162 protein-coding genes, 3 tRNA genes and 1 pseudogene (1 of these 166 cut by a window edge) are annotated in these 230,686 nt (G+C 31.6%); 70 read left to right on the top strand and 96 right to left on the bottom strand.

The genetic code is table 11. The features are described from left to right. A protein-coding gene (locus tag CHB67_RS00805; protein WP_089379836.1) for a lipoprotein N-acyltransferase Lnb domain-containing protein crosses the window boundary here: on the top strand, positions 1 to 1,088 show its 3' portion. The gene continues 103 nt to the left of window position 1, outside the view; 1,088 of the gene's 1,191 nt are visible here — the last part of the coding sequence; the start codon falls outside the window, past its left edge; the stop codon is at positions 1,086 to 1,088. 97 nt (positions 1,089 to 1,185) lie between these two features. Here the strand turns inward: CHB67_RS00805 and CHB67_RS17510 are convergent. The 3 genes and pseudogenes from CHB67_RS17510 to CHB67_RS00800 all read right to left on the bottom strand — a co-directional run. Then, positions 1,186 to 1,503: pseudogene (locus CHB67_RS17510) on the bottom strand (IS3-like element ISLbl1 family transposase); the annotation flags it as partial. 505 nt (positions 1,504 to 2,008) lie between these two features. Further along, positions 2,009 to 2,146: a hypothetical protein gene (locus tag CHB67_RS17085; protein WP_176461179.1), complete on the bottom strand. Its 138-nt coding sequence runs from the start codon at positions 2,144 to 2,146 to the stop codon at positions 2,009 to 2,011. Continuing rightward, positions 2,133 to 2,417 carry a hypothetical protein gene (locus CHB67_RS00800; protein WP_089379835.1) on the bottom strand — a complete coding sequence of 95 codons (285 nt, stop codon included), beginning with the start codon at positions 2,415 to 2,417 and terminating at the stop codon, positions 2,133 to 2,135. The genes CHB67_RS17085 and CHB67_RS00800 overlap by 14 nt, the downstream gene beginning before the upstream one ends. A gap of 788 nt (positions 2,418 to 3,205) precedes the next feature. Between CHB67_RS00800 and CHB67_RS00795 the strand changes: the two genes are divergently transcribed. The 20 genes from CHB67_RS00795 to CHB67_RS00700 all read left to right on the top strand — a co-directional run bounded on the left by CHB67_RS00795 (position 3,206) and on the right by CHB67_RS00700 (position 35,472). Then, complete coding sequence (locus tag CHB67_RS00795; protein ID WP_089379834.1) at positions 3,206 to 6,298, top strand: SusC/RagA family TonB-linked outer membrane protein; 3,093 nt, start codon at positions 3,206 to 3,208, stop codon at positions 6,296 to 6,298. A 17-nt stretch (positions 6,299 to 6,315) separates the two neighbouring features. After that, on the top strand, positions 6,316 to 8,100 hold the full coding sequence (locus tag CHB67_RS00790; RefSeq protein WP_089379833.1) for a RagB/SusD family nutrient uptake outer membrane protein: 1,785 nt from the start codon (positions 6,316 to 6,318) through the stop codon (positions 8,098 to 8,100). A 66-nt stretch (positions 8,101 to 8,166) separates the two neighbouring features. Further along, entirely contained in the window at positions 8,167 to 9,735 is a 1,569-nt protein-coding gene (locus tag CHB67_RS00785; protein WP_089379832.1) for a hypothetical protein, read from the top strand. 174 nt (positions 9,736 to 9,909) lie between these two features. Beyond that, positions 9,910 to 10,689, top strand: coding sequence for a T9SS type A sorting domain-containing protein (locus CHB67_RS00780; RefSeq protein ID WP_089379831.1), 780 nt, complete (start codon positions 9,910 to 9,912; stop codon positions 10,687 to 10,689). 3 nt (positions 10,690 to 10,692) lie between these two features. Continuing rightward, complete coding sequence (locus tag CHB67_RS00775; protein ID WP_089379830.1) at positions 10,693 to 11,097, top strand: hypothetical protein; 405 nt, start codon at positions 10,693 to 10,695, stop codon at positions 11,095 to 11,097. A gap of 150 nt (positions 11,098 to 11,247) precedes the next feature. Continuing rightward, on the top strand, positions 11,248 to 12,924 hold the full coding sequence (locus tag CHB67_RS00770; protein WP_089379829.1) for a sulfatase family protein: 1,677 nt from the start codon (positions 11,248 to 11,250) through the stop codon (positions 12,922 to 12,924). Positions 12,925 to 13,023: 99 nt separating this feature from the next. After that, on the top strand, positions 13,024 to 14,649 hold the full coding sequence (locus CHB67_RS00765; RefSeq protein ID WP_089379828.1) for a DUF5060 domain-containing protein: 1,626 nt from the start codon (positions 13,024 to 13,026) through the stop codon (positions 14,647 to 14,649). 118 nt (positions 14,650 to 14,767) lie between these two features. Further along, entirely contained in the window at positions 14,768 to 16,315 is a 1,548-nt protein-coding gene (locus CHB67_RS00760) for an alpha-L-fucosidase (RefSeq protein ID WP_089379827.1), read from the top strand. Between the two features lie 85 nt (positions 16,316 to 16,400). Beyond that, positions 16,401 to 18,629 (top strand): glycoside hydrolase family 3 C-terminal domain-containing protein, encoded by a 2,229-nt coding sequence (locus CHB67_RS00755; RefSeq protein WP_245813384.1) that lies wholly within the window; start codon positions 16,401 to 16,403, stop codon positions 18,627 to 18,629. 238 nt (positions 18,630 to 18,867) lie between these two features. Further along, the gene (locus tag CHB67_RS00750; RefSeq protein ID WP_089379826.1) at positions 18,868 to 21,594 is read left to right on the top strand and encodes a T9SS type A sorting domain-containing protein; all 2,727 of its coding nucleotides are present in this window, start codon (positions 18,868 to 18,870) and stop codon (positions 21,592 to 21,594) included. Then, complete coding sequence (locus CHB67_RS00745; RefSeq protein WP_089379825.1) at positions 21,594 to 22,292, top strand: hypothetical protein; 699 nt, start codon at positions 21,594 to 21,596, stop codon at positions 22,290 to 22,292. Before CHB67_RS00750 ends, CHB67_RS00745 begins: the two co-directional genes overlap by 1 nt. A gap of 137 nt (positions 22,293 to 22,429) precedes the next feature. Further along, entirely contained in the window at positions 22,430 to 24,904 is a 2,475-nt protein-coding gene (locus CHB67_RS00740; RefSeq protein ID WP_089379824.1) for a sugar-binding domain-containing protein, read from the top strand. 17 nt (positions 24,905 to 24,921) lie between these two features. After that, complete coding sequence (locus tag CHB67_RS00735; RefSeq protein ID WP_089379823.1) at positions 24,922 to 26,478, top strand: alpha-L-fucosidase; 1,557 nt, start codon at positions 24,922 to 24,924, stop codon at positions 26,476 to 26,478. A gap of 46 nt (positions 26,479 to 26,524) precedes the next feature. Then, positions 26,525 to 27,370: a LamG domain-containing protein gene (locus CHB67_RS00730; RefSeq protein ID WP_176461178.1), complete on the top strand. Its 846-nt coding sequence runs from the start codon at positions 26,525 to 26,527 to the stop codon at positions 27,368 to 27,370. A 20-nt stretch (positions 27,371 to 27,390) separates the two neighbouring features. Next, positions 27,391 to 29,769 (top strand): glycoside hydrolase family 3 N-terminal domain-containing protein, encoded by a 2,379-nt coding sequence (locus CHB67_RS00725; RefSeq protein WP_089379822.1) that lies wholly within the window; start codon positions 27,391 to 27,393, stop codon positions 29,767 to 29,769. A gap of 13 nt (positions 29,770 to 29,782) precedes the next feature. Beyond that, positions 29,783 to 31,117, top strand: coding sequence for a family 43 glycosylhydrolase (locus CHB67_RS00720; protein WP_217900237.1), 1,335 nt, complete (start codon positions 29,783 to 29,785; stop codon positions 31,115 to 31,117). Between the two features lie 2 nt (positions 31,118 to 31,119). Then, the gene (locus CHB67_RS00715; protein WP_089379820.1) at positions 31,120 to 32,637 is read left to right on the top strand and encodes a sulfatase family protein; all 1,518 of its coding nucleotides are present in this window, start codon (positions 31,120 to 31,122) and stop codon (positions 32,635 to 32,637) included. Between the two features lie 126 nt (positions 32,638 to 32,763). Beyond that, positions 32,764 to 33,336, top strand: a complete 573-nt coding sequence (locus tag CHB67_RS00710; RefSeq protein WP_089379819.1) for a Crp/Fnr family transcriptional regulator — start codon at positions 32,764 to 32,766, stop codon at positions 33,334 to 33,336. Positions 33,337 to 33,429: 93 nt separating this feature from the next. Further along, the gene (locus CHB67_RS00705) at positions 33,430 to 33,918 is read left to right on the top strand and encodes a GlcG/HbpS family heme-binding protein (RefSeq protein WP_089379818.1); all 489 of its coding nucleotides are present in this window, start codon (positions 33,430 to 33,432) and stop codon (positions 33,916 to 33,918) included. 27 nt (positions 33,919 to 33,945) lie between these two features. Then, complete coding sequence (locus CHB67_RS00700) at positions 33,946 to 35,472, top strand: Dabb family protein (protein ID WP_089379817.1); 1,527 nt, start codon at positions 33,946 to 33,948, stop codon at positions 35,470 to 35,472. A gap of 53 nt (positions 35,473 to 35,525) precedes the next feature. Here CHB67_RS00700 and CHB67_RS00695 read toward each other — a convergent pair whose 3' ends face one another. From CHB67_RS00695 to CHB67_RS00570, 26 genes are all read right to left on the bottom strand, one after another. Next, on the bottom strand, positions 35,526 to 38,114 hold the full coding sequence (locus CHB67_RS00695) for a T9SS type A sorting domain-containing protein (RefSeq protein WP_089379816.1): 2,589 nt from the start codon (positions 38,112 to 38,114) through the stop codon (positions 35,526 to 35,528). 284 nt (positions 38,115 to 38,398) lie between these two features. Then, entirely contained in the window at positions 38,399 to 39,265 is an 867-nt protein-coding gene (locus tag CHB67_RS00690; RefSeq protein ID WP_089379815.1) for a hypothetical protein, read from the bottom strand. A gap of 115 nt (positions 39,266 to 39,380) precedes the next feature. Continuing rightward, positions 39,381 to 40,271 carry a family 16 glycosylhydrolase gene (locus CHB67_RS00685; RefSeq protein WP_089379814.1) on the bottom strand — a complete coding sequence of 297 codons (891 nt, stop codon included), beginning with the start codon at positions 40,269 to 40,271 and terminating at the stop codon, positions 39,381 to 39,383. 42 nt (positions 40,272 to 40,313) lie between these two features. Next, positions 40,314 to 41,870, bottom strand: coding sequence for a sulfatase-like hydrolase/transferase (locus CHB67_RS00680; RefSeq protein ID WP_089379813.1), 1,557 nt, complete (start codon positions 41,868 to 41,870; stop codon positions 40,314 to 40,316). Between the two features lie 6 nt (positions 41,871 to 41,876). Next, positions 41,877 to 43,100: a glycoside hydrolase family 117 protein gene (locus CHB67_RS00675; protein WP_089379812.1), complete on the bottom strand. Its 1,224-nt coding sequence runs from the start codon at positions 43,098 to 43,100 to the stop codon at positions 41,877 to 41,879. A 94-nt stretch (positions 43,101 to 43,194) separates the two neighbouring features. After that, a complete protein-coding gene (locus tag CHB67_RS00670; protein WP_089379811.1) occupies positions 43,195 to 44,550 on the bottom strand; it encodes a glycoside hydrolase family 28 protein in 1,356 nt (451 codons plus the stop codon). Positions 44,551 to 44,831: 281 nt separating this feature from the next. Then, complete coding sequence (locus CHB67_RS00665) at positions 44,832 to 45,563, bottom strand: FadR/GntR family transcriptional regulator (protein WP_089379810.1); 732 nt, start codon at positions 45,561 to 45,563, stop codon at positions 44,832 to 44,834. Positions 45,564 to 45,640: 77 nt separating this feature from the next. Further along, entirely contained in the window at positions 45,641 to 46,921 is a 1,281-nt protein-coding gene (locus CHB67_RS00660) for an MFS transporter (protein WP_089379809.1), read from the bottom strand. A 110-nt stretch (positions 46,922 to 47,031) separates the two neighbouring features. Continuing rightward, on the bottom strand, positions 47,032 to 50,325 hold the full coding sequence (locus CHB67_RS00655; protein WP_217900235.1) for an FG-GAP-like repeat-containing protein: 3,294 nt from the start codon (positions 50,323 to 50,325) through the stop codon (positions 47,032 to 47,034). Between the two features lie 81 nt (positions 50,326 to 50,406). Next, a complete protein-coding gene (locus tag CHB67_RS00650) occupies positions 50,407 to 51,963 on the bottom strand; it encodes a RagB/SusD family nutrient uptake outer membrane protein (protein WP_089379808.1) in 1,557 nt (518 codons plus the stop codon). Between the two features lie 22 nt (positions 51,964 to 51,985). Beyond that, complete coding sequence (locus tag CHB67_RS00645) at positions 51,986 to 55,036, bottom strand: SusC/RagA family TonB-linked outer membrane protein (protein WP_245813382.1); 3,051 nt, start codon at positions 55,034 to 55,036, stop codon at positions 51,986 to 51,988. A gap of 303 nt (positions 55,037 to 55,339) precedes the next feature. Continuing rightward, positions 55,340 to 57,184: a sulfatase family protein gene (locus tag CHB67_RS00640; RefSeq protein ID WP_089379807.1), complete on the bottom strand. Its 1,845-nt coding sequence runs from the start codon at positions 57,182 to 57,184 to the stop codon at positions 55,340 to 55,342. A 10-nt stretch (positions 57,185 to 57,194) separates the two neighbouring features. Next, on the bottom strand, positions 57,195 to 58,583 hold the full coding sequence (locus CHB67_RS00635; protein WP_089379806.1) for a glycoside hydrolase family 28 protein: 1,389 nt from the start codon (positions 58,581 to 58,583) through the stop codon (positions 57,195 to 57,197). A 13-nt stretch (positions 58,584 to 58,596) separates the two neighbouring features. Then, complete coding sequence (locus CHB67_RS00630; protein ID WP_089379805.1) at positions 58,597 to 59,901, bottom strand: sulfatase-like hydrolase/transferase; 1,305 nt, start codon at positions 59,899 to 59,901, stop codon at positions 58,597 to 58,599. A 13-nt stretch (positions 59,902 to 59,914) separates the two neighbouring features. Then, positions 59,915 to 61,558 (bottom strand): sulfatase-like hydrolase/transferase, encoded by a 1,644-nt coding sequence (locus tag CHB67_RS00625; RefSeq protein ID WP_089379804.1) that lies wholly within the window; start codon positions 61,556 to 61,558, stop codon positions 59,915 to 59,917. Between the two features lie 156 nt (positions 61,559 to 61,714). Beyond that, on the bottom strand, positions 61,715 to 63,097 hold the full coding sequence (locus tag CHB67_RS00620) for a sulfatase-like hydrolase/transferase (protein ID WP_089379803.1): 1,383 nt from the start codon (positions 63,095 to 63,097) through the stop codon (positions 61,715 to 61,717). Positions 63,098 to 63,281: 184 nt separating this feature from the next. Then, a complete protein-coding gene (gene bglX, locus CHB67_RS00615) occupies positions 63,282 to 65,504 on the bottom strand; it encodes a beta-glucosidase BglX (protein ID WP_089379802.1) in 2,223 nt (740 codons plus the stop codon). 153 nt (positions 65,505 to 65,657) lie between these two features. Further along, on the bottom strand, positions 65,658 to 68,114 hold the full coding sequence (galB, locus tag CHB67_RS00610) for a beta-galactosidase GalB (RefSeq protein ID WP_089380199.1): 2,457 nt from the start codon (positions 68,112 to 68,114) through the stop codon (positions 65,658 to 65,660). Positions 68,115 to 68,420: 306 nt separating this feature from the next. Beyond that, a complete protein-coding gene (locus tag CHB67_RS00605) occupies positions 68,421 to 69,986 on the bottom strand; it encodes an alpha-L-fucosidase (protein WP_245813380.1) in 1,566 nt (521 codons plus the stop codon). Between the two features lie 8 nt (positions 69,987 to 69,994). Next, a complete protein-coding gene (locus CHB67_RS00600; protein ID WP_089379801.1) occupies positions 69,995 to 70,444 on the bottom strand; it encodes a MaoC family dehydratase in 450 nt (149 codons plus the stop codon). A 191-nt stretch (positions 70,445 to 70,635) separates the two neighbouring features. Continuing rightward, positions 70,636 to 71,709 carry a Gfo/Idh/MocA family protein gene (locus CHB67_RS00595; RefSeq protein WP_245813378.1) on the bottom strand — a complete coding sequence of 358 codons (1,074 nt, stop codon included), beginning with the start codon at positions 71,707 to 71,709 and terminating at the stop codon, positions 70,636 to 70,638. Then, positions 71,709 to 72,944, bottom strand: a complete 1,236-nt coding sequence (locus CHB67_RS00590) for an ABC transporter substrate-binding protein (protein ID WP_089379800.1) — start codon at positions 72,942 to 72,944, stop codon at positions 71,709 to 71,711. The genes CHB67_RS00595 and CHB67_RS00590 overlap by 1 nt, the downstream gene beginning before the upstream one ends. Then, complete coding sequence (locus tag CHB67_RS00585; protein WP_089379799.1) at positions 72,944 to 74,089, bottom strand: CaiB/BaiF CoA transferase family protein; 1,146 nt, start codon at positions 74,087 to 74,089, stop codon at positions 72,944 to 72,946. The genes CHB67_RS00590 and CHB67_RS00585 overlap by 1 nt, the downstream gene beginning before the upstream one ends. Positions 74,090 to 74,093: 4 nt before the next feature. Beyond that, positions 74,094 to 75,236, bottom strand: coding sequence for a CaiB/BaiF CoA transferase family protein (locus tag CHB67_RS00580; protein ID WP_089379798.1), 1,143 nt, complete (start codon positions 75,234 to 75,236; stop codon positions 74,094 to 74,096). Positions 75,237 to 75,406: 170 nt separating this feature from the next. Then, the gene (locus CHB67_RS00575) at positions 75,407 to 76,561 is read right to left on the bottom strand and encodes an ABC transporter substrate-binding protein (RefSeq protein WP_089379797.1); all 1,155 of its coding nucleotides are present in this window, start codon (positions 76,559 to 76,561) and stop codon (positions 75,407 to 75,409) included. A 14-nt stretch (positions 76,562 to 76,575) separates the two neighbouring features. Further along, a complete protein-coding gene (locus CHB67_RS00570) occupies positions 76,576 to 77,646 on the bottom strand; it encodes an L-rhamnose/proton symporter RhaT (protein WP_089379796.1) in 1,071 nt (356 codons plus the stop codon). A gap of 52 nt (positions 77,647 to 77,698) precedes the next feature. Between CHB67_RS00570 and CHB67_RS00565 the strand changes: the two genes are divergently transcribed. The 6 genes from CHB67_RS00565 (at position 77,699) to CHB67_RS00540 (ending at position 84,934) form a co-directional block, all read left to right on the top strand. Next, on the top strand, positions 77,699 to 78,526 hold the full coding sequence (locus CHB67_RS00565) for an IclR family transcriptional regulator (protein ID WP_176461177.1): 828 nt from the start codon (positions 77,699 to 77,701) through the stop codon (positions 78,524 to 78,526). Positions 78,527 to 78,816: 290 nt separating this feature from the next. After that, a complete protein-coding gene (locus CHB67_RS00560; RefSeq protein WP_141119663.1) occupies positions 78,817 to 79,077 on the top strand; it encodes an MFS transporter in 261 nt (86 codons plus the stop codon). Between the two features lie 56 nt (positions 79,078 to 79,133). Beyond that, positions 79,134 to 79,898 carry an enoyl-CoA hydratase/isomerase family protein gene (locus CHB67_RS00555; protein ID WP_089379793.1) on the top strand — a complete coding sequence of 255 codons (765 nt, stop codon included), beginning with the start codon at positions 79,134 to 79,136 and terminating at the stop codon, positions 79,896 to 79,898. A gap of 15 nt (positions 79,899 to 79,913) precedes the next feature. Next, positions 79,914 to 81,371 (top strand): aldehyde dehydrogenase family protein, encoded by a 1,458-nt coding sequence (locus CHB67_RS00550; RefSeq protein ID WP_089379792.1) that lies wholly within the window; start codon positions 79,914 to 79,916, stop codon positions 81,369 to 81,371. An 8-nt stretch (positions 81,372 to 81,379) separates the two neighbouring features. Continuing rightward, positions 81,380 to 82,408, top strand: coding sequence for an L-rhamnose/proton symporter RhaT (locus CHB67_RS00545; RefSeq protein ID WP_089379791.1), 1,029 nt, complete (start codon positions 81,380 to 81,382; stop codon positions 82,406 to 82,408). Positions 82,409 to 82,420: 12 nt separating this feature from the next. Further along, complete coding sequence (locus CHB67_RS00540) at positions 82,421 to 84,934, top strand: glycoside hydrolase family 2 protein (RefSeq protein WP_089379790.1); 2,514 nt, start codon at positions 82,421 to 82,423, stop codon at positions 84,932 to 84,934. Positions 84,935 to 85,010: 76 nt separating this feature from the next. Here the strand turns inward: CHB67_RS00540 and CHB67_RS00535 are convergent, their stop codons facing one another. The 11 genes from CHB67_RS00535 to CHB67_RS00485 all read right to left on the bottom strand — a co-directional run bounded on the left by CHB67_RS00535 (position 85,011) and on the right by CHB67_RS00485 (position 97,326). Then, on the bottom strand, positions 85,011 to 85,811 hold the full coding sequence (locus CHB67_RS00535; RefSeq protein WP_089379789.1) for an alpha/beta hydrolase: 801 nt from the start codon (positions 85,809 to 85,811) through the stop codon (positions 85,011 to 85,013). A gap of 8 nt (positions 85,812 to 85,819) precedes the next feature. Then, the gene (locus tag CHB67_RS00530; protein WP_089379788.1) at positions 85,820 to 88,312 is read right to left on the bottom strand and encodes a glycoside hydrolase family 2 TIM barrel-domain containing protein; all 2,493 of its coding nucleotides are present in this window, start codon (positions 88,310 to 88,312) and stop codon (positions 85,820 to 85,822) included. 42 nt (positions 88,313 to 88,354) lie between these two features. Further along, positions 88,355 to 89,473 carry a Zn-dependent alcohol dehydrogenase gene (locus tag CHB67_RS00525; RefSeq protein ID WP_089379787.1) on the bottom strand — a complete coding sequence of 373 codons (1,119 nt, stop codon included), beginning with the start codon at positions 89,471 to 89,473 and terminating at the stop codon, positions 88,355 to 88,357. Positions 89,474 to 89,484: 11 nt separating this feature from the next. Continuing rightward, positions 89,485 to 90,741, bottom strand: a complete 1,257-nt coding sequence (locus CHB67_RS00520; protein WP_089379786.1) for an NAD(P)/FAD-dependent oxidoreductase — start codon at positions 90,739 to 90,741, stop codon at positions 89,485 to 89,487. 5 nt (positions 90,742 to 90,746) lie between these two features. After that, entirely contained in the window at positions 90,747 to 91,055 is a 309-nt protein-coding gene (locus tag CHB67_RS00515) for a 2Fe-2S iron-sulfur cluster-binding protein (RefSeq protein ID WP_089379785.1), read from the bottom strand. Between the two features lie 152 nt (positions 91,056 to 91,207). Then, positions 91,208 to 92,362 (bottom strand): cytochrome P450, encoded by a 1,155-nt coding sequence (locus CHB67_RS00510; RefSeq protein ID WP_317045679.1) that lies wholly within the window; start codon positions 92,360 to 92,362, stop codon positions 91,208 to 91,210. A 160-nt stretch (positions 92,363 to 92,522) separates the two neighbouring features. Continuing rightward, complete coding sequence (locus CHB67_RS00505; RefSeq protein ID WP_089379784.1) at positions 92,523 to 93,239, bottom strand: vitamin B12 dependent-methionine synthase activation domain-containing protein; 717 nt, start codon at positions 93,237 to 93,239, stop codon at positions 92,523 to 92,525. After that, positions 93,229 to 94,125 (bottom strand): GTP-binding protein, encoded by an 897-nt coding sequence (locus CHB67_RS00500; RefSeq protein ID WP_089379783.1) that lies wholly within the window; start codon positions 94,123 to 94,125, stop codon positions 93,229 to 93,231. Before CHB67_RS00500 ends, CHB67_RS00505 begins: the two co-directional genes overlap by 11 nt. Before the next feature lie 134 nt (positions 94,126 to 94,259). Beyond that, positions 94,260 to 95,633: a uroporphyrinogen decarboxylase family protein gene (locus tag CHB67_RS00495; protein WP_089379782.1), complete on the bottom strand. Its 1,374-nt coding sequence runs from the start codon at positions 95,631 to 95,633 to the stop codon at positions 94,260 to 94,262. After that, positions 95,633 to 96,307, bottom strand: coding sequence for a cobalamin B12-binding domain-containing protein (locus CHB67_RS00490; protein ID WP_089379781.1), 675 nt, complete (start codon positions 96,305 to 96,307; stop codon positions 95,633 to 95,635). The genes CHB67_RS00495 and CHB67_RS00490 overlap by 1 nt, the downstream gene beginning before the upstream one ends. After that, positions 96,307 to 97,326, bottom strand: coding sequence for a uroporphyrinogen decarboxylase family protein (locus tag CHB67_RS00485; protein ID WP_089379780.1), 1,020 nt, complete (start codon positions 97,324 to 97,326; stop codon positions 96,307 to 96,309). Before CHB67_RS00485 ends, CHB67_RS00490 begins: the two co-directional genes overlap by 1 nt. A 157-nt stretch (positions 97,327 to 97,483) precedes the next feature. Here CHB67_RS00485 and CHB67_RS00480 point away from each other — a divergent pair, with 157 nt between their 5' ends. Continuing rightward, the gene (locus CHB67_RS00480; protein ID WP_089379779.1) at positions 97,484 to 98,338 is read left to right on the top strand and encodes an AraC family transcriptional regulator; all 855 of its coding nucleotides are present in this window, start codon (positions 97,484 to 97,486) and stop codon (positions 98,336 to 98,338) included. A 492-nt stretch (positions 98,339 to 98,830) separates the two neighbouring features. Here the strand turns inward: CHB67_RS00480 and CHB67_RS00475 are convergent, their stop codons facing one another. Both CHB67_RS00475 and CHB67_RS17080 read right to left on the bottom strand, forming a co-directional pair. Beyond that, positions 98,831 to 101,482: a BNR-4 repeat-containing protein gene (locus tag CHB67_RS00475; RefSeq protein WP_089379778.1), complete on the bottom strand. Its 2,652-nt coding sequence runs from the start codon at positions 101,480 to 101,482 to the stop codon at positions 98,831 to 98,833. A gap of 18 nt (positions 101,483 to 101,500) precedes the next feature. Further along, positions 101,501 to 104,551 (bottom strand): DUF2264 domain-containing protein, encoded by a 3,051-nt coding sequence (locus tag CHB67_RS17080; RefSeq protein ID WP_176461176.1) that lies wholly within the window; start codon positions 104,549 to 104,551, stop codon positions 101,501 to 101,503. A 239-nt stretch (positions 104,552 to 104,790) separates the two neighbouring features. Between CHB67_RS17080 and CHB67_RS17435 the strand changes: the two genes are divergently transcribed. After that, on the top strand, positions 104,791 to 104,979 hold the full coding sequence (locus CHB67_RS17435; RefSeq protein WP_089379777.1) for a helix-turn-helix domain-containing protein: 189 nt from the start codon (positions 104,791 to 104,793) through the stop codon (positions 104,977 to 104,979). A gap of 173 nt (positions 104,980 to 105,152) precedes the next feature. On the opposite strand, the gene CHB67_RS00460 is transcribed toward CHB67_RS17435, so the two are convergent. From CHB67_RS00460 to CHB67_RS00415, 10 genes are all read right to left on the bottom strand, one after another. Continuing rightward, positions 105,153 to 106,373: a glycoside hydrolase family 117 protein gene (locus tag CHB67_RS00460; protein WP_089379776.1), complete on the bottom strand. Its 1,221-nt coding sequence runs from the start codon at positions 106,371 to 106,373 to the stop codon at positions 105,153 to 105,155. A 37-nt stretch (positions 106,374 to 106,410) separates the two neighbouring features. Next, complete coding sequence (locus tag CHB67_RS00455; RefSeq protein ID WP_089379775.1) at positions 106,411 to 107,424, bottom strand: L-rhamnose/proton symporter RhaT; 1,014 nt, start codon at positions 107,422 to 107,424, stop codon at positions 106,411 to 106,413. Positions 107,425 to 107,461: 37 nt separating this feature from the next. Next, on the bottom strand, positions 107,462 to 108,496 hold the full coding sequence (locus tag CHB67_RS00450; protein WP_089379774.1) for an aldose epimerase family protein: 1,035 nt from the start codon (positions 108,494 to 108,496) through the stop codon (positions 107,462 to 107,464). Positions 108,497 to 108,520: 24 nt separating this feature from the next. Continuing rightward, positions 108,521 to 109,615 (bottom strand): mandelate racemase/muconate lactonizing enzyme family protein, encoded by a 1,095-nt coding sequence (locus CHB67_RS00445; RefSeq protein WP_089379773.1) that lies wholly within the window; start codon positions 109,613 to 109,615, stop codon positions 108,521 to 108,523. Between the two features lie 14 nt (positions 109,616 to 109,629). Next, complete coding sequence (locus tag CHB67_RS00440) at positions 109,630 to 111,819, bottom strand: glycoside hydrolase family 3 C-terminal domain-containing protein (protein ID WP_089379772.1); 2,190 nt, start codon at positions 111,817 to 111,819, stop codon at positions 109,630 to 109,632. A gap of 92 nt (positions 111,820 to 111,911) precedes the next feature. Beyond that, positions 111,912 to 113,366 (bottom strand): aldehyde dehydrogenase, encoded by a 1,455-nt coding sequence (aldA, locus tag CHB67_RS00435; RefSeq protein WP_089379771.1) that lies wholly within the window; start codon positions 113,364 to 113,366, stop codon positions 111,912 to 111,914. A gap of 23 nt (positions 113,367 to 113,389) precedes the next feature. Beyond that, complete coding sequence (locus CHB67_RS00430) at positions 113,390 to 114,154, bottom strand: SDR family NAD(P)-dependent oxidoreductase (RefSeq protein WP_176461196.1); 765 nt, start codon at positions 114,152 to 114,154, stop codon at positions 113,390 to 113,392. A 163-nt stretch (positions 114,155 to 114,317) separates the two neighbouring features. After that, entirely contained in the window at positions 114,318 to 115,334 is a 1,017-nt protein-coding gene (locus tag CHB67_RS00425; protein WP_089379769.1) for a zinc-dependent alcohol dehydrogenase, read from the bottom strand. Between the two features lie 151 nt (positions 115,335 to 115,485). Further along, positions 115,486 to 118,044: a glycoside hydrolase family 2 TIM barrel-domain containing protein gene (locus CHB67_RS00420; RefSeq protein WP_089379768.1), complete on the bottom strand. Its 2,559-nt coding sequence runs from the start codon at positions 118,042 to 118,044 to the stop codon at positions 115,486 to 115,488. Between the two features lie 2 nt (positions 118,045 to 118,046). Beyond that, positions 118,047 to 120,686, bottom strand: a complete 2,640-nt coding sequence (locus CHB67_RS00415; protein ID WP_089379767.1) for a T9SS type A sorting domain-containing protein — start codon at positions 120,684 to 120,686, stop codon at positions 118,047 to 118,049. Between the two features lie 314 nt (positions 120,687 to 121,000). Here CHB67_RS00415 and CHB67_RS00410 point away from each other — a divergent pair, with 314 nt between their 5' ends. The 4 genes from CHB67_RS00410 (at position 121,001) to CHB67_RS00395 (ending at position 129,301) form a co-directional block, all read left to right on the top strand. Next, a complete protein-coding gene (locus tag CHB67_RS00410) occupies positions 121,001 to 122,614 on the top strand; it encodes a tetratricopeptide repeat protein (protein ID WP_089379766.1) in 1,614 nt (537 codons plus the stop codon). A 250-nt stretch (positions 122,615 to 122,864) separates the two neighbouring features. Then, the gene (locus CHB67_RS00405; protein WP_089379765.1) at positions 122,865 to 125,954 is read left to right on the top strand and encodes a SusC/RagA family TonB-linked outer membrane protein; all 3,090 of its coding nucleotides are present in this window, start codon (positions 122,865 to 122,867) and stop codon (positions 125,952 to 125,954) included. A gap of 23 nt (positions 125,955 to 125,977) precedes the next feature. Then, positions 125,978 to 127,705, top strand: coding sequence for a RagB/SusD family nutrient uptake outer membrane protein (locus CHB67_RS00400; RefSeq protein ID WP_089379764.1), 1,728 nt, complete (start codon positions 125,978 to 125,980; stop codon positions 127,703 to 127,705). 15 nt (positions 127,706 to 127,720) lie between these two features. Then, entirely contained in the window at positions 127,721 to 129,301 is a 1,581-nt protein-coding gene (locus CHB67_RS00395; RefSeq protein ID WP_089379763.1) for a hypothetical protein, read from the top strand. 542 nt (positions 129,302 to 129,843) lie between these two features. Here the strand turns inward: CHB67_RS00395 and CHB67_RS00390 are convergent. From CHB67_RS00390 to CHB67_RS00325, 14 genes are all read right to left on the bottom strand, one after another. Further along, a complete protein-coding gene (locus CHB67_RS00390) occupies positions 129,844 to 130,974 on the bottom strand; it encodes an InlB B-repeat-containing protein (RefSeq protein ID WP_245813375.1) in 1,131 nt (376 codons plus the stop codon). Positions 130,975 to 131,182: 208 nt separating this feature from the next. Continuing rightward, positions 131,183 to 133,012 carry an arylsulfatase gene (locus CHB67_RS00385; RefSeq protein ID WP_089379762.1) on the bottom strand — a complete coding sequence of 610 codons (1,830 nt, stop codon included), beginning with the start codon at positions 133,010 to 133,012 and terminating at the stop codon, positions 131,183 to 131,185. A 30-nt stretch (positions 133,013 to 133,042) separates the two neighbouring features. Then, positions 133,043 to 134,857: a beta-agarase gene (locus CHB67_RS00380; protein ID WP_089379761.1), complete on the bottom strand. Its 1,815-nt coding sequence runs from the start codon at positions 134,855 to 134,857 to the stop codon at positions 133,043 to 133,045. Positions 134,858 to 134,859: 2 nt separating this feature from the next. Further along, complete coding sequence (locus CHB67_RS00375) at positions 134,860 to 135,822, bottom strand: hypothetical protein (protein WP_089379760.1); 963 nt, start codon at positions 135,820 to 135,822, stop codon at positions 134,860 to 134,862. A gap of 11 nt (positions 135,823 to 135,833) precedes the next feature. Further along, the gene (locus CHB67_RS00370) at positions 135,834 to 136,934 is read right to left on the bottom strand and encodes an SGNH/GDSL hydrolase family protein (protein ID WP_089379759.1); all 1,101 of its coding nucleotides are present in this window, start codon (positions 136,932 to 136,934) and stop codon (positions 135,834 to 135,836) included. A gap of 5 nt (positions 136,935 to 136,939) precedes the next feature. Continuing rightward, entirely contained in the window at positions 136,940 to 138,793 is a 1,854-nt protein-coding gene (locus CHB67_RS00365) for a sulfatase-like hydrolase/transferase (RefSeq protein WP_089379758.1), read from the bottom strand. After that, the gene (locus tag CHB67_RS00360) at positions 138,794 to 140,188 is read right to left on the bottom strand and encodes a glycoside hydrolase family 30 protein (RefSeq protein WP_089379757.1); all 1,395 of its coding nucleotides are present in this window, start codon (positions 140,186 to 140,188) and stop codon (positions 138,794 to 138,796) included. A gap of 6 nt (positions 140,189 to 140,194) precedes the next feature. Beyond that, positions 140,195 to 143,068, bottom strand: coding sequence for a sugar-binding domain-containing protein (locus CHB67_RS00355; protein WP_089379756.1), 2,874 nt, complete (start codon positions 143,066 to 143,068; stop codon positions 140,195 to 140,197). Positions 143,069 to 143,227: 159 nt separating this feature from the next. Beyond that, on the bottom strand, positions 143,228 to 144,799 hold the full coding sequence (locus tag CHB67_RS00350; protein ID WP_089379755.1) for a sulfatase family protein: 1,572 nt from the start codon (positions 144,797 to 144,799) through the stop codon (positions 143,228 to 143,230). A 24-nt stretch (positions 144,800 to 144,823) separates the two neighbouring features. Beyond that, positions 144,824 to 146,236, bottom strand: coding sequence for a sulfatase-like hydrolase/transferase (locus CHB67_RS00345; RefSeq protein WP_089379754.1), 1,413 nt, complete (start codon positions 146,234 to 146,236; stop codon positions 144,824 to 144,826). Between the two features lie 2 nt (positions 146,237 to 146,238). After that, positions 146,239 to 149,505: a glycoside hydrolase family 2 TIM barrel-domain containing protein gene (locus CHB67_RS00340; protein WP_089379753.1), complete on the bottom strand. Its 3,267-nt coding sequence runs from the start codon at positions 149,503 to 149,505 to the stop codon at positions 146,239 to 146,241. A 24-nt stretch (positions 149,506 to 149,529) separates the two neighbouring features. Continuing rightward, entirely contained in the window at positions 149,530 to 151,050 is a 1,521-nt protein-coding gene (locus tag CHB67_RS00335; RefSeq protein ID WP_089380194.1) for a sulfatase-like hydrolase/transferase, read from the bottom strand. Positions 151,051 to 151,222: 172 nt separating this feature from the next. Next, positions 151,223 to 155,500, bottom strand: coding sequence for a hybrid sensor histidine kinase/response regulator transcription factor (locus CHB67_RS00330; RefSeq protein WP_089379752.1), 4,278 nt, complete (start codon positions 155,498 to 155,500; stop codon positions 151,223 to 151,225). 10 nt (positions 155,501 to 155,510) lie between these two features. Next, the gene (locus CHB67_RS00325; RefSeq protein ID WP_089379751.1) at positions 155,511 to 156,542 is read right to left on the bottom strand and encodes a LacI family DNA-binding transcriptional regulator; all 1,032 of its coding nucleotides are present in this window, start codon (positions 156,540 to 156,542) and stop codon (positions 155,511 to 155,513) included. 189 nt (positions 156,543 to 156,731) lie between these two features. On the opposite strand from CHB67_RS00325, the gene CHB67_RS00320 reads away from it, so the two are divergent. The 7 genes from CHB67_RS00320 (at position 156,732) to CHB67_RS00290 (ending at position 164,395) form a co-directional block, all read left to right on the top strand. After that, the gene (locus CHB67_RS00320; RefSeq protein WP_089379750.1) at positions 156,732 to 157,739 is read left to right on the top strand and encodes a zinc-binding alcohol dehydrogenase family protein; all 1,008 of its coding nucleotides are present in this window, start codon (positions 156,732 to 156,734) and stop codon (positions 157,737 to 157,739) included. Positions 157,740 to 157,749: 10 nt separating this feature from the next. After that, complete coding sequence (locus tag CHB67_RS00315; protein ID WP_089379749.1) at positions 157,750 to 159,396, top strand: UxaA family hydrolase; 1,647 nt, start codon at positions 157,750 to 157,752, stop codon at positions 159,394 to 159,396. 12 nt (positions 159,397 to 159,408) lie between these two features. Beyond that, on the top strand, positions 159,409 to 160,845 hold the full coding sequence (locus tag CHB67_RS00310) for a tagaturonate reductase (RefSeq protein ID WP_089379748.1): 1,437 nt from the start codon (positions 159,409 to 159,411) through the stop codon (positions 160,843 to 160,845). An 8-nt stretch (positions 160,846 to 160,853) separates the two neighbouring features. Continuing rightward, a complete protein-coding gene (locus tag CHB67_RS00305) occupies positions 160,854 to 161,687 on the top strand; it encodes an amidohydrolase family protein (RefSeq protein WP_089379747.1) in 834 nt (277 codons plus the stop codon). Between the two features lie 3 nt (positions 161,688 to 161,690). Beyond that, a complete protein-coding gene (locus CHB67_RS00300; protein ID WP_089379746.1) occupies positions 161,691 to 162,638 on the top strand; it encodes an aldo/keto reductase in 948 nt (315 codons plus the stop codon). A gap of 86 nt (positions 162,639 to 162,724) precedes the next feature. Next, positions 162,725 to 164,047 carry an L-fucose:H+ symporter permease gene (gene fucP / locus CHB67_RS00295; RefSeq protein ID WP_089379745.1) on the top strand — a complete coding sequence of 441 codons (1,323 nt, stop codon included), beginning with the start codon at positions 162,725 to 162,727 and terminating at the stop codon, positions 164,045 to 164,047. Between the two features lie 3 nt (positions 164,048 to 164,050). Beyond that, on the top strand, positions 164,051 to 164,395 hold the full coding sequence (locus CHB67_RS00290; protein ID WP_089379744.1) for an L-rhamnose mutarotase: 345 nt from the start codon (positions 164,051 to 164,053) through the stop codon (positions 164,393 to 164,395). A 69-nt stretch (positions 164,396 to 164,464) separates the two neighbouring features. On the opposite strand, the gene CHB67_RS00285 is transcribed toward CHB67_RS00290, so the two are convergent. After that, the gene (locus tag CHB67_RS00285) at positions 164,465 to 164,584 is read right to left on the bottom strand and encodes a hypothetical protein (RefSeq protein WP_089379743.1); all 120 of its coding nucleotides are present in this window, start codon (positions 164,582 to 164,584) and stop codon (positions 164,465 to 164,467) included. Positions 164,585 to 165,202: 618 nt separating this feature from the next. Between CHB67_RS00285 and CHB67_RS00280 the strand changes: the two genes are divergently transcribed. Further along, the gene (locus CHB67_RS00280) at positions 165,203 to 166,099 is read left to right on the top strand and encodes an EamA family transporter (RefSeq protein ID WP_089379742.1); all 897 of its coding nucleotides are present in this window, start codon (positions 165,203 to 165,205) and stop codon (positions 166,097 to 166,099) included. Positions 166,100 to 166,164: 65 nt separating this feature from the next. On the opposite strand, the gene CHB67_RS00275 is transcribed toward CHB67_RS00280, so the two are convergent. The 4 genes from CHB67_RS00275 to CHB67_RS00260 form a co-directional block, all read right to left on the bottom strand. Next, positions 166,165 to 166,704 carry a peptide-methionine (S)-S-oxide reductase gene (locus CHB67_RS00275; RefSeq protein WP_089379741.1) on the bottom strand — a complete coding sequence of 180 codons (540 nt, stop codon included), beginning with the start codon at positions 166,702 to 166,704 and terminating at the stop codon, positions 166,165 to 166,167. A 155-nt stretch (positions 166,705 to 166,859) separates the two neighbouring features. After that, complete coding sequence (locus CHB67_RS00270; protein ID WP_245813370.1) at positions 166,860 to 167,417, bottom strand: hypothetical protein; 558 nt, start codon at positions 167,415 to 167,417, stop codon at positions 166,860 to 166,862. 421 nt (positions 167,418 to 167,838) lie between these two features. After that, complete coding sequence (locus CHB67_RS00265) at positions 167,839 to 168,321, bottom strand: T9SS type A sorting domain-containing protein (RefSeq protein ID WP_176461175.1); 483 nt, start codon at positions 168,319 to 168,321, stop codon at positions 167,839 to 167,841. An 87-nt stretch (positions 168,322 to 168,408) separates the two neighbouring features. Further along, positions 168,409 to 169,119, bottom strand: coding sequence for a hypothetical protein (locus CHB67_RS00260; protein WP_089379738.1), 711 nt, complete (start codon positions 169,117 to 169,119; stop codon positions 168,409 to 168,411). A gap of 422 nt (positions 169,120 to 169,541) precedes the next feature. Here CHB67_RS00260 and CHB67_RS00255 point away from each other — a divergent pair, with 422 nt between their 5' ends. Then, a complete protein-coding gene (locus tag CHB67_RS00255) occupies positions 169,542 to 171,131 on the top strand; it encodes a helix-turn-helix and ligand-binding sensor domain-containing protein (protein WP_089379737.1) in 1,590 nt (529 codons plus the stop codon). Positions 171,132 to 171,617: 486 nt separating this feature from the next. On the opposite strand, the gene CHB67_RS00250 is transcribed toward CHB67_RS00255, so the two are convergent. The 8 genes from CHB67_RS00250 to CHB67_RS00215 all read right to left on the bottom strand — a co-directional run bounded on the left by CHB67_RS00250 (position 171,618) and on the right by CHB67_RS00215 (position 178,920). Next, positions 171,618 to 172,445, bottom strand: a complete 828-nt coding sequence (locus CHB67_RS00250) for a 3'(2'),5'-bisphosphate nucleotidase CysQ family protein (RefSeq protein WP_089379736.1) — start codon at positions 172,443 to 172,445, stop codon at positions 171,618 to 171,620. 2 nt (positions 172,446 to 172,447) lie between these two features. Beyond that, positions 172,448 to 173,395 carry an oxidoreductase family protein gene (locus tag CHB67_RS00245; protein WP_089379735.1) on the bottom strand — a complete coding sequence of 316 codons (948 nt, stop codon included), beginning with the start codon at positions 173,393 to 173,395 and terminating at the stop codon, positions 172,448 to 172,450. A 324-nt stretch (positions 173,396 to 173,719) separates the two neighbouring features. Further along, positions 173,720 to 174,469 carry a S1 family peptidase gene (locus CHB67_RS00240; protein ID WP_089379734.1) on the bottom strand — a complete coding sequence of 250 codons (750 nt, stop codon included), beginning with the start codon at positions 174,467 to 174,469 and terminating at the stop codon, positions 173,720 to 173,722. 570 nt (positions 174,470 to 175,039) lie between these two features. Next, positions 175,040 to 175,113 (bottom strand) — tRNA-Arg (locus CHB67_RS00235). A gap of 33 nt (positions 175,114 to 175,146) precedes the next feature. Next, positions 175,147 to 175,221 (bottom strand) — tRNA-Pro (locus tag CHB67_RS00230). 20 nt (positions 175,222 to 175,241) lie between these two features. Beyond that, positions 175,242 to 175,325: transfer RNA gene (locus tag CHB67_RS00225), tRNA-Ser, on the bottom strand. A 103-nt stretch (positions 175,326 to 175,428) separates the two neighbouring features. Next, a complete protein-coding gene (locus CHB67_RS00220) occupies positions 175,429 to 177,480 on the bottom strand; it encodes an HD family phosphohydrolase (RefSeq protein WP_089379733.1) in 2,052 nt (683 codons plus the stop codon). Positions 177,481 to 177,552: 72 nt separating this feature from the next. Then, positions 177,553 to 178,920, bottom strand: coding sequence for an FAD-dependent oxidoreductase (locus CHB67_RS00215; protein ID WP_089379732.1), 1,368 nt, complete (start codon positions 178,918 to 178,920; stop codon positions 177,553 to 177,555). Between the two features lie 148 nt (positions 178,921 to 179,068). On the opposite strand from CHB67_RS00215, the gene CHB67_RS00210 reads away from it, so the two are divergent. Together CHB67_RS00210 and CHB67_RS00205 are read left to right on the top strand one after the other, a co-directional pair. Then, positions 179,069 to 180,244, top strand: coding sequence for an acetyl-CoA C-acyltransferase (locus tag CHB67_RS00210; RefSeq protein WP_089379731.1), 1,176 nt, complete (start codon positions 179,069 to 179,071; stop codon positions 180,242 to 180,244). A 9-nt stretch (positions 180,245 to 180,253) separates the two neighbouring features. Further along, on the top strand, positions 180,254 to 181,024 hold the full coding sequence (locus CHB67_RS00205) for a C40 family peptidase (RefSeq protein WP_089379730.1): 771 nt from the start codon (positions 180,254 to 180,256) through the stop codon (positions 181,022 to 181,024). A 270-nt stretch (positions 181,025 to 181,294) separates the two neighbouring features. On the opposite strand, the gene CHB67_RS00200 is transcribed toward CHB67_RS00205, so the two are convergent. From CHB67_RS00200 to cysS, 4 genes are all read right to left on the bottom strand, one after another. Further along, on the bottom strand, positions 181,295 to 182,368 hold the full coding sequence (locus CHB67_RS00200) for a Fic family protein (protein ID WP_089379729.1): 1,074 nt from the start codon (positions 182,366 to 182,368) through the stop codon (positions 181,295 to 181,297). Positions 182,369 to 182,742: 374 nt separating this feature from the next. Then, positions 182,743 to 183,555, bottom strand: coding sequence for a prolipoprotein diacylglyceryl transferase (lgt, locus tag CHB67_RS00195; RefSeq protein ID WP_089379728.1), 813 nt, complete (start codon positions 183,553 to 183,555; stop codon positions 182,743 to 182,745). 56 nt (positions 183,556 to 183,611) lie between these two features. Next, the gene (gene yidD / locus CHB67_RS00190) at positions 183,612 to 183,854 is read right to left on the bottom strand and encodes a membrane protein insertion efficiency factor YidD (RefSeq protein WP_089380193.1); all 243 of its coding nucleotides are present in this window, start codon (positions 183,852 to 183,854) and stop codon (positions 183,612 to 183,614) included. 10 nt (positions 183,855 to 183,864) lie between these two features. Next, positions 183,865 to 185,343, bottom strand: a complete 1,479-nt coding sequence (cysS, locus tag CHB67_RS00185; RefSeq protein WP_089379727.1) for a cysteine--tRNA ligase — start codon at positions 185,341 to 185,343, stop codon at positions 183,865 to 183,867. Between the two features lie 321 nt (positions 185,344 to 185,664). Here cysS and CHB67_RS00180 point away from each other — a divergent pair, with 321 nt between their 5' ends. From CHB67_RS00180 to CHB67_RS00160, 5 genes are read left to right on the top strand one after another with little or no spacing between them, the layout of a single operon-like run. Next, the gene (locus CHB67_RS00180; RefSeq protein WP_089379726.1) at positions 185,665 to 186,378 is read left to right on the top strand and encodes a glycosyltransferase family 2 protein; all 714 of its coding nucleotides are present in this window, start codon (positions 185,665 to 185,667) and stop codon (positions 186,376 to 186,378) included. After that, a complete protein-coding gene (locus tag CHB67_RS00175; RefSeq protein WP_089379725.1) occupies positions 186,378 to 186,998 on the top strand; it encodes a lipid-A-disaccharide synthase N-terminal domain-containing protein in 621 nt (206 codons plus the stop codon). The genes CHB67_RS00180 and CHB67_RS00175 overlap by 1 nt, the downstream gene beginning before the upstream one ends. 12 nt (positions 186,999 to 187,010) lie before the next feature. Further along, positions 187,011 to 188,639 carry an ArnT family glycosyltransferase gene (locus CHB67_RS00170; protein ID WP_089379724.1) on the top strand — a complete coding sequence of 543 codons (1,629 nt, stop codon included), beginning with the start codon at positions 187,011 to 187,013 and terminating at the stop codon, positions 188,637 to 188,639. A gap of 6 nt (positions 188,640 to 188,645) precedes the next feature. Beyond that, a complete protein-coding gene (locus tag CHB67_RS00165; protein ID WP_089379723.1) occupies positions 188,646 to 190,271 on the top strand; it encodes an ArnT family glycosyltransferase in 1,626 nt (541 codons plus the stop codon). Between the two features lie 12 nt (positions 190,272 to 190,283). Then, positions 190,284 to 190,955 (top strand): hypothetical protein, encoded by a 672-nt coding sequence (locus tag CHB67_RS00160; protein WP_089379722.1) that lies wholly within the window; start codon positions 190,284 to 190,286, stop codon positions 190,953 to 190,955. Here the strand turns inward: CHB67_RS00160 and CHB67_RS00155 are convergent. Genes CHB67_RS00155 through CHB67_RS00135 form a run of 5 tightly spaced genes read right to left on the bottom strand, consistent with a single transcriptional unit; the run spans position 190,945 to position 194,925 of the window. Then, the gene (locus tag CHB67_RS00155) at positions 190,945 to 191,517 is read right to left on the bottom strand and encodes a phosphatase PAP2 family protein (RefSeq protein ID WP_089379721.1); all 573 of its coding nucleotides are present in this window, start codon (positions 191,515 to 191,517) and stop codon (positions 190,945 to 190,947) included. The two genes, CHB67_RS00160 and CHB67_RS00155, sit on opposite strands and share 11 nt — an antisense overlap. A 19-nt stretch (positions 191,518 to 191,536) precedes the next feature. Next, the gene (locus tag CHB67_RS00150; RefSeq protein WP_089379720.1) at positions 191,537 to 192,634 is read right to left on the bottom strand and encodes a peptidylprolyl isomerase; all 1,098 of its coding nucleotides are present in this window, start codon (positions 192,632 to 192,634) and stop codon (positions 191,537 to 191,539) included. Positions 192,635 to 192,640: 6 nt separating this feature from the next. Beyond that, the gene (locus tag CHB67_RS00145) at positions 192,641 to 193,372 is read right to left on the bottom strand and encodes an FKBP-type peptidyl-prolyl cis-trans isomerase (protein ID WP_089379719.1); all 732 of its coding nucleotides are present in this window, start codon (positions 193,370 to 193,372) and stop codon (positions 192,641 to 192,643) included. Then, positions 193,359 to 193,904: a gliding motility-associated peptidyl-prolyl isomerase GldI gene (gldI, locus tag CHB67_RS00140; protein WP_089379718.1), complete on the bottom strand. Its 546-nt coding sequence runs from the start codon at positions 193,902 to 193,904 to the stop codon at positions 193,359 to 193,361. Before gldI ends, CHB67_RS00145 begins: the two co-directional genes overlap by 14 nt. Beyond that, positions 193,894 to 194,925 carry a DHH family phosphoesterase gene (locus CHB67_RS00135; RefSeq protein WP_089379717.1) on the bottom strand — a complete coding sequence of 344 codons (1,032 nt, stop codon included), beginning with the start codon at positions 194,923 to 194,925 and terminating at the stop codon, positions 193,894 to 193,896. The genes gldI and CHB67_RS00135 overlap by 11 nt, the downstream gene beginning before the upstream one ends. A gap of 84 nt (positions 194,926 to 195,009) precedes the next feature. Here CHB67_RS00135 and CHB67_RS00130 point away from each other — a divergent pair, with 84 nt between their 5' ends. Then, the gene (locus CHB67_RS00130) at positions 195,010 to 196,026 is read left to right on the top strand and encodes an alkaline phosphatase D family protein (RefSeq protein ID WP_089379716.1); all 1,017 of its coding nucleotides are present in this window, start codon (positions 195,010 to 195,012) and stop codon (positions 196,024 to 196,026) included. Between the two features lie 59 nt (positions 196,027 to 196,085). Next, the gene (locus CHB67_RS00125; protein WP_089379715.1) at positions 196,086 to 196,520 is read left to right on the top strand and encodes a nucleoside-diphosphate kinase; all 435 of its coding nucleotides are present in this window, start codon (positions 196,086 to 196,088) and stop codon (positions 196,518 to 196,520) included. A 168-nt stretch (positions 196,521 to 196,688) separates the two neighbouring features. On the opposite strand, the gene CHB67_RS00120 is transcribed toward CHB67_RS00125, so the two are convergent. Together CHB67_RS00120 and recF are read right to left on the bottom strand one after the other, a co-directional pair. Continuing rightward, positions 196,689 to 196,985: a DUF721 domain-containing protein gene (locus CHB67_RS00120; protein WP_089379714.1), complete on the bottom strand. Its 297-nt coding sequence runs from the start codon at positions 196,983 to 196,985 to the stop codon at positions 196,689 to 196,691. Next, positions 196,985 to 198,064, bottom strand: coding sequence for a DNA replication/repair protein RecF (gene recF / locus CHB67_RS00115; protein ID WP_089379713.1), 1,080 nt, complete (start codon positions 198,062 to 198,064; stop codon positions 196,985 to 196,987). Before recF ends, CHB67_RS00120 begins: the two co-directional genes overlap by 1 nt. Before the next feature lie 112 nt (positions 198,065 to 198,176). On the opposite strand from recF, the gene CHB67_RS00110 reads away from it, so the two are divergent. The 9 genes from CHB67_RS00110 to CHB67_RS00070 all read left to right on the top strand — a co-directional run bounded on the left by CHB67_RS00110 (position 198,177) and on the right by CHB67_RS00070 (position 207,256). Further along, positions 198,177 to 198,941: a tetratricopeptide repeat protein gene (locus CHB67_RS00110; protein ID WP_089379712.1), complete on the top strand. Its 765-nt coding sequence runs from the start codon at positions 198,177 to 198,179 to the stop codon at positions 198,939 to 198,941. A 9-nt stretch (positions 198,942 to 198,950) separates the two neighbouring features. After that, the gene (ribH, locus tag CHB67_RS00105; protein WP_089379711.1) at positions 198,951 to 199,430 is read left to right on the top strand and encodes a 6,7-dimethyl-8-ribityllumazine synthase; all 480 of its coding nucleotides are present in this window, start codon (positions 198,951 to 198,953) and stop codon (positions 199,428 to 199,430) included. Positions 199,431 to 199,506: 76 nt separating this feature from the next. Further along, positions 199,507 to 199,794: a hypothetical protein gene (locus CHB67_RS00100; protein WP_089379710.1), complete on the top strand. Its 288-nt coding sequence runs from the start codon at positions 199,507 to 199,509 to the stop codon at positions 199,792 to 199,794. After that, complete coding sequence (gene mutL, locus CHB67_RS00095; protein ID WP_089379709.1) at positions 199,794 to 201,608, top strand: DNA mismatch repair endonuclease MutL; 1,815 nt, start codon at positions 199,794 to 199,796, stop codon at positions 201,606 to 201,608. The genes CHB67_RS00100 and mutL overlap by 1 nt, the downstream gene beginning before the upstream one ends. A 21-nt stretch (positions 201,609 to 201,629) precedes the next feature. Beyond that, positions 201,630 to 202,364: a rhomboid family intramembrane serine protease gene (locus tag CHB67_RS00090; protein ID WP_089379708.1), complete on the top strand. Its 735-nt coding sequence runs from the start codon at positions 201,630 to 201,632 to the stop codon at positions 202,362 to 202,364. After that, a complete protein-coding gene (locus tag CHB67_RS00085; protein WP_089379707.1) occupies positions 202,365 to 203,198 on the top strand; it encodes a rhomboid family intramembrane serine protease in 834 nt (277 codons plus the stop codon). Between the two features lie 3 nt (positions 203,199 to 203,201). After that, the gene (locus tag CHB67_RS00080) at positions 203,202 to 204,212 is read left to right on the top strand and encodes an endonuclease/exonuclease/phosphatase family protein (RefSeq protein ID WP_089379706.1); all 1,011 of its coding nucleotides are present in this window, start codon (positions 203,202 to 203,204) and stop codon (positions 204,210 to 204,212) included. A gap of 54 nt (positions 204,213 to 204,266) precedes the next feature. Further along, entirely contained in the window at positions 204,267 to 206,393 is a 2,127-nt protein-coding gene (locus CHB67_RS00075; protein WP_089379705.1) for a S9 family peptidase, read from the top strand. A 74-nt stretch (positions 206,394 to 206,467) separates the two neighbouring features. Further along, entirely contained in the window at positions 206,468 to 207,256 is a 789-nt protein-coding gene (locus tag CHB67_RS00070) for an aldose epimerase family protein (RefSeq protein ID WP_089379704.1), read from the top strand. An 827-nt stretch (positions 207,257 to 208,083) separates the two neighbouring features. On the opposite strand, the gene CHB67_RS00065 is transcribed toward CHB67_RS00070, so the two are convergent. The 3 genes from CHB67_RS00065 to CHB67_RS00055 form a co-directional block, all read right to left on the bottom strand. Next, the gene (locus CHB67_RS00065; protein WP_176461174.1) at positions 208,084 to 209,700 is read right to left on the bottom strand and encodes a LamG-like jellyroll fold domain-containing protein; all 1,617 of its coding nucleotides are present in this window, start codon (positions 209,698 to 209,700) and stop codon (positions 208,084 to 208,086) included. 714 nt (positions 209,701 to 210,414) lie between these two features. Next, a complete protein-coding gene (locus CHB67_RS00060; RefSeq protein ID WP_089379702.1) occupies positions 210,415 to 211,083 on the bottom strand; it encodes a response regulator transcription factor in 669 nt (222 codons plus the stop codon). Between the two features lie 6 nt (positions 211,084 to 211,089). Beyond that, a complete protein-coding gene (locus CHB67_RS00055) occupies positions 211,090 to 212,772 on the bottom strand; it encodes a tetratricopeptide repeat-containing sensor histidine kinase (protein ID WP_141119662.1) in 1,683 nt (560 codons plus the stop codon). Between the two features lie 351 nt (positions 212,773 to 213,123). Between CHB67_RS00055 and CHB67_RS00050 the strand changes: the two genes are divergently transcribed. The 10 genes from CHB67_RS00050 (at position 213,124) to CHB67_RS00020 (ending at position 224,732) form a co-directional block, all read left to right on the top strand. Then, positions 213,124 to 216,036, top strand: coding sequence for a T9SS type A sorting domain-containing protein (locus tag CHB67_RS00050; RefSeq protein ID WP_089379700.1), 2,913 nt, complete (start codon positions 213,124 to 213,126; stop codon positions 216,034 to 216,036). A 27-nt stretch (positions 216,037 to 216,063) separates the two neighbouring features. Then, positions 216,064 to 216,228, top strand: a complete 165-nt coding sequence (locus CHB67_RS17075; RefSeq protein ID WP_176461173.1) for a hypothetical protein — start codon at positions 216,064 to 216,066, stop codon at positions 216,226 to 216,228. A gap of 114 nt (positions 216,229 to 216,342) precedes the next feature. Beyond that, positions 216,343 to 217,485, top strand: coding sequence for a phosphoenolpyruvate carboxykinase (ATP) (locus tag CHB67_RS00045; RefSeq protein WP_089379699.1), 1,143 nt, complete (start codon positions 216,343 to 216,345; stop codon positions 217,483 to 217,485). 275 nt (positions 217,486 to 217,760) lie between these two features. Further along, entirely contained in the window at positions 217,761 to 219,734 is a 1,974-nt protein-coding gene (locus CHB67_RS00040; RefSeq protein WP_089379698.1) for a T9SS type A sorting domain-containing protein, read from the top strand. 43 nt (positions 219,735 to 219,777) lie between these two features. Further along, positions 219,778 to 219,936: a hypothetical protein gene (locus tag CHB67_RS17070; protein ID WP_176461172.1), complete on the top strand. Its 159-nt coding sequence runs from the start codon at positions 219,778 to 219,780 to the stop codon at positions 219,934 to 219,936. 158 nt (positions 219,937 to 220,094) lie between these two features. Continuing rightward, entirely contained in the window at positions 220,095 to 220,355 is a 261-nt protein-coding gene (locus CHB67_RS00035) for a hypothetical protein (protein ID WP_089379697.1), read from the top strand. 118 nt (positions 220,356 to 220,473) lie between these two features. Continuing rightward, positions 220,474 to 220,674 carry a hypothetical protein gene (locus tag CHB67_RS17000; RefSeq protein WP_141119661.1) on the top strand — a complete coding sequence of 67 codons (201 nt, stop codon included), beginning with the start codon at positions 220,474 to 220,476 and terminating at the stop codon, positions 220,672 to 220,674. A gap of 101 nt (positions 220,675 to 220,775) precedes the next feature. Then, complete coding sequence (locus tag CHB67_RS00030; RefSeq protein WP_089379696.1) at positions 220,776 to 221,849, top strand: nucleotidyltransferase family protein; 1,074 nt, start codon at positions 220,776 to 220,778, stop codon at positions 221,847 to 221,849. A 636-nt stretch (positions 221,850 to 222,485) separates the two neighbouring features. After that, complete coding sequence (locus CHB67_RS00025) at positions 222,486 to 223,949, top strand: capsule assembly Wzi family protein (protein ID WP_089379695.1); 1,464 nt, start codon at positions 222,486 to 222,488, stop codon at positions 223,947 to 223,949. A gap of 39 nt (positions 223,950 to 223,988) precedes the next feature. After that, positions 223,989 to 224,732 (top strand): tyrosine-protein phosphatase, encoded by a 744-nt coding sequence (locus CHB67_RS00020; RefSeq protein WP_089379694.1) that lies wholly within the window; start codon positions 223,989 to 223,991, stop codon positions 224,730 to 224,732. A 242-nt stretch (positions 224,733 to 224,974) separates the two neighbouring features. Here the strand turns inward: CHB67_RS00020 and CHB67_RS00015 are convergent, their stop codons facing one another. The 3 genes from CHB67_RS00015 to CHB67_RS00005 all read right to left on the bottom strand — a co-directional run bounded on the left by CHB67_RS00015 (position 224,975) and on the right by CHB67_RS00005 (position 230,098). Then, entirely contained in the window at positions 224,975 to 227,332 is a 2,358-nt protein-coding gene (locus CHB67_RS00015) for a GumC family protein (protein ID WP_089379693.1), read from the bottom strand. Positions 227,333 to 227,342: 10 nt separating this feature from the next. Further along, complete coding sequence (locus CHB67_RS00010; RefSeq protein ID WP_089379692.1) at positions 227,343 to 228,104, bottom strand: polysaccharide biosynthesis/export family protein; 762 nt, start codon at positions 228,102 to 228,104, stop codon at positions 227,343 to 227,345. A 92-nt stretch (positions 228,105 to 228,196) separates the two neighbouring features. Next, positions 228,197 to 230,098 carry a polysaccharide biosynthesis protein gene (locus tag CHB67_RS00005; RefSeq protein WP_089379691.1) on the bottom strand — a complete coding sequence of 634 codons (1,902 nt, stop codon included), beginning with the start codon at positions 230,096 to 230,098 and terminating at the stop codon, positions 228,197 to 228,199. Between the last annotated feature and the right edge of the window lie 588 nt (positions 230,099 to 230,686).

Below are 230,686 nucleotides of genomic sequence, written 5' to 3'. Positions count from 1 at the left end.
GTATTAGTGTAGTAACTTGTGGACCGGGAGCTGAATTATACACTGCTTTTGGTCATAGTGCATTTCGTGTTTTTGATCCTACATTAGGAATCGATAAAATATACAATTACGGTACTTTTGACTTTAATGCACCTAATTTCTACGGAAATTTTGCCAAAGGAAATCTTACTTATTTTTTATCTACAGCCGATTTTGTTCGTTTTTTACGTATGTATCAATATGAAAATCGTTGGGTAAAATTGCAATTATTGAATTTATCTTCGGAAGAAGTGCAGGCCATATATGAATTTTTGGAAGAAAATGCGAAAGTTGAAAACAGAAACTATCAGTACGATTTCTTCTACGACAATTGTTCAACAAAAATTGAAGCTGTAATTCAAACGGTTTTAAACGATAAAGTCCATTTTTCGAACAATCACATCACCACCCATAAATCGCATCGAGATTTAATCAACGATTATACAAAACAGTTCAAATGGGGGAAATTCGGTATCGATTTGGCTTTAGGTGCTGTAATTGATGATGAAGCAGCAAAAAACGATTATAAATTTTTACCTGATTATATTTTTAAAGCCTTTGAAAAAGCAACCATTCAAAAAGGAGCAACTATGGAGCCTTTGGTTGCTAAAGAAATTTCAATTTTAGAAGAAAAACCTATTGAAAAAAAGACAGAAATTCTTACACCTCTAAATTTAATTCTACTCATAAGTTTAGGTATTATTTTTATCACCTATAAAAATCAGCAACAACAAAAACGTTCTAAGTTGCTGGATGTTGGGCTGTTTTTATTTACAGGGATCATAGGTGTAACTGTTTTATTATTATGGTTTGCAACTACACATACTGCTACTTATCAAAACCTTAATTTTTTATGGGCTTTTGCCCCTAACTTAATAGTCGCTTTTTACTTACTTAAAACAAAGCCTCCAACATGGATATGTTATTATTTCATTTTATTATTGCTCTTATTACTAATAATGGTTGTTTGCTGGCTATTAAAGATTCAGGTGTTTAACTACGCTTTATCTCCTTTAATTGTTGCGTTAGCTATTCGATATGTTTATTTGATTAAAAGTTTGAAATACTAAGTCTTTAACAAATTTAACGTCAACCTGAGGTTTTCTCAACCAACTTTCATTCTAGTGAAAACAGGAATCTAATATTGTGGACAATTAATTGTGAGCTTTAAGCAGCTACATTTTGATTATATATTACTATTTTAAATTCATTAATTGTTTTATACCCTATTGAGTGTATCCATTTTTAATTATACCAAGTTTCAATTCAAGAAAAGATAGCTAATTTAGCTTGTGATTTATAATTATACTTGTGTTTATAAACCCATTCCTTTTTTAATCTTTTAAGGAAGAATTCTACAACAGCTATATCTCTACAATTCCACTTTCTACTCATAGATTGTATCACTAAACCTTTGTTTTTTATGAGATCTGTAAAGAGACAACTAGCATATTGAACGCCTCTATCTGAATAAAAAATGAGTTCTTCGCTAATTGCATTGGATTTAACAGCTATATTCCGGAATTAAAATTAATAGCCTTGCACCAGCTAGCTCTATCGCTAAAAGAGTTCACTGAACTCTTTCTTCACGCTCAGTCCTGCTTCGCGCACGTAATTTTTTCGGAAGAGAAAGAAAAAAGATAGCAGCAGGCTAGGTTGTGTGGCAAATTTTGTCAATTTTCCGGGAAAAATACTACCTGTGTTTTTATTAAAAATTGGAAACGAATAGTTGCGAGGTGGAGATCTTTTTCAAAACCCGTAGGGCTTGACCTTGATTACATAAGTTTGGCTGGCGCGGGGAATAACCCAAATTTGCAAACTTTTTTATTATTAACTATAAACAACTAATGATGGAAAACCCTTTTGAAATTATCATTGAAAAAATTACTACTATTGAAACGAGATTAGAAACAATAGAAAGACATCTAAATTATTCAGAGGAAAAATAACATTATTCTGAAATTATGAGTTTAAAATAACTTTGTGATTATCATGATTTTACTAAAATTTCTGTACCACCTGCTCCTGCTCCTGCTCCGCGTAACACAAAATTACTTCGCTCTGTAAAAAGAATATTGCTCAGAATTAATTTTCCTGCTGGCAATTGAAGTATTCTATTTCCTGGCATTTTTTTTAGTAGCTTCTAACGCTTTTAACAATGCTTTTGAATCATCTAAACCATCATTTGCAACCACTCCAAAATCTGTTGCTAAAACAATTTTATCAAAACTATTTGGAAGTTCAACTTCTCCATTATGATAACCTGCATAGCTAAAGTCAGGTAAATAATTATTTTCTGTAATTTTTTTATCAGTTAATATTTTAGGTACTTCTTGTGCTGCAACTACAAATATTTGACAAATAAATAAGACATTAAAAAATAACGATCGTTTAGACATTTTTACAGAGCTTAATATTCATGAGTTTTTGTTACTGATAAAATTACTAATTAACTACCTCTTAAGTTCCCTAAGTTAGGGTGCCTAATTATACAATTTAATCAAAAAAATCAATAGGACTGACAAAATAACTTGTTTAAATAACCAAAATGCTCAACGGGTTATATATATTATTTTTCTCTTTTATCACTAAAGAAAATAAAAGTTAATTTACTGTATTCTTTTATTTATTCACAAAAAGTACTTATTAACCAATCTTAGAAAATACTATTTAATAACTTTAAATTCCTCTTCACCTCTTCCAGCCATTTTTTATAATTAATTTTCTTTGGAATTTATCTTTTTTTTTCAAATAATAAAATCTTCCAAATTAGTATTCTAATTAGCGTGGTATACATCAATCTAAATAGTAATTATTATTCATCCAAATTAAGATTGTTTTTCAGCATTAAATTTAATCAAATAACAAGTTTAAAGTACAACCATAAATATTGATTAATTTTATATATTAGCACCATAAGTATTCAGTAATAAAAAAATGAATATTTACCTATTTATTTTAAAGTATCATTAAATTACGCTCTTAAAAAACTTACTTCACCAAGTATTATTACTTATAAGTAATTGAAAACTAACAACTACATCATATTTTAAAAAAATATTATTCATCATGATTTATTAACAAAAATTTAAGGTTTAATCCATATGTTTTATTTTAAAAATCATTTGTCACGCCATAAACTATAAAAAATATGAACATTTGTATCATAAACTTAAAACATAATAATATGAAATTCAATTTACTTGTTAATTGGAAAATCAAAGCTTATTTATTAACCTGTGTGTTATTAATAAGTTTTAGTTCAATTCAAGCACAAACAAGTACTGTAAAAGGTACTGTTACTGGTGAAGGAGAAGCTTTACCAGGTGTAACTGTTCTTGTTAAAGGATCATCGAATGGAACGGTTACTGATTTTGATGGAAACTTTGAAATTACTGCGAAACCTAAAGATGTACTTATATTCAGCTACATAGGGTTTGAAGCTAAAGAAGTTTCTTTGAACGGAAAAACAACCATTAATGTAGCTTTAACATCTGATGTTGCTGCTTTAGATGAAGTTGTAGTAATTGGGTATGGTACCCAAAAGAAAAAGGAAGTAACAGGTGCAGTTGTTCAAATTTCATCTGAAACAATTAGCCAAGTTGCAACACAAGATTTAGGAACGGCTTTACAAGGTCAAATTGCTGGGGTAAATGTTGTTGCTAGTTCTGGTGCTCCTGGTTCTGAATCTAATATTACAATTCGTGGTTTAAGCTCAATTTCAGGTTCTAGTCAACCATTATATGTAGTGGATGGAATTCCTTTTGATAGCGACCCTAAATTAAGTATGAATGAAATTGAAACTATTGATGTATTAAAAGATGCCGCATCTGCTGCTATTTATGGTACACGTGGTTCTGGTGGGGTAATTTTAATTACAACCAAACAAGGTAAAATGGGACAAATGAAGATTTCTGTTGATGGATATTATGGAATCCAAAGCATTACTTCTGGTACCGATTTAGTAAATGTTGAAGAAGATTTATATGTACAATTTTTAAGTAAAGCAACGCTTAATGGTACTACTTATGGAAATTCTTGGACTCCTATTGAGTATAACACATTGCAATTAACTAACAATTCAGATTTAAGACCTATTGTAGAAAATGACAATGCTCCTATTCAAAATTACAGTTTAAGTGTTTCGGGTGGTAAAGATGGTCTTTCTTACAATGTAGTTGGAAACTTTTTCAGTCAAGATGGTATGATTACTAATTCTGGTTATGACCGTTTTAACGTACGGGCTAATACTCAGTTCACAAAAGGTAAATGGAAAATTAATACTGGAATGGGCTTTAGAATTGAACAGCAAGAATATGCTGCTTGGAACCTTATATTAGATGCGTATAAATTTCACCCTTACCAAAATGAAATTGATCCAGATCAAGAAACAATTCAAACTTCAGGGCCTGGTGGAAGTAATAGCGCTCAAAATAGAAGTAATTTAGCACAAAAATTTCAACAAACCGATGTTAGAGATGGTGACCAATTTAATGCAAACATAAATGCATCTTATAAAATTACTAAAAACTTAACATTTACTACAAGAGCAGCCTTACAATATGGAAATAACACACGTGTAAGAATAAATCCATTATTTAAGGCGTATGATGATGAAGGTGATCTTATACCTTCTAATGTAAGGTCAGGAGTATATAACTACAGTGATAGATCTACAAAAACTACTTGGGATAACTCACTTGATTATAAGCAACAGTTTGGTGATCATCAACTAAAAGTTTTATTATTGTATTCTTCTGAAAAATATACATTCACTTCATTTTTTGCTCAAAAATTTGACTTAGTAAGTAATGATGTTACTGTATTAAACGGAGCCACTTTAGACCCAAATGCCGGTTCAGGAAAAGGATGGGGACAAGACAAAACAACTTCATTAATTGGTATGTTAGGTCGTGTACAATATGATTATAAAGGTAAATACTTATTAAGTGCTAGTATTCGTAGAGATGGTTCTTCAAGATTTTCTAAAGCTAACAGGTGGGGTATATTTCCTTCTGCTTCTGCTGGGTGGAATGTATCAGATGAAAACTTTTGGGAACCAATTAAAAATACCGTTAGTTCATTAAAATTAAGAGCTTCTTACGGTACAACTGGTAACCAAGGATTCCTTGATTATAGTAACGCACCTACAATTACAATAGCTCAAAATTATATTTTTGGACCTGAAGGGAGTGATAATTTAGCCCTTGGAGCTACACAAACTGGTTATGCGAACCCAGATGTAAAATGGGAAACTTCAAAATCAACAAACTTTGGTTTCGACTTTGGTTTCTTAAAAAATAGTTTAACATTATCTGGAGATTTTTATAATACAAAGAAAGAAGATATGTTATTCCCATTGTTGTTACCTCCTACTACAGGTGCTGGTCAAAACGCTACTGTTGTATTAAATGTTGGTGATATGGAAAACGTAGGTTATGAATTTGCTGTAAATTACCGTCATAAAGGTAATTTCTCATGGAATGTTGGAGCTACCTTTACACACAACGAAAATACAATTACTAAAATGAGTGGTTCTAATAAAATAGCTTATTTAGATAATAGTACTGTAGTTGCAGGTGTACCTAATGAAGATTTAGTGTCTGCAATTGCCGAAGGATATACTGCTGGAACATTTTTCTTAGTACCTACAGATGGTATTATAAAAACCCAAGAACAATTAGATGAGTACAAAAACATAGTACCTACAGCTAATTTAGGTGATTTAAGATATGTTGATGGGAATAATGACGGAACAATTGATAATGACGATAGAATTGCAATGGGTAACGGTACTCCTGATTTTGAAGCTGGATTTAATTTCTCTGCTGATTATAAAAATTTCGATTTTTATATGCAATGGTATACTTCACAGGGTGCTGAAATTTTGAATGGTAACAAAGCTTTCACTTATAAATATGGAACTAATAAAGATTTAGTTTACCAATGGTCTCCTCAAAACCCAGATTCAAACATCCCTACTAATAGAGGTCGTGACCACGAAAACTATAGAGGATACACAGATCATTGGGTTGAAGATGGTTCTTTTGTAAGATTACGTAATGTAAATTTAGGATATACAATACCTAACGACAAGTTAGAAAAAGCCAAGATTTCTAAATTACGTGTATATATTGGAGCTCAAAACCCTTTAACTTTCACAAAATACACAGGGTTTGATCCTGAGGTTGGTAATAATGGTTTAAGCACTAAAGGTATAGATAAAGGAACTTATCCTGTAAGCTCTCAATATAGAATTGGTGTTCAATTAGACTTTTAATCAAAAACATTAAAACAATGAAAAAAATAATGAATAGCAAATTTGCAATTATATTGATAATAGCTTTATCATTTATTGCTTGTAGCAAGGAGTTCCTCGAAGAGGTGAATCCGAACCAAATTTCAACTGACAGTTTTTGGAAAACAGTTGATGATTTAAACGCTGGTCAAAATGCCGTATATAATGCTTTTAAAGACGGTAATATAATGCGTGTAAGTGATGAGTATAATAGAACTGATTTAACATACCCAGGATGGGGACGACCTAACACAAGTAATGTATATTGGTTACAAACATTTAATGATGCATCTGATGCTCCAAATGCCAAGTGGCAAGCTCTATATAAAGGAATATTTAGAGCTAACCAAGTAATTGAAGCCTGTGATAAATTAATGGGTACTTTCGCAACTGAGCAAGAAGAAGATAGTGCACTAATAATATTAGCACAAGCTAAATTTTTTAGAGGTTTATTTTACTTCTATTTATACAATGGTTTTAATCAAGGTTCAGTACCTATTTTAGATTTTGTACCAACTTCTGAAGCTAATTTTTACCAACCAGTTAGTGCTCCTGAAGATGTTAAAAACTTTTATTTAACTGATTTAGAATTTGCAAAAGAAAACCTTCCTACAGAGTGGACAAATCCTTCTGATTTAGGTAGAGTTACTGTAGGTGCTGCAACAGCTGTAATTGGTAAAAGTTATTTGTATGAAGGAGATTACGCAACTGCAAAAACATATTTCAAAAGTGTAATTGATGATTTTGGATATGTGTTAGCACCAAATATTGGTAGTAACTTTACAACAATGGATGAATTAAATTCAGAATCTATTCTTGAAATTAACTATTCACTAACTTATAATGCAGAACTTAATCCTTATGCAGGTGAACAAACTTCAAGTACTAATAACTTTGCTTTTAGCCCAGTAGGTGGATGGAGATCTTGTTACCCTTCATGTTGGTTAATTATGGAGTATAAAAATGAAACGCTTGATTATTCTGACCCAATAAATACTGTTACTGAAGAGGATGGTACTGAAAGGTTTAGAGATTATTCATTAAGAGCTTCATACTCTATTGCATTAGTTGATGATAGAGATTTACCTTATTACGGGTTAACAACAGCCCAAGCAACTGCTTTTAATAATAAGGAAACAGCATATTACAGAAAATATACTAACTGGGATATTGCAGAGAATGAAAAAGATATTTCTCAAGCAGTTCCAAGATCAGGTGTAAACGTAAGAGTTATTCGTTTAGCAGATGTACTTTTAATGTATGCTGAATGTTTAATTGAAGGTGGAGCAAATGATAGTGGTGTTGATGAAGCTCTTGATGCAATCAATCAAGTTAGAAGACGTTCTGCTGTTAGATTATTAGGCTTAACCGGAACAGGGCAATACCCTGCTAACGATCACGATGATATTGTTTATACTGCACAAAGCTTAATGGAACATTTAATGTATGTTGAAAGACCTTTAGAATTAGCTGCTGAAGGAAATTCAATTCGTGGTATTGATATGAGAAGATGGGGAATTACAAAACAACGTTTTGAAGAATTATCAACAAGAGAATATTTTGCAAATGATTATCCTTTTATTACAGTTGATGGAAAAGAATCTACAAGATGGGGATCTTCATTAGAAAATTATTTTGACGGAGCACTTGATTATAAAGGTAATCCTGCTGTAGTTCAACCTGATTTTAAGGAATTTTTACAATCATCTCAAAATTATATTGAATCTGAACACGCATATTGGCCAATACCAAATAGCGAAGTTGTAGCAAATCCAAATTTGTAAAACAAGTTAAATTGTATTGACAATTTATTAGAAAAGTAATTTTGTAAAAAATATAAAAATATAAAAATGAAAAAAATAATAATTTTAATGGCTTTCGTACTAACCGCAGTCTTTGTTGGGTGTGAGGATGATTACGAAACCCCTAATTCGTTTTCAGATGTAGGATGGTATACCAGTGCTCTACGTGATACTGATTTTAAATTAAATATTAATAATTTTATGTCGTTCTCGGATCTTTCCCAAGGAGCAATTGACCATACTTGGACAATTGGAGATGGAAGTTTCTTTTTAGAGGGACCTATTGAAAGAACAGATTCAATATTTGAGAATTTTATTATTGAGCCTGCATTATTTGAATCTTCAGATCCAACAGTGCATATATTATTTAAACAATCTGGTTTGAACACCGTTAATCTTTACAATACATTTAAAGATTCTGTAACTTTTAAAGGGGTTAGTGGACAAGAAGAAGTGGTTTTTCCTTCTAAAAAAGTGGGTGATAAATGGGTGATAGATACTACTTTTGTAGTAGATGTGTATGATACCATTGTACCAACTATTATTGTGAAACAAAATGGAGCAGTAATATCTCACGAAAATGAATCTGATGTGATTTTTGTTGAAGCTGGTGATAATTTAGAGTTTATTGATGCTACTGCTATTGGAAGACCTAACACTCGTTTATGGAATGTTGGTGGTTCTACAGCAACTGACTCAGTTTCTACAATTGTGTTTAAAAAATTAGGTACATGGAAAGGATCATTTACAGCAAGTAGAACTGGTGAAGATGTTCCAGGAGACTATGAAAAATACAATATTCCTGCAACTTTTGAAGTAATTCCTTCAAGCAAACCTTTTGAACTGTATGGTAATGTTATGGAATTGGAAAATCAAACAATTCACATTCCTTTTAACGGTGAGTTTGTAGATTTCACAGCTCAAGAAAGCTTTTTTACTGTCATGGTTAATGGAGCTGAATTTGCAATTGCTACTGTTACTTTAAATGAAGATGATGCTACTATCCTTGATTTAAAATTACAAGATCCTATTTACAGAGAAGATGTTATAACTATTTCATTAGCTGATGGTTCTGATTTAGAGTCAACTGATACTAGGAAACCTGTTGCATTTACAGATGCCCCTGTATCAATGTTCCAACATGAATTAATTACTTTTGATTTTGAAACGGGTGGTTCAAACTGGACTGCACATGTTGCCAACAAACCAAGTACTAGTATTTACATTTCAGAAGAACAAGCTGTTAGTGGTACCAAAAGCTTAAAAGTTGAATCAACAGAAGCAGGAAACTGGTCGGCTTTTGAAAACCCAATAGACCAATATTCTTTAAGAACTGGGCAAGTAATTCAATACGAAATGAAAGTTTATAAAGCTTCAGGTGCAGCTCTAAACTTTTTAGCCCCTTGGGTTTCTCAATTACCAGGAACAACTATTACACAATTTTGGGATAACCAAATTAAAGCTGTCCCATTTGATACTTGGACTACCATAAGATTCAATAAAAAATGGACTTCAAATAAAACTGGAGATGACTTTTTTGTGTACATAAGACACAATGGTGTAGGAACACTTTACTTTGATGATCTTCGTATTATTGAAGTGGATGACCGTCCATAACTATATTCTTAAAAAATAGTATTAAAAGCCCATTTGAAATTCAAATGGGCTTTTTTTTAACACATATTATTTTTTGAAATAAAACCATACAGTCTATTCTAAAAACCATTTATTACCTTTTAAAGATACATTTCTCTTTAATTTAGCAATAAATTAACTTTAAAACTTTTTACTATGATTAAAAAATTACTTTTTACAGTTGCATTGTTTGTAACTACAATGTCATTTGGGCAATTAACAATTGATTTTGAGGAAACTGCTCCAGTTTACACTATTGGTCATCAAGGTGCAGCAAACACCTCAGCCACTATAGAATCTAACCCTTCTGGAACTACAGGAAATGATACTGGTGCTAATGTGTTAAAATATACAATTAATAGTAATATTGGTTTTTGGGCATATCCTTTTATTGATTTAAAAACAGGAGGAACTCAAGTGAATACTACATTAGGGAAATTTTTTAATTTAAAATTTATTTCTCCTATTGAAAATGGATCAATTTACTTTTACCCTTGGATTAGTGGAAAAAAACAACCTGCCATAATTGCTAATTTCACTGGAGCTTCAGCAACAACATGGCAAACCATTGAATTTGATTGCACATCTTCAATAGAGGGCTATCTTTCTAGAATGGACTTTGAATTTCATACTGGAACAGAATTAATAGCTGGTGATGTTTATTACATTGATGATATTGCACAAACAACAGCATCAACATTAGGAGTTAAAAACTATGAGCTTCTTAAAATAGGAATCTATCCAAATCCTACTACAAATACCTTAACTATTCAAGACAAAGATCAAGAAATTAAATCTGTTCGTATTTTTGATGTTACTGGAAAACAAGTATTAAAAGTCGAAAACAAAACAACTGTTGATGTCTCTACGTTAACTAAAGGTGTATATTTAATAAAAACAGATAATGGCAAACTAGCCAAATTTATAAAAGAGTAAATTATGAAAAAACTAATTTTAATAGCAACAGTATTAATTACAGCTGTAACATTTGCACAAAAAGCAACAATAACTAAATACCCAACAGAGCCTATAAAAATAGGAACCGTAGTTGAACTTGAAGGAGATTATGATGCTGGAGAGAACCAAACTGTTGGGGAAAAAGGTATTGCATTCGTTTTAAGAGTTTTCAATACTAAAACAAAAAAGTTTGTTTGGAAGGCTAGTGAAAGTGACGAAACCACAAAAGGAATTAACAAAGGTAGTTCTTCAGCTAGTTTTAAAATTACAAAAAAGATAGCTCCTTCTTCTGAACTTAAAAAAGATGAAGAATATCGAATTGTTATGACCTTTAAAAATTCTGACAATAAATGGATTTCAAACTGGAAAACAGTTACTATAATTTAATAGTTTTATAAATTCTTAAGAAAAGAGTCTGTAAGTATTACAGGCTCTTTTTGTTTTTTTAAACGAATCCTTCCATTAAAAAAAACATATGTTATAGTATATTCGGTTAGCTATCTATACTTTTATACATCACAATTCAACACTTTAAAAATGACACGTAATTTTCTACTTGTACTTATTGTTATCATATCAATATCCTGTACAAAAAACAAAAAAAAACCAGAAGTTAAAAAGCCCAATATTATTTACATAATGTCTGATGACCATACCACACAAGGTTTTGGTATTTACGGAAGCAGATTGGCAAGTCTTAACCCAACTCCTACTTTAGACAAAATAGCAAATGAAGGAATTATTTTTGATAACTGTTTTGTAAACAATGCTATTTGTACACCTAGTAGAGCAGCCATCTTAACTGGTCAGCACAGTCAGGCAAATGGGGTTTTAGATTTAGAAGGCGTGTTAAAACCTAAAAACCAATATTTACCTATTGAAATGAAAAAAATGGGTTATCAAACAGCTATTGTTGGAAAATGGCATTTACATGACCAACCTAATTTTGATTATTACAATGTTTTTACACATCACGGAGGTCAAGGTTCTTATTTTGATCCTTGGCTTACAGAAACTGGTATGCATTACGCACAAGCTAACGAAAAAGAATACGAAGGAAAACAATACAAAGGCTATAGTTCAGATATTGTTACAGATATCACATTAGATTGGTTAGACAAAAAACGTGATCCAAATAAACCATTCATATTATTTCACCAATTTAAAGCGCCACATGATAATTTTGAATTTGCACCTCGTTATAAAGATTACTTAGAAGATGTTTACATTCCTGAACCTGCTAGTTTATATTACAACGGAAACAATGGTTCTATTGCAACTCGTGGAGAAAACGACTCTTTAATTAGAGAAATTGGCTCTTCAGTTTCAAGAAGAAATAGCATAAGACATATGGGGGAAGTAATGTGGAGTGACACCTATATGAAAAATTCGAATCCAGATTTTGACCCTAAAACAAAATCAATGGCATTGTTAGACGATCGTCAATACACGCATGAAACTTATCAAGAATATCTAAAACGTTATTTACGTTGCGTAAAAGGTGTTGATGATAATGTAGCTCGCTTAGTTCAATATCTAAAAGAAAATGACTTGTATGACAATACGATTATTGTTTACACAGGTGATCAAGGCTTTATGCTTGGAGAACACGATTATATTGATAAAAGATGGATGTATGAAGAAGCGCTAAGAATGCCTTTCTTTGTGCGTTACCCAGAAAAAATTAAACCTGGAACACGAACCAATGCAATTATAAACAATACAGACTTTGCCCCTACGTTAATTGAAATGGCAGGTGGTACTCCTCCAGAACAAATGCAAGGTCACAGTTTTAAACATATTTTAGAAACTGGACAAGAGCCAGAAGGTTGGCAACAATCAACTTATTACCGTTATTGGATGCATATGGCTCATAAACATGCAAATCCTGCTCATTTTGGAATAAGAACAAAAGAATACAAACTTATATTTTTCTACGGTAAATATTGGGTTGACACAAAAGATCCTAACGCAACATGGAACAAAAATAGCTGGGGTAACAAATTTGAAATGGATACACCTGTGGCTTGGGAGTTTTACGACTTAACAAAAGATCCTAAAGAAATGAATAATGCATATAATGACCCACAGTATAAAGATATTATTGCAAACTTAAAAGAGCAATTAATTGCAAAACGTAAAGAACTAAATGAAGAAGATGGCGATAAATTTCCACATATTCAAAAAGTGATAAATGAACACTGGAACGATTAATATTTGGTTTTATAAAAACACCTAGTAAAATAACACTGCTAGGTGTTTTTCATTATAATCATTAACTTTTTATTCTATTTAAAACCAATTCAATAAGTCATGAAAATTATAAAATCTATTTTAATTGTAACTTTAAGTCTACTGGTAACTTCAATTTCTCAAGCTCAAATAATAAAAAATTCATACAAAAACAATAAAACATATGAAGCTGAAAAATGGGAAGTATTAGATATTTCAATTTCAACAAATGCAGGTATTAAATCTCCTTACACCACAAATTTTGGAGCACACTTTATTCATGAAAATGGTACTAAACAAGAAGTTCCTGGATTTTACAATGGAAAAAATGAATGGATTATTCGTTTTTCAAGTTCATTAGAAGGAAAATGGACTTTTGATACTTTTTCCGAATCAAAAAAATTAATAGGTAAAAAGGGAACAGTTATCATTTCAAAAAACAAAGAAAATAACCACGGAAGCATTGTAATTAATAAAGACAATCCTCAACACTTTTATTATGAAGATGGAACTCCATATTTTTTATTAGCGTTTGAATGTGATTGGTTATATGCTTTAGATTATCACAATGAAAAATCACTTCCTAAAACCGAACATTTTTTAGATTTATTAGATAAAAATGGATTCAATCAAATTGTAATGAATGTTTTTTCATATGATGTAAGTTGGGATAAAGATGAAAAGTTAAAAGAACACCCAGAACATGAATATGGGAGTCCTGAAGCTATTTTTCCTTTTTTAGGAAATAATGAAAACCCTGATTATTCAGCTTTAAATCCAGAATTTTTCAAAAGATTTGATAGAACTATTAGCTTAATGCACGACAAACGAATTGTTTCGCATTTAATGATTTACGTTTGGAACAAATTAGTTGCTTGGCCTGATATGAATTCTGAAGCTGATAATATGTATTTTGACTATGTTGTAAAGCGCTATCAAGCCTTTCCAAACATTGTGTGGGACATTTCAAAAGAAGCCTTATTTTATGGCAGAGCCGATGAAGCTTATATAAATAATAGAATTGAAAGAGTTAGAAAAGAAGATCATTTTAAACGACTACTTTCTGTTCACGATTTTGGCTATTGCAAAAGAAATCCTGAAAAAGTTGATTTTATTTCAACACAAAATTGGGTACATAACATTTACAATAAAATGTTAGATGACCATGAAAATTTTAAAGACAAACCTGTTTTTAATATAGAACATGGTGGCTATGAAGAATCGCCATATGTAGTATTTCCTGGTTCATATACCAATGCTGAAGTTTGTTTACGTAGAAATTATATGTGCCTATTTGCAGGTGTCTACACCACTTATTATTGGCAAGGTTCATCTTGGAATGTTGTAATTTACAATCCGTTTGAACAACCTGAAGACTTTATAAAACCAAAATTTGAATACTTTAAACATATGAAAAGTTTGTTTGACAAATTTGATTTTTCAAAAATGAAACCAACTCATTGGAAAAATTCTGCAGGCTATAATTTAACAGATGACGAAAACACTATATTACTCTATTTTCCTAAAGAAGTAGTAGCCATGAATTGTTGGTTTTTAAATCCAAAACATGGAGAAAGAACCATACAATGGTTCAACACTTTAACAGGTGAATACTCAGAAGAAAAAGATATAAAAAAAGGACAAAAATACATATCTCCCTGGAATACAAAGGCTGACGCCATATTAATTTCCAAATTAAAAAAATAAAAAACAGTTACTTTTAATCATTTAATGCATTTTTAAAAACATATGTTTAACGCTAAATAGTATTTTATATCGAATTTAGCACCTAGATAATTAAGAGCATCACTCAAAAAAATTTAAAATGAGATTAAGCAAATCAAATTTATTAGTCGCTATTATACTTTCTATATTTGTATATTCTTGCGCTGATAAATCAAGCGAAAAAAAAATAGCCCAGGCTCAAAAACCTACATACGAGGCTAATTGGGAATCTATTAAAGCTAATTATAAAGATCCAGAATGGTTTAACAAAACCAAATTTGGAATTTTTATTCACTGGGGAGCATACACTGTTCCAGCCTTTGGTTCTGAATGGTATCCAAGACAAATGTATATGGATACTGCAAACTTTAATGCTCAATTAGGTGGTACTAAACCTGGCCCTAGTAAGGAATACTTGCATCATAAAAAAGTTTGGGGAGACCAAAAAGACTTTGGATACAAAGATTTTATTCCAATGTTTAAGGCTGAAAAATTTAATGCTGACGAATGGATTGATTTATTCAAAAAATCTGGTGCAAAATATGTAATTCCTGTAGCTGATCATCATGATGGTTTTGCTATGTATAAATCTAACACTACTCGATGGAATGCTTATGATATGGGTCCTAAAAGAGATGTTTTAGGCGAATTATTTAAAGCTGGTAGAGAAAAAGGAATGATTATGGGAACATCATCTCATTTCGCTTTTAACTGGTCATTCTACAACAAAAAAGATCATTTTGATACTACAGACCCTGAATATGCAGATCTTTATTCTTCAAAAGGGAAAGATTTAACAGAACCTGTATCTGAAGAATTTAAACAACGCTGGTGGGAAAGAACTAAAGATGTTATTGACAACTATCAACCAGATATTTTATGGTTCGATTTCTATCTAGATATTCCTGATTATGCTGATATGAGACCAAAATTAGCTGCTTATTACTACAATAAAGGAATTGAGTGGAATAAAGAAGTTGTATTACAAGATAAAAACTTTTCTCACGAAGCCTTTCCTGAAGGAACCGTTATATACGATTTAGAAAGGGGAAAATTACCCGGAATTAGAAAGTTACCTTGGCAAACAGATACCTCTATTGGTAAAAACTCTTGGAGTCATGTTACCAACTGGAAATCAAAAACAGCAAATCAAATTGTTGACGATTTAGTTGATATTGTAAGTAAAAACGGATGTTTATTATTAAATGTTGGTCCTAAAGCTGACGGTACAATTCCAGAAGATCAAGCTAAAATATTATTACAAATTGGTGATTGGTTAACTACCAATGGTGAAGCAATTTACGATACCAAATACTGGAAAACTTTTGGTGAAGGTCCAACTGAAGTTAAAAAAGGACACCACTCTGAAGGTAATAACAAAGATTTATCTTCAAAAGATATTCGTTTCACCACAAAAGATAACAACCTTTACGCCATTGTATTAGATTGGCCTGAAAACGGTAAGGTAAACATTACCACATTAGCTAAAAATACTGAATTCGCAAAAGATATACACATAACTGATATAAATGTTTTAGGAAGTTCTGAAAACATAAAATGGAGCCAAACTGAAGAAGGACTTGAGGTAGCAATGCCAAAAGAAAAACCTTGTGATTTTGCATACACCATAGCCATATCATTAAAATAGTTATTGTTAAGTTGATTGATTGATTAATAAAAAAGGTACATTTATATTTAAAATGTACCTTTTTTTAATTTTTAAAAAAACCGTAATGAAATTCTTATCCCACTCAAAAATCAAATATTCTTTTTTAATTGTAATGGCAATCTCATTTGGAGTTCTAAGTTGTGAGACAAAAGAAAAAGAAAAAGAAAAAGAAACAGCACAAAACAATGTAGAACCGAAATTTAAATGGGAAAACATCAATCTTTCGAATAATGAACGCGTAGATATTTTAATTGCTGAAATGACTTTAGAAGAAAAAACGTCTCAATTATTAGACATCTGTCCTCCTATTGAAAGATTAGGTATTCCAGAATATAATTGGTGGAACGAAGCTTTACACGGCGTAGCTAGAAATGGTAAAGCAACTGTTTTTCCACAGGCAATAGCATTTGGGGCTACCTTTGACGAGGAATTAATTTTAGAAGTTGGTACTGCAATTTCAGATGAAGCTAGAGCTAAATACAATGAAGCTATTAAAATTGATAATAGAAGTCGTTACGCGGGACTCACATTTTGGTCTCCAAATGTAAATATTTTTAGAGACCCTCGCTGGGGTCGAGGACAAGAAACTTATGGTGAAGATCCCTATTTAACAAGTAGAATTGGTGTTTCTTTTGTAAAAGGTTTGCAAGGAACAGATGCTAAATATATGAAAGCTGCTGCCTGTGCAAAACATTATGCAGTACATTCAGGTCCTGAGGAATTTAGACATGAATTTAATGCTGTTGTAAATAAAAAAGATTTATTTGAAACCTATTTACCTGCTTTTAAAGCCTTGGTTACTGAAGCCAATGTTGAAGGTGTTATGGGAGCTTACAACAGAACTTTAGGAGAACCTTGTTGTGGAAGTCCTTATTTATTGCAAGATATTTTAAGAGACCAATGGGGGTTTAAAGGATATATTGTTTCAGACTGTGGAGCTATTAGTGATTTTCATAGATTTCATAAAGTAACCAAAACTGCTGAAGAATCGGCAGCCTTAGCCTTAAAAAGCGGAACAACCATAAACTGTGGAAATGTGTATCAAGTATTAAAATCTGCTCTTGAACAAAAATTAATTACAGAAGAATTAATTGATACTCGCCTAAAAGAAAGTTTATTAACTCGTTTCAAACTTGGAATGTTTGATCCTATTGGTACAAACCCATATGATGCCATTACTTCTGAAGTTGTAGATTCTGAAAAACATAGAATGCTTGCCAGAAAAGTCGCTCAAAAATCAATTGTACTTTTAAAAAACAAAAACAATATTCTTCCTATAAAAAAAGATATAAGAACTGCCTATGTTGTTGGTCCAAATGCTGCAAACGAAGAGGTTTTACTTGGAAATTATTACGGTTTAACAAGTAGCACACAAACAATTTTAGATGGTATTGTAAATAAAGTAAGCGCCGGAACTACCATCAATTACAAATCTGGGGTATTGCCTTTTAGAGCTAATGTAAATCCAATAGATTGGACTACAGGAGAAGCCGGACAAGCGGATGTTTGTATTGCTGTAATGGGAATTTCAGCACTTTTAGAAGGTGAAGAAGGTGAAGCCATAGCATCAAGCGATAAAGGAGATAGAACAAGTATTAAATTACCTCAAAACCAAATAGACTTTATTAAAAAAATAAAAAGTAAATCCAACAAGCCACTGGTATTGGTTTTAACTGGCGGAAGCCCAATAGCCATTCCTGAATTACACGATTTAGTTGATGCTATTCTTTTTGTATGGTATCCAGGTGAAGAAGGTGGAAATGCCGTTGCTGACGTTATTTTTGGTGATATCAATCCTTCTGGTAAGCTACCTATAACTTTCCCAAAATCAGAAGATCAACTACCTCCTTACATAGATTACAATATGGTCGGAAGAACTTATAAATATATGACAAAGGAGCCATTATATCCTTTTGGGTTTGGATTATCATACACAAATTTTGAATATAGTAATTTAACCATTAGCGATACTTATGAAGTAACTGTAGATATTACGAACACAGGAAAAACTGAAGGTGAAGAAGTTGTTCAGTTATATATAAGCTCTCCTTTAGCAGGAAAAGAAGATCCTATATACGACTTAAAATCATTTAAACGTGAAAAATTAGCTGTAGGTGAAACAAAAACAATCACGTTTAAGCTAAGTAAAGAAACCTTCAATCAATTTAATCAAGAAGGAAAAGAAGTGTTAAGAAAAGGTAATTACACCTTATATATTGGCGGATCTTTACCTTCTCAAAGAAGTATTGATTTAGGCGCTTCAAAAACTATTTCAAAAAATATAAATTTCTAAAAAAAAACATAAAACCTCTTTACTTTGCGTAAAGAGGTTTCTTAAAATAAGTATATTTTTATTACTTCCTTTCACTCAAGTAAAAATCAACAAAAAGCAATAAACAACACACTTCCCCTTCTAAGTTCTTCAATAATTATGAAGTAAAATCATTTGTTCTATTCTCTTAAACATTTGTTCAAAATATATCTTCGCTTCAAATGTAATTTTGTAAATCAAAATACCAATTGGATTTTATATGAGTAATCTTAAAAGAATAGTATTAGTTCCTCTCTTATTCATTGTTCTAAATAGTTTCTCCAGAAATATTTATGTTGCAAAAGATGGAGATGATTCAAACCCCGGAACGGAAGAAAGTCCTTATTTAACAATAAGTAAAGCTGCAAGCATAGCACAGCCTGGAGATATTGTATTTATTAAAGAAGGCACATATGAAGAAACCTTAAAACCTGCAAATTCAGGAACTGCGGGAAGTCCTATTATTTTTCAATCTTATCCAGGAGATAAAGTTATTATAAGTGCTATGGAAGCACTTTCTGGATGGACACAAGATACTGGTAGTATTTATAAAACCACAATTCCTTTCAATAGTTTAGAACAGCATAATTTTGTTATGAACGGAGAAACTGCCCTTGATTTGGCACGTTGGCCAAATAAAACAGTTGGAGTTAGTCCTTTCGATTTAAATACCTTAAGAAATACTGGCGGAAGCGATGGAAGTGTTATTTCTAATGCTTACTTAACCGAATCTAGTATTCCTAGTCACGATTGGACTGGTGGAGCTGTTTGGTTCTATGGAGATAAACCTGGCTCTGGTTGGATTTCTTGGAAAGCAACAATAACAAGCAGTGCTGGTGGAAGAGTTAATTTTAATTTAAATAAAAACCCTGACTGGATTAGAACATTTCATGCACCGGCAGATTTTGGAGATTTCTTTTTGGAAGGTGTAAAATCGGCATTAGATTATCAAAATGAATGGTGGTTCAATTCAAGTACAAAAGAATTATTTGTTCAATTACCAAATGGCACAGCTCCTATTGATGGTGTAGTACAAATGCGTAGAAGAATTGAAACGATCAACTTAAAAGATAAAAAGTACATCGAAGTTAGAAATTTAGCTGTTTTTGGTGGAAGCATTAATTTAGAAGATTCCTCCACTTGGCAAACCAATAATAGAACTACAAATAACGTTTTATACGGTATTTCTTCATTCTACGGAAATCATACACAAGGAATTGTTAGTGGATTTAATGCGAACTCTCCAAGTGTAAGTGTACAAGGACAAAACAATACTATTGAAAAGTGTGAAATTGCTTATAACGCTGCGTCTGGTATACAAGTTAGAGGTAATAATCATATTATTAAAGATAACAGAATTCACGATTTTAACTTTTTAGGATCTTATGATGCTCCAGTTGTTATGAGAGGAATCACCAATACAAAATTTTCACAAAATGAAGTTTTCAATGGTGGTAGAGACGGAGTAAACTACAGTGGAGAAAATAATGAATTGGCTTTTAATGACATTTCAAAAAGTAATTTAATTGCCGATGACTGCGCCCTGTTTTATACTGTTGGTAAACAATTAGGTACTAAAATTCATCATAATTGGTTTCATGATGCTGCTTCAAGTGGAGATAAGAAAAAGGCTGCTGGTATTTATTTAGATAATAATGCCGAAGGTTTTTCTGTCCACCACAACGTAGTTTGGAATACTGAATGGTCTAGTATTCAAATCAACTGGAATGGGAAAGATATTGATATTTTTAATAATACCCTATGGAATGGAGCTCAAGTTATGGGAGCATGGCATAAAGACGGAACAGAATTTACAAATGTAAAAGTTTGGAATAATTTAGGGAGTGATGAAAATTGGGAACCCCAATCAGACAAACAAAACAACCTAACTGTTGCTTCAAGTGTTTTTGTTGATAGTAATAATGGAGATTTTTATCTATCAGATAGTTCTATACCTATAAATGCTGGAAAAATTATTCCTGGTATTACTGATGGTTATTCAGGAAGTATGCCCGATGTTGGGGCATACGAATATGGAAATGAAAAATGGGTCGCAGGAATTACTTGGGATTATAAATATGGACCTACTGGCTTAGGTTGCTATGGGTTACCTGGTGAAGATTGTATTACGTTACCTAAAAACGATCAAGATAAAGATGGTGTTGCCGATGAAATTGATGAATGTCCTGATACTCCTCTTGGAAGAACCGTTAATGCTGTAGGTTGTGAATTTTTCTCATTGCCTGCTGATAATTTTAAATTGTTAAGTACAAGTGAATCATGTCCAAATAGCAATAATGGTTCTATATCAATTGAGTCTTCAAAAGAATTAGCTTTTACTGCTAAAATTACAGAAACAAATGAATCAAAAGAATTTACAAAAAATATAACATTTGAAAATTTAGATGCTGGTACATATACTGTTTGTATAACAACTACAGAAGACACAAATTATAAACAATGCTTTACTATTAAAATTAAACAACCTCAAGCATTAAAAGTATCAACAAAGGTTCATAAATCAACAAGCCAAATAACACTTAAACTTTCTGGTTCAAAACAATATAGAATTGAACTAAATGAAAAGATTTTAATAACAAACGAAAATGAAATTACACTTGATCTAATTTCAGGTAAAAACAATTTAAAGGTAAAAACTGAATTAGATTGTCAAGGTGTTTATATCGATGAATTTTCATTATTAAATAATATAACTATCTACCCTACTGTAGTTAACAACAAATTTTCAATTGGAATTCCTTCACCAGAAGGCAAAACAATTAACTATCAAGTAATTTCTATCTCTGGAAACATCGTAATAAATAAAACTGTAAAAATAACCAATCAACCAATTATAGTTAATACAAGTAACCTATCAAAAGGCTTATATTTTGTTAATATCATTGGTTTAAACTATAATGTTCAATCTAAAATAATAAAACAATAATGAAAAATTTATTCAAAATAACAGTACTCTTTTTTTCTTTAACAATAGTAAGTTGTGGTGGTAGCAACGATGACACACCACCTCCTCCTGTTGTTGAAAATCCTACAGCAGCTGATTTAGTATTACCATTAAAAAATGAAGAATGTAACCAAGGAAATATCATTTCTGAAACATTAAGCAGGGTTAAATTTGAGTGGAATAAATCTGAAAACACTGATAAATATACGCTTGTTTTAAAAAATTTAAGTACTAATGAAACTACAGAAACTAACACTTCAAGTACAACAATTAGTCAAAACATAGCCCGAGGAACTTCTTTTTCTTGGAAAATAATTTCAATATCCAATTCAAATTCAACAACAGCAACTAGTGAAACTTGGAACTTTTTTAATGCTGGAAAACCCGTTGAGAATTATATTCCTTTCCCTGCGGAAGTTGTAAGTCCACCAATGGGAGGTTTAACTGATTATGTAGTTACTTTAAAATGGAATGGTAGCGATATAGATAATGATATTGATAAATATGAAGTTTATTTAGATGTAAATAGCACACCTACAACCTTATTTGAAACTACCACAAACACCACTATTCAAAATGTTTCTTTAAATACAAATACGGTATACTATTGGTATGTTAAAACTATTGACAAACACGGTAATAGTTCAATATCTCCAACATTTGAATTTACAACTAAATAGTTTTCAGTTAAATAAAAACTATTGAATTTCTGAATCAAAACACATTCGTTTTAGAATATTAGCCATTTGTAAGTATTCATATATAGTGTTAACTGTAAATTTGTTGATATCAAAGTAATTTTACTATTATCCTATTTATGAATACTCCTTTTTTAAGTTTTAACCACAAACAAATAAAACAACTAACTTTAATTGGTTTCATTGTTGCTTTTTTAGTTTCCTGTACCAAAGAAGCTCAGGTTACTACGCATAATTTTAATAAAGGTTGGCAATTCTCAAAAGGAGAAATTACAGCAGCTATTCAGCCAGCATTTAATGATAGCGCATGGGAAACCATAAACATTCCTCACGATTGGAGTATTAAAGGACCTTTCTCTAAAGACAACCCATCTTTTTCACGTGGTGGTTGGTTACCAACCGGAAAGTGTACTTACAGAAAAACGTTTACTGTAGATGCTAATGCAAATGAACATAAAGTGTTTGTTTACTTTGATGGTGCTTACCGTAATTCAACAGTATATATCAACGGAAATAAAGTTGGTTTTAGACCTTTAGGTTATATAGGTTTTGAATACGACTTAACTAAGTTCATAAAATTTAAAGGAGAAAATGTACTAACCGTAACTTTAGATAATTCTTCACAACCAGGTTCTCGATGGTATTCTGGAACTGGTATTTATAGAGATGTAACTTTAAAAATACGTAATAAAACATACATTCCAACTTGGAGTTTATATGTTACAACTCCACAAATTTCTAAAAACAAAGCTACAATTAACACAAAATTCAAAGTAACATCTGAATTCAATAAAGCAAAACATGTACTAACTAAAACAAGTATTTTAAAAAATGATAAAGTAATTACTTCCAAAGAAGATAAATTAACTATTTCAAAAGGTATCAATGAAGAATTCTCTATTGATTTAGACATTATAAATCCTGAATTCTGGTCACCTGAAAGTCCGAACCTTTACACGGTTAAAGTTGAATTATTTGAAAACGGAGAATTAATTGGTACAGAATCAACAAGAACAGGTATTAGAACTTTAGATTACAATAAAGACTCTGGTTTTTCAATTAACGGAGTTCAAACAAAATTAAAAGGTGTTTGCTTACATCACGGTGGTGGACCTTTAGGTGCAGCTGTTTACAGAAGAACTATTGAACGTCAGCTTGAAATATTAAGAGAAATGGGATGTAATGCAGTTAGAACTGCCCACAACCCATTTTCAACTGAATTTTTAGATGTTTGTGACGAAATGGGTTTTTTAGTAATGAATGAAATGTTTGATGAATGGGAAGTTGTAAAAGAACCTGCTACTACTCAAAATGGTAAAAAAGTTCGTATTCCTGTAGATTTTTATGCAAATCAATTTAAAGAATGGGCCGATAAAGATTTAACCGATTTTGTATTACGAGATAGAAATCACCCTTCAGTAATTATGTGGAGTATTGGAAATGAAATTGATCAAATGAAAACTGATGAAGGAATTCCAATTGCTGAACGGTTGATTGATATTATTCATAATTTAGATTACAGACCTGTTACCAATGGTTTAATCGGTTATGGTTGGGATGCGTGGCCAAGCGATGAAGCTGCTGCCACAAGCGATATTAAAGGTTTTAATTACATTAAAGAAAATGGATTTGTTCGTGAAGAAGCACTTTTTCCAGAAGCTATGGGTATAGTTACTGAATGTGCATCTGCGCAATCTTTTTATCCGAGAGGAACTTATTTATACGGAGCACAAAAAAAAGCTTGGTGGGACAACCTAAATTACGAAAGTAAAGATGCGTACAATTGGGTAGAAACGAGAGGTTTAATTGGAGAAAGAGGTTATGCTTCTTGGAGAGCCGTAAAAAAGCGTAAGGGAGTAATGGGGCAATTTATTTGGACAGGGTTTGACTATTTAGGTGAAGTAATTCCGTTTGGATGGCCAGCTCGTTCGTCATCCTTTGCTCCTATTGATTTATGTGGTTTTCCCAAAGATGGCTATTATTTTTATCAATCTCAATGGACTTCAAAACCAATGGTTCATATTTTTCCTCATTGGAATTTAGAAGGTATGGAAGGTAAAGAAGTTGCGGTATACGCTTATACAAATGGTGATGAAGTTGAATTATTTCAAGATGGAAAATCATTAGGAAAACAAAGCAATGATATAAATGATGTTGAATACCAACAATGGAAAGTAATTTACACCCCTGGAACTTTAAAAGCAATAGCTTCTAAAAACGGAAAAATTGTTGCAGAAAAAGAAGTAAAAACAGCAGGAAAACCTGCTAAAATTGAATTATTTGCAAGAAGATCAAATTTAAAAGCTAATGGTACTGATTTAGCTTATATAGAATGTACAATTCTTGATGCAGATGGAAATGTAGTGCCTAATGCTGATAATTTAATAGAATTTAAGGTTGATGGTGTAGGAACATTAATTGGTGTAGGAAATGGTGACAATATGAATCACGATTCATTTCAAGCTTCAAGCAGAAAAGCATTCAATAGCAAATGCTTAGCAATAATTAAAACATCAGAAAAAACAGGAGATATTAAATTCACAGCTTCTTCAAAAGGATTAGAAACTGCTACCATAAAATTTATTACTGAATAATTTATAAAAAACAGCATATGAAACTATTTAAAATAAGTCTTGCTTTACTCTTAACAATAACTGTTGCATATAGTCAACAACAAAACAAAGAACATACACATTATCAAGAAAATTGGGAATCGTTAAAGAAGGTTAATGAAGCTCCAGATTGGTTTCAGGATGCTAAATTTGGAATTTACACCCATTACGGACCAGTTTCTTCTGCATTTGTTGGTGCAGATCCGGATCAATGGTATGCTGGTTGGCACGGTATGAAAATGTATGAAGATGGTAAAAAGGTACCTACAAAAAATGGAAAACCTACAACTAATTTTACACATCACAAAAACAAATACGGTGACCCAGCTAAGTATGGTTACAAATACATTATTGAGCAATTCAATCCATCTGCTTTTGATGCCAAAGAATGGGCTGATTTATTTGCTAAATCAGGAGCAAAATTTGCAGGACCCGTAGCTATGCACCACGATAATTTTGCAATGTGGGATAGTAAAGCTACGCGTTGGAACTCTATGAATTACGGAGGTATTGATCCTTCAGCTGCGTTAAAAAAAGAAATTGAAAGCCACGGAATGAAGTTTTTAGGCTCGTTTCACCACGCTTTTACTTGGAAATATTTTGCACCTGCGCACGCTTATGGTGGTGTTAATCCAGAAGATTACGATTTATATACCAATCCGCATTCATTAGAATCAGATACACCTGATGAAGATTTTTACAATGCTTGGTGGGCAAAAATAAAAGAGTTTATGGATGTTTATCAACCTGATGTTATTTGGTTTGATTGGTGGTTAGAAAATATGACAGAAGAAATTCGCACAAAATTTTTAGCGTATTATTACAACAAAGGAATTGAGTGGAATAAAGAAGTTGCTGTTTGTTATAAAGAAACTACTTTCCCTGAAGATGCAGCTGTAAAAGATTTTGAACGTGGACGACCAAATCAACCAAAAGAACATTTTTGGTTAACAGATACATCTCCAGGAGCTTGGTTTTACCGTCCAAATGCAAAGTTTACAACTTCAAATGAATTGGTAGATATCTTGGTTGATATTGTATCAAAAAACGGATTGATGTTGTTAAATGTACCACCAAATCCAGACGGTTCTATTCCGCAGGAAATGAAAGATTTATTAATTGATATGGGAGAATGGTTAGCTGTAAATGGTGAAGCTATTTACGGTACACGTCCTTGGACAATTTTTGGAGAAGGTCCTACTCGCCTTCCTGAAGGTGGTCATAAAGTTGAAAAACACAAAATTGCGTATACCAATACAGATATTCGTTTTACAAAAAAAACTGACAAAGAGTTTTTTGCTATAGTAATGGACACTCCTAAAAACGAAATTCTTATCAAATCGTTAAGTACACAAATTGGAGTGCTTAATTCAACCATTGAAAAAGTGGAATTATTAGGTAGTAACGAAGAAATTGAATGGGTAAGAAATGAAAAAGGCTTAATTATTAAAGCTCCTAAACAATTCTCGTCAGAATATGCTCATGCTTTCAAAATTACAATGGAAGGTTATAAAGAAAACAATATTGGCGGTGCTATTGATACGCATGTAGATTAATAGATACAACATTTTAAAAATCGTTAAAGAATCACTTTTATTCATTATGAAACAATTAATCCTAATTTTTAGCTATTTAACATTTAGTGTTTTTTACGCACAAACACCACAAGCACCAATTGGTAAAAAATGGGTTAAAGTTGAAGAATTGTCTGATGAATTTGACGGTACAACTTTAGATGAATCCAAATGGCAAAAAGAACCAATTGGAAACGATTGGATGTGGGACGGACGACCTCCAGCACTGTTTAAAGCTAACAATGTTGTTGTTGAAAACGGAAAATTAAATGTAACCGTTGGTAAACTAGATACCCCTGTAATTTCAAACGGAAAAACTTTCACGTATCAAGGTGGTATTGTACGCTCAATAAAACCTGGGCATATTGGTTGGTATTTTGAGGCTAAAATGAAAGCCAATGAAACAGTAATGTCATCTACATTTTGGTTAATGACGAAGTATAATTGTGAAAAAAAATTAGAATTAGACATACAGGAATGTGTTGGGAAAACTACAGATTCAACCGAAGTTTGGGGTAAAGAATGGGATCAAATTTTTCATGCAAATGCCATTCATAGAAAAACTAGTTGTCACCCAGAAAGTGAAAGAGTTCAGGCTTTTTCGGTACCTGAAACTAAAAACCACGAACGTTTTTATGTATATGGTGCTTGGTGGAAATCAGAAACTGAAATACTATTTTATTTAGATGGTGTTTATGCGTACACGTTGAATCCTACTGTAACTTGGGATGTGCCTGCTTTTATACAAATGGCTATTGAAACCTATGATTGGAATCCAGTTCCTGAAGATGGTGGATTGGTTTCCCACGGTACTAAAGCACAAAGAACCACTCAATACGAATGGGTTAGAACTTGGAAATTAAGCCCAATTTAAAATAAAAATCAAATTTTATAATGAACTTATTAAAATCTATTTCACTAAAACATTTAGCTTTAACTGCTTCCCTATTTTTCTCTATTGGAATTGGGCAACTATTTGCTCAAAACCAAACACCCTTTTACACTTCAGAAACAAATGAAGTGGTAGATGCTATTATGGCAAAAATGACCATGGAAGAAAAATTAGCTCAAATTGTAGGAACCAGATTAAAATTTGTGATGGAAAATGGTAAATTCTCTTCTGAAAAAGCAAAAGAGCACATGCCATTTGGTATTGGACATTTTTGTCAGTTTTCATCGGGTCTTACATTAAGTCCTGAAGAATTAAGAGATTTAGTTAGAGATGTTCAACATTTTTTAATGACCGAAACAGATTTAAAAATTCCAGCTATTTTTCATGAAGAAGCAATTACAGGTTTTGCTACCCAAGGAGCTACAACATTTCCGCAACAAATTGGCATGGGTTGTACTTGGAACCCTGAACTAATTTCTAAAAACACCGCTTCAACAACTAAAAATATGCGAGCAGCGGGTGCCACGTTTGCTTTGTCTCCAATGCTCGATTTAAGTCGTACAGCACATTGGAACAGGCTAGAAGAAAGCTACGGTGAAGATGCATATTTAACTTCTCGTTTAGGAGTAGCTTTTGTTAAAGGTTTACAAGGAGATGATTTTAGAACAGGCGTTGCTGCTACCGTAAAACATTTTGCAGGTTATGGAACATCAAATAACGACACAAAAGAATTATACGAAGAATACTTAATGCCTCATGAAGCCTGCATTAAAATTGGAGGTGCTAAAAGTGTAATGCCATCATATGGTGTTTATAGGTCTTTGCCTGTTGTGGCAAATCCAACAATGCTTGATCAAATGCTTCGCAAAGAAATTGGTTTTGACGGATTGGTTGTTAGTGATTATTTTGCAGTTAATAAAATTTACAAAGGTTACAAGCAAGCTCCTTCATCTATGGTCGCTGGCGCAATGGCTTTAAATGCAGGTGTAGATATTGAACTTTCTTCTCCTGAAGCTTATCCTTTATTGCCTGAAGCTATTGAGAAAGGGTTGGTTACTGAAAAAGAAATCAATCAGGCAGTGAAGCGCTCTTTAACTATGAAAGCTAAATTGGGCTTATTAGATAAAAATCCACAAATAGGGCAAGATGGCTCTCTAAATTTCGACCCACCTGAAAACAGAAAATTGGCTTATGAATCTGCAAGTCAGTCTATTGTTTTATTAAAAAACAATGGCATACTTCCGTTGAAAAAGAACATAAAAAAAATTGCACTTGTTGGTCCAAACGCTGCAACTGTACATTGTTTATTAGGAGATTACACCTATCAATCTATGATTTCATTTTGGCACAGCACAGAGTTTGATCCTGAAAATCCAAAATTAATCACTTTAAAAGAAGGACTAGAAACAAAGTTAGGAAGTGCTGTTGAAATACTACACGAACGAGGTTGCGATTGGAGTGCTCCGTTAGAATCAACCATTGATAATAGTGGTTTGGGTGATGACAGACTTAGTAAATTAAAACTATTAACAATTAAAGGACTACCTCAGCCTGATTTGGAAAATGCTATAAAAATTTCAAAAGAAAGTGATGTAATTATAGCTGCAGTTGGAGAAAATTTATATTTATGCGGAGAAGGTAGAGAAAGAAAAGGTATAAGATTGCCTGGAGCGCAAGAAGCTTTTGTAGAAAAATTACTTGCAACTGGTAAACCTGTTATTTTAGTAATGTTTGGTGGTCGTCAACAATTGGTTAGCAAGTTTGAAGACAAATGTGCTGCTATTGTTCAAGCTTGGTTTCCTGGTGAAGAAGGTGGAAATGCAATTGCTGATATTTTAGTAGGAAACGTAAACCCTTCTGGTAAATTATGTGTTACGTATCCAAAAGATGAAAGCAAAAACGAAATAAATTATAAACGAGGTTATTCCGAAGACAATCAACCTCAATATCCTTTTGGTTATGGACTTTCTTATACAAATTACAAATACAGTAATTTAAAAGTTCAATCATCAGCAAACATAACTGATGAACGTTTTACTGTTGAATTCAATATAAAAAATACAGGAGATAGAACAGGTACTGAAATTGTACAATTGTATGTTTCACCTAAAGAAAGTAACTCTACCCTACTCCCTATTCAACTAAAAGGTTTTCAACGAGTTGAATTAAAACCGGGAGAACAAAAGAAGGTTATTTTTAAAATTTCACCAGAACAATTTGCCCAATATATTAATAATAAATGGATTATTAATCCTGAAAAAATTGAAGTATTAATTGGAGCTTCTTCAACAGATCTTCGTTTAAAAGGTGAAATTGATTTAAATGGAACAAAAAAAGTCTTAGAAAACGGACGATCAGTCTTTTTCTCAGTAAATAAATAATAAACTTTATTTTATGAAAAAAATAGTACTTTTTATAAGTAGTTGCCTGTTATTTCAACAAATGATAGCACAAAACCCTTTGGTTACAAATATTTTTACTGCAGACCCAACTGCACGAGTATTTGATGGCAAATTATATGTGTATCCATCACACGATATTGTTCCTCCTGAAGGAATTGAAGCACCACGGTTTTGTATGCCCGATTATCATTTATTTTCATTAGAAAATGGGAATACTTGGAAAGATTACGGTGTGGTTTTAGACCAAAATGAAGTGCCTTGGGGCAAAAAAGATTCATACGGTATGTGGGCGCCTGATTGTATAAAAAAAGGCGATACCTACTATTACTACTACCCTGCTCAACCTAAAGATGAATCTTCATTTAGACGTATTGGTGTAGGAACATCTAAAAGTCCGACAGGCCCTTTTAAATGGGAAAAAGATTACATTAAAGGTGTAAGTGGTATTGACCCTGGATTGCTTTTAGATGATGACGGAAAAGCTTATTTGTATTTTGGTGGTGGACAAGAATTGTTTGTTGCTCCTTTAAAAGACAATATGAAAGAAATTGCTGCAGAACCTATAAAAGTTGAAGGATTACCTGCTGGTTATAAAGAAGGTTCTTTTCCTTTTAAATACAATAATTTATACTATTTTACATTTGCTCATGTGTTTCCTGATGAAGGTTATACCATTGGTTACGCAACTAGTGAAAATCCGCTAGGGCCTTTTACCTATCGCGGAAAAATTATGGACAATATCAACAACGGTACTAATCATCATTCGGTTGTTAATTATAACGGACAATGGATTTTATTTTACCATTACTGGCAAGTGAGTGGTTACAACAAACTACGTTCTATGAGCGCCGATTATATGGAATTTAAAAAAGATGGTGCTATTAAAAAAGTAAAACCAACCATGAGAGGAATTGGGTCACCAACTATTGGTGAAGAAATTCAGGTAGATAGATATAATGAAATTAGTGGTGCTAAAACTGCCTTTGTTGGTGGAAATGAACCTTTAGGATGGATGGTTTGTGATACAAAAATGATGAGTACCGTACAATTTAACAATGTTGATTTTGCTGATGGTTCAGCTACTAAAATGGAAGCTAGAATTGCCTGCGGACAACGCATTGGTAGTTTTGAAGTTAGAATTGGAAATGCCAAAGGAAAACTTATTGCTAATTTCCCTGTAAAATATACTGGTGGTTGGAATACATGGAAAACCATTGAAACTCCAATACTCGAAAAAATTACTGGAAAACAAAATATTGTAGTGCTATTTAAGTCTGATTGGGGATCGGACAAAACTGTAAATTTAAACTGGTTAAAACTGAAATAAAAATGAAAATTAAACACTTACTTATTATAGGTTTTACTGTTATTACAACAGTAATTTTTGCACAACAAAAACCAAACGTAGTTGTAATTTTAGCCGATGATATTGGTGTTGGAGATATTTCGTATTACCGAGAAATGCATTCAAAAAATATTGTGGTTGAAACACCAACCCTTGATAAATTAGCAAAAGAAGGTATTGTATTTACGGATGCACACTCTCCTGCTGCTTTGTGCGCACCAACACGCTATGCAATTATGACAGGAAATCATTGTTACCGTAGTTATGCACCTTGGGGTGTTTGGGGCTCTTACCAACCTTCACCTATTGAAGAAAATCAATTGACATTAGGCAAATTAATGAAAAATGCTGGATACACCACTTCATTTTTTGGAAAATGGGGGTTTGGAATGGATTTCGGAAGAAAAGATGACCCAAATACGGTTTACAGATCTCCTAGAAAAGAACACGAATTAGATGTTGATATTTCAAAAGTTTTAGATAAAGGTCCGGTACAAAATGGTTTTGATTACAGTTTTATGTATCCTGCGGGAATACAAGCAGAACCATATGCTGTTTACGAAAACGGTGTGATGATGCCTTTAAATGAAAACTCTAAAATTGTGTTGATTACTCAAGAAAACATGAGTAAACTAAACGTTAAACTAGATAAAAAAGAAGGTTTAGGAGATAGCTATTGGAATCCGTATAATTCTGGAGAATTATTAGTTAACAAAGCTGTAGACTTTATTGAAAATACTTCAAACAAAAAACCTTTCTTTATGTACTACTGCTCTCAAGCTGTTCATTTACCACACACACCTTCCACAGAATTAAATGGTAAAAAAATTGCAGGTACAACACCTTCTAGTCATTTAGATATGGTAAAAGAATTGGATGTACAAATGGAAATGCTTATCAAAGCCTTAAAAGAAAAAGGTGTTTACAATAATACTTTATTTATTTTCACATCAGACAATGGAGGCTTATTGGAAAAGGAAACTCTTAAAGCTGGTCATAAATCTAATGATATTTATAGAGGAGGTAAAAACCAATGTTATGAAGGCGGAACCAGAGTACCTTTTATAGCTTGGTGGCCAGGGAAAATAAAAGCTAAAACAGTATCAGACACTCCTATTTTAGGTATCGACATTATGGCAACGCTTGCTGGTGTAACCAATCAAAAAATTGAAGACAATCAAGCTATGGATTCTTCAAATTTATTACCTATTTTGTTAGAACAAAAAAAAGAAAAAGCACACCCATTTTTAATTACACAAGCTGGAACAGGAAAACAAACAATGATTACTGAAGATGGTTGGAAATTAATTATTCAGGTAGATAAAAAAGATAAAACAAATGCTACTAGAACTCCTTTTGCATTGTTTAATTTAAATAAGAATGTTTCAGAAAACGAAAGCAAAAATTTAATTAACAACCCAACATATCAAGACAAGGTTAAAGAACTTTTTGAAAAGTATAACCGCACAAGAGATCGTAAAGTTAAAACTGGTAAAATTTAAATTCATTAAATTATATTCTAAAAATATAAGAAATAAAGCTGCAAAAACTGTTCATTCTTATCAAATGAACAGTTTTTAATTTTAAAAAAAATAGCACTTCTCAGGTTTCAAAAACAAAAACATCTTATGATAAACAATTTATTAAAAGAAAATATAACCAAAAATGCTCCATTTTCTAAAACAGAACTTGAAGAGTTTTGTAAATACTTTTATTTTAAGAATATTAAAAAAACAGAATTTCTTTTAGAGCAAGGTGAAATCTGCAAATTTGAAGGCTTTGTATTAGAAGGCTGTTTCAGAATTTTTACAATCGACAAAAAAGGGAATGAAAACACATTGTATTTTGCTGCAAAAGATTGGTGGTTAATGGATATTGATAGTTTTATGAACCAATCAACCTCCAATTTAAATATACAAGCATTAACAGATAGCAAAATACTTTTAATAAACAGAGCAGATAAACTTTCTCTTTACGAGTCAATTCCTGCTGTTGAAAAACTATTTAGAGTAATGTCACAAAAAGCTTTGGTAGCATGGCAAAGAAGATTAATTAGAAACAATAGCCAAACAGCAAAAGAACGCTACGTTTATTTTATAAATAATTACCCAAACATAGCTTCTAAAATAAACGATAAGCAAATAGCTAGTTACCTTGGTATCTCTCATGAATTTTTAAGTAAAATTAAAAGACGAAACTAGCTTAATAGTTTTTTTATTAAATTGAACTAGTTCAACTTTTTTCTCAGAAGGTTTTACAATTTTTGCATTCTAAAATTATAACCTACACAAAAAATGAATTTATTGAATCAATTTAAATTTTATAGCATTGTATTTTTACTAACAATAGTATCAAATTCAACACAAGCACAAATAACTAACAATATTACTCATGAACAAGCTCTAAAAGTAGTTTTTGAGGCAAAGAAAAAAGCGGAAGCATCTAACGTACTTGTAAATATAGCAGTTGTAGATGCTGGAGCTAACTTAAAAGCTTTTATAAGAATGGACGAATCTTTTTTAGGTAGCATTGATGTAGCTATAAAAAAAGCAAAAACAGCTAGATATTTTAATATTGCAACTGGAGATTTGGGTAAACTAACACAACCGGGAGGTATCATATATAATATAGAAGTATCTAATAACGGATTAATTACATTTCCTGGAGGTGTTCCTATTAAAAACAACGAAGGAAAAATTATTGGAGCCATTGGTATAAGTGGTGGCACCATAGAACAGGATCACGAAATTGCAATAATTGGAGCTGAAGCTATATTAGAATAATTCTTTAAATTTTAATACATTTAAAACATGAATACCATAAAAAACCTCATTTTAATAAGCTTATTATTTATTGTAAAAATTAGTATTGCACAAACTGTTAACACATTAACACTAACAAGGCAAGATTTTAAAAATACTTCAAACAATACAGTAACTGTAACGAGTTATAAAAAAAGTGACACTCACTATATTTATTCTGGAGGAGATGGTGGTTTTATAGATGTATTTTCTTTAGACAAAAAAGGAAAATTAACCCCAGTAAGCAGCCATGAACTTTTTAATAGTAAAGGTCCTGCGAGAGGTCTTGTAGCAGACAATATCAATGGAACGGATTATCTTTTTGTTGGAAATAAAGGAGCGAATGCTGTTGAAGTTTTCCAAATTCAAAATAACGGTTCACTTAAAAGGGTTTATACTCTTAACGATACAGATGAAACCCATTTAGGCGTTGTAATTACATTGCAAGTAATACATATGAAAAAAGCATCTTATCTTTTTGTTGGAGGTTTAGAAGATACGCCTGGATTAAGCAGCTTCAAAATACATAGTAATGGCTCTTTAACGCATGTGCAATCGCTAAAAGATGATCATAACATTTATACCGATGGTATTATTGGCATGTTTTCTCATAAAATTAATGGAAAAACATTTTTATATACTGGAGGTTTTCAAGACAATGGCGTTAGCAGTTTTAGAGTATATGAAAATGGCCATTTCAAAAACATTAACAATATAGGTGATAATACAACAGACCGGTTTCTTACAGGAACCTACCCTGTAACAGGTGTTACTTTAGAAGGCAACCATTATGTAATAGTTGGACACAGACACCATAAATATTACAAAAGAGGAAATTTTATTAAAAAGAAAGACTTTGTTTATCACGGCGACGGTGTAAGTGTTTTTAAAATAAATAATAAAGGAGCTCTGGTACCACATTCAACATTAATTGATAATGAAAATACAATGCTTACTGGTCAAACTAGAATTGAAATTCTTTCTGTTAGTAATAAAGAAGCAATTGTTGCTATAGGCACTAAAGATGATGAAAGCATTCAATTATGTAAATTAGATACAAACGGAACGCTTACCCCTATATCTTATTTAAAAACGGGTTACCCTATATACTATGGTTTAGGTTCGGTAAAAATTGATGAGGCACTTTTTTTTATAGCCGGTTCAGTAAGGTTTGATGTAAAAAAATTAGTTTCATATAAGGTTTCTGCCGAAAAAAACAATTCAAATAAAAAAGTCTTAAGACACATTATAAATCTGAAATTCAAAGAAAATATTAGTCAAGAAGAAATTGACAAAGTCCTTTTTGCTTTTGAAAACCTAAAAAATGAAATTCCAGAAATCACAAATTTGGAATGGGGAATTAATACGAGTACCGAAGGCCAAAGCAAAGGTTTTAACTATTGCTTTACCCTAACATTTAACAATGCAAATGCGCTAGAAATTTATCTTTTTCATAAAGCACATTTAAAACTCGTAAATATAATAGGCCCATTACTTGATGATGCTATGGTGATGGATTATTGGGTTGAAAAATGAGAATAATAAAAGAAATTGTAAACTTTTCGGGATAGTGTCAACTTTTTCTTAATTTATTGCTTCACCACCTTTATACTTACTGGTTTTTTACCCATAACTCTAACAAAATATACACCTGAAGGTTTGTTATTTAAACTTAGGTTTATTCTTCCAGATTCAATTTCATATAATCTGGAAGATATTATTCGTGAATAAACATCATATATTTCAATAAAAATAGTTCCTTCATTTATAGGTAATAACAATTGAAAATCTCCAGTAGTGGCATTTGGGTATGCAACTATGTTGCCATAAAAATCAATAATTTCATTCATTTCTCCTTCACAATCTTTGCTAGATTGTATTTTAACCTCATCTCCTTGAATTACATCAACTTCAAATGACAAAGCAGATGTTTCATATACCTTATTATTGTTTATAAATACAGAAAAAGGAGCAGTTCCCTTTTGGATATCTACAGAAAGTTTATTCTTCCCTAAAGAAGATTTTCCAGAAATTTGAGATGCTGCCTTAATATCAACATTAAAACACTGGCTTTCTGTATTACCAATTAATGAAATACACAACTCATAAACACCTGGTTCTATATCTTCTATATCAATTTCCTTAGTGAAATTTGTATCCACACCATTGAAACTCACCTTATAATTTTGTTCTAAATCAGCTTCAATATTAATTTTACCATTGTTTTGATTAGGGCAAGTTTCTGTAGCTGCTAGTATCGTAAATTGAGTGTCATAGATAGTTAAATTATCTCCTTCTCCTGTATCTTCAATAGCATTAACACCTGCTGTCCATTTGGTCCCAAATCTTTCATAAGCCCCAATATCTGGTGCATTTCCTTTAAAAGGTTTTGTAAAACCCGCAATAACTCTTCCAGTATCAAACACTTCACTTCCGGCTTTTGGCATAAAATTTTGATTATTGTCATCTTCAAAAGGTGAAGTACTTGTGATTAAATTGTCTTTTATATCAAAATCAGTTGAGGTTTCACTAAACCATTCACCAGTATTTGCAAAATTATTATATATTTTATTGTTTTCTTGTGTATAACCATTAACCCAAGAATCCATAGCGCGCTCAGCATTCCAAATAGTATTATGAAAAAAGTCTAAATTGGTATTATTCCAATTTACTTGATAACCACTCCAAGACACATTCCAAATAACATTGTGATGTACTGTATAGCCCTTACTGTTATTATCTAAATAGATTCCTGCAGCTTTACCAGGTTCTCCCGGTTTATGAGAATAAGCTGGTGCAGTAGCATCATGAAACCAGTTATGATGAAGTTCATTATTCTTTAAATTGGCATTTCCAACAGTATAAAACACTCCCGAATCACTATTAATTTTTTGAGATCCAGAAACATCATTGTAAGCAATCTCACAATTAGAGCCTGACACGTACATACCATCTCTACCAGCATTAACAATGGTGTTTTTTAACACCTTCATATTGTTAGCGCTAGTTCTAATTGGTGATGCATGAATTCCTAAATAATCAATATTACTAATATAGTTTTCTTCAACAGTACAATTTGAAGCAGCCCAACCAGCTATTAGTATACCGCTTACTGAACTGTGATTTATAGTACAACCTTTAATTAAAGTGTTGTCTCCAAGAATTTCAAGAGATGCCTCACCAACTTGAGCTGATGTATTAGTTAAAGAGTCATATCCCTCACTACCGTGAGTTATTTTACAATTAATAATTTGGTTATTATCAGCATTATTGTCGATTTTAACACTTCCTCCAAAAAAGTTTAAACCTTCTAGTTTAATATAATCACCTTTTAATTCTGAAATAAATTTTGATGTTGCATATTCCACAGCTCCATCAGCAGGCATATCTCCATCAGCAGTTTGAAGATAAAGCGTATTTGTAGCGCTATCATAAAACCATTCATTTGCATAATCTAACGCTTCTAATTTATTAAACAAGTACAATTGCCCTCTATTATTCCCTGGGTTTTCTCTCCATTGTGTTGGGTTATGTGGGGTAAATGGCCATTTAGTAATATCAACCCCTGTATAGTCTATTCTTGTGTTAGAACTACTGGTAATAGTTCTGGTCCAACTAGTTCCAGAATGTGCGCCAAGGTAATATACCAAACCACCAGTCCAATCTATATTAGGAATGTTATCTGCTGTAAAATGAGCACCATCACCACCTGTTACAGGTGTGCAATCTATAGTCCAGCGGCTATTATCTGTGTTATTTGGCCATCGCGCTAAATCCATAAATTTACCGTTGTGATATACAGCACGAAATCTGCTTTCCATAGACATATTTACGGTTGCTTTATAAATATTACCACTATGAACTTGCCAGCCATTTATTTTAGATGTGGCTCTAATTTCAACATTTTCGCCATCAGCGGCTTTAAATGTTAAAAAATTACCTGCAGTTCCACTTTTATTAACTGATAATTCTTCTTCATAAATACCTCCTCTTATGATACAAACATCGCCAGCCGACATTAATGAAATTGCTTTATTAAATGTTCTATATGGGTTATCAATAGTACCGTTACCTGTTGTATCATTCCCATTGGTAGCAACATAAATGTTTTCAGCAAAAATCACAGAACTTATTAATATAAAAGAAAGGTGTATAAAAAATCGAGTAGTTTTTAGCATCGTTTTAAATGTTTATTTTTATGAGTCAAAAATAATACGATACATATAAAGGGAACATAACATTTAACTATTTTTGAATAACAAATGGTTATTAATAAAGTATTACTGTTCTTTTTGAAGTTATTTATATTGAAAAGTGTTTAAAAAGACAAAGGTAATGTTTTGTCAAGTGTGTAATTAGAAAAGCTGCATTGAAGGTTCTAACGCAACAAACGTTGCTTGTTTGTTTTAGATAAAAACAAGTATAAATTTTATGAGATGCTGTGGGTATGCAGCTTTTTATTTTAATTATTATATATCCCTTCTCCAATAAAATTTTTAAATTTTTGTGGGTTTCCATTATCGTCACCTACAAGTAAATAATAAAATAAACCACAATCTGAAATATCAGCATGCCCCACACTATGAGCCTGCATTCTTTCATACATCCATCTTATGTTAGGATCTTTATGGTCTCTCATCCAATACCAAACTGAAAAGTCATCCATTGAATGCCATAAATTTTCAGGATTGTTTTTATCATTCTGATCTTGTATTTTTTTGTACTTAATACGATTGCCACATAATTTTTGCACATCATCCCAAGTATGGTGATAATCTCTTCTTATTTCGTTTTCATTGAATTTACTATGAGATAAAAGATAAACATGGTTAAGTGCTTCAATGTTTCCTTGAGCAATTACCTCTTCTATTACCTGATATAAAAATTCCGATAATCCGGCATGTAAAAAATACAATGGATTTTCAGCCGTTGATTTTCCCATCTCTGTTGCTAAATTTGATTTAGCCTCTTTTAATTGTGTAGTAACATCAAAAAACACGTTTTTTTGAAAATTCCATCTTTCAATACATCCATCAGCACTCATTTTTAATTGATTTTCATTGTCAGGTCCGGCAGGAGCATCAATAAAATTATTGTAAGAACAATGTACTAGTTTATCCTGTAATTCTAATTTAGCTATTATGGCGCAAGAAGCTACTAAAGCTCCCCAATCATCTGGATCTCCTGTTGGCCATTTATAGGCATTATCGGCAGCACTATTCCCGTCAAAACTAACAGCTATTCGGTTATTATTATAATTCCAAGCTTGAGAAAATAAACTTCCAGAAATTAGTATAATTGCTAAAAAAGCGTAAAATTTTTTAATCATAAATAATTAGTTAAGTACATTTATTTTTAGTTGTATATTATTAATTAATAGTAATTCCCAACTTCATTAAAACTAACATTATCAATACTATATTTACTTTACATTTAGTAATACTCTATTTACTATCAACCAATTCCCAAGATCTAACCCAGTTGTAATAAGTTGTTCTATCTTCTTTAGAACCATTCATTCCTCCATCAGCAGGAGCTTTATTCCAATCGTAGGTTTCAACAACCATTCTTAAATACATTTCAATATTAAAATCTGATGGTGGTTTTACTTTCGATTGAAATTTACCATCTAAAAAGAATAAAATTTCATCTTTAGATTTCCACCAAACACCATAAATATGAAAATCATCGTATACTTTTCCTGCTATATCTGCTCTTCCTTTTGATGTTCCCTTAATATAATCACAACCTTCTGGAATATTTCTACTATGTGTATTAGAATTCATTGCTTGGTCAAAATCTTTCATCCATTTAGCAGGATTTGTTATTTCTCCAACACATTCTTGAATATCTAATTCTGTAGTTCTTTTATCACACCCTTCTAATCCTTTACCTCCATTAATTAACCAAAAGGTTGAGGACATAAAAGTTTTATTGGCTTTCATTTCACACTCGTAATAACCATAAGTCATTGCGTTTCTTGACCCAACATAACCACCTCCATAAGTAAATTCTTTATTATGTTTAATAACCGTTTTAGGCAATGCTGTGGTTGTTACTTGTAAACTACCATCTGCTACTTTCACATTTTCGGCTAAAAACAATCCTGGTGCACGGCCAATCCATCCTTGCCCTGATGTTTGCCATTTTTTATTATTTATTTTTTTTCCATTAAATTCATCAGACATATTTTTAACCAGCTTCCATTTTTTACCAGTTGACTTAGGGTCTTCTCCATCTTTAAATTGTGGTGCTTTTTGTGCAAGCATAGTAGTTGCTATTAAAAGCAATACTAACGTTACAACTTGTTTTGATATTTTAATTATTGACTTCATTTTATTTATATTTATGTTATTTTTAAATCCTTTTGTTTCATTTTAATAGTAATCCCAAAAATCAAATTGCTCATTAATACTTTCTTTTTTATCGCCAAGTTTAATGGCTTTAGCCATCATTTCTCTACGCATTTCAGCTAAAATTTCGAAATATTCTGGAAAAAATGATAAATCTGTAGTTTCCCAAGGATCTTTTTCAATATTAAAAAGTTGGGTCACCCTTGAACCCGCTTCAAATTCACCTGTTTTTTTATTGAAACCTTTAGCTCGTACATATTCAATTAATTTATATGCACCTTTTCTATACGCACGCTGAAATTGACGATACGCATGATATGTTGAATTTCTAACTTCGGCTACTTCATTATTAATTACAGGTACTAAACTTTTACCGTTTACTGAGGCTGGAATTTCAATAGCTGCCAATTCACAAATAGTTGGAAAAATGTCATGAATATAACTAAAAGCGTTGATCTCTATTCCTTTATCTTGAACCAAACCTCCTGAAATAATAAAGGGAACATGAATTCCGTCTTCATCGTATATATTTTGTTTGCCCATTAAACCGTGATTTCCAACAGCTAAACCACTGTCACCCGCTAATACAATAATGGTGTTTTCATAAGCACCACTTTCTTTTAATGCTTTAATAACTTTTCCTATTTGCGCATCTAAATGTGTAATAATTGCATAATAATCTGATAATTGCTGCTTAGCAATTGCTTCAGTTCTTGGCCAAACAGCTAATTTTTCATCACGCAACACCATATGTCCATTATCAAAAGGGTGTTGAGGCAAATAAGATGGCGGCAATTCAATTTCATTTGGCGGATACATATCTTTATACGCTTTTGGAGCCTGACGAGGATCGTGAGGCGCATGAAAAGCTACATACATAAAAAATGGATCCTTCTTTTTGTAATTTTTTATATAGTCTGAAGCGTGTTTTGCAAATACTTCTGAAGTATGAGGTCCATTTTCTTCTGTGCCTATTGGTCCTCTTTTATCTTCTTTTGTAATGGCTCTTTTTACCGTATTTCCATTTTCATCATATACCAATAAATAAGCATCCTCTTTCTTAAATTTACCGTCTTTATCCCAATCGTGAAATGGCATTCTAAAATGATCTACCAAATAAACACCTCGTCCCATCACTTTTTCACCATCATCAAAAGAACGAATTAAAGAAGCGTTGTCGTTATGCCATTTACCCACCATAAAGGTATTATATCCTGCATTTTTAAAGGTTTCGCCCATTGTGGTATGTTTAGCAGGAATGCTTCTCCCCTGACCTTCTAAAGTAAATAACTGTCTACCTGAATGTAGCATTGCTCTACTCGCAATACAAGTTGCACCGGTAAAAGCTCCCATTAAATATGTTTTTTTGAATGCTATACCCTCGGTTACCAAATTATCTAAATTTGGAGTTTCAACATCCATTCCTCCCAACTTATGAATTCCAGATGCCCTGTGATCATCCGTATAAATAACCAATACATTTGGTTTTATCGTCTTTTTATTTTGTGAAAAAACACCAATAAAAGAGAGCATAAAAACAATAACTACCAATTGTTTTAATTTAATAATTATGTTATTCATTTGTTATTAATTGTTTTGAAGTTTTTGATTTTCGGCTGCTATTCTTTCTCTTTGTTGTTTACTTAAGCCTTGTCTGTAATAATCCTCTGGCCTATAATAAATATGACTTTTTTTCATTTGTGGATCGTTTACATCCTGACTTAAATCACAGTCAAAACGTGTTAAAATTGCGTGATTTTCACTCCAAGTCGTAACGTTGGTAAAATGTGAAATTCCCCAAGTAATTCCTCTTCCATCTTTTGTATTTGTAAATGCATCTGGTATAAAAGGCCCTCCTGCATTTGGCATTAAATCACTCACAATAGCTGCTATTTCAAAATTCACTCCGTCTTCAGCATATTGAATGGTATAATGCTCATTACCGTCTCTGATTGTTAATGCTGCAATTCCTGTTTTAAAAGGAAATAATGTAGTCTCATGTCCAGAATTTAACACTGGATTTAAAGGACTTTTAGTAAAAGGACCCAACGGATTATCTGCTGTAGCCACCCCTTGCATTCTGACTAAATTTGGTTTCCCATCGAAATCTGACTTATAATACAAGTAAATTTTATCATTATATACCAACGGATATGGATCGTGAATTGAATATTGATCCCAAGCTCCTTTAGGACCATTTGGAATTACAATTTGGTTTGCTGCAGTCCAAGGGCCGTCAGGAGAATCGGCATATGAAACTGCCACTGGGCAATCATCTCCACGCAATCCACTTGCTTCCATAAAACCTTGATAATACAAATAATATTTCCCTTTCCATTTTAAAATATCGGTTGTAGCAACAGATCTCCATCCTACATTTGGTTTTGGAGGTCTTGGTACTGCAACACCTTCCTCTTCCCAAGTAAAACCATCTATGCTAGTTGCATAATAAATATCACATAAATCCCAGTCTGATGACGGAATAGTATCATTACATTTTTTTGCTCCCTGTGGTGGTGTTGGTGTTTCCCTATGGGTGTACCACACATAATATTTTCCGTTTTCAAAAATTACTTTTGAAGGATCTCTTCTTGAAATAGTACCATCGTGATTATTATAATCAAAACCTTTTAACTCTGTATATTTAAACTGTGTATATAACTCGTTATCTTCAGGTCTTGGTGCTAAATAATTATCATAATTACGTTCCATAGCCCTACTCAAAGGCATATTTGGTTTTTCCTTTGGTAATTGAAATGGAAAACTTTTTTGTTCAGCGACTTCATCTTGCTTTGGTTCACAAGAGATCATAAATAAAGTTGAACTTACAACAAGTATTAATAGATTCAATAATTTGATTTTCATGATTTTGTATATTAGATAATTTTGTTACTTTTTTTAATAATTAATTACGATTAAAAACATCCTCTAAAATAATTTCTTCACGCTCATCTTTTCCTAAAACTTTAAAATTAACGTTGGTTGTTTCTAACGTTTCAATATGCCTAGCATACATTCCGTAAGCTGGTAAAACACCAAAGAAACTAAACTCAGGATAACGAGTTTCATCTTCAGGCACTTCAACAACATCTGTAAACAAACCACCTCCAGGTAATTGAATGTCTATATTTTTTAATTGTAGACTTCCAATTTTATGGTTAGGTGTACCTGTAATTAAGATCCCCGCTGGTGGCGAAACTCTAGAGTTTTCTAACCCCATAGTTGTTGCTTTAATATTGCTAATTACCACATTATTGATAGAACCTACTGGTCGTTTTTCTACATCTCTATACGTTCTTAAACGCTCACCTAAGCGAACAAAAATTGGCATATCAACGTTATCCATTATAATATTATCAATTACAATATTGTAAATATTTGTGCCGTCCATACTCAATAATTTGATTCCTCCACCTTTATTGTCGTGAATTTTACAATCTCTAATATCAATATTGTAAAAATCTCCCATAGATTCAGTACCAAATTTAATAGCACCCCAATCGCTTTTTATATCGCAATTACTCACTTTTACATTGTATGTTGGCAACGGACTGGTAGCTTTGATACAAATAGCATCATCTTCAGAATTTACTTTTGTATTGGTAATGGTAATATCATAACTAGAATCTATATCAATACCATCGTTATTTTTGTTTGCGTGGTTATAAATATCAACATTGTCTATTGTAATATCATGTGATTGAAACAAATGCACTGCCCAAGCTGCTGCTTGCCTAATGTTAATATCTTGCATTTTTAATTTTGAAGAATTTACAATGCGAATTAAAAACGGACGATCAAAACTTGGCAGATTAGGGTTTTTCTCTTTTTGGATTTTATAGTTGGTAGCTATAAAATTCTCTCCATTACCGTCAATAGTACCTTTACCTGTAATGGCAATATTTGTTGCATCTTTAGCTCCAATTAAACAGTTTCCTCTTGCCTGACCTGTGGCATCAATAAACGGATCAATATTTATATAATCGGCAAAATTAGCACTTCCAAATAGGGTTGCATTTTCATTAACCTGCAACGTAACATTGTCTTTTAACAAAATAGTTCCAGTGATATAAACTCCATCAGAAACCACCACTGTACCTCCTCCATTTTCAAAACATTCATCTATGGCTTTTTGAATAAATTTTGTATTGATAGTTAAGCTATCTCCTTTTGCACCAAAGTCACTAATATTTATATTTTGCTTATTTGATTTACAGGATAATATTAAAAAAATAATAAGTACAAAATAGTAAGATTTCATAAAAAATAAGTGTTAAAAATGTGTGAAAAATAACCATAAACCCTTTCTATTAAAGAGATAGTCAAATTTAACAGTTTCAATACTCCTACTCAAATTTAGCCAATTACATTAGTACTACATTCAAGTAAATTACTATGACATATGATTTTTTAACTATTCTGTTCTACTAAAAGAATATTTCAATTTAACAACTAAGACATAATCGATTTTTATTGAAAAACCTTTATTTATCATTTAAATAGTGAAGATATGTGCTAATTTTATTTATTCTATTGAAGTTCTTAATCCTTATTAATTTTAAATTTCAAATAATTAGCCTTGGTTTCAGTAATATGGCTTTTCATAGCATCGAAAGCTTCTTGAGAATCTTCATTTTTTATAGCTTCGAGGATCCTATTATGATAAGACAGCATAATGTTTTTTTCCTCTAACAAATCACCTCCATTAGGCTTTGCAAAAACCCCAACTATATATTTTGGCATTAAGTTATAAATAGGTCCCAATAATAAATCTAACACTTTATTATTTACCATAGATAGAAGCGTTTTGTGGAAATCATTATCCAAATCTGCCTCACGCTTTTTATCATCTAACTTACACTTTTTCAATTCTGAAAAGTTTAACTCTAACAATTCAATATGCTTTTCGGTTCTTAATTTAGCAACTTGAGCAGCAATTGTTGGTTCAACTATTAATCGAGCTTCAATAGTTTGTAAAATAACATCATTATCTGTAGTGAATTCAAAATGCATATTTAAAACTTCAGTAGTTGTTTCATAATTCATATGAGACACAAAAACTCCGCTTCCTCTTTTAACTTCTACAATTCCTCTCGCACTCATGCGTTTTACAGCTTCACGTATTGTTGTTCTGCTAACATTAAAAATACGACATAATTCATTCTCTGTTGGAATTTTATCTCCAGGCAAGTATTCTCTATTTCGAATCGCTTCAATTAACTCATCTTCAACCTGCTCTGAAATTGGCTTATTTTTTCCAACCGAATGAAACATACTCTTTATTTAAAATGATTTAGTAAAATACCTTATTTACATGAATTTTATAAATTTAATGTTTTTTAATTTAGAATTTATTTAATTAATATTTGTTTAACACTTCCAACTAAAATGACATATGAGAACACCCCTATCAAAGCGACAATACCTATAAAAAACAATGCAGGTTTAAAATCACCATCTTTAACTAAATAACCAATTACAATAGGAATAATAACACCTGCTAAGCCTCCAAAAAAATTAAAAACTCCTCCTGTTAACCCAATTATTTTTTTTGGAGCCATAATAGAGACAAATACCCAAGTAATACTTGCAAAACCGTTTCCGAAAAATGCTAATGCCAAAAAAAATATTATAAAAAAAGTACTATCTGTATAATTTGCGCCAATAATACATGTTGACAATAACATACCTCCAATTATGGGTGCTTTCCTTGAAATTTCTTTCGAATAACCTTTTCTAATCAAATAATCAGAAGTGAGTCCTGAAAGTAAAACACCTAAAAATGCAGCAAAAAAAGGAATAGAGGCTAAGAAACCCGATTGAAGAAAACTTAGACCTCTATACTGCACTAAATAGGTTGGAAACCAAGTAAGAAAAAAAATAGATAATGCTACTAAACAAAACTGACCGATATATAGACCCCATAATTTACGATTTGAAAAAGCATGTTTTAAATCTATCCAATTAAATTTTTTTCTTATAAGAGTTTCTAGATCTATTTCAATCTTTTTATCTTGTTTTATATATTTTAATTCGGATTCATTTATTCCTTTATAATTTTCAGGATCTCTGTAAAAAACATACCAAACACCACCCCAAACAAGTCCTATTACACCCGAGACTATAAACAATCCACGCCATCCCATATAATTTTGAATTGAAACTAATACAGGTGTTAAAAAAGCCAATCCTATATATTGTCCAGAAGTGTATATTCCAATGGCAGTTGCTCTATCTTTTTCTGGAAACCACTTCGTAACAACTGCATTATTTGTAGGATAAGAAGGAGCTTCAAATACACCAATACTTGCTCGTAAACCAATTAACGCCCCAAAAGAACTTACCAATCCTTGCACCAATGTTGATATTGACCAAAACACCAACATAAAAGTATATATAACACGCGCTTTAACCTTATCTACAATCATACCTCCTGGTATCTGCAACCCTGCATATGTCCAGGAAAAAGCTGAAAAAATAAATCCCATTTGAATTGAATTCAATTTCAAATCATCAGAAATTGCAAAAGCTGCTACAGAAATATTACTTCGATCTAAATAATTAATAACAACAGTTATAAATAACATTGAAAGAATTTTAAACCGCTTCTTGGTTGCTACTTTTTTTCTCATAAACTAATTTTACTAATTCTAAAAAAATAGATTCATCTCAAAATCATTCTTCATAAAAATAGAGGAAATAAAAATTATCTCCCCTATTTAACTTAAAACAAAAAAACAATTTATTGAATAAATTGTATCAATTTAAGCTTATCATTATTTACCGAAAATAAAAAAGTTTTATTTGACGTTCCTTCTATTTCAATTGCTTCCAAACCGCTAACTGCTCCCTTTATAAATAAATTACTTTCTTGAGGCGGTACTACAGAGAATGTTTTATTTGCATTTCCTGTTAACACCAAACCTATACTCCCATCATTTCTTGGCGTTTCAACTTCAGAACCGTATAGATTCCCTGCTAATAAAATATCAGGATAGTCATCTCCATTATAATCAAATACTTCAAATTTATTAATAGATGAGAATTGTGCTCTATTAGGTAATTGATGCATTTCAAAAGAGCCACCCTTATTCTCTATCCAATAACTTGCAAAAGTAGTTGCAGAGTAATGCAATGCTTTTTTTAACATTCCCTTTCCGTAAATATCTTCTAAACTAGCATTTGCATAAGATTCAAATGTTTCAAATCTACTTTTTATGGCAGGTATTTGTTGAGAAGAACATTCTCTTCCTCTTAACGGTAATCTAGTGTTTTTGCTTATTTTACTTAAAACAACATCCATACTACCACTTTCATCAAAATCATGAGCATATACATCAAATGGTTTGTCAAAACTTGCTTTGTATTTATAATTTAACCCTAAATTTCCAGCTAAATAATCCATATCACCGTCACCATCTAAATCTGCTTTTTGTAAACCATACCACCATCCTGTTTTATCATCTAAACCTAATTCTTTAGTTACTTCAGTAAACTTATTATTGGTATTCTTAAAAAAACGAATAGGCATCCATTCACCTGCAATAATTAAATCCAAATTACCATCATTATTAAAATCGTCCCATATTGCTGAAGTAACCAGACCGGCTGTTTGAATTTCAGGAATTATTTTATGAGTTACATCTTCAAATCTTAATGCTAAATCTTTTCCACCAACATTTTTAAGTAAATAACTTTTAGCAGGAAATGGGTACTTACCCGGTACAATTCTTCCACCAACAAATAAATCTAATTTTCCATCTTTATTAAAATCTCCTGAGCAAACAGTTTGTCCGCTACTTGTAATTTTTGGAAGCACATTTATACCTTTAACAAAGGTATTTTTAGTATTTAAATAAACTCTGTCTTGAAAAAAACTTTCGTCTTTATTTTTATCATTTCCTCCATTTACTACATAAAGGTCTAAATCATTATCGTTATCTAAATCTACCAGAAGCACCTCCATATCCTCAAATTGAGCATCATTTTCCCAAGGCCCTTTTATAAGATCGAATTTTCCGCTAGAATTTTGAATATACATTGCTGCAACACTTCCTGCTGCATTTCCAACAAAAAAATCTTCTAAACCATCACCATTTACGTCTCCAACAGCAACACCAGATCCAAATTGAGAATTTTTATGAGGAATAAGCGGTTCAAATTTAAAATCGTTATATTCATCTTCTAGATGTTTAAAATCAATTCCTGAAAAATATGTAATATCTGTAAACTTATTTATAACATTCAATGGTTGTTCAACAACACTCTCGGCATATTTAAAATCAATTTTTAATTGTTGATTTGAATTTATATTTTTAAGAATTTGTGTTTCACCAGTTGGCCAAACAACTTTTATTTCATCAACTATTTTAGCTGTATTTAAACCAAAATGTAATTTTGGCTCAACACTTGACTGAAACCCTCTTGTTAGAGTTAATTCTTGTTTTTGAATGCCATTTTCATATTTCAAAATGACTTTACTCCCTAAACCAAATGGATTTTTATTGGATCCAATCAATACTATATCTATATAATTGTTATTTGTATTATTGGTTTTATTTTCAAAAACAGAGGCAAAATCTCCTAAATTATTGATTATAATATCCAAATCTCCGTCATTGTCTAAATCTGCATAAGAAGCTCCATTTGAAAATCCTTTATAACTAATATTCCACGCTTCATTCATTTCTGAAAAAGTAAAATTACCGTTGTTTTTATAAACATAGTTATCTATTGGGTTGCTAGGATATTTTAAATAGTCTAGGTGATTTGTTTTTCCGAAAAAAGATTGAGAATTAAATTCATTATTTATATCATTATTATTTACATCACGCATCATCCCATTGGTAATAATAATATCTTTTAAGCCATCATTATCAAAATCGGCAAATAAGGCACCCCAACTCCAATCTGTAGTAGCAATACCTGCTTTTCTGGAAATATTGCTATAAATAGGTATTTTGTCATATACTCCATTGTTTAACTGTAGGCTATTTTGCATATATTGATAATGAAAACCTATTTCAACACCTTCATAAAAAGAGGTTGGATTCATACTCGCCATATTGGTTTTTGAACGCTTATGACTACTCGGAGTCATTTCCATTTGAACGATATCAATTAGACCATCATTGTTAAAATCGGCAGCATCTGAACCCATTCCAAACATGGAGAACTGATTGGTTGCTAGTTTTACAGACTCTCTAAAAGTTCCATCACCGTTATTTAAATACAAATAATCTGGCACATTAAAATCATTTGAAACAAATAAGTCTACAAAGCCATCATTATTTAAATCTGATGCCACTACTCCTAAAGTTAGTCCGAAATTTTGAACTCCGGCTTCCTTTGTTACATCTGAAAAAGTATCATTTCCATTATTTCTATACAAATGGCCTGATTCATGAGCTGCATTATCATCCATCTTAATTCTATAATACCAATTACCTTGACTTACTGGAACATGTGGATAATTACCTACATACAAATCAATAAAACCGTCATTATTATAATCAAAAAAAGTAGCTTGTATAGAACCTCCTTCATCTGCTATACCATATTCTTCTGCTTTTTCAGTATAGGTATTATCGCCATTATTTATAAATAATTGATTTTTAGAAGAACCAAACTTACCTCCACTACAAATATAAATATCTAACCAACCATCATTATTAACATCGGCCATAGTTGTACCTGTGTACCATCTTTTATCGCCTTGTGTTTTAGAAATATCAGTTATATCTTCAAATTGCATATTTCCTTTATTTAAATACAATTTGTTTGAAGTCATATTTCCAGTAAAATAAATATCTGGAAGGTTATCGTTATTAATATCACCAATAGATACACCTCCACCCATATATAAATACGGAAATTTGAAATAATTTAACGTGTCATTTTCTAAAATATTATTAGAAAACTTAATGTTTGTTTGCTCAGCATTTAAGTTTAAAAAAGTAGTTGAGTTAACTTTAGCTTCCTTTTTATCACAAGAAACCAAAGCTAAAATAATTAATAGAAATGAAATTCTATACATTGGGAATATGGTTTAGATTTAAATATAAAAGGAACCATGATTTTCATGGTTCCTTAAAATTAATTGTATTTTAATTAATTATTAGTAACCTGGATTTGGTTTGAATTTAGGATTTGTATCTCTTTCATTTTGAGGAATATCAATATACTCTCTTCCTGGTTTGTATGAACTAGTTCCTGCACTTTCAGATTTTAATTCAGGCTTATTTACAATATATTCAACAACTTTACCCCAACGCAATATATCAAAATATCTTGTACGTTCTAAACTAAGTTCTTTTACACGTTCATCTTCTATATCTTGCATTGTAATAGTTGTAAAATCAGGCATATCAGATCGTCTTCTAACCTCATTAATAGCATCTAAAGCTTTTGTTGTTGAACCATTTAACATAAATTCAGCCTCAGCATACATTAAAAGTACATCTGCGTATCTTAAGATTCTTAAATTATTACCTGAACCATGCCATCCTCCTTCATCAGAACGAGAGCGTCCATTATATGCTTGGTCTAAGTGTTTGTTTGCCCAAACATGTGTTCCACCCGGAAAAGCTTCCTGATAGGTTAAATTACTATATGTTTTTGAAGACAATACTTCTCCTTGATAATCAGTTGTTTCTTCAGTATCAAAAAACAATGTTGTAAATGCTCTAGGGTCAATTTGATTATTAACTGTTTTTTCATCTAAAAATAGATCTAAAACCCAATCATTTATACGCATTCCATCTTGACCTGTAAAACCCCTAGGAGCTAAATCAGGGTGAAACGCAGCACCTTTACCTGAACCAGGTGCATCACTTCCCCAGCCACCATTACCATCATTTATCATTTGAATTTCAAACAATGATTCTGAGTTGTTCTCTGCAGCTTCTGTAAAATTATCACCATAATTTGCTGTTAATTTAAATCTACCATCCATAATAATTTCAAAAGCATCTTTTGCTCCTTGATAATCTTTATTATATAATAAAGCCTTACCTAACATTCCTATTGCTGCTCCATCTGTAATTCTACCTTTCTGGTTGGCAGGCCAAGATGATGGTAATAAATCAGCTGCCATTTCTAAATCAGAAATAATTTGAGCCCAAACATCAGTCGGATCAGCTTGTTCAATAGCTATAGGATCTGGTATTTCACTCATTGGCAAGGTAATTAACGGTACATTTAACCAACTATTTACTAAAGCCATATAATTATATGCTCTAATAAAATAAGCTTCACCCATAATATTGTCTTTCGCGATTTGTTCCATTTCAATATTTGGAACATTATACAAAACTTCGTTAGCTCTGCTTATTCCTTTGAACATAGCTGCCCAAACCCATTTAGTTCCGTTTGCTGTTGAAACTCCATTGAAAGAGCCTAGCGCAGTTCTCTCTGATGTTGCAAAACCATTAACTACATCATCTCTATAATCTGACGCAAAAATTTCAAAACGCGTATAATACCAAATATGAGTAAATGTACTATATGTTCCTATGATACCTTTTTCAGCATCAGCTTGTGTTTTCCAAAACAAGTTTGGTGTGAAGGCATTTGGATTAGGTTGTTCCAAAATGTCTTTAGTACAATTCACCGATATTAATAAAATACCAGCCATTGCAACAATCGTTTTTAAATAATTATATTTTTTTCTCATTATTTCTAACTGTTTTATATTATTAAAATGAAACTTGAACACCCAATTGAATTGTTCTTGGCACTGGATAAGATCCCTCATCTACTCCTGAACTAAATATTTGAGTTGAGTTCCCTCTTGAGTTTCTTCCTACTTCAGGATAATAACCTGTATAATTTGTAATTGTAAATACGTTTGATGCACTTGCGTATATTCTGATTTTTGAAATTTTAATTTTTTCCATGATATCAGAAGGTAGTGAGTAACCTAATTGCGCATTTCTCAATCTAAAATAAGCTCCATTTTCTAAATAGAAATTAGACATTCTTCTATTGTACCCTGTATCACTCAACGTGTTTTTTGGAATATTAGAAGAAGTATTTTCAGGCGTCCAAGCATTTAAAGCATCAGCTAAATAATTTCCTTCCGTATCAAAATAACCTCTATATCTTACTCCATTTAAAATTTTATTTCCAGAAACTCCATTAAAAAACAAGCTTAAATCAAAACCTTTGTATTCAGCCGACACATTAAAACCATACATAAAATTAGGAGTTGGATTTCCTAAGTAAGTTTGATCATCTGTATCTACATCTCCGTCATTGTCTAAATCCTTAAATCTGATATCTCCTGCGTGAGGATTAAAAGAATCATTCGCCGCAATTGCCTCTTCATCTGTTTGGTAAATACCATCCGTTACATAGCCAAAGAATGATGAAATTGGTTGACCTACATCCGTTTTTGTACCTAATAATCCGTTAGATGTAAAACCTCCAGCAATAATTGGGGTAGCATTTCCCAAGGCTGTAACTTCATTATTTAAAATTGTAAAGTTAGCTGAAGCATTAAAAGATACCTCTCCGAACTGATCATTATAACCTGCTAAAAATTCAAACCCTTTGTTTGAAACACTTGCTGAATTAAAAGGAACATCATTATCAAAACCTGTATATAATGGAGGCCTTAAACTTACCAATACATCTTCTGAATCTTTAATAAAATAATCTAACGTTACATTTAACCTATTATTTAAAGCGGTAAAATCAATTCCAATATCTGTAGTTTTTGTTGTTTCCCATGTAATATTACTATTTACTCCTTTTGTAATTGAGTAACCAGGTACTCTAATTTGTGGATTACCAATAACTGCTTCACTATTTAAATTTAATTCTGGGTAAATTGCATAAATCCCAACATTATCAGACCCTACTTCTCCATAACTAGCTCTAAATTTAATATCTGATAAAGCTTTAAAATTTAACATGAATTTTTCATTACTAAGATTCCATCCAATAGCTACAGAAGGGAAAGTTCCCCATCTTAAATCTTCTTTAAATAATGAAGATCCATCTCTACGTACTGTAGCAGTAAATAAGTATCTTTCATCATAAGAATAACTTACTCTTCCAAAATAAGACTGAATTCCTTTTGTTAAATCTTGTGAAGGCATTTCAACTCTATCCTGTGCAGCAGATGCTACCTTAATATCATTACTTGGAAAAGTTCTTGCTTTTGCTCCTAAATATCTAGTATTAGATAATTGTTCTGTATATCCTACAATAGCATCAAGACTATGTTTATCCCAATCTCCTTTGTAACTCAGGGTATTTTCTACTAAAGTTGATAAATAGTTTGTATTTCGTTCATTCAATTCAGCAAATATAGTATTCCCGAGAGATGCCTCATTAAAAAAGTACTCTGGCGTAAATTTAAAATTATTATCGGCATAAGATTCTATACCTAAATTCAACTTATAAGTCAATCCTTTTACAATTTTAAGAGAAGCTCCAATATTCCCAATAACTGTGTTTCTTTTTACTGTTCTATCTTCAATTGATGCCAAGCCTAAAGAATTAATAGCACTCCCTACTCCATAAAATGCACCAAAAGCCCCATCATGGTCATTAGCACTCCAATTATCATCGTCATCTTTCGTTCTAATTGTTGGAATCAAATCACGCTCTTGGTTAAAATAATTATTATAATTATCAACAGTTCTTGTTAAACCGACGGACGATTCTAATTTAAAAATTCCTTTTTCTAAACCTACATTAAATCTGGCAGTAGTTCTTTGATAATCTGACTCTTTTACAATCCCATCTTGATCATAATGATTCAAAGAAACACTATAAGTTCCATTTTCTCCTCCACCATAAAATCTTATATTGTAATTTTGAACTGGAGCTGTTCTTAATGATTCATTTTGAATATCACTCGTATAATTTGGATTAAATTCAGAATCATTTGCAGGAACTCTAGCTACACCATCATTATCTCTGGCTCTATTTGAAATTGCAGCATATTCCTCTGCTGTTGCATAATCAATAACATTAACAGCTTTCTGCCAACCGTAGCTCGAATCAAAATCAATTTTAACTTCTCCTTTTTTTCCTTTCTTTGTGGTTATAATAATAACTCCATTTGCAGCTCTAGATCCATAAATAGCACTTGCTGAAGCATCCTTTAATACAGATACTGAAGCAATATCACCTGGGTTAATCGAACTCATACTTCCTGTTAACATTCCATCAATTACATATAATGGTCCGGCATCAGACAGTGTTCCTGACCCCCTTATAGTTACAATCGATTTTGCTCCTGGAGCACCTCCACCTGTAGTTACATTTACACCCGCTATTCTTCCTTGTAGCGCTTGGGCTGGATCACTATAAGTTAATTTGTCAATTTCTTTTGAATTTACAACACCAACTGAACCAGTCAAATCTGATTTCGCTTGCGAACCATACCCAACAATAACAACTTCATCTAATGCGTTTGCATCTTCGGTTAAAATTACATCAATAACAGTTTTCCCATTAATGGCAACTTCTTGGGATTTATACCCAATAAAACTAATTAATAAAGTTGCATTACTATCTGTTACAATAGTAAAATCTCCATCAAAACCAGTTAACTCACCTGTATTTGTTCCTTTTACAAGAACATTCGCCCCAGGTAGCGGTAAATTTTGTTCATCTTTAACTGTACCTTTTACAGTAATGTTTTGGCCATAAATTTGCGGAATCGCAAAAATCACAAAAAGCAGTAATAGCATACTTCTTCTTCCAAGTAATGTTAGTTGTTCTTTTTTCATAAATTAGTATTAAGTTTAGTTAAATGTGAATTACTTACTAGTAAGACATCATACAAATATTAAAACTTAACAATAGTTGAAACAAAACATATGTGTTTTTTTATGACTTATATGTTTTTAATGTGATAAATGTTACAAATAGTACATGTAAAATTTAAGTGTTCTCAATTATAAAAATCTCTTTTATTAAATTCTTATAAGGAAAAATGATATAAGGTGGAAAACTTATATTAGGACCTTCTTCAAAAAAAAAGTCATTAACCAAAGACTAATGACTCTTCAAAATAAATTTTATCGTTCTTTTTAGTTAACTACTAAATAAGCTAACCTTCTTTTTATTTGATTACTGTTTTTTACAACATCATTTAACTTTTCTTCTTGAATATTAAATGAATAATTACTGTAATAATCGTGCATTAATACCACTGAGTTTAAAATTAATAAAGCCTCTACTTTATCTTTTGATTCATACAATGCTTTTATCATTACTTTTGAAGGATTTTCAACCTTTGTAATCCCTAAAAATTCTGCAGCTTTCACCTTGTTAATTAACTCAGTATCTGAATTAGAAATTTCAATTATTTTTGCTGTAAATTCTTTTGCTTCTTCTCCAAAAGAACTGCAAACATTTAACGCCCAATAACGTTCCCAAGCATCCGTTGAAGTTAAATATTTTTGAAGTTTTGAAGTTGCTTTCTTGTAACTTACCATCTCTAAATTAGCTATGCTTAAATACTTTTTTAAACTCTTTTTATGAGTTTCTCCAAAAGACTTTGGATTCTCAAATGCATTTTGAAGCAAATAAAATTCTGGATAAAAAGAAAGATCATTCATCTTTAAAATTTCAGCATTTAAAGTTGTTCTCAATTCTTTTAATGTTGACTTAAAATTAGGATTAGCTGCTAAATTATTTGTTTCAAATGGATCAGCTTCAACATCGTATAATTCTTCAGGTATTTTTGGTTCAAAAAATTTAGACTGAACTTTATTCAACTTTCCATCTCTATACAATTGCTCCCATTCTTTATAAGCCAACTGCTTATATCTGTAATCATTCATCAATGCATCTGGATTAAAAGGCTGAAAATTTCTAATATATTTAAACTTTCCTTTTCTTATGCTTCTTACCATGTCATATTTTTCATCAAATCTGTCGGCATATCCTATGGTATAATCTCTTTTATTAATGACTTTTTTAGTTACATTTTTACCAATAAATGGTTTTCCATCCATATTCTTTGGAATTTCAACTCCAGCAATGTTTAAAACAGTTGCACCAAAATCAACAAAACTGACAAAGGCATCAGTTTTAGTTCCAGGTTCAAAAATGGTTAAATCTTTATATTTTTCAGGAACGTAAACAACCAAAGGTACGTGTAAACCCGTTTCAGTTAAATAACCTTTACTATAAGGTAAAACACCTCCGTGATCACCGTAATAAAAAATGATTGTACTTTCTAATAAACCATCATCTTTTAACTGATTAATTACCTCACCTACTTCACTGTCCATTTCAACAATTTTATCTCGATAAAAGGCATTTGTATACCTAAATAAAGCTGTTTGAGGGTGGTTAGGTTGTACAAAAACGGTTGCTGGGTCTGTTTTTGTTTTGTTGTTTTTCTTATCTTCTTCAGAAAAATGCAATTGTCCTTCGTGGGTAGTTCCTATATTAAATACATGAAAAAATGGTTGTCCTTTTTTTCTATTTCTCCAAGTGGCATTGTAAGATGAATCATCCCAAACGTTTTCTGCCTTAAAAATATTGTAGTCTTCTTTAGCATTATTGGTAGTATAATAACCTGCTTTTCGTAAATATGAAGGAAACATTTCTTGTCCTGGAGCTAAGTTAATTTTAGCTTCAGCTCTATGGTAATGTGTAGCTAATTTAGGTCCGTAAGTAGAAGTTATTAATGTAGATCGTGCAGCACTACACACAGCAGCATTTGAAAATGCTCGGGTAAACACAATACCTTCTTTAGCTAACTTTTCAATGTTTGGTGTTTTTACACCATTTTTATCAAATAGTTCCATATAATGTTTTGAATTATCTTCGGAAACAATCCAAACAATATTTGGTTTTTGGGCTTTAACTATTATAGTAACCAATAAACAAACAGTTAAAATAATTTGACTTTTTATTTTCATACGTTTTTAATTAATTTCTTCTTATTTGATTTTTTGACAATGGTTTTCTATTTATAAAAATGTTAGACACGTTACTATCTAAAACATCATCAAAAATAATTGGTAAACGTACATCTGCATTCACTGTATTAATTTGCACATTATTAATGAATAAACCTTTTATGTGACGTGCGTAAATTCCTGAAGCCGGTAATGTTCCTACTTTACCAAATTCTGGCCACCAATCTCCCAAAGTTTCTAAAGTATATTCTTTTATTTTATTTGAAGCGTCTTCTTTTGTTCCTCCTCCTGAAACTGTAAACTGTACATTTGTTAACTGAATATCTGTAATATAATTATTAGGCATTCCTGTTATAAAAAATGCTGAATTCTTATCTAACTCACTGTTGTCAGCAATAATTCCATCAAAGACAAAACTGTGCATAGCCTTCATTGGTAACATATCCATAGGCGCATCAACTCCTGCTCTTTGCTGGCAGAAAGTCATAAAAATGGGTCTTGGCACATTTTTCATTACTAAGTTTGAAAACGACATATTTTTCATTTCCCCACCTTCATTCATTTGAATTTTTAATCCAGCATCTTGAATGTCATGAAAGGTACAATTGCTAACGGTAACCGATTCAAAATTGCCTCGAGAAGCCAATCCAATACGCATTGCAGCCCATTTACTTGTAAACACACAATTGGTAATTACAATATCTTTACACGGCTTATCGGCTCTTGAAGTTTGTAAACAAATAGAGTCATCACTCGTATCAAACGAACTATTTGAAACACGAACATTGGTACAACCATCAAAATCCAATCCATCTCCATTATTATTTACTCTACTGTGTATTTTAATTCCGTCAACAACAATTTCATCACAATACAACCAAGCTGAAGTCCAAGCTGCAGGATTTATCAACGTAATATCACGCATATGAATTTTACTGCAATTCATAAAACGCAATAGCATTGGCCTACCTCCTTTTTTCTTTGAAAAGTTTTTCATGTAACCATTACCATCAATAGTTCCGTAGCCTTCAATAGCAAATGATTTGGCATCACGCGCAAAAATCAAACACCTATCCATATGCGGTTCATTTTTGTAGGTGTTTTTATGCGTGTCGGTTGCATAATCTTCATAATTAGGACTTCCTAAAAGCACCGCTCCATTTTCAACGTGAAGTGTTACAAAATCCTTCATATAAATAGTGCCAATCAGTACTGTTTTTCCTGAAGGAATTAAAACAGTTCCACCACCTTCTTTTGAACATAAATCAATAGCTGTTTGAACCGCCTTGGTGTCTAACGTAACTCCATCGGCTTTTGCTCCATAATCTAGCACATTATATTCTTTTGCTATAATTTGTAGTGAAAAACAAAGTATTATTATTAAAAATATTTTTTTCATTTGAAGTGATGTTTTAGTTTAAATAATTAGAGTAAATACTGGAAAGACTTGTTTTGTCACTGGTTTTATTTTGCCAATCTTTTAATTCATTCAAAAGATATTTTACTGTAGAAATAGACTTTTTATCTTTTATTAAATTTTTAGTTTCCCAAGGATCTTTCTCTAAATTATAATATTCAACATCTCCCGTTTTAGGATATACAATTAACTTTTGATTATTAGATATAATTCCTCTTTGATCGTCAAACATGGCTAAATAAATAGAGTTTCTAGCCTTTTCAGTTTCGTTCATTATAGGCACTAAACTTTGAAAATCTATATTTAATGGCACTTCAATATTTAACAATTCTAATAAGGTTGGATTTACATCTTGTAAATAAACGCGTTCTGCAATTTTATGATTGGATTTTACTTTTGGCGCTTTGATTATAAGTGGAGCTGTAACACTTGGTTCATACAAACAAACTTTACCTGCTACCCCATTTTCACCAAAACTTATTCCGTGATCGCTCATAAAAACAATAATTGTATTATCGTAAACACCTTTTTCTTTTAAGGCATTTATAATATCTCCAACTCTATCATCCATATGCGAAACCATGGCGTTATTTTGTTGCACACGTGAACGCATTGTTTTTGATTTTAATGGATCTGGAGCATATTGATATTTCACATTTTTATTTAAAGGTGAATTATCAACAACACTTGGTGGTAAAACAACCTCATCGGCTGGATATAAATCATAATAATTTTGAGTAGTTTGCCTTGGCACGTGTGGTGCATTAAAAGCTAAATATACAAAAAATGGTTTATCCTGATTGTAATTTTTGATGTACTCTACGGCTTCATTACCAGTAATATCGGTAATATGACCACCTGCTGAATTGTACGTTTTTAACTGACCTGGTTGAATACTTCCTGTTTCATCAAAAATGGCTTTTGGGCTTTTACCCCAAGCGTGCCATTTCCCTGTCATATAAGTAGCATATCCGTTCTCTCTTAAAATTTCAGGAAACGCTTTTGGTGCATTTTCTTTATTTATTTTTTGAGATTTCCATAAAGTTTGACCGTAAAACAACATGGTTCTACTTGGAATACAAACTGCTGGAGACCAACACCCCATATTATAAGCAGCCATAAAAGAAGTTCCTTCTGTAGCTAATTTATCCATATTTGGGGTTAACATAGCGGCATTTCCATAAGCACCAATTGCTTGATTACTTTGATCGTCTGATTCTATAAAAACTACATTTACTTGAGATGTAACACTTAAAACAGTTCCTATTTGAAACAGTAAAAGAAAGAAATATTTTTTCATTTTAAATTACCTTTTAATGTCCTCCATTTGGGTGACTATCATTTGTATATCTATATACTTTTGGATTTTCAGTACCTCTGGCATATTCAATATGCAATTTCCATGCTGTTTTTAATTCATTCAAAATTGAAGTATTTTCAGACACACCAATTAAATTATGAAGTTCCTTCGGGTCATTTTTCAAATCATATAATTCTTCATAAACTGGTTGTTCTCCTTGCAATGGTGATTCAACAAAATCTCTATACAAAGCAATATCCGGATCGTGCACAGCATATAATATTTTGTTCTGTGGGATTCCTAATAATTTAGCTGTCGCAATTATTTTGGAAGCAGAAAACGTATTGTTTTTATAATAACGGATGTATTTCCATTCTTTATTTTGAATGGCTTCACAACGTGGATTTCCAAATTGAGTTGACCATAAATTTTCTGTATACACATACGTTCTAACTTCATTACCTGTCCCTGCTATTAAAGTAGAAATATCTTTCCCTTGAATTCCTTCAGGAACAGCTACACCTGCCAAACTTAACATAGTAGGAGCAATATCAATACTTTGAACAAGCGCATCACTTTTTAGGCCTCGTTGTTTTTTCTTTAATAAAGGGTTATACACTATAAATGGCACATGTGTTGTTTTTTCATAACACAACGATTTTCCACCTAAACCTTGTTCTCCCATAAATAACCCGTGATCTGAAGTAAAAATAATAATGGTATTTTTATCTAGTTTCAATTCTTTTAGCTTTTGCCTTAAATTTCCAACCAAACGATCAATACCTATCATAGCTTGTAATTGACGCGTATATCTTTCTATGGTTCCTTCAGGAGTATCAACATAACTATATCCCGCTTGTCTGTCTTCAGCTCTTAATAAATCAGCAGGTAATTTTGGTTCTTTTATGTCTTTTTTAGCAATATAATTGTCGGGTAAAGGGATTTCTAAATCACGATACAAGGTTTTATAAATAGCATCGTCTTCAGGATTCATTTTCATAGTACTTGTACTAGCGCCGTGAGGCAAATTAAAATTCACCGAAAGCATAAACGGTTTATCAGCAGGTCTTTCATCTAAAAATTTGATAGCTCCATTTAAATTTCGTTCATTAGGATCTATAAAATCATTTACAGCTTCATTAATAATTTCAGGTTGTGTGAAAGCAATAGCATCGTTAAAAATTTTATGGCGCTCTTTTGGATAAAAACTCAAATGTCCGTGCCCTGCATACCAATAATCAAAACTTTTTTCCATTAAACCACTTGTATAACCTCCGTTACCAATAGGTGCATGGTTTTTACCTATCCAACCTGTATAATAACCGTTACTTCTCAAAACAACGGGATAAGATTCTTCCCAAGCTTTATCTGAAACACTTGTTCCTGAATTAAAATTAACACCGTGCTTGCGCTCATATTGCCCCAACAAAATTGAAATTCTACTTGGTGTACAAATTGCACTTGAAATATGGGCATTTGTAAATTGAATTCCTTCTGAAGCTAATTTATCAATATTAGGAGTTTTTACTATTTCATTACCTTCACAACCCATAATTCCATATTGCTGATCATCTGTTAAAATAAAGATGATGTTTGGTTTTTGTTGTGCTTTTATAACCGTAACACCAAATAGGATAACTAAAAATATTTTTTTCATTTGTTTGAATTCTAATTTATTCAGAAGCAATTACACGAGCTAAACTTAACATGTTAGGTGCAATATCAATTCTTTGCACCAAAACTTCACTTTTTACATCTTACTGCTTTTTCTTTAATAAAGGATTGTATACCTATTGTTGTAAATAGCGCATCACTATTTATTCCAATATTTATCCATTCTTTCCATGGCATTTCCTTCGTATTTTCTTTGTAGTTGCCATAAAGGTCTAACAAGTGTTAATTCCCATTTAAAAAGCTTTTTATACAAATCAGCTACTTTCTCGGGATTCTTAAATGCCAGATTGTTTTTTTCTGAAATATCAGTTGATAAATCAAATAATTCTGCAGGTCGATCAGGGAAACGTATCAATTTCCAATCTCCTTCTCTAATAACACCTCTGTTTTCCTTTTTCCAATAAAGATATTCGTGCGGTCTATTGTTATTTTTTCCTGTTAAATAGGGAATTAAATTAACTCCATCGATATTTTTTAAAGAATCAGAAACGCCACCTGATACCATAAATGATGTAGGTAAAATATCAAGCGTACTAATCGGAAAATCGTATTCTGAATTCTTAGGTATTACATTGGGCCATTTTATAATAAAAGGCACGCGAATTCCACCTTCAAGATGATTGGCTTTTGTGCCACTTAAAGGCAAATTAACAGATGCATTGGAATCTGTAGGCCCACCATTATCATTTGTAAAAATAATTAATGTATTCTCATCTAATCCAAGCTCTTCCAATTTTTTAAACAACAAGCCACATTCTCTATCCATAGATAAAGTCATTGCTGCCAAATACTTTCTTTTACCTTCAAGGTTCGGAAACGCGTCTAAATCTGCTTTTTCAGCTTCCATTGGGGCGTGCACAGCATTGAAAGCCAACATTAAAAAAAAGTTATTGTCTTTGTTTTCCTGTACAAATGATATGGCTTCGTGTGTTAAAACTTTTGTAAGATACTGTTTCGGTTCTTTAAAGTTACCCATTCCATACTCTAGCCTGTTCTCTAGGTTGTAGATTGGGTTTTCATTGTTATATTCCCAATAACTTCTGGCGCCTCCACGAAACCCAACAAATTTATCAAAGCCACGATTCAAAGGATGAAACCTATCTGTACTACCTTGATGCCATTTTCCAAAATATCCAGTGCTGTAACCTAGCGATTTCATATAATCTCCAATGGTTTTTTGGTCTAGCGGTAAGCCCATTTCATCATCAGCCAAACAAGATTCGCTCATGTATCCTGAAACATTATTTTCTTCGAAACCAAATCGTTGTTGGTATCGACCTGTTAACAAACCTGCTCTGGAAGGACCACAAACCGCTGCCGTTACGTAAGCTTGTTTAAATTTCATTCCTTCACTAGCTAATTTATCCAAGTGAGGTGTTTTCATAATTTCACTGCCTTGAAATCCAAAATCGGCGTAACCTGCATCATCAGATAATATGACAATGATATTTGGCTTTTCTTGCGCAATAATAATATTGCTTAATGTTAATATGCCTATTAAACATGTGATAAAATTTTTCATTCGTGTTTTTTTATTTCACTATCAATTAATTACTAACTATTTCTCTCGGTATTATACTCTGCAACTCTCACAATTAAATTAGGGATTTAGCGTAATTGATTAGATATAAACCTATTAACTCGCTAAATCCCTAATGTTTTATATGCGTTATTGTTTTTAGTACTTTCTAATTTGCACCTAATATTTATTTTAAAATAAAGGTTGTTTGTTTCAATTCGTTAGCGTTTTTACCTATAAAAAGGTTAAACTCACCCTTTTCAATGGTTTTTTTATACGCTTTACCTTTACCTATAAACATAAGCTTATCAGGGGTTATTTCAAATGAAACCGCTTTAGTTTCTCCTGGTTCAATTTCAACTAGTGCAAAGTCTTTTAACTCTTTTTCAGGACGCGTAACAGAACAAACCTTATCTCCAATATACAGTTGTACAACTTCAGTTCCCTTTACTTTTCCTGTATTTGAAATTTTAACAGTAGCAGTAATTGAACCATTCTCGGTCATTTCCTTTGAATTTAATTCAATGTCAGAATAATCATAACTGGTATAACTTAATCCGTATCCAAATGGGTATAATGGCTCATTTTGAACATCACGATATGTAGTAGAATAACGATTATCTGTTAAGCCCGGAACAAACCTGTGACTTGTTCTGCGATAATTATAAAATATTGGTATTTGACCTTCGTGGTAAGGAAATGTCATAGGTGTTTTTCCTTGCGGATTGAATTCACCAGAAAGAATTTCTGCTAAAGCAGTTCCTCCAGTTGTTCCAGGCATCCAAGCATAAAGAACGGCGTCGGATTTCGCATCTATATTAGTCAAAATATAAGGTCTACCAGCATTTATTACTGTAATTATTGGCTTCCCGGTTTTTGCTATAGCTTCAAATAATTCTTCCTGCGCACCTGGCAAATGTAATGATGCTGTTCCTCCACCTTCTCCACTCATCCAATATTCTTCGCCAAGAACAAGAATAACAACATCAGCTACTTGAGCAGTTTTAACAGCTTTAGGAATTAAGTCTTTACCTGCAATTTTAAAACTGTCTATATCGCATCCCTTTGCATATGTAATTTTAGCATTTTCAAACTTTTTTGAAATGCCATCAAAATAGGTAACAACATCATTTTCATTACCCTTACAATGCCACCAACCCAATAAATCTTTGGTTGCTTTTGCCATAGGGCCTATTACCGCAATGTTTTTAACATTGGATGAAATTGGAAGAACATGCTTGTTATTTTTTAAAAGAACCATACTTTTTAAAGCTATATCCTTTGTTTCAGCAATGTTTCTTTCCGAAAGCAGTTCTTTCTTTTCTTCCTCAATATTTAAATTCGCAAATGGATCATTGAGTAATCCTGCCTTCTTTTTAAGGATAAGTACGCGTCTTACTGCATTATCAACTTGTTCTATTGATATTTTACCAGTTTCAACCAAAATAGGTAACAGACTTACAAATTTTTCTGAATTCATATCCATATCAATACCAGCGTTCATTGCATTTATTGTGGCAATCGTATCATTTTCTGCTACTCCTGTTTTAACAAGATTTTTAATGGTTTCCCAATCTGTCATTGCTAAACCTTTAAAGCCCATTTCATCTCTCAGCACATCTTGCATTAAAAACTGATTAGCAGTTAATGGCTCACCATCGTAAGCTGAATAAGCACACATTAAACTAGCAACACCAGCGTCTATGGCTGCTTGAAATGGAGGCAAGTATGTTTCGCGTAATTCACGTTCTGAAAAATCCTGAATATTGTAATCTCTACCTGCTAAGGATGCACCGTAGCCTGCAAAATGCTTTACACAACTTAAAATGTTTTTACCGTTTTCATTGGATTCTTGTAGGCCTTTTACTCTGGCTGCTGCAACAAGACTCCCCAAGTATGGGTCTTCACCAGCAGCTTCCAATAGTCGTCCCCAACGAGGGTCTCGACTTATATCAACCATTGGTGCATATGTAAGGCTAATACCCGATACCGCTGCTTCTCGTGCTGCAACAGCTGCCGATTTGCGTATAGCCTCTAAATCCCAACTTGCCGCCTCTGCTATTGGAATGGGTGCTATAGTTTTATAACCATGTATCACATCTTCTTGAAAAAGAATTGGTATTCCTGATTTGGATTCATTAACTGCAATTTTTTGAAGTTTGGTGATATTTTCTACACCATTTACTTTTAATATACTTCCTACTTTGCCTTCTCGTATCATTTTAAGATGTGCTTCCGTAGGTTCACCGTCTATGGGAATTAAATTAAGCTGCCCTGCTTTTTCTTGAAGGGTTAATTTACTCAGTATTGTCTCTATTTGTTCATCGGTTTCAACAATACTTTTTTTAGGTATTCCAGTGCAAGCAGCTAAAATAACAGCCGACACTACAATCATAATTTTACATTTCATTATATTACTTATTTAATTATTTTTATTATTTGTTTTCCTTCACAATCCATAATTTTATATTGTTGATTCTCTGTAAAAATGAAAATGATGTTTGGTTTTGTTTGAGCTTTTAAAACCGTAACTCAAAACAGTATGAATCATAATATTTTTCATTTATTTTGTTTGAATTCTAATTTCATCAGAAGCAAGTCCTTTTGAAGTTGCTGTTAATTTAATTTCACCTGGTTTATCAGTAGATTTTATTATTGCTAAACATAATCCGCTAAAAGCTTTCATAGTATCTCCTTTAAAAGAAACCAACGATGTTTGGTCTCCATTTCCAATCGCTTCTAAAACTCCTGTTCCTTCAACTTTAAAAGTGATATTATTTTCAGCCATCGGGCAAATATTTCCATCTTTATCTTCAATTTGAACAGAGATAAAAGATAAGTCAATTCCATCAGCATTAATTTCAACTCTGTCTGCAATTAATTTAATTTTTGAAGGTACTCCGGCTGTTTTAATTTCTTTTGTCGCTACTTCATTACCATCACGATAACCCATTACTTTTAAGCTTCCAGCTTGGTAAGGCACATTCCACGATAAACGATATTTAGATTTGTACATACCTTTTTCAAATCCGTGATATTCTGAAGGAATTTCAGTAAAATCGACTCCTTTTATTTTTCTTCCGAAGGATTTTCCATTGACAAACAATTCAACTTCATCACAATTTGTATATGAATAAACAGGAATTACATCACCTTCTTTACCTTCCCAGTTCCAATGTGGTAATACGTGTACCATTGGCTCTGTAGTCCACTGACTTTGATATAAATAAAATCTATCTTTTGGAAAACCACATAAATCAACAGGTGCAAAATAGGAAGAACGTGAAGGCCAATCTGCATTCCAATATCCATTGGTTGAATTGTCTCTACCACCATACGGAGTAGGTTCTCCTAAATAATCAAAACCGGTCCAAATAAACTCTCCTAAAGAAAACGGATTTTGCTCTTGTGCATCAAACTCAACATCGGGTGCATAAGCCCACGGTGGCCCAACAATAGCATCATAACTTGATACGTGATTGGTTTCGTGTTTTTCATTAAATTCAATTGGAAAATGGTACACACCTCTACTACTTGTTTGTGAAGAAGTTTCTGAACCATACAATATAATTTCAGGGTAATTTTCTTTAATTTCTTTGTAGTGCGCTGGCCAATAATTCATTCCAACTACATCAATTTGCTCAGCTAATTTATTGGTAAAGGGTGCTGGATAATAATTAAAACCAGCTGTTGTTGGTCGTGTTGGATCTTCACTATGGCAAATATCGTTCAGCTCTTTGGTAATTTTCCAACCGTCTTTTTTGCTTTGCTCTAAAATTTCATTTCCTATACTCCACATAATTACCGATGGATGATTGCGGTCGCGCTTAATCATATCACGTAAATCTTTTTCATGCCATTTATCAAAATGTTTGTGATACCCATTTGGAACTTTCGCTAATTGCCATTCATCAAAAGCTTCAACAATCACCACAATTCCTAATTTATCACAAACTTCAAGCATTTCTGGTGAAGGCGGATTGTGACTGGTTCTTAAAGCATTGACTCCCATACTTTGCATAATTTGCATTTGACGCTCTGTGGCTCTGTAATTTACACTTGCTCCTAAAGGGCCTAAATCGTGGTGCATACAAACACCGTTTAACTGAACTCTTTTGCCGTTTAATAAAAATCCGTTATTGGTATCAAACTCAATAGTTCTAATTCCAAAATGTGAAACAAATTCATCTACTAATTTTCCATCAACCTTTACCTGACTAATTGCAGTATATAATACGGGTTTTGAAATGTCCCATATTTCAGGATTTTTAACTTCAATTTCTTGTAAAATTTTATCTGAAGACTTTTTAACTATTGAAATAGGGCTAGAAATTGAAGCTACAACTTCACCTTTTTGATTTTTAATTTGGGTCTCTAAAACTGCATTTGAAACTATTTCAGAAGTATTTTTAATAGTTGTTTGCACATTAACTTGAGCACTTTCTCTGCTTACAACAGGTGTTGTAATATAAGTTCCCCATTGCGGAATGTGAAGTGCATTGTTAATTTTAAATCTCACATTTCTGTAAATACCTGCTCCAGGATACCAACGCATAGATAAATCTTCAGGAGCCAATTTAACTGCTATTACATTTTCTTCTCCAAATTTAATAAATGGGGTTAAATTCAATTCAAAACCAATATATCCGTAATGTCTTTCACCTACATACTCGCCGTTTAAATAAACTTTAGCATTGCTCATTGCACCATCAAACTCAATTGCAATTTGTTTGTTTTTTAAATTTTTAGCTACCGAAAAATGTTTACGATACCAAGCTTCCCCATGCACCGGTAATCCACCTGTTCTTGCATTGTTTGAATTACTAAACGGACCTTCAATAGCCCAATCGTGAGGTAAGTCTACATTTCTCCAATTTGAATCATCAAAAGCAACTGTTTCTGCTCCAATAATTGTATCTTTTTTAAACAACCAATCTTTGTTAAAATTAACATCTTGTGCATTTAGCTTACACATAACAAACAACAGCATTAAATACCTTAAAAAAAGTGTTTTTTTCATTTTTCTATTCATTTTAATTTAGTTGGATTCTATTTTTTTATGTTAATTTTCTAAATCCATTTTTGCACTTATAATTTTTCATAAAATTATACTTTTCGGTGCCTCTCAATGTTTCCTAGAATATTAATTAGTATAACAAATGTTCTTTTTTTAAATAATTTTGTCTTTTTATCAAACTGAATAAGTAATTTCAATCAAAAATCATCACTTTTGTTTTAACTACTAATAATTGAAATATCTGGAGTTTTTAAATAAAAAAGCCTCAAACATTTAAATATTTGAGGCTTTTTTGTTATTAAAAATAATTTATTTCTTAGGTGTAATTTTAAAAGCAAAAGCGTGCTCCCCTACTTTTGTAGGAAGCTTAATTTTTAAACCTTCTTCATCCGTTTTAAAATCTAAATTTCCTTCACTTCCTAATAATTGAATTGATTCAATTTCATTGGTGAATAATTCATTTCCTTCTTTTAATGAATGAACTACTAACTCTTCTCCTTCAGGCCAATCTAACACAATAGCATATAAGATTTCTCCTTTGGTAGTAAATCTAATATCCTTTGCTGTATTATCAGCATTTTTTTGTTCGCTTAAATGCCCTTCAACAACCTCAGCATCACCTTCACCATAAATTTCAAAAGTTCTGGTTCCGTAAATTGCTTCACCATTAACTTTTAACCATTGCCCCATTTCTAATAAACGCTCTTTAACGGGCTCTGGAATTGTACCATCTGCTCTTGGCGTAATATTTAATAATACCGCACCATTTTTACTTACAACATCTACTAGGAAATCTACTAAACGGTTAGTTGACTTATAATTAGGATCATCAATATGACACCAAGCTTTCCAGTCTATAGAATCATCTGTTAACCACGGGAAATCTTTCTTTTCACTCATTCTGGCACGTTCTAAATCGTACACTGCAGATCCTTCAGCAAAATCATAAAACTTATAGGTAGCTACTACTTCCTGATTATTTTTCTCAGCATGATTGTAGTAATACTCTAAGAATTCCTTTCTATGTTCTTCACTAACAACATCCATTTTATTATCAAACCAAACTAAATCAGGATTATATTTATTGATAATTTCTTTCAATCTGTTTAACCATTCATCATTAAACTCTTTATCACCAACTGGGTAATAACTCGTATCACCATTGTCAAGTTGATGCTTACTTTTTGGCATTTTATTGTCTCCTTTTTTCAACTCAGGACCATATAATCCCGCGTATTTAGGATCTGAAGCATCAGTAGTTTCATCCCAAGTTGGATACCAACCAAACAACCATTGACGGTGATAAGTGGCTATAAATTTCATATTACGCTTGCGAATTTCTTTAGAAAGTTCACCCATAATATCACGTTTAGGTCCCATATCTTTTGAATCCCACTTGGTTAATTCACTATCCCACATCGCAAAACCATCAGCATGTTCTGATACTGGCCCAGCAAATTTAGCTCCAGCTTTTTCAAATAAATCGGCCCATTCAGCAGCATCAAATTTTTCAGCTTTAAACATTGGAATAAAGTCTTTATATCCAAATTTGTCTAATTCCCCGTAGGTTTTTACGTGGTAATCGTAGATTTTATGTGCTTTTCCATTTTTTGCTTCAGGATTGTCTTTATTTACATACATCCAGTGCGCATACCATTCTGTCTCATATGCCGGTACCGAATATGGCCCCCAATGGCAATAAATACCGAATTTTGCATCTAAAAACCAATCTGGTGTTTTGTGTTGTTTTAACGATTCCCAGTCGGCTTTATATGTAATTTCCTGAGTTACTTCTTTTTCTGTTTTTTTATCTTTTGAATTACATGAAACTAATAATAAAACAGTAAGAATTCCTAATAAATATGATTTCATCATTGATATAATTATTTAATTGTTTTTTTCTTTGCTAATAATATATGATCGCAAACTAGCACCAATTCATTTCTTTGATTAAAAATTTCAACGTGCTCATTTACATGTCCTAATTCAGGGCGTTTTGATTCCTTTTTTTCACTAATTGTTACCACTACACGAATCGTATCATTAATATAAACTGGTTTTACAAAACGCAATCTATCGTACCCTTTTGAAAATGCTTCCGGGTTTATTTCGGTGGCTGTCATTCCAATACCAACAGAAAATGTTAATGTTCCGTGTGCAATGCGCTGTTTAAAAGGTTGTGTTGCACACCATTCAGCGTCCATATGATGCGGAAAATAATCGCCCGTATGCCCTGCGTGAACTACAAAATCTGTTTCTGTAATTGTTCTACCTAATGTTTCTCTTTTACTACCTAATTCGTAGTCTTCGTAAAATCTTGATATGATATGCATTGTTAGATGTTGTAATTTTATTAGATGTTCTTATTTTGTTTATATATTGTAAAAAATGTAGTCAAATATAACCTTATATCACTTTAAACTAAAGTGTTAAACGCGTTTGTTATAGATAAAAAGACATTCGTTTTATGAAAAAAATCAAAACTAATAGCTATAAATTTGTCTTTTATTTTGATGAAGAACTCTTATAGATTATAATTTGGATACACTCCTCCATCGTTATTAGATTTGTAAGCAGCTTCAACAATTGCCATTGAATGTACTACATCTTCAACACTTGTTGGTAATTCGGTTGTTGCACCTTCAACAAAACGCATTAACGAAGCCATAGTACCTACAAACGCATCTGGAAACCAAGACCCTTCCAATTCAACCTCAACCCACTTTGGTTCTTCACCTTCTTTTACAATACAATATTGAAACAAATCTGGTTTTCCGTTTGGATAATCTAACAACAATCCAATTCTTGCTTTAATGGCTCCTTTTGTGCCTTCCCATTTCACAAAACTCTCTTGATTTTTCTCACCAAAATTATGATCGTGGTTGGTATTAATAATCGCTCTCATACGATCACTATAATCCATAATTGTAGTTGTACGAGTTGACGACATTGGTTTTGCTGGGTTTTTTAGTGTTTTAGAATACACCTTCCCTGGATTCCCTAAAAATGAACGAATTAAATCGATATAATGAATACTATGTTGTTGAATTTCTAAACGTGGATGATTTACCACGTTTGGAAAATATTCCCATGGTGTATAAGTTGTTAAACGCACTTCAAAATCGTACAATTCACCAATCAAACCTTGTTTTATTAAATATTTTGCAGCCATTACATAAGGAGCAAAACGCATTTGACAATTAATAGCAGCTTTTAGTTTTTTTCTTCGGCATACTTCTAAAATCTCTAAGGTTTGCTCATAATTATCTCCCATTGGTTTTTGAATTAAAACCGCTGCTTCATTTGGTAATAATTCCAAAGTAGCTACAAACTGATTTGGCATTAATGTTAAATCGAAAACAGCATTTTTTGGAGCTGCTTCAACCATATCTTCTACAGAATCATAAACATTTGGTATATTAAATGACTTTGCTAAATCTATTGCGCGTTGTTTTGTTCGGTTGGTAATTCCTTCCACCACAAAACCTGCATTTTTATAAGCTGGTAAATGCGCATCACGAACAATTCCTCCTGCGCCAATAATATAAATTGGACGTTTTTCTTTTGGTAATTCTGGTTTATATTGTAATTCCATCATTATATATTTTCTACACGATCTATTTCTAATTGAGCTTTATCTAAAATAGTTTTAATGTCTTTGGAAGTATTTATAACTTCTAAAACCAGCTGATCTATAACATCGGCAATTTCAGACCAATTACTTTTTCTAGGAAGTGACCGTGTGTTTTTATGCAACTCTTCTAATTTGTAATAATAAGGAACTTCATTATTAACATCTGTATCGTGCCAAGTAGATTTTCTACAACCAATAGCACCTTCTAAAGTTAATAGCTTATCGTTTGCTTGGTTTACTGCAAATTTAATAAACTCATAGGCTACATCTTTTTGTTTACTTCCCGCTCCAATCACATACATCCAATAGGCATTTAACGAAGTACCTTCACCCGTTGGACCCGCTGGGACATTTGCAATATCAACATTGCCTTTTACTTTTGAATCTTCTAAAAACTCACACATTGAAGCAAATCCAAACCAATTAACCATCATTGCTAAATTTCCATTTGCAAATGCCATTCCTGATTTCACAGAATCAAATTCGCAAGAATCTGGATGAATTGCCTTGGTGTTTTTTAAAGCTTTTCTGTAAAATTCCATTCCTTCAATAGCTGCAACAGAATTTAGTTTTATCTTTTTATCCTCATCAAATAATTCTCCATTTCTTGTCCATAATTGTAAACAGAAATCAAAAACTGTGTTATGCCCATCAGGATATGCCGCAAATGTAGTACCGTATAAATTTTCTTCAGGTCTATTAAAAAATTCAGCAACCTCCATTAAATCGTCCCAAGTTTTTGGAATTTCTAAAGGTTTACCGTATTCTCTATAATACGCAACACCTTCTTCAATAGATTCAAATAAATCTTTTCTATAAATTAAACATTCTGGACCATCGTGAAAAGGCAATCCAACAATTTTATCATCAAATTCTTGTTTGTATAGTAACGATCGAGACCAACCATTTGGAAAATCTTCTGGTGGATTTTTTTCAATGTAAGAAGTTAAATCTTCAACTGAGTTAGAAGTAAAAGCCTCTGTAATACAATCTGTATTTATCAACGAAACATCCCAAACTCCATTTTTTAATCCATCTTCTTTTAAAATGGTATCATACAACGGATGTAAATCTAGCGGAACTGCTTCCAACTCTAATTTACACCCTGTTTTTTTGCAAAATAATTTCCAAATCTTTTCTATTGAAGATTCAAAAGCATCAAATTTACGTACAGCTATTCTGAATTTATTTGATTTCATTAACCTTCAATTAATTCTTTTAAAATTAAATCTGTGTGTTCTCCTAACATTGGAGAACCTAATGATGAAGTTAAATATTCTCCATCAATTTTAATTGGGCAACGTGTAGTTTCGTATTCAAAGCCATCTCTCATTGTTACCTTCTGAATCATATTCAACACCTTAAACCCATCTTGAGTAAATAAAGTATCCCAATCCATAATATTTGCACACCAAATATCTGCAGGTTCTAAAATTGACAACCATTTTTCGGTAGTATCTGTAGCTAAATGATCTGCCAATGCTTTTTTAATAGCATCTCTTTCTATAAACCAACTTGCAGGTTCTGGGTAGTTTGTTAATTCTTTACAACCTAACAATTCACCTAAAAATGGAATTGCACCCATTGCCAAGGCTAAATAACCATTTTGAGTTTTGTACACACCATAAGGCGCTCCTAAATATGCGTGTGCACTATTTGATTTTGGACGAACTGTTGGAGCTCCACCATCGTGATAAAAAGTTGTAATAGATTCAAATTGAAAATCTAAAATTGACTCTAACATACTTACTGAAACTTTACTTCCTTCTCCAGTTCTAGCCTTTTTTAATAACGCAGCTAAAATACCTTGTACCAAATGAGCTCCAGATAAAATATCAACAACTGCCAATCCAACAGGCGTTGGCCCGCTACCATCAACACCATTTAACCACGTTAAACCTGATAATGATTGTACTAATAAATCTTGTCCTGGTTTTGCTTTCCAAGGACCTTCAGAACCGTATCCTGAAATATCTCCGTAAACAATACTAGGATTTATTTTTTTGATAGTATCATAATCAAACCCTAAACGTTCAATTACACCTGGTCTAAAATTATGAATTAACACATCTGCTTTTTGAACTAATTTTAAAACTCGTTGTTTGTCAATTTCGTTTTTTAAATCGGCTTGAAAACTTTCTTTGTTTCTATTTATCGCTCTAAAAACAGAAGATTCTCCGTTTAAAATAACATTTGAAACGTATAATTGGCGACAAATATCACCAGTTTCTGGTCGTTCAACTTTTATTACTCTCGCTCCTAAATCTGCCAATCGTAATGTTGCAGAAGGTGCTGATAAAAACTGACTTAAATCTATAATTAATATATCTTCTAATGGTTTCATGCTACTATAGATTAAATTCTTTAATAATACCCTCCGTATGCTGACCAACTCTTGGTGCTGGTTTACTTGCAAATAAGCGTTCATCATTCACTCTAATTGGACAACGAGTTGTGTGTACTTCTTCACCAGAAAGTAATTGTAAACGTTGATCCATTTGAAGCACTTTATATGCTTCGTGATTTAACAACTTCTTATAGTCGTACACATCAGAACACCAAATTCCTGCTGGTTCTAATATAGCCAACCACTCAACTGTTGTTTTATCAATAAGAAAAGAGCGTAAAATGTCCATTATTTCATCTCGGTCTGTAAACCAAGAATCTGAATCAGTATACACAGCTAAAGCATCACATTTTAAAACTTCTCCTAAAGTTAACAATGAACCCATTGCTAAAGAAATATAGCTATCTTTCGTTTTATAAACACCATAAGGCGCACCCAAATAAGCGTGTGCATTACCTTGTTTTGCTCTTACTGGTTTTTGATTTCCATCATTCAAATACGTTGTAATTACTTCAAACTGAAAATCTAAAGTAGATTCTAATAAGCTTACTTCAACCAAAGCACCTTTATTTGTTTTTTCACGACGCAATAAACTAGCCAAAATACCGTGTGCTAAATGCGTTCCTGTAATAATATCAGAAAGTGCAGCGCCAACTGGTACTGGATCATCATCTTTATCTCCAGATAAATTTGCAAAACCAGACATAGATTGTACCAATAAATCTTGACCTGGTTTTTTTGCCCAAGGTCCCTCAGTTCCATAACCTGTAACTGTAGCATATATCATTTTCGGGTTTATTGCTTCAACGGTTTTATAGTCTAATCCTATTTTCTCCATAACTCCCGGACGGAAATTATGAGTCATAACATCAGCTTGTGCTATTAATTTTTTAACACGTTCTAAATCTTCTGGATCTTTTAAGTTGGCTGCGTAAGAATCTTTATTTCTATTTGCTGTATGAAAAACCAAACTGCTACCATCTAAAAATAAATTTTTTAATGCAATTCCTCTACCAGCTTCACCGCTTCCTGGTCTTTCAATTTTTATAACTCTAGCTCCTAAATCTGCTAATTTTAATCCTGCGGAAGGTCCCGCCATAAATTGAGCAAACTCTAAAACTAAAACACCTTCTAATGGTCTCATTTTATTATTATTTTTTGATAATTAAAAAACATGTCACTTCGAGTGATTTTTAAGGTACGAGAAAAATTGTATCGAGAAGTCGATCTCATAGTTGAAAAGTTCTCTATACATTTTTTTCTTCACTTCGTTACGAATAAACCACTCGAACTGACGTAACTAGTTGTTCAGTTTTATTCAATCTCTAAAGACTTTTTATAAATTATATTCAACTCTGTTAACAAACTTTTTTCATCACCACCATTCATCAAATAATTTCTAATTGGTGTTCCTGCTCTATCTTGAAAATACATATGGCCGTTGTAACGTGGACGTAAAAATGCTCTATCCAATCCTGGCAATGTATTTTTAAAGAAGTTTGCCGTTAAGCTATTTGTATGCTCATCTGTCCAAGCTTTTCTGTGACCTGGCTGCCCTCCATTATCAAAGAATACTGTTTTCTGACATTCCTCAGAACCTACATATTCCACATATTTCATAATAGTTTCTAATTCTGTAGCTTTTGCTGAAACTGCCAAACCTGTTCCTCCTAAAGTTGAAATAGCGCCAACACCATTAATTTCTACCATATCGTGGAAATGTAATAATTTACGTGCATATCCATTTCTACTATAATTTGTATATCCATAAGCCCAAGGACAGTATGCATATTTATCGGTTTGCGTCATAGCTTCATAGACTTTAATTGGATTCCAATCAAAAATTTGAGGATCCATTTCTACCGCTAATTCACGTAACATTTTTAATGCTTTTATTCCTACCTCTTCACTAACAACGTGCTCTTTTGAAGTACAAACTTCTTCACCTAAATTACAACACATCATATAAAAATTCATCAATGTATCTTGAGGGATTCCAGGCATAATCACCAACCCTTTTTTAGCAAGAGCTAATAAATCATCATAATTTTTAGGTAATTCTAATCCTTTTTTTTCTAAAATATCAGGACGACTTGAAGCTACCGGAGTTGCCGCATCTACAGCCAATGCCCATTGATGTCCGTTTGAAGAATAACTTTCGTGTGAACGACCAACAGAATTTTGTGCTAAATCTTCTAAAAATTCTTTTGGCAAGTATTCATCCAAAGGTAAAATAACATTATTCTTCCCTGCAAAACCAGCCCAGGGATGATCAATAATTAACAAATCGTACCGTTTAGCTAGTTCGTTAATTGGCTCATCTGCAAATGCTTGCAAAGATCTTTTTTCCCAAGTAATTTCTACATTAGGGTTTAATTCTGAAAAACGTTGTGCCGTAGCAACCATTGAAGTAAATCCACGACTATGATTCCAAGTAATCCCTTTTAATTGCACTTTTTTTGTACTCATTTCTATTTTATTTATTAATGTGTCATTCCTGTTTCTGAACCTTGCATACTTCCATATGTCATAACAACAAATGAAATAATTAATATAGCTAAGGCAATTAATAATGTTCCATAAGTACGCTTGCTAACTTGCGTCCATTCTTTCATAATAATTCCAACTATATAGCTAAAGAAAATTAGCATTGACATATGAATTACCCAACTAGCAAACTTGTAAGCTCCCATTTGAACATGTCCTATTCCGTAAAAGAAAAACTGCCCGTACCACAAAGCACCACTTAAAATTGACATACCAAGATTTAAAAAGAAATGCTTTTTACCAATCCCTTTTAAATCAACCAATTCCTTTAATGTTCCATTCTTAAAACCTGCAATTCCAAACCAAATAAAGTTTGTTATAAATGCACCTCCTGTTGAAAGAATTAAATTTGCATTGCCTTCAAAATTACCAGCACCGTAGTTTCCTGCAATTTCAGCAACTGGAGCACCAACTTCTAAAGAAATTCCAAAAACAGCTGACAAAACCCCAGCGATAATAGTTAGCGTTAGCCCTTTTTTCATATTAAATGTTAAAGGTTCACTTGCATTTGCATTATTAATTTTTAAATCTTTCTCTTTTCTATAACCCGCAACTCCGCATACAATAATACCTAACAGCGCTAAAAACATTCCAAAGAAAATAGTAACACCTCCAGGCCCATTAAATTTCTGCATCAATTCTCCGTGCATAATTAACGGTACAATTGTCCCTAAAATAGCCGAAATACCAATAGATATGGTATAAGTTAAAGAATACCCAATATGTCTAATTGCAAATCCAAAGCACATACCTCCAAAACCATAAACAGCACCTAATAATGTTGCATTTATTAATACTTGAGAAGATGCCTCAGTAAAAACTGACAATAAATTTGGGACCGTTAAAAAACCAATAAGAAAAGGAAAAATAAACCAAGCAAAAGATGCCTGAACAATCCAATAAGAGTCCCAAGACCATTTTTTTACTTTTTGATATGGAACATAACAAGTGGATGCTGCAACACCTCCTACTGCATGAATTAAGGTACCTAATAATGGGTTTGACATAGTTGTTTATTTAATTACTTTAAAATTTCATATGCAAAACTACTTTTTATATATGAAATACACAAGAACAAAAATAGATTTATTAAATTTACAGTCTATTAAAAGTAATATGACAGAAAATACACAACCTAAATATAACACTCCAGCACTTGACAAAGGCTTAGATATTATAGAATTTTTATCAAAAGAAGGTATTCCTTTATCTCAAGTAGAAATTGCTCAAGGTATAAACAGAACTCCTAGTGAAATATACAGAATGCTGGTTTGCTTAGAAGAAAGAGGCTATTTAACAAGAGGTTCCAATGCTGGAAAATATAGACTTTCGTTAAAAATGTATAGTCTATCTCACAGACATACACCTTTTGATGAATTAAAGCGTGTTGCACGTTATCCAATGCAATCATTATCTGAAACTACACGACAATCGTGTCACTTAAGCATTATGAATAATGATCAATTATTGATTATTTCTCAAATGAGAAGTCCAAGCGCCGTATCACTGTCTATTGAAGAAGGAACTCATTTTCCACTTTCTAAAACTACATCGGGGAGTGTTTTATTATCGATGCTTTCAGAAAAAGAGCGAATGGAAATTTTATCTAGAGATGCACATTACCCCAAATGGAGTAAAAAGGAACAACAAAATTTATTAGATTTTATAGACAAAGTTAAAAAAGACGGTTACAGCTACTCTGATAGTAAATTAACGAGTGGTGTAACTGATATAGCAATTTCTATTGGAGATAATGAATCTGAATTAATTGCAGTTTTAGCTATTTCGATATTTACTTCGAGCTTAGAAACAGAACAAAACATGAAAGATATTTTAATTGCACTTCAAAAAACACAACAAGAAATAAATAAATATATAGGAAGTTAAATTGCAATAATTTTACTTTTATAAACCACTCTCAATAAACTGATTTAAATTTAATTATTTAAATCAGTTTTTTTGTTTTTTATATTTTCATCAGGAAAAAATCTAAATTTTCAATAAAAACAGGCTTTTTACAAACTTGTCTAGTATAAGTCTAGTTTCATAAATATAATATTTTATATGTAAATTATATTTTTACATATAAATTATATAGTTTTGTTTCAAATGTGAAATACACTTCATTAAAATTGCAAGTTAAATTTAAAAACCCTTCTAAATATCAACTTAAAAGTATGTCTAAAAAAAGTAATTATATAGTTCGCATTGCACTTATTGTAGCTCTTAGCTCAGCATTAATTATTGTACCAATGCATATTGCTGAAGTTGTTCCTTCGGAAAAAAGAGGACAATTAGTTTCTTTTAACAAGCTGAATATAGTAATTGGAATTTCTTTAGCTTTTTTCACAAACTACTTAATTCTTAAATGGAAAAATTCAGATGTGGTTTGGGCAGCATCACTTGGTTTAGGAAAATGGAATTGGAGATGGACCTAGGTTTAGAAGCTTACAAAAACACCAATAACTAGAAAATTCAATAAAAAACAATAGATATGTTTCAATATAAAAAAATAGAAAGATTGGGAATTATCACTTTAGAAAAATCCCCAGCAAACAGTTACGATATCCACTTTTTCAATGAATTTGAAACCATTTTAAATACTATTGAAAATGATCAGAATATTGCCGTTTTGCTTTTAAAAAGTGGTATTCCTAAATTTTTCTGTGCTGGTGCCGATATCAAAGTTTTTGCAAGTAACACAGTAGTACAAAACAACGAAATGGTAGCTAAGGCTAATAAAATAGCCAAAATAATAAGTACAAGCACTAAAATATTTATTGCTTTTTTAAATGGTCACACATTGGGTGGCGGATTAGAATTGGCAGTTGCTTGCGATATTCGCTTGGCTTCAAACAAAAAATTCTTAATAGGCTTACCTGAAGTTAAACTAGGACTAATGCCTGGTAATGGCGGAATTCCAAGATTGGTAAATGCTGTAGGGTATTCTTATGCATTTGAAATGGTTGTTTCTGGTAATCCAATTAATTCAGAAGAAGCATTTAGAATTGGTTTAGTACACAAATTATACGATGAAAAAACTGCCGAGGAAGAAGCTTTGACATATGTAAAGAATCTTTCCAAAGGTCCAAAAACAGCAATGGCAACCATAAAACAAACTTTTGCTGAAGGAGTTGGAAAAAACATACAAGATTTCCTTCAATTAGAAACCAATATGGTTAAAACTTTGTACGATACATTTGATGCTAAAGAAGGATTTCAATCATTTATAGAAAAAAGAGAACCAAAATTTGAATAATAAAATAAACCAAACATGAATCAAACAGACATTCAACATTATCGTTGTTATATCAACGGAGAATGGTTAGACGATAATACAAGAGAAGTTATTGAAGTAGAAAACCCTTCAAACAATGAAGTGTATGCAACCGTTACTGCTTGTACTAAAAACGATGTTCAATATGCATTGGAAACTTCTGAAAAAGCTCAAATTAGCTGGGCGTTAACACCTGCAAACACAAGAGCACAACATATTATTGAAATTGCAAACAAACTAAAAGCTGAACGCGAACATTTTGCCAAGCTTTTGGTGCTAGAACAAGGAAAAACCTATCCTGAAGCATTGGGTGAAGTTGATGATACAATTACATACATGACCTATTCTGCGGAAGCAGCTCGTAGAATTCAAGGCGCTATTTTTCCTGCGGAACAACCTAATAAAAGACTTTCTATATACAAAGTACCTTATGGAGTAACTGTAGGCTTATGTGCTTTTAATTATCCATTAGCTTTAATTGGAAGAAAAATTGGCCCGGCTTTAGCTACTGGAAACACCATGATTATTAAACCACACGAATTAACTCCAACAACTGCTTCAGAATTTTGTCGTTTAGTTGATGAATCTAGTTTACCTAAAGGTGTGATAAATATGGTTTCAACAAAAAGTGCTGAAGCTGCTTCATTATTAGTTGAAAGTCCTATTACTAAATTAATTTCGTTAACAGGAAGCACAAGAGCTGGTAGAGCAATGTACCGTGCTGCTGCCGATAATATTACTGGTTTAATTTTAGAATTAGGAGGAAAAGCGCCATTTATTGTTTGTGCTGATGCTGATATTGATAAGGCTGTTGAAGCTGCAGTAATTTCACGCTATGCAAACTGCGGACAAGTTTGTATTTGTAATGAAATGGTTTTTGTTGATGAAAAAATTGCTGATGAATTTACCGATAAAGTTGTAAAAAGAACTCAACAAATTAAAGTTGGAGATCCTTTTGCTGAAGGTGTGCATATGGGACCAAACGTTAGTAAATTTGGTTTAGATCGTGTAAATAATTTAGTGCAAGAAAATGTAAATAAAGGTGCTAAACTTCTTTTAGGAGGAAACAAACCTGAAGGTGCATACTTTGAAAAAGGGAACTGGTACGCTCCTACTATTTTAGGAAATGTTAAAGGTAATGATCCAACAATAAGCGAAGAACTTTTTGCACCTGTAATGCCAATTGTAAAGGTAAATGGTTTTGATGAGGCTGTTGCTTTGGCAAATAACAGAGAAGAAGGTCTTTCTGCATATTTATATACAAACGATTATAGATTGCATCAAAAAGCAATTGACTCTTTAGAAGTTGGAACAATTTTTATCAATCAACAAATTATTGGTAATATTCAAGGTTACCATTCCGGACATAAAACTTCAGGAAATGCTGGTGAAGATGGTGTTTTCGGAATAGACCATTATCTTCAAAAGAGAACTATTTATTTAAACTACGAATAAACAATAGTATGGAAATAGGAATATTTTGGGTATTACTAGCTGCAATAATGTTAGGATTTTATGCCTTTCCAAGTAAGTTTGTAAAAAATTACGAACTCGAGAATTTATGGGGCGTTTTTTGGTTACTTGCAATGTTTATTGTGCCAATTAGCTCAACAATTCTATTGGTTGATGATTTAGGTGCAACCTATAAGCAAGTTCCAAATTCAATTTTTACATCAATTTTTCTCTTAAGTATTTTATGGGGAATTGGTAACTTATTGTGGGGTATTAGCATTTCAAAAATTGGAATGGCTTTGGGCTTTTCATTGCTGATTGGGGTTTCAACTTTAGCAGGTTCTATTCTACCTTTTTTTATGGGAGGAGCTGATAAATTAGCAACTACTGAAGGAATGGTTATACTTGGTGGAATCTTTATTATTATGCTTGGAATTATAGCAAATGGTAAAGCTGGTTTACTTAGAGAAAAGAATGAAAACATAGCCACTAAAAAGGTTGAATCGAACAAAAATACTATGCGAAATGGTATTATTTTATGCGTAATTGGAGGTATTTGTGCGGCTGGTTTCAACCTTTCATACCACGTTGCAGATAATATTGGGCATATTGGTCAAATCTCACAAGCGCAATTTGGAAATTCACCTTGGATTGCACGCTTAGCGGTAATGCTTCCATCATTTATTGGAAGCGGAATTGCAATTATGATTTACTTCAGCATTCAACTCACAAAAAATAAAAGTTGGAAAAACTTCAACCATAAAAGCAGTTCTAAAAACATCTTATATCTTTTAATTATGGCGGTAGTTTATTGTGCTTCTCTAATCATTTACGGTTTAGGAGCTTATGAACTAGGACCTTTAGGAACTTCAGTTGGATTTGCAATATTTCAAACCGGGTGTATTATGGTGGCTAATTTATTAGGATTGTTTTCTGGAGAATGGAAAAATGCTGGTTCAAAAAGTAAAAAATGGCTATACAGTGGCCTCACAATTATGTCAATAGGAATTATAACAATTGCCGTAGGAAACGGTATTTAAAATCAATAAAGAATGAAATATAAAATTTTAATTTGTGCACTCATATTGTTTTCAAGTATGAAATTATTTGCACAACCAAGCACAATTAGTAATCATAATAACAACAGCCAATCCATCACTAATTTAGATGGTTATAAATGGAAAATGAAAATGATGCTTCCGGGGCAAGGTATAAAGGAAGGACTTCATAAATTACCTCCTGGAGATATTGAAACACTGGTTTGGAACCCTGCAAAAGTACCCGGAGATGTTTATACTGATTTATGGAAAGTAGGAGCTATTGAAGACCCTTATTTTGGAAGAAACAGTGTAAAAGCACAATGGGTTATGCAGTATGAATGGTGGTATTCTGTTCAGTTTAAAGTGAACCAAGATTTAAGCGATAAAGTGGCTAGATTGGATTTTGAATCTATAGATCACGAATGCGATATTTGGCTAAACGGTCATTTTATTGGTAGCCATAAAGGCTCATTTTCTTCTTTTTCATTTGATGTTAACGAAGCTATATTAACAAATAAACATTGGTTAAAAGCAACCAATATGTTGGTTATTAGGTTGGCACCACCACCACAAGTAAATGCAAATGTAGCGGGTTTAAAAACACCTTGGTTTGGCGATTATTGGAGAGATTTAATTCCGTTTGGTATCACTGGTTCTGTTGATTTAGTATTTACGGGGAAATCTAGAATTTTAGATGTGTATGCAAAACCGGTTGTTAAAAATGATAAAAATGCTTCAGTAATTTTTGAAATTGAAGTTGATAATACCGAAAAAATAGCCAAAGAAAAAAATATAACAATTTCATTTCAAGGAAAAAACTTTACTAGCAAAGAGCAAACAATAAGTTTTAAAGAAGTTATAAAACCAGGTAAACAAATCATTAAAAAAGAGGTGAAAGTTGAAAACCCTCAACTTTGGTGGCCTTGGGATTTAGGAAAACCAAATTTGTATGAAGCAAAAGTTTCTTTAGATGAAGGAAAAATAAACCAAGATTTTAAAAAGCTTACTTATGGATTACGTAAAGTTGAAATGGCTTGGAATCCAGGTTTTACAAAAGATGAAGTAAGCTTCCCTAGAACAACATTAATTAATGGAAAACCTATTTTTATCCGTTCAGCTTGTTGGGGTGGTCCGCCTGATATTTTTGTAGGGAGAACTTCTGAAGAAAAATACAGAAAGTTAATTGCCTTGGCTAAAGAAGCTAATATGAACAACATTCGTATTTTTGGATGGCACCCACCTGAAATTCCATTGTTTTACCAATTGTGTAATGAACAAGGAATTACTGTTTGGCAAGACATTATTCCTTTAGGTACAGGAAATATTCCTAACGAGCCTGAATTGTTAGAACGCATTTATCAGGAAGGTGAAAATGTCATTAAAAATAGAAGAAACAACCCATCAATTATTATGATGGAAGGTGGCGAAGAAATGTTGTTAAGAGCAAGTGATGCAGAATATGCAAACAATTTCTTAAAAACATTGGGCGACAGATATCAGGGAATGGTAGATTTACCATACGTGCCAGATTCTCCTTTAACTTGTGATGTTTCTAAAGAGGCTGGTTACAAACCAAAAGAGGCAGTTCATGCATTAGGCTATTTTTATCAAATGGGAAGGTGGTTAATGGAAGATTGGTATAAATCGTTAGATTTTCCTATTGTACCTGAGCTTGCCATTACATCTGTTCCAAATGTTGAAAATTTACAAAAATTTATTCCTGAAAATGAAATATGGCCTCCAGGACCAAGTTGGGGACACCATTGGGCAGATTTAGACCGATTAAGAATTCAGAATTTTGATGCTTTTGGAGATGAAAAAACAGGTTCTTTACAAGAGTTTGTTGATGCAACACAAGATGCGCAAGGAATTATTTTTCAATTGTCTATTGAACACTTCCGAAGAAATAAACCAAAAACTAGTGGAATAGCTTTATGCCATTTCATCACCTATTGGCCAGATATGAAATGGGGAATGATTGATAATTATTTAAAACCTAAACGTTCTTTTAATTATGTGAAAACAGCCTATCAACCTGTTTTGGTTAATTTCAATTTTGAAAAACGTAGATGGTTGAATTCTGAAAAATTTAAAGGTGAATTTTGGGTTGTAAATGATTATTACAAAGAATATAAAAATTGTAACGTTTCATATTCAATAGTAGATGATAATAAAAATGTGTTAAAAGAAGCGACTTTTAAAGTGGCTAAAATTGAAGAAAATAGTGCCAAACAATATTTTGAATTAGAAGCTGATGTACTTAAAAAGGTTCAAAATAATTTTTATGTAACTATGGAATTGACAGATGAAAACGGAACTATTTTATCTTCAAACGAATACATGTTTTTAATTGGAAATCAAAAAGAAGCATCTGAAAAATTCAAAGTCATGGGAGAAAAAATTAGAGAAAGAAATGGTATATATTCTTATGGAAACTACTATAAGTTTTTTGACATATTAACTGGAGAAAACGGTGAAGAATACGAAAGTGAAAAGGATATTATTAAGCCAAGAGGCTTTGAATAAATTGAGATTCTTATAATACACAAAAGCCCTTATTTGATTTTAAATAAGGGCTTTTTATTAGTTATTTTGTAATTCTCTATGTAAACTTATTAAAAAACAACAAGGTATCTTTAATATGCGCTTCCCAATAACTCCATTCGTGCTTACCTTCAAATTCCTGATAAATATGTGGAATATTTTCAGCAATTAAGTTTAAATGAAGTTCTCGATTATATTCAATTAACAAATCGTCTTTACCACAATCAAATCTAAAATTGGGTAGTTTTTCTTTATTTTGAAATAATAATTCAAAAACATCTTCATCTATTTTATTTTCTTGATTGTAATTACCTTCATTTTCTTCAACAAATAAATGCATTTGATTTTTATTTGTTATTGAAGAATGACCAGAAAAGGCTTTATATGTTGAAGGAAATTTTGCTCCTAAACGCAATGCTCCATAACCACCCATTGATAAACCTGAAATAAACAAATCTGATTTTTCACTCACACAATCTATATTTTCAATAACAGCTTGGTTTACATCGTCAACAATCCAACTTTCAAAATTTTTAGTATTGTGAGGTAAATAAGCAGATCCATCTCCCCATAAACCATCTGAAGGCATTGCTAAAACCATCGGTTTTATGAGTCCTTCTTCCATCATTTTTAACGCAGAGAGATGTACACCTGCTTTATGAGCCCAAATCCAAGCACTACCATAAACACCATGTAACAATGTCACAATTGGAATGTTTTTCAGATTGTGCCCTGGCGGAACAAATACACAAATATCGCCTCTCCCTTTTAAGTTTGAAGTTTTAACCGTAATAAAACGTAGATTATTACTTTCAAAGGCTGGGTTTGATATTTCAGTAGTTCTAAATTTTGATTTCATTTTAAACCTTAATTTACAATAATTGAATTGTCAGTTGCCTTTAAATCTCCTGAAATTGTTTTCATATTAATAGCGCCTTTTTTAGTAGACTGCACAAATATAACAGCTTGGCCATTAAATAATTTTCGTTGAGGTTTAGATAAGTTTTGAACATTTGTTGGATCTCCATTTCCTGATGCTAAAAATTGTGCTGCACCACTAACTTCAATATCCATATTTTCATTAAAGGTTGGACATAAATTTCCATTTTCATCAACTATAGAAATTACGTAAACACCAACTTCTCCAGATTTTATTGCATTTAATTCTGGTTCAATTTTTATAGCATATGGAGTTCCCGCAGTAATCTTAGAAACCTCTCCAACTTTTTTATTTTTCTTATTATAAGCAACTATCTTCGCTTCTCCAGATTCATATATCACATTTTCCCAAACAATGGAGTATGCTTTCATTTGAGCCATTGAAGTTCCTCCTGACGCTTCCTTTTCGATATTCTCTGCTAAAAATTCAGGAATTACAGGTTTAATTTTTGTTTTAATTCCATAACTTTTTCCGTTTACAAATAACTCTGCTTTTTCATAAGTTGTATAACAAACCACAGGAATTTCTTTACCTTCCATTGCTGGCAAAGTCCAGTGTGGAAAAAAATGCAATACATCAGCATCTTCATTCCATTCGCTTTGGTACAAGTAGAATTTGTCTTTTTCTAGACCAACCATATCAACTGGGGCAAAGTAAGAACTTCTAGATTTTGCAGTGTGATATGGCGAAGGTTCTCCTAAATAATCATAACCAGTCCAAACAAATTCACCATAAACAAAGTTGTTATAATCTTGTGAAGCAAATTCTTTATAAGGAGCATATCCCCAAGGAACATTGGTGTTTTCATAATTCCCTGGCTGACCGTCTTCATACAATTCTGTATTTAATGAAGTACCTCTTTTGCTTTGTGCAGGATCAAAAGTCACAGGGAATTTGTATGAATTACGTGTACTTAAAGAGCCTCCTGTTTCACTTCCATAAAACTTCAAATTAGGGTAAATTTCTCTAATTTTATGATAAATTCCAGGTTTATAGTTAAATCCAGCTACATCAACTATAGCAGCCATACCGCTTTTTAAAGCATTATTTGCTGAGTTGAATCCTGCTGTAGTGGCTCGTGTAGTATCTATTGACTTCACAATTTTATGTAAGTACTCCGTAATATTGTTAGGATCGTGTTTGTATTGCTCCATAATTTCGTTTCCAATACTCCACATAATAATACTTGGATGATTTCTATCTCGTAAAATCATATCAGTTAAATCTTGTTCAGCCCATAAGTCAAAATGTTTTGAATAACCGTTTAGTACTTTTCCTATTTGCCACTCATCAAAAGCTTCGTCAATAGCTAATATTCCCAATTCATCACAAATATCCAACGCTTCTGGAGCAGGAGGATTGTGTGAAAAACGAATAGCATTGACACCCATTTCCTTCATTTTCATCATTTGTCTCAGAAATAATTCCTTATGAAAGGCAGCACCAACAGGTCCAAAATCGTGATGCATATTCACTCCTTTGAATCTTACTTTTTCATCATTTAAATAAAATCCGTCTAATTCAAATCGAATATTTCTAATTCCAAATGTTGTTGAATAGGTATTTATCTCTTTTCCCTCCTTTAAAATAGAAGTTTTTAATTGGTATAAATGAGGTGTTTTAAGATTCCATAATTTCGGCTTTTTAACTGTAAAATCTTCTGAAATTTTTAGTTCACCATTTATATTAACTTCTGTTGATTTTTTAGTGACTAAAACTCCTTCAGAATTAAAAATTTCATTAATTACGGTACAATTTCCTTCACCTAAAATTTCTAAATCTAAATGAACTTGTGCGCTTTTTTTAGTTATTTGTGGTGTAGAAACAAACGTCCCCCAAGTTTTTACATGTGTTTTATTAGTTTTAATAACTGACACTTTTCTGTACAAACCGGCTCCTGGATACCAACGAGATTGACTGCTGAAATTTTCCAACCTAACAGCAATTACATTGTTACCTGGATTTAATAATTTAGTAATGTCAAAATGAAAAGAGATATATCCAAAAGGGCGTTCGCCGGCATATTTACCATTCACATAAACTTTAGCATTGCTCATTGCACCATCAAAAAGCAACTGTACTTTCTCTTCTAAATCTTTTTCTGAAACAGTATAATTTGTTCTGTACCAACCAATACCAACATATGGTAAAGCTCCTGTTCTTCCAGTTCTATACTTTGGTTTGGTTTCTCCATCTTGAATAACCATTGTTAACTGAATGTCATGGGTGAAATTGAAATCTTCTTGAACAGCCCAATCATGTGGAATAGTTACAGACTCCCAATTATCATCATTAAAGTCAGTACCTTGTGCATTTCCGTAATCATAATTGGTGAACTTCCAATTTTTTAACAATTCAGTTTCTTGTGCGGTACTATTCAATGTTGCCAAAAAAACTAATAAACAAATAATGTGTTTCATATTTTATATTTTGAAGTATTCTATAATTGGTTTTCTCTTAATTTATTCAAAAACAATGACTCCTTTGGCATTTCTACCTTTAAGCATATCATCAAAAGCTGTTTCTAACTCTTCCAACGGATAAGTTCTTGTAATCATTTCATCTAACTTAATTTCACCATTTTTATAATGATTGATTATTTTAGGAAAATCTGTTTGAGGATTGCACTTACCGTACAATGGATTTATATAAATTTTATCCCACTCAAACAATTCCATATCAATTAAAACTTTTTCTTCAATTCCACTCACCTGAACGGCTGTACCTGCATTTCTAATCATTGCAAGTGGCGCAGCTCCTAATGCCGGAATTGCTGTACACTCAAAAGCATAATCGGCACCTCTACCATTGGTCATTTCTTTTACTTTTTCGGCAGCCTTCAATAAACCTTCATCATTTATATCGGCTAAAATAGTATGAGTTGCTCCAAATTCAACCGCCATATCTAAACGTTGTTGGTTGATATCTATCGCTATAATTTTTGCTGCTTTTGAAACTTTAATTCCTTGAATTACGTTTAATCCTACTCCACCAGTTCCTAAAACTACTGCTGAAGATCCTTCGGTTACTTTCGCTGAATTTACTGCCGATCCAAAACCAGTCATAACTCCGCAACTTACAATACTTGCAGCACTAAACGGCATATCTTGAATTGGATTTAAAACCACTGCAGATTCTTTTACCAAAGTATATTCTGAAAGCGTTCCTATATTAAATGAACGTTCTATCGAATTTCCATTCCAAGTGGTTCCTTCAATATGCGCATGACCATCCGTATAACCATTTCCACCAGCAACAACAGGTGAATTATTTTCACAAATATGTTCGTTTTCATTTTCACATTGAAAACAAGTTCCGCAAGGTGTTGCCCAATTTAAAATGATTGAATCTCCAACTTTTACGCTTTTAACCTTAGGTCCAACTGCTTTAACTACACCTGCTCCTTCGTGTCCCATTACAATAGGTTTACCCCAATTTAATGAATCGTGATCTGTATGGCATAAACCAGCCGCTTTTACAGCAACTAATACCTCATCATCTTTTGGATTTTGCACTTCAATGGTTTCAATAGCATAACTTCCATCTCCTTTTGCAATTGCGGCTTTACATCTTAAACTCATAATTATTTTTTTTAATCTTTTAAAAAACTAGTTTGTTTTATAGGAATAGAAACATCCATTAATTTTTCTTTATCTAACTGCTGTTTCGCTTTTATAAAACGTGTTCCTAAAACATAGGCTTTACCATTATTTACAGCATCTACAGCTAATAATTCTTCATCTTTAAAATACCAAACCGATTGGCATTTTTCATTATTATCTTCAATACGTTTAATGGTTTGGTTATATCCGGTTGATAAACCTACCATTTGTAATTTTACATCATACTGATCAGACCAAAACCAAGGAATGGCATCATATTCTACCTCGTTTCCACAAATAGCAGCAGCGGCAACTTTGGCTTGATCAACAGCATTTTGAACAGATTCTAATCTAATAAATCGATTATAATGCGGATTGAAATGATACGTACAATCACCTATGGCATATATATTTTCAGCACTTGTTTTAGCATTGGAATCAACTTTAATTCCATTTTCTATTACCAATCCTGCATTTTCAGCCAATTCAGTATTTACCTTAATTCCAACACCAACCACAATTAAATCTGCGGTATATGTAGTATTATCATCACAGAGTAATTTGTTCACTCCCTCTGAAGTTTCAATCAAAATCACATTTTTATTAGCTAATAAATCAACTCCATTCTCTTGATGTAATTTACTAAAAAAAGTTGACATTTCTGGAGCTGTAATACGTGCTAAAACACGTTTTTCTCTTTCTAAAACAGTAACTTTCGCTCCAAGTTTTCTTAAAGATGCTGCTGTTTCTAATCCAATATAACCGCCTCCAATAATAACGACTCTTTTTTCTTCCGAAGAAATAATTGCTTTTTGAATATTTACAGCATCAGCAAAATTCCGCATTGAAAACAAATTACTTGCCAAATCAATTCCTTTGATGGGAGGAATAAACGGACGAGCACCTGTTGCAACAACTAACTTATTATATTTTTGAATACTTCCATCTGATAAAGAAATTTGATTTGATTCTTTATTAATTTCAACAATTGTTTTCCCTAAACATAGCGTGATATTTTCCGAAATATAGTTTTGCTTAGGAAACAACAAATCAAGTTGCGAATCGTCATCTGCTTTTAAATATGCTTTAGACAAAGGTGGCCTGTGATAAGGTACTTCTGGATCACTATCAAACAATACAATTTTACCTTCCCACCCTTCTCTTCGTAAAGAAAAAGCAACATTTACCCCAGCGTGACTCGCTCCAATAATTACACAAATTTTATCTAATGATGTATCTGCTGCCATAAATATTATTTAGCAACTTTTAAAACAACTCCATCAATTGCATCAGTAACTTTCATTTGACAAGATAAACGACTGTAATCGCTCACTTTTTCATCAAACTCAAGCATATCAGCTTCCATAGTACTTGGTGCTCCTACTTTTTCCCAATCCTTTGGTTCAACATGTACATGACATGTTGCACAAGAGCAAACTCCTCCACAATTACCATCAATTCCTTTAATTTTATTTTGAACTGCTAATTCCATCACATTTCCTGTATTTCCTTCAACAGTTATTGAATTATCATCACTTGTTACGAATGTTATTTTCGTCATAATTATTTTTAGTTTTTAGTTTAGTATATTTACGTCACTTCGAGTGCTTCGGTTTTATGAGAAGTGTATGGAGAAGCCTTTATCTATACAAACAAGTTCTCGATACATTTGTTACTTTATTTCATTCCAAAAAAATACTCGAACTGACGCTTTTAATTAAATTTTACGTTGATGCTATCAAAACCAACCTTACGCTTAAATTCGCCTAAAGTTTCAATATTTTCTTTAGCATCCAAAATTTCAATTGAATTCACTTTTTTAATTAATGTCTTAATTAAAACTTTCAATATTTGTCGTGCATGTGTTGCTCCTAAGCAGTTATGAGTTCCAAAACCAAACGCTACGTGTGGGTTAATTTTTCTATCCAACACAACTTCATTTGCATTTTCAAAAACGGAAGCATCACGATTTGCAGAGACCCAATTTAAGCCAATTCTTGTGCCTGCTTTAATTGCATGTTCACAAACCTGCGTATCTTCTGTAGCAACTCTTCCCATTTGTGTTAAAGGCGAAAAATATCGGATCAATTCTTCAATAGCAAAATTGATTAATTCAGGTTCTTTTCTAAGTTTATCTAATGATTTTGGATGCTCTGAAAAATAAGCAATTGAGTTTGTAACAGCATTGATAATAGTATCTCTTCCGCCAGAAAAAGTTAAAACAACAACACCTTTAACCTCTTCTTTAGTTAATTTTCTACCATTTACTTCTGAAGCTAACAATACTGAATACAAATCTTTACCCGGATTTTGTATGCTTTTTTCTATTTCATTATCAATATAATTGTACAAAATATTTGCTTTGTCTCCATCTAAAGCGTTTCCTTCACTTCTAAAAACGTGGGTGCCCCAAGAAATCCAAGTTTCAGATTCTGAAAAAGGCACATTAAACAATAAAGTAAGTGCACGAGATTGTAAAATCAATGAAAACTCTTTGATAACTTCAACCGAATCTTTGGTTAAAACCTCATCAACCAATGCTCCAATTTGTTTTTCTAATGCAGCCTGATAATCAGCTTCTAACGGACGTTTAAACCATTGCTCAACCAAGGCTCTGTATTCGCCGTGCATTGGAGGATCTACTTCAAAAGGTATTTGACGAATGTCTCTAATATTTACTTCGGAAGGAATTACAATTCTGCCGGGCTCTGCACCAGACTGATATGTTTTCCAATTATGAGCACATTTACGAACGTCTTTATGGCCCAAAACCATTGTAACTGGATCGTTCTGGTCGTCCATTTCACCTACACCTTTTTCAAGTCTGGCCTTTTCAAAAGGATCACTAATTGCACTTTTCTCCATCATTAAAATTTTTGATTTAAATATTCATTAATAGTCTTTCAAAAATGAAGATTTCAATGCAGAAATAAATAACCTTATTTAGCTAAAAAGGTGCTTATTTTGACTTCAAACAATTATACAAGTTGTTATTAAGTCAAAATACGCAATAAAGACTAATTAACCTTTAATGTTTCACATACATTTTTTTGGCTCTGTAAACGCAACCCAAACTTTTACAAGAGTCGCATATATAACCTAAGTATTTTACATTTTTACCAATTCCAACAATACCACTCACCGATTTTACAGGACTCATTAATGAAGATTCACTTAATGATACATTGCAGAATTTTGAAGGTAAAAACGAAAATAATTTTTGTTGATCCACTACTTTCCATTCGCAATAACCCGGACTATACCTGTTTGTTAGATTTAAATAGTTAAGAGTTGCCATCTGCTGCAGCTTTTCGTAAATCAATTCCATAGCTCCTTCAACCAATAATGAACCTGTAGCATCAATAACATAACTTTGCACAAAATCACCTTCGTTTTTATATTGATTGCTGTATTTTTCAACTTCAAAACCAGCTGTACACGTAAATAAAGCCGCGTATTCTGAGTTTTTTAGAAAGGAAGAAATCATTTTACCCGTTGTAAAAGTTTCATTTTCAATTGTAATAGTACCTTCTTTTATGGATACTTCTGAAACAGGTTTGATTACAAATCCACCTTCAATATTTTTATTTGTTGAAAGTAATTCTATTGCAATGTCAATCATACTTCCAAAAGGTTCATCCGGAATTTCACCCAAACCCATAAAAGCCGAAATTTCTGCTTTTTCTAATTTTATATCAGCAAAATCTAACTTGTACGAATACGTTCCTTTCATATTATTCTTCATTTGCTTGTTGAAATAGTTTTCGTAACAATTTAAGTTCCATGTTTTCACCAAAAGCAATAATTTCACAACTTCCTGTATAATTTTCTAAAGAAATTATTTCAAAATTAGCATAGGTTAATTGAAACATTTTAAATGTATTAACACCAACTCTTACAAATCCTTTAGCTCGAATACTATGGTTACTTAACTCCTTCAAAAACAGTTTTAAATTTTCTTCTGAAATAAGATCGGTTGTTCTATAAACTGCTGTTTTAATCTCTTCAGGTCTTTTATCTTCTGAAGTTAATGTTGAAACTGTAGTAACTTGATTTAATTTAGCATTTTTCACGTTGCAAAATGTTTGCTTTTCAATACTTGCAAACGGGTTGATTGCTCTTACTTTTTGAAGCACATTTTCAATTTGATTTTCGTCAACCAAATCTATTTTATTCAAAATAATTTTATCAGCTACTCTAACTTGATGTTTTGAGCGTTGTACAAAATTGGCAGATCTTTCAAAATTTAAGGCATCTACCACACACCAAGCGCCAGCATATTTTACTTTTGTATTGATGCTTTCGTGATTTAATAATTCGCATATTGAAATGGGATCGGAAATTCCTGAAGCTTCTAGGTAAATAATTTCAGGATTGTACTGTTCAATTAAAGTTGTTATGTTTTCAATAAAATTACTTAACAAACAGACACAAAAAACAGAACCATTGTTAATTTCAACCAGTTTAAAACCATCATTTGATAGTTTTAATTCTTTTCCATCTACACCGCTAGACGCAAATTCATTTTGAATGACCGCAATTTTTTTATTGGTATTTAAATGCAGTAGATTTTTAAGTAATGTTGTTTTTCCACTACCTAAAAATCCACTGATTAAGATTAAATCTGTCATTAATTTTTATATTACTTTCATTTAATATTTTCGTCACCCTGAACTTGTTTCAGGGTCTCACACAATTTAACTCCTAGTTTGGTGGGATTCTGAAACAAGTTCAGAATGACGATATACTGAATTTGTATGCTAAATTAATTAACAACAACTTTAGTATCCAAATGCTTTTGGATACGGTTTTTAAGTTCTGTTTTTGGTGGAATTATGGAGATAAATTCTATATTACCATCAATACAGATTGTAGGAAGATTACGAACTCCAAGTGATAGCATCATTTGAATACCTTCTTCTTTTTTAATTTTATGTTCAACGTACTCAATATTGTCAGCTCCAATTTCTTCAACAGCTAATTCTACTGCTTTCATCATATATTGACAAGGTGCACAACCTTCAGAATCTAACGTTATTACATCTATTTTTACTTTATCGTTAGTAAAGTAATTTTCTAAATCTAATAACTCAACATCTTTAGCTATTTGTCCTTTTGCTTTCAACACATCTTGCTGATATTCATCGTGAATAATTTCTGCAATTGCTTCTAAGTTTTTAACAGGAGTTGCCATTGGCAAATCGCAACCAGGTGCTAAAATAAATCCGGTTTTGCCACCAATATCCATACATTCCATAGCTTCAAACTTGCAATCTTCAGGAGTACCAATTAACAATACCGATGTTAATTTCATATTTCCTCCAAAACTTATTTCATACTTATCACATTGTTCTTTTAAAAATTCTAAAGGAATATTTTCATCTATCGAAATATTATCTGGTTCACATTTACACATTTCTTCAATGTTTTGCGTAGCATTTCCGCAGACAAAGAACGAACTTAATGCTCCACACTCTCTAATATGATTGAAAACTTCTTTGCAATACGGTGAAACGAACATTTCAAAAGACATTGGATCTATTTGACTTACCATTGGATCAACCACCGCAACTACATCACAACCAGCTTCAATATAATAGTTAGACATTGCCTTACCTACTTTGGTACAATAATCCATTACTTTGCCAACATACTCAGGATCTTCAAATAATTTCATAAAGATATCTGTCCCTAATAAATGCAAAGCCAATGTAAAAGGCCCAGTAATTAGACCGTACAAAGCAATATCTGGATTTGCTTCTTTAATTTTTGAAGTAGCATTCATAACCGTTGCAATTCTTCCTGAGCAACGACAAGGCACTTTTAAATCTTCCAACTTTAAACTGCCATCAGCTAATGGATGCGAAACCACCGCTGGTGGATTATCTTGAGACCATTTAATTTCACATCCCAACACTTCAGCTTCAATTTGAAGATCAAAAGTTACAGGAATTCCATCAGGATTGTATTTTTTTATGGCTTCGTTTGCACCATTAACAATGTGTTGTTCAGATTTAAAATACGTTGTAGCATCTAAACCTAATAAATGTCCGGCGTGCGCACCAACAAAAGGTACCCAAGGAGCTCGTTCAACCGTTTTACGGTTCATAGCCGCTTTTACTAATTCTAAACCTTTCATTATGCTGAAATTTTAAGTTTATTCATAAATTCAACAACCCCTTGTGGATCTGCTGAAAAATTATCTGCTCCAATTTTTTCACAAAAATCTTGCGTAATTGGCGCTCCGCCAATAGTTACTTTTTGATTTGGATACACTGTTTTAATTTCTTTTACAATATTGGCCATACTCTCCATTGTTGTTGTTAATAATGAAGAAAGTCCAATAATTGCATCTGGAAATTCGTTGATGGTATCAATAAATTTTTTTGCTGGAACATCGGTACCTAAATCAATAACTTCGTAACCATTTCCTTCAACAATCATAGAAACCAAGTTTTTACCAATATCATGTAAATCACCTGCAACAGTACCAATTATAAACACGCCTTTTTTATCTGTATTTCCTTCAGCAAACAATGGTTTTAAATGCTCCATTGCTGTATTCATGGCTTTGGCTGACATTAAAACCTGAGGAACAAACACTTTGTTTTCTCTAAACTTAACACCTACTTTTTCCATTCCAATAATTAAACCATTAGACAAAACATCTTTGGCTGATATACCTTGTTCTAATGCTTGAACTGTTAGTTCATCGGCACCATCTTGACCTTTCATATTTGGTGGATATGGTGCAGCTTTATTAATTTTACCAAACTCTACACAATCTGAAATTTTATTTAATAATTCTTCCATTACGCTAATTCTTTTTCTTTTAGTTGCGCTTGTGCAACCTCAATAAATGTTAATATGTTTTCTAATGTAGTGTCACTTTCAACAGAGTGAGATGGAGAAAAGATATACCCACCTTTTTTTCCCATTTCAATTAATGCTAATGACTCTTCTCTAACCTCATCAGGTGTTCCAAAAGGCAATGTTTTTTGCATAGACAAACCACCGTGGAAACACAGTTTCCCTAAATAATCGTCATGAATTTGGTGTACATCCATTACTTCAGGTTGAAAAGGATTGAAACAGTTTAAACCAGCATCAATTAACGAAGGAAATAATTCGTCAACATCACCACAAGAATGAATCATTACATATTTTCCAGCATCTTTAACTCGCTTATACATACGTTTAATTTGCGGATACATGAATTCGTGCCATAAATCAGCTCCCATAATTAAACCTTGTTGTTGTCCCCAATCGTCACCAAAATAAACAGCATCAATATCATATTCTAATGCTTTGTCAATTTGAGCAATGTTATAATCGGCTATTTTTTCAAATAATGCGTGCACAAAATCAGGATACATATAAAAATCCATTAGCAAATTTTCCATTCCACGCATAGACCACGCTCTTTCGTACAACGAAAACCCTATTTGAAATACACGGAATAAATCTGGTTTCTTTTCTATTTCAGACTCAATATTGGCAAAAAAACGAGGATCGTGTGGGTTAGGAAATTCTAAACCTTCAATTGTTGGTTCTTTAATAATATCTTCAATTGGCATTCCAATATCTTTATCTACACTTCTATCCCAAACTACTTTAAAAACATCCTGAAAATGATCTTTTTCTATTTCATCAAAAAAACCAATATCGCTTCCTAAATTCAAAATATGATTCCCTAGAATAACATCAAGGTCATCTGTTTTATAATACTTTTGAAGCATTTCCTTTGGTTCTTTTGTGAACTTAAAAGACCACGGAACATAGGGTGGTTTTTCATGGTTTAAAACCATTTTAATTATTTCTCTCTTCGTCATTTTTATAGTGAATTTATATTTAATCAAATTTATAATCATACTTTATTACATTCCACTTTGATATTAGCTAAATAATACCTTATTTTGATATGATTTAAATCATAAAACATCAAATATTGATATTATTGAGTATCTTTGAAATTAAAACGAACCTACTTTGAAAGCTCAATTTGAAAAAATATCATCGTCTACAAATAGCTCTTTTAATGCTTTTATTTATGAAGACGAAAATTTTGATGCCCCTTGGCATTTTCACCCTGAATATGAACTAACTTACATTGTGAAAGGTGAAGGAATTAGGTATGTAGGTAATAATGTTGAGAAATTTGAACATGGTGATTTTGTTTTAGTTGGCTCTAATTTACCACACTGTTGGAAAAACACCATTCAAAACAAAGAGAAGGTAAAATCTATTGTAATTCAATGGAACGATACTATTTTAGGCGATAATTGGATTGATAAAAATGAATTTCAACATATAAAAACTTTATTAAAAAAAGCTTCAAAAGGGATTAAATTCAATTTAAAAAATTCAAAAAAGATGGAGCTAGAATTAAATAAAATTTTAACCAAACCTCCTTTTGAAAAACTGCTTAATTTTATTCAATTATTAGAAAATTTAAGTGCTTTTAAAGAAGTTGAAACACTAACTTCTGAAGGCTTTACACCTACTTTAAATATAAAATCCAATCACAGAATTGAAAAAGTGTACGATTATGTTCAAGAAAACTATGATAAAAAAATTAAACTGCAAGATGTTTCTAATTTAGTTTCTATGGGTGATGAAGCTTTTTGTCGTTTTTTTAAAAAATCATTGAATAAATCATTTTTTACTTTTGTAAATGAATTTAGAATAAATTATACTTGTAAATTATTAATTGAAACCAATAAACAGGTGAGCCAAATTGCGTATGATTGCGGCTATGAAAGTTTACCTTTTTTTTACAGACAATTTCAAAAATTTATGGGTTGCTCTCCTTTAGTTTTTAAAAAAAAATATATAAAAATATAATTTTCACAGCAGTATACCGCAAGGTATTTAAGTGGTTTTCATTTCTTGAAAAGAATAAGCAATTAAATTAGTTAAAAAGTTACCAAATCCCCTTTAATATTATCCTTTTTAAGAGATCGTTAAGAATATTACACCAACATATAAACTTCCAAATATTTTCTTTAAAAAATGCTCTTCTTTTAACGGATTTTTATCCTCTACATTACAATTTTACTAATTGAGATTTTGAATTTTATTTTTCTTATTTCTTATTTTTTATTTTTTATTTTTTATCTGTGGAAAGTTGTATTTTTTGAAATGCAGGATTAAAACAAGGTAAAAATCATAGATAGAGCAAAATATTTCAGAAATTTTATTTTTCAAATTATAAGTATAAATTATTTACATATTGAAATTCAAAACCTAAATAAAAAATAGGTTCGTAAAAATAGGAAACAAAAAAACCAGTTTTGATAGATTCAAAACTGGTCTTTTTTGTATTTAAAGGCTACTTTATTTTTTTATAATTTTTTGAGTTGAAATTATTTCTTGTTTATTAAATAATACTAAAAGATATACCCCACTAGATAAATTATTAGTTGCAACTTTAACGGAATTGTTTTCTATGTTTTTTTCAGTAATTAAATGTCCTGTACTATTATAAATTTTTAACCTAGTTGCATTTGTTATTTTTTCAATATTAATATTCATAATATCATTAAACGGATTCGGAAAAACTGTAAAAAGTTTAAGTTCTTTTTTCTGAAAATCAACAGTACTTAAAACTGAAGTAGGTGTAATTTCAATTCCATTAAATCTAGAATGTAGTCCTCCAGCATCAGCTCTAAATAATAAATCGTAGTTTTTACCAGTTTCAATTGTAATTTGGTAATCTATCGAATTAGAACTCCCTAAATCAATTCCAGTTAATAAATCTGTTTGAGGATTCCCAAATCCTGCTTCACGAAGTTGTACTTTAATTTTACTTCCTGAAATAGTTGGATCATAATGCCAACTCTTCACATCATAGGTGCCAGGAACTAATCCTGATAATCTAAACCCAATAGCTGGTGTGGCAGATGCAGTAGTTGATGAGTTTTGAGCAAAATCTAATAATAAATTATCTGTATTGGTGTTTGTTGCAGGTTGTGAATTAAAACCAAATATTAGATAGGAACCGTTGTGTGTTGTTAGTGTTGTATTATTAACTCCTAACATTCCTGTGTACCCTGTTTTAGTATTAGATGTACTTGTATTTATATCAATTAAAACATTATTATCTGCAGGTACAATTGAAGAATCTATTATTGATAAACCATTAAATCTAGTCCCATTAGGACCAGAACTTGTGGCTACTATTTCATAACTTGTATTTGCTTCTGTTGTTAAATTAAAAGTAGCTGGTCTTTCATCAGTTATATCAATTGCATCCCCAATCTGTGCTCCTCCTTGGACTCTTAATATTACAGAAACAGGAGCGGAAAAATCATTATCATAATGAAAACTGTTTAAAGTGTATTCTCCAGCAGGAAGACCATCTATTCTTACTCCCGTTGAAGTTCCATTGCCAGAACCATACACAAAATCTCTAACTAAGTCATTTGGAGTAGCACTTCCTCTATCTCTACTATCTGTAACTGTACCAAAAAGAGTAAAAGTAACTCCATTGTCTATAACTGTCGCATTAGCCGTTCCACTTAAAGGTTTAAATGGACTTAGTGTAGGGCTAGTTACGCTATTAATATCTATACCATAAGTTATGTTTGTTTCAATTGGTGGTATAGGCTCTCCTAAATCGGGAGCTGGCCCAGTGTAGATTTTATTAATATACTCGCCAACAATACGTGTTTGATAATTTGAATATGTGGTATATGTTCCATGAAACCACATTAAAACTCTATCGTTTACATTCGTAATTCCTTTTGGAACAAAAGGTCTTAAATTATCCTTGTCTGAATTTTTAGTTACTTCAGTCCAATTCCAGGCCGAACCTCCATCATTAGTAATGGCTGAATAAATTTCATATCTATTATTTTCTATTCCCGATATTGGGTTTTTGTTTGAAGACATAAAAATTTCGTTTGTATTATAAGGATTTGTTGTAATAACACCTGTATAATCGTCTTCACCATTATATAACCCGTTACCGGCATCAGAAACAACATAATTATTCCATTGTGTACCATTCCATTTTGCATAATGATAGGTAATATCACTTATGTTTTTTTGTTTAGAATAAGTAACTACAGGATTTCCAGTGCTATCGTAATTTATACTATGTGTCCAAGCTCGGGCTGTAGTACCGTCGGATCCAAAAAGGTATAATTTATTTACCTGAGACACATCTATTGGAGTCCCATTAATTGCGTTTTGTAAAGTTGCTATTAGTGTTCCGTCTGTTTGATAAATACTACCTTGGCTACCATCAATATTTGTTTTATAATAACAATGGTATAAACTATTATCCGCAACACGTGGATGTCCATCTGTAAAAAAGAAATCAATACGGTCTACATTATTAGAAGTGTACTTTACATAAGGTCTAACTTCTCCAGTCCCATTTTTAAAAAGAATAATATCAGCTCCATCCCTAATTGGTGCTCCATTGGAGGTATATTCTTTAAAGTTGGGGTTAAAGTTATTGGTTCGCATAAAGTTATATATCTTGCCTCCTTCAGCGCTTAATTGAAATGCATTGTTATAAGTAGCTCCCTTGTTATCAGAATCGTTGGTAGTTATTTGTGACATTTGCGCACTCCAATCACTTTGTTGAGTAGGCTCATTGACTAAAGATGTTCTGTAATAATTATTTTTTTCGCGTATATGTGGACTAAAAAACGCCATAATTTTACCATCGTTTCTTAATAAAATTGAGGCATTATTGTGATCATCTTTTTGAGTCCAATTACTTAAAACTACTTCCGTTCCTACATTAGCTCCTGTTTTAATATCGTTTACGCTTAAAGCTACTTTTCCGTCTTTACGAACGTAAGAGGTGTAAAGTTTATCATTTTTAAAAGCAGCTCTTTCATCATTATACCAAGTCCATACACCATCATTAGTAACAATAAAATCGAAACCATCATTTGTATTATGTTGCGCATTCGCATCTATAAAGCAGCATAAATAACATACAAGTAAAAATATAATTCTAGTATTTAACATCTTGTTTTATTTTAATAATTAAAATTTAATTTCCTTTTTAGATTTATCTGTAAAATATAATCTTATTTTATCCTTTTTCACATTCACCTTCTTAACAATATTCAATTCTTTATCCGTAAAATCAATTCCTGATTTTTTCCACAGCATTGCAGTAACATAAATATTATTTTTTTCTAAAGGATTGTAAATATCAACAACATTTATAACAGTGCTTTCTTTAGTTTCTGGATGAATATTGTTAGACGTAATTGTTTTAATTTCATTCCAACCAATTACTGGTACAAGTGCTAATTGATATTTTCCATTATCAATAATATGAACTTCTTTACCGTTAATTGTTCTCTCTTTTTTTGAAATAAAACCATTAATATGTGCTAATGAATAATGTCCTAAACTAATTGAAACTTCTTTATCTGCTTCAATTTTATCAACCCTTAAAATTCCATTTTCCAAAGGAATATCGGCAAGTTGAATTGCAACATTATCAATATATTCCGAAGTAAGTTTACGATAATAAGCATTGTCTTCAAACTTTATAAAATCGTAAATATGCCCTGACTCAAAAGGATACTCTGCATTATTTGTTTTAAAAACATAATTCATTGAGGCCGTTCCTGCCGTGTTATCTGCTTGCCACGGAAACGCTGAATTGTAGGACAATTTATTATAGTTTTCGCTTGAACGAAAAGGCTCTTTTATTCCAGCTCTTGGAACATTACACCACGCTCTAATTTCTGAAGCTCCAATGTTTTTATAATTAGTAACCATAATTTCTGAACCTTCATAAAAACGATTTGTAATGGTTGTGTTTTTCAATTCATTTTCCCAAACACCATTATTTTCTTCTTCATTCCAAAATTTACTGCCTTCAGGAGAAAGCAAACTTAAAAACGATTTTGCCATCCAAAAAACACTTCCTCTGCAACTATATGGTTGCGTTGAGGGGTCAAATGCTCCGTAAAAACCTAATGTTGGAACATTGTCTTTCATAAACTCGGGATGTTGTAAAAATTGTAACAATACACCCGAAGCTGTTCTTCTAAACCCTCCCCAATTTGCATCTTGTAAATCATCTTCATAAAAACCTAATAATGGAAAAGGACTTACAGAAGCTAAACGGTATGTAATACTTCTTCCCCACATTATCATTTCACCATTTTCACTAAACATATATGGGTAGTTTTCAGCTACAGGTAAAAAATTTTCTTTGAATTTTTTTGCTATTTCGGGGTAATATTTATTTCCAAATAATTCGTTCCAAACAGGTCCATACATTTGAAATGCCCACATACTGTAATAATCATACGCAGGATTGTCATTATACCATCCATCACCACGATAATGCTCCAACGACTTGTTTAAATAATCAACCAATAGTGTTTCATTAACTTGATATCCCTGATCTTTAAAAAAGCTTAACACAAAAATATTGAAGAACTTCCAGTTTGAAGGTACCGTTGGACCGTCAGCATAACTAATCATTTTTTTAGCTAAAACATCTTTTTGAGTTTTAGTTAAAGGATCCCAAAGTACTTCAGGAATCATAAACATTGACATAGATAATGCTCCAAATTCAACCAATGTTTGCCCTGGCCAATTCCCCACTTTATCTTTAATAAATGAAGGATGTTCTTCATCTATTAAATTCAAAATATTTTGGCGATAATAGGCTGCAATATCAATTCCATTAATTTTCAAATTTGGATTTTCTTTCAATAAAGGAGCTGCAACAAATAAGGTTCTGCTCAAGCCTTCTAATTTTTCAACAGGAATTTGAGAATCCCATTTTGGGTATCCAACAGTTCCTATTTTTGGGAATTTCAAAGCATCATCATTAGAATTCACATAACTAAAAGCACCATCTAGCATGTATAAAGCAGCTTCTTTCCAGTGCTTTCTTGTCATTCCTGTTTTAGGACTTTTCTTATAATTAGGTTCAGATAATTGAAATATTGGTTGACCACCCACCATTTTATAAACTTCTGATCCTGCGGCTAAAAATGCACCAGATCCATACACCTCTGTTTTATCTGCCCAAGCTTTTCCTGGGGCTGCACCAATTGGCTGTACATAACCCAACATTCCTTCTTTAGTAATATGACTTGTTAAACAATTCCAAGCTTTCTCAACATGAGGTTGGTATGTTTTAGCATCTAACAGACCGTTATTAATACCCCAAGCCAAGCCAAAAGTAAAAAATGAAGTTCCACTAGTTTCTGGTGTAGGGTATTTTTTTTGCCCTAATAAACTCATTGCCCAATGCCCTTCTGGAGTTTGAATTTCAATTATTTTTTTAGCCATTTTCAAATAAATATCTTTAAAATATTCATACTCTTTAGAACCTGGCTCATATTCATCCATTAGCAATGTTAAACCTCCAAACACCCAGCCATTTCCTCTTGCCCAAAATATTTTATTCCCATCATCTAGTTTTCCTATATAACTATTATCACGATAAAAAAGATTTTCTTCGGCATCAAATAAATGATCTCGAGTCGCTTTATACTCCTTCATCATAAAATCAGTATATTTTTTATCTCCAGTTTCCTTTCCTAGTTTCGCCAAAACAGGTGGTGCCATAAATAATGCATCACACCAAGTCCAACGCTCTAAATGTTTGTATTTATCCAATGTAATAGGCTCTTTACTTGGATTATTAATAATGTATTCAAAACTTTTAATAGTAGGTTTCATCATTGCTGAATCACCATATTTCCTATACAATTCTAAATACATTTGACCAATTGTGTGGTCATCTGCCATATATTTTCGCCAATGCAATTTCCAATTTTGTTGTTCACCAATTTCCTTTAACCATTTCCAATAGCGATCATCTTTAGCCATTTTTGCATATTTAACCATACCTACATAAAGTGCCCCATTTGTCCAATCTGCAATATGATGTGGTTTTTTTCTTCCACTATATGTATCTCTAAAATGCTCAATTTGCCAATCTGCAACACGTTGCATTTCATTTCTAACTAAAATAGGATTGATTGATTGTGCTTGCATTGAGAATAAGTTTCCAATTAGCACTATTAAAACCAATAAGTTTTTCATATTTTTCATGAGTTTTGAATGTTTCAGCCAAAATAAAAAATACACCATCGATTGTATATTGAATGCCAATCAAATTTTACCAGTAATGTTCATAAAAGTATATCAATTGTGTTTTTTTAGAAAAATTTCAATTGGAATACGCAAAAAAATAAAATAAAGCTATTTAATTTTAAAAATTAACCTGCAAAATGTTTCAAATTTAGCATCTATGGGGATTGAATCTTTTTGTCTTTTTTTTTTAAAAATAATTGAACAAATCATTTTTTACTTTTGTAAACGAATACCGAATAAATTTAGCCTGTAAATATTTAATTGAAACGAATAAACAGGTGAGTCAAATTGCCTACGATTGTGGTTATGAAAGTTTACCTTTTTTTTACAGACAATTTCAAAAATTTATGGGTTGCTCGCCTTTAGTTTTTAAAAAAATGTATTAAATACTGTATTAATCAAAATTTACTTTCTTGATTTATACTATTGTTATTCTTAAACAAAAAAACTGTTTAAAAAGTAAAACTTTTGCGAACCTAAATTAAGTTTCTAATGAAAAGTTTTGATACTTTTTAAACAGCCTCTGTTTAAAAATAATATTTCTTAATGAGATATTCTATTATTCTTTGCTAGTAGCCTTTTCGCCTTTAGCTGTATGGTTTTTCATATTCCAAGTTTTGAAACCTCTAATATATTGATAGTCCCAACTTTTATATTCGTGTGTTAATCCCCATCTTAAAATTTCCGTTGGGTTTTTCTCATTGTCTGCTGTTCTGTTTAATCCAATAGCGTGAGGTGCTCCTTTTACCACTCCCATTATTTCAAAATTAATTCCATCAGGAGACCATTGTACTGTATTTTTTTCAGGTCCATCTGTTGTAATTAAAGAGGCAATACCACCATTGTAAGGCCATACACAAATTTCGTGACCACTATTACTAATTGGATTGTAAGGCGACTTTACATATGGCCCTTTTGGATTATCAGCAATAGCAACTCCATGTCTAATTTGACGACCACCAAATGTAATTTGCTCACCCATTTGCTCACCTTTATAATATAAGTAGAATTTTCCTTTGAAAGGAATAATACAAGGATCGTGTACTTTATGACTGTCAAAATCTCCTTTTTTCTCAACATTAAATCTGTTTTGCTCTTCACCTTTCCAAATACCATTATCTGCAGGACTTAAAATTGGTTCTTCACTTTTTGTCCAAGGACCATTTGGTGAATTAGACCAAGCCAAACCAACCTGATTTTTAACACGAACACTATAAGGATCTTTTACTGTTTGGTAGCACAAGTAATAAATACCGTCATGAATCATAATTTCAACCGTGAATACTGAACGATCATCATACGCTCCTTTTTCTCCACGAGCAACTGCTAAACCTTCTTCTTTCCAAGTAATTCCATCTTCAGAAGTTGCATACCAAATATCACATCTATCCCAAGGAAAAACTTTATCTTTTGTTACATCGCCTCCAAATCCTTGAGACAAACCTGTACTTCTACTATACCATGTATAATATTTACCATCGTGTTTTATCATAGCACTAGGATCTCTTCGCACAACACCTTCTTCATAAGCAAAATCGCCTTTTAAATCTTCAACTTTGTATTCAAAAAACCAATCATTTCCTAGGTCTGTAGGCCACTCTAAAGCTCTTTTTGAAGCTGCACTTAATTTATCTTTATTTGTTATACCCAAATAATCTTGTTGTGCATCTGTAATTTCAATAGTTGCAGTTGTTTCTGAATTCGTTTTTTTGTCATCGTACTTACAAGAAATTAAACTTACTCCTGTAATAGCAAGTAATAAAAATATTGATTTTTTCATTTGTATTATTTATTTTTTAATATTTAATATTGAGTTTTTATGAAATTCCATTACCAACAGCAATGATTACAATTCCAAGAATCATACAAGCTAAACTTAGATATAAATAGTTTTTAGCTTTACTAGATGCGTCTACCCATTCTTTGGTAATAATTCCGCTTACAATAGCAGTAGCAACACATGAAGTATTAAAAATTGCATACCCAACAGTATTACCTATTTCACCTAATTTAAATGCTGCGAAAGCAAATAATGCTGAAGCTGCATAATGAAAAACAGCCATGATTAAAATTAACCAAAAGTTTTTAGCAAAATTTGGTGTTTTAAAATCTCCCCAAGCTTTTTTAGTAGTTAACTGATAAGCAAAATAAGCTGCCATTACTATACCTCCACTTATAAAAATAGGGAACATTACTCCTACAGCAGTAACCCATTCTGGATTTCCAGCTGCTTGAGAAGCTTCATGAATAAATGGTCTTCCTACTGCATTTGCATAGCTAAAACCGGTAGCTAATAAACCACCAATTACAGCAATTGAAATCCCTGTAACCATGGATCCTTTTTCTTTTGTATTATTTCCAGATGCAATTTCATCAATTTCTCTTGTAAAACCAGCTTGTCCGTTAAATAACACTCCTAATAATACAACAAAAATTCCTCCAAGAATTGTAAAGAACACATTAGATTCCGGTAAGCCTTCAACAACGAAAGGTAATATTGACCCGACTAAAATTACTGTTCCAATAAAAATAGAAAAACCTAGTGATAAACCAATATGATTTATCGCTTTTCCCCACATCATAACACCTACTCCCCACAATACACTTGCTCCTGCCATTTTAAATAAAATATCTGTAGGTACAGCTGCAAATACTCCACTAAAATCGTTTATAAGAAAAATGGATGCTATTATGGGTACTAAAAACATAGTTAACATAAAGAACAATCCCCATGTGTTTTCGAATTTAAAATCTTTTGTGAATTTTTCTGGTAATGCATATAAGCCAAGCATCAATCCTGCTCCTATGGCTAAAATAATTCCTTCAATCATAATTATTAAATTTTAAGTGTTTGGTTTAATTTTTTAATTACCATCCAAATTTAAAGATGGTGGTACTTTTAAATTTTTCTCCTGCTTTTGTTATTGATTTTGGAGAATTTTCAATATTTGGTCCATTTTGTAAGCGGTGTGTTTCACAACAAAAACCTCTGTATTTCCCGTATTGTTCCCCGTTTTCTCGTTTGATAGCATCTGAGGTATATTTACCTGTATATAACAACATACAAGGTTCTGTAGATAATACTGTTAGTGAACGACCAGACGTTTCAGATGTTATTTTTGCCACTTCTTGCAATTCAAAATTAGGGTTGTCAAAAACATAGAAATGTTCAAAACCATCTCCAATGGCTTGGTGCACATCTCCTATTTTTTTCCCAACTGTTAAATCATCTGCTTCACCTTCTACATTTACAATTTCACCTGTACCTGCACCAGTTTCATCCATCACTTGCCTTTTTGAAGTGTTTACTTGCGCAATGTGATTTTCAACGGTTGAAGAAAAAGCATTTAAATTAAAATAAGTGTGATTTGTTAAAGCTAAAGGTGTATCTTGATCTGGAGTTGCACTATAATCTATTTTTAACTCGTTTTCTTCGGTTAAAGAAAACACAACAGAAACCTCAACATTCCCAGGATAACCTTCTTCTAAATCTTTACTGAATAAAGACATTTTTAAAGAAGTTCCTATAATTTCAGCAGTCCATATTCTTTTATCAAAACCTACTACTCCACCGTGTAAATTATTATCTCCACAATTTGCTGCTAATTGAAATTCTTTTCCGTTTAAGGTAAATTTAGCATCTTTTATTTGAGAACAATATCTTCCAACTGTGCTTCCAAAATAAGGTGAGTTTTCAACATAATCTTTCCCAAAATATCCTTCTAGCGTATCAAAACCACAGGCAATATTTTCTAATTCTCCTTTTGAATTTGGAACAATTAATGAAGTTATTGTTGCACCATAATTGGTAATTTTAACTTCAACCCCATTGTTATTTTTTAGTGTATATATTTCTGTTTTTTCGTCATTAAAGACTCCAAAATCAGTTTTATTTATATTCATAAGTATGTTTGGTTTGGTTTATTTTTATTTTTCTTCGTAAGGACTTAATTTATCCCAATTAAAAATAACTCCAACTCCAGGATAATCTGGTGCTACAGCTCTATGATTTTCAACAACTAGCGGTCTTGTTGTATATTGATCAATAGGGAAACTATGTACCTCTAACCAACCTGCATTTGGCTGAGAAGAAACCAAGCTTACGTGTAACTCTTGCATTCCGTGAGAGCAAGCAGGAATGTTATTTTTTGCGGCTAATTTAGCTGCTGCCAACCAACCTGTAACACCTCCACAGTTTGAAGCATCTGGCTGAACAAATGATAATTTTGCTTGATCCATTGCGTATTCAAATTCGTGAATAGTATGTAAGTTTTCACCCATTGCTAACGGAAAACCTGTTTTATCAGCAATTTCACCAAAACCTTTGTAATTGTCTGGAATAATTGGTTCTTCAAACCAAGTAATATTGTATTGTTTAAAACCTTCAATAGCTTTAATTGCTTTTTCAACAGTCATTGAGTAATTGGCATCTACCATAAAAGTAACATCTGGCCCAATATATTCTCTAACCGCTTTAATTCGATCTAAATCTTCTTGTAAATTTTCACGACCTATTTTAATTTTAACAGCATTAAATCCACTCGCTAAATAACCTTTCATATTATTTAATAACTTCTCAATTGGAAACATTAAATCAATTCCGCCACAATATGCTTTACATGTGTTATCTGCACCACCAGCAACTTTCCAAAGAGGCTGATCGAATTTTTTACAACGAATATCCCATAAAGCAATATCAACTGCTGAAATAGCAAATGAAGCGATACCACCACGACCTACATAATGTATATGCCATTCTAAAAAATCATAAATACCCTCAATATCAGCACCATCTTTTCCAACTAAAACATTGGCAAAATCGTGCTCAATCATTGCTTTAATGGCAAAACCACCTTTTCCACCTGTGTAAGTATATCCAGTTCCTTCGCTACCATCTTCTAAAGTTATGGTTACAGTAACCAATTCGAAATGATAATGGTCTCCATGTTTTGCATCCGACATTACTTCTGGTAAAGGCACCGTAAATAGACGAACATCAACTTTTGAAATTTTTGTACTCATTTTATGTATTCTATTTATTTTAAATTTATAATTGTTTCAATAGGTTTTGCTGAACCTAAATCAACACTTCGTTTACTAGGTAAAGCATTTGAAATTATAATTTTATAATCTCCTTTCATCCAAACTTTTTCACCTTCTAAATTAATTTGTTTTAAATCTTCAGTTTTAAGATTGAAGTGTACATTTTTTGTTTCACCAACTTTTAATTGAACTCTTTCAAATCCTTTTAATGAATAAATTGGCAAATAATCTGCTCCGTTAACTGGAACTAAATAAGCTTGAACTACTTCTTCAAAATACATAGATCCAATATTTTTTACATCAACCGAAATAGACAAATCTTCACCCTTTTTAACTTTATTTAAGTTTGAAGTGATATTGCTAAATTCAGAAGAAGCATAAGACAACCCAAAACCAAAAGGATACAATGGCTCTTTGGTCATATATTTATAAGTTCTGCCTTTCATGTTATAATCATCAAAAGCAGGAAGTTGATCTATATTTTTTGGAAAAGTAATAGGTAAATGCCCAGAAGGTGCAACATCACCAAATAATACATCGGCAACAGCATTACCGCCTTGTTCTCCAGGATACCACATACATACAACAGCGTCAACAAGCGGTTCAACCTCTTCTAAAGAAACTGGGCTGCCAGTACCAATAACCAAAATAATTGGCCCTTTTTTGTACTCACATAATTCTTTAATATAATCTATCTGACTTTGTGGTAATTTCAAGTCTTTTCTATCTCCTTTATGTTCTGAAGCAATCGCATCAACCTCTTCTCCTTCAATTTCGTTTGAAATACCTACAACAACAATAGTTGCTTCAACTTGACCAGCAACTTTTGGTGCCCAATTTAACGGATTTAAGTTTTTACTAAAAGGCAATACACCCTGACGATAATTTAATGATGTTCCCAATGAAACTTTATCAGTAACACCTTCTAAAACAGTGACTAAATTAGCAGACATTCCGTAATAATTAGCCATTAATATATTGCTAGATGATGAAAAAGGCCCCGTAATATATAAGGTTTTAATGTTTTTATTTAATGGTAAAACATTGTTTTTGTTTTTTAACAACACTATAGATTGTTGTGCTACTTTTCTTGCTAAATTTTTATGTTCTTCTGAATTTATAACTTCTGAAGTTACATTATTAAATGGATTACTTTCGTCCTTATCAAAGAAGCCAAGTTTAAAACGAATTAAAAATAATTGCTTTAAACGTTGATCAACAAGTTCTTCAGTAATTAATTTTTTATCAATGGCAGATTGTATGTTTTTATATACCCATCCACAATTTAAATTTACACCTGCTTTCATTGCCATAGCAGCAGCTTCTTCAGCAGTTTCTGCCTTATTATGACCTTTTAAAATATCACCTAAAGCACCACAATCAGAAACAATGTAACCGTTAAAACCCCATTGTTTTTTCAACAATTCATCTAATAAAAACTCACTACTACAAGCTGGTTCGCCATATACTGCATTATAAGCACCCATTACTCCCTGTACATTTCCTTTTTTTACCAGCGCTTCAAAAGCAGGTAAATAGGTTTCGTATAAATCTAATTTTGAAGGAACTGCATTAAAAGAATGTCTTAATTCTTCAGGACCTGAGTGTACTGCAAAATGCTTAGCACAAGCTGTAGCTTTAAAATATTTTGAATCGTTACCTTGTAAACCTTTTACATAAGCAACACCAATTTTTGAAGTTAAAAAAGGATCTTCACCATAAGTTTCTTGTCCACGTCCCCAACGAGGGTCTCTAAAAATATTTACATTAGGAGACCAATAAGTTAGGCCGGCATACAAGCCTCTATTTCCCATTGCTTGAGCAATTTTATATTTTGCTCTTCCTTCATTTGAAATGGCTGTTGTCATTTCTTGAATTAGAGAAGGGTTAAACGTTGCTCCCATTGCAATACCTTGAGGGAAAATGGTGGCTTTACCATTACGAGCAATACCGTGAAGTGATTCGTTCCACCAATTGTATTCTGGCACACCTAATCTTGGAATTGCAGGAGTTTCATTCAAAAATTGAGCAGTTTTTTCCTCTAATGTCATTGCTTCAATTAATAGGTCTGCTCTTTCTTCAAAAGAAATTGTTTCATCAAACCATTTAAACTGTTGCTGTCCATTCATTTTGTTAGACAAGATTCCAATAGCGAGAAGTAGTATTAAATGTAAATTCTTCATATGAAGTATTTAATGAATTTAGATAGGATTTAAAATAGAACTGTTTTTGAACAAACTAGTGTTCAAAAACGGTTCACAAAAAACCAAATTAATTATGCTTTATGTTTTATATAAAATGTTTTCTTTTCCATGTATTGTTCAAAACCATACTTTCCATCTTCACCTCCAGAACCAGATAATTTATAGCCGTTATGAAAACCTTGATGTTGCTCACCATGACCACGATTTACATAAATTTCACCGTATTCCAATTCATCATTACATTTCATAATGGTGTTCATATTATTCGTAAAAACCATTGCCGCTAAACCATATTCACAGTCGTTTGCAAAACCAATAACTTCTTCAAAAGTTTTAAACTTTAACACTGGTAAAATTGGTCCGAAAGATTCTTCATGAACAATAGTCATATCTTGAGTTACATTGGTAAGTACAGTTGGCTCAAACCAATAACCTTTTTCAAATTCAGTTCCTTCAGGTCTTTTACCTCCAGTTGCAATTGTAGCACCTTCTTCAACACTTACTTTTACTAGGTGCTCCATATGCTCTAACTCATTCTTGTTCACTTTTGGTCCCATATCAGTTTCTTCTAACATTGGGTCACCAACTTTAATTGCTTTTGTTTTTGCGATGAATTTCTCCATAAACACATCGTAAATAGCTTCATGAATATACATACGCTCATTACAAGTACAAACTTGACCACAATTATCGAAACGAGAATGTAACGCCGCATCTACTGCTGCATCTATATCGGCATCTTCAAAAACAATAAATGGTGCTTTACCACCTAACTCTAATTGAACATGTGTTAAATTATTAGCCGCATTGCGTGCAATTTGTTGACCAACAGGTGTAGAACCTGTCATAGTTACCATTTTACAAATAGGACTTTCAACCAAAGCATTACCCATAGCTCTTCCTGGCCCTGTTAAAATGTTAATTACACCCGCAGGAATTCCAACTTTGTTTGCTAAATTACCTAGTTCTAAGGTTGCCAAAGGCGTTTCAGAAGTTGGTTTAATTACAATAGTATTACCCGCAACTAAAGCTGGGCCTAATTTACGACCTGCCAATGCCAATGGGAAATTCCAAGCTGTGATAGCAACCACAACTCCACGAGGAACTTTTTGAATCCAAATTTGTTCGTTTGGATTATCCGATGGAATAATATCTCCTTCAATTCTACGCGCACCTTCACAAGCATATCGAATAAAAGAAGCTGTTACGGCTACTTCAAAACGAGCAACTTTTAAAAGTTTTCCCTGTTCTTTAGTTAATAATTCAGCTAAATATTCGGTATTAGCTTCAATTTCATCAGCCAATTTGTATAATAAATCTGCACGAGAACGCGCTGGTAATTTTTTCCACTCTTTTTGAGCTTTATCAGCGGCTTCTAAGGCTTCAATTGCTTCTTCTGCTGTTCCATTTTGAACACGAGCCACTATTTCTTCGGTAGATGGACTTACAATATCAATAGTATCTCCTGATGTTGATGTTCTCCATTCTCCATTAATAAATAACTGATAATCTTTAATATCTGACATTTTTTTAATTTTAAATTATTGAATTATCTACCCATCCATCCACCGTCTACAAGAACGATAGATCCGTGCATATATGCTGCTGCTTCTGAAGCTAAAAATACTGTTGGTCCTGCAAAATCTACAGCATCTCCCCAACGTCCTGCTGGTATACGTGATAATATTGAAGCTGATCTTTCTGGATCGTTTCTTAATGCCTCTGTATTATCTGTTGAAATATATCCTGGTGCAATAGCATTTACATTTACTCCTTTACCTGCCCATTCGTTAGCGAACGCCATTGTCATTTGACCAATCGCTCCTTTACTTGCGGCATACCCTGGTACTGTAATTCCTCCTTGGAAAGTTAATAATGAAGCTGTAAAAATTACTTTACCTGAACCTCTTGCAATCATATCTTTACCAAACTCTCTTGTTAAAATAAATTGTGCGTTTTGGTTAACTTCAATTACTTTATCCCACATTTCATCTGGGTGTTCAGCAGCAGGAGCTCTTAAAATAGTCCCTGCATTGTTCACTAAAATATCAATTTGTGGATGGTCTTTTTTTACTTCAGCAATAAATGCGTATAAAGATTTTCTATCTGAAAAATCACAAGCATATCCACTAAAGTTTTTTCCCACTGCTTTTACAGCTTCTCCTACTTTGCTTCCTTCTTTTTCTAACGTAGCAGAAACACCAATAATGTTTGCTCCTGCTTCAGCTAAACCAACAGCCATAGCCATTCCTATCCCTCTTTTACAACCTGTTACTAAAGCTGTTTTACCTTCTAAACTAAATTTATTTAAAATACTCATTTTACTTAATTTTTATGCTTTTGGCTAGTTACTGTTAGCCTTTAGCTATTAATATTATTACTTTATTTGATGTTTTGTTATTACGAAAAAGGAAAGCTACTGAAGTGATTATAATTCAATAACAGATTGCTTTGTACGCAATAACGGTTTTAAATTATTAAAGACTACAATCCATTAAAACCTTCATTCCGTCAGGATTTTGGTCTATACTTTCAAATACTTGTTGAATATTTGTTAATGGCTGAACATCCGTAATCATTTCTTCAAATGGCAATTCATTTGCGGTAATTAAATCGATAGATTTTTCATAATCTTCTTTTTCATATACACGAGCACCAATTAATTTTAATTCTTTCCAAAAGAATTTAAATAAATCAACTTCTTTCTTTTGTCCGTGAATTGCTACCATTAAAATTCTACCTCTAATTCCTGCAACTTCTGTCATTACATCTAATGCTGGTTGTACACCTGCAACTTCAAAAACAACATCAGCCAAACGCCCTTCAGTTTTTTCTTTTACATAGGCTACTAAATCTACATTAATAGGGTTTACAGCATCAAAACCTAAAGATGTTGCTTTTTCAATCCTCGCTTCATTTACTTCTGAAATAATAACATTCGCTCCAACTTCTTTAGCAACCATTGCTACTAATAAACCTATTGGGCCTCCTCCTAAAACAACAGCAGTTTCACCAGCTACCAATCCACTCATTCTAACATCATGAGTTGCCACTGATAATGGTTCAATTAGTGCTGCTAATTTTAAATCAGTAGTTTCTTTTAATTTGTGTAATGTAAAAGCAGGAACGTTCCAATATTCTTGCATAGCACCAGGGCTATCAATTCCAATGAATTTTAACTCTTCACAAATATGATTGAACCCTTTATCTGATGGTTTTACCAAACGATCATCTAACGGACGAACAACTACTTTGTCGCCAATTGCATAATCAGAAACTCCTTCTCCAACTGCATCTACAATTCCAGACATTTCGTGACCAATAGTTTCTGGCATTGTAACACGTTTATCCATCATTCCATGGTAAATATGAACATCTGTTCCACAAACTCCAACGTAGGCTACTTTTATTCTAACTTCACCTTTTGCTGGCTGTTCAATCTCTTTTTCAATTACCGTGAAGGTTTTATTTCCTTCGTATTGTGTTGCTTTCATTTTAATAAAATTATTTTAAATATTTTGTTTGTTTGTTTTTTCTTTTAAACAGCATATTTTAACTTAATCTATACAATATTAACTGTTTAACTCCTATATAAATAGAAGGTATGGTTTAAGTTATATCACATATTAACTATTGTAATAAATGCTAGTTTATTTCTATTTTTATTGAACTTGAAGGCAGCCCTTTTGCACTTGCAACAACTTCAATTTCACCCACTTCCCCCATTGCTTGAATAATTAACAATGTTTTACCTTTATGTGTGGTGTTTTTATTAGTTTGAAATTTTTGAATACTTTTTTTCCATCCATTATCAACTCCTAATAATTTAGCATTTCCAACAATCTCGAATGTTATTTCTTTGTCATCGGTTTTTACCGGATTACCATTATCATCAGTTAATTGAACTATTATATGGGCAACATCTTTATTATTTCCTTTTAATACTTTTTCTTCCGAAGAGATTTCAATTTTCATTGCTTTTTTAGCAGTAATTATTTCAGAAGTAATTTCTATTCCATCTTTTTTACCTTTTGCAACTAATTTTCCATCAGTAAACGGAACTCCCCATTTATAAATATGATCTTCAAAATCTGACAATGTTTTTAGGCCTAAAGATTGATTGTTTAAAAACAATTCAATTTCATCACAATTAGAATACAACTCAACCGAAATCATTTCCCCCTTATTGTAATTCCAATGTTCATTAACATCTTGCCATTCCCAAAGTGCATTTTTCCACTTTTCAGGATTTTTAGCTACAATTTCACCTTGTTTATTAATTTTATTTAGTGATTTTTCAATGTTTTGAGTCGCAAAATGAATGTGAGGTTCATCGTTCCAAAGTGTTTTCATCATATGGTATGACCCTTTTGGAAAACCAGCAGTATTTAACAAACCTGAAGGTTGAACTCTAACAGGCCAAGGATCTCTAATCTCCCCCATATAATCAAACCCTGTCCAAATAAACATTCCAGCAATAAATGGTCTTTCTAGCACTGCCTTCCACTCATGGTATTGCCCTAAGTTTTCAGTTCCCATAATAGGTTTATCAGGGTAGTTTTTGTGACCATAGTCATATAAAACTCTTCTGTAACTATAACCAACAATATCCAAAGCATCAGCGTAACCTGATAAATGACTCGCCGAAGGCAAAATACAATTTGCAGTAATTGGTCTAGATGTATCTAAGTTTTTGACCAATTTTGAAAGTTTTTGAGCAGTTTCTCCAATATCGTATTTACCTTTTGGAAGTGTTGCTAATTGTTGTTTAATTTCATCAATGCTATAAGGAGACTCAGACCAAAAATAGTTACCGTTCCAACTCATATTATTAAAAAAACCAGTAGCAGCAGCATTTCTAGGGTACGTCCATTCTATTTCATTCCCAATACTCCATTGAATTATTGATGGGTGATTTCTATGACTTACAATAACATTATGTACATCTGAAGCTGCTTTTTCTTGAAAATGTTCTCCATAACCTCGTGTAATATAATCTACACTTTTTTCGTTTTGGTTAAACCTTTTATCTTTAGGGTTATCCCATTCATCAAACAGTTCATCTTGGACTAGAATTCCCATTTCATCACATAAATCTAATAACTCATTTGAAGCCGGATTATGTGAAATTCTAACAGCATTACAGCCTCCTTCTTTCAATATTTTCAACCTACGTTTCCAAACACCCTTAGGTACAGCCGACCCAACTAAACCACCATCATGATGAATACATACTCCTTTAATCTTAAGGCTTTCTCCATTTAAAAAGAAGCCTTTATTTGGATCAAAATTAATATCTCTAATACCAAAAACTGTTGTGTAACTATCTATTTCAACTCCATCCTTCAAAATAGAAGTTACCGCTTTATACAAGCTTGGCGTATCAATAGACCATAATTTAGGCTTTATAACATCAACCATTTGATTGATGCTTTCTTGAGAATTTTTACCAATTGTAAGTTTGGTTTCAACTATTGCTTCTTCATAATCATTGGCATCAAATATCGCTGTTGAAACAACAACCTCTTCTTCCGAAGAAAAACTATTTTTTACTGAAACTTCAATATTTACCATTGCCTTTTCACTAGTAACTTTTGGAGTGGTTACAAATGTTCCCCAAACAGGGATATGAAGTTTGTTTGCCGTAATTAGCTTAACATTTCTATAAATTCCGGCACCTGTATACCAACGACTATCAGCGTATCGTGAATGATCAATTTTTACCACAAGTGTATTATCCTCTCCATTTTTATTTAAATATTTTGAAATATCATAATAGAAAGGCGAATAACCATAAGGATGAAAACCTAGCTTTACTCCATTTATAAATACTTCAGAATTATTATACACCCCATCAAATAAAACATACGTTACCTTATTTTTATCGTACCCTTTTTTAAATGTTTTTTTATAAAAACCATATCCCTGACTTGGTAAATAACCCGTAGCATTTGCATTATAAACCAACGTTGAATCAAATTCGTTTTCAACTGCCCAATCATGTGGAAGTTGTACTTTTTTCCAAGCATCTTCATCTACTTCCGAAAATTGCGTATCCTCTTCGGATAGATAAAAATTCCAGTCCAAATTAAAATCTGAAATCCTTTCATAATTTGTGTTGTTTTTACTATTTTTTGAACAGCTAGCAAAACAAAAAACAAGTAATGTTATTGCAATGAGCTTTGTTAATTTAAGTTGATCCATTTCTATTGTATTAAAACTTTTAGTTGAATTGGTTGTTGGTTTTCTTTTACTGCTTTAACAAGATAAACTCCATTAGGTACATCTTGAATTTGAATTAAATTTTGGCTATTTATAATTTGCTGAGTTTTTATAAGTGCCCCCATTGTATTGAATATTAATAATTCTCCATTTATCATTTCTTGCGGAACAATTACTGTTAAAAAATTACTTGCAGGATTGGGATAAATTAAGATGGAGCTTTCTAATAACATTGCTTCTTTAAAAACACCTTGACACTCTTTATCTGTTGATACAACAATGTTATTTGCGCCTTCTAACAGAGGTAACTCTACTTCATTTTGATAAATAGTTGATTTTACTCCATTTAAATTGATGTGATAAATTGTACTTCCTGAGAGTTTTAAACTTATTTTTTTAGCCGTTTTATCTACTTTAGAAGCTACAGAAAGCGCTTCTGGCTCAGTAATCTCAAGAGTGAAATTCACTTCATAATCAGGAAATTCTGGAATTGTAATTGTGATGGTATACTCTCCTGAACTTAAATTATTTACGGTTAAATTATTAGTGAATTCAAAAACATTATTATAATTAGAACTAGAAATTTGAGCTTTGTAATTCTGTATTAATTCTGTATTAATTTCTATGATTCCGTTTTCTGAATTTGAACACGTTTCGCTTGTCGTTTTTATTTTATAATTATTTGAAGGAAATAATTCAGGGTCTATCTCTCTAATATTATCACTAAAATTAAAAACTTGCATACTTACGCTACTTATATGCCCGCCAGCATCAGAAAACTCAACTTCAACAGTGTTATTTGCTTGTAAAACATCAAACGAAACGGGAATTTCTAATACCCCAAAAAAGCGTTCACGCTCTGCCTGGTCGTAACCTCTCCAATCTGTTGGAACATTAATTGTTTGTCCATTTATTTTTACACTTGGATGTAGTGATTTTCCGTGTTCTCTTCCAACACCAATACGAAGAACAGCTTCACCATAAGCACCTTTAACAATATTACTGATATTAAATGTATTAGGTTGATTTGCACTTATAGGTTTTAAATAAGTAGTTGCGTAATATTTTTTTTCTTCGGAAGTCTTATCAATTACAATAGCACTATCAAAAGTATATTCTAAAATTATAGTAGATTCAGCTCCAAGTTCAACTGAAGAAATTGCAGAAGTAAATGTTTCTTCATTTAAAACTGTTGTATCACTACCAGATAATGTTAAATGTTTTTTTACAACACTACTTACACTTTTATAGTCTTCATCAAAAACGTTTAGGTTTATAGTAGTAGCTTCAAAATTTAAATTATTTAAAATCACATAACCTTTATTACCATCTACATAAGCGTCTACTTGAATATCTAAATCATCTGTAGTTGAATCAACTCTTGTTCCGTTCACATTTTTCCATAGCTCAAAAAACTTAGCCATATCAGTATATACCCATTCTCCTGTATAACTGGCTGGTTCATTCGCTTTTCGCATTAAACGACTTGGATACGGTATATTCTTATTACTATTAAAACCCCACTCAGCTTTAACAATCACAAAATTTATAGCTGAAGCAATAGCTTCTGGACGTTCTAAAAACGACATTAATTGTGAATTTGAAGCTTTTACATGCAACCAATCTCTATACGAGCTCCAAGCCTCATTATTATAATCATGAGTTTGCGCTCCATATTCTGAAATCACAAAAGGCTTTACTTCATTAAACGACAACTGACTATAATGCTCCATCATATCAAATGTAGCTTCAACATTACTTCCTGAGCGCAGTTCTTTTTGCCCGTTTCTAATGGATCCAAAATCATATAAATGAATAGACCAAAAATCCATTTTATCACCTGCCACATCCATAAACAATTTCCATCTATTATTCCAACGCTGAAAATCTCCAACTTCAAAATCGGGAAATGCCGTTGTGTAACCACCAATTTTTAAACTTGGATCTTGTGCTCTAATGGCATCAGCAACTTCTACATGAAAATCTGCTATTTCTTGTATAGAATTCGTATAATCAAGTTTACCACCTAAAGCCTCGTAAGCAGGTTCATTTATAACTTCAACAAATGCAGGTTTTTTTTGTCCGTTACCACCATGAAATTCATTAAAATAGCGCCCCATATATTCGCCAGTAGCTTTTGGGCTTTCAAGCTTCCAACCTTGAGCTGTTGCTTTTTGACTTTCACCTGTCCAGAATGGATGTAATTGTGCTGCAACTACAGCATTTTTTCTGTTTTCGTATTGGTGAATATTTGTATTGCTTGCAAAATTATTTCTAGTAGTTAATCCTCTTGAAGCAATTTCAGAAGGATTGGCATATCCAGTTCTAGTAGGATCTTCTTGAATTTGGTTTAAGTTCCAAGTAATACCACCGGTATCCCTACCCAAATAAACATCGTATCCATTTAAAAAATGGTCTTTTAAGTCTGGTGTAAAATTATCACCTCCCCATTCATTCTCAGTTGAATTTGCATGAATTACAATAAATTTGGATCTATCAAAACTGGAAATATCACCAACAGAATGCTTCACATTCAGGTTAACCGAAACATTTACTTGCCCATTACTAACTAAATAACTAAAGCTAAAAAGACATAAATAGAAAAATTTTCGAATAGTAATCATTATTATTATTTTTCACAAATCTCATTATTAAACTTCTTAAAAACACTATAATAAACTAGACAATAACTTGACATCTAATTTTATTACATAGAAAATAACTAGACATAATAAATAAAAAAAATGAAATAAAAATCAATCAACAAACATTGCAACAATAATATTAACTACTGTTTTTTAAGCAATTAAAACATAAAAAAATATAAAAAATGATAAGATTGTTCAGATTAATTCAAATCTAAAACCCTAACTCATAATCATATGTAGTAGATAAAAACTTATAATTACTATATTTGACTTCAATTAAATATAGACTTATGAAAATTTTAAAAAACAACAGTATTTTTATTATTTTACTCTTTATTTCTCTAAATAGTCTTAGCCAAGAAATAAACGACATTGAATTCTCTCAAAAAAGGGCCAAAGAATTAAGATATGTAAAACCCGATAGCTCTGCGTACTTCTACAATAAGAGCTACAAAGCATTGATTAAAAAAAAGGACACAGTTGGAGCAATTAATACCTTAACTGAACTATCCCTTCTTTACGCACATAATGTAGATTATGGGAAATCTTATGATGGATACTGGAAAGCACTGCTATTAGCTGATCGCTCAAAAGACTCCGCTTCTTTATCCGAGATATACCAGCAACTAGGTTGGCTTTATAGCTTCTATAAAAGAGATAATGAAGCTTTAAAATATTTCAATAGATCTATAAGTATACGCAAAAAACAATTAAAGATAGATCAATCTATGCAGACCTATATTTTAAGCAATTACTTTTCCATAATCAACTTATATAGGTTAAACAAAAACTTTGATATGGTAAAAGTTTATTTAGATAGTTGTAATCAGTTACAAAAAAACATATCAAACAACCTTAAAAGCCCTTTTATTTTAGCAGAATCTGGTTTTGTAGACGCAAATGATGGCGACTTTGATAGTGCTTTTAAAAAATTAGAAACAGCTAAGAAATATTTTAATCAATACGAAAAACCCTATCTAATTATTATTCATTCACTGATAGGAGAAGTACACGAGCTAAAAAACGAATTAGACAAAAGCATTGAACATTTTAACATTTCTATTGAACTAACAAGCAAATTTAATAGGCATTTAAATTACTCACCAAAACTATATGAAGGATTGTCTAGGGTATATTTAAAGAAAAACGATTATGAAAAAGCATATATTAATTTAGAAAAATCAAAACAATTAGAGGATGCTATATTTGGAAGCAAAAGTTTAAATAATCAACATTTACTTGAAATTAAAGACAAGTATCGAATAGAAAAAGATAAACAAGAGGACATATTAAAACAACAAAGAATAGCGGATCTTGAAAAAGAAGATGAAATTTGGCTATTAAAATCTATCATTTTAATAGCAGCCATCATATTTATTATTGTTTTTGCCTATAGGTCGCTTAAAAATTTAAGAACTAAGCATAAAAACGAAAAAAGACTAATTGAGGCAAAACAGCAACTTTATATTCAAAAGCAAAACGATATTTTAGAGTTGAAAAACATGGAACTTACAGAAGCCGCATTAAGACTTATTGAAAAAGATGAATTTATTACAAGTATTAAAAAGAAATTATCGGGACAAAAAGACCATATTGATATAAAGGTTATCAATAGAATTTTAAAATCTATTCAAGGATCATTAGGTAAAAACTGGAATGAATTTGAAGCACAGTTCACGCAAATCAATCAAAGTTTTTATAAAAACCTACAAAAAGAGTACCCATCGCTAAGTCAAACAGACCAAAAAATATGTGCTTTAGTTAAATTAAATTTCAGAAGTAAAGATATGGCAAGACTACTCGGTATATCTGTAGAAAGCGTACACACGTCAAGATATAGACTTCGAAAAAAACTTGGATTACAGCGAAATGACAATCTAGAGGAATTTATGAGTAAATTTTAACACAAAGTCTAGTTTAATACCCGCCTAAATTACACAGAGTCTATAAAATCGACTTAAAAATTCAGGTAAAATATATTTAAAATATTGAATAACAGGTAATTAAAAATAGTAATTTATAGAGAAGTTCAGTTTTAGTCTAGTTTTATTTTACCCTAACCGCTCACTTGTTTAGTTTTCGTCTAGTACTATTTTATTAAATATCAGCTTCAATGAGTGAGATTTGTTAAACAAACTTTAAATATATTATTTTATGAAATTCAAATTACTTGTTAATTGGAAAACTAAGATTTATTTAATCACAAGCATGATTTTATTTAGTTTTAGTTTAATTCAAGCGCAAACAACTTCTGTAACAGGAACAGTTACTGGTGAAGGTGGACCTTTACCTGGTGTTAGTGTTATTGAAAAAGGTTCAGATAATGGAACCACTACTGATTTTAATGGAAATTATGAAATCAAAACTAAACCTAATAGCATATTGGTTTTTAGTTATGTTGGTTTTGCCACTAAAGAAATTGCCGTAAATAATTTAACGTCAGTTAACGCCAACCTAGAACCAGACGTTTCAGCTTTAGATGAAGTTGTAATTGTTGGTTATGGTACACAAGCTAGAAAAGAGATTACAGGAGCAGTTGTTAATATTTCATCTGATGTAATTGACAAACAACCAACATCTGATTTAGCATCAGCACTGCAAGGTCAAGTAGCGGGTGTAAATATTCAAGCCAGTAGTGGACGACCAGGTGAAGCTGCAAATGTTCAAATTCGTGGTTTAGGATCAATTAGTGCTGGTGCACTTGGTCCTTTATATGTTGTTGATGGAATACCTTATCAAGGAAATCCAAATATTGCACCTGAACAAGTTGCAACAATAGATATTTTAAAAGATGGTGCAGCAGCGTCAATTTATGGTACAAGAGCATCAAACGGGGTAATATTAATTACAACGAAAAAAGGAAAAGAAGGAAAAATGCAAATTGATTTTAGCACTTATGGTGGAATTCAAAATATTACTTCAGGAACTCCTTTATTACACACTGTAGAACAATTATATGAAGATAAAGTAATGTTAGATGCGCTTGGAAGAGAGTCACTAATCTTATACTTCAATCCTGATGCTTTGGATTATGATTCAGACTTTGTAGGAGATGTTCAAAATGATAATGCAGGAATGCAAAACTTTAATTTAGCTATTTCTGGGGGGGTTAAAAACCTTACTTTAAATTTTAATAGCAATTACTTTAACCAAGAAGGTGTTTTAATAAACTCTGGTTTTAGTCGTTTTACAAATAGAATTACTGGGGAGTTCAGAAAAGGAAAATTCAAAGCGTTTGCAACAATGGGTTTCACGCAGGAAAAAACAGAACAAGAACCTTGGGCTTTGTATGAGTATGCAATTTCTCAAGCTCCATACCAACGACCACTTAATGACAACCCTTCAAGTGGAGAAAACAGTGTTGTATTACCAAATGCCAATGCAATTCTATATAGCTACTTATCAAGCCAACTGAACAATGAAGACAACAGAGAAGTAAATAGCTCTAACACTGCAATTAATTTAGAATTTGAAATTTTAGAAGGATTTAAAATTAAAGCCAATCTTGGTAAAAATTCTTACAATTATGAACGTAAATTTTTCAGACCTCAGTATTTAGTATACGCTAACGATGGAACCTACAATCCTACAGCATCTACGCCTCAAGCTCAAATTACCCAAGATTATATTTGGAGTGGTAAAGAAACTATTGAAGGAATGTTAACCTATAAAAAAAGTTTTGGAAACCACAACTTAGATCTTTTAGGTGTAATTTCATATGAAAGATTTAACAATGAAACATTATCAGTAGGCGCAATTTTTAGTGAAGAAGCTAATAATGAAATTAATAACATTGGTTCAGGAAGTGAAGGTGTTAAACCTGCAGGTATTTTAGATGAAAGCACTATTAGTGGTAAATTACTTAGGGTACAATACAATTATAATCAAAAATATTTATTATCTGCAAGTTATAGAAGAGATGGATCTTCAAAGTTTTCAGAATCAAATAGATATGGTAATTTCTTTGGAGCTTCAGCAGGATGGAATATTCACGAAGAAAATTTCTTCCAAAATGTTGAATCAGTAAATTCGCTTAAATTAAGATTAAGTTGGGCACAGGTAGGTAATCAAAATATTCCTTCTTATTCATATACGCCAGTAATTGAATCAGGTATCAACTATCCTTACGGTCCTAATGAAGAATTAAATTTTGGTGCAATTCAAAGACGTTATGTTGATCCAAATATTAAATGGGAGACTACAGTTTCATCAAATATAGGTATCGATTTAACCATGCTAGATTATCGTTTAAATGTTACTGCAGATGTTTACAAAAATGAAAAAGAAGATATGTTATTGCAAGAAAGACTTCCTGCTTCAACAGGAACATATCAACCAAGAGCTACAGGAACCTATGATGTTAAAACCATTAATGCAGGTAACATGATAAACCAAGGTTTTGAGTTTGCAGCAAGCTGGAGTGATAAAACTTCATATGGATTAAACTACACAATTAACGGTACGTTTACTATGAATGACAATGAAGTAACTGATTTAAATGGTGTTGAAAGAGGTTTTGCAAATGGTAGACCAGTAGTATCAAGAGGTGAAAACGTAGATTATACAACCTATCTAGCTGAAGGATATGAAGCTGGCGCTTTCTTTTTAGTTCAAAATGCGGGTGTAATTAAAACGCAAGAACAGTTAGACGCATATAAAGCAATTGATGGAAGTGCACAATTAGGAGACATGATGTATATTGATGAAAATGAGGATGGTAAAATTGATGATAATGATAGAGTATACGCTGGTTCTGGGCAAGCTAAATTTGAAGCTGGTTTAAACTTTAATTTTGATTACAAAGCTTTTGATTTATACATTCAAACCTATTATTCAGAAGGTGCTGAAATCTATAACGGATCTAAGTTGTATGCATATCAGGCAGGGCGACATGCTGATTTGTATTATATGTGGTCTCCACAAAATGCAAATTCTGATATTCCTACTTTTAGACAAAATGCTTACCATAATAACGTTAGAGCAAGATCTGATTATTTCATAGAAGATGGTTCATATTTCAGAATTAGAAATATTAGCCTTGGTTTCTCTTTAGATAAAGTAATTGATTTAGCAAATGTTGAAAAACTAAGATTGTACGCAACTGCTGTAAATCCTTTTACAATTACAAACTACTCAGGTTATGACCCAGAAGTAGGTGGTGATGGAATATTTACAAGAGGTGTTGATAGAGGTAATTACCCTGTAACACGTCAATTCATGCTTGGACTTCAATTGAGCTTTTAATTAACTTATAAATTTTATAAATTATGAAAATATTAAAAAATATAAAATTACTTTTCTTAAGTTCTCTTTTATTCATTGGGTGTGATGAGCAGGACTTTTTAGAACAAGTAAATCCAAACGCAACAACTACTGATACGTTTTGGAATTCAGAAAAACAATTTAATAGTGCCTTAACCACTGTTTACGGAGCATTACAATTTCAAAGCGTTAGTGGTGGTGAAACACAATATGACATGGTGCTAGGAGATATAGCTGGAACAGAATCTTGGTACAGACCTTCAGCCTTTAGAAACCTAACTTATAATGATGGTTCATATTTTGTTACCGACAAATGGAATGAGTTATATATTGGAATTTTTAGAGCAAATCAAGTTATACAATACATTGAAGAAGCTGACCCTACTATATTTACCGGAAATAGTAGAAACGAAATTGAAGGACAAGCACGTTTTTTAAGAGCTTTCTATTATTTTCAACTTGCGCACACTTATGGTGGAGCGGTAATTCATACAAAAGTAGCTGAAGTAAAAGAAGATCTTGCAAAGCCATTTTCAACTATGAACGAGGTTACAAATACAGTAATTATACCTGATTTAGAATTCGCAGAAGCTAATTTACCTATTAAATGGAGTAGTGACGCTGATCTTGGTAGAATCACTTGGGGAGCAGCTGCATCAATGCTAGGAAAAGTATATTTATATGACGAAAACTGGTCAGAAGCAGCAAGTCTATTTAAAGAGGTTATTCAAAAAGGAGGATATAGTTTAACTGCAGATATTATGGATAATTTTACTCACAACAATGAGTTTAATTCTGAATCAATATTTGAAGTTGCTTATTCGTCAGAGCTGAATCCTGGAGCTCCAGGAGCAGCAGTTGATGATAACACTAATGAATCTGGGGCAGAAGCTTCAGCCTTAGCAAGAGGTCTAGGACAACTAAATTTTGGAGGATACAATACCTTATTACCTTCTTATTTTTTACACGAATTATATGTAAATGACGAAGTTGACCCAACAAATGCTATTAATGATGGTAACATGCATTCAAAAAGAATGACTGCAAGTATTTGCCCAAAAAATGGAGAAAGTTTATACTACAACATAGAGCTTGATAGTCCTGAAGCAAAAGGTTGGGCTTTTGGTCAAAGTGCTTATGTAAAAAAACATACAAACTGGTACCATTTAGATGCTGAAGATAATTTGAGTAGATCTGGAATTAATTTCAGACATATTAGATTTGCTGATGTTTATTTAATGTATGCTGAAGCAGTCTTAAACAATAGTGGTGACGTTGCAACAGCAATTACTTATATTGATATGGTAAGAGCAAGAGCTGGAGTTAAAACAATTCAACAATACTTAGACGAAAACTCTGGTACTTTCCCTCAATTACACGTAAGTATTCAAGTTCATGGAGCACAACCTATGGTAAGTGCTACTGTTGAAAATGTAATGACACATATACAAAGAGTTGAAAGACCTCTAGAATTATCTTTTGAAGGACACCGTTGGAAAGATTTAGTACGATGGGGAATTGTACAAGAAGTTTTTGATGACCTTTATGCTGATGAAGTATGGAGAAATGAAAATAAAGAATTATTGGATATTTCAGGAGATGGAATTGCACCTCTTTTTATTAAAGAAAGAATTAGACCTGACTTTTTATTAAGTTCTCAGAACTATAATTCAGCACAACATGATTACTTCCCTATTCCAACACAAGAAGTTCAAACTAATCCACAACTGTAATTAAAAATTTAAATTATGAATTTAAAAAAAATTAAAACATATATATGGTTCATTGCAGTTGCATTATTTATTAATGCATGTAGCGATGATTCAAATGAGCTAAGCTTAACAGAACCAAATCATAGGGTTGTGTACACTTCCCAAATGGATTTTGAAAATAAAATTAATATAAATGGAGAAATTGACTTTGGAGATATTTCTGCCGGAGTTGAATCTAGAACTTGGACATTCCCTGAAGGAGTTGTTGATATTGTAGGTTCTGATGATGATATCAATTCATCAAAAGATGTTGTAAAAACAATATTTAACACGGTAGGAGAACACAGTGTACATTTAAACCAAATCTTTAAAGGAGACGCTTTTGTTGGAACTGAATTAAGAGGAAAAGAGTTGGACACAACAATTATAGTAACCGTTTTAAGTCCGGTTACAGCAACCATCAATGCTAATTTCATTAATGATGATGGAAGTTTAGGTGCCGCTTTAAACATCGCTGATATGGCAGAAAATGAAGTTACAGCAAGTAAATCTGTTAGATTTACATATGCAACTGATGGCGCTCCAGAAGAATTTGTTTGGAACTTTGATGGAGGTGACCCTACTGAAGTTACGGCTGCACCAATTGAAACTGATGTGAAGTATAAAAAAATGGGTACCTATGACATACAGTTTATAGCATCAAGAGCTAGGCCTTATGGAGGTGATACTATTTACTTAAAAGACTTTATAAAAGTAATTGCTTCTACAGATCCTGTAGACTTGGAGCAAGTAACTGATAAAGATGGTGATATTGCACTAGTGTTTAGTAGAGAAATGGATGCTTCAACACTTAACAAAGATAACTTTAGTATTATAATAGAAAATGGTGGCGTTATTACACCAACTATTAAAAAAGCTAGCGTTGATGCAACAGAAGGAAACATTATTTTACTTGAGCTAGATGGTGAAGGAATTTATAATGATGATGTTATTAAAGTTTCTTATACTCCAGGTGTATTAGCAACTTTAGATGCAGTTAAAGCAACTGCATTTACCGATGAAATTTTAGAATTTACTAAAATTAATATTTTAGACGTTGCTTCAGACTATGACCATAGCTTTGAAAACTCAACAGCTGATAACTGGCCTTACATGTGGTGGGGTGGTGTTTGGGGTGAATATGACCTTGAAATATCAGATATAAAAGCACAAGACGGCAGCAAAAGCGCCTACATAGAGTTTAGACCAAATGGTGGTATGATCATAGGTCATAAAAATACAGCTGGTGATCAAATAACATTCCCTGCTGAAACTGGTAAAAATTATGAAATTGGAATATGGGTTTATGTTGAAGATTTAGGAGCTAATGACCCTGCCGGTTTTGCTCCAGATGTTAGATTCTTTTGGTGGCCAGATACAAATTGGGGTGTTGGTGGTAACCCAACATTTACAAGTGATTTTAAAACAGGAGAATGGGTATATAGTAAAACATATGCACAGTTTAATGAAACTGGAGATAAAACATTCCAAATTAGAGGTTATAATGAAGCAAACCCAGAAAGGTTGAAATTTTATATGGATAATTTAAGTGTTTCTGAAGTTAGTTTAAGACCATAATTATAAACCTTGTTATTAAATTAAAATAATAAATGATTGTAACTATCTAGAAAACATACGTTCTAGTGTTTTCTGGATAGTTTAAAATTGCTCTAAAATAGAGTAATGTAGATTGAAATCTCGAGGTTTAAAACCTCGAGATTTTTTTGTTATTGCCAAATAGATTAAGTCAATATAACTTGTTGATTTTATGGTGTATTAATTGGCTAGAGTAAGCTAATTTACATGTAATAGCTTTATCTATTTATTTCTTTCAATATTAAATTGTCTATAAATTAGTATAGAAGCAGTTGCTATACATTTAGAAGATGGTGTTTAAAGGCTTCTGTAGCTCTTTTTCAAGTTGTTTGTTAACTAACTACATTGCTTTTATTATTAAACAAGCTACATCGATCTTTTTAACTATTATCATCAAATAATACGTATTATTTTAGCTGTAGCCATCAATTTATTTTTTACAAATAATTTTACATAAAAAAAGACCATAATTAAATGGCCTTTTTGTTAATTTTAAACGTAAATAATTTAGAAATACATGTAAATTATTTTGGCTTATATATTCTAATCCAATCTATAGTAAATGTGTGATCTTCTAGGTTACTAAGTTCATCATCAGTAGGTGTAATACCTTGATTAGATCTCCAATCTTGATCTTCAACAGTAAAAAGAATATCCATTTCTTTGCTTAAACCAGTTCCGTTGGTGAAATTATTTGGATCAATGATATTTTCACCTGAAACGGTTCTCACAAGAACACCATCTACATAATATTCTAAATTCCAAGGATCAATCCAATACACTCCATAATTATGAAAATCATCTCGCCATAATGTAGTTCCTGTTTTATACCAGCTTCCTGCATCGGTAGGTTGATAGTCTTGAAAAGGATCACGAATAAACACATGGTGACTTAAATGCATTCTTTCAGCATACCAAGTTTGGTCTTTATTAGCTGAATTAGAAAAACTAGCCCCATAAGCCTCCATAAAGTCAATTTCTTGAGTATCATCAGGACTTAATAACCATGCTCCATTGGCTAAAACCGAATTCATTATTTTAGCTCTTGTTTCAATGTAAACCGGATACTTAATTCTATTATTTGAACTAATAGCACCTGCACTTACTTTATTGGTTCCGTCTAGTCTAGTTGCTATTAATTTTAATGTACCATTTTCAACCATAGAATGATTTCTATTCCAAACGGTTAATCCTGGTCCTGACCAGGCGTTATGATACCAATCTGTCCAATTATTTGTAAATTCAGTTCCTTTATTGTCAGCTGGTGCATTATAATTGAAATCGTCTGAAAAATCTTGTAATTCCCAAGTTTTACCAGTACCTGCATTTGCTGGGATTGGATAAACATCCCATTCTTTTTCTATACCTTCACTTTTAAATACGGCAACTACCGTTTTATCTGAACTCATCATAATATTTAGTGGATTTGTATTTCCGCTGGCATCACCAGACCACTCTACAAACACGTATCCATCATTAGCTTTTGCTTGAATGGTAACTACATTTCCTTGCTCATATTCACCTGAGGAAGGTGTAATAACACCGAAATTAATAGGTTCAACTGAAGTTTTAAGCGAAAATAAATTAGGGGTATCTTCATTTGAACATGAAGACATAGTAAAAGACATTAATAGAAGTAAAATTCTTAAATTCATTGTTAAAAGTTTTTATGCAATATTATATTTTATTCATAAAATAGTAGCTCTTTTAAACTAGACTATAACTAGACATTTCCCTGAAACATTGAATAAATCTATCTAATTTTTCAAAACCTGTAAAATTTAAGTTCAAAAAGAATATATAAAATAGTTCTGTTTTGACAGAACAAATTAAGTAGGCATATAAAAAGTAAAAGCTTTTCATCTATAGCTTTGTGATATACACATAATAAGCAACATTCTCTTTACCTTTACTATTATAAAAGCTTGCGTTCATTTTAGTTTTACCCTGCTTTAAATGCAATTTAAAATCTGCAGAAAGATCTTGATTACTAACAGTAACTTCTTTATTAATTTTATTATCAAAATTAAGAGAAGCCTTCACATAATTTAGGTTTACTCCTTCTGATAAATCTTTCTCCAACCCTGGTAATTCTACAGTGGTTATACCTTTAACAATTGTGTTTATTTTTAAATTAGACTCTATTGGATATCTTCTTAAAGAAATTTTATAATCACCCTCCTTTACAACATTAATGTCCCAATAACCTTCTCCATAAACACCTTGCCTAATATATTCTTGATTCCAAGGTTGCATGCCATTTTGGGCATGTATATCATGTGCAGTTAAAGTCACAGGATTTATGTTTTCTAAACCAATTTTAAAAAAAATTTCTTTGTCAAAATCAACCGAAACTTGCTGCCACCAGTTTTCATAAAACGTGCGCATTTCTGCTACTTTTTCAGGATATTGTTCTGCAATATTATTTTCTTGACCTTTATCTTCTTTAATATTATATAATTCTGATCCGTTTATCAAACGCCAAGTATCTTGCATTACTGCAGAATTTCTCCATTTTTCAGGTTGCTGAATTCGCTGAGAATCTGTTACCAACATTCTGTTTAAACTCTTTTCTTCATTTTTAAATAACGGTACTAAGCTTTTACCGTCTAATGCTAAATGTTCCTTCGGAAGTTTTATTCCACATAATTCAGCAAGTGTTGGCATAATATCTAATTGCGCTGTTAATTGAGAAAAATCTTTTGAAGTTGAAATATCTCCATTTTTCCAATGGATAAAAAACGGTACTCTGTGACCACCTTCATAAGCACTACCCTTGGCACCTCTCATTTCAGCATTATAACCAGTTGCACTATTTTTCTTTTTATTGTAGTAATAACCTGCAGAGGTACCATTATCAGTCATAAAAATTAAAATTGTATTATCTGCAATATTTAACTCTTTTAAAGCTGTTCTTAATTTTCCAAAATTATCGTCAATATTGGTAATCATTCCATAAAAACGTTTTTGCTTTTCAGCTAACACATCTTCAGATAAATTCTTATACAAATTATAATATTCCATAGGAACATTATACGGACCGTGCGGTGCATTAGGAGCTATATAACAAAAGAAAGGTTTGTCTTTATTCTGTTCAATAAAATTAATTGCTTCTCCAAAAAACACATCAGTACAATAGCCTTCAAATTTTGTAGGCTTTCCATTTTTAAAATAAGTATCATTAAAATACGTATTATTCCAATAATCAGGTGTTTGTTGAACTCCACCTCCGCCGTGCATTACGGTTTCCTGAAATCCTCTATCTTCTGGTCTAAACGGATAGTTATCACCTAAATGCCATTTTCCAAATCCACCAGTTTTATAACCTGCTTCAGTAAACATATTTGCCAAGGTTTTTTCTTGTTCTCTTAACAAAGACCATCCACCAACAGTATGCCAAACTCCAACGCTATTTGCATATCTCCCTGTCATTAATCCCGAACGCGTTGGCGCACAAGTTGGCCCCACGTGAAAATCGGTTAAATGATAGCTTTCCCCATGAAAAGCATCAATATTTGGTGTTTTAATAATCGTATTTCCTAGAACTCCCACATCACCATAACCTTGATCGTCTGTTATTACAAGTATTACGTTTGGTTTTAATATTGTTTCAGAAATTGGACTTGGATTTTTTTTCTTAGCACAACTGCTAAAAGCCAAAATAATTAGTACCGAAAATTTTAATAATTTCATATTTGCTTTTGAATTTTGAAGTCTTCACCTCTAATTATATTTTTCAACATTTAAGATTAGAGAACTAACGCGCCCACCATTATCTGGAAAAGTAATTTCAACCTGATTATTACCTTCTTTTAAATATTTTATGTCAACTGGTATTTGAATAACTCCAAAAAATTCTTTTCTAGGTTTTTGATCGTAGCCTGCCCAATTTGTTGGAACTTTAACCTGCTTACCATTCACAAATATTATAGGTTGTTTACTTAAATTATGAGCTCTAGCCACTCCCATTTTTAAACTTGCTCGTCCCTTTTTACCTGTTGAAACTTGTTCTAAGGTAAACTCTAATGTTTTGTTAGCAATTATTTCTTGTAAGTAGGTTTTTGTATAATAGTTTTGTTCGTGAAGGCTATTTTCAAATTCATACGCATTAACATCACATTCTAAAATTACAGTCTCTCCAACTTTTAATTCCAACGTTTTTAATTCTGAAATATTCGTAAAAAACACCAACTTTGGAATTCCTTTTTCATTTAAATACAACCTTCTTAAAGTTGTATTATTAATTAAACTGTTGCTCTTATTTAAAAAGTCTAATGTTACTTCTTGAACCTCATCAGCTAAACTATTTATTGCAATATAAGCCTTACCTTCCTTTCCGAAAGCATTTACTTGTATATCTGGATTGTTTGAAGTGATGTCAATTCGTTTACCTTCAACATCTTTCCATAACTGATAAAATTTAATTAAATGTGTGTATTTATAGGTTCCGTTTGATAATTTACGTGAAATTACCCAAGGATATGGGTGTTGATCTGGGTTTCTTTTATCATTATAAAACCAACTTCCTTTACCTGTAATAAAAGGCAAAGCTTTTAATAACCTGTCTGGTTTATCCATTAAAGACATTAAAATTTTATTGTAAGACACCAAGCATGTTCCATTAAGTTCTGCAGAATAAGGCTTTCCTACTAAACCTTTTGATGTGTAACCATATTCTGAAATTAAATGAGGCTTAACTTTTCCCCATTTTTTATAACTATAAGCTTCAATTAAATCTAAAATAGCCTCAGCATTACTTCCTGATCTATAATTAAAATCGCCTTCAACGTTTCTTCCATCGTAAATATGTGTTGCAAAAAAGTCCATACTTTCACCTGCAGTATCCATAAATACTTTCATTCGTGTATTCCAATGCCAAAAATCTTTCAATTCCATTTCAGGCCAAGCAGCACTATAACCACCAACCATAATACCAGGTACTTGGGCATGTATTTTATCTGCCACTACTTTGTGGAATTTAGACATTTCAACAATTACAGCTTCTGTTTCGTCCCAAGATGCCACATATTCTTTTGCGTGCACAAAAGGTTCGTTCATTACTTCATAATACCTAGGCATTAACGGATAGGCTTTTTTTATAAATTCTGCATTGTATTCCGCTACTTTTTCATAATTTAAATTTAGCTGAAAAGCTTCTTTTGGGTGATCGGTCAAGATAAGGTCACGTGTTTTAAACGACTCGTACATAGGAGCATTTTTATACCGCTCAACATTTTTAGCAGCTTCTGCATAGGCTTGATCCAATTTAGGCTCGGTTGTTTTATCTTTTTTAAATGGTTTTGGCCCACCAAAAGTTCTTCCAAATTCAATTCCTAATTGATCAAATAAATAAACGGCATCAAAAGCCAAGTCACCATCGGTGTATGAGCCGTGCATTGAGAAATACTTCTCTCTACTTAATTCACTTTTAGTGCCTATAAATTTTTGAGTAGTTAAGTCTATACTTACTGTATTTTGAGCTAAACTTACAATGCTTATTAATAAGCTATATATTACTAAAATAACTTGTTTTTTCATTTTTATAATTTTACAAATTTGTAATAATCTTCTTCACTAGTTATGGCAAAATAAGCTCCTTTTGTAAGTGCTGAAATATTGACTGAATTGGTGTTTTTTACTTCACCTATTATTTGTCCGTTTATTGCTATAATTTTAATGAATTCATAGGAAGATTTCCCTGGTAATGTTAGTACTTCAGAATCTTTATTTATTGCAAGCTGAATACTTTTAGCATTGATTTCTTTCAATGTTAACTTTTTTGCTGGCTTTGTAATGTAAATACCAGTACGTTCTTTACTACTAGTAGTTTTATTTTCAAAATCTGACGGTTCACCAAATGTTAATTTAAATTTATAATCATTTCCTTCAACAGGAGGATCTATATCAACAACAACCGACTCAACTCCCTTGCCTGGCGCTACCTTTATCTTTTTTGAAGAACCTAACCAGTTTTTATCTTTCCAAATAGAAACTTGTATCATTTGCTCTTTTAATACTGAATAATCAATATCAAATTTAAATTTATTGGTACTTTCTAATTGATTAGGCGTTAATGGTGAAAAAGAAACCGATTCGGGAATACGTACTTCTTCTGAAACAAATTCTAAATTATTAATATCTACAGCTGTTCTGGTTGTTTGCCAATTTCCTTTTCTTGCTCTTACTGAAAGTAAAATCCTATATCCACTACCTTCAGTAGGTAATTGAACAGGGTTTAATTTCACATCTAAAATACCTCTTCCCGCTTTTACAGGTATTGCTTTGTGCGCCCAAAATTTATTTGGACCAGCTGATACTTCAACCGTAATATCACTTTCTTCATTTACTACATATCCTACTGTAAAAGCATAGGATTCTTTAATTTGAATTTTTGTGGGAACTGTTTTTACAAAGAAAACTTTTTCGGGTTCTTGTGCTGTTACTTTAAATGAAACCAACAATAAACAGGCGGCTACAAAAACTAATTTTAAAACTATTTTCATTATTCAACTATTTAATTACTACTATTTAAATTATTATTTTTAATGGTATTAATCAATTCATTGGCAATTATTTGATGTTCTGCTACTTTTGGATGTCCAGGTGTATCTTTATATGGAACAAAGCAAGTATATGTGTTGGCGTCATTTAACGAGGTTACTGCCTCAGTTACATAATTTGGCCATTCAGATCCATTTTTAGTAATGTTCATATTTCCTAACACACAAACAATTGAAGTAATTGGATACAAATTTCTGATTGTTTTTATAAAATCTGCATAAGATTTTACAATATCTTTTTCTGTTGGTTTGTCAGTTCCAAAACGTCTTTTAAACTCCTCATGCTCTGGAAGATTCACAATCCAATAATCATTTTGAAATAAATTAACCACTACAATATCTGGTTGTTTTTTGGTGAAATCCCATTTGCTATTTGGGTTATTTGGATTTAACCTGTCATACATTTCGGGCATAATTAAATTATACCAACTCACCATAACACCAATACCACTGCGAACAACACACGTATAATCTGCATTGAAATAACGTGCAGTAATGGCTGCATATGCGTTGTAATTATTGGTTACATCTCCATTAGAACTATCATTTCCTAAATAATCTTCATTTCCGTGACCTGATGTTACAGAATCTCCATAAAACTCAATAAACAATCTATTTTCAGCATCTGGCTCCAATACTTTTCCTTCAATTTCAAAACCATAAAATAAGGTTGTTCCGTAATCCCAATCGTTTCTTTTGGTAATTTCAATGCTGTGTTTTCCTTTGGTTAAACTATCAGCAAGCACATAGGTTTCTTTTCCTTTTTTTAATTTAAGTACTTCAAAATTCACACCATCAATAATAATGTTGAAATAATTTTCACCATTTTCATCATCAAAAATAGCTTTAACCTCTGTCCCTTCAAAATTGATTTTGATCGAAGAACCTGACCAATAAATTTCGGTTGCCGTTTTTGTCTCATTTTCACCAGTACGACCTTGGTAAGTAATCGCTGAATCAGTTGGTTTTACAAATAACGGAGTTGAGTCAACTGATTTTGTTTTACAAGCTGAAAAAACTAAAAACGCAAAAATATATGTTAAAAAATATTTCATTAATATTATTCTACTTTAGGAATTATTTTTGATGGAATTTCTAACTTTTTATCATCTGCTCCCAATGCAAAATCACTTATACTGTATTCGTTCCCTTTTTTCCAATTGACTTCAATTCTACCATCACCTAAAATAATATTTCCTAATTTATCTCTAAACCAATCTGCCAATTTTATATACTCTTTATCATTGGCTACATTGTTTGTTTCCATTGGGTCGTTACGTAAATCGTACAAAGCCATTTGAACCTCATCTCTTGGTGCATCTAACCCCCAACGTACATTTTCATTTGGTTCATATCTACCACCAGCTGCTCCGTTTAAAGGTCTAGGTCGCATTGAAAAAGCAAAATCTTTTGAGCGCATATAGGTTCTTGGACCTGCAACACTATTAATTTCACCAATAATATAGTCTTTATTAATATTTTTATTTTCAATCAATTCTCCCATATCTAAACCATCTAAATAGTCATATTCTTTAGCTGAAATATTTACGCCACCTGCGGAAATAATCGTTGGCATAATATCTACATACTCCGCAAAACCTTCGTAAACAGTTTCTGTTGGAACCTTACTTTTATCAGATGAAACAATTATCGCTGTGGTATGTGTAGACAAATCCCAAGGTGCAAATTTAGATTCAATACCCTGTTCTCCTAATTGCCAACCGTGGTCTCCACTGGTATAAACAATCATATATTCCTGATTGTGTTTTTTGCAATAAGCTTTAAATTCAACGATAGCTTTCCCAATAATATAATCGCCAAAAGCACAAAAAGCATAATAATCTCTAATGGCTTGTTGCTTATCTTCATAAGACAAATCGTCAATTTTTAATTTCTCATACAAAGTAACCAACTGCTTTGGCAACTTACTCAACTCTGCTTCTTTATCAAATTCAGGAATTTTATAAACTTTATCTTTAAATAAATCTCTAAACTCTTTTGGAGGCATTACAGGTGTGTGTGGAAAATGAAAACTCAAACTTGTAAATAAAGGCTTTTTGGCATCTGCTCCATTCATTGTATTACCCAACAAATTGGTATAGCTTTCGCCTTGATTGTTTAAATAGCTCGTATATTCAGTTAAAATATTACCATCCAAAGTTTTATCTGCTGGCATTGAATTTACACCTCCAATTATTAAATCAGAACCTGGTTTTGAATAATGATATAAAATATCTAACTCAGCTTCAACACTTTTTCTAACTTCCTGTTCTTCTTTGGAAATTGTTTTTTCACGACTCCAAGATTTCTTGTCTCCATTAGGAAAAAAGAATTCGGTTCTCGAATCTGTTTTTTGATTTTTACCATTTACTTTTCCCCAAACACTTGGATTGTACCAATCGGTAATTCCAGCTCTCATCAAATCGTTATCTGTAATATATTGCTCATAAAATGCGTCGTAAGGTGTTTTATCCTTTTTATTTACATCTTTATTGCGATACCCGCTTTTACCAAACAACGTAGTTTCATAACCGTTTTCTGTCATTACTTGTGGCAATGTTTTATTGAAAAAATCAGTTTTTCCAGTAAAATATTCAAATCCATAAACACCAGAATGATGCGGGTATTTACCTGTTATCATACTATTTCTTGAGGGCGCGCAAGCTGGAGAATTACAATACATATTGATAAACACAGTTCCTTCTTTTGATAAAGCATCCAAATTTGGAGACATTACAAAACCAAGCGGACTCTCATTTTTACCTGTGGTAATTTCGTTGTAATAACCGTTAGAATCTGTACGTTGGTCATCGGTTAAAATCCACAATATATTGGGTTTACTGGTTTGCTGTGCTTTAGTTCCTATTGAAATTAAAACAACTAACAATGTCAATATTTTATGCTTAAATAACATTTAGTTAAGTGTTAAAGTTAAATTACAAAGTGCATTATTTGGCAATTCTATATTTATTTCTTCTTCATCAATAATTAATTTTACAAACTTAGTTTTAGGTTCATCATTCTGAATTAAAACTTTGATTTGATTGCTGCTATTTTTTGTAGTTACAATTGCATGTTTTGAAATATGGGCAATTCTATGGTCATTTTTTTGAATGGATTTACTTGCCAAATACATGGCATTGTAATCTGGTGTATATATCACATTTCCATTTTCACGATTGATAACCACCAACGAGTTTTGTTTCCAACCCCAAGCACTTGTCGAAGTTTCATTTAAAATTATATTCCAATAGCAATAATTTGAACTTCCTGCATTGATATAATTGGCAATTTCTGCCATTCTTTGTTTGGCTTGTTCGGTTGAATTATCTCCATTAAAACACTTGGTTTCTGTGCTCATTATTTTCATATTTGGAGCCAATAATGAAACTTCTCTTATAAAAGCTTCACCAGCATATTGAAAACCAATACCATCAAAATTTTCAATGGTTTTTGAATTTAAAATCTTGTAATGATCACCTCTATTTATGGTTCTAAATGTTCCTGCCCAAATACCTGTATTTAATTTATTTTTTTTGAAGGCAGGTATTACGTAATTTAAACTTAAATCTTCCATTTGCTCCATCGTCATATTACAACCCGGAAATGGAGCATAAGTGTCTGGCTCATTTTGAATACAAAAACGATCAATATTTACACCTTGTTTTTTATAAGCTTCAATATATTTTACAAAATAACTAGCGTAAGCTTTGTAAATTTCTGGAGTTGCTCTTAACCTGCTTCCTTTTAAATCTTTATTATTTTTGTCTATTGCATTGCTATATTTCATCCAAGCTGGCGGACTCCAAGGCGAAGCTTGTAATAGCATTGTTGGATTTACTTTTAAAGCCTTTTTTATATATGGCAATAAATATTTTTCATCTCTTTTTATTGAAAAATGTTTCATTTTATAATCTTCAGCAACCATACTATAACTATAAGCATCTAACGAAAAATCACTGGCTCCAATAGGCGTTCTATTAAAAACAAGATTTGCATTGTTTGTGTTAAATAAGTTTGTTAACACTTTTTGCTGCATTTCTTCAGATAAACTTAGCAACGCTTCACCTCCATTTTCGTTAAACGCACCACCAATACCTTCAATGGTTTGAAACTCAACTTCAGGCACTAAAACAATAAAATCGTTTTGGGTCACTTTTACTGAAGCATCAATATTAGTTTCAAAAGTTTTCACAGGATTTTCTTCACCTTGTTCTAAAGACACATATGTAATATCTACAGTATATTTTTGAGCTTTTACTATTGAAGTAATTAATAACAATACTAAACAAATATTTTTTAATCTCATTATCTTCTATTTTAATTGTTTTAAAACAAATCCGTTTAACCACATATCACCAACATTATTCATGTTTTTAAAATTTAACATTACTGGCGATTTACCATCGGTTTTAAAGTATGTTTTTATACTTAAAGGTGCGCGTTCACCTGTATTATCTTGTAAATAATAATCTACAATATGATCATTAGATACTCTGCTAAATGTTCCGTTTTTATCAACAAGTGTTATTTCAATATCGTTGGTCATTTTTACATTTCCTCTTCTAGAATGATGAAAAGTTTCAATAAAATAATTACCCGCTTTTAAGTTCGAAATTTTTAAAGTTAAAACTCCTTCTTCAACATAAACACCATCGGTACCTACAAAACTTAAATCGCCCAACATAGCACTATCTCCCAACCAATTAATGTTGTTTTTACTAATTATTTCAATTTCAGCATTGTAATCTTTTAATAAATACTTCAAATTTTCATTAGAAGTTCCTGTCCATGCTAACCAATCAAATTGTACCAATTGAACTTTACCACCAATATCTACTTTTGAAATTGGGAAATCATAAATTGGTTTTGCTGCATTTTCAATTTCATTAGAATTATAGGTTGAAGTTGTTATTGAAGCCGTTCCTGTTTTTAACCCATTTGCTTTGGCTGTAACTGTAATTTCACCTGTTTTAGCGGTACCTTTTAAATAAATTGAAGCAACTCCATTATACAATTTAGCCGGATTTACATCTATATTTCCATTATCAACCAACACACCTTCTCCTTTAATTGAAAACGAAATAGTGTTGTTTGCAGTTGTTACCACTTCTCCGTTTTCATCTAAAACATACGCGTGTACCAATCTCATATCTGAACCACCAGCATAAAATGGCTGATTGTTGATATTAAACTCTAATTTAATTTGTGTTGGTTTGCCTTGTTTTGTTCTTGAAAACTCTGTAATTTTTTGTCCATTTGTATAACCCACAGCTGTTAGTTTACCAGCTGTCCATTTGTAATTAAATGTAAATGAAGGGTGATTTAAATTTAATTTAACCACATTGTTATCAGGATATTGTTTTGAAATTAAAACACCATTATGATACAATGCAACTTCTTGACAATTACTAAATACGCTTACTTTGCCATCTTTTGAAGCAGTTTCATCTGCAATATGCACTATTGGTTTTGCAACCAATTCAGATTGATACCAATAATAAACTGGCTTTGGAATTCTATATGAGGATAAAACAGCATAAGTTGTCATAAAATCACGTTTCCATCTTTTATCTACTATATCAGGTTGCAAATGATTGTAATCGGCGCCCAACCAGGCAATGGCTGCAAAATTATTTTTATTGCCTTTATATCTAGAAATGTGAAATTGATTAACCTCAGCATTTGGCGAACTTCCATGCTCCATAACCATTGTAAAAGCACCTTCTGGGAATTCTGTTCTTCTGTAATCCATTGTTGCATAGATGTCTGAAATACCTTCATTTTTAACACCATTCCACGGACTAGAAGCCGAAGCTGTTAAACGAAACGGATCTTCTTCTTTAGCAACTGTTTGCATTTGTGGCACCGGACCTCTGTGATTGATACCTGCTCCCCAAAAAACAATTGATGGATGATTTCTGTGATTGCGAATCATAGTTCTGGTTGCCGATTCTAAATTTGAAAACCAAGCTTCATCTCCCCATTCAATCCAAGTTGATGGTTCTTCATACACTAAAATACCTAATTCGTCACAGGCATTTATAAAAGCATCATCTTGTGTATAATGCGACAAACGAATGATATTCATTCCTGCATTTTTATATTGCAAAGCTTCATTATAATGAAACGAATTTGGAACTGCGTCTCCAACAATTGGATAACTTTGATGGCGATTTGCACCTATTAAAAAAACAGGCTCTCCATTCAGCACAAAACCTTTTCCCTCTTCTAAAGAAAAAGTTCTAAATCCAAACTTATTTTCAACAAAATCAACAGGTGTTTCCTCATCATAAATAACCGAATGTACTCTATATAAATAAGGTTTATCTGGAGACCATAAATGATAATCGTCTTCTATTACAGCCGATTGGCGGAAAGTATAATTTGAATTGGCCGCTATATTAACATTTGAAGTGATTTTTTTTAAAACATAACCCTCTTCATTGATAATATTGGTAACTATTTTACATTTTTTTGTTGAAGTGTTTTCGTTTTTTACAGTTGTTTTTACAGTAACTGTACCATTGTGTTTATTAACAGTTGGCGTGTTGATATTTACACCAGCATCAAAGTCTTCCCAATTAAAACTTACGTGTAAGTTATTGGTAGTTACCAAATAAACATCGCGATACATACCACCAAATTTTACATAATCAGACCTGTGAGGGTCGGGTGCTATGGTTTGGTTAAAACTATTATCGGCTTTTATGGCAATCAGATTTTCTTCACCATATTTTACATAATCTGTAATATCAAAAAAGAAAGGAACATAACCGTTAACAGCGTATTTACCAACATTTTTACCATTAACCCACAATTCTGTAGTGTTGTGAACTGCTTCAAATTCAATAAAAACTTTTTGGGTTGAAGGTGAATTTACTTTGATAGATTTTCGGTACCAACTAATAGCTCTTAAATAGGTCTCTTGTACCCAAGTTTCTTTAATGCTATCTAGTTCATATGAAACCAATTGTGAAGTATGCGGAATAGAAACACTTTCCCATGTAGTATCATCAAAACCCACTAGTTCTGGCTGACCATTAACTTCACCTAAATGAAATTTCCACCCAATATTTAAATTTGTTTTTGTTCTATCGCCAGTTTCAAAACCAACAGGCAAATTACTTTTTTGTGCATAAGAAGTTGTAATTATTAAACAACTTATTAAAAATATACTTAATCTCATTTTTCAATTAATTTAGAAAAATAAAATTATTGATTACTCTCTAATTCAGCGATTAGAAATGAACAGAAAAGTAGTACATATGGTTAATAAAAATTAAAGTGCATAAAAAAGGCTTTGCACTAATACTGCAAAGCCTTTTTAACTAATTTTTCTTCTGAACTATTTTAATTCTAGCTCTTTTATTTCAACTTTTTCAGTACCTCTTATTAGTTCATAAGCAGCAATCATTTCAGCTAACTTCACTTTTTCAGTAGCTGCTAAATTATGTTCCTGACTTCTATCATTTTTAAGGTTGTACAACTGATAATCTGGAGAAACACCCAACTCTATATTTACCTGTGTGTTAATTGGATTCCCATTATATGCAGGTATTAAAACCCAGTCTCCGGCTTTATAAGCTGTTTTTTGCCCAGCTTCTAAAACTAATTCTGTTCTTCCTTCAGTTGAAGTTCCTAATAAAACATCCATTAATTCCTCACTATCATTTAGTTTTACATCACTTCCTGTTAATTTTGCCAAAGACGATAATAAATCTACCTGGCTCACTAACGCATTTGATACATTAGGTTTAATTTTCCCTTTCCAGTACGTAATAAAAGGAACATGAGTACCTGCATCAAACAAACTGTACTTTCCACCTCTTAAACCTCCTTTTGGGTCGTGAGCTCCTAGTTTTTCAACAGCATCATCATAATAACCATCATTTAAAACAGGGCCGTTATCACTAGAAAAAACAATTAATGTGTTATCTAATAAACCTTCAGCTTCTAGCGTATTTATAAACTCACCAATTACCCAATCCGCTTCTAAAATAACATCTCCTCTTGGGCCCATTCCTGAAGTTCCAACAAATCGTGGATGCGGTGTACGTGGCACATGTGGTTGTTGCAAAGCATAATACAAAAAGAAGGGTTCATTTTTATGTTGTTTTACATAATCTTGAGCTCCTTTTAAAAAATGATCAGCCATATCAACATCACTCCATTTTGCAGCTTCACCACCTTTCATAAAACCAATTCTAGGAATACCGTTTACAATACTACTATTATGTCCGTGGTGCCATTTCATAGTTAACAATTCAGGATTATCAGTTCCAGTTGGTTCTCCTTCAAAATTATCTTTATAATTAATTTCAATTGGATCGTTTGGATCTAACCCAACTACATCTCCATTTTCAATATATACTGTTGGTACACGATCTTGGGTTGCTGCCATAATATATGAATAATCAAAACCAACTTCATTTGGTCCAGGAGACACACGTTGGTTCCAATTCACATTTCCAGAACCAAGCCCTAAATGCCATTTCCCCACAATACCGGTATGATATCCTTGAGATTTCAACATTTTTGGAACTGTCATTTGTTCAGTACTTATAATCAACGGAGCTGTTCCTGGTAAAATAGCTGCATCTTTATTTCTCCAAGGATATACCCCTGTTAAAATTGCGTATCTACTTGGCGTACAAGTAGCAGATGTAGCGTAACCATTGGTAAATCGCACACCTTCATTTGCTAATTTATCAATATTAGGAGTTGTTATTTCTGTAGCTCCATTTGCACTAATATCTCCATAACCTAAATCATCTAAATAGATAAAAACAATGTTTGGCTTATTGGATTCTTTCGTTTTACTTTCACTTTTCTCGTTTTTACATGCTCCTAAAAAAAACAAAGAACTTAATAGCACTAAACGAAACGAGATGCTTTTCAATTTTAAATTTTGAATCATTTTTATAATTTTATTTATGTTATTTTACTTTGAAGACCTATTTCTAGCGGCTTCCCATTTACTTTCTTCTTTTAATACATTCTCAGCATGCGGATCAACCCATTGAGGCGCTATGTTTTTAGCATCCCAATCTTTATAAGCTGCTTGTAATTCTATCATAATTTCAGGGTATTTATCGGAAATATCATAACGTTCATATGAATCTTCCTCTAAATCAAAAAGCAAGGTTTTATCTTTATATGAGCTTTTATACAACTTATATTTTCCTTTTCTAACAGCATATTCAAAACCACCAACAGAACGCCAAAACATAATTTCATGAGGTTTACCTGTATTTTCCTTATTTATATAAGGTAATAAATCTTTCCCTTCTAATTGCTTTTCGTTACTAGCATTTCCTCCAGCCATATTTAAAAAAGTAGGAAACAAATCTAACGAAATTACAGCCTCATTATAAACTTGGTTTGGTTTAATTCCGTTTGGCCAAGTAATGCTAAAAGGCACTTTAATACCTCCTTCAAACAACATTCCTTTATGCCCCCTGTAAGGTCTATTATCGGCATGTTCAACTCTTCCTCCATTATCACTTAAATAAACAATAACAGTATTGTCTTTTATGCCGTTTGCTACTAAGGTAGAATCAATTCTACCAACAGAGTGATCTACACCATTCACCATAGCTCCATAAATACTTCTACCTGCATATTCAATATGTTTGGTATTTTCTAAATATTGTTTAGTTGCATGGTCAGGTGCATGTGGTGCATTATATGCCAAGTATATAAAAAATGGCTTATCATCTTTTTTAGTAATAAAATCAATAGCTTCATCTGTAAAATCATCGGTTAAATAGGTTAATTCATCTTCAGGTACTACTTTTCTATCTCTATAAATAGTTTGAATTTTATTTTTAGATTTCCCCCAATAATTCATTCCTCCGCCAGGAAAACCAAACCAATGATCAAATCCCTGTGCTGGTGGCCATAATTCTTCGTGATCCCCTAAATGCCATTTACCAATGGCACTTGTTCTATAACCTAAATCCTTTAAAGCTTCAGAAATCATTTTTTCTGAAAGTGGAGTTCCCACAGTTTCATCGCTTTCAACATTGTAAGGCATATTACAATCATGTCCAAAACGCGCTTGATAGCGACCAGTTAATAAACCTGCTCTTGACGGACTGCAATAAGGATGTGAAACATAACCATTTGAGAAAACAACACCCTCAGCAGCCATTTTATCTATATTTGGTGTAGGAATATCTGTAGCTCCATTAAAGCCAACATCAGCCCAACCTTGATCATCTGTTAGGATTACAATGATATTTGGTTTAGCAATCTCTTTTTGAATTTCTTCTGAAATTTGTTTTTCTTTGTTTGAAGTACAAGAAGCTATAACTAACAATACACTCGCAAAACTCAACAGTCGTTTTTTCATCTTTAAAATTGAATTGATACTGGATTTATTTTAGTTTTTTTTGAAGCAATTGGAATTAAATAAAATGAATAATTATAAGTTCCTGGCTTAATTATATAAGGCTCATGTGGTTCTGCTTTTGCAGACCAGGTATTATCGCCACCAACACCCATTTGAATTAAATCTATATTCACTGTTAATACATCTCTTTCAATCAGTTCATTGGTATGGGTTGCCTCTTCAATATTGGTAGTACTGTAAGGTAAAACACTAAAATTTAGCAATTCACGCCCTTTAACTAAAACTCCATTTCCTGTTTCATTTTCAACTTTAAACCAGCGAGTACCTGTATGATTCCCATATTCTTCAGGAAAAACATAACCGTAATTCATAGTCATAGCATCACCAGTATAAAGACCAACAAAAGCACCTGTATTTCTATCTTGGTAATTGGCTTGAGGCCCTTTACCGTAATAAGTTATATTTTTAAATGAGTTAGAAATATCAAACTGCATACCTATTTTTGGAACATTTGGTGAATTTTCAGCAATTGAAGCCGAATAATCAACCTTTACTTGTCCGTTTCCTAAAACAGTGTAAGTCAAATTAATGGCTGTTGAAGGGTTTTCAATAGTTCCTTTAACATTAACAATTACTTTTCCTTCTTCAGTAGTATTTATATTACTATTTGTTACAACAAAATTATCACCTGCATTTAGCCAATCACGCTCATTTTGCTGTTTTTTAGCACGTCTATACGCTGCGTCATTTTCGGTTTGTGGTCTCCAAAAATTCAATTTCAATGGATTTTCAACAATTGAAATTCCATTAGAAGAATATGTAGTAATAAAACCTGATTTTTTATTTACAACCAAATTAATATTTTTGTTGTTTATAGTAATATCCTCAGTATTATCATCAACTGTTAAGCTAGTTAATTTAGAATTCGTTTTAACAATTGGCTTAACTTTTAACGGCAATTTAAACTGCTCTTCAAAAATACGATAACCACTATTTGCCCATAAAGTACTTTCTTTTAACGTACCTATAATTGAAATAAAATACTCGTTACCCGGTTTTATTTTTGAAGATTTATAGTTTATACTTATTTTAGATATCTCTGACGGCTTAGTATCTAAAGGTGCTAATTCTCCTGTTTGAACCACTACTCCATTTTCTAACAAATTCCACGATAAATTGTATCTAGATAAATCTATTGAATGATGGCGATTTAAAATTTCAAACTCACCCTTTTCAACATCTACTGCTGAAATTAGAACTGGTTGATTGACCTTTTTACATTCGTAAATTTCAGGTTTTGGAGTTCTATCGGCTGCAATTATTCCATTTATACAAAAACTATTATCATTTGGTTTATCTCCAAAATCACCTCCATAAGCAAAAAACTCTTTACCATTTTTATCTGTTTTTAAAATCCCCTGATCAATCCAATCCCAAATATAACCACCCATTGCACGGTCGTTTTTATAAATAACATCCCAATAGGTTTGCATATTCCCAACAGAATTTCCCATAGCATGCGCATATTCACACATAATTACCGGGCGATTGTCTATTTTAGAGGTGTCATCAATTAAATCTTGTAAATCTTGTGCTGATGGATACATACGGCTTATCATATCTACCCATTTTGGATCAGTAGGATTTCCTTTTCCGTGATTGTAATAATTCTTTTTATAATTTGGATCTGTTGGATCTCCTTGAGCACCTTCATAATGAATGTAACGTGTTGGGTCAAAATCTTTTATCCAAGCCGACATTGCAGCATGATTTGGTCCCATACCCGATTCATTTCCTAATGACCATATTACAATACTAGGATGATTTTTATCACGCTCTACCATACGAATGGCTCTTTCTAAAAAAGCACTTCCCCATTGCGAATCATTAGATAATTTACCTCTAACACCGTGTGTTTCTAAATTCGCCTCATCCATAACGTAAATACCGTAAGTATCACATAACTGATAAAAATAAGGATCGTTTGGATAATGTGATGTACGTACTGCATTAAAATTAAACTGCTTTAACAATTTAACATCCATTTCCATATCTTCTCTAGAAACAGATTTTCCGTTTTTCATATTGTGGTCATGTCGATTTACACCAATCATTTTAACAACATTTCCATTTACTAAAAAACGGCCACGATCATCAATTTTAACTTCTCTAAAACCAACTTTAGTACTTGTAACTTGCATTAAATTCCCTTTGTTATCTTTTAAAGTTAACAGAAGTGTATATAAATAAGGACTTTCAGCCGACCATTTTTTTGGAGCTTTCACTTCGGTTTCAATCATTCCAAAATAAACATTGTCGCGTTGTGGATACCATTCACTAAAATATTTTTGAAGATCTATCACATTGTCTTTTCCTACAATATTCCCTTCTGCATCAATTAATTGGGTAGTTAAGGTCCAGTCGTCAACAATTGTTTTTAAAGGAGCATCTCCAAAATGACCTACTTTTTCAACATATTTATTGGCTATATTCGCTACAAATTTAGGTCTAATTTGCAATAAGGCATTTTCATAATTTTCATCTAAATTGGTACGAACAGTAAAATCAGACAAACGTACTTTTGACACAGCCTCTACATAAACTTCGCGTTCAATACCACTCATTCTCCAATGATCTTGAGCTTCTAGATAACTTCCATCGCACCAACGATATACTTTTACAGCTACTTTATTTTTACCTTTTTTAATATGTTTTGTAATGTTGAATTCTGAAGGCAAACGAGTATCTTCACTATAACCTACAAATTCGCCATTTACCCAAACATAAAATGCCGAAGAAACCCCTCCAAAATGAAGTATAATATCTTTTTCACCCCAAGATTCATCAACTTCAAAAGATTTGATATAATGACCCACTGGGTTGTCTGAATGATTGATATAAGGATAATCACTAAAAAAAGGATAGGTAGAATTGCTGTAAATTGGGGTTCCGTAACCTCTCATCTCCCAATTTGAAGGAACATCAATTACACCCCAACCTGAAGCGTTAAAATTTGATTCTTGAAAATTTTTAGATGCATCAGCTGGTTTTGCAACCCAACTAAATTTCCAATCTCCATTTAGAGATTTGTAATATTTTGATGCTGTTCTGTCTCCTATAATTGCCTGTTTTTGGTTCTCAAAACTGTAAAAAGTAGCTTTTGCAGGTAATTTATTTATTTGATTGACATATGGATTTTCCCAGTCGTTTTGCTGTGCAAATATGCCAAAGGTTAAAAACAAAACTATGATTAAGGTTATCTTCTTCATTATTGAAAATTTTATTGATTAAATTTATTGAACAGTTAAAATATGGCTAATATCTAATGGATCTTCCATTTCTTTTTGTAATTGTAGCAAATCATGAAATAAAGACTTTACTTTTTCTTCATTTTCAGGAAGATTGGCAATATCATTCATTTCTTCAGGATCATTAGTTAAATCGAACAACAATACTTTATTAATTTTAGGATAGACCATTAATTTATAACCATCTTTTCTAATCATACGTTGTAGATCTAAATAAGCACCATAAATTGCATTATAATGACTCTTTTGGGTTTCTCCTTTAGCCAAATCTAAAAAGCTATTGAACTCTATATAAGTTGGTTTTTCTAAACCTGCAATATCTAATGTTGTTGCCATTAAATCTTGCAGATATACATCTGCTTCTATGCGCTTATTTTTAGGAATATCAGGACCAATAATTACCATTGGCGGACGCATACTGTGATCAAATAAACTTTGCTTTCCCAATAAACCATGGCGTCCCATAGCCAAACCGTGATCTGCTGTGTAAATAATATAAGTGTTTTCCATTTTACCCGACTCTTTTAAAGCTTTTATAATCGCTCCAATTTGCGCATCAACATGTGTAATGCTTGCATAATACTCTTGTATATGGGTTTTTATAGCATATTCAGTTCTTGGAAAAGGCGCTAAGGCTTCATCTCTTAAATGGTCTCCATTTCCAATATCATTTCTATATGGATATTCAGGTAAAAAGCTTTTTGGGATTGAAATGTTTTCTAATGGATATAAATCTACAAATTCTTTAGGAGCTTGTCTTGGATCGTGTGGCGCATTAAATGCCAAATACATAAAAAACGGTTTATCACTAGCTTTGGCTTTGTTTATAAAAGTTAAAGCGTCATCTTTTAAAACCTCGCTCCAATGTTTACCTCCTTCCCAATAACCACCTTTAGCAGTATCGTAAGGCGACCAAGAATGATCATTTTTGTTTTGCGGACGATTGTAACCATTTGGCATAATATCAGCCGATTTTCCATTTTTAACTTTTGATAACGAATCAAATTTGGCAACCATTTTGAAGTGATCCCAAGCGTCTTTTGGCATTCCTGGACGAATATGAACGGTATTCATAAAAACTTTTTCAGCAGGCACATCAACATGCCATTTACCTGTCATATAAGTATCATAACCTTGAGTTTCCATTAATTTTCCCCAAGATTGATTGTAAGTTGCTGTATCGTTTTTCACCCAATTTTGTCTAAAATTATTTGCTCTCCAAACAAAACGACCTGTATTTAACATGGCTCTAGAAGCAGCACAAACGGCTCCACTCCAAGAACCCATATTGTATGCATGTGTAAAAGTTGTGCCCTCTTTTACTAAATTATCCATATTTGGAGTAATTATTTCAATATTTCCCAACTCGTGAATTGACGAGTAGGTTTGGTCATCAGTAAAAATAAAAACGATATTTGGTTTATCTTTTTTAATGATTTCTGGTTTTATTTTTTTACAACTTATATTTATTAAAACTAGAAATACCAGAAGTATTTTCATTCTCATAATTTTTACTTTTAAGAAATAATGCTCGTTCAATTAAATTAAACGAGCATTAAAGATTCACAAAATTTTTAATATAAATAGAACAATTTAATTAAAAGCAAATATTATTATAATTGGCTAGATGAAGAATGACAAATGATTTTAATACTGAAACAAATGATTCATTTTAATCTTAAGTTATTTCTTCTTCATCAAAATCTGAGTTCACTCCACTCTGACGCACATACTTACTAGGTATTACTCCAAACTGTTTTTTAAAACATTTAGAAAAATAGGAAGCCGTATTAAATCCAGTCATATACATAATCTCTTTTACTGATAAATCACTTTGTTCTAGGAGCTGTACGGCTCTTTTTAAACGTATATTCCTAATAAATTCACTTGAAGAAAGACCTGTTAATTCTTTAATTTTTAAATATAAATTACTCCTACTTAAGGACATTTCTTTCACCAACAATTCAACACTAAACTCAGAATTCATCATATGTTTTTCAACAATTTCAATAGCCTTATTTAAAAATATTTCATCAGTAGAGGTTACAGTAACTTCATTTGGCTGTAAAGTTGTATCTCGGTTAAAACGTCTTCTTAATTCATCTCGGTAGTTTAAAATATTTTTTAGTTTCAACTTTAACAATTCCATATCAAACGGTTTTCTTATATAGGCATCAGCGCCTGTTTTCAATCCCTCTATTTCCCATTCCTGTGAAGTTTTTGCTGTTAACATAATTACGGGGATATGACTGGTTTCTTGAGTTGTTTTTAGTTTATCGCAAAGTTCAATACCATCCATTATTGGCATCATTAAATCTGTAATTATAATATTTGGAACCACATTTTTAGCCAATTCAAAACCTTTTTCTCCATCCTCAGCTTCATAAATATAATACTCCTCACCCAATCCTCTTTTTATAAAGGATCTAATATCAGCATTATCATCTACAATTAGTAAAACCGGTAATTTTGATCTTGTTCTAGAAAGACCTTTATCAACAATATCATCCATTACTTCTATAGCATGCGTAGCTGCTTCTGTTTGACTAACAAGTGATAATCCTTCAGAATTGTCATAAAAAGAAATCCCTTCAACACCATCATAAGCATTTTTATTTTTCGGTAAGCAAACAAAAAATGAGGTTCCAAAAGATGGATCACTTAAAACACTTATAGAGCCTTGATGTAATTCGACCAAATTTTTGGTAAATGAAAGTCCTATTCCAGTACCTTTATTTATATTTTTACTACCTACATTCGTATAAAATCTTTCAAAAACATGTTTAACTCTATGCTCTGGAATACCAGGGCCAGAATCGGAAACCTGAATTAGAATATATTTTTCAACATCAATATTTAAATTTAGATTTTCATGACATTCAAAATCTTTGCCATTAAAAACTTCAACAGATACTTTACCTTTTTCAGGTGTAAATTTAAAAGCATTGGACAGTAAATTATTTATAATTTTTTCTAAAGCATCTTTATCAAAATATGATTTTATATTCTTTTCAGAAGATTTAATTTGAAAGTCAATATCTTTTTTAAGGCTTAAAAACTGAAAGGGTTCTCCAATTTCTTTCAAAAAAGAAACAACATCATTTTCCCCAATTAGTAATTCCATTTTACCTTTATCCATTTTTCTAAAATCCAATAACTGGTTTACCAACCTTAATAAATAGTCTGTATTTTTCTTCATTAATTGATATTGATCACTTACTTCTTTATGAGAAATGTCGCTACCTTTTTTTTGTAAGTATTCTAATGGGCCTTTTATAAGAGTTAATGGGGTTCTAAATTCGTGAGAAATATTTGTAAAAAACTCTAATTTTAAACGATTAATTTCTTCAAGTTTTTCCTTTTCTAAATGTTCTAATTCTAACTCATGTTTTTTAGTAGTTCTAATTACAGTAAACCTTCTAAAAGCAAGTAACAATCCTAAAATTATAAATACATAAAATACTTTAGCCCATTCAGTTCTCCAAAACGGAGGGATTACATTAATTTTTAGTTGTATTGGTGTTTTATCCCAAACCCCATCATTGTTAGAGGCCATAACTTTTAAAGTATACAAACCAGGTTCTAAATTTGTATAGGTTGCATAGCGGTTGTTTGAAGTTGTAAAAATCCAATTTTCATTAAATCCTTCTAATTTATATTTATAATTATTCTTTTTTGAAGCTGCATAATGTAAAGCTGCAAATTCAAAGGAAAAGCTGTTTTCACTGTATTTTAAATCTATCTGTTCTTTTTTATTTATAGATTTATCTAAAATAACACGTCCGTTAATTTCCTCTCCTATTGCAACAGGTTTATTAAATATTGAAAATTGAGTAAAAACTGTCTCAGCATTTAGATCATTGTTTTTAATTTCGTTTGGAAAAAAAGCTGTAAATCCATTTACACCACCAAATAATAGCTCGCCATTTTTTCTTTTCAAGCAGGTAAGTTCACTAAATTCATTACTTTGCAAGCCATCATTTGCATCATAATTTTTAAAACTCTCTTGATCAATATTAAAACGGGATAAACCTTTATTGGTTGATAACCATAAGTTTCCATTATCGTCTTCTAAAATACCTTTGACAACACTATTTGGCAATCCTTCGTTTATTGAAAACGTTTTAAAACCAATAATTTCACCATCATTTGAAGTTATTAACTTATTTAAACCTCCTCCAAAAGTACCAATCCAAATTTCTCCTGACTTACTTTCAAAAACGGTTAAAATATAATTATGGCTAATACTTATAGAATCGTTAGGATTGCTTTTGTAAATTTCAAATTTTGGGTTCTTAGTATGAATTTGATCAGGTGTTATTTTGCACAAGCCATTACCAGTTGCAAACCAAATATTCCCTTTTGAGTCTTGTAATATATCTCTTATAATATTATTTGAAATACTAAAATCTATGTTTTTATTTTCAGATAAAATATCTTTTTTAAAATCAGCTGAATCTTTGTCTAATAACCATCTATGAACTCCGCCATTATAAGTTCCAATCCATATATTTTTATATGAATCTTGCATTATAGAAAAAACGCTATTTGTTATTTCACGAATAGGTTTAATAGCTGCATTGCTAATTTTTGCTGGATCCTCTATATCAATTTCAAATAATCCAGGAGAATTTTCTCCACCAACCAATATTTTTTTTGAATTGTTATATATAACTTCTTCAATTGCAAAAGGTTTATTAATTTTTGTTAAATGTTTAAATTTATTAAATTTCCTATCTATATCTTTTTTTGGCAGCATATTTAATCCACCTCCATTTGAACCTAACCATAAATACCCATTACTATCTTCATACATAGATCGCAAGTTATTATTAGCTATACTGCCTGGGTCTAAAGTTTTTTGAATATGTAAAAATTGTTTTCTTTGAGGATCAAATTTATTTACTCCACCTCCATCGGCTCCTGCCCATACAATTCCTGTTCTATCTATGAATAACGATTTAACATGGTCTTTACTTAAACTTTGAGTTGGGTTTTCAGGATCATACTTATACAAACTTACCATAATAGGCACTAAAGTGTCTGATATATTTTTAAAATCTAATAATCCCTTTGAAGTTCCTGCCCAAATATGCTCCTTGTCTACTACTATTTTTGTAAAGTTTCCTGCACGAATAAATTGAGACTTATAGGTATCATTATTCAATAAATATCTATATAATCCAGCCGAAGATCCAATTAATAAATTTCCAAAACGATCTTCAGCAATTGTACGCACAGGTATATTAGGTCGCTCAAAATACTTATTAACTAGTTGGAAATAAATATCTCCGTTTTGGTCACGGATTAGTTTAGACAATCCTCTAATACCTCCAACCCATAATTGATTTCTACTATCTTCAAAAATGGAAAAAACACTATTACCATCCATTGATGAAATAATTTCATTTTGGTATAAGTTAAAATGTTGAATTTTTATTGAATCTATAGGTTTCTCTAAATCTATTAAATCTATACCTTTTGTAGTCCCAATCCATAATCGGCTTTTTGAATCTCTATATAATTGTGTTATATGGTTACTTATTAAGCTATTAGAATTGTATTCATCATGCTGAAAGCGTGTAAACTTTTCGGTATTTTTATCAAAATAATTCAACCCACCCCCTGTAGTTCCTATCCATAAATTCCCGTTTTCATCGTCAACAATTTTCCATATTAAATTGCTACTTATACTAGTTTCACTTGTTGGATCTGGTTTAAATATTGTAAAATTATAGCCATCATACCTATTCAAACCATCGTGAGTTCCAAACCACATAAAACCATCTTTATCTTGGTAAATACAGTTCACATCACTTTGTGACAGTCCGTTCTCGGTAGTTAAATGGTCAAAACCTAAAGAATATTGACCATAACTTATACTTGTAAAGAATATACCTAGAAATAAATTTACAACTATTGACAATGAATATGACTTACTATTTAAAATCTGCATAGTAGAACTATTATTTTTTTATTTTATTTGAAGAAGCTCTAACAATTAATTCGGCTTTCAAATTAATTTTATTTAACGAAACCTTTTTAGTTGGGTTTTTTATTCTATTTAAAAAAGCTTCTGCAGCTAATTTACCTATTTTTTCACTATGTTGATTAATTGATGTAATAGCAGGTTTTCCATAATAAGTAAAAGATTCATTACTAAAGCCAACCAATGCTATTTCTTCAGGAACTTTTATATCATTTTCTAGCAATACTTGTAATGCTCCAAGTGCAGCATAATCACCAGCCGCAAAAACAGCATCTGGCATTTCTGGTAAGTCTAGTAATTGTTTCATAACTTCCCTTCCATCTTCCATGCTTAGGTTACTTTCTATAATTAATGATTCCTCAATAGGTAAATCAAATTTCTTTAAAGCATCTCTATATCCTTTAATCCTATTCTCGTAGATTCTTGTGTGGCTAAACCCAGCGATATGTGCTATTCTTCTACAATTTTGGGCATACAAATGTTCAACCACATTAAAACTACTTAAATAATCATCAATACCTACATAATCTACATTTAAATCGTCCTCTCCTCTATCAAATAAAACCAAAGGCACTCCTTTCGATTTAATTTTTTCATAAAAACTTAAATCTTTAGTTTCATTTGCCATGGAAGCTATTACTCCATCAACCTGTGTATATAATAACGAATCAATATTATTACACTCTTTTTCATAAGATTCATACGATTGTGTAATAATAATATTATAGCCTTCTTTATTTAATACTTTCTCTATATTCTCAACTACTGAGGAGAAAAAACTACTATTATTTCTTGGAATAATTACACCAACTAAATTACTTTTACCGGTTCTTAATGCTGTTGCTAAATGATTGGGTTGGTAATTTAAATTTTCAGCGACTTGCCTTACTGCTATTTTTGTTTTATCGCTTATTCTAGAATGATTACTTAATGCTCTAGAAACTGCTGAAGGTGTAATACCTAAAACATTAGCAATATCTTTTATCGTAGTTTTTTTTTTAGTTCCCAACTTTTTTCTATATTTGCTCAAACGTTTGCACAAATATAGAATCTTTAAACTGAATATCAAAATTTTATTTTTCTCACATAGCCAGATATAACAGTAGTTTAAGGAGTATTTAACTACACAAAAGTGTGTTTTTTTTAATCAATTTGCGCAAACGTTTGCATAAGGTAAAACTAACAAAAAATATAAATCATGAAATACATAGTTTGTGAAAAACCAGGAGAGTTTCTACTGAAAGAAAAAGAAGCTCCAGTAAGAAAAGAAGGAGAAGCTTTATTAAAAATAAATAAAGTTGGAATTTGTGGAACAGATATTCACGCTTATGGCGGAAATCAGGCGTTCTTTAGTTACCCAAGAATTTTAGGTCATGAATTGGCTTCTGAAGTTTTAGAAATTGGAGAGAATGCTAGAGGTATTAAATCTGGAGATAAGGTAGTTGTTATGCCTTACGTTAGCTGTGGTAAATGTATTGCTTGTAGAAACGGAAAAACAAACTGCTGTACAAATATTACAGTATTAGGTGTACATGGAGATGGCGGTATGCAAGAGCAAATTACTGTACCTGCTGATATTTTATTACCTGCAAACGATCTTTCAAATGACCAAATGGCAATTGTTGAGCCTTTAGCAATAGGAGCTCACGCCATAAGAAGAGCAAACATTAAAGCTGGTGAAACTGTTGTAGTTGTAGGTTGTGGTCCAATTGGAATTGGGATTATGAAATTGGCTCAAATTGAAGGTGCTAAAGTTATTGCTGTAGATATGAACGATCAACGTTTAGCATATGCCAAAGATAAAATTGGTGTTGATTATGTTGTAAATGCGGGAAATGACCCTGCTGCTGCAATTTCAGAAATTACTAATGGAGATATGGCAACTGCTGTATTTGATGCATCAGGAAATAAGTTTGCTCTTGAAGCTGGACCAAGTTATATGTCTCACGGAGGTAGGTTTGTTTTAGTAGGTTTATCTAAAGGTGAATTAACTTATACACACCCTGCTGTCCATTCAAAAGAAATGACTTTAATGTGTAGTAGAAATGCTACAACAGAAGATTTTGAACACGTAATTAGTGTATTAGATCAATTTCCTACAGAATCTTATATAACACACAATGTACCTTTTACAGATATGATAGCTAATTTTGATAGTTGGTGTGATCCTGCAACTGGTGTAATGAAAGCAACAGTAGACTTTTAATTATAAAACCATGAATTACGCTCAAATAGATCCAATAGACAATTTAATTGTCGCGATTGATAATCTTCCTGAAGGATTAAAAACCTTTGTAAATGGTCAAGAAATCATTTTAAAAGAAAACATCAAAAGCAAACATAAATTTGCTTTGAAAAATTTTGCGGTAGGTGATGAAATTTTCATGTATGGCGTACTAGTAGGTAAAGCTGTGATTCCTATTCAACAAGGTGAAGCTATAACTACTGAAAATATTAAGCATGCATCAGCTGATTTTAATGATTCAAATGAAAAATTTGTGTGGACAGCTCCAGATACTTCAAACTTTGAAGGAAGAACATTTAACGGTTACCACCGTGAAGATGGAAGTGTTGGTACAGGAAATTATTGGTTAGTTATTCCTTTAACTTTTTGTGAAAACAGAAATATTGATGTGTTAGAAGGGGCACTTTCTGAAAAATTAGGATACGAAACTAAAAAAGATTTTGCTGTTGACACAGATGCTTTAATTGCACAGTACAAAGCAGGTGCTTCAACTGAAGCTATCTACAATACACCAATTATTGCTACAAAAGAAGAAATAGCTAAAAATCGTTTATTTCCAAATGTAGACGGTATCAAGTTTTTAAAACACGATGGTGGTTGTGGCGGAATTCGTCAGGATTCTGAAGTATTGTGTAACTTATTAGCTGGTTATATTTCAAACCCTAATGTTGCAGGTGCTACAATTTTTAGTTTAGGCTGTCAAAATGCTCAAATTGAAATGCTTCAAAAAGCATTAAAACTAAAAGATCCTAAAGAAACAAAAACGGTTCATTATTTAGAGCAACAAAAAAGTGCTAGCGAGCGTCAATTAATTGAAGAAGCTGTAAAACATACCTTTGTTGGTTTAATAGAAGCTAACAAAATTGAACGCAAGCCAGCACCATTAAGCAAACTAGTTTTAGGATTAGAATGTGGTGGATCTGATGGTTTTTCAGGTATTTCAGCAAACCCATCATTAGGATATGCTGCTGATTTATTAGCAGCACTTGGTGGCTCTCCAGTGTTATCTGAGTTTCCAGAATTAAACGGAGTTGAACAAAACATTATTAACAGATGCGTAAATAAAGAAGATGCAAAAAAATTCTCTTCAATTATGCGTGCTTATTCTGCAGCAGCAGTTGCAGTAGGGTCTGGTTTTGAAGCAAATCCGTCTCCAGGAAACATTAAAGATGGTTTAATTACCGATGCAATGAAATCGGCAGGTGCTGCCAAAAAAGGTGGAACATCTCCTGTTGTTGAAGTATTAGATTATGCCGAAAAAATTACAAAACCAGGATTAAACTTATTATGCACGCCTGGTAATGATGTGGAAAGCACAACCGGTTTAGCAGGTTCGGGTTGTAATGTTATTGTATTTACAACTGGTTTAGGTACACCAACAGGAAACCCTATTACACCTGTTTTAAAAATGTCAAGTAATACTGAATTGTTCGAAAGAATGAATGACATTATTGATATTAATGCTGGAACTGTAATTACTGGTGAAGATACGATCCAGACAATGGGTGAAAAAATATTAGACCACGTTATTAGAGTGGCAAGTGGCGAAACTCCATCAAAAGCAGTAGTAAAAGGACACAACGATTTTATTCCTTGGAAAAGAGGAATTTCATTATAAAATATTTCAAAAATGAAAAATTTAAATAGAAATACAGTTACAGCAAATACGTATACTGAACGAATTTTACAATTTGGTGAGGGAAACTTTTTAAGAGCCTTTGCTAACTGGATGATTCACGAAATGAATAAAAAAGCAAACTTTGATGCTGGCGTAATTGCTATTCAACCAATAGATCAAGGTTTGATAAAAATGTTGAACGATCAAGATGGTTTATACACTTTATACTTAAACGGAATTAAAAACGGTGAGGTTTTAAGTGAACACCAAGTAATTGATTGTATTCAAAGAGGAATCAACCCTTATGAAAACTATGCCGATTATATTGCTAATGCTGAAAACCCAGATTTACGTTTTGTAATCTCAAATACTACTGAAGCTGGTATTTCGTACAATGCAGATGATAAATTAGATGATGTACCACAAAGTAGTTTCCCTGGAAAATTAACTGCTTTATTGTACAAACGTTTCCAAACTTTTGGAGGCGCTTCAGACAAAGGTTTAATTGTAATTCCTTGTGAATTAATTGACCGTAATGGAGATAATTTAAAAAGAATTATTATTCAATATGCTGTTCAATGGAATTTAGGTGAAGAATTTGTTGAATGGATTAACGATGATAATATTTTTTGTAATACACTAGTTGACAGAATTGTACCAGGATATCCTAGAGATAAAATGGACGCTATTACCGAAGAGTTAGGTTATAAAGATAATTTAGTTGTTGAAGGTGAACAATTTCATTTATGGGTTATTGAAGGACCTGAATCTGTTAAAGATGAATTTCCTTCTGAAGCTTGTGGATTAAATGTTGTGTTTACTGACAATATGGAACCTTATAGAACTCGTAAAGTACGTATTCTAAATGGTGCTCACACTACCCTAGTTCCTGTGGGTTATTTATACGGAATAGACAGAGTTCGTGAATCTTTAGAAGATGAAGTTGTAGGTAAATTCTTAAAGAATGCTTTATTCAATGATATTTCACCTACGTTAGATTTACCTGCTGAAGAATTAAGTCAGTTTTCTGCAGACGTTTTAGATCGTTTCAGAAACCCTTATTTAGCACACGAATTAATGAGTATTTCATTAAATTCAATCTCAAAATACAAAACAAGAGTTTTACCTTCAGTTTTAGAATTTGTTAAACGTAAAAATAAGTTACCAAAAAGCTTACTATTCTCTTTAGCTGCTTTAATTGCTTTTTATAAAGGTGATAGAAACGGAACTGAAATTACATTAAAAGATGATGCTACAGTTTTAGATTTCTTTAGCGAAGCTTGGAGTAACAATAATTTTGTTGAAGTTGCTGAAAAAACTTTGTCAAATACAGCTTTTTGGGGAACAGATTTAACTGAAATTGATGGTCTTCAAGAAGAAGTTACCACATATTTAGAAGCAATTTTAACTAATGGTATGAAAACAACGTTAGACGCATTTGTAAAATAATTTCAACTATGATTATTGATTCACATCAGCATTTTTGGAAATATGAACCCATAAAACACGAATGGATTGACGACGCGATGTCTGTAATTCGTAAAGATTTTATGCCTTCAGATTTACAAAAAGTATATGCTGAAAATGGAATTGATGGCTGTATTGCCGTACAAGCAGATCAAACATTAGAAGAAACAGATTTCCTGTTAGATTTAGCTGATAAAAACGATTTTATAAAAGGAATTGTTGGTTGGGTAGATTTACGAGCAGAAAACATTGAAGAAGTATTAGAAACATACAGCAAATATCCAAAACTGAAAGGTTTTAGACACGTTGTACAAGGTGAACCAGATCATAACTTTTTATTAAGACCCGATTTTTTAAGAGGAATTGCAGCTTTAGAAAAATATGATTTCACGTATGATATTTTAGTATTTCCACATCAGTTAGGGGCTGTTTTAGAGTTGGTAAAGAGATTTCCAAATCAAAAATTTGTGATTGATCATATTGCAAAACCATATATAAAAGCAGGTTTTTATGATGGCTGGGCAGCTTTAATGTTTGAAATAGGAAAATGTGATAATGTTTACTGTAAGCTATCTGGAATTGTTACCGAAGCTGATTACACTACTTGGACTTCAGAACAAATAACACCATATATGAAATTAGTTTTAGTTGCTTTTGGATGGAAAAGAATCATGTTTGGATCAGACTGGCCAGTTTGTTTGGTTGCAGGAAATTATAATAAAATAAAAAAAATAGTAACAGAATTTATAGCTGATTTCAGTTCAACAGAACAAGCTTCTATTATGGGCGAAAATGCTAAAATATTCTACAATATAAAAAATTAAAGTATGCATACAAAACCGACATACATTAAAGGAGATCATAAAAAAAGTGAATTCTTTAATAATCAAAGTAGATTAGTTTGTGGTTGTTCTGGACTTGGTGGAGTTTGGAGACCTATTCAAGAAAAAGATGCTTTAGCAACACTTAGCTATGCTTTGGAAAACGGAGTTAATGTTTTTGACACAGCACCTTCATATAATAAATCACAACTTTATCTTGGTAAAGCTCTTAAAGAATGGTCTGGAGAAAAGCCTTTTATCAGCACAAAAGTTGGAAGATTAAGAGCTGATAAAGCTGATGATTGTATTGTTGATTATTCACCAGAAACAATGCGTAAAAGTGTTTATGAAAGTTTAGAAACAATAGGAATTGACTCTATCGATTTATTATTTCTTCATGAACCGCATTTGGTTCCTGTTGAAAAAATGGATGAAATTATGGATTGCTTAAATGCTTTCAAAAAAGAAGGAATTGTAAAAAGTTTAGGTATTGGTGGAAATCCAATAGATAGATTTTATCCTCATATGATAAAAGAAAATTTTGATGTGCTTTCTGGATTTTTAAAATTAGACGCATGTAATTTATCTGGTTTTGAAAGAGATCTTCCTCAAATTAAACAAGAAAATATTGCCTATTACGCTGCTTCTGCTTTGCATATGGGATTATTAGGTAGAAGACTTAATGAATATGATTTAGACAGGCCAAACAATGAATGGATTACCAATTTAGACGTTGATATCGCTTTAAAAGTTAACAATATTGCTAAAAGCCATAACATCCCTTTATCTAGATTAGCCTTACGATATGTATTCTCAACATTAGAAGCTGATAGAGTTGTAGTAGGCCCTACAACTACTGACCAACTAAAAGATTTACTAAATGCTTGGGAAGAAGGAAAATTACCTGAAACCATATTTAATGAAATAACGGAGACAATTATTTCTAACAGATAAATCATTTGTTATATATTAAAAGACAAAGCTAACTAATCGTATGCTTTGTCTTTTTTAATTTGCAATATAATTAATCAACAAAAAACATGAACAAATTAAAAAATATCCCAGTTGTTAAAAAGGAACTTATATTTCCTTTTATTATTATTACTTCATTATTTGCATTATGGGGAATTGCCAATGATTTAACCAATCCTATGGTTTCTGCATTTAAAAAGGTAATGCCAGAACTTTCAAATGTACAAGCTTCATTAGTACAATTTGCATTTTATTTTGGTTACTTTTTTATGGCTTTACCTGCTGCTCTTTTTATTAGAAAATACAGTTACAAATCTGGAATTATTGTTGGTTTAGTATTATATGCAACAGGAGCATTTTTGTTTTATCCTGCTGCGGCAAATGAAGAATTTAATTACTTCCTTATTTCATTATGGATCATAACTTGCGGGTTGGCTTTTTTAGAGACTACTTCAAATCCTTTAATCCTTTCATTAGGAGATAAAGAAACCGCTACACAACGTTTAAACTTAGCACAAGCTTTTAATCCTATTGGGTCTCTTACAGGAATGATTATTGCCCAAGTTTTCGTTATTGGGGCCTTACGTTCTGATGATTATTCTGTAGAGGCCTATAATGCTTTATCTTCAGAAGAATTAGCCGTAATTAGAGAAAATGATTTAAGTATTATTAGTATCCCATACATTGGTCTAGGAATCTTAGTTTTGGCTATTATGGGTATTATTATTTTCACAAAAATGCCCAAAACCCCCCAAGAAGACAAAATGGGCCTTAAAGAGTCGTTTAGCAAACTATTTGCTAACAAAAATTATGTTTATGGAGTAATTGCTCAAGCCTTTTATGTAGGTGCTCAAATTATGTGTTGGACCTATATTTTTCAATATGTAGACAATGTTAATACAACTTACGGAATGGAAATAACTGCCACCTATTTTAATGTTGCCGCAATGGTTTTATTCTTAATTGGTAGATGGATTGGTACTGCTTTAATGAAAACAATAAATCCTTCAAAACTATTAATGTTATTTGGAATTGGTGGGGTAATTTGTGCTGCTGGCGCAATATTATTACAAGGAATGCCAGGATTAATTTCATTAGTAGCTATTTCTGTATTTATGTCTATTATGTTCCCTACAATTTATGGAATTGCATTAAAAAATATGGGAGATGAAGCTAAAATTGGTTCCGCAGGATTAGTTATGGCAATTGTTGGGGGTGCTTTAATGCCTGTATTACAAGGAAGTATTTTAGATTGGGGTGGATCTGGATTTTCAGATGTTCAAGTTTTAGGGTTTATTCCTGAAGTAAATTTCTCATTTATATTACCTCTTATTTGTTTAGCAGTTGTAGCTTTTTATGGTTATAAAACTTATCAATTATCAAAAAATTAAATAATGAAAACTAAAAGATTTTGCTATTCATGTGATTTGAAAGACGATTCTAAATTAATCGCTGAATATAAAGAATACCATGCTGCTGGTAATGCATGGCCAGAAATCACTAAAAGTATTAAAGATGCTGGTATTCTTGATATGGAAATATATATAACAGGAAACCGTATGTTTATGATTATGGAGGTTGATGAAACTTTTGACCCCATAAAAAAGGCTAAAATGGATGTAAACAACCCTAAAGTACAAGAGTGGGAAAACCTTATGTGGAACTATCAACAAGAACTACCTTGGGCTAAAGATGGCGAAAAGTGGATTACTTTAGAACAGGTTTTTAAACTAAAGTGAATGTAGAAACTGTGTTTAAATGTAAATTCACTTTACACTGAAATTAAATTATGTTTTAAGATTAGGTAGCTAGGGGTTAACGGTGTAGTTTTTTAACCTCGTTGCAATTGTTAAATTCAATAAATCATATGCAGGTACTAGTAACCAACCAGATACACTTTTAATCATTGAAAAGTTTTTTAAATACATATCGTAATTTCCTATTAGGAAGCTAAATAAAGTCAATTCAAAAAAAATAATTTATCCAATAGTGTGTTATTTGAATAGCTCCCCAAAGCTTTGTCTACTTTTCCATAGCGCTTTTATATTTATCAAAACTTCAGTTATTTAAAACATACCAATCATATGTATATGTGTTACATCCTCTGCCCTATCTATAAGTTTTGTAAAGTATAATAGTTTATCTGATTAAATAAAAAAAAACTTTCTATGTTTTTAAATATTCAGCCAATTGCATTGTAAGGTGGTCATTTTACGTTATTTCCAGATACTCAAATGAAGGTGGTTTAAAAATGTAGCTCTCTACTTAAAGTTCTAACAACTGTAAACCTTTGATCTTTGTATCTTGATTAAAATTCATTGTCTTTAGTATTGATAATTTTATATATTAGCCTTTAAATAAAGGGTTTTGTTTTAGTGCTGTGCTATTAGTTTATTGGTTTTTACAAATCACAGTTAATGGCTAATAATATATGTTATTGAGAATAAACATAACGAGAATATTGAATAAAAATTCTTTAGATTTTAGTTAAATGGATAAGAGGTTTGTGTACAAATTAACCTCTTTTTTTGATTAAGGATTTATTTATGAGGTATTTAATTTGCGTTACTATTATTTGGGCTTTTTCATTTAGCTTAATTGGTGTATATCTTTCTGGGTATATTGATGCTTGGTTTTCAGTAATGATGCGTATAGGTATCGCTACAATTATATTTTTGCCTTTTTTAAGGCTTCAAAAAATTAAAGTAGAAACAATTTTCATACTTACCGCAATAGGAGCAGTTCAATTAGGTTTAATGTATTGTTTTTACTTTCAATCGTTTAGGTTTCTTACTGTACCTGAAGTGTTGCTTTTTAGTGTATTTACACCAATTTACATAACTTTGTTAAACGATATTTTAAGTAAGCAATTTCATAAAAGACATTTACTTACTGCTTTAATCGCTGTTTTAGGAGCTGCTTATATTCAATACACAAGCATTAGTGAAAATATATTTTTAGGTTTTTTGATCACACAAGGCGCCAACTTTTGCTTTGCCATTGGTCAAGTTGCTTACAAGTATTTATTAAAATCTAAACCTGAATTAGAAAGCACACCAAAGTATACCATTTTTGGATTGTTTTTTATGGGTGCATTTATAGTGTCTATAATTGCTTTTTTCATTTTTGGTTCAACAGAAAAATTACCAACAACATCTGTACAGTGGGGAATATTAATATACCTTGGAGCTGTGGCTTCTGGTGCAGGTTATTTTTTTTGGAACCAAGGTGTTGTTAAGGTAAACACAGGCTCATTAGCTATTATGAACAATGCGTTAATTCCGATAGGATTAATTGTCAACCTTCTTATATGGAATAAAGAGGCTGATATTAAGAAGATTTTAATTGGTGGTAGTCTTATTTTTGCTTCACTTGCGGTTAATGAATACATAAATAAAAAAACAGATAATCTACTGTTAATTAAAAATACTAAAACAGATTAAGACTACATTTTCTTTTCTTAGTTTAAATTACGGTCTAAACGAAATTGTAGCCGCAGAGCTGAAGATTACTTGTTATTTTTTTTATACTTATGCAGTAAGTCTAAAGGAATGTGGCAATAAGAGTGGTCATTAGGGTGTAAGGTTAACCTATCTTGATGTTCTGCATCACTTGGAATATAATTTGTTAAAGGAAGTACTTCAATAGCTATTTTTTTTGTGGTTTTATTTTGAAGGTTTAGTGTCTGTTCTACTTTATTAATGCAATTTTTTGCTTTTAAAAGGTGATTTTGATGATTGCTATAGATACCTGTACGATATTTCTCTCCTACATCATTCCCTTGCTGGTTAATACTATAAGGATTAATAATTTCTAAAAAGTAATGAATTAAATCTTCAATTGATACTACCTTAGCGTCAAAGACAGTTTTGACACATTCGGCATAACCATCATAAGCTGTTTTAGTAGAGTTTGTAGTTCCATTAGCTCTGCCAGCTTGGGTCTCAATCACACCAGGTAGATGTTTTAAAAACTCTTGTACACCCCAAAGGCAGCCGCCTGCAAAATATATAGTTTCTATTGATATTATTTGTTCTTTTTTTGTCATATTTAATTACTGCAAACGTTTTTTGGTAAGTTTTGTTGAGTGTTTAAGCTACTAATTTAAAATAATTACTTTTCTAGAAAATCTATAAGGTTTGTCGAAAATATGCTAAAACTGAACAATAAAATACACCAAATATTAGCTGTAGTTTTTTATCGTTAATCTGTTTGTTTTTTCAATAAAATCTGTAATTCTAAAAACTTGTTTGTTGGAATTAAAAATTGATCTGATACTATAAATTTTTCTAGCCAATTTGTAAAATCTAATAATTCTTCTTGTGTATTTGAATATGGCAAACCTTCTACTAAACTTTCAAATTCCCAATTTGAAGTTTCGGTTTTATCCAAATGCTTAAAATCCTTGTTTAAAAATTTATCTATTATGTATGTATTTGACTTAAATGTTTGAATCAATTTTTGTTCGGCTTGTTTTTTTCTTTTAGTCATAAAAAGAGTTATCGTCCATTCTAAAAGAAAAACAGGGTAACATGCATCGTCAGGGAAATTTTTACTGAACCAATTAAAATAACGCAAAGCTCCTGTATAGTCTTGAATTTTTAAATATTGCTCAGGAGGTAAATATCTGAGACCTCGACCATCGTGATAATGACCACCCCAATGTTTTTTATCTGCAGCAAGTGCTTTTTTTATTTTGTTAATTTTCGTTTTTATTCTTTCAATCTGCTTTGGAGTCATTTTTTCGATTTTAAATTTCAAATTATAGCTAACTTGTTTTACAAAAGTAAATAAAAGGAATATTAAAACTATGATTAATTAAAGTGTTAAACTATAAACTATCGAATCTTTGTGGTGGTTCGTTCTGCTGTTTCTTTTGGAAACGGAGTGAAATTGGAATTATTATATGAACAGATTACCACAATTTTTTATCAAAAATTTTGCAATGACAACAAAATCAAAAAGTAAATACCCCCCTTTCGACTATGCCTAGGAAAAGCTTTTTCGGTGGTTTTTACTGCACGGAATTGGAAGCAGTATTTAGTGAAGTGCAATTGAACGAAATACTGCTGGAGATGGGGATTAAAACATATCATAGTAAACTAAATAACTTTAACTACAATATCCCAATACTCAAATATTATTTTGAATATTGGAATGTTGTTAAAAGATAAATTATTTACTAATTTTTAATTAGTTTTCTACTACTTGTTCCTTTTTGTGTAGTTATAGTTGTAAGATATATTCCTGAAGGAAAACCTGATGCATCAATATCAACTGACATTGTATTTGGGTTTAAATAAATTACTCTTTTTCCAAGTACATTAAATACACTAATTGCTTGAATTTCTTGATCTTTTGTTGAAATTTTCCATAGATCATTTGTTGGATTTGGATATGCCTTTAAACCTTCAATTTCAAATTCTTGAACTTTTAGGGTAGAAAACTGACCAAAAATAAAATCATCAATTTGAAAAATATTAAGATTAGGATCTGTCACAACATCTCCATTTACTTGAATATCAAAAAACACGGAAATTTTTTTATTCGTTGTAGATGTATAGCTTGAAAAATCGAATTTAAGTTCTTGCCAAACACCTGGAGTGGTATAATCAACAGTAACACTATGCTCTAAACTGCTTTCAACTTTTATAGTAACTGGCAATGCTCTTGACCCTTTAACTTTTAATGAAAAACCTTTATTACCTGATGCTAAATCTACCCCACCAGGAACGTCATATTTTATTTGAGACTACCAATCTCTATTTACATCTGATATTTCCCCAACTTCAGAACTTTTATTGATTCCATTTGTTACCGTATTTGTAGCATCATCATTAAAATCGCAATTATACGTTGTAAAAGGAGTTGCTGTTGTAAAATCATAATTAAAAGCTGTTAATGGTACTTGTGGTAAATACAATGCAGGGCCAATAATATCATCAAAGTAAATTACCGAGCCTGTTGTTGTATTTGCGCCACCAACTTTGATCACAATATTGTTCATAAATACATTAGAGGCGTTGCTGCTAAAATCAAAAGTAAGTTCTACCCACTGATTAAGCTGATTGGATGTTACAGAAACTGTAGATTCCATATTATTACCCCAATCTGGTTGGTTTTCTAAATGCAATGTTACATCCACTTCGTGATCTGTCCATACTTTCATTTTAAAAGTAGCTAGCGCTGCTAAATTAAAAGATGTTGGAAATACAGTTGTAGCATTATCTACCCCAACTCCAATACCGTTATCATTACCAGAAATAAATTTCCCAACAAAAGTAGCGTCACTAGAACCATCTGCAGATGATTTGAGAACTTTTTCAAAAGTTGATGAGCCATTCCAACTAGAAAAATTAATATCGGGATTATTGCTGTCGAAATCGACATGTGTTGTTTGCCCTTGAACTTGATACATAAATGCTATACAAAGCATTGTTAAAAATAAAGTAATTTTTTTCATGTTAAATTAAGTTTGAATTAATATAGCACTAAGTAACAACCTACATTAACTCAATACTTAGATTACATCACTTCAAAAACTCATCAAAGCTTAAGACAGAACACATCAAAACCTCCCAATCAAACAATTACACAACTAACAACCAATACCTTAACAACAATCTACTCATAAAACACTTCAATTCTTATCAACTAAAAACATCAATATGCCTTCTGTTTTTTAAGTGTAGAAAACTAATTATTCAACAGAATGAAAACAATATATCAGGAGGCTATCCTTTTAAAATAATTACAGGAAGTGAAGGACAAGTTTACCACTTTTCTGAAGCTGGAAATAAACTGATTTTAAACCACGACCGTGGAGCTTTTGAATTAAAGGGTGAAAATTTAACTCAAATTCAAGATGTTGGAAGTTGGGAATTTATGAATACTAAAATACCAAATCTTGTAATAAGTGGTGACTATAGAGGAATTTCGCTTTTCAGTAACAATAAAGATAACTGGTCTACAATTCGAAAGGTTGAAGGACTAGAAGAGTCTTCAAGAATTATGGAATTTGAAAACGATTCAACACTCTGGATGACACATATTTCAAAAGGTGCTTTTAGAATTGAATTTAATTCGAATTTAAAAATTCAAAAAAAAATTCAAAATTTTGGTAAAAACAATGGTCTTCCTTCTAACATAATGATCGATGTTTACTCCCTAAACAATAAGTTAGTAATTACAACCGAAAAAGGTATTTATGATTTTAATGAAAGCTCTAAAACTTTTAGTCCTAATTTGTATTTTAATAAATGGCTAGGAACAGAGTACATTAGTGATATAGCTTCAAATGATAGTAATAGTATCTTTTATATTCAGCATAAAAAATTCGGGAATTTATATCAAAAAGGGTTTGGTACTTTTGAAAATGAAACCAATATTTTTAAACATATCAACAAATTTATTAGTGATGATTTAGCCAACATATCAATACTTGACAAAAACAATGTACTTATAGGTGCTAAAGAAGGTTTTATTGATTACAACCCTAACAAAAAACTATTCATAAATGATAATTTTAAAGTGTTACTTAGAAAAGTTGAAACACAATCTCCTACAGATTCTTTAACAACTTATAATCCTTCATATGTTGATGAAATTAAAATAACAGAAACCCACTCAATTAAGTTTCACTATGCTGCACCTTATTTTGACGGGTTTGAAGATTTAAAATTCAGCTACAGGCTTTTACCTCTTGATGAACATTGGTCTAAATGGACAAATTCAGGCGAAAAAGAATTTACACATTTACCTTTTGGAAAATATACACTTGAAATTAAAGCTCAGAATATTTACGATTTGGAGAGTGATGTATCAAACTTCTCATTTGAAGTTTTAACACCTTGGTATGTTACAAACTTGGCTAAAATAAGTTATCTAATTTTAATCCTAATTTCTTTAACCTTACTTCCGCTAATCCAACGAAAAAAACACAGAAAAGAAAAATTAATCATTTACGAAAAAAAAGAATTAGCTCTTAAAATTAAAGATGAAGAAATAACTAAATTAGAACATGAAAAACTAAAAACAGAGCTTGATAGTAAAAACGATCAGTTGACAACTATCACAATGCACTTGGTTAAAAACAATGATTTTATTAAAGATATTCAAAATAATATTGTTTCATCTCTAAATCAGGTTGATTCAAAAAAAGAGTTGAAGAGAATAATTAAAACCATTGATAAGGAACTCTCAAACAACGATTCTTGGGATCAATTTGCGTATCATTTTGATCAAGTTCACGGAAATTATTTAAAAAAACTTTCAGAGAATAACATAAAACTTTCACCCAGAGAAATTAAACTTGCTGCATTTTTAAGAATGAATATGAGCTCTAAGGAAATTTCAAAAATGCTGAATATTACTTCTCGTGGTGTTGAACTTGCTAGGTATAGATTGAGAAAAAAATTAAAATTAGAAAGAGAGCAAAACCTAGTTGAATATTTAATTGAACTTGATAATTCTTAATTTAAAATTCATTTTTGTTTACCATCAACTTAACCCTCTTTTATTTGTAAATTAATTTAAAAAATTAGAGCTCAATTACTATATGGAATAATGCTTTTGGCTTACTCTAGCATTTAACATACTACTGAAATAATCATAAGCTCAATTGAAAAAATTATTGTCTCTTATCTATTGATTTTTTTTCAAAACTCAAAAAGTTAAACATCTCACGTAATCTACTCCGAATTCTGGTGCCATATCTTTTTTCAATTTCTCTAGTGTTTAGGTTGGTAGTGATTTGGGTTATGCTTCGGCTCCGCTCAGTAACCAATTGGTTGCTGGTTGTTAGTTTTGTTTGATGAGATCCTGAAACAAGTTCAGGATGACGACCTACTTGGAAAAATCCTCAGTGAATGATAAAATTATGAATCAATACTTCGTCAAGCTCGGTGTGATCTATCATTAATTTTTAAAAAAAATTATAATTCAGTATTCTATACATCGGTTCTATTTACAAATTAAATTAGTATAAAAGACGCCTTCTTGATTCATAAAAGTCCCATCTTTTCTATTCAAGTCCAATCTTCCTCCTTCAAAATTTGTTGCGGATAGTCCTAATTCCTTGTAAATACAAGCTGTAGCAGCAAAATCCCATATACTACCACCGCCGCTTTCTTTTTTCGGAAACTTTAACATACATGCAGGGCCCTTTTCTAGTACATGAATAGCATTTAATACTGATCCTGCCCCAGCAATTTCTTTTACTCCATTCAAACTCAATTCCGCTACGTTTTCATTTAGCAACCTTTCTATTTCGGTTGAACGAGGTGTATCCTTCAACTTTCTATCTGTTACATACGTTAAATAGTCATTTGTATGCTTAATTTTCCAAGTGCTACCATTCTTAAACACCCCATTTCCTTTAATTGCATGATACAATGAATTCGTGCTAGGATCAAATACCACTCCAATATATGGTGTGCCGTCTTTTGATACTAAAGCAATTGATACAGCATATCCTGGATGTTTATTGATAAAAGCAAGCGTTCCGTCCATAGGGTCCATACACCAAAAAAAGTTCTTTTCAAATCGGCTACCATCATCTTCGGTTTCTTCTGATAAAAGTGCTAAATCAAACTGGTCACAAATAGGACGTAAGTGAGAAAGAATTGCTGTTTCACATGCTATATCTACAGCGGTTACGACTTGTGAGGCATAGCTTGATCCACCTTTCTTTTTTTCCACTAAAACATCATTATTCATATACTTCTGAATGACTTTCCCTGCTGAAAGTGCAGCCTTGATTGCTATATTGCTAAGTTGTATTAGATCCATTTTTAAAGATTATTGATTACTTCTGAAGTGATACGTTCACTATAACTATTTATCTTCCAGTGCCCTGGACTCCATCCTTTTAGAAATCTATGAAAGTCTGCCCAAGCTACTCGATATAAAGATCTCCATTCCCTTTCTAGTGCTTCATTTCTTTCCTTCATTTCATTTTGTAAATGCTCGAAATAGGTATCTAGGATTTGAGCTTCCAAACGCTCACACTCTTTTTCGTTTAGACAACTTCCTATAAAATACGCTACATCTTTCATTCCACAACCTCCACCTACATACTGAAAATCTACGCCAGCAACCTGTCCGTCTTTAGCACAACAAAAGTTTGCCAGTTTGGCATCCCCGTGAACAAAAGTTTTGTATTCACATGTATTCAGTTTTTCATCAATGGCAGCAGCAGCGGCTCTCAAACTTTGGTCTTCTAATACTGCTAATTCCTGAGGTCTGGTTCCCAAATGCCAATAGGTTCCTGATTCCCAAAGACCATTTGGAACTTTTCCAAGGTAACTTGCGTGAAATTTAGCCAACCATGCTAAACACTCAACTATTTCTTCCCATATAATAGTGTTCTTACGCAAGGGGTAACCAGCTTCATCCAAATCCTCTAGCACTATTAGCACTTCATCATTTTGCTTCTCAAGGGCAAGGCATTGTGGTAAACGCGCAGCGCTATTTTTACTATATGTGTCATACCATGTAGTCTCTACTTTGTAAGACTTCACTTTTCGTTGATGACCGATATCAGTGTTCCATCCTCGGGGGTGATTTTTATCTATGGGCAACTGAACGTGTTTTACAATAACACTTTCTACAGAAGTATTCTCTAATCCAACTCGTATAATTTTTCCGTACCCACTCCACAATTCTTGGATCACCTCTTTTTCAAATAAAGAAGATGCTCCAGTTCTCTGCAGAATGATTGATTTAAAATATTCATTCATAAGACATCAAATATAACAAAGTATTTATTGGGTGTAAAGTTTGTAATATACTACTGATATAATTACAGGTTGGTATGAATAACTATTGTTTTTCATTTATTAAATTAACATGAATTCTAATGAAATTTGACCTATTGAGCATTACCCACGTACACTATTGTTTTGACTATTAATGGTGCATTAGTTTGTTAGTTTTTTTCATTTATTTTACTTTGAAAAGCTTGTTTCGAAGTAAGTAAAATACCTGCCAATTTTAGCTAGACATTACTTGATATTTATGTTCGTTAAAATCTAAGCATTCATTTTATGAGATGTTGCTGATGGCTATTTTACGTATTTTATATTGTGCTTATCAAATTGTTCTGTGAGGTATTTTACAGAACCAATTACGCCCAAATTACCTTCTGCTCCAGAAACAATTCCAACTAAATATCCATTTGAATCTATTACAGGAGAACCACTTCTACCTACAGGGTTTATATTTTTAGTTTCAGTTAGGATATAATAGTAATTTCCTAAATTTTTATACATTTTCATTTTTATCAATAATGGTAATTTTGAATTTTGTTGGTGCCCCCAACCAACAGAGTACACAAATTCTCCTTTTTTAAGAGGAGTTGTTCTTATTTTTAAAGGATAAATACCACTATTCGTTTGCTTTACTTTGAAAATAATCCAATCTCTATTTTTCAAAGTATTGAATTCTCCTACTAGTTCATTGGAATTCTTATTTATCAATTGACTTATTTGAACATCCTTTTCATTCTGACCTTTAGGATACATTCTCCAATTTACAAAACTACTCCCCAAATCAATTGTACTTAAATCATTACTCTTAAAAACCAAAAAAATGTGTTTACAAGTAACTGCAATTGTATCAAAACCAGTATCAACTAAAAATGAATTTGCAATGTTTTGATAAATTGTATCTGTAAACTTAATTGTATTTGTTAATGCAAAATTAGGCCATTGAGATGTTGTTTTTTTAATCCAAGGTTCTTTCTCAATGATTTTTTCTTGATTTTGACAACTTATAGATATCAAAATTAAAAATATGAAATAATACTTTTTCATTTTAACTGTTTTCTATCAAACTCATTACTCATTTATAATGACCAATGAAAAAATAGGGCTCATCGTTTATCTAAATCTGATAAAAGAATATTTTACTTTAACATAAATGATTTTATTGCCTTCAATTGTTTGAATTACTAATTTATATCATATAGATTTTTTAAACTATGATTTATGTCATTTTGGCTGGAATTGAATGATTGTTCGAATATAACTAAAACACCTATCTAATTTTAGTCAGGTATTTGTTTGTTGCACTTATTTTGATCAAAAAAAATGGTTGTGTTTTATTTCCTGTCATTATAAAACTCGACAATCCAATACTCTTTGTAAGCAGGTATTAACGTTATTTTCACTTGCTAATTGCAGTATTTTAAACATACTAGAAACCCTTAATTTTAAAGGGCTGAGCTGCTAAATTGGTAAACAAAATTCAATTTTTAAATCTGTTTACCTTTTAGCTACCACAATATATGAAATAATATTAAATAATATGATGGTCTAAAAAACAAAAAACCTTGTAAAACATAAGGTTTACAAGGTTTTGAAGTGCTTTGAACACTGTAAAAGTGATGGCACTAGGATTCGAACCTAGGACCGCCTGCTTAGAAGGCAGGTGCTCTATCCAGCTGAGCTATGCCACCATTATTTTTTTTGAAGGTAATAATTAACCTTTGTCGGGGTGGCAGGATTCGAACCTGCGGCCTCCACGTCCCAAACGTGGCGCGATAACCGGGCTACGCTACACCCCGAATGATTATCTTTTAATTTGCGGAGAGACAGGGACTCGAACCCTGGCGACAGTTACCCGTCGACAGATTAGCAATCTGCTCCATTACCACTCTGGCACCTCTCCTAAAAATATGTTATATGAACTTATTTTTGCGAGTGCAAATGTAAGGTTCGAATTACATTTACACAACTTTTTTTCACTATTTTTTTAATAAAAAACAACTTTTTTATTCTGGGTATTCAATTCTAACGTGGTAAATGTTCTTTAACTTCTTCTTTAACACCTTTTTAATGGTTTGTAGCTCCTTAAAAGTAATATCAGCATTCATAAACTGTCCGTCCTCCATTTGCTTATTTACAATCTTTTCAACCAAATTATCAAAAGCTTGTGCTGTTGGTTCTTTTATACTCTTTGATGCGGCTTCTACAGAGTCACACATCATTAAAATAGCTGTTTCTTTTGAAAAAGGAATTGGCCCAGGATATTGAAAATCTTTAGGGTCTGCGCTTCCACTTAATTTTTCTTCAGTTTTATAAAAATAATAAACCAATGTTGTTCCGTGGTGTGTTCTAATAAAATCTATAATTCTATCAGGTATCCTATTTTTTTTAGCAAGTTCAATCCCTTTTAAAATATGATCTACAATAATACTAGCACTATCCTTTGGTGTTAATTCGTTATGCGGATTTACATTGGTAGATTGATTTTCAGTAAAATACATTGGATTTAACATTTTACCAATGTCATGATACAATGCTCCTGTTCTTACCAACATTGAATTTGCATTGATTTCATTAGCAGCTGCTTCAGCCAAATTGGCTACTTGTAACGAATGTTGAAATGTTCCTGGTGCATTTTCTGCTAAAGCTCTTAAAAGCTTTGAATTGGTATTCGATAGCTCTTTCAGCGATTCATCTGACACCAATTTAAATAGTTTTTCAAAAATATAAATTAAAGGCAATACAAATAATGTAGCCGCCCCGTTAATTACAAAGTATAAAAATTTTTCGTAATTTAAATTCTGCGCATTCCCTTCTTGTATAATTGAAAAAGCAAAATAAGCAACAAAATAAACCAAGGTAATTTGTAGCACCGTAATAAATAAATTGGCTCTTTTATATAATTCTGAAACAGTAAGTATGGTTACAATACCTGCTATAATTTGTAAAAATATAAATTCAAAACTGTTGGGTACAATAAACCCTAAAAGCATTACTGTTAACACATAAGTAAACAACCCTAAGCGTGCGTCAAAAAACGCTTTTAACACCAAAGGTAAAGTTACAATTGGAGCTGCATAAATATACTTTGCATCGTACTTCACAAGTACTGTTAGCAATAGCACAACTAAAATAATATTGAAAAATATAAACGTTACTTTGGTGTTATTTTCAAAAATTTCAATACGGTATTTTCTTAAGAATAAAAATAGCATTGAAAAAGCTAAGGCTACCAAAATGGTATAACCTGCAACGATCCAATTGTAATTTGATTTGCTCCAAACCTGTGACTCAAATTCATTTTTGATAGAATTTAAAATAACTAACTTCTCCCCTTCAACAATATCTCCTTTTAAAATTATGCGTTCTTTTTCTGAAATTAAACCTTTGGTATAGGATATTTTTTCCAAATTTTCTTGCAGAGCTTTCTCTGTAAAACTTTCATCAAAACTAACATTTGGCTTTATTTCTTCATACAAAATATTTAAAATCGCATGCTCTTCTTGAGTCATAGGTTGAACTCCCAATTGTGAATTGATGAATGCTAATATTTGTGAGGATTTAAATAATTTTATTGGCGAAATTTTCTGAATGGTATTGCCACTCCTTAACGTTATTTGTAGATTTTTAATTTGTTGTTCGCTTTCGGGGGTTATATATCCGTATTTATAAATGGTATTTAAAATGGAATTAACTTTTGCTTCTACATCAATTTTAAATTGGTCAGACAACTCTGAACTTGCTAAAATAGGAACCACTTTTTCTGAAACTGTTATTTTAACATTTCTTGCAATTTCTTCATTGTATTTAAAAAATTGCTCAGAATTCTCTTTAATCTTTTGAGTTTCAGTTTCAATCTCACTTGCAGATTTCTGAATAGCAAAATCAAAAGGCGCATAGTAATTTTCATACTGCCAAGGTTTCCCTTTTTGAAATTCGTACTTAAATTGCCCTCCTTTCGGAAATAGATACACCACTAAAAAAATGGTTCCTATATATAAAAACAACTTATAAATTAATGAGTGGTTGACAAGGATTTTATTTATTATTTTTTTCACGAAGTATACGTTTGCCTTCCAAAAATAACAATAATTATGGTATGTTCATTTCCAAACACATTTTTATTTTAATTAGAGTTGTTCCAGTCTAATTGGTATATTTTTTTCAACCCAATTTTGATAGGTAGTATAATTGTTATTTTTATGAATTTCAGCAACTTTTTGCAACATAGATTCAATACTAGCTATTGGCTGAATTTGTTGCTTTGAAATTTGCTTTGAAATAGTTAATACTTGATCATCTACATCATTTATAATTTGAGAATTGAAATTTGTAAGCCAGTTTTCTAAAGCATCATTTGTTAAGTGTTCATCAATTATTTTTTCTGTCATTTGCTTACCGTGTTTTTTAGACTCTTGAATATTCCCTCTTCCTGTAACTGCATTTCCCACTGCAAAAACATTGTTAAACCCTGCAACACGGTATCCTTCTGGTTCTTTCATTTTTAATGTACCCCATTCATAATTTAGTCCCGAAATTTGCTCAGGAACGCTTCCTATGGAAGCTATCAACATCGCTGTTTCTAGTTCAAAAAAACTATTTTCTACAGGAATAATACGACCGCTCTCAAGACTTACATTTTGAAAAACAACAGCTACTAATTTCCCGTTTTCTTCTTTAAAACCAACCGGGATTGCCAAAGGAATAAATTCGAAGGCATATTTTTCTAAATATTTATTCAATAATTTTTCTGAAACTTTTTGCGCTGCTTCAATACTTTCCTTTGTATGATCTTTAGGCGATTTCAACGGCATATACTTAGCTGTTCTTCTGTAAACCAACTTTGCTTTTCCAATATTTAATTCTTCAAAAGTTATTCCGTGTGCAGCTAAAACCTTCGGAATTCCTTCTTTTTCTAACGTAAATAAATCTACATCAATTCCTTTATCTAAATACAACTGTTTTTTCACCAACTCAATCATTACAATTTTAACCACGTCTAGTGAAGCCAAACCACCGCCAATAACAACCGTATTATCTCTTAAAAAATAATTATGCCCGTTATAATCGTGTTCGTGTTTATGGTTAAACCAATAAATAAACGGGTTTTGATATACCAATTCTTTATCTAAAAACTGTTCAATAGCAGGAATCGTTAAACGCCTATCACACCAAGCACCATTTGCAATTATTATAGCCGAAAACCCCCAATTATTTAGCAAATCCAAAAACTGAATGTCCTTTCCTATTTTTGTATTTGGCACAAAAGTAATATTTGGATGCGCTAGCTTTCTATCAATTTCTTTAATTTGACGATCTCTTAAATTTACATGCCAATTTGGAAGTCCGTCTTCAATTTTACCATACGGTAATTTATTCATTTCAAAAACCACCACTTTAAATCCACTTTCGGCTAATAAATTAGCTGCTTCAGAACCAGCAATTGAACCTCCAATAACTGCCACATAATGTTTTTTAAACGTTTCATTTTCAGACATAATAAATTCCTTTTTAATTAGTTACTGAAATTAATATAATTACTGGTTTTTTGATGTAATAATTATCACACTGTACAAAGTGTATTTTAAAACCTAAAAAATTAACTAAAAATGCCTAAATTCGCAATTGAAATTTGATCTAAATTTTATGAAAGAAGTTGTTATAGTTTCCGTCGCAAGAACTCCTATTGGGAGTTTTTTAGGTAGTTTATCTACAGTTCCTGCTCCAAAATTGGGTGCTATTGCAATTAAAGGTGCTTTGGCTAAAATAAACTTAAACCCAAACTTGGTAAATGAAGTTTATATGGGGAATGTAATTTCAGCAGGCTTAGGACAGGCACCTGCCAAACAAGCGGCAATTTTTGCTGGAATTCCAAACACTGTGCCTTGTACAACTATCAATAAAGTTTGCGCTTCAGGAATGAAATCGATTATGTTAGCGGCGCAAGCCATTAAATGTGGAGATGCTGAAATTGTAATTGCTGGCGGAATGGAAAATATGAGTAGCATTCCTCATTACATGCCTGGAAGAAAAGCTACAAAACTTGGAAACATAAATATTACTGACGGGTTGTTAGTTGATGGTTTAACGGATGTTTATGATGGGCAACATATGGGTACTTGTGGTGATTTGTGCGCTACTGAATATGGTTTTTCAAGAGAAGATCAAGATAACTTTGCTAATACCTCTTACCAACGTTCTGCGGAAGCTTGGAAAAAAGGTCATTTTAAAAATGAAGTAGTTCCTGTTGAAATACCTCAACGCAAAGGTGAGCCAATTATTTTTTCAGAAGATGAAGAGTATAAAAACGTACAAATGGAAAAAATTGCTACGTTACGACCTGTTTTTAGTAAAGATGGAACTGTTACTGCTGCAAATGCTTCAACATTAAATGATGGTGCTGCTGCTTTGGTATTGATGAGTGCTGAAAAAGCTTCAGCATTAAATTTAAAACCTATTGCAAAAATTAGCGGATATGCCGATGCTGCTCACGAACCTAAATGGTTTACAACTGCACCTGCTAAAGCTTTACCTAAAGCATTAGACAAAGCTGGAATTAAACAAAGTGATGTTGATTATTTTGAGTTAAATGAAGCTTTTTCTGTAGTTGGATTGGCAAATATAAAATTATTAGGATTGGATGCTTCTAAAGTAAATATTAATGGAGGTGCAGTTTCTTTGGGACATCCGTTAGGAATGTCGGGTGCTAGAATTGTAATTGCCCTTACTTCTATTTTAGAACAACAAAATGCCAAATATGGTGCTGCCGGAATTTGTAATGGCGGTGGTGGCGCAAGTGCAATTGTAATTGAACGTGTATAAAAAAATTATATGAATTACGGAATTTGTAATTTAAGTATTATTCCTCTTAGAATTGAACCAAATGATATTAGTGAAATGGTTTCACAAGTGCTTTTTGGTGAACATTTTAAAGTATTAGAAATGCGTAAAAAATGGAGTAAAATTCGTTTAGCATTCGACAATTATGAAGGTTGGATAGATAATAAGCAATTTGAAGAAATTGATGAGGAAACCTACTTTGAACTTAAAACTTCGAGCTCTTTTTTAGCCGCCGAATTAATTGATTTTACAACCGATGAACAACAAAACTTTTTAACCATTCCTATTGGAAGTAGTTTGCCATTTTACAAGAACCAACAACTTGTTGTAAACACTAAAAACTTCAATTATGAAGGTGAAGTTTACAACGGAAAAAAACCTAAAGATTCCCTTATTGAAATTGCGTATAAATTCTTAAACACTCCTTATTTATGGGGTGGAAAAACTCCTTTTGGAATAGACTGTTCAGGCTTTACCCAAATGGTGTATAAACTATGCGGATACAAATTATTACGTGATGCATCTCAACAAGCTACACAAGGTGAAGTACTTAGTTTTATTGAAGAAAGTGAACCTGGAGATTTAGCCTTTTTTGACAATAATGAAGGTAATATAACCCACGTTGGAATTATTATGAACGACAATTACATTATTCACGCACATGGAAAAGTAAGAATTGATCGAATTGATCACAGCGGAATTTTTAATGTAGATACACAAAGACACACACACAAACTACGTGTTATTAAAAAAATAGTATAAAAAAAAGACTGTATTTTGGTTGTTTGTTGTTAACTATTGTTACTCAACTATTGAACTACATAAAAAATGTGAGATTGCCTATTCTTTTACTCTTTCCTTTTCTTCTTTTTTATTTGAAATCTTAGTGTATCTTACAATTCCATTAATGAAATGAAATCGACATTAGGAGCGTCACGAACTCTTCATAAAATAATAAATGTGTGAGCTAACCAAAAGTCTAGTCTAATTTATTTTTTTGTAAGACCACTTAAAAAATGCTATCCAAAATATTTAATCTTTTAGAATTAGAATTTTAATCAACTTCTCATTTACATAATAATTTCCTGTTCCTAATTTTTCTTTTTTAAGAACTTTGTCTTTTGCCAATTGATTTAAATATTTAGAAGCTGTAATTCTTGAAACTCCTAAATCGTTCTCAATAAACTCAATTTTTGTATATGGATGTTTAAATAAATTATTCAATAAGTCTTGACTATAAAATTTGTAATTATTTCGCAATAAATTTTTATACTCAAATATCAAATCTCTTATTTTTCTAATAAGTACAATCGTTTCTTTTGAAATTTGCTCTATGCTATCTAACATATATAAAATCCAATTTTCCCAATTGTCAGTTTCTCTAACTTCTTGTAAAAGTTTATAATAATCAGCTTTGTGTTCAATTATGTATCGACTTAAATACAAAACAGGTAAGTTCAATAAATTGTTCATTACTAAATACAAAACATTGATAATTCGTCCAGTTCTTCCATTTCCATCATAGAAAGGATGAATACTTTCAAATTGGAAATGAATTATAGCCATTTTGACCAATGTATCAAATTCGGATATATTTTCATCGTTGATGTATTGTTCTAGATTTCTCATTAAATCTAAAATAGTATCATATTCTTGTGGAGGCGTATATACTATTTCTCCAGTTGTTGCATTTTTCAAAGCAGTTCCTGGTACTTTTCTGAATCCAGCATTATTTTTCTCTAACTCAGATTGGATTTCAATGATATCATTATTCGTTAATATTTTATTTTTTTTAATTAACTCAAATCCTTTCTTTAATGCAGAAATATAGTTTTGAACTTCTTTTGCATTTAAAGACTTAAAACTATCAAGATTTAATTCTGCTTTAAATATGTCATCGTGAGTTGTTATAATATTTTCAATAGCAGAACTATCTTTAGCCTCTTGAAGTCCTAAAGTATTTATTAAAATAGTTGAATTTGGAATGCTTGATACAATTCCTTTTAACTCTGCTAAGGCTCTGTGAGCTGAAGCTAATTTCTTAAGAACTTTTTTAGTTTCAACATCTTGCTTTAGAGGTAACTTTTTTAATTTTTCAGATTCCATTATGTATAGAAATATTAATTTTCTTTACAAATTTAATTCATTATGATAAGATAACTCAATTTTCTTATCATAACTTTTTAATATGATAACATATTTAACTTTATTTATCATACGTTTTGTCGGAGCCATTATTTTAAATATCCCCTTTTTTACCTGTCATTTAAATTCTTGTTGGTAGGTGGTTCACGTTTAACCACTAGCTTAAAAAGCAACTTCTCTGTTCTGAATTCTAACCGTATTAGTCTTAGCTTTCAACAATCAAATGTTTTTCTAAACGAATGAAAGTTTTTAAAGAATCTCATCATCTTTAATTGAAACCTCAATATTATAGATTTCTGCCTTTATGTGAATGACATTACTTTTTTAGTATAAAGTTACTTACTCTTTCTAAACATTAGATAAAAACCAACTAGTATCAAAGGGATACTTAACCACTGCCCTGTATTTAAAGCCCAACCGGCACGCTCATCAACTTGTGCTTCTTTAAAGAACTCTACAACAAATCGTGCAGACCACATTAATACAAAATACAAGCCGAATATGTAGCCATACTTTTCTTTTTTGTCAGTCTTCCAATACACAAACCATAATATAGCAAATATAACAACGTAACTAAATGCTTCATACAATTGTGCTGGGTGACGCGGAAAATCTTCTCCTAATCTTCTAAATATAAAACCGTAATCTGAGTTTGTTGGTTTTCCAATAATTTCAGAATTCATTAAGTTTCCTAAACGTACAAAGGCACCACCTATTGAAGAAACTACAACTACTCTATCTAAAATATATAATAACGGCTTTTTAAGAATTTTTCTACTAAAAATATATAACGAAATAATGATTCCAATGGCGGCTCCGTGGCTAGCCAAACCTGCAAAACCTGTAAATTCAAATTTTGGAGAAAAACGAAATGGTAAAATAACTTCTAGTGGTTTTTCAAACAAAAATTGAGGATCATAAAAAATAAAATGTCCTAACCGCGCTCCTAACAACGTTCCAACAACAACATAAATAAATAATGAATCTACTTTCTCTAAAGGAATTTTATCTTCAATAAATATTTTTTTCATTAAATGCAATCCTAGCATAAATGCGATTACAAACATTAAACTGTAGTATCGAATGGCAAACGAACCAATTTTAAAAATTTCTGGTGCTGGATTCCAATCTATTTGAAGTAAAGTCATTTATTTTATTTTAGTACTGTAAATATAATTTATTTATGCAGGAAAAAGTTTAAGAATTACTTTTTTAACTCATCCTTTTCAGGAACTGGATCATAACCGCTTCCACCCCAAGGATGGCAACTTCCAATTCTTTTTATTGCCAACCAACCACCTTTAAAAACACCGTGCTTTTGCAAAGCTTCTAACGTATAATGCGAACAAGTAGGCGAATACCTGCAACTTGAAGGTGTGTAAGGTGAAATGGCCGCTTGATAAAAACGCACCAACCAAATAAATGGAATTGCCAATATTTTAGTGATGCTTTTCAATTTAGTTTACAGAAAAAGAGGTCCCGTCTTTTCCATCTTTTAATTGAATTCCTAAAGCTGCTAATTCATCTCTAATTTTATCAGACAATGCCCAATCTTTATTATCACGTGCATCTTTACGCATTCCTATCAACATTTCTACAACTCCTGATAATTTATCTGAACTATCTTCTTGAAATTCATTTTTAAGTCCTAAAACATCAAAAACAAACGCGTTGATTGTTTCTTTAAACGCTGTTAAATCTTCCGCAGAAATGGTTTCTTTTTTAGTAATTAATAGGTTTACAAATTTTACAGCTTCAAACAAATTAGCAATTAACATTGGCGTGTTAAAATCATCATTCATTGTGGCGTAACATTGCTGTTTCCAAGCCTGAATATCAATAGAAGAAGTTTTACTCACCTCTATATTATCTAGACTACTCACAGCCTCCATTAATTTAATATACCCCTTTTCTGAAGCTTCTAAACCTGCACTTGTAAAATCTAAAATGCTACGATAATTGGCTTGTAACATAAAAAAACGAGTAGCACTTGGTGAAAATGCTTTGCTTAAAATGTCATTCTCTCCTGAAAATATTTCATTTGGTAAAATATAATTCCCTGTTGATTTTGCCATTTTCTGACCATTTAAAATCAACATGTTTGCGTGCATCCAATAATTTACAGGATTTACACCATTATTAACTTTAGATTGCGCAATTTCACATTCGTGATGTGGAAATTTTAAATCCATCCCACCCCCGTGAATATCAAAAGTTTCTCCTAAATATTTTGTACTCATTGCTGAACATTCTAAATGCCACCCAGGAAAACCATCGCTCCAAGGCGAAGGCCAACGCATAATATGACGTTCATCGGCTTTTTTCCAAAGTGCAAAATCTTGTGGATTTTTCTTTTCACTTTGTCCGTCTAATGTTCTTGTATTATGAATAGAATCTTCAATATTTCTTCCTGAAAGAATTCCGTAATGTTCATTTTCGTTGTATTTTAACACATCAAAATAAACAGAACCATTCACTTCATATGCCAACCCTTTTTCTAAAATATCTTTGATAATTTCAATTTGCTCTACAATATGACCAGTTGCTGTAGGTTCAATGCTTGGAGGTAAATTATTAATGGTTTGTAAGGTTTCATGAAAATCAACCGTGTAGCGTTGCACTACTTCCATTGGTTCAATTTCTTCTAAACGTGCTTTTTTAGCTATTCGGTCTTCACCAGCATCTGCATCATTTTCTAAATGGCCAGCATCTGTTATATTACGTACATAACGCACTTTGTAACCTAAGTGTTTTAAATATCTAAACACCATATCAAACGACATAAAAGTTCTTACATTTCCTAAATGCACATTGCTATACACTGTTGGTCCACAAACATACATTCCAACTTTCCCTTCAATTACAGGTGTGAAAATTTCTTTAGATTTACTTAAAGAGTTGTAAATTTTTAACTGATTTGTTTTGTATAATTCCATTTATGTATGCTTGTTTTTGAATTTGTAAAGATAATAACAAATATGTAATGGAAAAATTAATACTACACAGGATTTGTCAGCAATTTAAAAGGCTAAAAAACAATGTATCATTCAATTTATACAAGTTAAAAACAACTGTTGAATAAGTTCATATTCTCTATTTTTATTTAAATTTTGATTTCTTTAATTTAAATCATATTCAGCGTATTACATATTATCAAACTAATTATTTTAGATTTAGGAATAATTAGAATAGTTTTGCATATTACTTTTGTACTTATTTATAGTATTTAACGTTTTTTAATTTATTAAATAGAATTAATGAAATATCAATTCACAATTGTTGTTCCTGTTTACAACGAAGAAGATAACCTAGATCGGGTTGAAAAAGAACTCTCTAAATACATTAAAATTGCTACTAAGAAAACAAAAATTCTTTTTGTAAACGATGGTAGTAAAGACAAAAGTCAACAATTAATTGAAGAAATTTGCGCTAGAAATACTGATTTTACTTTTATTGATTTTAAAGAAAATTGTGGACTAAGCGCAGCTATTTCAGCAGGATTTAATAATTGTGACACTGAACTTGTTGGGTATATAGATTCTGATTTACAAACAGCTCCTGAAGATTTTAACTTGTTATTAGAACACATTGAAGAAAATGATTTAGTAACCGGTGTTAGGGCAAACAGAAAAGATTCTTTTGTGAAGAATATGTCTTCAACCATTGCAAACGGAATTAGACGTTCTTTTACGCATGATGGAATGGATGATACTGGTTGCCCGTTAAAAGTGATAAAAACTGATTACGCAAAAAAAATCCCAATGTTTAAAGGATTGCACCGTTTTTTACCTGCTATGATTTTGTTGCAACATGGAAACATAAAACAAATTCCTGTACAACATTTTCCACGTATTGCAGGTGAAGCTAAATTTGGGCTTTGGAATCGTTTATTAGGTCCGCTAATTGATTGTTTTGCCTATTTATGGATGAAAAAGAAATATATCAATTATGAAATTAACAAAAAGGGTTAATGAGTAATTGGATTGTATATAGTGTTGGCTTTTTTGCGCAGCTGTTATTCTCTGGCAGACTTGTTTTACAATGGGTTTTATCAGAAAAAAGTAAAAAAGTATTAACTCCTTCTCTCTTTTGGAAACTGAGCTTATTAGCTTCGTTTCTTCTTTTTGTATATGGCTATTTGAGAGATGATTTTGCGATTATGCTAGGGCAAGCACTTACCTATTTTATATACATTCGAAATTTACAATTACAAGGCGAATGGCAAAAAGCACCTAAATTTTTACGCTTGTTTTTGTGGATATTCCCTGTGTTATTAGTTATTTATTCCTACAATAACAATACGTACGATATTGATAAATTATTTAGAAATGAAGCTATTCCTTTTTGGTTATTGGCTTGGGGTAGTATTGCTCAAATAATTTTTACACTTCGTTTTGTATATCAATGGATTTATTCTGAAAAAAACAAAGAATCATCGTTGCCTTTTGGTTTTTGGTTATTAAGTTTAGTTGGATCTACAATGATTCTTGTTTACGCTGTTTTAAGAAAAGATCCTGTTTTATTGGTTGGACATATTATGGGAGCTGTAATTTATGCACGAAATATTATAATTCTCAAAAAACAAGAATAACTATTTGCTCAAATGAAAAATAAACTATACCTATTTTTAGCAATTGCTTTTATTTCACTTACTATATTTTTAGGAAGTTGGGGCTTGACAGATAGTAGTGAAGCTAGGTATGCTGAAATTGGTAAAGAGTTGTTTATTAATAAAGACTATGTAAACCCTACATTACTAGGAATTAAACATTTACACAAACCTCCATTAACTTATTATGTAACTGCTTTAGGTTATCAACTATTTGGTGTGAATGAGTTTGGTGCCCGTTTTTTTATGCAAATAGCATTGGTATTTCAATTATTATTCGTTTTTAAAATTACCTTACTACTATATAAAAATGAAAAAATTGCATTCACCGCAATGCTTATTTATTTTTCATTTCCAATTACTATAATTGCTGTAAGAACGCTAACAACTGATGCTTATTTAACTACTTTTATTTTGGCTTCCATTTATTTTTGGTTGAACTATAAAGAGGATCAGAAATATTATTTATTGTACCTGTTTTACCTATTTTTAGGGCTCATTTTTGAAACAAAAGGACCTGTCGGCTTTATTATTCCAATCTCTTTTATAGCGACCTATAAACTAGTTTATAAAGACAAAATTGAAATAACAATTCATCAATTTTTAGGTTTTTTACTATTTTTAGTTGTTGCTGCAAGCTGGTATATAGCAGCCATCAAAAACAACGAAGGATTGTTTGACTATTTCTTTAACAATCAGCTGGTTGAACGTATTACTAAAAACAAGTTTGATAGAGGAAAACCTTTTTATTATTATATATTGGTTGTTCCTCTAATAGGAGTTCCTTGGGTTTTTTATCTCTTTTCATATTTCAAAAAAAACCTTAAAACTATTTTTAAAGAAAAGAAAACCGATTTTATTTTAATCGTTACTTTTTTAGTGATGTTTCTAATATTGTCTTTTTCTACTTCAAAATTAATTTTATATGTATTGCCTTTATTTTTTATTTTGGCAATCTTTTCAGCAAAACATTTGAGTAATAGCACTGAAAAAAACATTAAAACATACACTACCGTTTATCTAATACTAACCTTTTTAATTACATTCACCATATTTATTTTATCCTTTTTCAATTTTGAATTCATAATTGTAAACCACTATTTTGCTGTACTCGTGCTTCTAATTTTTGGAAGTTTAGTCTTGTATTTCAACAAAAGAATTGAAAACACCAATTATACCAAACCCGCTTATTTAGGTGTCCTTTTTATTATTTCGGTAATTATGTCTGCAAATTATCTTTTTAAAGACAATGAACTTAAAATAAATTCTGCAAAACCTGTTGCTGAGTTTATTCAACAACATGCTAATACTAAACCTAAAATAATTGTATACAACTCAATTATTCCTGCCTTACCTTTTTATTTAAATCAAGAAACCATTACCATAAAACACCACACACCAACTACGCAAAGAGAAACACAGTTTGAAACGAGTAATCAATGGAAAGAAAATTTAATAGATTACTTTACAGATGAAGGCAAGGCAAGAATTTCGAACATGAATTTAGACAAACCAACGTATTTAGTTGTACGTAAAAGAGATACAATTCCCGATACTTTTCAACTATTTATAGCTAAATTTAAGAACAAAAAAGATTTTGAAAAACTAATTGTATATTATTAAATCAACATGATTAAAACGCTAGAAAAATATCCGCTACTTAGTTTAACAATCATTGTTTCGCTAATGCTTCTAATACATTTAGACGTGCCAAATATTACCATTATGGAGGCACGTAATTTTATTAGCAGCAGAGAAATGATTCAGGATAATAATTGGATATTAACCACTATGAATGGTGAGCCTCGCTATCAAAAACCTCCTTTACCTACCTGGTTAACGGCTGTTTCGGGACTTTTATTTGGAGCAAACAGCTTATTTGCCTTAAGACTTCCGGCAGCGTTAATGGTCTTATTTTCTGGATTCGTTTGTTATTATTTTTCATTGAAATTAAGTTTATCAAAAAATCATAGTTTTAGAAACAGTTTAATATTAGTCACTTCATTTTATGTGGTTGGAATTTTAAATGAAGCTCCTTGGGATATTTTTGCTCACGGATTTATATTTGCTGGAATCTATTATTTATTCACTCTTTTTGAAGAACATACGTCTAATTGGAAAAAAGCATTTTTAGCAGCCGTATTTTTTGGATTGTCTATGTTAAGTAAAGGTCCCGTTTCTTTATTTGCAGTATTTTTACCATTTATAATTTCTTACGGAATTGTGTTTAAATTTAAAAACTTCAAACAAAAATTAGTGCCATTTTTAAGCTTTATCATTTTATTTATAATCCTAGGTTCTTGGTGGTTTGTTTATGTACGCTATGCTGATCCAGAAGCGTTTTTAGCCATTGCAAGTAGAGAAACGGGCAATTGGAGTAGTTATAACGTAAAACCTTTTTATTATTACTGGAGTTTCTTTGTACAATCTGGCTTGTGGACCATTCCTGCTTTTATCGCATTGTTATACCCTTATCTAATTAAACGCGTTGAAAACAAAAAAGCATATAAATTTACGTTTTGGTGGACATTAATTGCAGTGGTACTACTTTCAACAATTCCAGAAAAGAAAGCGCGTTATTTAATGCCCGTTTTGATACCACTAGCATTAAATACAGGGTTTTATATCCAGTTTTTAATCAAGGAATTTTCAACCTTAACAAGCAAAAAAGAAACAATACCTGTGTATTTTAACTTTGGTTTAATTGCAACCGTTGGAATATGTTTTCCTGTAGTATTGTATTTTGTTTTAAATGACTCATTTGAGCTATATTTCATCAATTATATATCAACCTCCTTAGCTTTACTTACAATTGGTATTTTTATGATTAGAAGTTTGATTCAGAAAAATATAAAAGTAACTTTTTATTTAAGCATCTTTTTTATGCTTTCAATCTTTGTTTTTGGAATTCCTATTTCGAAAGTATTCAACAAAAATGATGCGTTTACATCCATTAATTCGCTTCACCTATATGAAAAAGAAAAGGGCATAAAAACATATTCAGTTGGTGATGTTACCCCTGAAATGATATGGGATTATAACGGAAAACTAAAAAATATTCACAAGAACAATCGTTTAGAATTTCCTTCTGAAAAAAAGTTTGGATTGCTAATAACAAACGACAGTTTCGAGAAAATCAACACTGAATTGAATTCTAATTACAAATTAGAATTTATTAAAACATATAATTTAAACGTTGGAGCTAAACAAAAAAACAGACTTGTCCGTCAATTTTATTTAGTATCAAAAAAGTAGTACTTTTACCCTATGAAAACACTTACACAAACAGAGAAAATTGCCTTTTCATTTTTAATCTTTGTATTTGGATTTGGAATCTATTTTTCGAATACAGATTTAACTTATTTTGATACCGTTTACGCAAAGGAAGATGGTTATGTTGAATATGGTACTGCTGTATTTTTATTTTTCTCTTGCTTACTACTACTCTATCGTTTTTTTAAACTGCAAAAATTTAAAAACCCCTTATGGAAGTTTGGAATTATAATGATTGCATTGGTGTTTTTATTTGGAGCTGGAGAAGAAATTTCTTGGGGTCAACGTATATTTAATGTTGAATCTTCTGAATATTTTTTAGAAAACAATGCACAAGGTGAAACCAACTTACACAATATGGTTGTAAATGGTAAAAAAGTAAATAAAATTATTTTTAGTCAGTTGCTAACAGTTGTATTAATCATCTATTTAATTTTTACACCCATCTTATATCGAAAGTACGATTTTATTAAAAATTTAGCTGACATGTTTGCGATTCCTGTGGTAAATTGGCAACATACCATTGCTTTTTTATCCTGTACAGCATTAATTATGTTTATGACTTCAGACCGAAAATGGGAATTGTATGAATTAGCGTTCGGGGTTATTTTCTTTTTAATATTTTTAAATCCGTTTAACAAACAAATTTACTCGGCTAATTCTTAATATATTTTTTAGAAATAAAAGTGGTGAGTTTATAGAACGTAAATCCGTAAACAGTCCCAAAAAACATTCCTGTTAGTACATCTAACGGAAAATGCACACCAATATAAATGCGGCTATAACCAACTATTAATGCCCATAAAACTAAGCCTGCTAAAAAGTATTTTAACTGCTTTTTAAATAACATTCCGAAGTACATAGCAATGGCCATTGAATTTGCTGCATGCGCAGAAAAATAGGAATATTTACCACCACAACTAGCCTTTACCAAGCGAACTAAATGAGAAATACTTTCATCGTGGCAAGGTCGTAACCGTTTAAAACCATATTTAAACAAATTACTGGTTTGATCTGAAACCGCAATTAATAAGGCTATAGAAACAATAATTATGAGGGTTTTCTTTAAACCGTAATATGTATAGCATAAAAAAAGGAGTACTACATATAAAGGGATGGCACTGTATTTATTTGTCATAAATAACCAGAAACCATCCCAAGTTGTTGTTCCTAAATTGTTTAGGAATAATAGTAATTCAATATCGTAATTTATAAGACTATCAATCATTGAATACCAATTGTATGTATTATTCTACGAGTTCTAATTCAAAAACTAAATCTGCATTTGGCGGTATAACACCACCTGCTCCTGCTGCTCCATATCCTAAATGTGAAGGAATATAAAGTAACGCTTTATCTCCAAGCTTCATTTTTTGTAAACCTTCTCTAAAACCGGGTATTAAAGGTGCCTCATCACTGTAAACAGTCGAAATTGGTGCATAACCTCCAGCAGACTCCTGACGGTGATCATACATTTCATAAGTTTCAGCAAGTGCTTTCCAAGTAGTCCAAAATAATTTACCATCTGTAAAATATCCTGCACAATTAACTTTTACGTTTGTACCTGTTTTTGGTTGAATACCATTTTTAGTTTCAGTAATTACGTATTTTAAACCTGAAGGTAATTCTTTAACACTTGAAGCATATAAATCAAACTTAGCTTTTGTTTTTGCCAACAACGTTGTCATTCGCTCTTCTTTAGCCTTATTAACCGATTCTAATTCTTCAAAATACGTTTTGAATTGTTCTGCAGCTTTAAATGATTTTGCAGCTTTTCCTATTTTAATGATTTCAACACTTTCAATTTGGTCATTTTGAACAATAGAGTCAACAACTGATTGACCTATTTCAACATTCCCAAAAACAGTGTGCTTTCCATCTAACCAAGGAGTTTCCTTGTGTGTTATAAAAAACTGACTTCCGTTTGTAGCTGGACCAGAATTTGCCATTGATAAAATACCTGGAGCAGTGTGTTTTAGCAATAAAGCACCTTTTTCATCTTTTGGAAATTCATCTGAAAATTTATAACCTGGATCACCTGAACCTGTTCCTAAAGGGTCACCACCTTGAATCATAAAATTAGGAATTACCCTATGAAAAACAGTTCCGTTATAAAAAGGCTTTCCTTTCAATGAATCGGCTACAAAACTATTGGTTCCATTTGCTAAAGAAACAAAATTGGCAACTGTTATTGGTGTTTTTTCAAACTCTAATTTCAATAAAATATCACCTTTATTTGTTACTAAATCAGCATACATACCATCTTCTAAATCAGCATATTTAGCTGGTTTACAAGAAAGCACTAATAAAGCTACAATTAAAAAACTTAGTTTAAAAACCTTCATTTAAAACTATTTTTTAGTGATCTCTATTAATTCTACTTCAAAAATTAACGCATCAAAAGGACGAATTTTTCCACCTTGACGAGGAAATGCTCCGTAAGCAATATCTTGAGGTATAAAGAATTTATATTTTGAACCAACTGGCATTAATTGTAAACCTTCAGTCCATCCTTTAATTACTCTATTTACCATAAATTCTGAAGGAGTTCCTCTTTCAACTGAACTATCAAAAACAGTTCCATCTAATAAAGTTCCTGTATAATGCACTTTTACTTTTGAAGTAGCTAACGGCTTGTCACCTGAACCTTCTTTTAAAACAATGTACTGTAAACCACTTTCAGTAGTTACAACATTAGCTTCGTCTTTATTTTTTTCTAAAAACTTTTCACCTTCTAATTTTACATCACCAAACTCTTCTGCTGCTTTTTCCAAAGCTTCTTCTTGTTGTTTTGCTTGTTGTGCTACTTGTCTTTTTTGAAAAAACTCTCTTAAAATAACGTCTACTTTTTCAAAGTCGATTAAAATATTAGTAGAGTCTAATCCGCTAGAAACACCTTGAATAAAAAGATCTTGATCTACTTCATCAAAATTTCCTTTTAATTTAACTGCAATATCTAATCCTAAAGCATAACTTGCTGAATCGATATCTGTTTCTAAAGATTTTTTTGTAATACCTGAATTATTACAAGATATTAAGGTTGAAATTACTGTGAATACTAAAACAAATTTAATTACTTTCATTTTTCTTATTGATTTTATTTAATTGAACTTTATATATTAATGGTTGATTAATTCCTATTTTATTTTCATCGCCCAAATATCCAAAAACTTTATGAGATGGGAACAAAAAAGTTACAACATCTCCTTCATTCATTAATTGAAGTCCGTTTCGTAAACCTTCAACTAATTCTTGTTTGTTTATGGTATAGTTTTGCAAACCTAATTCTTGTGCGCTATAAATAACTTCGTTGTTTAAATTATAAATTTCACAAGCATACAATACTTGGTCTCCAAATTGAGGTGTATACGTGTTTTTACTTTTAAGATTATAAGTGTACCAAAATCCGCTAGGTGAAGCGATGTAAGTAGTTAACGAATCATTTTTAATGATATTTTTCAGAAGATTCTCTTCTTTTTCGTTCATTTTTTTATTCAACGAAACAGATGTTTCCATAAAAGAAGATGATTTTATTGTTACCGGTTTTCGTGGAATAGGTTGCACGCAGGAAATTAAAAACCCTACTAAAAACAAACTGGCAATTTTAGTCTTCATAAGAATGCAATAAATCGTTTTTATACGTTGGAAGAATTTTTAAAAAATTTGAAATGGTAGCATCTAATGATTCTTCCGATCTTCCACCAGCGGCATTGTCGTGTCCGCCTCCATCAAAATGTTCACGCGCAAATTTATTAACTGAAAACTTCCCTTTAGACCTTAATGAAATTTTAATAATTTTTTGCTCAACATCTTCAATAAAAATAGCTGCAAAAATAATTCCATCTAAAGACAATGCGTAATTTACAACACCTTCAGTATCTCCTTTTACATAGTTAAATTCATCTAAATCTTGTTGTGATAAATAAATATAAGCCGTCTTCAATTTTTCAACCACCACCATATTACTTAAACAACGACCTAATAATTGTAGTTTCCCATAAGAATTGGTGTCGTACACATTATTATGAATTTTAGCATTATCGGCACCTTTATCAATTAAATCGGCTATAATTCTATGGGTAGTACTTGTTGTTGAAGGAAAACGAAAAGAGCCCGTATCGGTCATAATACCCGTATACAAACTGGTAGCAATTTCAGCATTTATAGCATCGACTTCTTCTAATTTTTCTAAAAAATGATATACCATTTGACACGTAGAGCAAATTGAAGTATCTGAAAATAAATACTTTGCAATAGCATCTGGCTGTTGATGATGGTCTATCATAATAAAAGTACCATCAAAATCTTCCAAGGTGTTTTGCATATCGCTACCAACCCTATGCAACGCATTAAAATCTAGCAGAAAAATAATTGAAGCTTCATCAATAGCTGCTTTTGATTGGCGGTTTTGCATATCAAACTTCAACGCTTCTTTTGAACCTGGCAACCACTTTAAAAAATTGGGATAATCATTAGGTGCAACTACCGTTGCGTTATGACCTTTATTATTTAAAAAATGATACATTGCCAAACTTGATCCAATAGCATCACCATCAGGATTTCTATGTGGAACAATTACTATATTTTTAGGAGTTGAAAACAACTCCTTAATCTCTTTTACATCACTTAACTTCATAGGTTGCGAATATACAATTTAATACACTATTTTATTTCATAAAGTAACGTATATTTGTTATAAACACTTATAAAGTACCCTAGAATGAATTATTTTAAAAGCTTGCTTCTACTATTTATAGTATGTACCGCATGCACTTCAAAAAAAAAGTACGAATCTCCTTTTATCATTGCTTTTGGCTCTTGTAACAATCAGGTTTTAGAAAATAAGTTGTGGACTTCCATAGCAAAAAACAATCCTAAGGTTTGGATTTGGGGTGGAGATATTATTTATTCTGACACCGAAAACATGACGTATTTAGCAAAAAACTATGAACGTCAAAAGCAAGATTCAACCTATGCTAATTTCATAAAAAATGTTGATGTATTGGCTACTTGGGACGATCACGATTATGGTTTAAATGATGGCGGCATTGAATACCCTCATAAAAAAGAGTCACAACAATTATTTTTAGATTTTTTAGATGTTCCCAAAAATGACGCACGAAGAAAGCAAGAAGGTATCTACTATTCAAAAGAATATCGGGTAAATAATGAAGCTGTTAAAATTATTTTGTTAGATACGCGCTACTTTAGAACTGCGCTTACTGCTGATACCATTTCAAAAAAGCGATATCAACCAACTAAAGACATAAACGCTACTATGCTTGGAGCTACCCAGTGGCAGTGGTTAGAAAACGAACTTAAAAACTCAACAGCAGCGTATCATATTATTATGAGTAGTATTCAGTTTCTATCGGCTGAACATGGTTTTGAAAGTTGGGGGAATATGCCTAATGAAGTAGAAAAATTGGAAACACTTTTAAAAACTACACAAGCAAGAAATACAATTATTTTATCGGGAGATCGACATATTTCAGAAATTTCAAAAAAAAATATTGAAGGATTGAACTATCCGCTAATTGATTTTACATCGAGCGGAATGACGCATTCTTACACTAATTTTACGAGCGAACCAAACAAATACAGAATAGTTGATGTGGTTTCTGAAAAGAGTTTTGGAGTGTTAAAAATAGACTTCGAAAAACAAGAAATGCTTATGGAAATTCGGGGTGAAGATAATTTATTGCTTAAAAGTTATACTCAAAAATATTTTCAGTAAATTTGATATTAAGCATAAAATACTATATTTACTGCGTTTAAAAAACAAAAAAACTACAAATGGCAACAAACAGAACATTCACAATGCTTAAACCTGATGCGGTTGAAAAAGGATACATTGGGCCTATTTTAGAAAAAATTAATGCTGCAGGATTTAAAATTGTAGCAATGAAAATGACGCGATTAACAACAGCGGGTGCTGAAGAATTTTATAAAATTCATAAAGACCAACCATTTTTTGGAGACCTCGTAAAATATATGACTTGCGGACCAATTGTTGCTGCCATATTAGAAAAAGAGAATGCTGTAGAAGATTTTCGTGTTTTAATTGGAGCTACGAACCCTGCAGATGCTGCCGAAGGTACTATTCGTAAATTATATGCTGAATCTATTGGAAACAATGCCATACATGGTTCAGATAGTGATGAAAATGCAGCTATAGAAAGTGCTTTTCATTTCTCAGGAAGAGAAGTTTTTTCAGGTAAATTCTTTTAAAAATAAATTTACATACTTAAAACAAAGGCTGTTTGGAAACGTAAGTTTTCGTCAACCTGAACTTGATTCAGGTTCTCATAATGGTGGAATACCAATTATGAGAAGATTCTGAAATAAATTCAGAATGACGAAGTTTAAACACTTTCCAAACAGCCTTTCTTTATTTTTTTAACTTAAAATTATTTTTGAAATTAAGTTTTCGCCCAATTCTTCATTCATCATTTTTACTATTTTCTCTTTCCCATAGCTCAATTCTTCGCGTAGCACAGATGATTTTAATTTTACAATTAACGTTTTTCCGTTTAATTCAATATTTTGTGTGTAAGACACCACACCATTTCCCATTAATTTAGACCACGCATCTTTTACCGAAAGTTGGTGCATTCCTTTAGTTAATTTATTTTCTTTAATTACATCCTTCATTAACTCTTCAATGGAATGAAATTCTTTTAAGCGTTTAGCCATTATAATTCAAATATTTTAAAAGGTTGTTTTGTTTTTTGTACGACTTCTTCAGTTCTATCCTTGTGTGTATCACTTATAAATAACTGACCAAATTCATTGCTATTTACCAAGGCAATTATTTGTTCAACTCTAGAATCATCTAGCTTGTCAAAAATATCATCTAACAACAATATTGGTTTTACGTGTGATTGTTGTTTCATAAAGTCAAACTGCGCTAATTTTAAAGCCACTAAATATGATTTTTGCTGTCCTTGCGAACCAAATTTCTTCACAGGGTATCCATCAATTTCAAAAGATAAATCATCTTTATGAATACCTACACTTGTATATTGTAAAACTCTGTCTTTTTCTAAATTCTGCTCAAATAAATCTAACAAATTACCGTCTTTCAGTTGTGTTTTATATACTAAATTTACGGTTTCTTTACTATTTGAAATTGCTTTGTAGCGTTTTTTAAAGATAGGTATAAATGCTTCTAAAAAGGCTCTTCTTTTATCAAAAATTAAACTACTATAGGTATTTAACTGTTCATTATACACCTTTAAATTTAAAGCATCAAACGTTCTGTTGGCCGCAAAATATTTTAATAAAGAATTTCGTTGTGCCAATACCTTATTATAATTAATAAGCGTTTGTAAATAGCCTTTATCAGATTGTGAAATTACATTGTCTATAAACTTTCTACGTGTATCACTTCCTTCAATAATTAAATCGCGATCGGCTGGAGAAATAATTACCAAAGGCAAATGCCCAATATGGTCTGAAAACTTTTCGTACGCCTTTCCATTACGCTTTACTACTTTTTTACTTCCTCTTTTTAAACTACACACCACCAAATCAACTTTATCTTCCATTTGATATTCCCCTTCAATCATAAAAAAATCTTCTGAATGACGAATATTCTGTGTTGCAACCGGATTAAAATAACTTTTTGCAAAAGAAAGATAATAAATTGCGTCTAAAACATTTGTTTTCCCCACACCATTATCACCTACAAAACAATTTATTTTACCCTCAAAATCAAACGTTTGACTTTCGAAGTTTTTAAAATTCACTAATGTTATTTTCCTTAAATTCATGTGTGTTTTTTCAAAGAGTAAAATTATTCAAAATAAATGAAAATTTAGGCACAATTGCATTTTTACTTTCCAATTAAAAATTCTATTTTTGCGCCTACAAATTTAACAATCAATGGCAACATATAAAAAGACAGGTAGCAAACCTAAAAAAAATCAAACTTCAAAAATTGAAGAAGAATCAACAACTGCTGAAGTGTTTAACACTTTAGATGAAACTGCTTCAAAATCTGAGCAATTTATCATTAAGAACCAAAAACCTATTTTTGGATTATTAGCGGCAATTGTTATTGTAATTTTAGGGTATTTAGCTTATCAAAAATACGTTCAAGCACCAAATGAAAAAGAAGCTGCTGATGAATTGGCTTTTCCAAAAGCTTACTTTGAAGACGCTTCAACAAACTCTGTAGCTGCTGATTCATTATACACACTTGCTTTAGAAGGTGCTGACGGAAAATATGGTTTTATTGATATTGCTTCAAACTACAGCGGAACTAAAGCTGGAAACTTAGCAAATTATTATGCGGGTATTTCTTACTTAAAATTAAAAAATTACCAAGAAGCTATTGAATATTTAGAAAGTTTCTCTTCGGAAGACGAATTATTAGGTCCTGTTGCTAAAGGAGCTATTGGTGATGCTTTTGCAGATATTAACCAATTAGATGATGCTTTAGACTTTTACTTAAAAGCAGCTTCATTAAGAGATAATAATTTCTCTAGCCCTTTGTATTTGTTTAAAGCAGGAAATATAGCTATGACTTTAGAAAAGTATGCTACAGCTTTAGATGCTTTCACTAAAATCAAAACTAATTATCCAACTTCTAACGAAGCTAAAAACATAGATATTTACATCAACAAAGCAAAATTTGCTTCAAAATAAAAAGCAATAATGGCTACAACAGATTTATCTTATTACGATAAAGCAACAATCCCAAACGCGAAGAAATATCGGTTTGGGATTGTTGTTTCAGAATGGAATCCTGAAATTACAGAAAATTTATACTTAGGAGCAGAACAAGCATTTTTAGAAAATGGCGCTCTAAAAGAACATATTATTCGTTGGGATGTTCCTGGCAGCTTTGAATTAATTTACGGCTGTAAAAAAATGATTGAAACGCAACAACTTGATGCTATTATAGCGGTTGGAAACGTAATTCAAGGAGAAACAAAACATTTTGATTTTGTTTGCGACGGTGTTACACAAGGCATTAAAGATTTAAATATTAAATACGATGTGCCTGTTATTTTTTGCGTATTAACTGATAATACAAAGCAACAATCTTTAGATCGCTCTGGTGGAACTCACGGAAATAAAGGTGTTGAGTGTGCCATTGCAGCCATAAAAATGGCAGCTTTAAGAGAGTTTTAACACGCTTCTTTTCTTTAAAACTTGACCACAACTCAATTATTCTGTATTTTTGGGTTTTACAGTATACTATAAATTTATGTTTGGTAAATTATTTAAACCGCGTTCGCATTACGTTTTTGATTACAAACCTCGTTATTATGACGAGCGTAAAGAACGTTTGCAAAAATTAAAGCGAGAACATCAGGCTGATGAAGCTGATGAAAACACACCAACCATACGACTTACCAAGAATAATTTAAAAAACGATTGGGTTAAAAATAAACGAAGTGCTGCGGACAGATCAACCACATTAAGACTGGCAATAATTATTGCTATTTTAGTGGGTATAGTTGCATACATTTTAGAAATACATACCTTATTCTAATGTCTGATATAATTCAGTTACTTCCTGATCACGTTGCGAATCAAATTGCAGCAGGTGAAGTTGTTCAGCGACCTGCATCGGTAGTAAAAGAACTACTTGAAAATGCCATAGATTCACAAGCCACCAATATTAAATTGATTGTTAAAGATGCTGGAAAAGCATTGGTACAAGTAATTGACAACGGTATTGGAATGAGCCAAACTGATGCGCGACTTAGTTTTGAACGTCATGCAACTTCAAAAATAACAAAAGCTGAAGATTTATTTAATTTAAATACCAAAGGTTTTAGAGGTGAAGCATTGGCATCTATCGCGGCAATTGCTCACGTAGATTTAAAAACCAAACAGGAAACTGATGAACTTGGTACTTTTATTAAAATTGAAGGTAGCGCCCTCATTTCTCAAGAAAAGGTTTCAACACCTAAAGGAACTTCTGTTTCAGTAAAAAACTTGTTTTATAACATTCCTGCAAGAAGAAATTTCTTAAAATCGAATAGTATTGAAACACGCCATATTGTCAACGAATTTCAACGTGTTGCATTGGCGCATCCATCCATCGCTTTTTCATTTTATCACAATGAAAATGAAATCTATAATTTGCTGTCAGGTAATTTACGTCAGCGTATTGTTGCAATCTTCGGAAAAAAAACCAACGAAAAATTAGTTCCTATTCAAGAAGAAACTGATGTAGTTGTTATCAATGGTTTTGTTGCAAAACCTGAATTTGCCAAGAAAAAACGTGGCGAGCAGTTCTTTTTTGTAAATGACCGTTTTATAAAAAACGCTTATTTAAATCATGCGGTAACAAGTGCTTTTGAAAGTTTACTTTCAGGCGGCTACTACCCTACTTATTTTTTGTATTTAACGGTTCCTTCAAAAAGTATTGATATCAATATCCATCCAACAAAAACTGAAATAAAGTTTGACGATGAAAAAACATTGTATGCCATTTTACGTTCAACCGTAAAACACAGTTTAGGACAATACAATGTGGCACCTGTGTTAGATTTTGAAAGAAGTGCTTCTTTTGATACGCCTTATAATTTTAAGGAAAAAACTACACAAACACCAAAAGTTCAGGTAAATCCTGATTTTAATCCGTTTAAAAACGAACCACAAAACTCAATGAGTGCTCCTTTTAAAAAAGAACCTCAGCAACAGTGGGAAAGTTTATACACCGGAATTGATGTTCAGCAAATTGAAGTAGAATCTGAAACGGTACACTCATCGCTTTTTTCAGAAGAGAAATCAAAAAGTAAAACCTATCAGGTTCACAATAAATACATTGTTAGTTCTATAAAATCTGGAATTGTTTATATCAATCAATATTTAGCGCATCAACGTATTTTATATGAAGAATTTTTAGAGAATATTACCGTTAAAGATGCAATGAGTCAACAATTATTGTTTCCTTTAGAAATTTCTTTCAATAAATCGGATATTCATTTGATAAAAGAAATTAAAGAAGACCTTGAAAGTGTTGGCTTCTTATTTGATAAAATTGCTGAAGATATAATTGTGGTGAAGGGAATTCCAGTAACCATTACTGAAAGCCAAATAACCATTATTATTGAACAGCTATTAGAAGACATTAAAAACGATATTCCAGACGCTAGTTTTAGTCAATTAGATGTAATGGCGAAGAGTTTAGCAAAGAGTTTAGCGATAAAAACGGGCACAAAATTAGATTTAAAAGAACAGGAAGAAATTGTAAATAAGTTGTTTATTTGTAAACAACCCGATTTATCTCCTTTTGGAAAAACAACGTTTGTAACAGTTTCTATTGAAGAAATTGATAAAAAATTTAATAATTAATAGTTTGAACAACATATAATTATGGGACAAATGACTGAAGCTGTAAAACATTTAATTATTATAAATGTACTATTTTTTATAGCACCTCAATTAATGCCAAACTTAGGATTGCAAAGTATGTTTGCCTTGTATTTTCCTGAAAATCCAAACTTTGGTTTTTGGCAATTTTTAACGCATATGTTTATGCACGGTGGTTTTAGCCATATTTTATTTAATATGTATGGACTTTGGGCTTTTGGAACGCCTTTAGAGCGTATTTGGGGTAGAAACAAGTTTTTGTTTTTCTATTTTTCAGCAGGTTTAGGTGCTGGCGCTATTTACACCTTGGTAAATTATTTTCAGTTTAACTCGGTTTACGAACAACTTGTGAGTATTGGATTGTCTCCAACCGAAATTCAAAATATTTTAGATACAGGCAGCTATAACTCTGGGATACTAACAAGTATTTCTGAATCAGATTTAAGCGAATTCTTTGCAACCTATCACACTCCTGCAGTTGGTGCTTCTGGTGCTATTTATGGGGTTTTAGTAGCTTTTGGAATGACCTATCCAAACGCAAAATTAGCATTGATATTTTTCCCGGTTCCTATTGCTGCAAAGTATTTTATTCCGGTCATTATTTTAGGAGATTTATTCTTTGGAATGACAAGTTATTCTATAGGAAATGTAGCGCATTTTGCGCATATTGGAGGTGCTTTAATCGGGTTTATTATTGCCTGGTATTGGAAAAGGAATCAATTTAAACGTTGGAATTAATTGGCTATTTTAAACGACATAAAACAGGCGTACTACAAAGCAAACGTAGTTGAAAAAATAATTTACGTAAACGTATTGTTATTTTTAATTACGGTATTGTTTCGTATATTTATCGTGAAATGGTTTGCATTACCTGCAACTTTTGAAGCATTTATATACAAACCTTGGACACTACTTTCTTATTTTTTCTTACATCAAAGGTTATTTCATATTTTATCTAACCTACTAGTTTTGTATTATGTAGGGAATTTATTTTTAGACTTTTACACCAAAAAACAGTTTTTAAATTTTTACTTTTTAGGCGGACTTTTTGGAGGTTTGGTGTTTTTAAGTTATTACTATGTAACAAATTCGTACGGAGCACCATTAATTGGAGCATCTGCAGCAGTTACTACAATTTTTGTAGCCATTGCAACTAAAATACCAAGGTATAATTTACAGTTACGCTTTATTGGCAGTGTTGAATTATGGGTATTGGCTGCCATTTGGGTAGTACTAAGTATTTTACAATTGGCTGCTCCTGATAAAGGCGGAGCTATTGCGCATTTAGGCGGAGCTATTTTTGGTTTTGTGTATGCCAAACAATTAGAGAAAGGCAACGATATTGGGAAATGGTTTGAAGCCATTGTTGATTATTTTGCAAACCTGTTTAAGCCCAGTAAAAAATCACATTTAAAAACGGTGTATAAATCAAAAAGTAGCACTTCCAAAACCAATGTAGAAAAGTCTAAACAACGTAAAATTGACGACATTTTAGATAAAATTAGTAAATCGGGCTACGAAAGTTTAACACAAGAAGAAAAAGATTTTTTATTTAGAGTTGGAAAAAAGTAAGCTATGAAAAACTTATCACTTTTTGATAAATTCGTATTTATTGTCAATTCTCTATTGGCAGCTATTACGCTTATATCATTTTCAAGCTATTATATTGCTCCAAAATCAATTCCATTTATCTCGTTTCTAAGCTTATTAATTCCTGTTTTCATATTACTCAATTTAACTTTTATAATCTACTGGATCATTCGTCTTAAAAAACAAGTAGCACTTTCAATCCTAACATTATTAATTGGTTTTCAGTACGTTTCATCCTTCTACAGCCTAAACGAAAAAAAAGTATTGTTAGCCAATGATGTAAAAGTAATGAGTTATAATGTTCGAATGTTTAACTTATACAATTGGATTGATGCTAAAAATATTGATGAAAATATATTTGACTTTATAAATGCTAAGGATCCTGATGTTTTATGCATTCAAGAATTTCATTCTTCTAAAAAATTAGGCTTCAAATTTCCTTATAAGTATGTGAAAACCGCTAAAGACGAAAATCATTTTGGACAAGCTATTTTCTCTAAATATAAAATTATAAAAAATGGTTCTTTAGATTTTGAAAACACATTTAACAATGCCATTTTTATTGATGTTTTGAAGGGTAAAGATACGTTGAGAGTGTACAATGTACATTTAGAAACTTTAAGGATAATTCCAAAACAGGAAGAAATTTCAAAAGAAAATTCTGAAAATTTAAAAATCAGAATAGAAAAAGCTTTTACAACTCAAGAAAAACAAATAGCATTAATTGTTAAGAGTCAAGAAGATTTAAAGCACAAATCTATTATTTGTGGCGATTTTAACAATACCGCTTTTTCTTGGGCTTATAAAAAGCTAAAAAATGGTAAAAAAGATGCTTTTGAAGAGGCCGGTGAAGGTTTTGGAAATACCTTCGATTTTCCTTTCCCTTTTCGAATCGATTTTATTTTACCTGATGAAGCCATTCAGATTAACAATTTTAAAACATACAATGTAAAATATTCGGATCATTTTCCAATTATGGCACGACTTCAATTTTAACTAAAAAATTATTTTACATAACAATATTTCATTTTAAAAAAAACTATTCAACACATGAAAAAAATAATATCACTCCTATTTATTTGTACGTTCTTTTTAGGATATGCTCAACAAAAAGAATTAAGTATTGAAGATGCTGTTTTAGGCTATTACAAAGGTTTATATCCTTCATCTTTAACTAATTTACATTGGGTGAAAAACACAAATACCTATGTGCATCAAAAAGATAATGAACTTATTTTTACAGATGCAAAAACCAATAAAGTTACTTCTAAATTAACTTTAGACCAACTTAAAAATACTTATTCAACATTGAAAAGATTTCCTCGAATTATGGAAATTTCAAGTGAAACATTGGTTTTTAGAACTGGCAATCAAATTGAAACTTACAATTACAAAACCAATGAAAAGGTACGTTTGGTTTCATTTGATCAACATGCAAAAAACACTGAATACAATAACCAAGCGAAAGCAATAGCTTATACGCTAGACAATAACTTATATATTGGAACTTCAACAAATCCAAGAATTGAGGTTACCAAACATAAAGACAAAAACATAGTTTCCGGACAAGCAATTCACCGTAGTGAATTTGGAATTGTAAAAGGTACTTTTTGGAGTCCGGAAGGTAATTATCTAGCCTTTTATCAAAAAGATGAAAGCAATGTTACCGATTATCCTTTGGTTGACATTAACACCTACCCTGCTACGCTAAAGAATATTAAATACCCAATGGCCGGACAAGGAAGTGAAAAAGCGAAGATTGGAATTTATAATGTAAAGAAAAATAAAACAGTTTACCTAACTATTGATACTTCAGATGAGCATTATTTAACCAATTTATCTTGGACACCTGATGAAAAATACGTGTTGGTTGCAGAAGTAAATAGAGGTCAAAATCATGTTTGGTACAATAGATACAATGCAAAAAATGGCGAATTTTTAAATACCTTATTTGAAGAAACCAATGAAAAGTGGACAGAGCCAGAATTTGCTGCGGTATTTTTACCAAAAAGTAACAGTAACTTTTTATGGTTAAGTGAACGTGATGGTTTTATGAATATATATGAATACACTACTGAAGGTGAATTGGTAAAACAACTAACCAACTTTAAATGGGTTGTTACCGGAATTTTAGGTTTTTCGGCAAATGGAAAAGAAGTTTTTATTACTGGTACAGGAACAGATGCTCGTGAATCTCATACGTTTAAAGTAAATTTAAAAAGCGGAAAATTTACGCAACTAACAACAACTAGTGGAACACATAATACCTTATTAAGTTCTGAAGGAAACTACCTAATTGATGGTTATAGTAGTTTATCCATTCCAAAAAATATAGAAGTTGTTGCTACTAAAAAATTAAAATCAACTTCAATTCACAAAGCTGAAAATCCTTTAAAAGATTTTGCTTTAGGAACTACCGAGTTTTTAACTTTGAAAGCGGCTGATGGTACAGATTTGTATGCAAAAATTACAAAACCAGCTAATTTTGATGCTTCAAAAAAATATCCTGTGTTAGTTTATGTATATGGAGGTCCGCACGCACAATTGGTTACCAATTCGTGGTTAGGTGGTTCAAGTTTATGGATGCCTGCTTTTGCTTCAAAAGAAAATTATATTGTATTTACATTAGACAACAGGGGTTCTGCCAATAGAGGTTTTGCCTTTGAAAGTGCTATTCATAGAAATTTAGGAGATTTAGAAATTGAAGACCAATTAACTGGAGTAGATTATTTAAAATCTCTAAATTATGTGGATGCAAACAGAATTGCCGTAAACGGATGGAGCTATGGAGGTTTTATGACAACTAGTTTAATGCTTCGTAATCCGGGTGTTTTTACGACTGCTGTTGCCGGTGGACCAGTAATTGATTGGAAATATTATGAAGTAATGTATGGCGAACGTTATATGGATACTCCACAGGAAAACCCTGAAGGATATGAAAAAACAAAAGTAGCCAACTATATTAAAAATTTAGATGGTAAAATGTTGATCATTCACGGAAGTGTTGATCCTGTTGTAGTACCTCAACACAGTATGACTTTATTGCAAGAAGCTGTAAAACAAAAAGTTCAAATCGACTTTTTTACCTACCCAATGCACGAACACAATGTTCGTGGAGTAGACAGAGCACATTTAGTTAAAAAAATGTTAGATTATATTATTGAAAATAATAAGTAGTAGATACTGCGTCATTCTGAACCAAGTTCAGCATGACATAGGTTTAAAATAGATCAGTTATAAATAAATTCAGTATGATGATTTTAATTAGCGAAGATAAAAATTCAGTTGTAACACTTGACAAAGGGGAGTTAATAAGTTACTTAAAAAACAACGAAGAGTTGATTCATCAAAAAGGAAATCCGGGTTGGCGTAATTCGGATACCGAAATGTTTCCTATTATTGGCCCTACTGATGCTAATAAATTTTTGGTTTCAACACCTAAAGGAAATTACAATCAAGATCAACACGGACTCTTAAGGGAGCTCGAATATTCAATCGAAAACCAAACAAAAAACACTTGTGTTTTCAAAAAGAAATATGCCGCATATACCGCAATTGAAAATTCAAAATTCCCTGACAAATCTCCTATTCGGTTAGTATCATGGCCGTACAGTTTTACGTTCAAAAAAATTATTGAATTAACCAATGAGTCATTAAAAATTACTTTTGAAATTATTGCTGAAAAAGGAATGCCTTTTATGTTAGGTTATCATCCAGCTTTTATGTTGAACGGTCATTCAGACGAACTTGTAACTACTCACAACCAGGAAATTAGCATTCCTGAAATTCAAAAAGGTGGTGATACTGCCTATCCGGTTTTAAATACTTCTGAAGTTTCATTAATTAAAAAAACAGGACTCAACTTAAACATTAAAACAAAAGGTTTCCATAATTTTATGTTGTGGACTCCAGCTACTAATATGTTGTGTATTGAGCCTATTACTGCTTACCCATATACGGGTGGTGAAATGCTTTCAAAAGAGCTGTTTAATAGTTCTAATGGTATAGATACTTTTGAAATCGAAATTGTTCCTTATTAGTATTTGTTATTGTTTCCTAAAAAATACAGATTACTATTGTAACCCTCAGCTTGACTAGGAGTCTTTCACATTGAAGCTCCTAAGCATTAGATTCCCGCCTGCGCTGGAATGACAAAAAACACCTGTTATGCCTGCATAGGTAGATATCCAAACGATAAAAAATAGTTCTCGATACCGTCACCTCGAGTGCGAAGCGTATCGAGAGGTATTGGTACGTTTTGTAATTCTATATCTTTTAGCCATATCAATTATTATTTGTTATTTTTAAATTAAAATTGTTCATAAAAATTACAGTTAATTAAACTTAACAACGCTTTATTTTTGTATATTTATAATTACTTCTAAAAGCATTATAACTAGCGGTTTTTAACAACTTCCATAAATATAGTAGATTATTTTGAAATTTAAAGTACATTAACTCAAAAAAAATTGTACTTTATTTAAACATATTATGTACTTAGCTATCCAAACTTACCCGCAACCTTGACAAGATTTATACCGTAACAGGTCAAAGTTTATGCGCATAATTGATAAGGTTTAATAGGGTATCGTTGCGTGTACGTTGGCGCAGATTTGTAATCTGTGACAAATGCTTTACGTTATTTTAATTCCTAACTTATTGTTACGGGCACGGAAAACATTTCCACGCTATCGTTACGTGTGACATATCCGCGCCATCGGGTTATTCCTAACTTATTGTTACGGGCACGGAAACATTTCCGCGCTATCGGGTTTTAATAGATTAAAATCTTCACTTTAATTTATACTACATTTTATATTTTCATTTTATTAAGTTTTATTTTAACCTTTCTTACAACCTAATTTATTTAACGTTCTACATAAACAAATGAAGGAATAATAAAATTCTTAATTATATTTTTGGGGCTTAATCCGGCTCCTGAAGCACTATTTGTAGCTACAATTACCAAATCAAGCTCAGGTACAATTGTTATATTTTGACCTCCAAATCCTGTAGCTGAATAATAATATATATTTTTACCTTCAACTGTTTTGTAAAACCTCCACCAAAAATAATTGTATTTAAAATCGGTGATTTCTTCACTGGTAGCCCTTCTCACCCATTCTTCACTTAAAATTCTTTTGCCATTAAACACACCTTTGTCTTTGTATAATATCCCAAACTTTAACATATCACGAGGACGAATAACCAAGCCTGTACCTCCATCTATTGTACCTGTCTGATCTTTGAGCCAATAATATTGTTTAATACCAAGAGGTTCAAACAAGTAGTTATAGACGTAATTTAAGTCTTGCATAGGCGAGTTTTTAAATATGGTATGCATTACAATTTCAGGACTCAATTCATGATATTTAAATTCGCCAATCTTACATTCATTTTGATTAGCTAACAATTGCTGAACCCAGTCTTTTTTAGTTCTTAAACTACGAGCAATTTCTAAAGGTTCAATTCCTGATTTATGATTTAAAACGTGTTTAAGAGTTATACTATCTAAACAAGGAATACCATTTTTATTAGGATAATAAAATGAAAGGGATGCTTCTTCATTTTTAATAAACCCATTGTCTATAGCAATGCCCAAAAGTGTTGATGTAAAACTTTTAGTGATTGAACTTACTCCATGTAAAGTATTGGCTGTATATCCGTGAAAATACTCTTCTAAAACCAATTTGTTTTCTTTGTAAATTAAAAGGCTTTCTAAGTTTGCCGTACTATCATTTAATTGTTTTTTTACAATGTTGAATATTGAATCATAGTCACATGCAATTTTACGAATGTCACCTGTTTTAATTTGATCGTTGTGTTTTTGAGGAATGGTATAAGTGTAATTATTTATCTTTTTTGATAATTTTGGCTTCACATCTATTTTGTCCGTTTTTGTAAATACATTATACAGTTTTTTTATTTCTTCAGCAGAAATTACTTCGCTAAAGACAGAAAACTCATCAATATATCCGCTGTAAAAAATATAATCATCCCATTGTAAGCCTAAAAATACGGGGTCTTTAGATGGCATATATCCATTTAACTCGTATTCGTGTTTAAGATCTCCATTTATATAAAGTTGGCCTTTTTTGTTTTTAGGAGAAAGGGTATATACTAAATGTGTCCACTCATTGAGAGGAAGTGTGTATTGTACAGATGTATCCTGCCAAAAATTATCGTAAAAGGTAAAGTTTAAGTTACGGTTTGCAGGCCATCCAAATCCGTATCTAAATTGTGATTTGGATTTATTTAGATTGGGCTTTGAAACCCATGTTGCCGCTATCTTGTATCTTGTAGGTGCTACCCAAATACTAATTGAAAAGTCATTATTGCTATTAAGGTACGGAATATCAAATGATATAAAATCGTCTACACCATCAAAAAATACTGCTTTATTATGTTCTCCTACCACCTTTGCTCCTGCTATAATAGTATTTTTGATAGTATTAATGTCTTCAAAAGTCTGAGTAAAGATCATATTTGTGCGACTTTGCCCCAGACAAATTATTACTGAAAGATTAAAAACCAACAATAAAATTTTGATTGTGTATTTGGGTTGTATGCTATTATTCATTGTTTCTTTAAATTTGAGTTAACATATACTATCTAAACAACAAACAATTGCATAATAGCTTGATATTAAATATAATATGTAATTATTTTTTAGCAATTAATTTTCGGGAACTTACAATAGTATAAATTTAAGTTTTATTTATTTTAATCGCATGAAAATTGTCAGGAAATAAAATTTAATGATAAAATATCCTCTTATTTTATAGGTGTAGCATATTAAAACAATGCTTTGACAAAATGAAAGATTCCCGCCTACAAGGGAATGACGGGTGTTATTGTTGGTTTTCGCCATTGCCTTTAGATTTACAATATCAAATTATTTAGCGTTGGGTGAAGCAGCGTACAAATAATACAATGGTAAGGGCGCGATGGTCAAAAGGATTTGATGATTTTATAGAAAAATAACATCAAACTCGATTTATTACATAAAATCACACATAACAAAAAAAGCCTTACAGTTACCTGTGAGGCTTATGAACTCTTTTTTCAAGATTACAATTTCCCTTTAACACTAACTTAATCTCATCAATTATTTTGAGTTTAAACTATGGTATAAATGTACTTTGTTATGATTTCTAAAGTTTACGGGTTTCCATAAATTACGTAATTTTTAATAATTCTAAATAAGTCCTAAGTCTTTTGACATAGCAACCAAGTGAGCTGGATTGTTTGCGTTAAAATGTTCTTTCAAAAATTTCAACCTTTTTTCAACCGCACTTACACTAGAAGGGTTTAAATTTAACTCTTTCAGCTTTTCACTTATTTGTCCTTGAAGTAAGCCTTGAGACAAACAATCAATTAAAAAAATATCGTATTCTGTAATTTCAACCGAATTATTGCAAGCTAATACACTTGCTAATTCTGGAGATATGTAAATACTTTCAGAAGTTTCTATCATATTTAAAGCCCTATTTAGCTCCCTTAAACCATCCCTGCTTTTCCAAACATAGGCATTGATATGATGTTCTTTAAAAAGGGTTTGAATGGTATACGCTTTGTCTTCTACAGAAAAAACCGCTATTTTTAGTTTAGGAAAATCGTTTCTTACATTTTTTATAAGTTGTTCTCCTGAGGTAATTTTTTGATTATTGTGATCTTGCTCAAATGATAGGTCGCTAATTAACAAATCAAAAGGTGCATTATTTAAATGAGCGCTTTTTAATTTCAATAGTGCTTCATCACAATACTGAACATAATCAATTTCTTTCACTCCTAACTTTTCCAACTCAGACCGAACTCCAAAATTAATAAAGTCCATATCTTCGGCTATTAATACTTTCTTGAACATAATTTGTTATTTAAAACTAATGATTGCTTTAAACCCTTTATTTAAGGTTGATGTAAAAGTAATAATACCATTTATGGATTTTATACGGGTTTCCATATTTACCAAACCATTTTTTAATTCTAGACTATTTAAAGCTACTCCTACTCCATTATCAGAGTACATAATACTTATATTTCCTTTCTCTTTTTCAAAAGATAAAGCAACTAATTTAGCTTTACTGTGCTTTTGCATATTTACTAGTAATTCCTGCAAAACTCTATAAATTTCAATTTGTTTGGTCTCCGATAAATTTTCTAAACCAACATTACTTATGTTTTTTAAAATAATAGTTGTTGTGCTTGAATTAAAATTATTTAGTAGGCTTTTTAAGGCTATTGTATAATTTTCACCCGTTTCAATGGCTTTGTTTTGGTGAGAAATATTCCTAGTCAACAAGTACACTTTTTCAAGATCATCTAACAGGTTTTCTTTAGGCTCTTCAATATATTGTACTCTGTTCATAATATTCACCACATTATTTGCAACTTCATCATGTATTTTCTTTGCAATGCTGGTTTCTGTTTGATACACTTCTGCCCTTTTCTCTTGCTTGTACTGCTGTTTTCTGTAGTACATAAAGCCTAAAAATAATAGCAAGGTAAAACCACTAGCAACTGACCCAGCAATATTGATTGTTTTTTCTTTTTGCAATGCCAGTTCTTTTTTTGCATTGGTAATTTTTAACTGTAAATTATCTTCACGGTTTTTTTCCGAATCAAATTTTAGCTTGGCATATTTATTTTTAGCTTTATTTTCAGCTTTATTCAAACTATCATTAATTCTTAAATAACGCGCATAAAAATCTTTTAGTTTTTTTGAATTATCAAGTGCAATAATTTTATTTAATGCCTCCAACTGGTCTTGCGGACTGTTAGATTTGATAGCCAAACCATACATTTGCTTTGCATAACCAAGTGCCTTTGTTGGATTTTCCTTTTTATACACTTCTGAAAGATGCGCGTAACTAGCAATTAACCCCCAAGTATCTTGCTCAGTTTGCCTCATTTTTAAAGCAGCCTCTAAATCGTTAATAATTGATGCTTCACCATTTAGCCATTTTGTATAAGCCAAGTTATCAAGTATTCTGGCTTTTGTTTTTCTACTTTTAATTTCAAGAGTGTTTAAGCTATCAAGTAAATTAATAGCATTTTCATACGCATTTAAATCTCTGTATGCATTTGCCTTATTCTGTAGGTATTTAATGGTGTTACTCTTGTTTGTTGAAATAGCAATCGCCTTATCATACCAATACAAGGCTTCTTTAAAATCTTCTTGTTTTCTAGATGAAATAGCTAAACAATTGTAAACTGAAGTTAAGTATTCTGTTTTATCTTTAGGCAGAAATTTCAACGCTTCAATTGCCGTAATATCACTACTGGTATAATCTCCTAAATCCGACTCTAAAATGGCTAAATAAGTCAACGTTTGCCCAATCATCAAACTATCATTCAAACTTCTATAAATTTCATTTGCGGTTTTATAATAAAAATATGCACTATCCTTTTTATGAGCTACATCTAAATAATATCCTTTCAAAAAAGCTTCTCCGGCTTGTTTAACTTTAAGCGTATCAGAAACAACTATTTCTTTGGAAAAAATAGTTGTTGAAATGAAACTACAAAAAAGAATATAGAGGAGTGATATGTTCATTTTTTTCATCGCTCTAAATTAAAACAATTGTTAAAATTAGAAGGCATTTTTTTATAATTCAAACTCATTTTAAATAACCTCTTTATTTTGTATGAATTAAGTAAGCTATTGTACCGCAAAAAAACAAAATAACTTCAATCTGTAACCATTAAACTAAAAGTGTAACTATATTTTAGATGTTAACTCAGTGTACAAAAAGAAAATATTTTGAATTATTTAAAAAAAGTGCTAAGGATAGCTGACTTTTTTTAAAAAAAACACTTATTTTGTACTGATTAATAGCTTGTTAAACATTGATTTTCATCACTCTTTTCAGTGAATTAAAATTTAATATTTATAATTAAGAATTATATGAAAAAATTTACTCTCATCACATCGTTGTTATTTTTGATATTAAATACATCTTTTATAAATGCCCAAACAAAAACACTGGTTTCCTCTACAAATCAAACTACTACAGCTGTTAGTTCTGGAATAAATAATAATATTTGGACTGATGTTACTTCAACACTTCTAACTTTAACAGCTGGCACAAAAGTGTTGGTAGAGGCTACAATTGAAGTTGATGTTGCTGGAGATAAAAAAGACATAGAAGCTCAATTTAGATTGACTGATGGTACAAGTGAAAGTGAAATTATTTCACGATTGGTTGAACAAAAATCTTACAATGATAAAGGGCTAGTCGCTATTTCATTTATTTTTAATTATGCAAGTACTACAGGTTCTAAAACTTTTACTTTGCAGCAATCAAAAAACCAAACGGGTAATCAAAAGGATGCATTTTCATCTAAAGCTATTATTACTGCTATTGAGATAGAAAGCACTGCTGTCGCATTACCAAACGGGCAAGGGTCTTTAACATCACTTTCAGCTAGTGATATCACTTTTTCCCAAGTTACTGCAACAAACGCTATTGTTTTGGAAAAACAAGCAACTATTTATATTGTTTCAACATTTTCAACAAGTACATCCTCTAATGCTGAAGCAACTGGAGAATGGGTTTTAAGAGAATCTACAAACGGAGGGACTACTTATACTACTATTGATGATACACAAATTACTAGGACAATTTTAGATGCTACTTCAATAGGGGCGGCTACTATTGTTACCTTGATTAATAGACCTGCAGGTACTTATAATTTTGAGTTAGCTTATAAAGTAAATTCGGGTAGTAATATAATTACCTCAGGAGCTACAATATCTGCTATTGCATTAAAAGGAACTGAGGCTACAGGAGGTGATGTTTTTGCATCTGTTGCCGCTTTGTTCAATTCAGATGATAATTCTACAAGTACTTATAAACCAATATTCGCTGAAACTATTACACCTCCTTCAAATGCTAGCAATCAATTATTTTTGCGTACTTCGTTTAATATGACTGCTACAGGAGGAGATATCGCATATGCTACCTATCAATTTGATAGCAATGCAAGCTTTACTAATTTTGAAATACAACGCTATGTACCTGATGGAAAAATAGGAAGTGGTGGTTTAATTGGTATTGTAAGTGGTTTAAATACTGGTAGTTCTTACGATATTTCTTTTGAACATAAAATCTCACCAAATCCAGGAAACACACTCACTACTTTTAATGTAAATGCTATTGGGTTTTATTTAACTAGTTCTCCTAAGTTTACTTGGGAGGGTAATACAGATAGTAACTGGAATACTGCTAGCAATTGGGACTTAAATGTTGTTCCGGGAGCTTCTGATATTATAACCATTCCCTCTGGAATGTCAAACAATCCTATTATAAGTACTTCTGGCAATCGTTGTTACAACCTTACTGTTGAAAGTGGTGCTTCCTTAACCGTAAATGCTGGTCAAGATTTAACAATAACTGGTAACTTAAATCAAGTTGGGTTATTAACTTTAGAATCAACAAGTACAACCTATGCTAGTTTAATTGCAAATGGAACAGCTACGGGCGCTGTAAATTACAAGCGTCATGTAAATATAGCTACAGCTAACGACTTAATTTCTGCACCAGTAACAGGACAAACTTTTGGTGATTTTTCTACAGACAATCCTACTCTTTTTCCAAACCCAGCAAATAACACTGAAAAACTTTTTGGTGCTTTTGATAACGATACGAATTTATATTTTACGTACGATACTGCTATTCCTGCGGAAGCAGCAATTATATTAACTCCTGGTATTGGTTACAGAGCAGGTTCTACAGATAATGGCACTTTCACATTTACAGGTACTGTAAACAATGAAACTGTAACGACTCCTATAAAAATTGGAGCATTTCCTAGTCGATGGAATTTAATTGGAAACCCATATCCTTCTTATCTAAAAGTCGAAGATTTTATAAACACCAACACAGCTGTAATGGATCCTACTACAGTAGCGCTTTACGGGTTTAACAATGAAACAGATTCAGGCGCTTCAGGAATTTGGACCATTTATAATTTAAATACTATAGGTACCAATCCATTAATTACTCCTGGTCAAGGGTTTTATGTTGCTGCTACAAGTACCACACCTGCTGATATCACATTTTCACCTTCAATGAGAAGTATTGGTAGTTCTGATGATTTTATTCAAGGGAAAAGCGCCAGTGAAAACTTAAATTTAAAACTTCAAATTACCAACAGCACAAAAAGTTTTAGTACCGATTTCTATTTTAACAACAATTCTTCGGTAGGTTTAGATCCTGGTTATGATGCTGCTGTTTTTGGAAGTTCAGCCCCTGAGTTCTCTATTTATTCACATTTAATCGAGGAAAATACAGGTAGAGATATGGCCATTCAATCTTTAAGCACTAAAAGTAGTACAAACGCTGTTGTTCCTCTTGGTATAAATACCAAAGCCGGGGAAGAACTTACGGTACGTATTACAAACTCAAACTTACCTGAAAATATCTTTATTTACTTAGAAGACAATGTAACCAATAAAATGACTTTATTAAATGAAGATGATTATACATTTATAGCTAATGAAAATTTAACTAGCACTGGGCGTTTTCACCTAAGTTTTAAAACGTCTAAAGTACTTACTGTTGAAGATGAATTACAAACAGAAACCGGTTTACAGTTATACACAACACCTAACAATATACTGTTTGTTAACGGAAAATTAAATGAAACTACCTCAATCTATCTTTTTGACATGCAAGGTAGAAAGGTTACGACACGCCAAATTCAAGCAAATAACATTTCAACCCAAATTGACCTTTCTCAATTTAACAGCGGAATTTATATAATACAGGTGATAAACAATTTAGTTAACAAAACAAAAAAAGTAATTATTAGATAATTTTTACTTTCTGAAATATAGCGACCAATGAAGAAGCAAACAAATAACAATAAAATTACACGTAAAGAAGCATTACAAAAAATGGGGAAATATGCTGCTTTAACAGCTGCAGGTACTTTTCTTATTTTAAATCCCAAAAAAGCACATGCGCAATCTACTGATGATCCTGAAGATCCACGTGGTGGATTCTAAAATTATAAAACAAAACCAACTTAAACCTTATTGAATGTATCAGTAAGGTTTTTTTGTACTTTTACACCAATAATTAAAATTCAATACTAGTTTACATAGATTTCACTTACTTATATGAAAAATAATTTAGCACCAACATATTCTCAAATTATAGATCAACACTTTATACATTGGTTTCAAAAATCGAATAGCTACATCATTATTAACGAAGTATTAAATAACTATTTAACAAATTATTTTACAGCTAAAAATAAATCCGATTTTATATTTAAAGTTGCTAGTACAGAGAAACTTAAAAATGAAAATTTAGAGGCTGAAGCTATTTATAACGACATTTCATTGTTTTTAGAAGAACAAAACAAGCCGCTTTCTTTAAATGAGGCTAAAGAAAATGAATTTGATAACAGCTATAGAAACTATAAAGAAAGTTATCAAATAAATAAGCACACAGTTGAAATCTATTTTTCTTCTGAAAAAATAAAGCAATACATTCATCCACAATTAATGCATTTATGTGGAATTTCAAAAAATAAGAAAACCACCATTTTTGATATTTATGAACAACATAATAACTTACACCTTTTTAAAAACGAAAAATTTATAGGTTCATACGAACCAACAAATTACCATTTATTACAAGGACGTTTTGTTATGGAGCTATTATGTGTGCTCCATAATACAAAAGAACACGATTGGTTGGGAACTTTCCATGCTTCAACAGTTTCAAACGGTAAAGAAGCCATTATGTTGGTTGGTGATAGTGGCAATGGTAAAAGTACATTTTGTTCATTATTAATGGCTAGTGGACTGGATTTAATGGCCGATGATATTACACCTATACTTTCTAAAAATAAAGAAGTTTATCATTATCCTGCTGCAATTTCAATAAAACAAGGTGCTTTTGAAATGCTAACAAATTATATTCCCCATTTTAATAAATTTGATAGCTTTGATAGTGGTACAAAAAAAGGACTGCTTAAATACATTCCTCCACAACAACATTTTGAAAATACCATCCAACACCTACCCTGCACAAAAATTGTTTATGTAAAATATGATAGCCTTGCATCAACAAGCTTAATTAAAACAGGTGCCGATAAAGTATTACAAACTTTAATCCCAGATTCTTGGGTTTCTCCTCAGCACAAAAATGCCAAACAGTTTTTAAATTGGCTAGAAAATCTATCGTATTATGAATTAAACTATAGCGATAATAATAAAGCTATAGAATTTTTTAAACAGCTATTCAGTAATTAACACTCATTAAATGAAGCCACCCTAGTTAGATCTCACTAAAAATTTTAGTGAGATTTTTTTATTTATATAAAAAAAAAATTTGAGTTGGTTTACACATAAATAAGCTGCTAAACTTTTGTGTGATTTTCTATTGTATATAATTGAATCGTCTCAATAAAAACCATTTGTTCTACTAATTAAACTATACGTTACACATTTAAAATCAATCAATTAACGATTAAATCATTCAAAATTATATATTTGACGTCTATCAACTTAAAACTAAAATTATCGAAATGAAAAAATTACTACTCTTAGCATTGATGTTCACAACATCAATATTATTCTCACAAACCATATCTTATACTTCTCTTCCTGTTGAGATTGACCCTAGTGGAAAAGGTCTTTTATCTTATGAAGTTACTTGGTCTAATGTAATCCCAGGGAAAAAAATTTTTAACCAATTAAAAGATGCCAATGGAGTTCAAGTTGCAGGATATACCTTTAATGGTGTTACTACCGCCAGTGGTTCTCAAACTATTAATTTGGGAAGTTGGCCTGCGCTTGTTGGTGTTTTAGTGCCCGGCACCAATGCAAGTATTAATTCTCAATATGAGGGAGTTAGTAGTATTACTGCACAAATTCCTATTGTACCTTCAACTAAAGCAGATGGAAACTGGGAAGATACAAGCATATGGTTAAGAGGGGTTTTGCCTTCATCTGGCGATTATGCTGTATCGATAGCAAATAATGTTACTGTAAACACAAATCCAACAATTAAAACTCTTACCGTAACAGCAGCCGGTAACCTAACTGTTAATACAGGACAAAGTTTAACAATAACAGGTAACTTAACGCAAGATGGATTATTAACTTTAGAATCAACAGCTGCAAGCTACTCAAGTCTAATTGTTGAAGGAACCTGTACGGGTAATGTAGATTACAAACGTTATACAAATGTTAAAGGTTCAGGAACCACTGGTGGAAACGATTTAGTTTCTCCACCAGTTTCAGGACAAAATTTTGGAGATTTTGCAACGGCTAATAGTAATTTAACAGCTTCTGGAGATATTAGAGCGTTTGCTCCTTTTAATAATGCTACAGACGCCTATGAAAATTACCTAACTACCACAAATGCAACAACAATAATTGAGAGTGGTAAAGGGTTTAGGTCAGCTACCGAAACAGGTGGTACATTAACTTTTAGCGGAACTGTTAACTCTGGTACAGTACCTGCTCCTATTAATGTAGGAGCTGGAAGCCCTTGGAATTTAATTGGAAATCCATATCCTTCATATTTAGATTTTGCAACTTTCTTTTCAACAAACAAAACCTTATTTGAAACAGGTGCTTATCAAGCCATTTATGGATACAATGGAAGCGGCTGGACTATTTGGAATCAAGCTACTATTGATGACACTTCAATAACTGAACTTTTTGCTCCAGGACAGGGGTTTTATGTAAGATCTGCTTCCGCTGGTGGTGCAGTTCAATTTACACCTGCTATGAGAAAAACGGGTTCTTCTGATGATTTTATTGCTGGTAAAGCTGTAAAAGCTTCTAGTACGTTAAGCAATACCAATGCTAAAATTCAAATAAGTGATGCTTCAACTACTTTTAAAACAGCTTTCTATTTTAATGATAATGCCACTTTAGGCTTAGACTCTGGTTATGATGCCGCTTTGTATGAAACTATCACACCTGAATTTTCAGTGTACTCACATTTGGTTGAAGACAATACAGGAAAAGCAATCGCAATTCAATCTTTAAATCCAACTGATGTTGACAATATCAATGTGCCTTTGGGCATCAATACAACTGCAGGTAAAGAAGTTACCGTAAGTATTGCTTCTTCGACTTTACCAAGCGGGATCTTTGTTTATTTAGAAGACAATGTAACTGGCGATTTAACTTTACTGAATGAAGTTGATTATAAATTTACTGCAACCGAAAATTTAACCGATACAGGTCGTTTTTTTGTAAGTTTTAAATCTTCAAAAGTATTAGGTGTAGAAGAAGAATTAGAAAAATTAAACAGTTTAGAAATTTATACTTCATCTATGGAAAAAGCTCTTTTTGTAAAAGGACAAATAACTGATATTGCTACAGTTAATTTATTTGATATACAAGGTAGAAAGGTGTATTCACAAACATTAGAGCAAAACAGTAACAATACACAAATTGATGTTACTGGTTTTAATACTGGTATTTACATTGTGCAAATTAAGAGCAACAGTATTTTTAGAACCAAAAAAGTAATTATTCAATAATTATTAAAAACAAACTAACTATTCATTTTTGAAATTTATAGCAATGAAAAAAAACAATGACCAAATAACTCGTAAAGAAGCCATCAAAAAAATGGGGAAATATGCAGCTTTAACTGCTGCTGGAACTTTTTTAATATTAAATCCTAAAAAAGCCCACGCGCAATCAAACCCTAATGATCCAGGTGGAGATCCTGTTCGCTAGTAAACCTTCTGGTATTATAAAGTATATAACCTCGATTCAATAGATGCTAAAAAATTACCTATTGGATAGGCAAACAACAACAATTACATAAATCCTACATTGATTATTCTAAGCGAATAATCAATGTAGGATTTATAATAAAACAAGGTGCTTTTGAAATGCTAACAAATTATATTCCCCATTTTAATAAACTTGATAGCTTTGATAGTGGTACAAAAAAAGGACTGCTTAAATACATTCCTCCACAGCAACATGTTGAAAATACCATCCAACACCTACCCTGCACAAAAATTGTATCTATAAAATATAACTATCTTACGCCTACAACTTTAATTAAAACAGGTGTCGATAAAGTGTTGCAAACATTAATTCCAGATTCTTGGGTTTCTCCTCAGCACAAAAATGCCAAACAGTTTTAAATTGGCTAGAAAATCTATCGTATTATGAATTAAACTATAGCGATAATAATAAAGCTGTAGAAATTTTTAACAAATTATTTAGTAATTAAGTTATTTAAAAAGTAACTGTTTCAATTTAATGAAATATCAACTATTTTTTTATATTTGTCACGAAATGAAGAACTCCAATAGCAACAAAATTACACGTAAAGAAGCCCTTCAAAAAATGGGTAAATATGCAGCATTAACTGCTGCAGGAACTTTTTTAATATTAAACCCTAAAAAAGCACACGCAAATTCTCCTCTTAGTGGTCCAGGAAACGATCCAGACGGACATTAAATTTAGTTAAAAATACAAGTTTCTTATGTAAACTTTATTGATTTTTTTGATAAAGTATTTTAGCCTTCATAACAATAAAATTCACTATTTGAACAAATGTAATGAGTACACAACAAAATACCTTAGAAATTATTGGAGCTATTTTAAGTTTTAAAAGTGCTACGCAATTATTAAAATTCACATTACAAGAAGAAAACTTTAATTGGGATGCTATTGTAAAAATTGGGAGTCGTCACTTGGTGCTACCTGCCATTTACTGCAGGCTTAAAGAAAAACAATTATTGAATTGTTTACCTGAAGATCTGCTTGAGTATTTGGAAGAAATTACAACCATCAATCGCAATAGAAACCTCGAAATTTTAAACGAAGTCAACGAAATTAGCCAATTATTTAACAATCATCATATAGACCATGTATTTTTAAAAGGAACGGCTTTATTGGCAGGCAACTATTACAAAGATCTTGGAGAACGTATGGTTGGTGATATAGATGTATTAGTAGCTTCAAATCAGGTACAAGAAGCCTATGAATTAATTAAAACCATCAATTATGGCAACCTTGAAGACATTCGTCTTAGAGCAACTCTTTTTGAGTCCAGACATCTTCCTAGGTTGGTAAAAAAAACAGCCTTAGCAGCAATTGAAATTCATAAGGAAGTTTTAAAAAAACCTTATTTTAATTATTTAATCCCTTCTGAAATATTAAAAAACAAAAGAGTTGTTCAAGGTATTTCTATTCCACTTTCAACACACTTATTAGAGCACAATGTACTCAACCTGCAAATAAATGACCTAGGAAATTATTATAATTACTTAAATTTCAGAATGGCCTATGATACGTGTCTGATATTAAGAGAGCACCCTACAATAAACATTCAATCCAATTATTCCACACCCATATTTGACAAGTATTTTTTGAGGCATTCCCTTTTTTTTAAAGAAATCAATTTCAAACCAACCAGTTTAAAGACTCAACTATACTTAGCATTGTTTAAATTTAAAATAAAACACCTATGGTATTTTAATATGTGTCATGGATTCTTATTTTACATAGATTACACAAAATTTTTACTCAACCGTTCAAGGCTATTCATTCTTAATAAAGACTATAGAAGTGATATTCTTACAGATAGAAAAAGAGTTTATAGAGAGCATAAAAAGAAATTGTTTAATTAGCTCGTTGTTGATTGTTGGTTGTTGGTTGTTGGTAATTAAAAGTCATGCTGAACTTGTTTCAGCATCTCATCACCAATATTTAAAACTTCAATGAAATAGATTCCCGCCTACGCAGGAATGACAGGCATAATACGTCATGCTGAACTTGTTTCAGCATCTCACTATAATTGATTCTGATTCCAAAACAAAAGATCTTTAATCAAGTTGGAGATGACACTCTTTTGTTGTTTTTTATTAACCGTAATCTGTTGTTATCTTCTTTGTACTATTTACAGAAGATGTCCTATGAATATTTCTGTAGAAAATACTTCCGAAGAAAAAGAAAACAGGCGGTGCTGTTTGAACTGTGAGAGTTCAGCGCATGTCTTTTTCAAGGATTGTATTTTAAAAAATTGTTCATCAAACTAGACTTTTTTGATTCTTTTTTGAGCAATGTAAAAAAGAATGAAGTGTAAACATTTTACTCCAATTCAAAAGATTCCCAATCAAGTTGTAGAAAACGGTTTGTTTGTAACTGCTGAGCCCACGAAGCAACTTCTCACGTCTCACCGTCTAGCCCGTAAAGCAACTTCAAACTTTTTAAGGTTAAATTATTACCATATATATTACTTATATTTGCCCAAAATGTAAATTTGCATGAAGACCTTTTTTAATAAAATTATTTTTGGACTATTTCTTCTATTTTTCACTTTCAACTCTAAAGGGCAAGAAATAGAACATTTTAATTATAACATTTCACTTAATAGCGGAATCTCTTCTTATGAAACCTTGCCTTTTTGGTTGGTTTCAAACAGGTACGGAAGTGTTCCAAACAGTAATTTTGGTGCTTTAAACGCCTCCATTTTCTCTAACTTAAAAAAACCGACTAAAAACTTTGGAATTGCTTATAAGGCAAGTGCAACTGGGTTTATTGCAAATGAAAATACAACAACTGGATATATTGCTGATAAAAATTCGGTTTTCATTAATGAATTATATGTTAGACTTCAATATAAAAATTGGGCCTTAGATCTGGGAAACAGAAATGGTGAAATAAAATGGGAGGGCTTATCATCTTCCAATGGAAATATTGTAAAATCTATCAATGCTAGAGCCTATCCTGGTTTTAACATTAAAACCTTAGAGTACCTAAAATTACCCTTTGCAAAAAACTGGTTAAGCTTTCAATTAAATTTTGCCAATTATTGGTTAAATGACGAACGCTCTGTAGATAAGGCAAACTTACACCATTCCAGTCTGTTTTTTAAGTTTAAATTAAATCCTAAATTTGAATTAATAGCGGGTATAGATCATTATGCTCAATGGGGAGGCACATCTGATATCGCAGGAGAACAACCTGATAGTTTTAAAGATTTTATCCGCATTGTTTTAGGCAAATCAGGTGGCTCAAATTCTTCTGAAAGTGACCAATTAAATGCATTAGGAAATCATTTAGGAGCCTATCTTTTTCAAATGAATTATTCTGGAGATCATACCCATATCAACTTTTATTATTCACATCCTTTTGAAGATGGATCTGGTATGGAACTGCAAAACTGGATGGATGGCTTATATGGCTTAATGATCGATTTAAAACAACCTGAAGCTCCTATAAGTCATATATTAACTGAATTTACCTATACCAAAAATATGAGTGGTGCGAACCCACCAGATCAAGGTTATGATGAAAATGGTAATAAAATACATGGAAGAGGACTTGATAATTATTTTAACAATGGTGTATATACTAGTGGTTGGACCTATTTTGGGCACACTATTGGCTCTCCATATTTTACCACAAAACCTGTTGATGAAAATGGCATTACACAGGGAGTAATTATAGGTGACAACCGGTTTATGGCTTTTAATGTGGGTATAAAAGGAACTTTTAAACCAATTACTTACAAAGCTATGTTAAGTCATGTTACTTATTTTGGTTGGTTTAACAATGAGTATGATTCAAAACCTAAACAATTTTCTGGGCTTTTAGAAATAAACCTTCCCGAAAAAAGCAATAGAGTCCCTTTTAATATTTCAGCTTCGGTTTCATTTGATACTGGCACCTATGCTCCCGTAAATTTTGGAGGTTTTATTACACTTTCAAAAAACGGTTTTTTTTAATTTTTAAGTCTTAACTTTATATTTTAAAATTGTCTATATATGTTATCATTTTTGAAGAAACAAAAAAATAGTATAACAACTATTCTTCCTGAAAATTTTGTAGATATCCATTCTCACTTATTACCAGGAATTGATGATGGGGCTAAAAATTTAGATGACTCAGTTGCACTGATAAAAAGAATGTATGATTTTGGTATTCGTAATTTTATTACGACACCACATATTATGGAAGGTGTTTGGGAAAATACTCCAGAAATTATTATGGATAAACTAAATGATTTAAGAGCTCATTTGAATTCTCTTGGAATGGATATTCAATTAAGTACAGCTGCTGAATATATGCTCGATGGCAATTTTAATAACTTATTAAGCCAAGGAAATTTGTTACCCTTGAAAGATTCATACATACTTGTTGAAATGTCGTATTTTAATGCACCTGTTAATTTGTATGAAATCTTATTTAATATTCAAATTGCAGGGTACACTCCTATTTTAGCACATCCCGAACGTTATAATTTTTATCATCAAAATTTTAATGAATACCAGAAACTAAAAGATGCTGGCTGTTTATTTCAAGTGAATTTATTATCTCTTTCAAATTACTACGGAAAGCATGTAAACACCATCGCGTTAAAATTGTTAAAAGAAAATATGATTGATTTAGCGGGTACTGATACGCATCATCACCGACATTTGAATCATCTAGAAAAAATTAATGATAAAAAGATACTTCGACTTATACAACCTGTGTTAGAAAATAATGTAACCTTATTTTCTAGATAATTGTTTGTTAATAGTTAGCCGTTAGTCTTTCGCTATTAGCTTTTTGCTCTAGGCAATACTCTGTTAGCAATCAAACGTCATGCTGAACTTGGTTTAACATTTCATTATAATTGTTCCCAATTTCAATGTAAAAGATTCCCGCATTCGTGAGAATGAAGGTTTGCTAGCTTTTGGCAGTTTGCAAGCACTATTCAGTATTTACTGTTAAGCCAGCGAAGCTACGCCTTACTTCTCACAAAAAATTACTTAAACAATCGTTTCCACCACGGAGTATGATCTTGTTCTCCATAACCATAGCCATAGCCATAACCATAGCCGTAACCTCCTTTTTCATAATTTACATCATTTACCAATACCGACATATTAGGTAAACGCTTTTCTAAATATAATTGTTTTGGAATTTCCAATAAACGCTTATCTAAATAATTAGCTCTAATCACATAAATAAATAAGTCTGCAAAATGACCTAATAATAAGGTATCAGTTACTAAGTTTACAGGTGCTGTATCAACAATTACGTAATCATAATGTTGCTTTCCGTATGCGAGTGCTTCTTCAAAACGACCATTCATTAATAATTCTGAAGGGTTGGGAGCTATTACTCCAGAATCTATCATATCAAAATTTGTTTCAGCTACATGTTCAACAATATCTGAAGGTGTTAATTTTGAATCCATTAAAAAATGAGTCAAGCCCTTGCCACTTTTAATATTTAAATACTCAGTAATTTTTGGTTTACGAATATCTGCCCCTATCAACAATACTTTTTTATCTGTTAAAGCCAAAACCGATGCAATGTTCAAAGCAATAAAAGTCTTTCCTTCTCCACTAACAGTAGAAGTAACAAAAATAGTTTTCGCTTTCGATTGAATACCCGACAGCATAAAATTCATATTGGTACGTAACAACCTGAAAGATTCAGCAATACTATCCCGATCGTTTTCTGAAACCACAATTTTCTTTAAAGAGTTGGTTTTTGGAACATCTCCTAAAATAGGTGCTTTTACTATCTTTTCTATTTCCTTCTTTGTATGAATTTTATTATCCAATAAAAACATGATATAAATAACTCCAAAGGGCACAATAACACCCAATAACAATGCTGCTAAATAAATAATATTACGTTTTGGAGCAACAGGTAAATCACTACCATAAGCCATATCTATAATCTTAGCATTGGGTAGAGTAACCGCTAAAGTAATGGCATTTTCTTCTCTTTTTTGAAGTAAATACAAATACAAAGCCTCAATAATTTGCTGTTGTCGCTCAATATTACGATACTCTCTTTCTTGTCTTGGTACTTCTGAAAGCTTACTTTTTAAGCGATATTCTTGTTGTTGAACATCAGCTAAAGAAATATTTAATGAAGCAACTAAATTTGTTAAACTTTGTAAAATACTCGTTCTTAGGTTTCTTATTTGAGTTTCCAAATTAATAATTACAGGATTCAATGTACTTGAACTTTGTAAAATTCGATTCCGCTCTAGTAATAATTCATTGTAAGCTAATGTGCTCCCCTCTATACCACTATCAGCCAAACCTAAATTAGCTGGTATCAAATCTTCTGCATTACTTTTTAAATGTTCTTGAACAAAAGCTACCAATTTTAATTGTGTACTTAATTCAATAATTTTGGCTTCTAATTCTGATCTAGTTCCTAAAACTAAGGTGGCTTCAGATGCAATATCAGTAAGGTTATTTTTCTTTTTAAAATCTTCAGCACCAACTTCTACTTGTAACAAGTCTTCATTGATTATTTTTAAGCGTTCATTGATAAATAGATTGGTGTTTTTACCTATCAAACTTTTATCATCTACAGCGTCTAAATTGTACTGTTTCACTAAATTATTAACAATAGCTTCTGCTTTCAATTTAACAGGATCGGTTAATGATAATTTAATAACACTCGCTTTTTTATTGACTTCAGAAATTTGAATCCGATTTAAGTAACTCCCAACCACATTCTTTAATGGAGAAATTTTAACAATAATTTCTGAACCCTTAACAAGGTCTTTATCATTTATAGGGGTAATGGTAAGTTCACCAAAATCTGTCATTACATTTTCACCGAAAGCATGTACCGACAACTCTTCACCCTCACTGTTGAGCAAACCAAAGGTAGTATCTGATTTTATAAGGACAACAAAAGAGGACTTTTCATTATAAAATATTGAATCTTTATTAAAGAAATTAATTTTAATAGGTAACTGTGTAGCAAATAGTTCGGATGTTTTTACGCGTCCTTTATTGTAATAAGTTACATTAATACCTAAATCTTTAACTACATGCTCCATTAATGAGCGTGACTTCAACAATTCAATTTCATTTTCAAAAGAAGAAGTTGGACTACTTAAACCTAAATCTTGAAAAGCTGATAATTCTGAAGGTAAACCTCCTTTTGAATCTCCTTCAACCAATATTGTTGATGAAACTTGGTATTGGTTAGATGTATAACGCAAATATAAAAATGCTGAAACTAAGGCAACTACAACTCCTAGTACAAACCACTTCCAATGATATACATATTTTTCTATTTCTTCCCTTAAATTGATTGCGTCGTCATTAAAACTGACTTCATTTAACTGATTATCGTGTTGCATATAAAAAAAATTAAAGCAAGAATATTGAAATTAGTGATAGTAAAATAGAGGTTACTGAAATTATAACTCCAGTATTAGCTCCAACTGCAGAGGCATTTACCTGTACTTTGTTCGGTTCTACGTAAATTACATCATTTTGAGATAAGAAAAAATAGGGTGAACTAAACAGTTCTTTATTGGTTAAATCAATATTCACAAACATACGTTGCCCATTTTGTTCTCTAATAAGCATGACGTTTTTTCGTTTTCCATGGATTTCCAAATCTCCTGCCAAGCCTATCGCTTCTATAATTGTAATACGCTCATTAGGTACTGAATAAGTACCTGGAGCCTTTACCTGACCTAAAACCGTAACTCTAAAGTTGGTCATTCTAATATTAATGATTGGATTTTTAATATAAGCCGCTATTAGCGTTCTCAATTTTTCAGTAAGTTCCATAGTAGTAGTTCCTGCTACTTTTAATTGTCCAATTACAGGAAATTGAATATGACCTCCAGCATCTACCAAATAAGTCAATGGTTTTACATTAGCAGCTGCAGTTCCTATCATAGGCGTTTCGTATAAATTAAAAGGCATGGCAGCTTCACCATCTATGGCAGAAACATTGATTAATAGTAAGTCTCCAGCCTGAATTCTAGGTTCAAAACTCATCAAGGTATCATTCACTTGAACTCCTTCAACTTCTTGGAAATAAACAATCCCTTTTTTTGAAGCACAACTAGTCAACAAGAATAGTACTAGCAATCCAATTACATATATTTTATTTTTCATATTGAAATTTCTTCCGATGGGAAATTTTATTTTATTCAATTTTTTTAGTGATGCGAATATACTGTTTTTTATTTTTTTACAAACAAGTAGTTCTAGTTTAGATTTTTCACGACGTCAAATTTTTCATACATAGAATTATTTGAGACAAATTCAGGAACTATTTCTTTCATTTTTCGCACTGTTTTTTCGAAGTTTAATTCATTATTTAAGGTGCAAAGTGCTTCAATATTCTTTTTAACAACTTCAAAATTAATAGGCTTCACTTTAGCAACCATTATTTTTTCATGGTATGTGTTTGTAGTAGTTTCACCATTTGCTAACAATTCTTCATAAATTTTTTCACCAGGACGTAAACCTGTAATTTTAATATCAATGTCCTCTGGGTATTTATAACCTGATAAATGAATCATATCTTTTGCTAACTTAAATATTTTAATGGATAAGCCCATATCAAATACAAATATCTCACCTCCTTTACCCATAGTACCTGCTTCTAAAACTAGCTGACAAGCCTCAGGAATGGTCATAAAAAAGCGTGTAATATCTTTATGAGTAACTGTTAAAGGACCTCCTTGTTCTATTTGTTTTTTAAACAATGGAATTACCGAACCATTTGAGCCCAATACATTTCCAAACCGGGTTGTAATAAATTTAGTGACCTGTTGTTTGTTTTGAGCATTGATATACATTTCTGCAATGCGTTTGGTAGCACCCATCACATTGGTAGGATTTACAGCTTTATCTGTTGAAACCATTACAAACTTTTCTACTTGGTACTTTAGGGCTAAATCAGCCATATTTTTGGTTCCCTTCACATTTACACATACGGCTTCAAATGGATTATTTTCCATTAATGGAACGTGTTTGTAAGCAGCTGCATGAAAAATAAGTTGTGGATTATAGGCTTCAAAAATAGTTTCCATTCTTTCTAAATTTCGAACATCTGCAACTTTCACCTCTATATTTTCAATAGTTTGATTTACAAAATATTGTTGTAAATCATACAGATCAGATTCAGCCTGATCAATTAAAATTAACTGCTTAAACTTATAATTGGCTATTTGCTTAGAAATTTCACTTCCTATAGAACCTGCTGCTCCTGTAATTAAAACAACCTTATTATTAAATTCTTCTTTGAGGATAGGGTTGTTTACTTCTATAGGTGCTCTTCCTAATAAATCCTCTATATTTAAACTTCTTATCTGTCGTGCATTTAAATCACCATTGATCCATTTTTTTACTGGAGGTACTATTTTTACATCTACTTTATATTTAGTTAGGTTATCTACAATTTCTAAAAGCCGAGCTGGTTCAATTTTTTGTATTGATATAATGACTTCATCAATTTTCTTTTTCTCAACAAATTTATCACATATATCTTCTGAATAAAAAACAGGAATACCGTATAATTTCTTTGTAGATTTCCGCTTATTATCATCAATAAATCCAACAATAAAAACCTTACTACCTTTATCTTCTTTCAATACAGAAGCAGTTAATAAACCTGCCTCGCCTGCTCCATAAATAAGAATTCTTTTATTTTTTCCACTAGAAGAAAATAAGATATTGTAAAACTCCTTAAATAAATATCTACTAATAATTAATATAATTACATTTAGTAAAAAATGAATCACTAAAATTGAAAGAGGAATTCTTAATTCTTGTAATATACCCCCTTTTATAATTAATAATCTAGCAGTTAAAAGAAACAAAAACAATATAGAATTGGCAATGGTAACATTTGCAGCATCTCTTAAACTTGTATAACGTATGGTTCCTTTATAAGAACCAGTTATTAAAAACGATAGCAATGCACACACTAAAACCAGAACAAGTTGTACAATTAAATTAGAAGTATCAAATCCCCACTCAAAATTAAAACGTATTAAATAGGCTAAAATAAACGTATTGACCACCACATAGGTATCAATAAACAATATAAGCCAACGCGGCGCGTTTCTTTTGAGTATTTTTTTTAAAGTTGTGTTTAGCACATTAAAGCAATTTTAAATTAACTAAAATTGAGAGTTAAAATAACAATTTTAAAGAATCAAATTTTATCAGCACAAAAATACATTTTTATAACTAGAATTTAACACATCTACAAATTTAATACAATTTTATCATTCTAAAAAATGACAGTTTATATAACAATATTAAGTTATTATTTTGATGAAGTTAATTTTGCTATTAGAGGTTTATTGTGGTACAAATAGAAATTACAATTTAAGTTAAGATATATTTTTAAAATTCTATTATGATTTATATCTCCTATAAAATCGTCACAACAAAGGTAGACACTCCATATCTAACTTTAAATATATAAATTGAACCAGAAGATGAATGAATTATAAAATAAAACACCTCTCTTAAATTAAGATGACAGGGTATTTTTTGAATAGAAATTCAGTATTAAGTAATCACCTAACTTATGATCTTGATCCCTTATATAACCCAATAAAAGCAATAAACCTTAAGTTTTTTGACAAAAAAAAACCTTCAACGTTTAAGTTGAAGGTTTTTCAAAAGAAAGGCGGTGACATACTCTCCCACCATAGTGGCAGTACCATCTGCGCTGATAG

This window comes from Lutibacter agarilyticus (genome assembly GCF_900188235.1).
Lineage (GTDB): Bacteria > Bacteroidota > Bacteroidia > Flavobacteriales > Flavobacteriaceae > Lutibacter > Lutibacter agarilyticus.
This window is presented reverse-complemented; position numbering and strand designations above follow the sequence as displayed.

Bases quoted from the DNA above. Each gene is read 5' to 3' on its own strand.
- CHB67_RS00405 (WP_089379765.1), top strand. From the start codon at position 122,865: ATGAAATTCAAATTACTTGTTAATTGGAAAACTAAGATTTATTTAATC.
- CHB67_RS00050 (WP_089379700.1), top strand. From the start codon at position 213,124: ATGAAAAAATTTACTCTCATCACATCGTTGTTATTTTTGATATTAAAT.
- CHB67_RS00080 (WP_089379706.1), top strand. From the start codon at position 203,202: ATGAAAAACTTATCACTTTTTGATAAATTCGTATTTATTGTCAATTCT.
- CHB67_RS00155 (WP_089379721.1), bottom strand. From the start codon at position 191,517: ATGATTGATAGTCTTATAAATTACGATATTGAATTACTATTATTCCTA.
- CHB67_RS00330 (WP_089379752.1), bottom strand. From the start codon at position 155,500: ATGCAGATTTTAAATAGTAAGTCATATTCATTGTCAATAGTTGTAAAT.
- CHB67_RS00765 (WP_089379828.1), top strand. From the start codon at position 13,024: ATGAAAATTATAAAATCTATTTTAATTGTAACTTTAAGTCTACTGGTA.
- CHB67_RS00320 (WP_089379750.1), top strand. From the start codon at position 156,732: ATGAAATACATAGTTTGTGAAAAACCAGGAGAGTTTCTACTGAAAGAA.
- CHB67_RS00250 (WP_089379736.1), bottom strand. From the start codon at position 172,445: ATGGATCTAATACAACTTAGCAATATAGCAATCAAGGCTGCACTTTCA.
- mutL (WP_089379709.1), top strand. From the start codon at position 199,794: ATGTCTGATATAATTCAGTTACTTCCTGATCACGTTGCGAATCAAATT.
- CHB67_RS00680 (WP_089379813.1), bottom strand. From the start codon at position 41,870: ATGAATAACATAATTATTAAATTAAAACAATTGGTAGTTATTGTTTTT.
- CHB67_RS00495 (WP_089379782.1), bottom strand. From the start codon at position 95,633: ATGAAAGGTTTAGAATTAGTAAAAGCGGCTATGAACCGTAAAACGGTT.
- CHB67_RS00025 (WP_089379695.1), top strand. From the start codon at position 222,486: ATGAAGACCTTTTTTAATAAAATTATTTTTGGACTATTTCTTCTATTT.
- CHB67_RS00525 (WP_089379787.1), bottom strand. From the start codon at position 89,473: ATGAGTTTAAGATGTAAAGCCGCAATTGCAAAAGGAGATGGAAGTTAT.
- CHB67_RS00010 (WP_089379692.1), bottom strand. From the start codon at position 228,104: ATGAAAAATAAAATATATGTAATTGGATTGCTAGTACTATTCTTGTTG.
- CHB67_RS00570 (WP_089379796.1), bottom strand. From the start codon at position 77,646: ATGTCAAACCCATTATTAGGTACCTTAATTCATGCAGTAGGAGGTGTT.
- bglX (WP_089379802.1), bottom strand. From the start codon at position 65,504: ATGAAATGTAAAATTATGATTGTAGTGTCGGCTGTTATTTTAGCTGCT.
- CHB67_RS00145 (WP_089379719.1), bottom strand. From the start codon at position 193,372: ATGAAAGTAATTAAATTTGTTTTAGTATTCACAGTAATTTCAACCTTA.
- CHB67_RS00380 (WP_089379761.1), bottom strand. From the start codon at position 134,857: ATGAAAAAACAAGTTATTTTAGTAATATATAGCTTATTAATAAGCATT.
- CHB67_RS00625 (WP_089379804.1), bottom strand. From the start codon at position 61,558: ATGAAAAAAATATTTTTAGTTATCCTATTTGGTGTTACGGTTATAAAA.
- CHB67_RS00535 (WP_089379789.1), bottom strand. From the start codon at position 85,811: ATGAAATCAAAATTTAGAACTACTGAAATATCAAACCCAGCCTTTGAA.
- CHB67_RS00425 (WP_089379769.1), bottom strand. From the start codon at position 115,334: ATGAAAGCAACACAATACGAAGGAAATAAAACCTTCACGGTAATTGAA.
- CHB67_RS00045 (WP_089379699.1), top strand. From the start codon at position 216,343: ATGAAAAATAATTTAGCACCAACATATTCTCAAATTATAGATCAACAC.
- CHB67_RS00665 (WP_089379810.1), bottom strand. From the start codon at position 45,563: ATGTTTCATTCGGTTGGAAAAAATAAGCCAATTTCAGAGCAGGTTGAA.
- CHB67_RS00175 (WP_089379725.1), top strand. From the start codon at position 186,378: ATGAGTAATTGGATTGTATATAGTGTTGGCTTTTTTGCGCAGCTGTTA.
- CHB67_RS00770 (WP_089379829.1), top strand. From the start codon at position 11,248: ATGACACGTAATTTTCTACTTGTACTTATTGTTATCATATCAATATCC.
- CHB67_RS00620 (WP_089379803.1), bottom strand. From the start codon at position 63,097: ATGAAAAATTTTATCACATGTTTAATAGGCATATTAACATTAAGCAAT.
- CHB67_RS17080 (WP_176461176.1), bottom strand. From the start codon at position 104,551: ATGAAAAATATGAAAAACTTATTGGTTTTAATAGTGCTAATTGGAAAC.
- CHB67_RS00545 (WP_089379791.1), top strand. From the start codon at position 81,380: ATGGAAATAGGAATATTTTGGGTATTACTAGCTGCAATAATGTTAGGA.
- CHB67_RS00695 (WP_089379816.1), bottom strand. From the start codon at position 38,114: ATGCTAAAAACTACTCGATTTTTTATACACCTTTCTTTTATATTAATA.
- CHB67_RS00650 (WP_089379808.1), bottom strand. From the start codon at position 51,963: ATGAGAAAAAAATATAATTATTTAAAAACGATTGTTGCAATGGCTGGT.
- CHB67_RS00300 (WP_089379746.1), top strand. From the start codon at position 161,691: ATGCATACAAAACCGACATACATTAAAGGAGATCATAAAAAAAGTGAA.
- CHB67_RS00365 (WP_089379758.1), bottom strand. From the start codon at position 138,793: ATGTTATTTAAGCATAAAATATTGACATTGTTAGTTGTTTTAATTTCA.
- CHB67_RS00375 (WP_089379760.1), bottom strand. From the start codon at position 135,822: ATGAAAATAGTTTTAAAATTAGTTTTTGTAGCCGCCTGTTTATTGTTG.
- CHB67_RS00410 (WP_089379766.1), top strand. From the start codon at position 121,001: ATGAAAATTTTAAAAAACAACAGTATTTTTATTATTTTACTCTTTATT.
- CHB67_RS00710 (WP_089379819.1), top strand. From the start codon at position 32,764: ATGATAAACAATTTATTAAAAGAAAATATAACCAAAAATGCTCCATTT.
- CHB67_RS00350 (WP_089379755.1), bottom strand. From the start codon at position 144,799: ATGATTCAAAATTTAAAATTGAAAAGCATCTCGTTTCGTTTAGTGCTA.
- CHB67_RS00315 (WP_089379749.1), top strand. From the start codon at position 157,750: ATGAATTACGCTCAAATAGATCCAATAGACAATTTAATTGTCGCGATT.
- aldA (WP_089379771.1), bottom strand. From the start codon at position 113,366: ATGTCAGATATTAAAGATTATCAGTTATTTATTAATGGAGAATGGAGA.
- CHB67_RS00740 (WP_089379824.1), top strand. From the start codon at position 22,430: ATGAATACTCCTTTTTTAAGTTTTAACCACAAACAAATAAAACAACTA.
- CHB67_RS00785 (WP_089379832.1), top strand. From the start codon at position 8,167: ATGAAAAAAATAATAATTTTAATGGCTTTCGTACTAACCGCAGTCTTT.
- CHB67_RS00390 (WP_245813375.1), bottom strand. From the start codon at position 130,974: ATGAATTTAAGAATTTTACTTCTATTAATGTCTTTTACTATGTCTTCA.
- CHB67_RS00655 (WP_217900235.1), bottom strand. From the start codon at position 50,325: ATGTATAGAATTTCATTTCTATTAATTATTTTAGCTTTGGTTTCTTGT.
- CHB67_RS00120 (WP_089379714.1), bottom strand. From the start codon at position 196,985: ATGGCTAAACGCTTAAAAGAATTTCATTCCATTGAAGAGTTAATGAAG.
- CHB67_RS00205 (WP_089379730.1), top strand. From the start codon at position 180,254: ATGAATTACGGAATTTGTAATTTAAGTATTATTCCTCTTAGAATTGAA.
- CHB67_RS00475 (WP_089379778.1), bottom strand. From the start codon at position 101,482: ATGTTAAATACTAGAATTATATTTTTACTTGTATGTTATTTATGCTGC.
- CHB67_RS00285 (WP_089379743.1), bottom strand. From the start codon at position 164,584: ATGTATTTAAAAAACTTTTCAATGATTAAAAGTGTATCTGGTTGGTTA.
- CHB67_RS00560 (WP_141119663.1), top strand. From the start codon at position 78,817: ATGTCTAAAAAAAGTAATTATATAGTTCGCATTGCACTTATTGTAGCT.
- CHB67_RS00450 (WP_089379774.1), bottom strand. From the start codon at position 108,496: ATGAATATAAATAAAACTGATTTTGGAGTCTTTAATGACGAAAAAACA.
- CHB67_RS00715 (WP_089379820.1), top strand. From the start codon at position 31,120: ATGAAAATTAAACACTTACTTATTATAGGTTTTACTGTTATTACAACA.
- CHB67_RS00550 (WP_089379792.1), top strand. From the start codon at position 79,914: ATGAATCAAACAGACATTCAACATTATCGTTGTTATATCAACGGAGAA.
- CHB67_RS00735 (WP_089379823.1), top strand. From the start codon at position 24,922: ATGAAACTATTTAAAATAAGTCTTGCTTTACTCTTAACAATAACTGTT.
- CHB67_RS00800 (WP_089379835.1), bottom strand. From the start codon at position 2,417: ATGTCTAAACGATCGTTATTTTTTAATGTCTTATTTATTTGTCAAATA.
- CHB67_RS00440 (WP_089379772.1), bottom strand. From the start codon at position 111,819: ATGAAGAATTTACATTTAATACTACTTCTCGCTATTGGAATCTTGTCT.
- CHB67_RS00675 (WP_089379812.1), bottom strand. From the start codon at position 43,100: ATGATCTCTTGTGAACCAAAGCAAGATGAAGTCGCTGAACAAAAAAGT.
- CHB67_RS00130 (WP_089379716.1), top strand. From the start codon at position 195,010: ATGAATTATTTTAAAAGCTTGCTTCTACTATTTATAGTATGTACCGCA.
- lgt (WP_089379728.1), bottom strand. From the start codon at position 183,555: ATGACTTTACTTCAAATAGATTGGAATCCAGCACCAGAAATTTTTAAA.
- CHB67_RS00635 (WP_089379806.1), bottom strand. From the start codon at position 58,583: ATGAAAAAAATATTTTTAATAATAATACTTTGTTTTTCACTACAAATT.
- CHB67_RS00780 (WP_089379831.1), top strand. From the start codon at position 9,910: ATGATTAAAAAATTACTTTTTACAGTTGCATTGTTTGTAACTACAATG.
- CHB67_RS00180 (WP_089379726.1), top strand. From the start codon at position 185,665: ATGAAATATCAATTCACAATTGTTGTTCCTGTTTACAACGAAGAAGAT.
- CHB67_RS00515 (WP_089379785.1), bottom strand. From the start codon at position 91,055: ATGACGAAAATAACATTCGTAACAAGTGATGATAATTCAATAACTGTT.
- CHB67_RS00540 (WP_089379790.1), top strand. From the start codon at position 82,421: ATGAAATATAAAATTTTAATTTGTGCACTCATATTGTTTTCAAGTATG.
- CHB67_RS00700 (WP_089379817.1), top strand. From the start codon at position 33,946: ATGAATACCATAAAAAACCTCATTTTAATAAGCTTATTATTTATTGTA.
- CHB67_RS00245 (WP_089379735.1), bottom strand. From the start codon at position 173,395: ATGAATGAATATTTTAAATCAATCATTCTGCAGAGAACTGGAGCATCT.
- CHB67_RS00555 (WP_089379793.1), top strand. From the start codon at position 79,134: ATGTTTCAATATAAAAAAATAGAAAGATTGGGAATTATCACTTTAGAA.
- CHB67_RS00125 (WP_089379715.1), top strand. From the start codon at position 196,086: ATGGCAACAAACAGAACATTCACAATGCTTAAACCTGATGCGGTTGAA.
- CHB67_RS00275 (WP_089379741.1), bottom strand. From the start codon at position 166,704: ATGACAAAAAAAGAACAAATAATATCAATAGAAACTATATATTTTGCA.
- CHB67_RS00510 (WP_317045679.1), bottom strand. From the start codon at position 92,362: ATGATGGAGAAAAGTGCAATTAGTGATCCTTTTGAAAAGGCCAGACTT.
- CHB67_RS00485 (WP_089379780.1), bottom strand. From the start codon at position 97,326: ATGACGAAGAGAGAAATAATTAAAATGGTTTTAAACCATGAAAAACCA.
- CHB67_RS00530 (WP_089379788.1), bottom strand. From the start codon at position 88,312: ATGAAACACATTATTTGTTTATTAGTTTTTTTGGCAACATTGAATAGT.
- CHB67_RS00260 (WP_089379738.1), bottom strand. From the start codon at position 169,119: ATGAAAAAAATTACTTTATTTTTAACAATGCTTTGTATAGCATTTATG.
- CHB67_RS00385 (WP_089379762.1), bottom strand. From the start codon at position 133,012: ATGAAATTATTAAAATTTTCGGTACTAATTATTTTGGCTTTTAGCAGT.
- CHB67_RS00255 (WP_089379737.1), top strand. From the start codon at position 169,542: ATGAATACTAAAATACCAAATCTTGTAATAAGTGGTGACTATAGAGGA.
- CHB67_RS00640 (WP_089379807.1), bottom strand. From the start codon at position 57,184: ATGAAAATAAAAAGTCAAATTATTTTAACTGTTTGTTTATTGGTTACT.
- CHB67_RS00590 (WP_089379800.1), bottom strand. From the start codon at position 72,944: ATGAAATCAAATAAATTCAGAATAGCTGTACGTAAATTTGATGCTTTT.
- recF (WP_089379713.1), bottom strand. From the start codon at position 198,064: ATGAATTTAAGGAAAATAACATTAGTGAATTTTAAAAACTTCGAAAGT.
- CHB67_RS00395 (WP_089379763.1), top strand. From the start codon at position 127,721: ATGAATTTAAAAAAAATTAAAACATATATATGGTTCATTGCAGTTGCA.
- CHB67_RS00575 (WP_089379797.1), bottom strand. From the start codon at position 76,561: ATGAGTACAAAAAAAGTGCAATTAAAAGGGATTACTTGGAATCATAGT.
- CHB67_RS00585 (WP_089379799.1), bottom strand. From the start codon at position 74,089: ATGAAACCATTAGAAGATATATTAATTATAGATTTAAGTCAGTTTTTA.
- CHB67_RS00670 (WP_089379811.1), bottom strand. From the start codon at position 44,550: ATGAAATCTTACTATTTTGTACTTATTATTTTTTTAATATTATCCTGT.
- CHB67_RS00040 (WP_089379698.1), top strand. From the start codon at position 217,761: ATGAAAAAATTACTACTCTTAGCATTGATGTTCACAACATCAATATTA.
- CHB67_RS00595 (WP_245813378.1), bottom strand. From the start codon at position 71,709: ATGATGGAATTACAATATAAACCAGAATTACCAAAAGAAAAACGTCCA.
- CHB67_RS00310 (WP_089379748.1), top strand. From the start codon at position 159,409: ATGAAAAATTTAAATAGAAATACAGTTACAGCAAATACGTATACTGAA.
- CHB67_RS00280 (WP_089379742.1), top strand. From the start codon at position 165,203: ATGAGGTATTTAATTTGCGTTACTATTATTTGGGCTTTTTCATTTAGC.
- CHB67_RS00790 (WP_089379833.1), top strand. From the start codon at position 6,316: ATGAAAAAAATAATGAATAGCAAATTTGCAATTATATTGATAATAGCT.
- CHB67_RS00415 (WP_089379767.1), bottom strand. From the start codon at position 120,686: ATGATTACTATTCGAAAATTTTTCTATTTATGTCTTTTTAGCTTTAGT.
- CHB67_RS00605 (WP_245813380.1), bottom strand. From the start codon at position 69,986: ATGATGAAATCATATTTATTAGGAATTCTTACTGTTTTATTATTAGTT.
- fucP (WP_089379745.1), top strand. From the start codon at position 162,725: ATGAACAAATTAAAAAATATCCCAGTTGTTAAAAAGGAACTTATATTT.
- CHB67_RS00060 (WP_089379702.1), bottom strand. From the start codon at position 211,083: ATGTTCAAGAAAGTATTAATAGCCGAAGATATGGACTTTATTAATTTT.
- cysS (WP_089379727.1), bottom strand. From the start codon at position 185,343: ATGGAATTATACAAAACAAATCAGTTAAAAATTTACAACTCTTTAAGT.
- CHB67_RS00160 (WP_089379722.1), top strand. From the start codon at position 190,284: ATGAAAACACTTACACAAACAGAGAAAATTGCCTTTTCATTTTTAATC.
- CHB67_RS00500 (WP_089379783.1), bottom strand. From the start codon at position 94,125: ATGACAGATTTAATCTTAATCAGTGGATTTTTAGGTAGTGGAAAAACA.
- CHB67_RS00745 (WP_089379825.1), top strand. From the start codon at position 21,594: ATGAAAAATTTATTCAAAATAACAGTACTCTTTTTTTCTTTAACAATA.
- CHB67_RS00580 (WP_089379798.1), bottom strand. From the start codon at position 75,236: ATGAGACCATTAGAAGGTGTTTTAGTTTTAGAGTTTGCTCAATTTATG.
- CHB67_RS00015 (WP_089379693.1), bottom strand. From the start codon at position 227,332: ATGCAACACGATAATCAGTTAAATGAAGTCAGTTTTAATGACGACGCA.
- CHB67_RS00775 (WP_089379830.1), top strand. From the start codon at position 10,693: ATGAAAAAACTAATTTTAATAGCAACAGTATTAATTACAGCTGTAACA.
- CHB67_RS00210 (WP_089379731.1), top strand. From the start codon at position 179,069: ATGAAAGAAGTTGTTATAGTTTCCGTCGCAAGAACTCCTATTGGGAGT.
- CHB67_RS00335 (WP_089380194.1), bottom strand. From the start codon at position 151,050: ATGAGAATGAAAATACTTCTGGTATTTCTAGTTTTAATAAATATAAGT.
- CHB67_RS00720 (WP_217900237.1), top strand. From the start codon at position 29,783: ATGAAAAAAATAGTACTTTTTATAAGTAGTTGCCTGTTATTTCAACAA.
- CHB67_RS00455 (WP_089379775.1), bottom strand. From the start codon at position 107,424: ATGATTGAAGGAATTATTTTAGCCATAGGAGCAGGATTGATGCTTGGC.
- CHB67_RS00505 (WP_089379784.1), bottom strand. From the start codon at position 93,239: ATGAAGAATAATATGAAAGGAACGTATTCGTACAAGTTAGATTTTGCT.
- ribH (WP_089379711.1), top strand. From the start codon at position 198,951: ATGGCTACAACAGATTTATCTTATTACGATAAAGCAACAATCCCAAAC.
- CHB67_RS00360 (WP_089379757.1), bottom strand. From the start codon at position 140,188: ATGAGATTAAAAAATATTTGTTTAGTATTGTTATTAATTACTTCAATA.
- CHB67_RS00760 (WP_089379827.1), top strand. From the start codon at position 14,768: ATGAGATTAAGCAAATCAAATTTATTAGTCGCTATTATACTTTCTATA.
- CHB67_RS00660 (WP_089379809.1), bottom strand. From the start codon at position 46,921: ATGAGAAAAAAAGTAGCAACCAAGAAGCGGTTTAAAATTCTTTCAATG.
- CHB67_RS00110 (WP_089379712.1), top strand. From the start codon at position 198,177: ATGGCAACATATAAAAAGACAGGTAGCAAACCTAAAAAAAATCAAACT.
- CHB67_RS00630 (WP_089379805.1), bottom strand. From the start codon at position 59,901: ATGAAAAAATATTTCTTTCTTTTACTGTTTCAAATAGGAACTGTTTTA.
- CHB67_RS00520 (WP_089379786.1), bottom strand. From the start codon at position 90,741: ATGGCAGCAGATACATCATTAGATAAAATTTGTGTAATTATTGGAGCG.
- CHB67_RS00165 (WP_089379723.1), top strand. From the start codon at position 188,646: ATGATTAAAACGCTAGAAAAATATCCGCTACTTAGTTTAACAATCATT.
- CHB67_RS00290 (WP_089379744.1), top strand. From the start codon at position 164,051: ATGAAAACTAAAAGATTTTGCTATTCATGTGATTTGAAAGACGATTCT.
- CHB67_RS00305 (WP_089379747.1), top strand. From the start codon at position 160,854: ATGATTATTGATTCACATCAGCATTTTTGGAAATATGAACCCATAAAA.
- CHB67_RS00340 (WP_089379753.1), bottom strand. From the start codon at position 149,505: ATGAAGAAGATAACCTTAATCATAGTTTTGTTTTTAACCTTTGGCATA.
- galB (WP_089380199.1), bottom strand. From the start codon at position 68,114: ATGAAAAAAACACTTTTTTTAAGGTATTTAATGCTGTTGTTTGTTATG.
- CHB67_RS00755 (WP_245813384.1), top strand. From the start codon at position 16,401: ATGAAATTCTTATCCCACTCAAAAATCAAATATTCTTTTTTAATTGTA.
- CHB67_RS00200 (WP_089379729.1), bottom strand. From the start codon at position 182,368: ATGGAATCTGAAAAATTAAAAAAGTTACCTCTAAAGCAAGATGTTGAA.
- CHB67_RS00055 (WP_141119662.1), bottom strand. From the start codon at position 212,772: ATGAACATATCACTCCTCTATATTCTTTTTTGTAGTTTCATTTCAACA.
- CHB67_RS00600 (WP_089379801.1), bottom strand. From the start codon at position 70,444: ATGCATATCATATCAAGATTTTACGAAGACTACGAATTAGGTAGTAAA.
- CHB67_RS00420 (WP_089379768.1), bottom strand. From the start codon at position 118,044: ATGGATCAACTTAAATTAACAAAGCTCATTGCAATAACATTACTTGTT.
- CHB67_RS00035 (WP_089379697.1), top strand. From the start codon at position 220,095: ATGCTAACAAATTATATTCCCCATTTTAATAAACTTGATAGCTTTGAT.
- CHB67_RS00690 (WP_089379815.1), bottom strand. From the start codon at position 39,265: ATGATTAAAAAATTTTACGCTTTTTTAGCAATTATACTAATTTCTGGA.
- CHB67_RS00685 (WP_089379814.1), bottom strand. From the start codon at position 40,271: ATGAAGTCAATAATTAAAATATCAAAACAAGTTGTAACGTTAGTATTG.
- CHB67_RS00400 (WP_089379764.1), top strand. From the start codon at position 125,978: ATGAAAATATTAAAAAATATAAAATTACTTTTCTTAAGTTCTCTTTTA.
- CHB67_RS00240 (WP_089379734.1), bottom strand. From the start codon at position 174,469: ATGAAAAAGTATTATTTCATATTTTTAATTTTGATATCTATAAGTTGT.
- CHB67_RS00750 (WP_089379826.1), top strand. From the start codon at position 18,868: ATGAGTAATCTTAAAAGAATAGTATTAGTTCCTCTCTTATTCATTGTT.
- CHB67_RS00565 (WP_176461177.1), top strand. From the start codon at position 77,699: ATGAAATACACAAGAACAAAAATAGATTTATTAAATTTACAGTCTATT.
- CHB67_RS00445 (WP_089379773.1), bottom strand. From the start codon at position 109,615: ATGAGTACAAAAATTTCAAAAGTTGATGTTCGTCTATTTACGGTGCCT.
- CHB67_RS00370 (WP_089379759.1), bottom strand. From the start codon at position 136,934: ATGAAATATTTTTTAACATATATTTTTGCGTTTTTAGTTTTTTCAGCT.
- CHB67_RS00030 (WP_089379696.1), top strand. From the start codon at position 220,776: ATGAGTACACAACAAAATACCTTAGAAATTATTGGAGCTATTTTAAGT.
- CHB67_RS17075 (WP_176461173.1), top strand. From the start codon at position 216,064: ATGAAGAAGCAAACAAATAACAATAAAATTACACGTAAAGAAGCATTA.
- CHB67_RS17070 (WP_176461172.1), top strand. From the start codon at position 219,778: ATGAAAAAAAACAATGACCAAATAACTCGTAAAGAAGCCATCAAAAAA.
- CHB67_RS00135 (WP_089379717.1), bottom strand. From the start codon at position 194,925: ATGAAGTTAAGTGATGTAAAAGAGATTAAGGAGTTGTTTTCAACTCCT.
- CHB67_RS00345 (WP_089379754.1), bottom strand. From the start codon at position 146,236: ATGAAAAAACGACTGTTGAGTTTTGCGAGTGTATTGTTAGTTATAGCT.
- CHB67_RS00725 (WP_089379822.1), top strand. From the start codon at position 27,391: ATGAACTTATTAAAATCTATTTCACTAAAACATTTAGCTTTAACTGCT.
- gldI (WP_089379718.1), bottom strand. From the start codon at position 193,904: ATGAAGACTAAAATTGCCAGTTTGTTTTTAGTAGGGTTTTTAATTTCC.
- CHB67_RS00490 (WP_089379781.1), bottom strand. From the start codon at position 96,307: ATGGAAGAATTATTAAATAAAATTTCAGATTGTGTAGAGTTTGGTAAA.
- CHB67_RS00705 (WP_089379818.1), top strand. From the start codon at position 33,430: ATGAATTTATTGAATCAATTTAAATTTTATAGCATTGTATTTTTACTA.
- CHB67_RS00070 (WP_089379704.1), top strand. From the start codon at position 206,468: ATGATGATTTTAATTAGCGAAGATAAAAATTCAGTTGTAACACTTGAC.
- CHB67_RS00355 (WP_089379756.1), bottom strand. From the start codon at position 143,068: ATGAGATTAAGTATATTTTTAATAAGTTGTTTAATAATTACAACTTCT.
- CHB67_RS00460 (WP_089379776.1), bottom strand. From the start codon at position 106,373: ATGAAAAAATCAATATTTTTATTACTTGCTATTACAGGAGTAAGTTTA.
- CHB67_RS00100 (WP_089379710.1), top strand. From the start codon at position 199,507: ATGTTTGGTAAATTATTTAAACCGCGTTCGCATTACGTTTTTGATTAC.
- CHB67_RS00795 (WP_089379834.1), top strand. From the start codon at position 3,206: ATGAAATTCAATTTACTTGTTAATTGGAAAATCAAAGCTTATTTATTA.
- CHB67_RS00215 (WP_089379732.1), bottom strand. From the start codon at position 178,920: ATGTCTGAAAATGAAACGTTTAAAAAACATTATGTGGCAGTTATTGGA.
- CHB67_RS00170 (WP_089379724.1), top strand. From the start codon at position 187,011: ATGAAAAATAAACTATACCTATTTTTAGCAATTGCTTTTATTTCACTT.
- CHB67_RS00730 (WP_176461178.1), top strand. From the start codon at position 26,525: ATGAAACAATTAATCCTAATTTTTAGCTATTTAACATTTAGTGTTTTT.
- CHB67_RS00150 (WP_089379720.1), bottom strand. From the start codon at position 192,634: ATGAAGGTTTTTAAACTAAGTTTTTTAATTGTAGCTTTATTAGTGCTT.
- CHB67_RS00075 (WP_089379705.1), top strand. From the start codon at position 204,267: ATGAAAAAAATAATATCACTCCTATTTATTTGTACGTTCTTTTTAGGA.
- CHB67_RS00090 (WP_089379708.1), top strand. From the start codon at position 201,630: ATGGGACAAATGACTGAAGCTGTAAAACATTTAATTATTATAAATGTA.
- CHB67_RS17085 (WP_176461179.1), bottom strand. From the start codon at position 2,146: ATGCCAGGAAATAGAATACTTCAATTGCCAGCAGGAAAATTAATTCTG.
- CHB67_RS00645 (WP_245813382.1), bottom strand. From the start codon at position 55,036: ATGAAAAAAGAACAACTAACATTACTTGGAAGAAGAAGTATGCTATTA.
- CHB67_RS17000 (WP_141119661.1), top strand. From the start codon at position 220,474: ATGAAATATCAACTATTTTTTTATATTTGTCACGAAATGAAGAACTCC.
- CHB67_RS00065 (WP_176461174.1), bottom strand. From the start codon at position 209,700: ATGATCTTTACTCAGACTTTTGAAGACATTAATACTATCAAAAATACT.
- CHB67_RS00020 (WP_089379694.1), top strand. From the start codon at position 223,989: ATGTTATCATTTTTGAAGAAACAAAAAAATAGTATAACAACTATTCTT.